The sequence below is a fragment of the Phenylobacterium immobile (ATCC 35973) genome, assembly GCF_001375595.1.
Taxonomy (GTDB): domain Bacteria; phylum Pseudomonadota; class Alphaproteobacteria; order Caulobacterales; family Caulobacteraceae; genus Phenylobacterium; species Phenylobacterium immobile.
Map to the genome: position 1 here is coordinate 56127 of NZ_CVJQ01000001.1, position 222320 is coordinate 278446.

The window sequence follows — 222320 nt, forward strand, 5'->3', positions numbered from 1 at the left end:
CGGCAGCTGACCACGGGCATGGCCAGGGCGGCGCGGTCCACCGCGCCGAAGTACTCGCCGCTGGCGCAGTTGATCAGCACGCGCTCTTTGTGGCCCCGGCCGGCGGCGTTCAGCGCCTTGGCGATGCGGTCGCCCCAGAAGTCGTAGAGGCTCTGGCCGCGCGGCGTCTTGAGGCGTGAGTGCATCTCCAGCCGATAGGGCTGGATCATGTCGGCCGGTCGCAGCAGGCCGTAAAGACCTGACAGAATCCGCACATGGTCCTGGGCGTAGGCCAGACCCTTGCGGTCCAGCGTGCGGGCCTCAAGACCGGCGTAGACGTCGCCGTTGAAGGCGAAGGCCGCCTGGACTCCCTCCTCCGACTTGGGGTCGAAGGCCTGGAAACGCTCGCGGTTGAGCTTGGCCAGGTTGTCGGAGAGGTCCATCAGCCGCTTCAGATCGGCGACCTTCAGCATGGCGGTCACCTTGGCCAGGTCGGCGATGTCGTCGCGAAGTTCAGGCGTCGTGACCGGCGCCCAATCCGGGCCCGCGGTGAAGTCCAAAGCCTTGGCGGGAGAGAGCACGATCAGCATGGTTAATGATTAGGCGGGACCGCAGACGCCGCCAAGACCCGAGCGGAGCCTATCCCCAACTAGCCGACAAAGCCCGCCGCGCGACGCAAGCGGTCGTTGATCGCTTCGCCCAGGCCGTGCTCAGGGATCGGGGCCACCGCGATCGCGGTCGGCGCGCGCAGATCGGCTTGCCGCAGGAAGGTGAAGAGGTTGGCGGCCGCTTCCGCCAGATCGCCGGAAGGGCTGAGATTGAGGTCGGCCGCGCCGGGGCCGAAGCCCAGGAAGACCTCGCCTGGTTCGGCGCGCTCGGCGTCGAGGCGGACGGGCGCTGACGGCGCATAGTGGCGGGTGAGCCGGCCCGGAGAGCGATGTCCGTCCTCCGCGGCTTCCGCAAGCGGCCCGACCACAGCCTCGATCTGGGCGCGGGTGACGGCGCCGGGGCGCAGGATCGCCACCTCGCTCAAGACCGAGACCACGGTCGATTCGAGACCGACCGCGCAGGCGCCGCCGTCCAGGGCGGCGGCGCAGGCGCGCCCCGTCTCCTCGACGGCGTCCTGGTAGCGCGTCGGGCTTGGCCGGCCTGAGCGGTTGGCCGAGGGCGCCGCGACCGGTCCCGCAAAGGCCGCGAGCACGGCGTGGGCCAGTGGGTGGGACGGCACGCGCACCGCCACCGTGTCGAGTCCGGCGCGGGCGAGGTCGCTGACGGCGCCGTCCTTGGCGGGCAGGACGATCGTCAGGGGGCCTGGCCAGAAGGCCTTCGCCAAGGCGCGGGCGCGGTCGTCGAAATGGGCGATAGCCTCCGCGCCGGCGAGGTTCGCGACATGGGCGATCAGCGGGTTGAAGCTCGGCCGGCCCTTGGCGGCGTACAGGGCCGCCACCGCGCGCGGATCGACGGCGTCGGCCGCCAGGCCATAAACGGTTTCCGTGGGCAGGATAACCAAGAGCCCGGCGCGGAGAGCCGCCACGGCGTCAGCGATGTCCGAAGGCGCGATCATCGCCCTGCCCTAGCGGCTTGGCGCGGCCACGTCACCTGACCTAACAAGGGCGCGATGGACGCTGTCGCCGACCTTTTCCGCCTGCCATCGCTCGAGGCGGCGCGCGAGCTGATCGGCTGGACCCTGTTGGTGGAGGGCGTCGGCGGGCGGATCGTCGAGACCGAGGCCTATCATCACGAGGATCCGGCCTCGCACAGCTTCGCAGGACCGACGCCGCGCAATGCGGCGATGTTCGGGCCGCCGGGGCGCATCTACGTCTACCGGTCCTATGGCATCCACTGGTGCCTGAACCTGGTCTGCGGACCCGAGGCGGGCCAGGCGGTGCTGATCCGAGCGCTGGAGCCCACGGACGGCCTGATGGTCATGGAAGAGCGCCGCGGCGTGAGCGAGCGGCGTCAACTGTGCTCTGGGCCCGGAAAGCTCTGCCAGGCGCTGGGCGTCACGCGGGCCCACGATGGCGCGCGGGCCGATCATGCGCCCTTCAGCCTGACGCCAGGCGCCAACGCCGGCGTAGCGACAGGTCCGCGGATCGGCATCACCAAGGCGGCGGACCAACCCTGGCGGTTCGGCGAGACCGGCTCACGGTTCGTGAGCCGGCCGTTTCCGACGGCCTAGAGCTGACCCAGAAGGGTCTCGGCCGAAGAGGCGGAGAATTGGCCGGGCTCTTCGATATTGAGCGAGGTCACGACGCCGTCCTTGACGATCATGGAGTAGCGCTGCGAGCGCGTGCCCATGCCGAACTTGGAGCCGTCCATCTCCAGGCCCACGGCCTTGGCGAAGACGCCCGAGCCATCGGCCAGCATCACCACATCGTCGCCGACGGCCTGATCTTCGGCCCAGGCGCGCATGACGAAGGCGTCGTTGACCGAGACGCAGGCAATCGCGTCAACGCCCTTGTCGCGGATCGCGCCGGCGTTCTGCTTAAAGCCCGGCAGGTGCTTGGCCGAGCAGGTGGGGGTGAAGGCGCCGGGCACGGCGAACAGGGCGACGGTCTTGCCGCCGAAGAACTCGGCCGTGGTGACCGGCTTCGGGCCTTCGGTCGTGGCTTCGATCAGGGTCACTTCGGGCAGTTTGTCGCCCACTTGGATGCTCATCGGATCGTCCCTTCAAAGGTGATGGTTGGGAGATAGCCGCCTGCCGCGACAACGCAACAGGCTTCCGCAGCCCGGCGCGATCTCGCCCCTTGAAAGCGCCTCAATAGCAGGAAACATGGAGCCGATGCCCAACGGCTTTTTCTCCGGCCAGCTGCTGATCGCCATGCCCGGGATTTCGGATCCCCGTTTCGAGCGTGCCGTGATCCTCGTCTGCGCCCACGACGCCGATCACGCCATGGGCATGGCGGTCAATCGGCCATTGGAAGGCGTCACCGTCCTCGACCTCCTCGACAGGCTGGAAATCCGCTTTGACGCCCGGGCTCCCCGCGATCTGGTGCTGCTGGGCGGGCCGGTGGAGCGCGAACGCGGCTTTGTCCTGCACACGGACGACTATGACGCGCCCGGCGGCCTGCCGGTGGGCGACGGCGTCATCCTGACCGGCGCCCGTGAGGTGCTCGTCGCCATGGCGCACGGCGACCATCGGCCGCGGCGCTCGCTCCTGGCGCTGGGTTATGCGGGTTGGGGCGCCGGACAGCTTGAGGACGAGTTGAAGCAGAATGTCTGGCTGGCCTGCGATGCTGACGAGGGCCTGATCTTCGACGTCGATCATAAGGCCAAGTGGGGCCATGCGCTCGGCAAGCTCGGGATTGATCCCCATTGGCTGGGGTCCGAGGCGGGGCGCGCCTAAACCGAAACCTGCTCGTTGCGCCCGCCCAGCGGCGAGATCTGGCCGAAGAGGACGTGGTCGCGCCAGGCGCCGTTGATCTTCAGATAGGCGCGCGCGTAGCCCTCTTCCTGGAAGCCGGCCTTCACCAGGAGACTGCGCGAGGCGGCGTTGTCGGGGATGCAGCTAGCTTCCAGCCTATGCAGCGCCAGGGTCTCGAAGGCGAAGATGCGGAGCGCCCGCACCGCCGCCAGGGTGTGGCCGCGGCGCACGAAGGGGCGGCCGCACCAGTAGCCGACCGACCCCATCTGGGCGACGCCACGGCGGATGTTGGAGAGGGTCACCCCGCCGGTGATCGCGCCGTCGCCGTCGCGCACCACGAAGAAGGGGAAGGCCGCGCCGATCTCGCGATCACGCGCATAGGCGGCGAGACGGCGCTTGAAGGCGGCCCGACTGAGGTCGTCGGCCGGCCAGGTCGGCTCCCACGGCTGGAGGAACGCCCGGCTGGCGGCGCGCAGCTCGCGCCATTCGGCGAAGTCGGACGCCCGCGGCGCGCGCAGGCGGATCCCTTCCCCCGTAAGGCGAAGGCCGTTGTCCTGTCCGATCCAGTCCAGCAGCGCCATGGTCGAAAGGTCGCCGAAACCGGGCGCAGGTCAAGCTCGGTCGAAGAGCGCCTTGCGGAAGGCCGGCGCCGCCTTCAGCGCCCCGCGCGGCCCCAGGACGGCTGCGGCCGAGGTCGCCGGCGACAGGATGCGCCAGGCCAGCCGCGCCACGTCGGCGGCAGTGACAGCATCGACCTCCGCGGCGATCTGTTCGGCCGTCAGGGTGTGGCCGAAGGTCAGGACGTGACCGGCCGCATGTTCAGATCGGCTGAGCGCGGACTCGCGGCCCATGAACAGTCCGCCCTTGAGTTGGGCCTTGGCGCGGCTGAGCTCGGCATCGCCGACGGGGGTGGTCATGCCCAGGATCTCGGCGGCGGCGACCTCCACCAGTTCAGCGGCGTCGCTGGCCGCGCAGCCGGCGAAGACGCCCAGGACACCGGTGTCGGCGTAGGTCTCGCAATAGGCGTCGATGGCGTAGGCCAGGCCCCGCTTCTCCCGGGCTTCCTGGAAAAGGCGGGAGGCCATGCCGCCCCCCAGCATCTCCGCCAGCAGGCGCAGGGCGAAGTAGTCGGCGTCGCGCACCCCGATCGCCGGCAGCAGGAGGACGACATTGGCCTGTTCAAGCTTGCGCGCGATTGCCTGGGTCCCGCCGACGAACGCAGCCGGCGCGGCCTCCCGCGCCAGAACCCCCGAGGGGGCCAGGCCACCGAAATCACGTTCGGCCAGGACCAGGAGGGCGTCTTCGTCGACCGCCCCGGCCGCGCTGATCACCAGGCTTTCCGGGCCGTACAGGGCGGCGCGCCAGGCGTCGAGGCTCTCCGGCGTCGTCGTGCCAATCGAGGCCTCGGAGCCCAGGATGGGCCGGCCCAGCGGTTGCCCGTTGAATGCGGCCGTCTGGGCGAGGTCGAAGACCAGGTCGTCGGGGGCGTCGGCCGCTTCCGCGATCTCCTGGGCCACGACCTGCTTTTCACGGGCGAGGTCGGCGGCGTCCATGGCCGGGCGTTGGATCAGGTCGGCTAGGACAGCCGAGCCGAGGTCGAGGCCGTGGCGCAGGGCGCGAATCTGGTAGCTGGTCCGCTCATAGCCGGTGGCGGCGTTGATGTTGCCGCCCTCGGCTTCGATCACTTCGACGATGGACTTGGCCGAGCGTCCGCCGGCGCCTTTGAAGACCATGTGCTCGAGCAGGTGGGACCAGCCCGAACGGGCCTCATCCTCGAAACGCGCGCCGCGCCCGGCGACCACGCTCAACGCCACGGTCTGCAGGCCGGGCATGGGGTCGCAGACAACCCGAACGCCGTTGGCAAGCGTGTGGACGCGCGGTCCAGCCAACCTCAGACGCCTGCGAAGGCGCGAAGGCGCGCCTTGATGTCGGCTGCGTCGGCCGGCGCCCGGTCGAACCGCTCCGGCCGAGCGGCGAGGTCGGCGACGCCGGCGGGCAAGGCCGGCGTACGGCCTGTGGCCGCAGCGACGTCTTCTGGGAACTTGGCGGGGTGCGCCGTGGACAGGACCACGATCGGCCCGGGCGCGCTGGTCCGCGGCAGGGCGGCCACGGCCACGGCGGTGTGGGGATCGATCAACTGGCCAGTCACCGCCAGCATGCCGGCGATGGTCGCCCGCGTGTCGTCCTCGCTGGTCGACAGGCCCTGGAAAGATGCTTGCATCATCTGCAGAGCCGCCGGCGGCACGTCGAGGCCGCCGGATTGGGCGAAGTTGTTGAAGGCGGCTTCCGTGGCGGCGGCGTCGCGGCCGGTCGCCTCGAAAAACAGGCGCTCAAAGTTGGACGCAGACTGGATGTCCATGGCCGGCGAGATCGTCGCCACGCCCGCGCCGCGCTCATAGCGGCCGGTGGAGAAGGCGCGCGCCAGGATGTCATTGGAATTGGTGGCGACAACGATGCGGCTGATCGGCAGCCCCATGGTCTTGGCGACATAGCCGGCGAAGGCGTCGCCGAAGTTGCCAGAGGGCACGCAGAAGCTCACCGGACGGTGCGGCGCGCCGAGCGCCACGGCGGTTGTGAAATAGTAGACAGCCTGGGCGGCGATCCGGGCGAAGTTGATCGAATTGACGCCGGACAGGTCCACGGCCTGGCGCAGATCGTCGTCGCGGAAGGCGTCCTTGACGATCGCCTGGCAGTCGTCGAAGTCGCCGGCCACGGCGACGCAGGCGATGTTATCCTCGACGGCCGCGGTCATGAACCTGCGCTGGACCTCGGAGATCCGCCCCTCGGGGAAAAGCGCCATGACCCGCACCGACTTGCGGCCGCGGAAGGCTTCAACAGCAGCGCCGCCGGTGTCGCCAGATGTCGCACAGAGAATGGTCTGCGTGCGGCCCTGGCGTTGCAGGATGTGGTCGTAGAGCCGGGCCAGAATTTGCATCGCCACGTCCTTGAAGGCGAGGCTGGGGCCGTGGAAGAGCTCGGCGATGAAAGCGTTCGGACCGATCTGCGTCAGCGGCACGACCGCCGGGTGGCGGAAGGTGGCGTAGGCTTCCTCGCACATGGCCAGCATGTCGGCCGGGGCGACCTCGTCGCCGGCGAAGGCGCCCAGGACGACAGCGGCGACCTGCGCATAGGGCCGACCGGCGAAGTTTGCGATCTCGTTGTGGGTGAAGACCGGCCAGGCCTGCGGGACATAGAGCCCGCCATCAGGGGCGAGACCCGCCAGAACGGCGTCGACGAAGCCCACCGAGGGCGAACGGCCACGGGTGGAGACGTAGCGCATGGACTTTAAGACTTCCGCCGACTGAAGAGGACGGCGGCATAGACGCCGACCAGGGCCGCGGCAAGGCCGAACCAGGTGAGCGCGTACTCGAGGTGCCTGTTGGCGATCTCCGCCGGGATCGGCGCAGGCGTCAAGGCGGCGAAGCCCGGATTGGTCTCCGTTTCCGCGAACAGGAATACGGGCGCCGCCGGCGCCGGCGCCTTCAGGCTCTCAGCCATCGCCACGGTGTTGCGGGCGTACCAGCGGCCCCTGGCGATATCGTCAGGCGCGGCGAAGGGGCTGGGCTTGTCCGGCCGCCGCAGCACGCCGGTCACCGCGACGGGCGTGCGGTCGGCTGGATCGACGGGCGGACGGGCCGAGACGGTGTCGGCGACGAAGCCGCGGTCGACCAGGATCGTCGGCATGGCCGCGACGCCCGTGGCGCAGGCTGAGATGAGACGCGAGCCGGCCTGACCGTCTCTGAGACCGTAAAGCTCCAGAAAGGGGGCAGCGCCGAGCCCGGGGCAGGTCGCCTGAACACGAACGAAGTCCATGTCGCCGCCCGTGGCCAGGACGGACGCCAGCGGTTGGGCGGGCACGGTCTGCAGGGCGGCGATCCGGGCGAGGAGCGCCTCCTTCCAAGCCAGCCGCTGGACCTGCCAGAAGCCCAGCGCGACCAGGATGGCGAAGGCGATCACGGTGGCGATCGTCAGCGCGACCGGCCGGCGGCGCGGTTCAGTCATCGCGGCGCGCCTCGGCGGCGTTGTTCATGAACTGGGCCGCCAGCATCACGCCCTTGAACGGCCGCAGGAGCGCCAAGCAGACCACAAGGGTCAGCGGCAGCCAGATCAGGAGCGTCGCCCAGACCGGCGGATGGACGGTGAATTCGGTGAAAAGCGCGCCGAACGCGCCGAAGAAGCCGCCGATCAGGATCACGAAGATCGCCGGGCCATCCCCAGAATCGGCCTTCGCCAGATCATAGGCGCAGGCCTCGCAGGCCGGTGCGACGGTAAGGAAGCCGGCGAACAGCCGGCCTCCCCCGCAGTTTGGACAGCGCCCGATAAGCCCCCGCAGCAGGGGGTTCGCCGGGAAAGGCGGGCGGATTGTCAGTGGCCGCCCGCGCCGCCGAAGATCACGTAGATGAAGGCGAAGAGGAACAGCCACACCACGTCGACGAAGTGCCAGTACCAGGCGGCCGCTTCGAAACCGAAGTGCTGCTTGGGCGTCATGCCCTTGCCCATCAGGCGCAGCAGGCAGATCGCCAGGAAGATGGTGCCGATCAGCACGTGGAAGCCGTGGAAGCCGGTCGCCATGAAGAAGGACGAGCCGTAGAGGCCGGAGTTCTCCGCGCCCTCGCCGCCGAAGAAGTACTTATGCTCGAGGATGTGGTGGTACTCGTAGGCCTGCACGCAGGTGAAGACGGCGCCCAGAATCACGGTGAGGATCAGGCCGATCTTGGCGGACCTGCGGTCGCCTTGCTGCAGCGCGTGGTGCGCCCAGGTCACGGTGGTGCCTGAGAGCAGCAGGATCAGGGTGTTGACCAAAGGCAGGTTCCAGGCCGGGACCAGTTCGACGCCATGCGGCGGCCAGGTTGCCCAGGCCAGCCGGACTTCTTCGATCGAGGAGAGCGTCCGATGGTGCTGGAACAGCGCCATCTCGAAGAAGACCCAGAACCAGGCCACGAAGAACATGACTTCCGAGGCGATGAACAGAATCATGCCGTAGCGGAGGCCGATGGAAACCACCGGGGTGTGATCACCCTGGTTGGCTTCCTTGGTCACATCACGCCACCAGCCAAACATGGTGTAGAGCACGCCGGCGAGGCCGAGCAGGAAGACCCACAGCGTATGCTGAGGCAGGCCGAACAGGCCCTTCATCCACACCACGCCGCCGATCGCCATGACAGTGGCGAAGAACGAGCCGGCTAGCGGCCAGGGGCTCGGATTGACCAGGTGGTAGTCATGTTTGACGCCTGCGGCCATTTCAGTCGTAACCCCTCAACTATCCCCACAACGGACGCGCGCCCGCAGGGGCGGCTGCGTCCAAGTTTGGGTGACGCTATAGCCCCGGGGCGGGTCCCCCGCCAAGTGGGAATGGGCGCTTGCGGCCCCGTCCGGACAAAGAACCGCCGGCGGACCCGCAAAGGTCCGCCGGCGGCTGGATTTCCGGCGTGGGCGGTCAGCTCAGCGCGGGCTGATCAAGGCCGAGGAGACCCAGCCGCGGTTGCCATTCTCGTCGTCGGCTTCCCACCAGATGCCGTTGCGCTGGCCGGTCGGATAGACGGCGTCGCCCGGGTTGAAGGTGCGGACCTGCTTGGCCGTCGGCGCCGGCGAGGCGCGCATGACGACGATCTGCGTCGCCTTGTAGGCCTGGATGCCGGCGTTCTGCGAGGCCTCGGCACCGGTCGGCGCGTTGCGTTGAAGATAGCCCACCAGGTCGATGAAGGCGTTGAAATAGGCCGCGGTGATGACCTTGCCGATTTCGGTGTTGGAATAGCCGCCGCCGGCGGCCGCGCCGAATCCGCCGGCGCCGTAGCCGCCGCCGCCGACGCCGAAGGAGATGTCGGTCTTCTTGGCCACGCCTTCAGCGACATAGAGTTGCTCGGTGGTGCGAGCGTCGACGAGGGTGATCAGGGCCTGGGCCTCAGCCTTCTTGGTGGAGAGGCCGCCGGCCAGGGCGCCGAAGCCGCCCAGGCGCGAACCGAGGGCGCCGGCCACGGCGCCCAAGGCGTTCCCGCCGGAGTTGGAATTGGAGTTGGCGATGTCGGGGACGATGAAGAAGTCTGCGCCGGCGATCTGGCCGCCGCCAATGTTGGAGCCCCGGCGCAGGCCGCCGGAGGAGGCCAGATCCTGCTCCTGGTTGCGCATCGCCAGGCCGGCGTTGCGATCGACGATGCGCAGGCAGCCCGAGCGGGCGGCGAACAGCTTCAGCAGGGCTTCTGGATTGGAGAGGCCAAGCTCGGTCCACCAGCGGTTTTCCGGCTCCTGCACGGCGGCGCGGCCCAGGGGCCGGTCGCAGCGCGGCAGTTCCGGCGTGGCGGCGTTCTTCGGCGGCTTCTTGTCCATCCCGTACTGGGCGGCGGCCGGCTGGGCCGCGAGCAGGAGGGTCGCCACGCCCATGGCGGCGCCGAGGAACTTATTGATGCGCATGTATGCCTCCCAGAATCCGACGCGCACGCTACGCGGCGGCGCCGTCACGTTCAACATTTGAAGATGAAGCTTCAGTCCGCCGGGGTGGCGAGCGGTTTGCCGGGGTGTGGGACGGCCGGGGCGGGAGCATCGACGGACCGGAAGAAGGTGTAGGAGAGCGTCACCTCGCTCTTGCCCTGGGTCTCGAAGTCATCGGCGTATTTCGGGTCGATGAAGTAGAGCACGGGCATGTCCACGCTCTGGCGCGCGCCGATTGTCTGGTCGGAGAAGCAGAAGCATTCGAGCTTCTGGAAATAGGCGCCGGCCTGTTCGGGCACGACGTTGAAGATCGCCCGGCCCGTCACCGGCTGGTCGGAATTGTTCGTCACCCGGAAGAGCGCGAGCTTGGTCTCGCCCAGCTTGACCGCCTGGGTCGTCTGCTCGGCGGTGAAGGCCCACGGCAGGTCGCGCGTGTTGACGTCGAAGCGGACGGTGACGGCCCGGTCGGCGACCGTCGTCGGCGCGGCGCTGGCCTTTCGCACCGTGCCGTCAAACCCCGTGGCCTGGCAGAAGGCGCGGTAGAGCGGCACGGAGGCGTAGGCCGCGCCGACCATAGCGAGGAAGCCTACGACGCAGACCGCGCCGAGCTTGCGATTGCGCCTGGCGGTCGCCGCCAGGGGGTCGGGTTCAGAAATGGGGGGCTGCGACACCGCTGGCGCCCATCTTCAGTACAGTGACCACAAAGACCAGGATGACGAAGACACCCAGGCCGAGAGCGATGGCGATGTTTCGGCCACGGCGTGCTTTCGCGAAGGCCTCGGGTTCATGTGTCGGGTCGCTCATGGCGGCTTCCTACTCCTTCGGCGGGGGTCAGACCAGCGTGGCGAAGACTTTTGCGCCCGCCAGCTGTTCGCCCAGCAGGGTGGCGAACAGCAGGGTGAGATAGAGGATCGAGAAGGCGAACAGGTTGCGCGCGTCCTTGGCCCCGGCGCGGACGTCATAGAGGCCGTCGTCGTTGCGCTCGCCGGTCTGCTCGCCGGCCTTGCTGCGGAACAGGCGGAAGGCCAGCAGCAGGAAGACCGCTGCGCCGAAGCTCGCGACCGCCAGGTAGGCCAGACCGCCCAGGCCAGTGAAGGCCGGCGCGATGCAGAGCGGGCAGAACAGCAGGGAATAGATCAGGATCTGCCGGCGGGTGTAGGGGGCGCCGCGCACGACGGGCAGCATCGGCACCCCGGCCTTCTTGTAGTCCTCGCTGGTGTAGAGCGAGAGCGCCCAGAAGTGCGGCGGGGTCCACATGAAGATGATGGCGCACAGCAGCCAGGCGTTCAGGGGCGTCGTTCCCGAAGCCGCCGCCCAGCCGATGACCGGAGGCAACGCGCCAGCCAGGCCGCCGATCACGATGTTCTGCGCCGTCGAGCGCTTCAGCCAGATCGTGTAGACGACGCCGTAGAAGAAGATGGTGAAAGCAAGCAGGCCGGCCGCCAGCCAGTTCAGCGCCATGCCCATCAGCATCACCGAGAACAACGACAGCACGACGCCCAGCGCCAGCGAGTCTGCGCCCTGAACCCGGCCGGCGGCGACCGGCCGCGAGCGGGTGCGGCGCATCTGCCGGTCGATGTCGGCGTCGTACCACATGTTCAGCGCGGCCGAGGCGCCTGCGCCCACGGCGATGCAGAGGATGGCGATGGCGCCGAGGATCGGATTGATCGGCGTCCTCGCGCAGACCAGGCCCGTGAGGCCGGTGAAGATCACCAGCGACATGACGCGCGGCTTCATCAGCTGCAGGAAATCCTGCCAGCGGGCGGGGGCGACGACGTCAGGGGCGGTCTCGAGGGCAGGGGTCATGCTCACCAGCATACTCCTTTGAGCCGGACGTGGCGGAAGTTCGCGGCCAAGCTCGATTTCCAAAAGGATGGGGGCGCGGACTGATCAGCCCGCGCCCCCTTGCTCGTCTTGCGGTCGGCGTCCTCGCGGTCGCCTGCCGCCCTAGTGCGCGTCTGGCTTGATGACCGGCAGTTCGTTGAACTGGTGGAACGGCGGCGGCGAGGACAGGGTCCACTCCAGAGTCGTTGCGCCCTCACCCCACGGATTGGCTTCGGCCTTCCGGCGGAAGATCATCGCGTCGAGCAACAACACCAGGAACACCATCACGCCCACCAGAGTAATCGCATAACCGATCGAAGAGACGTGGTTCCAGTAGGTGAAGGCTTCCGGGTAGTCGACGTAACGGCGCGGCATCCCCTGGAGGCCCAGGAAGTGTTGCGGGAAGAAGATCAGGTTCACGCCGACGAAGGTGATCCAGAAGTGCAGAGCGCCCAGCCATTCGCGGTACTTCACGCCGAAGATCTTTTCGAACCAGTAGTAGAAGCCGGCGAAGATCGCGAACACGGCGCCCAGGCTGAGCACATAGTGGAAGTGGGCGACCACATAGTAGGTGTCGTGCAGGCTGTAATCGATGCCGGCGTTCGATAGCACCACGCCGGTCACGCCGCCGACGGTGAACAGGAAGATGAAGCCGATCGCCCACAGCATCGGCGTCTTGAAGTCGATGGAGCCGCCCCACATGGTGGCGATCCAGCTGAACACCTTCACCCCCGTCGGCACCGCGATGACCATGGTGGCCGCCACGAAGTAGGCGCGCAGATTGATGTTCATGCCGACGGTGTACATGTGGTGGGCCCACACGACGAAGCCGATGAAGCCGATCGCGACCATGGCGTAGGCCATGGCGAGGTAGCCGAACACCGGCTTGCGGCTGAAGGTCGAGACGATGTGGCTGACGATACCGAAGCCGGGCAGGATGAGGATGTACACTTCCGGGTGACCGAAGAACCAGAACAGGTGCTGGAACATCACGGGATCGCCGCCGCCGGCAGGATCGAAGAAGTGGGTGTGGAAGTTGCGGTCGGTCAGCAACATGGTGATCGCGCCGGCCAGGACGGGCAGCGAGAGCAGCAGCAGGAACACCGTCACCAGCACCGACCACACAAACAGCGGCATCTTGTGCAGGGTCATGCCCGGCGCCCGCATGTTGAAGATGGTGGTGATGAAGTTGATGGCGCCGAGGATCGAGCTAGCGCCGGCCAGGTGAAGCGATAGGATCGCGCAGTCCATGGCCGGACCGGTGTGGCCAGACGTCGAGAGCGGCGGATAGGCCGTCCAGCCGCCGCCGAAGCCCTTGCCGGGGCCGCCGTCGACACACATCGAGGTGAGCAGCATCACCCAGGCGGCGACGAGCAGCCAGAAGGAGATATTGTTCATCCGCGGGAAGGCCATGTCCGGCGCGCCGATCATCAGCGGGACGAACCAGTTGCCGAACCCGCCGATCATGGCCGGCATGACCATGAAGAAGATCATGATCAGGGCGTGGGCGGTGACCACCGCGTTATAGCCATGCTTGGACGGTTCGATCAGGCCCGTCTGGGCCAGGAACGAGCCGGCCTTGAACACCTGGATCCCCGGTTCAGCCAGTTCCCAGCGGATCAGACCCGACAGAGCGCCGCCGACCAGGCCCGCCATGATGGCGAACAGCAGGTAGAGCGTGCCGATATCCTTGTGGTTCGTGGAGAAGAACCAGCGGGTGAAGAACCCGGGCTTGTGGTCGTGATCGTCATGATGATGACCATCAGCGGAATGTTCGTGCGGGGCGGCGATAGCCATCTTACGCGATCCTAATATCAGTGCGCCGGCTGCGCAGCGGGCGCAGCGGACGTGGGAGCAGGAGTGGCGGGCGCGGGCGCAGCCGGATTTTCCGGCGCGATCGCAGCGGCAGGCGTCGCCAAGGCGCCGGCGTCAGCCGCCGCGGCGGGCGAGACCGGGGCAGGCGTAGCCGAGGCGCCAGCGGGATCGCCGCCCTTGCTGAGCACCCAAGCGTCGAAGTCGGCCTGGGAGACGACGCGCACTTCGATCGGCATGTAGGCGTGGTCGACGCCGCAGAGCTCGCGGCACTGGCCGTAATAGGTGCCGATGCGCTCGGCCTTGAACCAGGTTTCATTCACTCGGCCGGGGACGGCGTCGGTGATGATGCCGAAGGAGGGCACGGCGAAGGCGTGGATCACATCGGCGCCGGTGACCAGAACGCGGACGACCTTGTTCACCGGAACCACCAGGGCTTCGGTCGAGGCGAGGAGGTACGGCTTGCCGGCGGCCTTGGCCTGGTCTTCCGGCAGGACGTTGGCGATGATTTCCGGGACCTTCTGGTCGGGGAGTTCATAGCCCCAGTACCACTGGTAGCCAGTCGCCTTCACCGTGAGGTCCGGCTTGGGCATGTTGTGATAGGCGAAGAGCAGCCGGAACGAGAAGATCGCAATGACCATCAAGATCAGCACCGGGATCAGGGTCCAGGCGATTTCAAGCTTGGTGTTGTGGCTCCAGCGGGCGGGAACCGGATTGGCCCGCTTGTTGAAGCGGAAGACGCAGATGCACAGGAGGACCGCGACGAACACCACGATGGCCGTGATGATCGGCATCAGGATCACATTGTGGAAGAAGATCGCCTCGTGCCGCAGCGGCGAAACGCCCGGCTGCAGGTCGATGGCCCGGTCGGTCGGCTGGCCGATGTTGTCCGCGGCCCACGCGCTGGCGCCCCAGAACGCAAACTGAGCGCCCATGGCGACACCCGCCATCCGCGCTCGCATCCCCTGAAAGCTAGACTTCATGTCCCCTCGGTCTGGTTGGCCGGCCGCGTCTCGCGAAACTTACGATCGCCCCCGCCGACTGCATATGAAGGACGAAAGCTGGACGCCTACGCCTGACCCTGCCCTTCAGCGCGCGTGCATACGCGCAACCTGAAAGCTTGCCAAGGCGCTTGCAGGGGCTGGGAGGCCATTGCCCTCATGCCGCCTCCTGCCGCATTTCATTCGCTCAAACCGCGATCACTCGCCACCTGCGAGCGGCTCGCAAGCTGGAGGGGCCCATGCGCCTGACCACCGACGACGAGGAGGCCATTCGTGCGGAATTCCGCAAGGCGGTGAACATGAGCGCCGCCGAGATCAAGGGGTGGCTGACCACCGACGAGAGCAAGAAGGTCGGCATGACGCGCCGCGGCGAGACCGAGTCCGTGGGACGGCAATCCGCCCGCAGGATCATCGCCATCCTGGACAAGACCGTCCCGGAGTTCGAGGACGTGGACTACGCCCACATGAGAAAGGTCGTCGGCTATTGCCGCCGCCATCTGGCGCAGCGGCCGGCTGGGGAGACTCGCGACACCCGCTGGCGCTGGTCGCTCATGAACTGGGGACACGACCCGCTGAAACGCGACTGAACGGCGGACTTCAGAGACGGGCGCGCACGTCGGCGGCCGCCGCCTCCGCGCCCTCGACCAGCAGGAAGCCGGGAACCCGCCATTTGGCGCCATTGCGGATGGAGAGCTCGAAGAAGGGCTGCGGGAACGGCGGGAGCTTCGCCGCACCGACGGCCTCGATTTCGGAGAGCGCGAAGCTGCGCACCCAGGGGGCGACGAAGATCAGTCGGCCGCCCTCTATATAAAGTCCGCGAAAATCGTGAAGGAAGCCCGAGGCGCCCAGCCCCGCCCAGGCGCGCAACAGGCGCGCCGAGACGATCCAAACCACGATGAAGCCGATCAGGAACAGGCTGAGGGCGCCTGACAGCCCCATGGCCACGAACTGCGCCGTAAACAGGGCCAGCACGCCGAAGTAAGCTAAGCCCGCGACCACCAGCAGCGCAGCGGGGGCGGACTTCAGTTTTGAGATGGTCGTCATGGGTTTCCATTAAGCGCGCAGGTGACGGACGCGCGGCTTCTTCCTATCTTGCAGGGATGAACGCCATCTCGCCCGCCCAATCTACCCTAGAATCCGGCATCCTCGAATCCTGCGGGGTCGACTCCGCCCGCGCCCGCGACATCCTGGGCGAAGCCCTCGCCGGCGCCGATGACGGCGAACTGTTCATCGAACGCTCCGAGAGCGAATCCTTCGTCTTCGACGACGGCCGGCTGAAATCCGCCGCCTATGACGCGACCGAGGGCTTTGGCCTGAGGGTGGTGGCGGGAGAGACCGCCGGCTACGCCCACTCGGGGGAAATCTCGGAGGCGGCCCTGAAGCGGGCCGCCAGTTCCGCGGTCCTGGCCAAGCGTGGCTATTCAGGCGTCGCCGCCGAAGGCCCGCGCGCCACCAACACCCGGCTCTACGGCGAGGATGATCCGCTGGCCTCGCCAGGTTTCTCCGACAAGGTCGCTCTGCTCCAGGAGATCGACGCGTGGGCCCGCGCCCGCGATCCGCGGATCGTCCAGGTGATGGCCTCCTTGGCCGGCGAGCGGCGGATCGTCGAGATTCTGCGCGCCGACGGCCGATTGATCCGCGATGTCCGCCCCCTCGCGCGCATCAATGTTCAGCTCACGGTCGAACGCGATGGCCGCCGCGAGAATGGGTACACGGGCTCCGGGGGCCGCGCCGGCTTTGAAGCCTGGATCACTGAAGACAACTGGAAGGACGCGGTCGAGGAATCGCTCCGCCAGGCGCTGGTGAACCTTGAGGCCGTGCCCTGCCCGGCCGGCGAGATGGACGTGGTGATCGGCCCCGGCTGGAACGGCGTGTTGCTGCACGAAGCCGTCGGCCATGGCCTGGAGGGCGACTTCAACCGCAAGGGCACCTCGGCCTTCTCCGGCCGCATCGGCGAACGGGTGGCCGCCCCCGGTGTCACCGTCTTTGACGACGGCGCGATCGCTGGCCGCCGCGGTTCGCTGACCGTCGACGACGAAGGCACGCCGACCGAGCGCACCGTCCTCATCGAGGACGGCATCCTCGTCGGCTATATGCACGATCGGATGAGCGCGCGCCTGATGGGCCTGGCCCCCACGGGCAACGGCCGCCGCCAATCCTATGCGCACATGCCCATGCCGCGGATGACCAACACCGGCATGCTGGGCGGCGACGTTCCCCGCGCCGAGATGATCGCTTCGACCAAGCACGGCCTCTATTGCGCCAGCTTCGGCGGCGGCCAGGTGGACATCACCAACGGTAAGTTCGTCTTCCAGTGCACCGAGGCCTACCTCATTGAGGATGGCAAGGTGACGACACCGGTGAAGGGTGCGACCCTGATCGGCGACGGCCCCACGGCGCTGACTCGCGTCACCATGATCGGCGACGACTTCTGCTTCGATCCCGGCATCGGCGTCTGCGGCAAGTCCGGCCAGGGCGTGCCGGTGGGCGTCGGCCAGCCGTCGCTGAAGCTGACCGGCCTGACGGTGGGCGGCACGAGCCTCTAAAGGGGCCAAGCGGGCGGTGATTTAATCAAGCTTACCGGCTTGTAACTGGCGTATCGGCGGTCTCTCGCGCACCCCTGGCGGCGGGAGACTGTTGCGCATGCCGCTTATTCCACTCTACGCCCCGCCACCGGCGCCGGTGGTCGCCGCGCCGCAGACGGGGTTGATCGCCTACCCCCCGGTGTTCTTCGCCAGTTCCGGCGCCGCCAACGCCTTTGAGATGCTGCTGCGGCTGCCCGGCTTCGTCATCGACGGCGGCGAGCAGGTGCGCGGCTTCGGCGGTGCGGCGGGCAATGTGCTGATCGATGGCCGCAGGCCCTCCACCAAGAGCGACGACATAGAGGAGGTGCTGCGCCGCATTCCGGCGGGCAAGGTCGAGCGGGTGGAGCTGATCCGCGGCGGCGCGCCGGGCGTCGACATGCAGGGCAAGTCGGTGGTGGTGAACGTGGTGCGCAAGGCCGGCGGCGGACGACGCGGCCTGGTGGCCATGGCCAACGGCGTGGTCGTGAAGGACGGCCGGTCGATCCCGAGCTATCGCCTGGAAGCGTCCGGCGACCAGGATGGCCGCACCTGGGAAGCGAGCCTGCGCCAAGGGCGCGGCATCGACGACGGCGCGGGCGGCGGGCCCGGCGTGCGGACCGATGCCGCAGGTCGCGTGCTGAGCCGGTCCGACATCCGCTCTCAGGGGGATGGCTGGCAGACCACAGCCACAGCCGCCTATGAGCTGCCCGTCGCGGGCGGCCGGTTCCGGATCAATGGGCGACTGTTCACGGATCGCTTCCGTACCGACGAAACGCAGACCTTCACTGTTCCGACAGCGGGATTCCAGCAGTCGCGCTCACGCTCGCCGGAAACCGAGGCCGAACTCGGCGGCCGCTTTGTCCGAAGCGTCGGGTCGAAGTCTGAGATTGAGCTTATCGGCCTGCGCCAGACCGAGGACGAGGCTTATCGAGAAAGCTTCGCCCCGCCGGTGGGTCCGAGCTCGGAGTTCGGGGTCCAGCAGCGGTCATCGGAAAGCGTCGGCCGGGTCATCCTGCGCGTCCGGCGTTCCGAGCAGCTGTCCTGGGAGGCCGGCGGCGAGGCGGCGCTTAACAAGCTCAATTCCGCCACCCGGTTCTCAGAGAACGGCGCGGCGATTCCGCTGCCAGCGGCCGACGTCCAGGTGCGGGAAAAGCGCGCCGAGGCCTTTGTCAACGTCACCTGGCGGCCCTCGCCGAAGTTCCAGGTGGAGGGTTCGCTGAAGCAGGAGGCCTCGAAGATCAGTTCGGACGGCGATGTGGCGCTGGCTAAGGCGCTGGCCTTCACCAAGCCCCGCCTGGCGGTCAGCTGGACGCCGAAGGACGGCTCCCAGGTGCGCCTACGGTTGGAGCGGATCGTCGGCCAACTGGACTTCGACGCCTTCGTCGCCGAGGCCGCGCTGAACCAGGGGCAGGTCACGGCCGGCAACCCGGACCTGAACCCGGAGACCGCCTGGGTGGCGGAGGCCGCCTTCGAGCGCCGCCTGAGTTGGGGCGCGACGGGAGTCGTCACCCTGCGCCACTTCCGGCTGAGCAATGTCGTCGATGTCGGTCCGGTGTTCAGTGGTGACGGCTCGGTCTTCGACAATCCGGCGAACATCGGGCCCGGGACCAAGGCGGAGCTTCAGGCGACGATCACCCTGCCCTTCGACCGCCTGCCGATCCGCATCCTGCGGGTGAAGGGCGCGCAGTTGCGGGGCGACACGACCTGGCGGCGCTCGCGCGTCACTGATCCCACCACCGGCGAGATGCGCACCATCTCCGGGCTGCGGCACCTGGAGTGGGAGGCCCACTTCACCCACGACCTGCCGCAGTGGAAACTGACCTGGGGCGTCGACGCCTTCGGCGCCTGGCGCGAGGCCTATTTCAGGTCGAGCAATAAGGAGCTGGTGAAGCTTCGCACCTATGTCACCGGCTTTGTCGAATACCGGCCGAAGCCCAACCTGCAGTTGCGCGCCGAACTGCAGAATGCGACGTCGCGCGGCCTGCGGGTCACCCGCTATCTCTACGACGGCCCGCGTGGCGCAGCCCCGCTGGCGGCCATCAACGACCGCCACCTGCAGTTCGGACCGATGGTCTGGTTCCGGGTACGGCGCACCTTTGGCTAGTGGGCGTCGTCCCAGTTGGCGGCGGCGCGGGCTTCGACAATCAGGGGCACGCTGAGCGCCACCGCCGGTTCGGCCGCGCGCTCCATGACCGCCTTGGCGACGGCGATCAGACTTTCGGCCTCGGCCTCAGGCGCCTCGAACACCAGTTCGTCGTGCACCTGCAGCAGCATGCGGCCCTTCAGTCCTGCGTCGAGCAGGGCCTGGGGCATGCGCGCCATGGCGCGGCGGATCACGTCCGCGGCCGCCCCCTGGATCGGGGCGTTGATGGCGGCGCGGTCGGCGAAGCTGCGCTCGGCCTGGCTCTTGCCGCGGACGGCGGGGATGTGGATTTTCCGGCCGAAGATGGTGGTGACGAAGGCTTCGGCGCGGACCTGCTGCTGCATCCGCTCCATGTAGGTCTTGATGCCGGGGAAGCGCTCAAAATAGGTGCGGATATACGCCCCCGCCTCGTCCCGCGGGATCGACAGCTGGTTGGCCAGGCCGAAGGCCGAGATCCCGTAGACGATGCCGAAGTTGATCGCCTTGGCGCGCCGCCGCGTCTCCGCGGGCATGCCTTCGACCGGCACGCCGAACATCTCCGACGCCGTCATGGCGTGGATGTCCAGGCCCTCGGCGAAGGCGCGCTTCAGCTGCGGGATGTCGCCGATGTGGGCGAGCAGGCGCAGCTCGATCTGGCTATAGTCTGCGCTGATCAGCACATGACCCGGTTCGGCGATGAAGGCCTTGCGGATCTTGCGGCCTTCCTCGGTGCGGATCGGGATGTTCTGCAGGTTCGGATCGGTGGAGGCGAGACGGCCCGTGGAGGCCGCCGCCATGGAGTAGGAGGTGTGGACCCGGCCGGTCTTCGGGTCGATGGCGGCCACGAGGTTGTCCGTATAGGTGCCCTTCAGCTTCGACAGCTGGCGCCAGTCCAGGAGCGTGCGAGGCAGGGCGTGACCCTGGGCGGCGAGATCCTCCAGCACCGAGGCGTCGGTCGAGACCGCGCCGCCGCCGGTGGTCTTGCCGGTCGACAGGCCCATCTCCTTGTAGAGCACGTCGCCGATCTGTTTCGGGCTGCCCAGGTTGAAGGCGCGGCCAGCCAAGGCGTGAGCCTGGACCTCCAGCTCGGCCATGCGCACGGCGAAATCGTTGGAGAGCTCCCGCAGACGCTCAGGATCGACCTTGACGCCCGCTAGCTCCATCTTGGCCAGCACCGCCGGCAAAGGGCGCTCGAGGGTCTCGTAGACCGTGGCCATCCGCTCGTGGACCAGGCGAGGCCGCAGATGCTCGTAGAGCCGTAGCGTCACATCGGCGTCCTCCGCCGCGTAGCAGGTCGCCGGCTGAAGCTCGATGTGCTTGAAACTCTTCTGCGTCTTGCCCGAGCCGGCGACGTGTTTGAAGGCGATCGGCTCATGGCCCAGCCACAACTTGGACAACTCGTCCATGCCGTGGCCGTGCAAGCCGCCTTCCAGGACGTAGCTCAGGAGCATGGTGTCCTCGATGGGAAACACCTCGATCCCGTAGCGGGATAGGACCGCCATGTCGTACTTGGCGTTCTGCGCCACCTTGAGGACGCCGGGGTCCTCGAGCAACGGCTTCAGGCGTGCGATCACCATCTCCAGCGGCAGCTGGTTGAAGTCGCCCTCCCCGTCCAGCATCAGGCCGCCGGCCTGTTCGGAACAGTGGCCGACGGGGATGTAGCAGGCCTCGCCGGGCGCCGTAGCCAGGGACACGCCGCAAAGCCCAGCGCTGGACGAGGACAAGGCGTCGGTCTCGGTGTCGAAGGCGATCAGGCCGACGGACTTGGCCTTGGCGATCCAAGCGTCCAGCGTCGCCTCGTCACGCACGCAGACGTAGGCGTTGACGTCGATGGCGCCGTGTTGCGGCGCGCTGGGCGCCTTGACGTCCGGCGCGGCCGTCGTGGCCGGTCCGCCCCCGGCGAAGGCGTCTTGGACGCGCCGCGTCAGGGTGCGGAACTCCATCAATTCCAGGAAGTCGACAAGGGTCTTTGGGTCCGGCTCCTCGACACCCAGCTCGTCGATCGGGCACGGCAGCGGCGTATCGCAGTCGAGCTTCACGAGTTCGCGCGACATGCGGATCTGGGCGGCGTACTCGATCAACGTCTCGCGGCGCTTCTGCTGCTTCACCTCGCCGGCGCGGGCCAACACGCTGTCGAGATCGCCATATTCGGTGATGAGGGCGGCGGCGGTCTTGATGCCGATGCCTGGCGCGCCCGGGACGTTATCGACGCTGTCGCCGCAGAGCGCCTGGACGTCGACCACCTTGTCCGGCGTCACGCCGAACTTCTCAAACACCTCGGCGGGGCCGATGCGCAGGTTCTTCATGGTGTCCAGCATCGAGACCTTGTCGTCGACGAGTTGCATCAGATCCTTGTCGGACGAGACGATCACCACCTCACCGCCGAGGTCGCGGACCTTGCAGGCGTAGGCCGCGATCAGGTCGTCGGCCTCGTAGCCGGCCAGCTCGATGCAGGGCACGCCAAAGGCCCGCGTCGCCTCGCGCACCAGGGCGAACTGCGGGATCAGGTCTTCCGGCGGCGGCGGGCGGTGGGCCTTGTATTGGTCGTAGATCTTGTTGCGGAAAGTCTTCTCGGAATGGTCGAAGATCACCGCCAGGTGGGTCGGCGCGTCATCCGCCGCCTTCATATCGGCCAGCAGCTTCCAGATCATGTTGGAGAAGCCGGCGACCGCGCCCACCGGGGTTCCGTCGCTCTTGCGGGTGAGCGGCGGCAGGGCGTGGTAGGCGCGGAACAGGTAGCCCGAGCCATCCACCAGATAGAGCCGCATCGCCGGGCCGTCCTGGGTCGGCTCGCGCGGGAGATCAGGCAGGGGGGCTTCGAGGATGTCGGTCATGGGCGAAAGATAGGATGAGCGCTCCAGGACGTCATCCGCGGATATGAATTATATCCGGGTATAATTGACAGCATATGCCCGACGCGGCATTAGAGCGCTCATGACCGACACCCTGACCCTTTTCGAAGGCCGCGTGCGTCTGCGCACCGGCCCTCTGCATGAAATCGCCCTGGCCGCCCTGGAGGCGCAGACCCGCACGGGCCAGGCGCAGATCTTCGTCTTCGACGACGTCACCGGCAGCGCCATCGACCTTGATCTGTCCGGCGCCGCCCAGGCGGTCGTCGATCGCTACGGTCCAGAGCCGAAAGGCCGCGGGCGACCGAAGCTGGGCGTCGCCGCGCGCGAGGTGACCCTGCTGCCCCGGCACTGGGAGTGGCTCGCGACGCAACCAGGCGGCGCCTCGGTCACCCTGCGCAAGCTGGTGGAGCAAGCGCGCCGCGACGACACAGGCCAGCGCCGCGCCAGGCTGGACGCCGCCTATCGCTTCGGATCAGCCATGGCCGGAGATCTTGCAGGGTTCGAGGACGCCGTGCGCGCGCTCTACGCCGGCGACCGTGAAGGGTTCGACGCGCGGATCGCGGCCTGGCCGGCCGATGTCGCCGGCCACATGCGGCGGCTCGCCTACGGCGACTGAAACCGGCTATGACGGCGCGTGACCCGCACGGCCATCACCCGCCTCGGCCTGACCGACTTCCGCTCCTATGACCGCGCGGAGATCGCCCTTGATGGCCGCCCTGTCTACCTCGTCGGCCCGAACGGGGCCGGCAAGACCAACCTGCTTGAGGCGGTCAGCTTCCTGATTCCCGGCCGCGGCCTGCGCGCCGCAAGCCTGGCCGAAGTCGGCCTCCGCGCGCCGGGCGAACCCCTGGGCCGCGCTTGGGCGGTGTCGGCCACCTTGAGCAGCGGCGAGGAAGAGACCCACCTCGGGACGGGCGTCGACCAGCCCGGCGCGTCGCGGCGTCTGGTGCGGCTGGAAGGGGAACCCGTCCCGCCGGGCCGGCTCGCTGAACTGGTCCGCCAGGTCTGGCTGACGCCGGCCCAGGACCGGCTGTTCCTGGAAGGCGCCGCCGAGCGCCGCAAGTTCTTCGACCGCCTGGTCTTCGCCGACGCGCCGATCCACGCAGCCCATGTGGGCGCCTATGAGAAGGCCATGCGCGAGCGGTTGAAGCTGCTCACCGACGGCCCGCCCGACACAGCCTGGCTGGACGCGCTGGAGGCCCGGATGGCCGAGGCCGGGGCGCTCATGGCCCTGTCGCGCGCACGCACGCTCAGCGCCCTGCAGGCCGAGATCGACAGCCGTGGCGAACGGCCCTTTCCGCAGGCGAAACTCTCCCTGTCCGGCGCCTGGGAGCAGATGGCCGCCGAGGACGCCTCCCCCGACCAGATCGGCGAGGCCCTGGTCCGCGCGCTCGCCGTCGCCCGCGACCGCGACGCCGCAGCCGGACGCTCGCTCACCGGGCCGCATCGCGGGGACCTGGCCGTCATCCACTTGGAAAAGGACCGCCCCGCCGCCGAATGCTCCACCGGCGAACAGAAGGCGCTAATCCTCAACCTCGTCCTGGCCCAGGCCGCCCGCCTGGCCCGCAGCTCAGGCCCCGCCCCAATCCTCCTGCTCGACGAAGTCGCCGCCCACCTCGACGCCCGGCGCAGGGTCGCCCTCTTCGACGAGATCGAAGCGGTGGGCCTGCAGGCGTTCCTCACCGGCACCGATGCGCACCTCTTCGAGGGGCTGGAAGGCCGGGCTCAAGGCCTAGCGGTGGAGGGGTCGGGAATCTCAGGGCGCGGATAAGACGGGTGGGCGATGGACGACCCTGAGCCCCAAAACCGTGCGCCAACGCTTCACGAAACCTATATAGTCATTGAAGATTCGACCGATTTTATCGGTCGCCGCCGCGCGGGCTGGACAGCCTGCCAGCACATCGGAAATTTGATGAGCGAAGACAAAGACATCTCAGCCGCTGACGCCGCCGCCAACGCCTATGGCGCGGAATCGATCAAGGTTCTGAAGGGCCTCGACGCGGTGCGCAAGCGGCCGGGCATGTACATCGGCGACACCGATGACGGCTCTGGCCTGCACCACATGGTCTATGAGGTGGTCGATAACGCCATCGACGAGACCCTGGCGGGGCACGCCACTCGGGTCGAGGTCATCCTGAATGCGGACGGTTCGTGCACCGTCACCGACGACGGCCGCGGCATTCCCACCGACATCCACGAGGGCGAAGGCGTCTCGGCGGCCGAGGTCATCATGACTCAGCTGCACGCCGGCGGTAAGTTCGACCAGAACTCCTACAAGGTCTCCGGCGGCCTCCATGGCGTGGGCGTCTCGGTGGTGAACGCGCTCTCGGACTTCCTGAAGCTGAAGGTCCACCGCGGCGGCCAGGCCCACGAGATGGAGTTCCGCCGCGGCGACGCGGTCTCGCCGCTGAAGATCACCGGCAAGTCGCCCCTGCGGGAGAACGGCGAGCCGTTGACCGGCACGGAGGTCACCTTCCTGCCGTCGCTGGAAACCTTCGCCTTCATCGAGTTCGACCTGAAGACGCTTGAGCACCGCCTGCGGGAGCTGGCCTTCCTCAACTCCGGCGTAACCATCTGGCTGAAGGATCAGCGCGGCGCCGAGCCGACCGAAGAGGTCATGCACTACGACGGCGGCATCGAGGCTTTCGTCCGTCACCTCGACAAGGCCAAGACGCCTCTGATCAAGACGCCCATCGTCGTGCGCGGCAAACGCGAAAACGTCGAGCTGGACCTCGCGCTCTGGTGGAACGACAGCTACCACGAGAACGTCCTCACCTTCACGAACAACATCCCGCAGCGGGATGGCGGCACCCACCTGGCGGCCTTCCGCTCGGCGCTGACGCGGATCATCACCGGCTATGCGGAGAGCTCCGGCACGGCCAAGCGCGAGAAGGTCACGGTCTCAGGCGAAGACGCCCGCGAGGGCCTGACCTGCGTGGTCTCGGTCAAGGTGCCGGACCCGAAGTTCTCGTCCCAAACCAAAGACAAGCTGGTTTCCTCCGAAGTGCGCCCGGCCGTCGAAGCCCTGGTCACCGAAGGCATCGCCACCTGGTTTGAAGAGCATCCGGCCGAGGCGCGCCTGATCGTCCAGAAGATCGCCGAGGCCGCCGCGGCTCGCGACGCCGCCCGCAAGGCGCGTGAACTGACGCGGCGCAAGTCGGCGCTCGACATCACGTCCCTGCCCGGGAAGCTCGCCGACTGTTCGGAGAAGGACCCGGCCAAGTCGGAGGTCTTCCTGGTGGAGGGCGACTCCGCCGGCGGTTCGGCCAAGCAGGCGCGCAACCGCGAGAACCAGGCGATCCTGCCGTTGCGCGGCAAGATCCTGAACGTCGAGCGCGCCCGGTTCGACAAGATGTTGTCGTCCGAGCAGATCGGCACCCTGATCACGGCGCTGGGCGCCGGCATCGGCCGCGACGACTTCGATATCGAGAAGATCCGCTACCACAAGATCATCATCATGACGGACGCCGACGTCGACGGCGCCCACATCCGGACCCTGCTGCTCACCTTCTTCTATCGGCAGATGCCGCAGGTGATCGAGCGCGGCTATCTCTATATCGCCCAGCCGCCGCTCTATAAGGCGACCAAGGGCAAGTCCTCGCGCTACCTGAAGGACGACGGCGAGCTCGAGGTCTACCTGATCGACGAGGGCGTCGATGGCGCGGTTCTCACGCTGTCGAACGGCGAACAGTTGTCTGGCAAGGACCTCCTGGCGATGGTCCAGACGGCCCGCGGCGCCAAGGCCAATATCGAGCGCTTGGCCGCCCGCGCCCCTGCCTTCGCCATCGAACAGACGGCCCTTTCGGGTCTGATCGGCGGCTCGGATGATCTGGCCGCCGCCGCCGCGCGCCTGGATCTCTACGCCGAGGAAGGCGACGGGGCCTGGTCAGGCGAAAAGGTCGCTGGCGTCGGTTTCGCCTTCAGCCGCGTGCGCCGGGGCGTGTCGGAACGCATCGTGCTGGACGAACAGCTCCTGCAGGCGGCCGATGCGCGACGGTTGGCCGAACGGTCGCTGGAGCTGGCGGAAATCTTCGCCAAGCCGGCGGTCTACGCACGGCGCGATCGCTCGGCCACCGTGCGCGGCCCAGTCGACCTGGTGAACGCGGTGATGGACAACGGCCGCCGCGGCCTGTCGGTCCAGCGCTACAAGGGCCTGGGCGAGATGAACGCCGACCAGCTGTGGGAGACCACCCTGGATGTCGAGGCCCGCACGCTTCTGCAGGTCAGGGTCGCCCACGCCGACGACGCCGACGGCATGTTCACGCGACTCATGGGCGACCTGGTCGAGCCCCGCCGCGAGTTCATCCAGGAAAACGCCCTGGACGCCGAGGTTGACGTCTAGGGCTACAAGCGAGGCGACCCGTCTTCGCCAGGCTGCGACATCCGCCAGGTCTCGTAGAACCAACCGATACGCTCTTCATGCGCCGAGAGCAGGGCGATCGGCGGCGGGATGTTGCGCGCGTTGGTCTGCTGGCGCTCGCAGGCGATGTGGTCTTCCTCGTTGACCCGGCGCGCCACACGCTCGAACAGCCAGGCGACGATACGGTCTGTCGTACGAGGAGACTGCGGCGCCAGCAGGGGTTCGGCGCCGGCGCGCCAGGGCGTCCGAAAATAGTGGGCGCGCCATTTGGTCTCGGCGGGACCGACTGGCTCGAAGTGCTGAAGCAGGACGTACCAGTAGGGGCCCAGCCGAAGAAGCCCGATGGCCACGTTGGGAAAGAGATTGAAGAGCTTGTAGCGGACGGGTTGATAGACGCCCGCGACGCAGTCCGCCAACATCGCGGCCTGCGTTTCCTGCTGCCCTTCGGTATGGGCGCTGTGCGCGCCGAACCGCCAATAGTCGAACTCGTCGCGACGACTGAACCGCTTGCGGCCGTGAATGGCGGGCAAGTGAGAGTCGTCGAGGGTGATGTTGATCATCAGCTTCCAGTTCGCCTCGACGATCCGGCCATAGGTGCGGACGGCGGGGGCGTCCGAGAACTGACAGATCGTCTCCAGCATTGGAAAGGCGTCGCCGAGAAAGGCTTCCAAGCCGCCGCTCAGCGGCCCCGCCGGCGCCTGGTGCGCGAAGCGTCCGAAAACGAGGCCCCCGCAGCAGGCCACCTCGAGTTCGGCGAGGCCGGCGTGGAGCTCTTCCGCCGAGCATCCGAAGGCCTCTTGCGCGATCGGCACGCCCACGACCCGGCCATCAGCGTTATAGCGCCAAAGATGAAAGCCGCAGATGACGGCGCCGCGCCCCTTGCCGCCGAGCCTCAGCGGGAAGCCCCGGTGGGCGCAGACGTTCTCGAAGCCTCGGAGGGTCCCGCCGAACCGTTGGACGAAAACGGCGCGGCCGCCAATCTGGCCGGTGATCCAGGCGTCGTCTTCCTTCAGATCGCTGGTGAGGCCGAGAAACGTCCAGACTCCGGCGAGCTTCGCCTGCTCGTCGACGAAGGCGCCCTCCTCGACCAAGGTGCGCGTCCAGATGTCCATGCCGCGAATAGCGTCGCAACCGCGAGCCATAGGCAAGAACTTAACAGCGCACCAACGGCCTTTCGCCCGGCTTGGCGTCCCTTGAGCGTCTCAAAGCAGCTTTCGCAGCATCACGACTCAAGGCCCGACCGTGGCGGTGCGCCAGGAGACTGATCATAAGGGGGCCGGCCTCTTTTCACGGCGGTGGTCAAGACCGTCTTGGCGTTCCCCACCTTCGGGCCGCCCGGGCTTCACGCTCGGCGGAGGCCACGCCGCGGAACGCGGCGCGCCAGCTAATTCCATGTGGCGTCCCCGCACGGTATTTCGCCATCGCCCGCCGGAGCGTCACAGAACCAAACCGCAAGATATCGCCACTCGCCCGGCAGGCTTATGCGTCAAGATGGGTGTCGGGTCGACGACGAACGCAGGGGACGCTTCCAATGGCCGCTAAGATTTTCCATCTGGGCTGGGCGCATGGTGTGGCTGCAGCCGCACTGATGTTCAGCTCCGCGGCCCTGGCGCAATCCTCCGCGGCCCTTGATGAGATCGTCGTCACCGCCCAGAAGCGGACGGAAAACATCAATGACGTGCCGGTCTCGGTGACCGCCGTCGCCGGCGAGAAGCTGGACGTCGACTTCAACAACCTGACCGGCTTCGTCAACGACCCCGCGACCTGGGGCGTCGAGCTGAAGGCCCGGTTCTAGCCGAGGCGCTTGCGCAGGATCGCAAACTCCAGGCCCGGCGTCTGCGCCACGCCGGGCGGCAGCTGATCGTAGACGAAGGGCGCAGTCTCCGTCGTCACGCGGTAACCGCGCCGGACGTACCAGGCGATGAGCTCGCTGCGGATCGAGACGACGCTGAGTTCGGCGACCGTTGCGCCATGGGCCAGACCATAGGCCTCGGCGCCTGTCAGCAGCGTGCGGCCGGCGCCCCTGGCCTGGAGATCGGGCCTAACCGCCAGCAAGCCGACCAACAGGGTGTTTTTGCGCGTCTCCAGCCGCACGCAGCCAATCACAGCGCCATCCTCCACCGCGCTGAGGATCGTCTTGTCGGCACTGGCGAGATCAGCGGCCAGGTCCGCCTGGGCGATGCGGTCGCCGAAGACCACGCCGTGTTCGGTGGTCCAGCCGCCCAGCTCACGATAGGCGGCGTTCACCAGACGAACGATCGCCGGCAGATCGCCAGCCGTGCTGGGTCGGATAGCGATCATGCGAAGTCCCGCACGACCTTCAGCACCGCCTCCCCATAGCGGGCGAGCTTGCCCTCGCCGACGCCGCCGATGCCGGCCAGCGCCGCGCGCGACTGCGGCTTCAGGCGCGCGATCTCGGTCAGGGTGCGATCGTGGAAGATCACATAGGGCGGGAGGTGCTGGGCGCGGGCCTCGGCCGAACGCCAGGCCCGGAGGCCTTCGAACAGGGGTTGGGCGTCGCCGCCGACCGACACCGGCTCGCGGGTCTTACGCGCCTTCCGCGCGACCTTCTCGTCGTCAGCCGCCACGGCGCGCAGCAGGACGCGGCGCTCGCCACGATAGACCGCCCGCACCTGGTCTGCGTCGCCCAGGCCAACGAGGGGCCGGCCGTCGTTCGGATCTTCCTTCAACAGGCCCTCGAACAGCAGTTGCTCGGTCAGGTCGCGCCACGCTTGCTGGCTGAGGTTCTGACCGACGCCGAAGGTCGACAGGCCGGATTCCCAGTCGCTCGGATCCTTGGTCTTACCCAGCAGGTGGTCGACCAGCCGGCCGCGGCCAAAGCGGCCGTTCAGGCGTTGGGCCGCCGAGAGCGCCTTTTGCGCAGCTTCCGTGGCGTCAAAGGCGTCGGGCGGCGAGACACAAAGGTCGCACTGTCCACAGGGCTCGACACCCTCCTCGCCGAAGTAGCGGCGCACGGCGGCGGCGCGGCAGCTGGTCCCATCCAGCAGGGCGTAGAGCTGGCGAACCTTGCGGGCCTGGACCTGCTTGACGCTCTCATCGACCTCGCGCTCGCCGGAGCGGCGCAGCGCCCAGGCCATGTCCGCGGCCCCGTAAAGCGTGATGCCCTCGGCAGGCTCGCCGTCGCGACCGGCCCGGCCGATCTCCTGCCAGTAGGCCTCGATGGCCGCCGGCGGATCGGCGTGGATGACGAAGCGGACATCAGGCTTGTCGACCCCCATGCCGAAAGCGATGGTCGCCACCATCACCGCCTCCTCGGCCTCCAGGAAGGTTTCCAGGCGTTCGGCCCGTATCCGCCGGTCGAGGCCGGCGTGATAGGCCAGCGCCGGAACGCCCGCCTCGCGGAGCGCTTCGGCCAGCTTGTCGACCCCATCGCGGGAGCCCGCATAGACGACGCCGGAACGGCCGGCGCGCGCCTTGACCAGGTCGACGACCCGCTGGCGTCCAGTTCCGCGTTTCCGTTCAGCCGATAGGATCAGTTCGGGCCGGGCGAAGCTGGCGACAAACTCGGCGCTGTCCTGCAGGCGCAGCTCGTTGCGGATGTCGATGCGGGTCCGCGCGTCGGCGGTCGCCGTCACCGCCAGCCGCGGAACGTGGGGGAAAAGATCGGCGAGCCGGCCCAGCATGCGGTACTCGGGCCGGAAGTCATGCCCCCACTGGCTGACGCAGTGGGCCTCGTCGATGGCGATGAGGGCGAGCGGGATCTGCGCCAGACGTTCCAGCATCCAGGGCTGCATCAGCCCCTCCGGCGAAATGTAGAGTAACTCCAGTTCGCACGCATCTATACGCCGCCAGGTCTCGGCGCGCTCGGCGGGCTCGATATGGGAATCGAGCCTCGCGGCGGCGACCCCCGCCTGCTGGAGCGCAGCGACCTGGTCGGTCATCAGGGCGATCAGGGGCGAAACGACCAAGCCAAGTCCCGGCCGCATCAGGCTGGGGATCTGGTAGCAGAGACTCTTGCCGCCGCCCGTAGGCAGGACGGCCATGGCGCTGTTCCCCGCCAGGACCTCGGCGATGACGTCGGCCTGCAGACCGCGGAAATCGGCATGACCGAAGATGCGCCGCAGAAGCTCGCGGGCCCGGCCCAGCACGGGGGCTGGCGAGGCGGGATCCGGGTCTGGAAGGTCGGCGTGGCTGAGGGCCGGGCTCATCGCCCCCTTATGCCTGTGAGTCGCCGTGAGAACTAACCACGGACACTCAACCATGCGTGCGAAAAATCACGGTACTTAAGCGACACTGTAGCGGAAAACTTTCGCGGCGGCGGCGTTAACCTTGCTGAACGAAAACTGAAACCCCAAATCCGCCGCACCATGAACAAGGTCTTTATCGCCGCCGCCCTCGCCCTGGCTGTGTCTCTGGGCTTCATTCTGCCGACGCCGAATGGCGCGACGCAGGATACGCCTTCGCATTCGCGTTTCGCCCTGTTGGAACTGCGCCGCTAACCAGCGGGCTGCCCAGCAGCATCGGCGGGCCTGGTCGCACAGCCGACAAGCAATCGACCCTCGTATTCCACTTCCGCCGACATGGCGTAGGTGCGATCGCTCATGCCATCTGAGCACTCGCCGACGCGGATCGTCGCCGTAAGCGGGCCGCCAGACTCCGCCTTGGCGCGCCAGATGGCCCGTCCCGCCTGAATTTCGGCGCCCGGCGCCGTTGCGACGACCACCGGGGAATCGGGCCGACTGAACACAAGTTGCGTCCCGCCTCTCAACTTCAGATTCCAGAAGGGCTCTGTGCCGATCAGGTCGAAATCACCGCTGAAGTCGCTGATTGGCGCCGAAGCCGGTGGCGGGGCCGTCTCCTCCAGGCTCTTCGGCGCAGGCGAAGGGATCGCCGGCTTGCACCCCCAAAGGCTGAGGACGACGAGCACCGGCAAGATCACGCAACGAGCAAACATCTGCATTCCCCTAGGACAGTTAAGGTTAACGCATTTCGCGGAAGCGCGCGCCGAGATTAGGCTGGCGGAGTGAGTCGGCCCTTCACCTTCTATGAGTTCTTCGCAGGCGGCGGCATGGCGCGCCTGGGCCTGGGCGAGGGCTGGTCCTGCCTGTTCGCCAACGACTTCGATCCGGTCAAGGCCGCCGCCTACCGCGCCAACCATGAGGCCGCCGATTTCCATCAGGGCGATGTGTGGGCCCTGTGCGCGGACGACCTGCCCGGCGCCGCCGATCTGGCCTGGGCGTCCAGCCCCTGCCAGGACTTCAGCCTGGCCGGCGCGCGCGCGGGCCTCGCCGGCGGGCGGTCGTCCGCCTTCTTCGGCTTCTGGCGGTTGGTGCAGGGCCTGGGCGCGCGCCGCCCGCGGGTCATCGTCATCGAAAACGTCGTGGGCCTCCTGAGTTCGCACGCCGGCGCGGATTTCACCGCCTTGGGCGAGGCGCTGGCGGCGGAGGGCTATGTTTTCGGCGCGCTCGAGATCGACGCCGCGCGCTTCCTGCCGCAATCGCGCCCGAGGGTCTTCGTGGTTGCGGTCCAGGGTCCGCCGTCGCCTGACCTTGTGGGGGACAGCCCTTTCCATACACGCGCCGTACGCGAGGCCCACGCCCGATTGCCTGACGCGCTGAAAGCCCGCTGGGCCTGGTGGCGACTGGCCGCGCCGGACGCCCGCAACCTCGACCTGGCCGCCATCCTCGAGGATGACGCCGATGTGGCCTGGCATCCCCCTGCGCGCACCAGCCACTGGCTGTCCTTGATGGCGCCGCTGCACCGCCAGCGTCTTGCCGCCGCCGCCCTCGCTCCTGGTCGAACGGTCGGCGCGGTCTTCCGTCGGACCCGGGAAGTCGCCGGCCAGCGCGTGCAGCGCGCCGAGGTTCGGCTCGACGGCCTGGCCGGGTGCCTGCGCACGCCGCGCGGCGGCTCGTCGCGCCAGGCGATCTGCATCGTTGAGGCGGGCGAGATCCGCACGCGCCTGCTGAGCGGTCGCGAGGCCGCGCGCCTCATGGGTCTGCCCGACAGCTACCGACTGCCCAAGGCCGTCACCGCCGCGCTCCATGTCGCAGGCGACGGGGTCGCCGCGCCCGTTGTGCGCCACCTGGCCGAACGCCTGCTGGAGCCGCTGCTGGCGGAGCGCTGTTTGATCGCGGCCGCGTAGGGCCGGATCGCCCGAGGCCGTCTTTCAAATCCTATCGGATGGATTAGGTTTAGGGCCGACAACCGGACAGGATGCGCCCCTATGGATTCCACCCCCGACCATGCCTACGACGCCGCTCGCCTGACGCGCGCCGGCCGCGGCAAAATCTATGATTCGATCGTCGACACCATCGGCGACACCCCCCTGGTGCGCCTGCCGCGCCTGACAGAGGCTTTCAAACCGAAGGGCGAGGTGGTCGCAAAGCTTGAGTTCTTCAATCCGATCGGCTCGGTGAAGGATCGCATCGGCGTCGCCATGATCGAGTATCTTGAGGCCCAGGGCGTGCTGAAGCCGGGCGGCGTGATCGTCGAGCCGACCAGCGGCAATACCGGCATCGCGCTGGCTTTCGTGGCCGCCGCCAAGGGCTACAAGATCACCCTGGTGATGCCTGAGAGCATGTCCATCGAACGCCGCAAGATGCTGCTGCTGCTCGGCGCCAAGCTGGAGCTTACTCCGCCCGAGCGCGGCATGGCCGGCGCCGTCGCCCGCGCCCGCGAGATCGTCGAGGCGACCCCAGGCGCCGTGATGCCGCAACAGTTCGAAAACGCCGCCAACCCTTTGGTCCACCGCGTCTCGACCGCAGAGGAAATCTGGAACGACACCCAAGGGCGCGTGGACGCGGTGATCTCCGGCGTCGGCACCGGCGGCACGATCAGCGGCGTCGGCCAGGTGCTTAAGGCGCGCAAGCCTTCGGTGCGGATGGTCGCCGTCGAGCCGGCGGCCTCGCCGGTGCTGTCGGGCGGCGCGCCCGGCCCGCACAAGATCCAGGGCGTGGGGGCGGGCTTCGTCCCGGCGATCCTGGACCGCGGGATTATCGACGACATCCTACAGGTTTCGAACGACGACGCCTTCGCCATGGCGCGGCGGGTGGCCAAGGACGAGGGCATCCCCGTCGGCATCTCGTCGGGCGCGGCGCTCACGGCGGCCTTCGATTACGCCTCGCGCGACGACATGGCCGGCAAGCTGATCGTCGTGATCATCCCGAGCTTCGCCGAACGCTACCTTTCGACGGCGCTCTTCGACGGCCTCTAATGACGGACGTCTTTGGCCCGGAGAAGCGCTCGGCGGTCATGCGCCGGGTCCGGGCCAAGGACACCGGGCCCGAGATGACGGTCCGCCGGGCGCTCACCGCGCTCGGCGCCCGCTACCGCCTGCACCGCAAGGATCTGCCAGGCTCCCCCGATATCGTAATGCCGGGGCGCAAGCTGACGATCTTCGTCCACGGCTGCTTCTGGCACGGGCACGACTGCGTCCGCGGCGCACGGGTCCCGAAGGCCAACGCCGACTACTGGATCGCCAAGATCGGCCGCAACCAGGCCCGCGACGCGCGCAACTTGGCGGCCCTCGCCGAGCGGGGCTGGCGAGCAGAGGTCGTTTGGGAATGCGAGCTGAAAGGCGGGCTGGACGCGCGGCTTAGAGCGCTGCTGGCGCCACAGTGACCTCGGTCTTCACCGAGTTCGCGATGAAGCATTCCTCGTGGGCGCGATGGTGCAGGTGGTCGATCGACGCCGCGTCGAGTTCTGCGCCGTCGTAGGCGATGGCGGGATGCAAGGTCACGCGGGTAAGCGCCAGCCGCCCCTGGTTGTTGGGCTCGAGCACGCCTTCCGCCTCGTCGGCGTAGGAGGTCACCACCAGGCCCGCGAGCCGCGCCACGTGCAGGAAGCTCAGCATGTGGCAGGTCGATATCGAGGCGACCAGCATCTCTTCGGGATCCACCGATCCGGCCACCGCCCACTGGGCGCCGACGACATGGGCCGAGGCGGTGCCTGGCGCGGCGTGACCGCCCTCGAAGGTGACGCTGTGGCCACGGCTGTAGCGGCCCTTGGCGAAATCTTCGCCGTCGCCCAGGCTCCAGGCGATCCGGGCGCGATGCAGGGCCATCAGAAGGCTTCCGGTTTGAGCGCCATCAGGGTGGCCGCGCCTGCCTTCAGCTTGGCCAGGTGCGCGCCGCTTTCCGGCAGGACGCGCGCCAGGAAGTAGCGTCCGACGTCAAGCTTGGTCGCATAGAAGGGGTCGTCGTCGCCAGCGTCGATGCGGGCCTGCGCGGCCTGCGCCATCATCGCCCAGGCGTAGGCCAGGCCCGTCAGGCCCATCAGGTGCATGTAGTCGGTCGAGGCCGCGGCAGCTTCGTCCGGATTGGCCAGGCCGTTCTGCATCAGCCACATCGTCGCCTCCTGCAGGCGCGCACGGACCTTGTCGAGACCTTCGACGAAAGGCTTCAGGCTCTCGGAGTCCTGGTGGGCCGCGGAATAGGCCTCCAGTTCGGCCAGGAAGGCCCGGAGCGCCCGGCCGCCGTTCTGCGCCAGCTTGCGGCCGACCAGATCCAGCGCCTGAACGCCGTTCGTGCCCTCGTAGATCATGGCGATCCGGGCGTCGCGCAGGTACTGGCTGGCGGGGAAGGCTTCGGTGTAGCCCGCGCCGCCGTGCACTTGCAGGGCGTCGGAACAGGCCTGGAAGCCGCGATCGGTAAGGTAGCCCTTCAGAACCGGCGTCAGCAGGGCCATGAAATCCTCGCCGCGCTCCCTGGCGGCCGGATCGTCGGAGGCGCGGCCGACATCGGCCTGCAGGCCGGTCCACATCAGGAAGGCGCGGCCCCCCTCCATGGTCGCGCGCGCATCAAGCAATAGGCGACGCACGTCGGGATGGACGATAATCGGGTCGGCCGGACCGTCCGGGTTCTTAGGCCCAGAGACCGAGCGTCCCTGCAGCCGGTCCCTGGCGTAGGCCGCGGCGGCCTGATAGGCGGCCTCGCCCTGGGCCAGGCCTTGGACCGCGACGCCGATGCGCGCCTCGTTCATCATGACGAACATCAGGGCGAGCCCGCGGTTCTCCTCGCCCACCAGCCAGCCGGTCGCCTCGTCGTGGGCGAGCACGCAGGTGGCGTTGCCGTGGATGCCCATCTTCTCTTCCAGCGCGACGCAGGAAACGCCGTTGCGCGCGCCCGGATCGCCGGCCGCGTCGGGAATGAACTTCGGCACGATGAACAGGCTGATGCCGCGCACGCCTTCCGGTGCGCCTTCCGCGCGGGCCAGCACCAGGTGGATGATGTTCTCGGCGAGGTCATGCTCGCCGGCGGAGATGAAGATCTTCTGGCCGGTGATCTTGTAGCTACCGTCGCCCTGCTTGACCGCCTTGGTGCGCAAGAGCCCCAGGTCGGTGCCGGCGTGCGGTTCCGTCAGGTTCATGGTGCCGGTCCATTGGCCGGCGGCGAGCTTGGGAAGGTAGAGTTGCTTCTGCTCGGGCGAGCCGCCGTTGAGGATCGCCGAATAGGCGCCGTGCGTCAGGCCAGGATACATGGCGAAGGCCATGTTGGCGCCGGAGCTCATCTCCGAGAACGCCAGGTTGATGACCTTGGGCAGGGCCTGGCCGCCGAACTCGGCCTCGGCCGACAGCAGCGGCCAGCCGGCGTCGATCAACTGCCTGTAAGCCGCCTTGAAGCCGGTCGGCGTCGTCACGTCCCCCGCGGCGTTCAGCCGGCAGCCTTCCTTGTCGCCGACGGTGTTGAGCGGGGCGAGCACCTCGTCGCAGAAGCGGCCGGCCTCCTCGAGAATCTGATCGACGGTGTCGATCTGCGCTTCGGCGAAAGCCGGAAGGTTGGCGTAGCGCTCGATCTTCAACACGTCGCGGAAGAGAAAAGCGTAGTCCTTGACGGGAGCTTGGTAGGCCATGGAGGAAGTCCCTAAGTCGCCGGGTTCTGGCTCAAGCTTGAGCGCGCCCGATGCCTCCATGTTCCGCGCGGTTCACCCGCGAGCGCAAGCCTATTAAGCCCGGGCGAGCGCGCCTTCGATCAGGGCGATGGTCCGCTGGACGCCGAAGATGGCGGCGAAGGAGCCGAAGCGCGGCCCCTGTGACTGGCCGAGCAGGACTTCGTAGAGGGCGCTGAACCAGGACCGGAGCGGCTCGAACCCCCCGACCTTACCGGCCTCGAAGACTTCATTCTGGATGAGCTCAGCGTCGGCGTCGGCGGGCAAGGCTTGCAGGCGGGCGACCAGATCGGACATCGCGGCCCGCTCGCGATCGTCAGGGTTCCGGAAGCGCTTCGCGGGCTTCACGAAGTCTTCGTAGTAGTTGATCGCGTAGCCAACGAGCTTGTCGAGCATCGGCTCGGTTTCGGGGCTGGCGCCGGGGATATAGCGCGCCAGGAACCCCCAAAGGATATCGGCGGTCGAGGCGTCAGCTGCCGACACCAGGTTCAGCAGCAGGCTGAAAGAGACCGGCGAGCCGCGTTCGGGCGGGTTTCCCGTGTGCACATGCCAGGCTGGGTTGTCGATCGCCGGCGCATTGCCGCCGTCCCTCGAACCTGGACGTCCGCGGTTATAGGCGTCGAGTTGTTGCAGATATTCGTCCGTCGCCTTGGGGATAACGTCGAAATAGAGCCGCTTCGCCGACTTGGGCGACTGGTACATGTAGTAAACGAGGCTCTCGGGCGCGCCGTAGCGCAGCCACTCCTCCATGGTCAGGCCATTGCCCTTGGACTTGGAGATCTTCTGGTTGTTCTCGTCCATGAAGAGCTCGAAATGGAAGGCCTCCGGCGGCTCGGCGCCCAGGACGCGCGCCAGCTTGTTGGAGACCCGGACGGAGTCCACCAGATCCTTACCCGAGGCCTCGAAATCGACCTTCAAAGCTGTCCAGCGCGCCGCCCAGTCGGGGCGCCATTGCAGCTTCACATGACCGCCGGTGACCGGAACCTCGGTGAGTTCGTCGTCCTGATCGCGGAAGACGATCGTGCCCTTCGCGACATTTCGCTCGAGCGTCGGGACCTGCAGAACCTTGCCGGTCTTGGGGCTGATCGGCAAGAACGGCGAATAGGTGGCGCGGCGCTCTTCGCCCAGCGTCGGCAGCATCACCGCCTGTATGGCGTCGAAGCGCGCCAGCACCATCAGCAGCACGTCGTCGAAGCGGCCGGACTTGTAGGTTTCAGTCGAGGACATGAACTCGTAGTCGAAGCCGAAGCCGTCGAGGAAGGCGCGCAGGCGGGCGTTGTTATGGGCGCCGAAGCTTGGATATTCGCCGAAGGGATCGCGCACGCTGGTGACGGGCTTGTCGATGTCCTCCAGCAGCATTTCGCGGTTGGGGACGTTATCGGGAACCTTCCGCAGGCCGTCCATGTCGTCGGAGAAGACGATCAATTTGGTCGGGATCGCATCGTCGGTCAGGGCGCGGAACGCCGTGCGCACCATGGTCGGGCGCGCCGCCTCGCCGAAGGTGCCCATGTGCGGGAGGCCCGAGGCGCCGAAGCCGCACTGGAAGACGATCGGCTCGCGCAGCGCCGGCAGGGTGGCGACCGCCTCGGCGGCCTTGCCTTCAGCAATGAGATTGGCGGCGAGATCGCGCTCGGCGTCGGTCAGGCGCAGGCGAAGCGTGCGGGCGAGCAGGAGCCGCGCCTGTTCGAAGGGCCAGGTCTTGGCCTCGCGGGCGACGGAGGAAAGGCCGGTGAGCATGGCGGGCTCTATCGCGCGCAGGGGCGACGGGCTCAAGCCCTCAGTAGCGCCGCCCGTTTCACCTGGGCGTAATTTCGCCCTAGAAGGATCGCCAATGAGGATCGAACGGCCGAGCTCTCCGTTGGAGCGGGGTCGTCAGGGAGGGATGATTGCAAAGCTTGTTCAAATCAGGCGCGATCCTGGCCGCTGGTCTTGCGGCGGCGCTGTTCCTGAACGGCTGCATGACGCCGCGCCTCAAGCCAGCGCCCAGCCAGGCGGTGCTGGACGCCCGGGCCGCGCGTGACGCCAAGGCCGCCGCCTGCGCCGACATCACCGAGACACCCCTAATAGTCGCGACCTTTGGATTCCAGACCGCGGAACTTTCAGAGACCGCCAAGCTGCGCCTTGACGAGGCCCGTCATTGGCTGACCTGCCGCACGACAATGACCGCCCGCATCGAGGCGATCGCCGACCGCCGCGGCTCCGAGGCCGACCAGGCCAACCTGACGCGCCAGCGGCGATCGGCGATCAGCGCCTATCTTGTGGCGGGCGGCGTCCAGCCGGCGCGCATTGTCGAGGCCGAAGCAGCCGCGAGCGCGCAGCCTGCCGCGAGTGACGTGCTTGTGATCCGCGGCGAAGGCCAAGGCTGGTGACGACGGGCTCTTTTCGTTCCTCAATTGGCGGCAATGGGGCGGACATCGTCATAGCCCCGACACGAGGCCGCACTATCGATGCGGACCCGGCAAATTTAGGGAGAACAGCGATGAGCCATCTGATCTCCATTCGCGCCGCCCAGAACGGTTGGTCCGTCGAGGGCGACACACTTTCCCACGGCATGATGTTCCTCAGTGGCAAGGAGGCTGAGAACGCTGCGCGCGCGCTCGCCGACCGCTACGCCCAGAGCGGTCGATCCACCGAAGTGCGGGTCTTCCTGCGCGATGGGTCGCTAGCCGGACGCTTTGTCTGTGCGGCCGAGGAAACCGTCTGAAGCGACGCCGCAGCAGGGTCCGCACCGGGAACGCTCAAGCTTCCTAGGAATTTGAGTCTCCGTTCGCTGAAACCCGCCGTCGGGCGGGTCGGACGAGGAGAATTTCGATGATCACCCCTGATCAACCCGGCTCCACGCCGCAATCCGCCGTCACCGGTCACGCGACCATCACAGCCAACCGCGTCGAAGGCACCACCGTCTACAACAAACAGGGCGAGAAGATCGGCAAGGTCGAGGACCTGATGATCGACAAGGCCAGCGGGCAGGTGCGCTGCGTCACTGCGAGCTTCGGCGCCTTCATGGGCCTGGGCGGCGACCTCTATCCCATTCCCTGGTCGATGCTCGACTACGACACGGAAGTTGGCGGCTATGTGATCGACGAAGTCCGCCTGAAAGACGCGCCGTCTCTGAAGCTCGACCAACGCTCGCAAGACGACCTGCTGTGGCGCGACGAAGTCTTCAAGTACTGGATGGCCCAGCCCTATTGGCCGGCCTAGGGCACCTGCCGGCCCTGGCCCGAGGGCCACAGTCGGCCAGCTTCGCGACCGCCGGAGTTCTGGCGACGCTTGCTCACAGGGTGCGAAGGTGCGAGGCCCGGCCTATAGTCAGGCCGGGCGCGACCGCGCGCCCTGCGGGAGCTTTGAGACGTGGCCGAGGCCCGAAGCGCAATCGATATCCGCCAACGGCGGCTGACCACGGTGCGCCGCCTGCGCCTCGGCTTGCCGCTCATCGCGGCGGCCGTGCTGCTGGCGGTCGCCGGACAGGTTGTCTGGCGCGCGGTGGTCGGCTTCACGACGCGGGCCGCGCCAGCTGAAACCGGGGTGCGGATGGTCAAGCCGTCGTTCACCGGCCTGGGCAAGGACGGCAGCCGCTATGTAGTCACCGCGCAGTCTGGCGCGCGTGACGCCGCCAACCCCGCTACGATCAATCTCGACCAGCCCACAGTGGTCATTGGTCAGCCCGGCGGGCGCACCTCGCGCACGGAGTCAAAGGCCGGAGTCTTCCGCGAAGACCAGATGACCCTGACCATGACCGGGGACGTCCGCGGCGAACGCTCCAACGGCGATCGATTCGTGGCCCAGGACGCTGTCATCAACACCCGCACAGGCGCCGTCAGCGGCCGAACGCTGCGTGGGGCCGGGACGGCTGGCGAGATCCAGGCAGGCGACTACGATGTCGTCGACCGTGGCGACCGGGTCATCATGAAGGGCGGGGTTCGCGCCCGCATCAATCCGGAATGACGGCCCACAGCGGCGAGGACGCTATTCAGCAAGCGCCGGGGGCGACGGCGAGACGCTTCGCGAGCCGTGGACACCCGTTGCTCGGACGTGTCCTCGCCAACACCGGTGTCATGCTGGGCGGCCGGATTGGCAACGCCGTCCTCAGCCTAAGCTACCTGGCGGTCGCCGCGCGCGCCTTGGATGTCCGCAGCGTCGGCGTTCTCGTGCTGATCAACGCCTTCGCCCAGCTGGTCGGCGAAGTGGTCAAGTTCAACTCCTGGCAGACTGTCCTGCACTATGGGGCCGACGCGCTCGAACGCGGTGACACACCCGGGTTTCAGCAGGTTGTCCGCTTCACGCTGTTCCTGGATGTCTTAAGCAGTTTCGGCGGGATCGCCATCGCGATCGCCGCGGCGCTGATCTTCGGCGCCCAACTGGGCTGGACTTCGGCCGATAGCCCCGCCGCAGCCTTCTATTGCCTGTCCATCGCCCTCATGGTCCCGGCGACCCCAATCGGCCTGCTGCGCCTGTTCAACCGCTTTGACTTCATGACAGCCCAGGCGCCGATACAGTCGGGCGTGCGGCTAGCGGGAAGTCTGGCGGCCTGGGCCCTGGCGCCCAGCCTGACCGCCTTTCTATTGATCTGGGCGGCCGGAACAGCCATCGCCTTTCTCTACCTCGCTTGGGTTTCCTTGCGCGAAATGCGGCGCCGCGGCCTGACCACCGGCTTCCGCCTGGCGGGACCGATGACCCGCGGCCTGCCTGGCGCCTGGCGCTTCGCCTGGGCGACCAACGCCGCCTCCAGCCTGGACGTCGCCTTCACCCACGCCATCACTCTGGTGGTCGGCGCCCTGGTGGGCCCAGCGCCAGCCGCTCTGTGGCGGATCGGCCGCCAAGTCGCCGACGCCCTGGGCAAGCCGGCGAAGCTTCTGGTGCCGGCCCTTTATCCGGAGCTCGCCCGGCTGCGGGTCACAGAGGGCGAGCGCGCCATGCGCAAGCTGGCGCTGCAGGTCGGCGTGCTGGGCGGCGGCGTCGGCACCGTGCTGCTGGTCGCGACCGCTGTGGCTGGCCGGCCGCTCCTGACGCTGGTCATGGGACCAGCCTTCGCCGACGCCGCCGGCGTCATGGTCTGGCAGGTCGCGGCCGCGGTGATCGGGATCTGGGCCCTGCCGCTGGAGCCCATGCTCGTCTCGCTCGGCCGGCCGGGCGACGCGGTGAAAGTTCGCATTGTCGTGGCCGCAGCCTTGCTCGCGGCCTTGCCCTGGTTGGTCAAGGCCTTCGGCCCGACCGGCGCGGGCGCGGGCCTGGTGGTGGCGATGGCGGCGCTGGCGATCGGCATGTTCTTCATGCTGCAGCGTCGCAAGGGACCGGCGCCCGACGCCTCATGTCCCCTGGCGGCGCCTCTGGCGGCGATGAGCATCGCCGACGAAATTGAGATTGAGAAAATGGCTTGCGTGACCGCCCCGGTCCGGGCCAAGGGCGGGCCGCAATGATCTTACCCACCGCCGCCGACCGCGCCGTCCGGCTCGCTGACTTCGACACCCTCCTCGACGCGCTCGACTATGCGGCGACGGGGGTCACCGGCCTGACGATCCATTCCATGCGCGGCGACGTGGCCGAGGCGCTGTCCTACGCCGACCTGCGTGAGCAGGCCCAGGCGCTGGCGGGCCGGCTGCTCGCCGCGGGCCTCGCCCCCGGGGCCTCCGTGGGCCTGATCGCCGAGACAGATGGCGACTTCGTCCGCGCCTTCTTCGCCTGCCAGTACGCCGGCCTCATCCCGGCGCCCCTGCCCCTGCCCGCGCCCCTGGGCGGCCGCGAGGCCTATGTCGCCCAGATCGCCGGACTCGCCCTGCTATCTCCAGTTCTCTTCGGGCAGCACGCGCTTTCCGACCGGCGTGCTCTGCACTCACCGCGCTTTGATGGCGAACGCCCTCGCGACGACCCGCGGCGGCCTGCAGGTGACCCCGAAAGACCGAGCGATTTCCTGGCTGCCGCTCTATCACGACATGGGCCTGGTCGGTTTCCTGCTAAGTCCCCTGGCCTGCCAGATGTCGGTGGATTTGCTGCCAACGGGGGCTTTCGTGCGCCGGCCGCTCCTGTGGCTGGATCTCATTGGCCGCAACCAGGCGACCATCTCCTACAGCCCAACCTTCGGTTACGAGCTCTGCGCGCGGCGCGCGGAGCGCGGCGTCGAAGGCCTGGACCTGTCCAGCTGGCGCATCGCCGGCCTCGGCGGCGACATGGTCCGCATCGCGCCGTTGCTCGAGTTCGCCGAACGGTTCGCCTCGGCGGGGTTCGATCCCAAGGCGTTTGTGACCAGCTACGGCATGGCCGAGGCGACGCTTGGCCTCAGTATGGCCCCTCTTCAGGGCGGGCTGGTCTACGAGACCCTCGACCTCGATCGTCTGGAGCGCGACAGCCTCGCCGTGGCGGCCGGACCTATGACAACGGCGAGCCGGGCCTTTTCGCGCTGTGGCCCGGCGCTGCCGAGGCATGAGCTTGAGGTCAGGGGCTCTGACGGCGAAATCCTGCCCGAACGGGCCGTGGGGCGCGTCTACGCGCGGGGTCCCAGCCTGATGCGCGAGTATTTCAATCAGCCCGAAGAGACCGCCCGGGTGCTGGCGGACGACGGTTGGCTGGACACCGGCGACATCGGTTTCATCGTCGACGGCGAGATCGTGCTGACCGGCCGCGCCAAGGACCTGATCATCATCAATGGCCGCAACATCTGGCCGCAGGACCTCGAATGGACCTGTGAGGCCGAGATCGACGCGATCCGAAGCGGTGACGCCGCCGCCTTTTCGGTGCCGGTCCCCGGCGACGCCGAAGAACAGGTGGTCGTCCTCATCCAGGCCCGCCTCAACGACCCCGAGGCGCGCGCCGCGCTGGTGGGCGAGATCGACCGGGTCCTGCGCCAGCGCCACAGCGTCGAAGCCGTGATCCAGCTCGTTGGCGTCCACGGCCTGCCGCAGACCTCATCTGGCAAGCTCAGCCGCTCGAAGGCTAAGGCGAACTATCTCGCCGGCGCCTATGCCGGGGAGGGTGAGCGGGCTTGAGCGCGCCGGCCGTGACGCGCGGCCTGGTCGCGGTCACCGGTGCGACCGGCTTTCTTGGCCAGCACCTCGTCCGCGCCCTGGCCGAGGAGGGCTGGCGCATCCGGCTGCTGGTGCGTCGCGATCCGGTCAGCGCGTTCTGGAAGGACATCACCCCCGAGATCGTCTTCGGCGACCTCTCTGACCCGGTCGCCCTGGCGCGGCTGTGCGCCGGCGCCGACGTGGTCGTCCACAACGCGGGTCTGATCGCGGGTTCAGACGAGGACTTCCGCAAGGTCAATGTCGAGGCGACCGCTCGCCTGGCGACATTTGTCGCCGGCCACATGGTTCTCGTCTCAAGCCTCGCCGCGCGCGCGCCCGAACTCTCGCCCTACGCGGCCAGCAAACGCGCCGGTGAGACCGCCGCCCTGAAGGCGCTCGGGCCTGAGCGGCTGACCGTCGCCCGACCGCCAGCGATCTATGGCCCTGGCGACCGGGAAACCCTGCGGCTCTTCCATGCGGCCCTGAAAAGCCCGATCCTGCCGGTCCTGAACCCCTCCGCAAGGGTCGCCGTCGTCCATGTCCGGGACGCCGCTCGACAAATTGCAGCGCTTGTCGGCGCACGGGCGCCTGGCGTGTTTGCGCTCAGCGACGGCCGCCCGGAGGGTTACAGTTGGAAACAACTTATGATGGCGGCGGCCGAGGCCTGCGGCCGTCATCCCCCTGTGATGCGGTTGCCCCACTGCGCGCTTTACGCCATGGCGTGGGCCGACGGCCTTGCGCGCCACTGGCGTAAAGGCCCGCCGTTGCTTACATTCGGCAAGGTCAACGAGTTGACGTTCTTGGATTGGGGGATCCCGACAAGCGAGCAGGCGGCGCAGAAGCCCGCCCCTGAATTCGACCTTCTGCCTGGTTTCAGGCATACGATCGATTGGTATCGGTCGCACGGTTGGCTTTGATCGCATTAGTTGAGATGTCTGCGACGACCGCCCAAGGCGGCGTCGACGGTTTGGAGTCGGGTTAAATGGGGATAGTGCAGATGGAGTCGGTCACCGACCTTACCGTCCGCCAGATTGGCAAGACGGCCAGCGCGGTGATGCAGCGCCCGCTCGAAGTCAGCGCAGAATCTGATATCGGTCGAGACTTAGGCGTCGATTCTCTCACTTTGATGAACATCGTCATGGACCTTGAGGACGTGTTCGAACTGTCGATCCCCCTCGATCGGCTCGCAGACGTCGAAACCGTCGGCGATCTGGCGAATCTCGTCAATGAACTCCGGGCGAAGGCGTAGACCATGGGTCTCCTCGACAAGCACAAGACCTATGCGGACGCCTATCAGTCGATCCGCGCGGCCGGCGCAGATCCGTTCAACGTCCGTTTCGAAGGCGTCACCTCGCCCACGGAGGGGATCGTCAACGGCCAGCGCACGATCCTGCTGGGCACCAACAACTATCTGGGCCTGACTTTCGACGAGTCGTGCATCGAGGCGTCGAGCACGGCCCTGCACGCCCACGGCACCGGCACCACCGGCTCGCGCATCGCCAACGGCAGCTTCGGCGACCACCTGGAGTTGGAGCGCGCGATCGCCCGCTTCTACGGTCGCTCCAGCGCCATGACCTTCACCACGGGCTACCAGGCGAACCTCGGCCTATTGTCGACCCTGGTCGGTCGCGGCGACCACCTACTGCTCGACGCCGACAGCCACGCCAGCCTGTATGACGGCTCGCGGCTTGGCCACGCCGAGGTCATTCGCTTCCGACACAACGACCCTGACGACCTCTACAAGCGCCTGCAGCGCCTGAAGGGCCAACCGGGCAACCGCCTGATCGTCGCCGAGGGCGTCTATTCGATGCTGGGAGACACCGCGCCGCTGAAGGAATTCGCCGCGGTGAAGAAAGAAACCGGCTCCTACCTGCTAGTCGATGAGGCCCATTCCCTGGGCGTGCTCGGTGAAAAGGGCCGCGGGCTGGCCGAGGCCGCCGGCGTCGAGGAAGACGTCGACATCATCGTCGGCACCTTCTCCAAGAGCCTGGGCGCCATCGGCGGCTTCTGCGTCTCCGACATGGAGGACTTCGACGTGATGCGGGTGGTTTGCCGCCCCTACATGTTCACCGCCTCGCTGCCGCCGGCCGTGGTCGCCTCGACCCTGAAGGCGCTCGAGGTCATCGAGGCTCGGCCGGAGCTGCGCCACAAGCTGACGGCCAACGCAAAGCGCCTGTACGAGGGCCTGAAGGGTCTGGGCTTCACCGTCGGTCCGGAATGCAGCCCGATCGTCGCCGTGACCGTGCCCGACCAACCGCGGGCGATCGCGATCTGGAAGGCGCTGCTGGACGCCGGGGTCTATCTGAACCTGGCTCTTCCGCCGGCGACGCCGGATGCCAAGCCCCTGCTGCGCTCCAGCGTCAGCGCCGCCCACTCGGACGAGCAGATCGACCGGGTGATCGCGGTGTTCAGCGAAGTCGGCCAGGCGTTCGGCCTGCTCGATACGCCGCGCCAGCGCGCCTCGGCCTAGGATTTTAGGGGCGCCCCCGCCGGGCGCGCCACAGCTTCAGCATCATGGCCGGTGCAGCCAGCACCGGATGGCGTTCGGTCCAGGGCGTCAGCGGCAAGGCGACACCGGTGTGGCGCTCGATCTTCCACACGGCGTAGCGCGCGGCGCCCTCGAAGGTGAATGCCGCCTTGATCAGGCGAGCGATGTTCAGCGGCCGGCCGAACGTGCGGCGCCTGCGCCAGGCGCGCAGCACGGCGGCGCGATCGGACGGACGCGGGGCCAACTGGCCTTCCGCCTGATCGAACGCCAGGCCATCGGCCGTCCACGCCTGGGTGATGCGCCGGGCGTAGCGGTCGGGATCGACAGCGAGGATCGCCTGCTCACGGCCGCCGGGCTCCACGCGGAACTCCGCCGCATAGGTCTGCCGGAAAAGCGCCGTCCAATAATCCAGCGGCGGCGCGCAGCGGGGACCAAGAGCCGCGGCGAAGCGGGCGGCGGTCCGGGCGGCCTGCTCAGCGGCGCTATGCACGGCGGCTGCGGCTGCGGCGTCGCGGCTCCAGGCCAGGACGCTGGGTTGGACGAAGCGGGTCCAGATCGTCGTATCCAGCCCCTGGCCGCCGGCGGCGTGGGCGAATTGCGCCAGACTCATGACGGCGACCTTGGCCCGCAGACGACCTTCGCCATCGTTCCACTCCCGATAGCCGACATCAGGCCACAGCCAGCGGCTGACGAGGCGCTTCGGCGGACTCGCGGTCAGCACATAGAAGTCGAGAACGCCTTCGCGGTCGCCGCTTCGCAGGACCGAACCATAGAACAGCACCGCCGCGGCGTCGGGCGTCTCGGCGGCCAGCGCCTCGGCGAAGGACTGGGCGAACGCGGGCGCGGGCCGGGCAAGCTCGTCACGAACCGCTTCCGCAAGCGCGGTCATGGGGTGAGGAACCGCAAACGCTCGCCCTCGCGCACCTCGATCTCGCCGCCCGGATAGATCTCACCGTCCATCATGAACGAACTGTCGAGGCTGAACCGCAGGGCGCGCGCCTCACCGCGGCGATAGCCGTGTCGTCGAAGCCAGCTGTCGCCGCCACCCCAAAGAACCTTGAGCAAGGCGCGACCCAGGCTCTTCGGCGGGGCATCGACGTCCAGCAGCTTCAGCCCCGGCCGCGCCGGTCCGAAGGGGCGCATGGCGAAGGGAAAGCGATGAAGGGTCGTGGCGATGGTGATCAGCCGCCTGCCCTCGGTGGGCGCGGCGCCGTCGACGCCCAGCCGCAGGGGGAAACCGCGGCGCCAGACCGTGTCCTTGCCCCCAAAGAAAAACTCGGCCAGCGAGCCCAGCAGGGTGAGCCCAACGGAGGTGTTGTTGACGACCTTCACCCGGTGCAGGCCGTGCGCCAGATCCATGGCGTGGACGAGGCCGGCGACGCCGAAGAAAAAGCCGGTCAGCGCCGGCTCGGCGCCGCGATGGACCGTCAGGGCGGTGCGGTGGCGGATCCGGTGGCCTTCCCGCGCCGCGGCCGCCTTGACCGCCGCCAGGGTCCAGGAGGCGCGGATGCCCAGATCGAAGGCCAGGATATTGGTCTTGCCCGACGGCAAGACGCTGATCAGCGGCCGAAAGCCCTCCGGCAGGACGCTCAGGACATCGCGCACCGTTCCGTCGCCGCCATCGATGACCAGAAGGTCGACCTGGCCGCGCTGAAACCGCTCCAGTTCGCCGCGCAGCTCGGCCGGGGTCGGCTCACCGTACAACAGGTCCGGCGGCGTTTCGGCGGTCTTGCCGCGATTGCCGTGGGCCTGGGGATTGCGGATCACGCCGATCCGCATCAGCGCGCCAGCCAGGAAACGAGCGAACCTCGCGGCGCCATGGCCGCCTGGGCCAGTTGCGCGAAGTGGACCGCCAGGCTGGCCGCCGTCCAGATCGCCACCGCAATGATGCCCATGTCGGGCCTGCCAATCAGGCAGGATAGGGTGAGCAGGAGGAGGTTCGGGTTGCGGCGCGCGGTGATCAGCCGGAAGAAGCTATCGAAAGGTCGCCACATGTGGATGTGCATCTTGAAGTAGCGGATGAAGACGCCTTCGATCAGGCGCTGGACCACATAGCCGCCGACGATCACCCAAAGCACCGGCTCAGGGTGATCGAGCGGCAGGTCCACCGCCGCAAGACCCACCACCCAGGCGACCCACCAGAAGGGCGGATGGATGAGGTCAATACCGTGGTCGAAGACATTGCCCCAGGCAGACGACGTCAACGTCACCCGCGCCAGCTTGCCGTCGACGGTGTCGAGGAAAGTCATGATCCAGGCCGCGACCAGGCCCCAGCCGTATTCCCCGCGCCAGAAGGCCCAGAGCGCCAGCAGCATCAGCACGAAGCCGAGCGTCGTCACCTGGTTCGGCGTCATGCCGATCTGGGCGCACCAGCGGGTGACGATCCGCGCCGGTGTCGGCCAGACATATTTGGTCACCAGGTCGGTGACGCCCTTGTAGGAGCCCTGGAACAAGCGTTTCTCCACAGAGCGGACGTTGTCGGCCCCAAGGGGCTCCAACACCGGCGGCTCGCGCTTGCGAAGGGCGTCGTTATAGGCGCCGATCAGTGCGACGGCGTCCATGACCTGAGCCGGATAGCCACCGCCCGCCGGCGTACGGCCCGCCTCCAGCGCGGCGGCGGCGGCGGGCGCATCATCGCCGCGCAGACAGGCCGCGACCAGACGGCCAGCGGCGTCAGCGAGGACCGCGCCGGGCTGCTCGGCGAGACTGCGGACGAGGGCCTCGTCCAGCACCCAGCCGGCATGAACAAGGACGACGATCTCGTCGGGCGCCAGGGTTTCGAGTCGCGCGATCTTCAGGTTCTGGCGGCCGAACGTGCGCTCCAGGCGGGCGGTGGAGGTCTGTCCCCACACCCGGACGTCGGATTCGCCCACCACAACACCGGCGGTCGCGCGCTGCAAGCCGTTGGTCAAGTCATACACCCCTGATAGTGCGTAGGCCTTCTACGCTGAGCCGGCGTAATCTGGCCATAAGCACGGAAGCCCTTAGAATTTGTTTCGCCTCGGCCACCTGTCGGATCCGCACCTTCCGCCGCCCAGGGGCGCTTTGGCCCTGCGCGACCTCTTCAACAAGCGCGCCTTGAGCGCCGTCGCCTGGCGACGCAAGCACAAGCAGCACGACCCGGCCGTCCTCGCCGCCCTCCTCGCCGACGTCGCCGACCAGGCGCCCGATCACCTGGCCATCACCGGCGACCTGATGAACTTCGCGTCCGACGCCGAGGCCGCCCAGGCGCAGGCCTGGTTGGCGAACCTGGGCGATCCGAGCCGCATCACCTTAAGCCCCGGAAACCACGACGCCCTCGTGAAGCCGGGGCACCCGCAACGACTGGCGGCGCTGCGCCCCTGGTTCGGCGACGACACGAGCGGCGATTTCCCCCATGTGCGGCGGCGCGGCGCCGTCGCCATCGTCAACCTACGCTCCGCCGTGCCGACGGCGCCGCATCTGGCCACCGGCGAACTGGGCGACGAGCAGCGGATAGAGCTTGAGACGATCCTCAGGGACCTCGGACGCGAGGGCCTGTTCCGCCTGATCCTCCTGCATCATCCACCCACAGAAGGCGCTGTCTCGCGCAGAAAGCGTCTGGTCGACGCCGGCCGGTTGCGCGACATCGTCCGCGAGGCGGGCGCTGAGCTCGTCCTTCACGGCCATGCCCATGAGGCTCTGGTCGGCAAGATCACCGGGCCAGCCGGCCCTGTGCCGGTGCTGGGCGTTCCCTCGGCGTCCACAGCCCCGGGCCATCGCCACGCCTCCGCCCGCTGGCATTTGCTGGAGATCGCCGCGAACCACGCGATCACCGTGACCGCCCGCGGCTTCGATAGGCAGGGTGAGCCACTGAGCGAACTTGGCCGCTACCGGCTGCCGCCGCCCTAGGGGTAGCGTATCCGAATGCGGATGACGGTGTCGCTCGATGCAGCCTGGAAGCGCGCCTGCTTGAAGGCCGGCAAGCCCGTCCTGGTCGGCGCATCGTTTGAAAAGCCGTATCCTTCGATCGGCAGGCCGACGAGGGTGCGATTGAAATCCCGGTCGCCGTTGGCGTCGTGATAGACCGCCACCGCGTAGCCGCCCGCGGCAGGCAGCCAAAAGCATGTCGTACTGGTCGGGGCGGTCGCCGCCGGGCGCGCCCGCGCCAGCTTGCCCTTCGGCGCCAAAAAGCGGCCCGGAATATCGGGGTAGAGCGTCACCGCCATCAATCCCCGGGCCTGACGCACGCCGGAAACATGGACCGTGAGCTTATGCTGGGTGGGTTGGCCGAGGCATTCGCCCGCCGAGGCGGCGGTGGCGCCGGCCAGGACGGCGGCGACGACGAGACACGCTATGCTTGGACGTCTCACAGGGCTAAACGGACCTCTCCAAATCGCTCGCTGAATCCGTCATCGGGTGCGCCGTTTCACAGCTGATGGGGACGCAAATATGACCAACGCCACCGCCAAGAGCTTCGGCTACCCCGACACCGTCGTCGCGGAGACCGCGTCCTGGCTGGTGCTGGTGCGACCCAAGCAACCGACATTTGGGTCGCTGGTGCTGGTTTGCAAGGAACCGGCCTCGGCCTTCTCGGATCTGACGCCCGCGGCCTTCGCCGACCTGCAGACTGCGGTCCAGGGCATCGAGGGCCTGCTGCGCAAGCGTGTGAACTACCAGAAGATCAACTATCTGATGCTGATGATGGTCGACCTGGACGTCCACTTCCACGTCATCCCCCGCTACGAAGGCGCGCGAGAGAGCGACGGCGTGAGCTATCCCGACGCCGGTTGGCCGGGCCAGCCGAACCTGGGCGCCGTCCACGACCTGGGCGCCGACGGCGCAGCGGCGCTCGCCAGGGACCTGGCCAAGGACTGGCCTGCCTGATGACCACCACGGCCGGGCGGCTTCGCCCGACGATCCTTGACCGCTACATCCTGCGTCTGACCGTCTGGCCGATGTTGGCTTGCCTTGGCGTGACCGTGGTCTCGCTCCTGCTGGAGCGGACGCTGCGGCTGCTCGATATGCTGTCGGCCAGCGCCAGCCGGTTCACTTCGGTGGCCGAACTGGCCGCGAACCTTTTACCGCACTATCTGGGCCTGGCCCTGCCGGTGGCGTTCTTCGTCGCCCTGTTCATCGTCATCACCCGCCTGGACGACGGCGCCGAGATCGAGGCCTTCCTGGCGAGCGGCGTGCCTCTGACCCGCATCGCCGCGCCCTTCGTCGCCATGGGCGTTGTGCTGGCCCTGATCAGCCTGATCGTCTTCGGCTACCTGCAGCCCTACAGCCGCTACGCCTATCGCGCGGTGTTGCATGCGGCGGTCAACGCCGGCTGGGACGGCCGGCTCTACGGCGGCGCCTTTGTCGTCGATGGCGACAGCATCCTGACCGCCGATGACGCGAGCCTCGAGGGCCGCCGTCTGCAGCACCTCTTCATCCGCCGCGCCCAGCCCGGCGGCGGCGAAGAAATCATCACGGCTCGCTCGGCGACACTTTCGACTGATGACCCGAAGCGGGTGACCCTGACCCTCACCGATGGCATGCGGGCCGGCGAAAGCAAGACCGGGGGCTTCGACACCCTGCGCTTCGACACCTTCGTCATGCAGTCCGACCTGGCCGGCGCGAGCCTTTTGCTGCGCGCCCGGGGCGGCGACGAACGCGAGCTGACCCTCGGCGAGCTCGCGGCCCGCGCCGGCCAGCCGCGGCCCTTCCTACCGCGCGCGACTCTGTTGGCTGAGCTCTATTCGCGCCTGGCGCGCTCGGTGATCCTGCCCTTCCTGCCGCTGATCGCCCTGCCACTCGGTCTCGCGGCGAAGCGCCGCCGACGCACCGCCGGCTTGCTCTTGGCCGGCGTCCTGCTGCTTGCCTACCAACACGGCGTTCAGTTTGGCCTGGGCCTGGCCACGGCGGGCAAGGCCGCGCCTGAGATCGCCATCGGCGGGCCGTTCTTCCTATTCGCAGGCTTCTGCCTTTGGATGTTCCTGGGTAGCCGTCAGCGGCCAGGCGAGACGCCTATCGGGCGCTTCGTGGGCCTGATCGGCGACGGCATCGACCGGCTGGTCAAGAAGCTCAAGCCGCGTAAACGCAAGCTCGGCGGGACCGTGGCATGAACCTGCAGCGCTATGTGCTGAAGACCATGGCGACCCGCATCCTGGTGGCCGCCCTGGTCCTGATCGGCATCATGCAGATCCTCGACCTGCTTGATGTCACCAACGACATCATCGACCGCGGACTGGGTTTCGGCGGGATGATCAGGTATGCGTCCCTGCGAATGCCGCGGCTGATCGAACAGGCCGCGCCGCTCTCGGTGCTGGCCGGCGCCATCTTCGCCTTCATGAAGCTGGCCGGCGATAGCGAGATCGTCGCCATGCGCGCCTCCGGGCTCTCGGCCTATCGGCTGCTCCGGATGGTGGCGCCCGCTGCGCTCGCGGTGATGGTCATCGACTTCGCGGCGGTTGAACTGGTGGCCCCTCGGACGGACGCGGCCTTGCAGACCTGGTGGCGATCCACCGCCCCGCCGGCTGAGGCGGTCAAGGCGCAGACCAAGTCTTTCCGCATCGGCGGCGACGTCGTGATCGCCACGACGACGGATGTGACGGGCAAGACCTTGACGGATGTGAAGATCTACCGCCGCGACCCGCAGGGCCGCCTGATCGAGCGGATCGAAGCGCCGTCGGCGGTGCATCAGGTCGATCATTGGCGGCTCAATGATCCGCACTTCGTCCGCTTCGAGAACGGCGAACCGCGGTCCGGCGAGGCGACGCAGATGGAATGGGCCTCTCGGTTCCGACCAACCGACGCCCAGGCGCTATTCTTCGGTGATCAAGACATCTCCGCCGGAGCCGCGCGCCGCGCCCTTGACGGCGGCAGCGCCGAGCGGCCGCCCAGCTTCTATGCCACCCGCATCCAGCGTGCGATCGCCGGTCCCTTTGGGGTGCTGGTGATGCTGGCGCTGGCGCTTCCCGTGGCGCTCGCCAGCTTCCGAGCGAGCCAGGGCGCAGTGTTTGTCAGCCTTAGCCTGGCGTCGGGCCTACTGTTCCTGGTGTTCGACGGGGTGTTCACCGCCATGGGCGAAAGCGGCGCCATCGCGCCGTTCCTTGGCGCCTGGAGCGCCGCGGCGATCTTCGGCTCGCTGGCGGCGGCGGCCATCGTCAGGTTGGAGGGCTGATGCCCGTTCAGATCGTTCCGGTCCGCGACAAGGCCGAGCTTGAGCGCTTCATCCGCCTGCCCGCGCGGCTGAACGCCGGCGATCAGGCCTTCGTCATGCCGCTTCTGATGGAACGGCGCGAAGCGCTCAGCCCGTCGCACAATCCCTTCTTCAAACACGCCGACCATCAATTCTGGCTGGCGACTCGCGATGGTCGCGACGTCGGCCGGATCAGCGCCCAGATCGACCACTTGGCGCCCCAAGACCCGGCCCGGCCCACCGGCGCCTTCGGCCTGATCGCCGGCGAGGACGACGCCGAGGTTTTCCAGGCTTTGCTGGCCCAGGCCGAGGGTTGGCTGAAGGCCCGCGGCATGGCCCGCGCGCTCGGCCCGCTCAATCTTTCCGTTAACGAAGAAGTCGGTCTGCTGGTCGACGGATTCGAGACCCCGCCCATGGTCATGATGGGCCACGATCCCCGCTACGCTGGCGGCCGGATCGAAGAGGCCGGCTACGCCAAGGCCAAGGACGTCTACGCCTACATCTCCCGGATCGACGACCACGCCCTTGGCGGCGTGCTTGGCCGGGCCAGCAAGGCCGCCACGCCAGGCGTTCGCCTGCGCCAGCTCGACATGAAGCGCTTCGACGCCGAGGTCGCGACGCTCACTGAAATCCTCAACGACGCCTGGCGCGACAACTGGGGCTTCACGCCGACCACCGAGGACGAGACCCGCTATCTTGCGGCCGCGCTCAAGCCGGTGGTCGACCCCCGGCTGGTGTGGTTCGCCGAGATCGACGGGGAAGCCGCCGGCGTCATGGTCTTGCTGCCCAACGTCAACGAGGCGATCCGCGACCTCGGCGGCAAGCTCCTGCCGCTGGGCTGGGCCAAACTGTTGTGGCGTCTGAAGGTGGCGCACGTGAAGTCATTGCGCGTGCCGCTGATGGGCGTGCGCAAAGCCTATGCGGCCAGCGCGCGGGGCCGGATGCTGCCCTTCCAAATGATCGCCGCGGCCGCCCAGCAGGCTCAGGCCCTGGGCTATGAGACCTGTGAGTTCTCCTGGGTGCTCGAGGAAAACATGCCCATGCGCCGCATCTGCGAAGCCGCAGGCGCAGTGATCTACAAGACCTACCGGCTCTACGAAAAAGACCTGGCCTGACGCCGTGACCGGCTTCCAGGCCCTGATCCTGGCGGGCTCGCGGCCCAGCGAGGTCGATCCCGCCGCAGCCTACGCCGGCGTCGCCCACAAGGCATTGATTGTCCTTGATGGGCGCACCTTGCTGGCCCGCGTCGCCGAGGCCCTCCGCGCCGCTGGGGCCGGCCGCATCGCCGTGGCCTGTAGCGACCCCGCCGTCGTTGCGGAGACCGAACGGTTAGGACTCGACGTCCTGCCCGCCGCGGCGGGGCCCGCTGAAAGCGTCGCCGCCGGCATCGCGACCTTGGCCGCGCCGCTGCTCGTCACCACCGCCGACCACGCCCTGCTGGAGGCCGCCTGGGTCTCTCAGTTCATGGCTGACGCGCCACCGGACGCCGACGTCGCCATCCTGTTGGCGCCGGAAGCCCTGGTGCGCGCGGCCGCCCCGGAGACCCAGCGAACCTATCTCGCCTTTCGCGACGGCCGGTTCAGCGGCTGCAACCTGTTCTTGCTGGCGACGCCTCGGGCGAGCCTGGCGATCGATTTGTGGCGCACCGTCCAGGCGCATCGCAAGCAGCCTTGGAAGATCGCCTGGCTGCTTGGACCGCGGACGCTCTTCGCCTACGCGCTGGGCAGGCTGACCCTAGATCAGGCGGTGCGCCGCCTCGGCCGCCAGGCCGGCGTCAGGGCTAGGGCCGTGAAGAGCGCCTTTGGCCTGGCCGCCGTCGATGTCGACAAGCCGGCGGACCTCGACCTCGTCCGCGCGATCACGTCGAAGGGTTAGCGGTCCAGCGCTCGGCTAAGGCCAGATTTTTCGGCACGTCGGCGGGGAAGTCCATCTCCGCCCAGTCCAGGCCTTCGATCGAGCAGACCTGGACCCGGCCGGTCTCGCGAGCGATCTGGTCTATGACGCTCAAGTACCAGCGTTTCAGGCCCTCGGGCTGGCGGATGGCCTGTTCCACATAGCGGGTGAACAGGGTCGCGCCTTCCGGCGAGAACCTCAGGAAACCGATCGACTCTCCGTCGTACTCGGTGATCGTCTTACCAATCCCAAGCAGTCGGTCTTCGGACGTGGTGAGGACCTTCATGTCGTCCTCATCGTACGAGGCCTTGCGGTCGATGGTGACGGTGATGTCCGCCGGCGGGGCGTTCAGCAGTGCGCGGGGAATGCCTGTCTCGATCAGACTGTCACCGTTCAAGATCAGGCAGTGGCCGACCAGTTCGCCGCGCGCCAGCCAGCAAGTCACCAGGTTATCGGCCAAGTGATAGAACGGATTGAACTGAGTGCGAACACGCATGCCCGGGAGTTCGAATCTAGCGACTTCCCGGTCCACCAGGTTGGCGCCGAAGCCGGTCACCACCACCGCCTCACGCACGCCGGCGGCATGCAGGTGGCGCAGCTGCCACTCGAGCACGCTGCGGCCGCAGAGATCGACAAGGCACTTGGGCCGCGTCTCAGTCAGCGCGCCGAGTCGGCTGCCCTGGCCGGCGGCGAGGATCACGGCCTTGAAGTCAGAACTCACGCGCGGCTCCGCTGGTTTGCCGCCTTCTAGATGGCGGTTGCGATGTCCGCCAGAGCCTCGGTGAGCAGCGGCGCCAGGAACGCGGCCTGGGCCCGCTGGCCCGCGGCCTCCCCGATCAACGCCTGGTTGATCTCCAACTCCACATAGTCATAGCCGCGGCCGATGGCGTGGTGCGGCGCGGTATAGTCGACATCGTCCATGGCGTAGGGCTCGTTGTCGCCGACGGGCGCCTCCGAGGCGGCCGAAAGTCGTGCGAGCACGGCCCGCGAGAAGGCTGACTGACCGAGGTGCAGGATCCCATGCCGCCAGGGCCGGTCGAAACCCGCCATCACCGGCGTGAAGCTATGCACCGCCACGAGCACGGTCGAGAGGCCTGCCGCCGCGCGGGCGTCGATCTGGTTGGCGATAGCGGCGTGATAGGGCTCGAATATCTCGCTCCGCCGCGCCGCGCGACCGGCGGGCGACAGGGCGGCGTTGCCCGGCACATCTGTTCCATCACTCGCCAGCACGATCGAGTCGGCGCGCGCCGGGTCGCGGTTGCAGTCGATCACCAGCCGCGAATAGGTCTGATGGATTACGCAGGCGTTCAGCCGTCGACCGAGATCCAGGGCGACGCCCACGGCGCCGATATCCCAGGCGATGTGTCGCGCAAGCTCGTCGGCGGGGAGGCCAAGGTCGCCCAGGCCGTTCGGAACAGCGCGCCCGGCATGGTCGACGACGATCAGAAAGGGGCCGCCGGCGCCCGCAGATTCGACGTTCACGGGACTGGCGTCACCGGGCTGCAGCAACCGCATTGAGGCGGAGCTGGAATCGACCGCATTCTCTTTCAATGGCTCTGGTCTCCATTCGCCACAGGACCGCCTATCGCTACCGCAAGCCGGTGGCCTTCGGCGAGCACAGGTTGATGCTTCAGCCGCTAGAAGGGCGCGATCAGCGGATCGTGAGCTTCGATCTGGCCATCGATCCGCGTCCTGAGGCTTTGCGGCACTTCAGCCACGTGTCCGGCGCGACCCTAGGGGTCGCCCGGTTCGCCGTCCGCTCACGGTCGCTGACCGTAGAAAGCCGCGTCCTGGTCGACCACAGGCCCGCTGCGCCCTTCGCCGAGGACGAAGCCCCCGACCAGCTGATCGGCCTGATGCCGTTCCTCTATGCGCCGGAGCTACGGCCTGACCTCGCCCCCTTCCTGGCGCGCGCGGAACACAGCGCCCACGATGCCGTCGCCGAGTACGCTCACCGCTTCGTTCGCCCCCTGGGAGCCACCGACCTGCGCGAGGCGCTGAGCCTCATGACTCAGGCGATGGCCCGCGACTTCCGCTACGGAACCCGCCTTTCCGGCCATCCGCAGCGCCCGGAGGAGACCCTCGCCCGGGCAGGCGGCAGCTGCCGCGACTTCGCTGTCCTGATGATCGACGCGGCGCGCAGCCTCGGGCTCGCCGCCCGGTTCGTCTCCGGCTATGTGCGAACCGCTCCGTCGACTGAGGTTCGTGGCGGCGGCCACACCCATGCCTGGACACAGGTCTTCCTGCCGGCCGACGGATGGGTGGATTTCGACCCGACCAATGGCGGAATTGGCGCGAAGAATCTTATTCGCGTCGCGGCGGTGCGCGACCCCTTGCAGGCGCTGCCATTGCATGGCGTTTGGTTCGGCGACGCGGGCGACAGCCTGGGCATGCAGGTTGACGTCCAGGTCGACTTCGACGCCACGCGTGAAAGCGTCGCAGTGGTGCAACTTCCATCGCGCCTGCGCTTTGCAGCGAGAGGCTGAACAAGGGGTCTAAAGGTGCGGATCAGGGCAGGCTACGACATCATTCACGACTGCCCTGTCGAAACGCCGATGGTCCTCTTGCTCAACGTCCATCCCTCGCGTGCGGGCGACCTCGAGACCCCCGACCTGATGACCGCCAGCCCGGAGGTGCGGATGCACCGCTACCGGGATCTGTTCGGCAATGTCGCCACCCGGGTTGTCGCGCCGCCAGGCCCGTTCCGGCTCACTGCCGACTTCGTCATCACCGACACGGGCGCCGCCGATCCAGCGTCGCCCGACGCTTGCCAACACCTGGTCGAGGACCTGCCCGACGAGGCGATGACCTTCCTGTTGCCCAGCCGCTATTGCGAGACTGAGCATCTGTCGAACATGGCCTGGTCGATGTTCGGCGGCGTGGAGCCGGGCTGGAAACGCGTCCAGGCCATCTGCGACTATGTCCACAGCCACATCACCTTCGGCTATCACAACGCCCGGAAGACACGGACGGCTTTCGAGGCCTGGCAGGAGCAGGTGGGCGTCTGTCGCGACTTTGCGCACCTGGCCGTGGCGTTGTGCCGATGCATGAACATACCGGCGCGATACTGCACCGGCTTCCTCGGCGACATCGGCGTCAGCCGGGTCACCTCGCCGATGGATTTTTCAGCCTGGTTCGAGGTCTATCTTGGCGGCGCTTGGCACACCTTCGACGCCCGCCACAACGCGCCCCGGATCGGGCGCATCCTGATGGCGCGCGGTCGCGACGCGACCGATGTGGCCATCGCCACCATCTTTGGCGCGGCCTGGCTCGAGCAGTTCACCGTGATTACGGAAGAGCTGAAGTAGCGCCGCGCTCAGCGGTCGTGCTGTTCGACCAGGGAACCGTCGAACCAGACCTCGATAGTGCGGCAGCTGCCATGTTCGGCGAGCATGGCCTGGGCCCGAAGCCGCGCATGTTCAAGGTTGCTGGCGGGGACCAGGTCGACCACCGAGGCCACGCCATCCGCGCGAACCCCAAGCAGCGTATAGGTCTCGTCGACCCCTGCATTCGCCGCTATTGCGATCTGATCCATGGGTCACCTTCCCACGGTGCGGCTTGCGTGTCTGTCGCCTAGGTGACGTATCGCTTGTTACACTATTCGCGGCGGAGCAGCCGCTCAGTGATTAGCGACCCTAGCATTTGCGCACGGAAGGTCGCCTTCATACCCTTGGGATCGAAGTCCGGGCTCTCGACCCAATCGACGAAGCTCACCCCACGCGGTTCGGCGTCTTCGAGGTAGCGTTCAAAAAAATAGTCCAACACCCCGGTTTTGCCCTGCCGCACGTGCAGATAGCGCAGCGACAACTGTTGCAGGGCCTTGCGGATCGGAAGGCCCTTGCGGAAGTGCATGTAAAGCACGCTCATCACCCCGGCCCGATCGGCGCCCGATTTGCAGTGCATCAGGGCCGGATAGGCGACCCGCTGGAAGAGCTCACGCGCGCCCAGGATCTGCTCGCGGCTGGGCACCTCGCGGGAGGTGACCGTGAAATCGACCATCTCCATGCCGAGATCGGCGCAGGCTTGACGCTCCAGGGCGTAAAAGCTGGCGTCGAACCCGCCGCGCAGATTGATGACCGTGCGGATTCCGGCCTTCTTCCAGACGGCCAGCTGATGCGGCCACGGCTGGTTCGCGCGGACCAACTCTTCGCTGATCCAGTGGGCGTTGGAGAAGCCCAGGCGCAGATAGGCATGATCGCGCCACAGGTAGTCGGCGTAGGCGCGCGTGCGGCCGACTGGCGTCGCAAGGTCGAAGGGTTTGGGCGAGGGTCGGGGCGTCATGCGAGGCCTCCCTTAAGGCGTCGCGCCTTGACTTGCACGCCGCATCGTCCGACCGGAAGACCATGATCCAGGGCTCCGCTTCGCCTGAGCTTCCCGCCCGCGCCCTGATCGCGCGGGTCGCACGGGTTTATCTCGCGCCGCGTTGGCGGGGCTGGCTGACGGCCCTGGTCGCGGCGATCTGCGTCGCCTTCTTCTCGGCCAAGCTGATCCAGATCCTGGAGCCCGCGACCAACGACCTGATGGTCAACCACAAGCCCGGCATGCTGGTGGTCTTGCCGCTGACCATCGCCGCCTACGCCATCGGCCGCGCGGTGGCCCAGATCATCCAGGCGAGCTTCGTCAACCGCATCGGCAACGCCGTCGTAGGCGACGTCCAGGCCCAGCTGTTCGGTCGGTTGGTGCGCGCAGACCTGTCGCGGCTGCAAAGCCAGCATTCGGGCTCCTATGTGGCCGCCGTGCTCTATGACGCCGGCCTGATCCGCGAGGCCGCGACCGCCGGCGTGATCAACTACACGCAACATTTTCTGACGGTGATCGGCGCGATCACCGTGATGGTCTCCAATGACGGCATGCTGTCGCTGATCCTAGTGGCCATGGCGCCGATCGCCAGCCTGATCATGCGCCGGTTCTCGAAGCGGACAGTGAAGGCGGCGCGAGGCGCCATGGCCGAGACATCGAACCTTTCGTCGGCGATCATGGAGAGCCTAGACGGCGTCCGGGTCGTCAAGATCGAGAACCGCGAGGCCTACGAGGAAGCGCGCGTCGAAGTGGTGATCCGTCGCCGCCAGGCCCACCTGACCAAGGGCGCCGACGCCCGCGCCCGCGCCGGTCCCTCCACCGAGCTCCTGATGACCCTGATCACCGCGGCGGTCATCGCCTACGCCGGGTGGCGCTCGCAGAACGGCCAGATGACCGCCGGCGCCTTCGTGGCCTTCATCGGCGCCCTGGGTCTCGCTTCGCAGTCGCTGCGCCAGCTCGCCAATCTGCAGACGGTCATGGCCGAGGGCATGGTCGCAGCGCGGCGTCTGTTCGCCGCCCTCGACGTCGAACCCGAGGTGCGCGAGCGCGCCGGGGCCCACCCCCTGCCACGCGGCCAGGGGGCGATCCGCTTCACCGACGTCGCCTTCGCCTATGGCGGCGACGACAAGCCGGCGCTGGACGGCGTCACTTTCGAGGCCAAGGCCGGCGAGATCGTCGCCCTCGTGGGGCCCTCTGGCGGCGGCAAGTCGACCATCCTGAACCTGATCCCACGGTTCTATGATCCCACGGCGGGCCGCGTGACCATCGACGGCCACGACATTCGCGACGTCGAGCTTGCGTCGCTGCGGCGGCAGATCGCCTTGGTGACGCAGGAGCCCTTCCTGTTCGACGACACGGTGCGCGCCAACATCGCCTATGGCCGACCGGACGCCGACGAGGCCGCCATCGAAGCCGCCGCCCGGGCCGCCGCGGCGCATGATTTCATCGGCGACCTGCCCGACGGCTATGACTTCGCCGTCGGCGAGGGCGGCGCGCGCCTGTCCGGCGGCCAGCGCCAGCGCATCGCCATCGCCCGGGCCTTCCTGAAGGACGCGCCGATCCTGTTGCTCGATGAGGCGACCAGCGCGCTCGACACCGCGAGCGAGGCCCAGGTCCAGGCCGCCCTGTCGCGACTGATGGCCGGTCGCACCACCCTGATGATCGCCCATCGTCTGTCTACCGTGCGCCGCGCCAGCCGCATCTATGTCATCGACCAGGGCCGCGTGGTCGAGGCCGGCGATCACGACGCCTTGCTGGCCCAGAGCGGCCTGTACGCGCGCCTGGCCGGCGGCCAGGATCTCGAGGCCGTGCCGACTTGAAGGGACTGCTGCGCCATCCCGCCGTACAGGCGGCGCTCGGCGTGCTGCTGGGCGGCTACCTGAGGCTGATCCTCGCGACGATCCGCTGGCGTCACGAAAATCTGGCCTGCGTCGAGCCCGTGCTGGCCGGCGGTTCCGGAGCGATTGCGCTCTTTTGGCATGGGCGCATCCCGGCTTGTCTGGCCACAGCCCCGCAATGGTGGCGCAAGCCGACACGCGCCCTGATCTCGCCCTCGGCGGACGGCGAGTTCATCGCCCGCGCCTTGGCGCTGTCGGGGTTCCCGGCCATCCGCGTATCCTCGGCCAAGAAGGGCGACGCGGCCAAGGCCCGCCAGGCGGTCGCAGCCCTTCGTGAAGCGGTGACCTGGGTCGCCGAAGGCGGCGCCCTGATCATCACGCCCGACGGACCGCGCGGACCACACGAAGTCATCGCGGCCGGCGCGGCACAGATCGCGCGGCGGTCGGGCCAACCGGTTTTCCTGATGGGGATCGCCGCCCACCCCTCGCTGCGGCTCGACACCTGGGACCGGGCGATGTTCCCAGCGCCCTTCGGCCGAGGCGCCGTGGTCTGGGATGGACCGTTGCATGTGCCGGCAGGGGCCGGCGAGGACGAGGTCCGAGCCCTCCTTCACGACTGGTCGAGCCGCCTCGCGGACGCCACGCGGCGCGCCGAGGCGCTTGTCGGCGCCCGGCCTTAGGTGGAAGATCGAGACATGGCCCCGACGCATCCCCCCCACGACACCCCTGCTCCAGGGCGGGACACTGCGCATGACCACGCGCACAGCGACGACGACAGCCATGGCCAGGACCACGACCATGGGGGCCACAACCACTCCGCCCTGCCTGATCAGATCGGCCGCGCGTTCGCCATCGGCGTCGCGCTGAACCTGGCCTTTGTCGGCGCGGAAGCCGGCGTCGGCGTCTGGTCTGGATCGGTCGCCCTGCTCGCCGACGCCGGCCACAACCTGTCCGACGTCCTGTCGCTGATGCTGGCTTGGGGCGCCACTGTGCTGGCCCGGCGCGCGCCCGCTGGCCGCAGGACCTATGGCCTGCGGAAGGCGACGATCCTGGCGTCGCTGGCCAACGCCGTGCTCTTGATGGTTGCGGTCGGCGCGATCGCCTCAGAGGCGGTGCGCCGGTTCGCCGAACCTACGGCCGTGCAGACCACCCTCGTGATGATCACCGCGGCGCTGGGCGTGATGCTCAACGGGGTGACCGCCATGCTGTTCTTCAAGGGCCAGCACGACGACCTGAACCAGAAGGGCGCCTTCCTGCATATGGCGGGCGATGCGGCCGTCTCCCTGGCGGTCGTCGCCGGCGCCGGCGTCATGGCGCTGACCGGCTGGGCCTGGATCGACCCGACGCTCAGCCTGGCGATCGCCGCCGTCATCGTGCTCAGCGGTTGGAGCCTGCTTCGGGATTCCACCGACCTGGCGCTGGACGCTGCGCCGCGCGGCGTCGATGTGGCCGCGGTCAGGCGCTACCTCGAAGGCTTGCCCGGCGTCACTGGTGTCCACGACCTGCACATCTGGGCCATGAGCACGACCGAAACCGCCCTCACAGCCCATGTCACGCGGCCGATGACTGACGACGGCGACGCCTTCCTGCACGCCGTCGGCGATGCGCTGCGGACACGCTTTCGCATCGGACACACGACCCTGCAGGTTGAAGCAGGCGACAGCGCCGACTGCCGTCTGACTCCCGTTTGCGCGGCTTGAGGCCGCCGACTCCGCCGCTTGCGATCTATCGCGCGGCGACCGCACTGGCGGCGCCGCTGGCGCCCGCCGTGCTGAGGCGCCGCGCCGCGGCCGGCAAGGAGGACCCTGTCCGTTGGACGGAACGACTGGGGCGACCCAGCCGGACGCGGCCGCCGGGCCCGTTGGTCTGGCTGCACGGCGCGAGCGTCGGCGAGAGCCTGTCCTTGCTGCCGGTCATCTCCGGATTGCTCGACGGGCGGCCCGATCTGACAATCCTCCTGACCTCTGGAACGGTCACCTCTGGCCGGGTCCTGAGCGCGCGCCTGCGCGACGGCGTGATTCACCAGTACGCGCCAGTCGATACGCCCGGTGCGGCGAGAGCCTTCCTGGACGCCTGGCGACCCGACGTCTGCATCCTGGCCGAAAGCGAACTCTGGCCGAACCTGATCTTCGCCGCCAAGGCCCGCGGCGCTCGGCTGGCCCTGATCTCGGCGCGCATGACGCTCAAGACCGCCCGTGGCTGGGCCATGGCGCGAGGTTCAGCGCGGGCCTTGCTGAACACCTTCGAAGTCGTTCTGCCGCAAGACGCCGCCAGCGCAGCGCGACTGGCGGACCTGGGCGCCCAGGTCGGACCCTCGCTCAACCTCAAGCTGGTCGGTGAGCCTCTCACCGTCGACGAAGCCGCGTTGGCGGCGGCGCGCGCGGCCGTAGGGGCCAGGCCGGTGATCCTCGCCAACAGCACCCATCCCGGCGAGGAAGCGATGATCGCGCGCGCCGTGCGGGCCGCCGCGCCCTTCGCCCTTCTGGTGATCGCGCCACGCCATCCGGAACGCGGGCGCGACATCGCCGAGGCGCTAGATGCGCCGCGCCGGACCCTCGGCGCCGAACCTGACGCCACGGCGCCGGTCTATGTCGCTGACACCCTGGGCGAGCTTGGTCTGTGGATTCGCCTGGCCGACGTCGTGGTGATGGGCGGCGGCTTCGCGCGTGGCGTTGGCGGCCATAACCCGATGGAGACCGCTCGGCTCGGGCGGCCGATCCTGACCGGCCCGTATGTGGCGAACGCCCAGTCGATCTTCGACGCCCTGGCCGAACGCGGCGCGGCGTTAATTCCTGAGGGCGAGGCCGAACTCGCCCGCGACCTCGCAGGGCTGCTGGGCGAGCCGCAGATCGCCCGGCGCATGGCCGAGGCCGCCCGGACCTACGCCGAACAGCAGGGCGAAGCGCTGGATGTCGCCCTGGCCGCGCTCGCGCGACTGCTGCCAGCGTGAAGCTCTCGACGCCGCGCTGGTGGTATCGCCGTGGCCGCCGCGCCATGCCCGTCACGCGGCTGTTGCTGACCCCGCTCAGCTGGGTCTGGGCCTTCGCGACGGCGCGACGCATCGCCAGGGGCCAACCCGCCGCGGCGGGCGTCCCCGTGATCTGTGTCGGCAACCTGACCATGGGGGGCGCCGGCAAGACGCCCGTGGCGCGCGCCATCGCTGTGCGGCTCGCGGCGCAGGGGCGCGCCGTCCATCTCCTGTCTCGCGGCTATGGCGGGCGGCTGGAAGGACCGGTCCGCGTGGAGCCGGCGATCCATAGCGCCGCTGACGTCGGTGACGAGCCGCTGATGTTAGCCCAGGATTTTCCGGTGTGGGTGGCGCGCGACCGTGCGGCCGGCGCCCAGGCCGCCGCCGCCGCGGGGGCGCAGGTCATCGTCATGGATGACGGCCACCAGAATCCTTCGCTCGCCAAGGCCCTGTCCATCCTCGTCGTCGACGCCGAAACCCGCGACGACGAATGGCCTTTCGGCGACGGCGCGGTCTTTCCCGCAGGGCCGATGCGCGAACCGCTACAGACCGGGCTGGCGCGGGCAGATGCGGTGGTTCTGCTAAGGCCCGCCGATCTGGAGGAGACCGCGGCCAGCCTCGCCCGTGTGCTGGCCGGTCCGGCGCGTCTGGACGCGCGCCTGGCGCCGGCCCAGGCCGCGCCCCAAGGTCCCGTCCTCGGCTTCGCTGGCGTTGGCAAGCCCTGGAAGGTCGAGCGCGGCCTGCAGACGGCGGGATGCGACCTCGCCGACTTCGCGCCCTTCCCCGATCATTTCGCCTATGACGAGGCGATCCTGCGCCGCCTCGCCGACCGCGCCGAGCACCTGGGCGCGCGGCTGATCACCACCGAGAAAGACTGGATGCGCCTGCCCGCCGCTTGGCGGGAGCGCGTGATCTGTTGGCGCATCATCGCCCAGTTCGATGATGTGGACGCGCTCGACGCCCTACTGCTCGCGCTCTAGGGCCCGCCAGCCGATGTCGGAGCGATGGAAGCCCTCGGCGAAGTCGACGCGGGCCACCGCGGCATAGGCCCTGGCGATAGCCTCTCGGAGCGTTGGGGCCCGGGCGCAGACGTTGAGCACCCGCCCGCCCGCAGCGCGTAGCACGCCTTCAGCGTCGCGCTCGGTGCCCGCGTGGAAGACAACGACATCTTCGCCCAGGTCGGCGTCAAGGCCCGCAATCAGGCCGCCCGCCCTGGGTCGGTCAGGATAGCCTTCAGCGGCGAGAACCACACAGACGGCCGGATCTTCGCGCCAGACCGGCGGGGGCAGTTGGTCCAGGGTCCCATTGGCGCAGGCGTCGAGGTAGGGGACGAGATCGCTCTCCAGGCGCAGCATCAGCACCTGGCATTCCGGATCGCCGAAGCGGGCGTTAAACTCCACCAGCTTTGGGCCATCGTTGGTCATCATCAGGCCCGCATAGAGCACGCCAACATAAGGGTGTCCCTCGGCCGCCATGCCGCCGACCGCGGGCGAAATCAGCTCTTCATACGCCTGTTGCGCCAAGTCCGAAGTCAGGATCGGGGCGGGACTGTAAGTGCCCATGCCGCCCGTATTTGGACCCTTGTCGCCGTCATACGCCCGCTTGTGGTCTTGAGCCGCCCCTAACAGCACCGCGTGATGGCCATCGCTGAGGGCGAATAGCGAAACCTCCTCGCCCTCCATGAACTCCTCGATCACCACACGGGCGCCGGCGCTACCGAAACGGCCACCCAGCATGTCGACGGCGGCGGCTTTGGCCTCTTCCAACGTCGGCGCAATCACCACGCCCTTGCCCGCCGCCAAGCCATCGGCCTTGATCACGTAGGGTGCAGGCAGCGTTTCCAGGAACGTCTCCGCGGCGGCTGCGTCCTCGAACACACCGTAGCCAGCGGTCGGCAGGCCGTGGCGGTCGCAGAAAGCCTTGGTGAAGGCTTTGGAAGATTCCAGCTGCCCGGCCATAGCGGTGGGGCCGAAACACGGGATCTGAGCCTCGGCAAGGGCGTCGGCGAGGCCGGCGGCGACCGCCGATTCCGGACCGATCACCACCAGGTCCGCAGCGATCTCCCGCGCCAGCTCGACCAGGGCGGGAACATCGGTGGCCGACACCGGACGCACGTCGGCGATCTCGGCCATACCGGGATTGCCAGGCGCACAGACCAGGCGCGCGACCAAGGGCGAGGCGACGATCTTCCAGGCGAGCGAGTGTTCGCGACCGCCGGAGCCCACAAGCAGGATGTTCATGGCCGGGCTTTCGCCCGAGGCCAGACCGGCGTCAAGCGGGCCCTATCGATCCATATCCAGGGCGTAGCCGGCCGAGCGGACCGTGCGGATCGGATCGTCCGCCTCGGTGGTGTTCAGCGCCTTGCGCAGCCGGCCTATGTGGACGTCGACGGTGCGGGCCTCGACATAGACGTCCGAGCCCCAGACCGCATCCAGGAGCTGCTCGCGGCTGAACACCCGGCCCGGGTGCATCATCAGATAGTCCAACAGCCGGAATTCGGTCGGGCCGAGATGGATTTCCGAGCCTGCGCGGCGCACGCGATGGGCGATGCGGTCGATGACGATGTCGCCGCGGCGCACGCTGTCCTCGGCGAGGCCCGGGCGCAGGCGGCGCAGAACAGCGCGGATGCGGGCAGACAGCTCGCTCATCGAGACCGGCTTCACCAGATAGTCGTCGGCGCCGGTGTCCAGCCCCCGCACCCGGTCGGAGTCCTCGCCGCGCGCCGTCAGCATGATGATCGGCACATTGCGGCTTTCCGGCTTCTGGCGAAGCCGGCGGCAGACCTCGATGCCCGAGACCTTCGGCAGCATCCAGTCGAGCACCACCAGGTCGGGAAGCTTCTCCTCGACCATCAGCAGAGCCTCGTCGCCGTCGCCGGCGAGGGCCACGTCGTAGCCCTCCTTCTCAAGGTTGTATTGCAGCAGAGTCGCGAGGCTTTCCTCGTCCTCGACCACCAGGATGTTGGGAAGGATCGCCACGGCGGAACCTACAATGCTTCGGTCTTGGGACGGGCGGCGAAGATCACATCCTCGCCCGTGATCTCATAGTGCACGATCTCAGCGATATTGGTCGCGTGGTCGCCGATGCGCTCTAGGTTCTTCGCCACGAACAGCATGTGCGCCGCCGGCGTGATCGTCCGCGGATCGGCCATCATGTAGGTCAGCAGTTCACGGAACAGCGCGTTGTAATGCTCGTCGACCTCGTCGTCCTGCGACCAGACGGCGAGCGCGCGTTCCAGGTCGCTGCGCGCGTAGGCGTCGAGCACGGCGGTCAGGCGCGTGGACACCAGCTTGCCCATCCGTTCCACCGAGCGCGTCAGTGGCGTCATCGGCTCCGCTTCGTTAAGCACCAGGGCGCGCTTGGCGATGTTCTTGGCCAGGTCGCCGCAGCGCTCGAGGTTCATGGCGATCTTCATCGCCGCGACCGTGCGGCGCAGGTCCACCGCCATGGGCTGGCGGATGGCGATCATGCGGATCGCCTTGCGTTCAATGTCGATCTGCGCGGCGTCGAGCTTGAGGTCGCGGCCGACGATGGCCGTCGCCAGCTCCGGGTCGCGCTTGACCACGGCGGCGATGGCGTCGGCGACCTGCGACTCCGTCAGGCCCGCCATGCGGGTCGTCTCCGCGGTGAGCGTGTTGAGCTCATCCTCGAACGACTTGACGATATGCTCGCTCATGGCCGCCTTCGCCTTCCACGCCCGTGAGCGTTCCGAATCTTCAGGTCGGAACACCTCCGGCCTGGGGGTGCATCCTATATTTTCATGACAGTTTTATAGCCTCATCCGGCGATTGTGACGGGTTCGGTGTTGTGATGGACGGCGAAGTCGCCGGTTGACCCGGACCGGGGGGCCCTAGCGACACCTGCGGCACGTAGACGGTGAAGGTCGCGCCATGACCAAGCTCGCTTTCCACGACCATCCCCCCGCGGTGGCGATTGGCGATATGTTTGACGATCGCAAGGCCGAGCCCGGTGCCGGCCCGCGGTCCGGCCTTCTGTCCCTCCACCCGATAGAACCGCTCGGTGAGGCGCGACAGGTGCCCGCGCGCGATTCCTGGGCCCTGGTCGGCGACATGGATCGCCGCGTAGAGACCACTCGGTTCGTCGGGCGACAGCAAGGCGAAGCGGGCCGCCCCGGGCCGACGACCCGCCGCCGCCGCCTCAGCCCCGAGTCCGCCGCCGATGACGATCCTGATCACCTGCCCCTCCGACGAATACTTCAGGGCGTTGTCAGCCAGGTTCTGCGTCACCTGAACGATCTGGTCGCGATCGCCGTACACCAGCACCGGCTCCTCGGGAAACTGCGGCTCCAACCGTACGCCGCGTTCGCGAGCCAGCGGCGAAAGCGCCTCAGCCACCTCCATGGCGCAGGCCTTGAGATCGACGATATCCACCGGGTAGGCGTACTCGTTCAGTTCGATCCGGCTGAGTGACATGAGGTCGTCGATCAACCGGTTCATGCGTTCGGCCTGAACCTGCATGATGCCCAGGAACCGATCGCGCGCGCCAGGATCCTCCTTGGCGTGGCCACGCAAGGTCTCGATGAAGCCTGATAGCGAAGCCAAGGGCGTGCGCAGTTCGTGGCTCGCGTTGGCCAGAAAGTCCGCGCGGGTCCGCTCGACCTGCCGCAGCTCGGTCTCGTCGCGAAAGACCAGGATCGCCAGCCGCTCGGTGCCAGCCGTTCCAAGCCGCGGCGCCGGCCGGGCCAGCACCTTCAGCGTGCGCTCCTGGGCGCCGGCGATGGTGTAGATCCGCTCGGCGGGGCGGCCATCGAACAGGGCTGCGTCGGCCGCGTCGAGAACCTCTGGATCGCGGACCGCCGAGACCAGCAAGCCCTCATTGCGCTCAAGCCTCAACAGTCTCCGCGCTGCGAGGTTCGCCGACAGGTAGCGCCGGCTGGTGACGTCATCGCGTTCGGCGGCGGTGATCACAAGCACAGGGTCGGGGATCGCCTCCATGGCCTCGGCATAGGGCGCCTCAGGCCGGGCGCTTTCCATGGCGGCGCGCTCGAAGGCCGTCGGCGTCGACAGCCGCCGCGCGCCCGTCAGCGCGAAGACCAGGGCCAAGCCCAGGCATGCGGCGGTGACCGCCGCCGCGGTGGGAGCGCTCTCTGCGGCCTTGGCCAGGGCGAAGGCCGCGGCCAGGATCGCCACGCCCGCGGCAACGATGAGCCACAGCGCGCCCTGGCGACGGCTCGACGATGAAGGCGGCTCTGCCATCGAATCTCCGTACACGAAGTCTCCAGCTTGCGCGCGCCGATGTCACCCGAATGACGGCTTCGGCAACCTGCGCGACCTTGCGCCGTTTGGTGTCGCATTGGCCAAGGTCGGCGCAGCGAGGCGGACGTAATGACCCTTCAGATTTCCGACCTCATCGGTACGGCCGCCGCATTTTGCTCGATGAGCAGTTTCGTGCCGCAACTGGCGAAGATATGGCGTGAACGCGACGCCTCGCAGATCTCGCTGCGCATGTATCTCGTGACCGTCACGGGGTTCATCCTGTGGACCGCCTTCGGCGCCCTGACGAAGAGCTGGCCCATCGTCGGTTCCAATCTGGTTTGCCTGATGCTGTCCGCCGCGATCCTCGTCTTGAGGTTACGCTTCGGCGACGGCCCAAAAGCGGCCGGAAAGAGCTAGACCCTTGCCCCGTGTCGTGGGCCGATGGATGGAAGGCCATGTCGTACTCGCCCGCCCTGTCGGCAAACAAGCCGCTCGTCGACTTCGTTGTCGCCGGCGCCCAGAAGGGCGGCACCACAGCGCTCTACGATTACTTGGCCGAGGATCCTGCGATCTGCATGGCGCGGATCAAGGAGACCCACTTCTTCGATGACGACGCCCGCGACTGGTCGGCGCCCGACTACGAGGCCTATCACGCCCTTTTTGCAGAACCGTCCGACCGGCTCTGCGGCGAGGCGACGCCGATCTATATCTACTGGCCCTGCGCGCTTGAGCGGATCGCCCGCTACAATCGCGCGATGCGGCTGATCGTGCTGCTGCGCGATCCGGTGGCGCGAGCCTGGTCGCACTGGCGGATGGAGCATTTCCGCGGGGTTGAGCCCTTGAATTTTTCCGAGGCGATACGCGGCGGTCGTGGGCGCCTCTTCGCTGGCGGCCGTGGCGCGCCCTGGGGCTATGACCGCGAGTTCTCCTATGTGGAGCGCGGCTTTTACGGCGATCAGGTCGAGCGGCTGTTCGCCATATTTCCGCGCGAACAAACCCTGATCCTACGATCGACCGCCCTGCAGGACGAGCCGGCCGAGACCCTCGAGCGCGTGCGCGACTTTCTCGGCGCACCAGCGCGCCCGCCCGCCGGGCCCCGCCAGGTCCACGTGGGCGCGACGGAAGAGGGCCTCGACCTTGATCCAGGGGACGCGGCCTTCCTGCGCGAGCTCTACGCTCGCGACGATGAGAGGCTGAAAGCTTTGACCGGTTTCAGCTTCCAGAGCTGAAGGAGAAGCTAATGATGCGGTCCCTGGCCCCGTTTTCGTTCCGAGTGGCGATCCTTGCCTCGCTTCCGCTGTTCGCCACTCCGGCCGCAGCGCAAATCGCGCGCCCCAGCCTGGAGTCGCCCATCGCCTGCGTCGTTGGGAGGACCTGCGAAATCCAGAACTATGTGGACCGCGATCCAGGTCCTGGCGCGCGCGACTATCGTTGCGCGGCGCGTACCTATGACGCGCACAACGGCGTCGATATCCGCCTGCCGGACTTGGCCGCGATGACTCGCGGCGTCGCCGTCCTGGCCGCCGCGCCCGGCCGCGTGGTGCGCCTGCGCGACGGCGAGCCCGACCGCTCAGTGCGCGACGCGCCCTTTGCGCCGGGGCGCGACTGCGGCAATGCCGTGGCCATCGACCACGGCGGCGGCTGGGAGACGATGTCCTGCCATCTCAAGCGCGGCAGCCTGAAGGTGAAGGTCGGCGATCAGGTCAAGGCCGGCCAGCCGATCGCCGCCGTCGGCTTGTCGGGAAACACCGAGTATCCGCATCTGCACCTCACGGTCTTCCGCAACCGCGTCGCTGTCGACCCCTTCGCGCCGGACAGCGGCCGCGGGACGTGCGCGGCGTCAGGCGCGCTCTGGTCGCCCGCGGCGGGCGGAGCGCTGACCTACAAGGCAGGGGCGGTGCTTAACACAGGCTTCGCCGACGGCCCTGTCGACTTTCGCAAGATCGACGCCGGCGTGACCCGCCCTGGGCCGCCGTCCAAGGCCATCGTCGCCTATGCCCGGGCGATCAATCTGGAGGCCGGCGACCAGACGCGCGTGACTTTGACAGGCCCGCAGGGACTGACCAAAGCCAACAACGGGATCGTGCCCCGCGCCCAGGCGCAGAACCTGCTGTTCACTGGCCTGCCGCGACCCGTCAACGGGTGGCCCGCCGGCCGCTACGTCGGGCGTTTTCAGGTGACGCGCGCGGGCAGGACCGTGCTCGACCAGCGGTTTGAGATGGCCCTGCCAGCGAGCCGGTAGGTTCGGCTAGACGATCGAGCTGACGTCGATGTCGGCCAGGGTGCGGCCGACCAGGATTACGGCGTTGTCCATGGCCTTGTCGCCGTCGGCGTCGGCGAAGACCACCACGTCGGCGCCCACCTGATAGGCGACGAAGGCGACGCCGGACTTGGAGATCAGCGCGGCGGCGGCGTCGCGGGCGGCGTTATAGTCCCCGCTGGGCGACAGGCTTTCCTGGTAGGTGGCGATGGTGGCGCCCACCGCGGCGGTGACGCCGAAGTGCAGTCGGTCCTGGGCGCTCCAGTCGATGATGCGGTCAAGCGTGCCCGCCGCCAGGCCGGAATCGCCGCCGGTGAAGGAGAACAGGTCCGAGCCTGCGCCGCCCGACAACTGGTCCGCGCCCTTACCGCCAATCAGGGTGTCAGCGCCGTCGCCGCCGCTCAGCGAGTCGTCGCCGAGGTCGCCGATGAGCAGGTCGGCGCTCGCGCCGCCGACAATAGTGTCCTGGCCCTGGCCGCCCAGCATGGTCGAGGAGTCATTCAGGCCGACGATGGTGTCGTCGCCTAGATTGCCCTGGGCGAAGTTGGCGCCCGCGCCGGTGAAGATGATGTCGTCGCCCTGGCCGCCGAAGATCGTGTCGTCACCCTCGCCGCCGGAAAGGATGTCGGCGCCCTGATTGCCCTGCAGCACGTCAGCGCGCTCACCACCCGTCAGGGTGTCGGCGCCCGCGCCGCCGAACAAGGCGTTCGAACGGCCCAGCAGGCCTACGACGTTCTCGGCCGTCGCATCCCCTATGTAGAGCCGCGACGCATCCGGGAAAATGAAGGTGTTGGCGCCGTAGGCGTCGTCGGCGAACAGCTTGGTCACGCCGCCCTGGGTGATGGCCACCGCCGCGACGCTAACGGCCGTGACGGGCAGAAACTGCGCCGTGGTGTTGAGGGAGGAGGCGGACGGCGTGGCGAACACCAGGGTGTCGCGTGTCGGGTCGAAGGCGGCTGCCTGGGCCGGCGTGATCGATTCAAAGAAGAACGTCGCCATGGCCTTCGACCCTATCGTTCGCGGAATGCGTCGTGGAATGTGTCGATGATCGGAGAGATCAAATAGGACATGATCGTCTGCTTGCCGGTCACGATCAGCACGCTTACCGGCAGGCCGGGCTGCAGTTCCGCCCCATCCTTCAGCATGTGCAGATCTTTCGGATCGATCCGCAGGTCGACGCGGTAGCCGGAAGAGTTGGCCTCCTCGTTGACGATCTTGTCGGCCGAGACCACCATGACCTTAGCCGGCAGCGGATTGGTCCAACGCGCCGAGATGCCGGCCAGCTTGACGCGCGCATCCATGCCCGCACGGACCTCGTTGACGTCATCCGGACGGATCATGGCCGAGACAATCAGCGGCGTGTTCGCCGGCACGATCTCCATCAGCTTCTCGCCGCCGGCGGTGACGCCGCCGACCGTGAACTGGGTCAGGCTGAAGACATAGCCGTCGGCGGGCGAACGGACGACCGTGGACTCCAGGGTCTGACGGGCCGCGGCCAGGCGCGAGCCCATGTCGGCTTGCTTGGACGCTGTGTCGCGCAGTTCTTCGGCCGCCTGGCTCTGACGCTGGTCGCGCAGCGTATTCAGCTGCATCCGCGTCTCGCCCATCTGCTGTTGCAGGCGAGCCTTGTCGGCCTGCAACGAGCCTTTGCGACCCGCGAGATCAGCCAGGGTGCGCTGGTAGCGCAGGATCAGGTTGCGCGGCGCATAGCCCTTTTCATAAAGCTCCTGATAGCCGGCCATCTCGTCGGCGGTCAGCTTGCGCTGCTCCTCGACCGAGGCGAGCTGGGCCTCGTCGCCCTCGACCTGTTGCTGGATCTGCTGGACCCGTTGGCCGAGCACTGAAGCCTGGCTCTCGAAGAGCTGCTGACGCGTGGTGAAGAGGAACTGCTGGTCGCGCAACATGGTCGCCAGCTTGGGGTCGGCGCTGGTGCGGGCCATCAAATCCGGCGGGAAGGTCACGCTGGGCCGCATGGTCGCCTCGGCGGTCAGGCGCGCGGCCTGGGTCGCCAGGGTGTCGTACTGGTTCTGGAAAACATCGTAGGCGGCGCGCGCCTCGACGTCGTCGAAGATGATCAGCGGCTGGTTGACCGCCACATGCTGGCCCTCGCGGACCAGGATCTTGCGCACCGTACCGGGCTCGCGATGGCGCACCGTCTTGCGGTTGGCCTCGACGCGCACTTCACCCGGCGCCGTAATCCCCGTCGCAAGCGGCGCCAAGGACGCCCAGAGTCCGAGCCCGACGACCATGACGGCGATGACGAGGCCGCCGACGACCATCGGCCGGCGCAGACGCGCCTCCATCCGCGCGTCGGTGCGGTCATCGCCCGCGAACACGGGGGCTGAAAAGTCTTCTTCGCCGGCGCGCGGCGCCGGGCGGCCCTTGAAGGGCCCGAAATCAATCTTCATCGGCTGGCCTCGATGGGACGCACTTCGGCCGGCTTGACGAGGCGGGCCATGACTTGATCGCGGGGTCCGAACAACTCGATCCGACCGTCTTTCAGAACCAGCATCTTGTCGGCGGCGCGGAAGATGGCGGGCTTGTGCGAGATGATGACCACAGTCGCGCCGCGGGCCTTCAAGGTCTCCAGGGCGCTCATCAAGGCCTCTTCGCCCTGAGCGTCGAGAGCGGCGTTCGGCTCGTCCAGGACAACGAAGGCGGGATTGCCCATGACCGCCCGGGCCAGGCCGACGCGTTGGCGCTGTCCGGCGGAAAGCGCCTGGCCGCCGTCGCCGATGACCGTGTCGTAGCCGTTTGGCAGACGCAGGATCAGTTCGTGCACCCCCGCGAGCTGCGCGGCCTCGATCACCTCGGCGTCCGTCACGTTGTCACGGAAGCGAGCGATGTTGGCTCGGATTGTGCCCGAGAACAGCTCGGTGTCCTGGGGGAGGTAGCCGACGTACTGGCCGAAATCGCCGCGGTCCCAGGTAAAGACATTGGCGCCGTCCAGCCGGACGGAACCGTTCAGCGGCTTCCAGATGCCCATCAGGATGCGCGACAGGGTGGACTTGCCTGCGCCGGAAGGACCCGCGACGCCCAGCGTCTCCCCTGGCTCAAGGGCGAAGTTGATGTTGCTCAGCACGAGCTGCTTGGCGCCCAGCGGGGCGAAGTTCACGCCTTCGACCTGAAGGCGGCCGGTGGGACGCGGCAGCGACATGGCTGCTGCGGGTGGCTCAGCGCCTTCCAGCAGCTTGATGACGCGGTCGTGGGCGCGGATCATGTTCTGCAGGGGATCCCACGACCCCACGATCTTCTCGATCGGGGCGAGCGCGCGGCTGGCCAGGATCATGTTGGCGAACAGCATGCCGGAGTGAATCTTGCCCTGCAGCACCAGATAGGCGCCGACAGCGACGATCATCACCTGAGCGCCCATGCGCACGGCGCGTATGGTGTCGGAATAGGTGTTCGAGATCTCAGCCGCGGCGGCGCCGCGCTCGATCGTCACCGCGCGGTGCTTGGCCCAGTGGGCCCCCAGCGTCGGCAGCAGGCCCATGGCGCGTACGACCTCGCTGTTGCGCAGGGCCGCGTCGGTGAAGGCGTAACTGCGCAACTGCGCCTCGTTGGCCTCCTTGATCGCCGGGCGCATGGCCCGCTCCTGCAGCAGGGCGAGGGCGACCAGGATGATCGCCGCAACCACCGCGACCATGCCCACGGCGGGGTCGATGGCGAACAGCACGATGATGAACACCGGGATCCACGGCAGGTCGAAGATCGCCGCCGCCCCGATCCCCGTCATGGTCTGGCGGAACTGGTCGAGGTCGCGCAGCGCCTGGGTGCGCGCAGTCTGATCGCCGCGGACGGCGGCGTCGAAGATGCCGGAGAAGACACGGCCGGAGACCTTCTGGTCCAGGGCGATGCCGTAGTTGATCAGGATGCGGGCGCGGAAGTCGTCGATCACGCTGGTGACGGCGAACACCAGCAGCGTCACCACGCTGAGCGCGATCAGCGTCGGAATCGACTGGCTGACCATCACCCGTCCATAGATCTGGAAGGTGTAGAGCGGCATCGCCAGATAGAGCACGTTTGAAAAGAAGCTGAACGTCGCCGCCACGAGGAGCGGCTTCTTCGCCGAATGCAGCGCGCGGGTCAGCGCGTTGTCCGGCTGATTCATCCAGAAGGTGATTAGCTTCATGCCGGTATATTCATATGCCTCATGGCCGCATCCGCTGGGCCCTTGGCTCCAAAACGGCTGAACATTGTTTCGATATCACAAACGACGCCGCCTGCGCCGCCGTCAAAAAATCCGCGGAGAGATGAGAGCCGCCCTTCCCCTTGTCAATCCGTCGTCCAGGGGCGACCAGAAAACACATGTCCAGGACCGCAATCGTCGGCAGCTGCATTACCCGTGACCTGTGGCCGATCCGTGGCGACGCCCAGGCCGACCTCCTCTATGTCTCTCGCACGAGCCTGGCGACGCTGTTCACGCCCGCCCTGCCCGCGTTTCGTCCCCTAGAGACGCCACCGCCCCCCCTCGGCCCCTACCAGCACCGCGCCATGGTCGCCGACCTGCAGGCGACCGCCCTGGCGCGACTGGCGGCTTTCCGACCGACCCACCTGATCCTCGACCTCATCGATGAGCGCTTCGACCTGTTGGCCGTCGGCGACAGCCGCGTCACCGACAGTTGGGAGCTGCGCGCCAGCGGTTATCTCGACCAGCCAGTTTTCGCCAGCGCGCGACCGATTCCCAGGCTTTCGCCGGCGTGCGAGGCGCTTTGGCGCCAAGGGGCGGCGGATTTCCTCGCCCTGATCCGCGGCACGCGGCTGCGCGACGCCCGGCTGATCCTGCATTCGGCGCGCTGGGCTGCGCCTGCGCCCCCAGATTTCGAGATCCTTCCGGGGCGTGCCGGTGACCCGGCGGCGCATAACGCGCTTTTGGCGCGCTACGAGGACTACCTGCTGCAACTTGCTCCGGAAATGGTGGTTGTCGCCGCGCCGGACTTCAGACGGGCCGACCCCGACCACGTCTGGGGCCTCAGCCCATTCCATTACACCGCCGACTATTACGCCGAGATCACCCGGCAGCTCGCGGCCCTGGGGCTCGAGATAAACGCTACCTAGCGCGCGTCGCGCGAGCGGCGCGCCCAGTGCTCCAACGGCGTCGTCGCATCCCGCGCCAGTTCCGGATGAGCGACCAGATAGGCCGCGCCCGCGAAACCCGGACGCGGCTCGGCGACGATCCAGGCGCCGCCCGTGAGATAGTCAGTAAGAGGGTCTGCCTCGGCGCTGAGCGCCTCGCCGCGCTGGCGAACGTACCACGCGCTGTCGAACCAGGGGCTGGGATCGCGACGCTCGCGGGCGCCATAGGTCAGGTAGTGCGTCAGCGGCTCCTCGCCGCCGGCCGCGACGTCGGCGTTTTCCGCCAGATACCAGGGCGCGTCGAACAGGGGATGCGGACTAACCCCGCGCCGCCAACCTTCAGTCAGATAGTAGACCAGCGGTGGCTGGCCGTAGGTCTCTCGCGGCGCCTGGGCGACGACAAAGGCCGGGTCGAAGAGGGGGTGCGGCGTGAGCCCGTCGCGCCAGCCCCGCCGCAGATAGTGGGCCAGCGGATCCTCATCGGCCGCCAGGCTTGGGCCCTGCGCCAGATAGTGGGCGGGATCGAAGAGCGGATGCGGGCTGAGCCCCCCCTGCCGGCCCACCGCGGCGTAGTGCTGCAAGGGCGTCAGACCCGTCCGGGCGAGCGCCTCGGCATTCGCTCGCGCATAGAAGGCGTGATGCAGCAGCGGATGCGGCGAACGTCCTTCGGCGGCGCCGGCCGTCAGGTAATGGCTCAGACCTGGCCCGCGCAGGTTCGCCAGGTCGGCGTTCTGCGTCCGGTACCAGGCCTCGTCGAACAGCAAGCCTTTCGGCGGCGCCTGAGGTCGGCCGCGGGCGTAGGCCAAGAGGCCCGGCGCGGACTTCGGCCACAGGCCCGATTGTGCAATCAGCGCCGCCCGGCCTGGCCACTTCAATCGCGCGAGCAGGCGCTCAACCCGCCGCACGATACGTCCGCGACGACGGACAGCGCCGCCCGCGGTCCGAGCCTGATAGGCGGCGAGGCTGACCGTCCGCAGGCGCGCGCGACTTTCCGCCAGGGCCTGCAGCGCCGCGTTCAGCGCCAGGCCGGCGTCGGTGCGGGTAAGGGCCTCGCGCATCTCCGCGGCGCGCACCTTGTCCGCCGCCGCGGCGGCGAGCGCATGGAGCGCCGCCGCGCGCTCAGCGACCTGGGCGGCCTTCGCCTCGATGTCGCGCGCGTCGATCGTCACCGCGGCTGTTCCGCCAGCCATTGCTGATAGGTCCCCAGACCGGACTGGAAGGGATCGGGGAATGCCGTCTGCAAGTCGGCGCGCTCGCGGTAGAGGACGCGGTCTGCCTTGGCGATCGCCGCGCCGTCGGCGTAGACGCCATAGGCCCACCAGCGGGCCGGAATCGCCGGGTCGGTCGTCTCGTCGATCTGGCGCTTGTACCAGTTCCAGATCTCATAGACCTCGAAGTTGCCGCCGGCGTAGCGCCGGGTCATGGCGTCGCCGGTCGGGCCCAGCTTGGTGAAGTGCCAGAACCGCAAGGGCCGGCCATTGACCGTGATCGCTCCGTCCTTGCCGATGGCCACGGTGCGGGTCGACAGGTTCCAGCTGGCGACATTGTAGCCGGGATCGCGGATCACCTTCAGCCTGTCGAACAGCGCCGGCGCGTGGTCGCACCAGCGCTGGTCGACGAAGAGGCCGTTGGGAATGTCGTCATAGCAGAAGTTCAAAAGCCGCTCGGCCCACCAATCGGCGAACCGTGCGCCCTCACCCGTGGTGCGCACAGCGCAGAAGCCGAGGTTGAAGATGCCGGTCTTCGAGGCCGATAGATCGTTGTCGAGGATCGCCGAGCGCTCGTGATTGGGCTCGATCAGGTGCGGCGTCAGCAAAATGTCGTAGTCTTCCAGCCACGCAACGAGGGGCGACAGATCAGCCAGCAACGCGGTGTCCGGATCGAGATATATCACCGCATCATGGGCGCCCGCGGCGCAGGCCTGACGCATGAAAGGGCCTTTGACGGCCGTCGAAATCTCGATGACGTCGTGCTTGAACAGCCAGCTGCGCAGGTTCGGGATCTCAAGATCGCCCGGCCAGACCACGCGGTCGAACGGCTCCATCGCCGGGTAGAAGTCGAAGCCCGGGGGCGGCTCATCGACCATCAGGGCGACCAACTCCCAGTCCGGATGGAAGCGCCGCACCGTCTGGAACAGCACGCGCGCGCGGTTCAGATAGGAGAAGGTGAAGCTGGAATAGCAGAGCACCTTCACGGGCGCAGGTCCTTAGTCATCAGGTCGAAAGTCAGCGCGCCCATCGCAAGGTTAAACAGCGGCCGCGGACGGGCGCGCCGCGACAGGGCCAGGATGTCGCCCGTTTCAAAGGCGCTCACCAGGGCGGCGTCGTCCTCAAGCACCTGGCCTAGACCCGTCTGGGCGACGAACGCGGCGACATTGCCGCTGTCGGGGTTGGTGACGACCGCGGCGCCGGCCGCGGTGGCCTCATAGGCGGTGAACGAGAAGGTCTCCTGGCAGAGCGGCCAGATCAGGGCGACGTCCGGCGCCAGCTCGCTCAGCGCCTGGGCCATGGCGTCCGGCCGCCCTGGACTCACCCGGACCGCACGGAATTCCACTGGCGTCGCACCCTCAGCGGCGACTCCGAGGTGATGGAAGCTGTAGCGTGGATCGTCCTCAAAGCGGAGCGCCAGGTCGCAGAAGACACCCCAGCCCTTATGGGCGGCGGGCGCGCCGAGGAAGGCCACCCGTAGCGCACCATCGTGGGCCGACGCCGTCTCGCCCGCCGGCTCCAGTCGTGCGTGCGGATGGACGACTTCGCCAGCGGCGGCGTGTGGCCAGCCGGCGCGCCAAGTGGCCAGGGCGGCCTCCGACGGACTCGCCACCGTCAACGACAGGGCAGAGAACAGTGCTTCGTGGGCGGCGATGTGGTCCATGCGCCGCGGACGATAGAGGCACACTCCGCAGGCGGCGCTGCCGGGCGCCGGCGCGCCGCAGTCGGCGACGTCATTGCGCAAGAGGTGAACACCGGCGCACAGGCTCGCGAAGTCATGCAGCCAGAACCATCCCGCCGTGAGCCCGCAGGCCCGGACGATGGCGATGGTCTCAGCCGCCGTCTGGCCGAGAAGGCTGTGGATGGCGAAGCTGCGTTGCGAAGAAGCGCCCGACAGCGTCCCCGAGAGCACCCGGGCTATGTCCTTTCCCTCGAAAACACCGAGCCGGACGCCGTTCAGAATGACGCCCAGGCGGCTCGGCTCGCTGTCAGGCCGCACGATCGGCCAAGGATCGGCGGGGAAGATATGGAGGTGCGCGCCGCCGCGCGCGGCTTGGGCGGCCGCCTCCCGCTGCACGCACAGCTGCAGGCCGCCGACATTGGCGAAAACGTCGTCGTGGCTGAAGGTCAGGTGCAGGCGGACGAAGTCAGCGGCGGCGAGCGCGCGCTCCAGCGCCGCGATCGGCGAAAGCATCGCGCGGACCTTCAACCGCTCGGCGAGCCGCTGATCGAGCGGCTTCAACCGGGCGACAATGTCGTAGCGCAGGCCGAGGTCGAGCCGCGCCGTACGGCCCTCGGCGCGACCGGTCCCGACGAAATGGACGAAGGGGTTCACCCCGGCCTCGGCGACATCCGGATAGGCGTCCATGTAGTCCTTCAGGGAGAAGCGCCGGGTCGGATCGCGCCCTTCACGCCAGCCGTGGACCAGGAAGTGGTCGAGGGGGTCCGTCCCGGCGCGGGCGACATCCGGATTGGCGGCGAGGTAGAAGGCGGCATCGAACTCGGCCGCGACGACCTGCCGGTCAGGATGGACGACCGGCGCAACGGGCGCGAGCCGGCGGCGGATGGCGTTCAGCACCCGGCTCATTGGGCCAGACTCCGTCGGGCGGCCAGGTCCGCGGTCAGCGCGCCGAAGGCGAGGTCATAGGCCGCAGGCTGGCGGGCGCGGCGGGCCAGGGCGAGGATTTCGCCGCTCTCGAAGGCGGCGATCAGGGCTGACTCATCGGCCAGGACGACCCCGTGTTCGCCCTCAGCGGTGAAGGCCGCAACATTGCCGCTGTCGATGTTGGTGATCACCGCAGCACCCGCCGCCACCGCCTCATAGGCTGTGAAGGAGAAGGTTTCGCGGCAGAGCGGCCAGATCAGCACCGCGTCGGCCAGGCTCTCCGCCAGGCCCGCCTGCATGGCGTTGGTCCCGACCGCGGTGGGGTCTTCGGCGACCATGACGGACGCGAAGTCGACCGGCAGGCCGCCCTCGGTGCGGGCGCCCAGGTGGGTGAAGGCGTAGCGCTGGTCATCCTCGAATCGCAGGGCGAGCGCCCGGAACACCGGCCATCCCTTGTGCGCCTGCGGGAGGCCAGCGAAGGCCAGGCGGAAGGGCGCGTCCGGCGCAGGCAGCGGCGCGGGACCGTTCTGGTTGAGGGTCGCATGAGGCTCCACGACGACACCGGCGGCCGGCAGGTCGCCCGCGCGGCGCCAGAGCGCCAGGGTCGCTTCGGACGGGCTGGCGACGGTCAGAGACAGGCCCTCGAAGAGCACCCTGTGGCCCTCCACATGACGGGCGCGATGCGGGCCGTAGGCGCAGACGCCGCAAGCCGCACTGCCGGCCGGCGGGGCGCCGCAGTCGGCGACATCGTCGCGCATGAGGTGGTAGCCGGCGCAAAGGCTGGCGAAGTCGTGCAGCCAGAACCAGCCTTCTGTCACCCCCAAAGCGCGGGCCAGGTTCACGACTTCCCCCGGGGCATGGCCCAGGAGGCTATGAATCGCCAAGGTCCTCCGGCCGGTTTCGGGCGCCGCCGCGGTGAGCGCAGCCAGGATCGTGTCCGCGGAAAAGACGCCGACCGGCAGGCCGTTCAGCACCACGCCCATCGGCGCAGTCTCACCCGCCTCGCGCATCACCGGCCACGGCGTCGCCGGATGGATGTGAAGATGATCGAAGCCCAGGCGGGCGAACCCCAGGCCTTCGCGTCGCAGGCACAGCTGGACGCCGCCGATATGAGCGGTGTGGTCATCATGGCTGAACGTGAGGTGCAGGTCCCGCAGGCCGAACCGGGCGGATGCGAAGGCCGCGTCCAGCCGAGCCTGGTCCGCCACGGGCGTGGCCGCAGCACGGGCCTTGGCCGCGGCGATGCGCCGATCCACCGGAACCAGGCTGGCGAGGATATCATGGCGAAAGCCCAGATCGCTCAGCGGTCGGCGACCTTCGGCCTGGCCCGTGCGGATGTAGTGAACGAAGGGGTTCATGCCGGCCGCGGCGACGTCCGGATACATCGTCAGATAGTCGCCGACCGAGAACCGGGCGGTCGGATTGCGGCCCTCAATCCAGCCTGAGCGCAGGAAATGATCCAGCGCATCGGCCCCGGCCGCGGCGATGTCCGGGTTGGCGGCGAGGTAGAAGAGGGCGTCGAAGGCGTCGGCGATGCTCGCCCGTTCGTCGGCGAGATCCTGCGGCGTGCGCCGCCGCGCGCGGCGCTCGGCCGGCGTCAGGAGACGAGACGGCGCGAAGTCCCAGCCTGCCGCCACGGGCCCCAACTGGTGGCGAAGTCCGGTCGCGGACGCGGGCGCCTCGCGACCCTCGTGGCGACCCTGGGTGAGGTAATGGTGGAAGGGCTCGACGCCTGCGGCGCGAACATCCGGATTGGCCTCGAGGTAGCCCTCGACCGAGAACCAAGGCGCCGGGTCGCAGCCTTGCCGCCAGCCCTCGACGAGATAGTCAGCGACGAGGCCGTCGGCGGCTTCCGCGCCAGGCCGCGCCGCGCGATAAAAGCCCGCGTCCATCGCCAGCGACACGATCCGCTGCATCTCTTGCGAAGGGGGGGCGTTCGAAGCCATCGAAGCCCTGTGCAACAGTTGGCCTCAGCGATCAACCGGACTTGCCCTCACCGGATGGCCTGCCTACAGCCTTGAAGCGCGATGACCGCCGCGCCCGACACTCCGGATCGAACCGCCTACCTCGTGCTGGGCATGCACCGCTCGGGCACCTCGGCGGTGACCCAGTTGCTGGCGCTGGCCGGCGCGGACCTGCCCACCGATGTGATCGCCGGCGACGAGAATAACGCCCGCGGCTATTTCGAACCCTGGCGGATCGCCGTCTTCAACGATGCGCGTCTGCGCGCGGCGGGCTCGGCCTGGGACGACGTCTTTTGCCACCCCTATCGCGCCGTCGCCGACGCGAGCGCCGATCGCACCTGGGCCAACCGCGCCAAGGCGCTGTTCGCGGCGGAGTATGGGACGCTGGCGCGCCCGCTGCTGAAGGACCCGCGCGTGACCGTCCTGATGCCCATGTGGCGCCAGGCCCTAGACGAGCTAGGCTTGCCGATCCGCTGCGTCGTCCCGGTGCGCCATCCCCTGGCGGTCGCGGGCTCGCTGGCGCGCCGCAACGGCTTTCCGGTGGAGAAGTCCGTTCTGCTGTGGGCCGCCTACATGCTCGCGGCGGAAGCCCATAGCCGCGGCCTGCCGCGCGCCTTCCTCGGCTACGACGCCCTGCTGGCGGACTGGCGCAGCGAAGTCGCCAAGGTCGAGATCGCGATCGGCGCGCCGCTGCCCGCGCTGACGGACACAGCCGCGCGCGAGATCGACGCCTTTCTCACGCCCGAACTTCGACACAACGTCGGCGACGGCGACTTGGCGACCCTGGGCTGGGCCGGCGCCCTGGCTGACCAGGTGTTCCAGGCCTTGTCCCGGACCGAGGTCGACCAAGCCGCGCTGGACGCGGCGGCGGCGGAACTTGAGCGGCGACGCGTCGAGTTCGGCTTCCTGGTGTCGCCCGCGGCACGTGACCTAGACCAAGCCCGCGCCGATCTCGCCGATGCGCGGGCCGCTGCGGACCAGGGCCGCCACGACGCCGTCGACCTGGCCGCATTGGAACGCGCCCACATGGCCGTCGACGCGCAACTCGACCAGATTCTCCGCGACACCGAGGCTTGGCTAAAGCCGGCCTGAACGCTGCAGGGACGGGTCGATCGCCACGTAAAGCAGGGCCGTGATCACAGCGAGATCCAGCGGGTATAGATAGCGGTAGTCGCAGGCGACTGAGATCAGGAAGAAGCTGGCCGCAAAGGCCGCCGCCCCCAGCACCAGGGCGGCGATCACATAGTCCGCAGGATCGCGCCGCAGCATGAGGAAACCGACGATGACGCTCCCCAGGCCGAGCCAGAACAGGTGGGCGTAGACGGGCGTCTTCATCGCCAGGCCGAAGTAGCGATGCAGGTTGAGGTCGCGAGCGTCAGTGCGCGGCCCCAGGCCCAGAGTCTTTAGCATCTCCGGTGGCCCGACGACGCCTACCGCGAACGGCAGGCACTGCTTCAGGTCCGGCGGCGCGATCAGCCATCGGAACACATCGAAGCGGTGGGCCAGATAGGCGCCCGGATGATCGGTGACGACATCCAGCCACTGGCCGTGCATAGCCGCATCAGGCACCCGCCAGAGCGCCTTCCTAAGCTCGACGTCTGCGTCGAGGCCGTCGATCCGCGATGCGGAATAGTGGGTGCGCGCGCCCCGCTCGATTGTTCGCGCCGCTGGCGCGTCATCCTGGGCGAGGCGGTCGAGCTTAAGCCCGGGCGCGTGGGCGACCGCACCCACCACGTCGTAGTGCTGCAGGATCAGGATTTCGGCGTGGGGTCGCACCTGCCGATCCGTCCGCGGCGGCTCGGCGATCTCGACGACCGCCAAGGTCACCAGAGCCACGGCGGCCAACCCGGCCACGCCCCAGACGAGGGTGCGCCCGCCAAAGCCCCGAGCCGTCCAAGCAAGGGCGGCGATGCCGGCTAGGGCCAGCACGACGCCGTTCTGTCGAACCGCCGCAGCGAAGCCCAGGCAGAGGGCCGCGCCGATGAGGGAGGCCCAGGGCGCGCCTATCGACCAACGCCGGGCGGCCCGCGCCAGCAGGACGAAGGCTGCGACCGTCAGGTTGGCGAACAGGACATCGCGCCAGACGACCCCTTGGTAGACCAGGATCTGCGGCGTCAGCAGGACCGCGGCGGCGGCGATCGGCGCGGTCCACGCGGTGCGTGGGCGAAGTCGCGGCAAGGCCGCCAGGCTCGCGAAGAGGATGGCGCTGGAGATGATCACATAGACCGACGCGCCCGGCCGGATGCGGTCGGCGAGGCCGAGAGCCCAGGCGAAGGCCGCCGGCGCCCAGGTCTCGCGCACATGGCTGCGCCCCTGGGCCAGGGCGATGACGGAGTCGTAGGTCAGGTGGCCAGGTAGGTTGACCCACAGCACGGCCGCAAAGCCGATCAGCAAGACCAAGATATAAGCCACAGCCGCAGCGGAGCGGCCCTGCCGCCGACGATCAATCAAGGCTGGCCCCCCAGACGCCCGGTGCATTAGGTAGACGCCAAGGCCGATTGAGAAGTCGTAAAGCGGGAGTATGGGTGAAGATGACGGCGGCGGAAAACCTGCTCGCGGCCTATCCCAAGACGCGCCCGCCCCTGCCGGACGCGATCCGGGAGATTTACGACCGGCAGTTCCTGGAGAACCGCTCGGGCGCGACCCAGGCGAGCTCGCTAGCGCAACGGCTGGAGGGCTGGATGCATCGCCAGGTCGCCGCTGACGTGCGCGAAGGCGTTCGGGGCGCGACCCTGGAGTTGGGCGCAGGCACGCTGAACCAGCTAGGCCACGAGCCCATGGTCGGCGAATACGACATCGTCGAGCCCTTCGAGACGGCCTACTTGGGCCAGCCGGGGCTGGCGCGCATCCGCACCGCCTATCCCGATATCGCGGCGGTCCCGGCAGAGCGTCGCTATCGCCGCATCACCACCATCGCCGCTCTGGAGCACGTCTGCGACCTGCCCGTCGTGCTGGCGCGCGCGGCTCTGTTGCTCGAGCCCGACGGCGAATTGCGCGCGGCGATCCCGGCCGAGGGTGGATTTCTCTGGACGCTCGGCTGGTCGCTGACCACCGGGCTGGAATTCCGGCTGCGACATGGCCTGAATTACGGCGACCTGATGCGCCACGAACACGTCAACCAGGCGCGTGAGATCGAGGCCCTGGCCAAGGCGCTGTTTGAGGACGTGTCGGTGAAGAGCTTCGGCCTTGGCCGGCAGTTGTCGCTCTACAGGTTCTTCACAGCTTCAAAGCCACGCCTGGGTGTGGCCCGCGCCTGGCTCGCCCGATACGCGGCTTAGGTCCGCTGGCCCTGCAGGATCAGCAGGAAGCCCGACAGCATCAGCGCGTAGCCGGCGGCGAAACGCCAGCCCAGCGGCTCCTTGAAGAGCGCCCAGGCGATCACGGGCACCAAGCCTGAGCCGATGATCGAGAAGGCGTATGCGAGCGACAGCGGCGTCCGCATCAGGATGTAGAACCAGAGCAGCGAGGTTGCGGCGTACCAGGCGAAGGCGCCCATCAGCGGCCAGTTGGTGATCATCTTGACCACGAGCGGCCCCTCGAGACGCGCATGGTAGAGGGCGGCGGCCTTGAACATGATCTGGCCTACCGGCAGGGCCAGGGAAAAGCCCGCACAGAGCAGCGCATCTTTCCAGGTCACGAGGTCAGCGCCTTCTCGCCCCGGCCAAGATCGGCGACCGCCCGCAGATAGGGGTGGATTGGCCGGCTGGGCTGGGACAACACGTCGAAGTTCAGCGATTGCAGCAGCAGCTGAACACCCAGGATGATCGGCAGGGCCGCCATCATCACGACGCCCGCAGGCGCCGCCGTGCCGACCTCCCGCGTCGCCAGGTAGCTTAGGCCGTAGATCAGGCCAAAGGCGATCGCGGCGATGCCGAAGACGAACTGCAGGCTGGCGGCGTTGAAGTCGCGCACGAAGTATTGGCCGATCACCCGCTTGCCGAAATTGCGCAGGTGTTTGGCGGCGAAAGGCAGGACCGCAGCCCCGATTTTCAGATTTGATTCTTCATCGGCGTAGCGCGCCGGCATCGCGACGTCGCGCACCACGGCGCGCAAGGTCCCCAGCTGGTAGAGCAGGTCGGTCTCGAAGAAATAGCGCCGTTCGATCCGGCGGTTCTGCAGCAGGTGCGCGACCTCGGCGTCGATGGCGGTGAAGCCATTTGTGGGGTCGAAAACGCTCCAGTAGCCGGTCGACAGCTTGGCCATGAAACTGAGCGCGGCGTTGCCGAACAGGCGCACTCTGGGCATGCCGCTCAGGTGGCTGGTCGAGGTGAAGCGATTGCCCTTCGCGTAATCGGCCTCGCCCAGGATGATCGGCGCGACCAGGGCGGCCAGGTAGTCCAGGTCCATCTGGTCGTCGCCATCGACCTTGACCAGGATGCGCCCGCCGCGCCGCGCGGCCTCGGCGTAGCCGGCCAGGGTCGCGCCGCCGACGCCGAGGTTTTCAGGATTCTTAAGCACTACGACGCGAGGGTCGGCGCACTCGGCCTGCACCAAGGCGCCGGTGTCTTGCGGGCAGGCGTCATCGACGCAGACAATTCCCGCAACCCAGGTCGGCGTCCTGGCGATGACCTTGAGGATTTGCGCGCGCACCCGATAGCAGGGGATGACCAACCAGACGGCGGCGTCGCGGAGCGACGTCGGGGCGGCGATGGAGCGCGGTTGCGCGTCAGGCATGGTCCTGCGCTAGCATGACAGCCCAGACTTGCCCAGGAGCTGCGCCCTTTGCGCAAAAGGGCGGCCTCTGTTACCTCCCGCCGCTTGCGCGGAGGATCGATGGACAGCGCCACATACATGCTGAGGACCGGCCGGCGCGGGACGCTGTTCGAGTTCCGGATGGCCTGGCGTGACCTCGCCGCCTCCATCGGCAAGCTGGGCCTCGCCTGGTCGCTGGCCTGGCACGACGTCCGCTCGCGCTACCGCGGCTCGATCCTGGGGCCCTTCTGGATCACCCTGTCGATGGGCCTGATGGTGCTGGGCATCGGCTTTCTCTACGCGCGGCTGTTCGCCATACCGCTGCAGGAGTTCCTGCCCTTCGTCGCCATCGGCATCGTCACCTTTGGCGTCATCACTGGCGTGGTGACCGAGGGGTGCGACACCTTCGTCGCCGCGGCTGGCATGCTGTCGCAGACCAGCCTGCCGATGTTCACCTTCGTCTGGCGCACGCTGCTGCGGAACCTGATAAACTTCGCCCACCACCTGGTGATCATCGTCGCCGTGCTGGTGATCTATGGCTATTGGCGCACGGCCGACGCGCCGCAGGCGCTATTGGGCGCGGCGCTGCTCGTGCTCAACGTCTCTTGGATGAGCCTGCTGGCGGCCATCGCCTCCTCCCGGTTCCGCGACATTCCGCCGGTCGTCACCTCGGCGATCCAGTTCGCCATGTTCATGACGCCGGTCTTCTGGCGTCCCGACCGTTTCGGCCAGAACCATCTGGTGCTGACCATCAACCCCTTTTTCCACATGCTGGACGCCGTCCGCGCGCCGCTCCTAGGGACTCCCGTCGCGCCGCTGAGCTACCTGGTGCTGACCGCCATGGCTCTGGTCGGCTGGGCCGTCACCTTCAGCCTGTTCGCCATCACGCGGCGCCGGATTGTGCACTACCTATGACGGACCAGGTCTCCATCAGCTGCCGCGACCTGACGCTGCGCTTCCCCGTCTATGGCGTCGACGCCAAGTCCCTGAAAAAGCAGCTGGCCCGCGTCGCCGTCGGCGGCCGCGTCGACCGGCGCCTGACCGGGGTGACCGAGGTCACCGCTCTTTCCGGCCTGAACCTTGAGCTCAAGGCCGGCGACCGGCTGGGGCTCGTCGGCCATAACGGCTCGGGCAAGACGACACTGCTGCGCGCGCTTTCGGGCGCCTACCAGCCCGACGAGGGCGAGATCGAGGTTCACGGCCGCATCGCCGCCTTGCTGGACCTGAACCTCGGCGTCGATCCGTCGGCCAGCGGCTACGATAACATCCGCATGCGCGGCCGCATCGCCGGCCTCACCGCCCGCGAGATCGACGCGAAGATGGACGAGATCGCGGCCTTCACAGGCCTTGGGCCGTTCCTCGCCATGCCGGTGAAAACCTATTCCGCCGGCATGCAGGCGCGCCTGGCCTTCGCCGCGGCCACCGCCGTCGAGGCCGACGTCCTCCTGATGGACGAGTGGATCGCCGTGGGCGACGCCGACTTCCAGAAACTCGCCCACCAGCGTCTTCTAGGCCTGGTGGAACGGGCCGGCATCCTGGTGTTGGCCAGCCACGAGGTCGACCTGCTGAAGCTCTACTGCAACAAGGTCGTGCGCCTCGAAGGTGGGATCGCCTCCGAAGTCGTGCCGATCCGCCGGCTGAACGAACTTCTGGAGCGCTAGCGCGTCTTGGTGACCCGCAGCGCGTCGGCGATGGTGCGCTCAAAGACCTGGGGATCGGTGTCGCGGGCCAGCCGCGCAAGCGCCGCTGCGCGGACAGCGCGCCAAACGGCGCCGTCCGTATAGAGCTGAGCGCAAGCCGCGGCGAAGGCGTCGGCGGTGTCCCCGACCAGCATCTCGCGCCCGTCGCTCCAGCCAAGCTGCCCCGCCAGGAGGCCCGTCGCGGCGACCGGCAGGCCGGCGGCGGCCGCACCATGGATCTTCATCGGAATGCCGGCGGCGAACCGTGTGGGCGCGATGAACACCCGGGCCTGATCGTAGAGCGGTCGCAAGTCGTCGACGCGACCCAGCACCTGGACCCGCGGACCGGCCAGCGACCGCGCCCGGCCCGCGGCGTGACCGGCGACCTTCAGCCGCCAGTCGCCGCCGATCCGCTTGTCGAGCAGAGGCATGATCTCCTCGACGAAGTAGGCGAGCGAGTCCGCGTTAGGCCCGTAGTCGTCGTCCAGCGCGCCGACGAACAGCAGGTCGCGGCGGTCTTCGAAGGCGCTGGCGGTGGGGTCGGCCCTTAGCGCATGGCCCAGCACGCGGACATCGCGCGCGCCCCCCTCCCGGAACGCCTGAGCTTCGGCCGCGCTGACCGTGAGCACCATCCGCGCCGCCCGCGCCAAGTCGAGCTCGGCCTTCAGCGCCCTTGAGGGGTCGCCGCTGGAATCGCGCACGGCGAAGATCGCCTCGGCGTCGTAGATCACCCGCTCGCGAGCTATGAAGGTCGGCGCCTGCGAGAGCGCCTGGAGGAAGAGCTCCATATTGTGCGGCCGGCTGACGATCACCGCGTCGTAGTAACCGGCGCGCTCGCGCAGGAACTGGACGAGGCCGGCCTGGCCGCGTTCGGCGGCGATCTCGACGTCGGGCGGCAGGAATTCGTAGGCCGTCTCATAGTCGGCGTCGGCGTAGACCAGCGGATAGAGGGTCACAAACCAGCTGGCGCTGCGCGCGGCGCGCAGCAGGTCGACGGCGCGAGGGTGGCCGGCGCCCAGCTGGGGGTTCGGGACCTGGTCCTCGATGATCAGCAGGCGACCACCCCAGTCATCGCGCATCCGCGCATCCAGCCTGCGAGCCGCGTGATCGCGTTGGCGGGCGAGCGCTTCGGCATGTTTGGCGACGAACAGCTTGCGGTTGCGCGCCTGCAACGCCTGGCCCGAGGCCGCGCTGGAGCTGGCGAACTCGAAGTGGGCGATCTCGATGGCCGGGTCGTAGGCGACGCGGCGGCCGGAAGCCCAAAGGCGCAGGCAATAGTCGGTCTCTTCGTAATAGGCCGGCGCGAACGCCCGGTCGAAGCCCTCCAGCGCCTCGAACACCGCCCGCGGCGTCATCAGGAAGGCGCCGGAGACATAGTCGACGTCCCGGCGGAACTGGAATTCCGGCGCGAACGGATCGTCGCCGCGGCCGAAGCCTGCGCAGGCGCCGTCACGCCAGACGATGCTGCCGGCCTCCTGCAGCGTTCCGTCCAGGAGGAGGATCTTGCCGCCGATCGCGCCCAGGTCCGGCTCGGCGTCGAGACGCGCCGCCGCGTGGGCGACGGCGCCCGGCATGGTGCGAGCGTCGTTGTTGAGGAACAGCAGGTAGCGACCCTTGGCCATCCGCGCCGCCTGGTTCGCTGCGCGCAGGAAGTGCTTGTTCTCGACATTGCGGACGATCCGCGCGCCATCGATCCGGTTCAATAGGCCGCCGGTCTGATCGCTGGAGGCGTTGTCGACGATGATCACTTCGGCCGGAACGTCGAGGGTGAACTTCAGCGCGCGCAAAGCCTGGTAGGTCAGCTCGGCTTGATTGAAGAGCACGAGCAGGACGGAAACGACGGGCGCATCCTGGGTCGGCAGGACCAGCCGCTCGCCGCTGGCCAGGAAGGCGTCGAGCTCGGTCTGGCACTGGCTGCGGAAGCCAGCCTTTCGCTCGTCGGGGGTCTCCAGCACATATCGATCAAGTCCGAAGGCGGGCTTTGGCCGGCGGCCAGGCAAGAGCACCGCACGGCCGCCGTCGGTCAGGCATCGGCGCAGCATCGCCGGGGCGCTGGCCCGGATCAGGGTCTCCGGCGCGGAAAGTCCTCCCGCATGCCCGGCGCGCGCCCAGCGCAAGCCCGCCAACTCGCAGGCGTAGAAGATCAGCCGCTCGACCGCATGAGCGAGCGTGCCATCCTTCTGGCCGGCCTCAGGGTCGAAATCCTCGACGGTCAGATCGAGGTCCAGCAGGGGCTTCAGCGCCGCCGTGCGAGCCCAGAACATGGCCCCGGCCGGGAAGTCCAGAGGGCTGTCCGGGCTGAGTGCGACGCCCAGTCGCTCGGCCAGATCGCGGGAGGCGGCGAAGTTGTCGCCCCAGACCATGTGCGGGCGCACCGCAGCAAAGGTGCGCGGCGCCAGGACGCCGAGGTTCGGCAGGCGGGTAAAGGCCTCGACGACGCCGCGCACCAGGTCCGGCGAGCCAAGCAGGTTGTCGAGCAGGAACTTGCGCCATCCCGCCAAGGCGTCGGTGTGGGTCGACAGCTTGGTGTGCAGGAAGAGGACCAGCTGATAGCGGCCGAGCACATCGCGGAATCCCGTGATCTGCGGAGCGATGTTGCGGCCGCGGTTCGGCAGGACGCGGATTTCCGTGCGCCTTGGCCAGTCGAAGAAGGCGGCGGCGCAAGCCAGGCGCTTGGCCTCTGTGTCGGTCGAGATGAAGATGTCGGCCGGATAGGGGATGTTGCGCAGGTGGGCGATGATTTCCGGCAGCACCGCGGGCTCATAGGCATGCAACAGCACGGCGATTTTCGGCGGTTCGGCCAGGACGCCCGAGGCGTAGTCGAGGGGCAGGTGCAGGACCGGCTCGCCCTTGGGATCGGTCATGGCCGGCGCCGGCAGCCGGCCACCGGCGCGGTGCAGCCCCAGCAGGATCGGATGGCCGATGACGCGCAACACCCGGCGCAGGCCTGGCCGGTCCATGGCGTATTCGCGGATGCTGCCCGCCAGGCCGACAAGGGCGCCCAGCGTTGCGGCGCGAAGCCGGGCGCTCATGCGGCAAGCCAGTCGACAAGGCCGGTCTTCGCCATCCAGGCCAACGCCAGCTCCATGCGCCGGCGCTCCGCGACAGGGAAGTTCGCCAGGATGTCACGCACGGTCATCGGCCCCTGCGCCTGCAACAGAACCAGCGCTTCGCGACATGATCCGACGCCGGACCGCCAGCCGGAAAAAACCTTGTCCAGCCGCACGGCCTCTGTCGCCAGCACGTCGTCCGGCTGGACGCCCGCCGACAGGGCCAGGCGCGTGTCGAGGCCCAGCGTCTGGGTCGCGAAACCCGCGAAATCCATGAAGGGATCGCCGCGCACCGGATCGCCCCGCCGGCTGGAAACCTGAACGCCAACCGCGGCGCGCATCTCGCCGAGCCCGGCGGCCAGCGCGGTCACCTGTCGCGCGATGACTGGCCAGTCGAACGTCTCGCGGACGCGGGCGCGACCCGAGGCGCCCATGCGCCGACGCAGGTCCTTCGAGGCGAACAGCGCCGCCAGCGCCTCGGCGGCGCGGCCGATGTGAACAGCGGTGTGCTGGGCGACTTCGCCGACATAGGTTTGGTAGGAGTCCAGCTCCAAGGCGTGGCGAAGGCCCATGGCGGACCCGGTCCCGCCGCTGGTTGGCCCGCCGAGCGTCGGGATCAGATAGCCGTCGCGCCCATCGCGAACCGTGTAGCGGTAGCCGTCCCAGTCGCTGGCCACGACCGGGAGGCCGGCGGCCATGGCTTCCAGCGGCGTGATGCCGAAGGTCTCCTGAATGTTGTCGACCAGGGACAAGAAGACGTCCGACCCGGCCCAGAGGTCGGCGATCCGGCCGCGGTCGTTGCCGTCCAGCTGGTGTAGAGCGACGCTGGGCGCACAGGCCGCTGCGGCCTCGAGATAGAGACCGCGGTCGTCGGGCCGCGGAAACCAACCGACCATGGCGAAGGCGACCTTAGCGCCGCTCTGCGCTGCGGCCCGCTCCAAGGCTCGCAGCATCGCCTGGGGAAATGCCTTCTCGAAGAAGGACAGCCGGCCGACCCAAAGCACGAGGATGTCGTCTTCGCCCAAGCCCAGCTCAGCGCGCAACGTGGCGCGCGCTCCAGGCCGATCAGCCTGCGCCGCGATGCGGTCGGCGTGGACGCCCAGCGGGATCAGCGGCAGGGCCGGCAAGGGCGGCGCGCGGCCGCCGAACCGCTCGACGAGGCTTGCGCCCCAATCTTCCAGCAGGGCCCGTGTCGCCGACTGGACCGAAGGCGAGGTGCAGATCAGCGCGTCCCACGGGTGAACCGGGGCGGTGACCGCCCGTGCGATCGAACCGCGCAGCGCCGGCGGCGCCAGGGTGTGGATCAGGCCAATGAGGCTCCAGGCGGCGTCATCGCCAGCCTGGCGGCGCATCCAGGCCATCTCCTCCAGATAGGGTTGGCCGCGCAGCAGAACCCCGGAGGCGCGGGGCGCGGCGGTGCTGAGGATCGAGCCCGGCGCAATCGCCGCGCCCGCCGCCCCGTCCAGCAGGGCGCGTTCGATCTCGCCCTGGTCCCCGTCGTGCGCTGTGAGGATATCCAGAATGTCGAGGCCGCCGTGCCGGGCCAGGGCCTGGAACAGCTCAAGGTTGGCCACATCCTTGCCGAAGGGATTGGTCTTGGTCCCGAACCGGCCGGCGGGATGAAAGATCGACAGGCGCGCCACGCCTTCGCGCTTAGCATGGCGATAGTGTCGCCTAAAGCAGACAGAATATCGCTCAGCGGTGAAGCTGGCTATTGTTTGGGCATGATCGAGTCCTTCTTGCGTAAGATGATCCGCGTGGGCGACCTGACCGTCGAACTCGCGGGCGGCGAAACCTTCCGGGTCGGAGATGGGTCGGGCCCGCCGATCGTCGTGCGGGCGAACACCGCCACCTTGCGCCGCATCGCGATGCGGCCAGGGATCGCCTTTGGCGAGGCCTATATGAACGGCGACCTGGTGATCGCCCAGGGCGGCCTCTGGGACCTTCTGCAGGTGGTGGGCCAGAGTGACGCCCGCGCGGTCAAGCCGGGGCGGGGCTCCTGGTTCAAGCAGCTGCGGCGCGCCATCAAACGGGCCACCCAGCAGGCCAACGGCCGCGTCGCCAGCCGGCGCAACGTGGCCCATCACTACGACTTGTCCAACGACCTCTACCGGCGCTTCCTCGACACCGATATGCAGTATTCCTGCGCCTATTTCGCCCGACCCGACATGACGCTGGAAGAGGCTCAGGCCGCGAAGAAGGCGCACATCGCCGACAAGCTTCGGATCGCGCCTGGCATGCGGGTGCTGGACATCGGCTCGGGCTGGGGCGGCATGGCGATGACGTTGGCCCGCGACTACGGCGCCAGGGTGACCGGCGTGACGCTCTCGGTCGAGCAGTTGAGCCTCGCCCGGGAACGGGTCGCTGAGGCGGGGCTGGCCGACCGCGTAACCTTCGAGCTTCGCGACTATCGCGATCTCACCGAGACCTACGATCGGATCGTCTCGGTGGGCATGCTCGAGCACGTCGGCGCGCCGAACTTGGCGGGCTACTTCTCAGGCGTGCGCAAGCTCCTGGCTGAGGACGGCGTCGCGCTGATCCACTCGATCGGCCGCATGGAGGGCCCTAGAGCCACGAACGCCTTCACCCACAAATACATCTTCCCCGGCGGCTATGTGCCCGCCATGTCGGAAGTGACCGGGGCCATTGAGGAGGCGGGCCTCTGGATCACCGATGTCGAGATCCTGCGCTTACACTACGCCGAGACGCTCAGGCATTGGCGCGAGCGATTCATGGCTGACCCCCAGATCCCTGACCTATATCCCGCGCCGTTCCGACGGATGTGGGAGTACTACCTGGCGGGTTCCGAGCTGGGCTTCCGCTGGTCGGGGCACATGGTGATGCAGTTCCAACTCGCCCGCCGCCTCGACGCCCTGCCGATCACCCGGGACTATATGCTCGCCGGGGACCTGAGGCTTCGGAACTGAAGCAACGCCGGGTGGATCGCCCTAGGCGGCCGGCCACGACGAGCCGAAGCCGACACCGGAATATGGGCGCTAGAGCTTCGGCAGCAGCGCGACGGCGTCAGGGATCTCGTTGGGGTTGTCACCGGGTCTGACCGGGAAATGTTCGGCGAGGATGTCTGCGCATTGGGCGATCGCCGCCGTCAGGCCGGCCGCCGCGTCACCGCGTTTGACGCCATCGATCAAGGCCGCCATCGCGCCATCCCAGGCCGTCTGGTCGACGCGGGCCGCGATGCCTTCATCGGCGACGATCTCGGCCATGTGCTCTGCCGCGGAGACATAGATCAGCACTCCGGTCCGCTCCCGTGTCAGGTGCAGATTCTTGGCGAAAAACTGTTCCTGGGCGCGCCTGCGCACCCGCCCGCGCTTCAGGCTGCGCGAGGCCAGGGCCAATCTCACCGAACCGGTGCGCACGATCAGGGCCGTCGCCGCGAACAGCACCATCTGCAGCACCAGCGCCGCGCCGAGAGCCTCATGCGCCGCCGCTTCGGCGGCGCGGCCGACCTGGGCGGCGCTCCACCCTTCAAAGATGTCGGGCACGCTCACCTGGACGCCTGTGACGAACAGGATGGCCGGCGCCGCCAGGGCGACGATCGCGCCCCAGGCCAGTGGAATTTCGCCATAGTCGGAGCTCTCGGCAGCGACCACGCAATAAATCTCGCCCGTCGTGCGCGCCTCCGCGGTCCGCACTGCGTCCTCGACGATGGCCAGCTGGCCCGTATTGAGCAGGGGTTTGTCGGCCATCACCAGCTTCCCGAAGATCCGCCGCCGCCGAAGGAGCCGCCGCCGCCGCCGAACCCGCCATCGCCGCCGCCTCCCCAGCCGCCACCACCGCCGCCGCGACCGCCGCCGCGACCGCCCGACAGAATGATTGGCAAAAGCCACCAGGCGGAGCCTGCGCCGCGCCGTCGCCCGCGGGTCAGTCCGCCGATGATCCAGAAGAGGATCAGGATGATGAAGATGATGGGAAGCCCGAGGCCCTGGTTTTGGCTGGGTTTGCCCTGCGCCTGGGCCGCGGCCTGAGCGGCGCGGGCGCTCGCCTGGTCGGCGGGCAAGGCCAGCTGCTGAATCACGGCTTCCGCGCCGGCGACGACGCCTTGCTCCATCTTGCCCTCGCGGAAGGCGGGCAGGACGGCGGTCTGCAGAATGATGCTCGACATGGCGTCGGTCAGGATAGGCTCAAGGCCGTAGCCGACCTCGATGCGGACTTTCCGCTCCTTGGGCGCGACGAGCAGGATCGCCCCGTCGTCCTTGTCCTTGGACCCCAAGCCCCAGGTTCGGCCAAGCTGGTAGCCGTAATCCTCGATCTCATAGCCTTGCAGGTCGGGGACTGTGGCCACCACCAGCTGGCGCCCAGTGGTCGCTTCCAGATTAGCGAGTTCGCCGTCCAGGCGCTGTTCGGTCTGCGGCGACAGCATGTCGGCGCCGTCGATCACGCGCCCTGTCAGGGCCGGGAAGCTCGGCGCCGCGATCGCCGCGGCGCCCGTCATCCAAAACAGCGCGGCGACAAACAGGCCGCGCAAAGCGATCATACCGGCGCTACTTCGACGGCGGCAGAGCGGCGGGCGCGGGCGGCGCCGGCTGATCAAAGCTGACGCTAGGCGCGGATTGCGCCGTTTCCGTCGCCGAGAACAGCACCATGGGCTTTGAGCTCGCATAGGCGGTCTTCGCCCACAGCACGCCGGGGAAGGTGCGCAGCGTCGTGTTGAAGTCCTGGACGGCGGCGTTGTAGTCGCGGCGCGCGATGGCGATGCGGTTTTCGGTGCCTTCCAGTTGGCTCTGCAAAGCCAGGAAATTCTGGTTCGACTTCAGGTCGGGATAGGCCTCCTGCATCACGCGGAAGGGCGATAGCGCCATGGTCACATTGTTCTGCGCCGACTGGTAACGCGCCATGGCCTCAGGATCAGTTGTAATGGAGGCGTCGGATTTCGCGCGCAGCGCGCCGGCGCGGGCCTCGGTGACCCCGATCAACACCGAAGACTCTTGGGCGGCGTAGCCTTTGACCGTCGCCACCAGGTTGGGGATCAGGTCGGCGCGGCGTTGGTACTGGTTCTGCACCTCGGCCCACTGCGCTTTGGCGGCCTCTTCCTTGGTGGGGATGGTGTTTACCCCGCAGGCCGAGAACGCCAGCGGCGCGACTAGGGCGACGGCGATCGCGAGCCACCGGCGGCGGATCGAGCTGAAAAGAGAGCTGTTCACGAGGCGCATCTCCGGAAGGCAGGCAAAAGCTTGGGCGTGCGCATATGTGGGCTCACCCTTGATCCTTGGCAACGCCCGGCGCATGCAGAGGTTCTTGTCGGCGAAGTCGGCAGGACGTTTCGGGGGGAACGGCGCGCCATGGCCCACACGCGGCCCTACTATGCTCAGGGGGGTCTGAGCGCAGCCTACTATGATCTTCTGACCAGCCTGGACCCGACGGTCGCGGCGGACATTGATGTCTACGCGGATCTGGCGGCGCCCGGCGCCGATCTTCTGGAACTGGGCGCCGGATCCGGCCGACTGACTTTCGCCCTGGCGGAGCGAGGGTTTTCCGTCACCGGCGTCGACATCGCGCCCGCCATGCTCGACCTCGCGCGCGCGCGCCTGGCGACCGTCGATGCGACCGTCGCGGCGCGCATCACCCTCAAGCTCGGCGATTTGACAGCCTTGCATCTTGGCCGGACCTTCGACGCGGTTTTCTGCCCGTTTCACACCCTCGCCCATGTCCCGGCGGGGCAGGCCTGGCGCAACGCCTTCGCGACAACAGCGAAGCACCTCCGCCCTGGCGGCCTGGCGGCCTTTCACCTGCCGTCCCTGGATGTGATGGCCGCCCTGCCGCCTGTGAACCCGACGATCGCCGTGCTCGACCAGGCGACGCCCGACGGCGGGCGACTGCAGCTTTTCGTCCGCGACCGCACGTTCCGCCCTACTCAAGGCCGCCTGGACCAGGTCATCGAGTACCGCGCCACCGACCTGCGCGGCGCAACACGCATTTCCGCCGAACGGCTGGTCTTCTACATGACCCAGCCGGATCCTTTCGCCGCCGCAGCCGGGCTTGTCGCCGACCGGCCGCCTGCGCCCATGGGCGAGGCCGGGGCGATCCACATCTTCCGCAAGACCTGATCGCGCCGCCAGGCGCCGGCCGTGATCTCGCCGGAAAGTCGCGCTAGTGTGGCGTTATGAACAAGCTGCGCATTCTGGCGGCGTCGCTGGCGCTCATGGCGCTCGCCGCCTGCACCACCGTCCGCAATCTCGACGCGGCGAACGACGTCCACGCGCTCCTGCTGTCGATCCGCGACAACGACCAGGCCGCCTTTGACCGGCACGTCGACCGGCCGGCCCTGAAGCGCGAACTCCAGACCAAGGTGATCGACAAAGCCGTCCGGCGCGACAGCACGGGGCTGGCCGCCTTTTTCGCCCCCGCACTGGCGGACATCGCCGGCGAGGCCCTGCTGCAGCCCTACGTCTTCCGGCTGGTGGCGGAGCACTATGGGTACCGTCCGAACATGGCGATCCCTGGCCCGCTGGCGATCGCCAGCGTGCTGAAGCCCCTGCCCGACGGCCGGGTCTGCGCGACCCGCAAGAAGAACGGCCCGTGCGAGCTGACCTTCGCCAAGCTGGACGGCGCCTGGCGTCTCACGGGGTTCGAAGGCGATCCCTCGCTCTTGAAGCTCAAGCCGTAACGGCGCTTCCTCTTCGTCTTCAAGAGGACTAGAAGCCCGGCCCTCCGGGCCTTAGGCGAAAACGACATGGCGAAACCCCCTGGCCCCCGCGGCCCCACCCAGCGCCAACTGCGCGCCGGCGAGCTGATGCGCCATGCTCTGGTCGAGGTGCTGCGCGAAGAGGAAATCGCCGATCCGGAGCTGGCGGGCCTGTCGGTGACCATCACCGAGGTGCGGATGAGCCCCGACCTGCGCCACGCCATCGCGTTCATCGAGCCGTTGGGCGGCGAGGCCGGCGGCCTTACCGGCGCCCAGGTGGCCAAGGCGATGAACCGGCACGCCAAGTTCCTTCGCGGACGCCTGAGCCGCCAGATCGACATGAAGTTCACCCCGGACCTGAAGTTCCTGCACGATGAGACCTTCGACGAGGCCGCGCGGATGACGCGGCTGTTCGCCGACCCCAAGGTGCGCCAGGACCTGACGCCGGACGCACCGTCGGACAGCTGGAAAGACGACAACTAGGGTGGGCCGCCGCAAGAAGGGCGAGGCCGTCTCCGGCTGGATCTGCCTCGACAAACCCTACGCGCTTGGCTCGACGCCGGCGGTCGGCAAGGTGCGGCGCATTTTTGACGCGCAAAAGGCCGGGCATGCCGGCACACTCGACCCTCTGGCCACCGGGATCCTGCCGATCGCGCTAGGCGAGGCGACCAAGACTGTCTCCTGGATGGTCGACGCCGCCAAGTCTTACCGCTTCACCATCGCCTGGGGCGCGACCACCACGACCCTCGACGCCGAGGGCGAGGTCACGGCCCGTTCAGACGTTCGACCTTCACAGGCCGACATTGCGGCGGCGCTCGCGCCCTTCGTCGGCGAGATCGCCCAGATCCCGCCGGCCTATTCGGCGATCAAGGTGGACGGCGAGCGGTCCTACGACCTGGCCCGCGCCGGCGAAGCGGTCGAACTGGCCGCTCGGACAGTGCGCATCGACGCCCTGCGCCTGATGGCCGCCGAGACCGATTTCGCCACCCTGGAAGTGGACTGCGGCAAGGGAACCTATGTCCGCAGCCTGGCCCGCGACCTGGCGGCCGCGCTGGGCGCGGAAGGCCATGTGAGCATGTTGCGGCGAACTCGCGTGGGGCCCTTCACGGAAGCCACCGCCGTTACGCTGGAAATGCTGGAGGATTTAGGGCATAAGGCCCGCCAATCGGAGGCCTTGCTTCCGGTCGAGACCGCGCTGGACGACATCCCGGCGCTGGCCGTGACCGATGAAGACGCCTTTCGGTTGAAGCAAGGACGATCCATCGTCCTCCTTCCCCGACAGCAGGAGGCTGTGCAGGCCAGGCTCAAACCTGGCTCCCGCGCTGTTTCCGCCATGATGGGAAAGACGATGGTGGCGCTCTGCGAGATGCGTGATGGACGGCTCGAACCGTCGCGCGTCTTCAATCTTTAACCAGAGCGGAGAAACCCGATGTCGATTACGCCCGAACGCAAGGCCGAGGTGATCAAGTCCCACGCCCGCGGTGAAGCCGATACCGGCAGCGCCGAGGTCCAGGTCGCGATCATGTCCGAGCGCATCTCGAACCTCACCGAGCACTTCAAGACCCACAAGAAGGACAACCACTCGCGTCGCGGCCTGCTGAAGCTGGTCTCCGCGCGCCGGTCGCTCCTCGATCACCTGAAGAAGTCCGACACGGACCGCTATCAGAAGCTGATCGAAACCTTGGGTCTTCGTCGCTAAAGATATCCCGGTTTGGATTTCGCCCCGTCCGTCTCCCGACAAAAATTGGGACCAGATGGGCGGGGCGGTCCCTTTCGGACCTAAGACACGCTGCTCCTCCGTACAGGCCGGGGGACCGATGCAGCCACCGGAGCCCGCAGTTGGCTCCGCATACACGCCGAGGGCTCCATAGAAGTCCTCATGCGCCTGTCCATTGGAGAGGATTTCGGAAGTCCGAGCCCCTGTCCGTCCCCGTCGGGAATACGCCCGCGGGATCAGAAAGAAAAAACCCACATGTTTGATATCAAGCGCAAGACCATCGAGTGGGGCGGCAAGACGCTCACGCTCGAAACCGGCCGCATGGCCCGTCAGGCTGACGGCGCCGTCCTGGCCACCTACGGCGAGACCATGGTTCTCGCCACCGCCGTCTTCGCCAAGAGCGCGAAGCCCGGCCAGGACTTCTTCCCCCTGACCGTGAACTATCAGGAAAAGTTCTACGCCGCCGGCAAGATCCCCGGCAGCTTCCCGCGTCGCGAAGGCGCGCCGAGCCAGAAAGAAACCCTGACCTCGCGCCTGATCGACCGTCCGATCCGCCCGCTGTTCGTCAAGGGCTTCAAGAACGAAGTCCAGGTCGTCACCACCGTGCTGGCGCACGACCTCGAGAACGATCCCGACATCGTCGCCCTGGTCGCGGCCTCGGCCGCCCTGGTGATCTCCGGCGCCCCGTTCATGGGCCCGATCGCCGGCGCCCGCGTCGGCTTCGTGAACGGGGAATACATCCTCAACCCGACTCTCGATGAAATGAAGGACAGCCAGATGGATCTGGTTGTCGCCGGCACCAACGACGCCGTCATGATGGTCGAATCCGAGATCCAGGAGCTGAGCGAAGACCAGGTCCTGAAGGGCGTGATGTTCGCCCACGCCGGCATGCAGCCGGTGATCGACGCGATCATCGAACTGGCCGAACACGCCGCCAAGGAGCCCTTCGACTTCCAGCCGGAAGACACCGACGCCCTGAAGGCCGAAGTGAAGAAGGAAATCGGCGGCGACCTCGTCAGCGCCTACAAGATCATGGCCAAGACCGAGCGCCATTCGGCGATCTCGGCCGCCAAGGCCAAGGCCGTGAAGACCTTCGCCAAGTCGGATGAAAACCCGGCCGGCCTGGACCCGCTGAAGCTGATCAGCGTTTTCAAGGAGCTGGAAGCCGACATCGTCCGCCGCTCGATCCTCGACACCGGCGTGCGCATCGACGGCCGCAAGGTCGACCAGGTCCGCCAGATCGTCGGCGAAGTCGGCGTCCTGCCCCGCGCCCACGGCTCGGCCCTGTTCACCCGCGGCGAGACCCAGGCCCTGGTGGTCGCCACCCTGGGCACCGGCGACGACGAGCAGCTGATCGACGCGCTGGAAGGCAAGTATTACGAGAAGTTCATGCTGCACTATAACTTCCCGCCGTTCTCGGTCGGGGAAACGGGCCGCATGGGCGCGCCGGGCCGCCGCGAAGTCGGCCACGGCAAGCTGGCCTGGCGGGCGATCCGTCCGATGCTGCCGGACTACGCGGACTTCCCCTACACCATCCGCCTGGTCTCCGAGATCTTCGAATCCAACGGCTCGTCCTCGATGGCCTCGGTCTGCGGCTCCTCGCTGGCCCTGATGGACGCGGGCGTGCCCCTGAAGAAGCCGGTCTCCGGCATCGCCATGGGCCTGATCCTCGAGTCCGACGGCTTTGCGGTTCTGTCCGACATCCTGGGCGACGAAGATCACCTGGGCGACATGGACTTCAAGGTCGCCGGCACCGCCGACGGCATCACCTCGCTGCAGATGGACATCAAGATCCCCGGCATCACCGAGGCGATCATGAAGCAGGCCCTGGCTCAGGCTAAGGGCGGCCGTGATCACATCCTCGGCGAGATGAACAAGGCCATGGAGGCGCCGCGCGCCGAATTGGGCGAGTTCGCGCCGAAGATCGAGACCATCAAGATCCCGGTCGACAAAATCCGTGAAGTGATCGGCTCGGGCGGCAAGGTGATCCGCGAGATCACCGCCGAAACCGGCGCCAAGGTCGACATCGGCGAAGACGGCACGATCAAGATCGCCGCGGCCGACCAGGGCAAGATCGACGCCGCCCGCGACTGGATCAGGTCCATCGCTTCCGAACCGGAAGTCGGCGCGATCTACACCGGCAAGGTCGTGAAGGTCGTCGACTTCGGCGCCTTCGTGAACTTCTTCGGCGCCAAGGACGGCCTCGTCCACGTGAGCCAGATCTCGAGCGAGCGCGTGAACAAGGTCTCCGACGTGCTGAGCGAAGGCCAGCTCGTGAAGGTCAAGCTCCTCGGCTTCGACGATCGGGGCAAAACCCGCCTGTCGATGAAGATCGTCAACCAGGAAACGGGCGAGGACCTGACCGCCAAGCAAGGCGCCGACGCCGACGCCGAATAGGCTTCAGCCAAGGTTGAATGTGAGGGGCGGCCGCAGCGATGCGGCCGCCCTTTTCATGTCAGAACTGGCCGTAGCCGCGGCCCGGTCTCGCCTCCTCGCAAGGCGGCCGGAGGTAAAGACGAAAAAGCCCGCCGTCGCCGGCGGGCCTTTCAGGTTAGCGGTGGCGGATCAGCCGCGCAGCTTGCGCAGCAGGACCTCGACGTCGCGGGCGATGACTGGATCCTCGGCCTTAAGCGCCTCGATCCGGCGCACGGCGTGGAGCACGGTAGTGTGGTCGCGCCCGCCGAACCGGCGGCCGATGTCGGGCAGCGAGCGGGTGGTGATCTGCTTGGCCAGCCACATGGCCACCTGGCGCGGGCGGGCGACCGCGCGGGCGCGGCGCTCCGACGTCAGGTCGGCCTGCTTCAGCTGGTAGTGCTCGGCCACCGTCTTCTGGATCTGGTCGACCGTCACCTTGCGTTCGGTGCAGGACAGGTGCGGTCGAAGGATCGTCTGGGCCTCGTCCAGGGTCAGCTTGGCCACCTCGCCGCCCACGCGGGCCACGAGGGTGTTCAGAGCGCCCTCCAGCTCGCGCACGCTGTCGGTGAAGCGATCGGCAAGGAACTGCAGCACCTCAGGCCGGGCGACCGCCTGGAAGCGGCCCTGCTCGCCCAGCGTGACCAGCTTGCGTTCCAGGATGCCCAGGCGCAGCGTCCGATCCGCCGGCTCGATGCCGCAGACGAGGCCGGCCTGCAGGTGCGAGCGCAGCCTGGGCTCCATCTCCGACAATTCGATCGGCGAGCGATCGGCGGTCATGACGACGCGGCGGCCGTCCTCGACCAGGGCGATCAGGGTGTGGAACAGCTCTTCCTGTGTGCTGGTCTTGCCGGCGACGAAGTGGACATCGTCGATCAGCAACAGGTCGGCCGCGCGTAACTCTTCCTTGAAGGCGGCGATCTGGCGGTCCTGGACGGCCTTGACGAAGGTCGAGGTGAATCGCTCGGCGGAAAGATAGACGACCTTCTTCTCTGGGGCCGTGCGCATGGCCTCCCAGGCAAGCGCGTTGAGCAGATGGGTCTTCCCGAAACCATAGGACCCGTGGAACACCACCGGATTGAAGTGCCCGTCCGCCCACGACGCCACCCGGCGGGCGACGGCGAAGGCGAACTCATTGGCCGGACCTGGCACGAAGGTGTCGAAGGTGAAGCGTTCCTGCAAACCCAGCTGGCGGCCATGACGGCCGGTCGCCGAGAGGCCGGAATTGAGAATGGCCGACGCCAACGGATCGATCGCAATCGAGACGGGCTGGGCCTCGATCTCGAACACGCGCGGCTCCGCCGTCAGGGCGTCGGAACCGGCGGCTTCGAACTCCACACGTGACGTCAGCTCCAGCGGGCGGCCCAGCGGGTCATGCTGCAGCCACACCTCGCCGATACGGCGCCAGGCATGGCGGCGAATCCAGTCGCGCGCGACGCCGGTCGCGGCGACCAGACACAGCTTCTCCCCAGTCTCCCGAAGCGCGGCTTGGGCGAGGTAGGACTCGAACGTCGCCTCCCCCAGCTCGTGCTTCAGCACCTGGCGCGCCCCGGTCCAAACTGCCGACGCGGCTTGCGTCGTCACGGCTCCTGCGGCTCCCGTGCTGAACATTCTTCCCAACCCCTTTAATCTCTAGCGGCCGCCCGGCCCCCACGCCCAAGGCGACAAATTTCATAACCTCCCCAACATCTTAAGGCGGCCGTACGCAGCGCGCACAAAGCCTCTGGCCGGCGAGATACACGCTGCGCCGACCCTCGGTATTGATCCGAGATCAGATGGAAGAGACGTCCTTAAGGCCCAGACTAAATGGGGGCCGGGAGGGGTCAACGGTGATTCTTAACGGCGGCTAGCGATATTTCCGTTGACTCAGAACGACCCCTTTTCGGGCCTAGGAAAAAGCTCGGCCGTCACTCCGGGGGCGGACAAAATTTCTGGTTTCGGCGATATTTCGAGGCCGGCGCGAGCGGCGGATTTCCCGAGACAGGCGCGCAAAAAAACAGCGCCCGAAGGGGCGCTGTCGTCCGTGACATCTTGATGTCAAACAAGCGTTAGATCGTCGCAATCGCGACGGAAGCGCACCGATCAGGCGACGGCGAGCTTCTTGAGGCGAGCCGCCAGGCGCGAGACTTTGCGCGAGCCGGTGTTCTTGTGAACCACGCCCTTGGACACAGCCCGCATCAGTTCCGACTGCGCCTTGACGAAGGCGTCCTTGGCGACCGTCGCGTCGCCGGCGGTGACGGCTTCTTCGAACTTGCGAAGGAAGGTCCGCACGCGCGAACGACGGGCGGTGTTCACTTCGGTGCGGCGAGCGATCTTGCGGACCGCCTTCTTGGCGCCGGGCGTATTGGCCATTCTAACAGCTCTTCAAAACGGAAACCCGCGCCCCATGGAGGGCGGCGAATAAGGAGGCGCGGATATACGCAAAGGTCCCCCGCCGGTCAAGGCGAGGTTCGCGTCACCGCCCGGTGAACTTCGCCGGACGCTTCTCGAGGAAGGCCGCCATGCCCTCCTTCTGGTCATCGAAGGCGAAGAGGGAATGGAAAAGCCGGCGCTCAATGGCGAGCCCGGCCGCCAGCGGCGTCTCCAGGGCGACTTCCACCAGCTCCTTGTTCATCATCACGGCGAGCGGTGAGAGCGAAGCGATCTTGGCGGCGGCGGCGACGGCCTCCTCGATCAGCTTGTCGGCGGGGACGATGCGGGAGACGAGGCCCGCCCGCTCGGCCTCCACGGCGTCCATCATCCGGCCGGTCAGGACCAGGTCCATGGCCTTGGACTTGCCCACCAGGCGGGTCAGGCGCTGGCTGCCGCCCATGCCGGGCGCGACGCCCAGTGTGATCTCTGGCTGGCCGAACTTGGCGGTCTCGGCCGCGATGATGAAGTCGCAGCGCATGGCCAGCTCGCAGCCGCCGCCGAGCGCAAAGCCCGCGACCGCGGCGATCATCGGCTTGCGGAAGGCCTCGATGCGGAGGATGGCGGCGGTGAACAGGTCCCGGCGGAAGGCCTCGGCGTAGGTCTTGTCGGCCATCTCCTTGATATCGGCGCCGGCGGCGAAGGCGCGTTCCGATCCAGTCAGCACCACGCAGCCGACGTCGTCGTCAGCCTGGGCCGCATCAAGCGCCGCGCCGAGGTCGGCCAGGACCTGGCTGTTCAGGGCGTTCAGCGCCTGGGGGCGGTTCAACCGGATCAGCAGGACGCCCTCGGCGGGCGTCTCAAGCAACAGGGTTTCGTAAGTCACGCGCATCTCCGCCAACAGGTTAGAAACTTACGGGCCCTCGACCCGATAACCAAGGGCGCGCAGAGCGCCCGGCAGGCCGTCAGGCCCCACGAGGTGACCCATGCCGACGACGACGACTGTGCGCCCCCGGCCCCTTAGCCGGTCATCCAGGATCGCGGTCCAGCGTCGATTGCGGGCGGCGACAAGTCGGGCGTAGAGGCCCGGCGAAGCCTCCCGAAGGGGCGCCACCGCCTCCTTTTCCAGCGCGGCTATATCCCCCGCCAGCCACGCCTTAAGGATTCTCGCGTACTCGTCCGGGCCATCGGCCAGCTCATCCAGCGTCTGGACCAAAGAGGCCAGCTGTTCGGCCCGCGGGCCGTCGGCGAACAGGGCGATCTGCTCGGCCGGCGTTTCGAAGGCCTGAAGCTTCGCCCTCGCCGGCGCCTCCGCCATCAGGGCGCGTTCGACGCCGTCGTCCGCCGAGGCGTCGAACCGGCGGAAGGCGGCGGCGCCTAAGACCACCTCAGCCATCCAGGGCTGCAGCTGGTCGAGGTAGGAAAGGTCGACGCCATAGTCCGCCGCGACGGTCTTGAGGCGCGCGGCGTCCGCGGGCGTCAGCAGTTTTGAGAGCGTCTGACCTTGCGGCAGGAAGCTGCGTTGGGCGGCGAGCGCCGCAACCTCGCCCTGGGCAGCGGCGTCCAGAGGCAGTTCGAACCAGATATCATCGGCCTTGGCCATGGCGCGCGTCAGCCGCCGAGGCTTCCACGCCAGGGCCTTCGGCAAGACGTGGATCGACCCGAACAGCACCAGTTCGGAGTCGGCGTCGCGCACGATCCACACGGGCGGCTCGGCCCGAGCTTGGCAGGCCCCCAAGAGCAGCGCCAGGCCCAGCAGCGCCGACTTCCAGGTCACGTCTGACAGACCGGGCAGTAGAAGGTCGAACGCCCGCCTTGCACCTCACGGGCGATCACGCCGCGGCAGGCGTCGTTGGCGCAGGGCTCGCCCACCCGGTCGTAGACGCGGAAGCGATGCTGGAAATAACCCAGTGCGCCGTCGGCGTGGGCGAAGTCGCGCAAGGTGGAGCCGCCGGCGGCGATAGCCTCTATCAGGACCTCGCGGATCACGGCGACAAGGCGGGCCAGGCGCGGCTTGCTGATCCGCCCAGCCGGCTTGAAGGGCGAGATGCGCGCGCGGTTCAGCGCCTCGCAGACATAGATGTTTCCCAAGCCGGCGACGATCCGCTGGTCCAACAGAAGCGTCTTCGGCCCCTGGACGCGGCCAGCGAAGGCGGTCTTCAGGCGCTCTGCGTCGAAGGCGTCGGACAGCGGCTCAGGCCCCATCCCCGCGAACCAGGGGTGGAGCGCGAGCGTCGCCGTGGGCGCGATGCCCATGAAACCGAACCGCCGCGGGTCGTAATAGGTCACCCGGGCGCCCGCTTCGGTGGTGAAGACCACATGGGCGTGCCTTTCTGAAGGCGCAGCAGCGTAATGGAAGTCGCCGGGGCGCGGCGCCCCCTGGGCGAGGGCGATCTCGAAACGCCCGCTCATGCCGAGGTGCATGACCAGGGTCTCGCCGCGGTCGAGGTGGGCGAGCAGATACTTCGCGCGCCGGTCCAGGCGCTGGATCACCGCACCGGCCAGCGATTGGACAAACCCTTCCGGGAAGGGAAAGCGCAGGTCTGGGCGTCGTTGTTCGACGGCCGCCAGGCGCTGGCCCTCCAGCACAGGCTGCAGGCCGCGCCGGACGGTCTCGACTTCGGGAAGTTCGGGCATGGGTCAGGCTTCGCAGCTTGATGGTCCCCGATCAATCTCCTTCGGCTGGCGTACGGCGCGCGCGGCCGCTAAGACCAGCGCCATGACCGGACCCGCCACCTTCGGCTTTCGCGACGTCGACCCCGAGACGAAACCCGGCCTCGTCCGGAGCGTCTTTGACCGCGTCGCCGGTCGCTATGACCTGATGAACGACCTGATGAGCGTAGGCGTCCATCGGGTCTGGAAAGACGCGGTCGCCGCGCGGATGAACCCGCAGCCGGGCGAGACCATCATCGACTGCGCCGGCGGCACCGGCGACATGGCCCGCCGCTACGCCCGCATGGCCAGGCGCGCCCAGCTGCGCCGCGGCGGGGCCGACGCCCGCGTCGTGGTGGTCGATTACAACGCCGAGATGGTCCGCGCCGGCCGCGAAAAAGGCGGGGAGCCCGAGATCATCTGGGCCGTCGGCGACGCCCAGGCCCTGCCCCTGCCCGACGCCTGCGCCGACGCCTATTCGATCGCCTTTGGCATCCGCAACGTCACCCGCATCGAGGCCGCCCTGGCCGAGGCGCGGCGCGTCCTGAAACCGGGCGGTCGGTTCCTGTGCCTGGAGTTCTCGCGGCCGACGGCGGCGGCGTTCCGGAAGCTCTATGACGCCTACAGCTTCAAGGTGATCCCGGCGATCGGCGAGAAGGTGGCCGGCGATCGCGCGTCCTATCAGTACCTGGTCGAAAGCATCCGCCGGTTCCCCGACCAGCAGACCTTCGCAAGAATGATCGGCGACGCCGGCTTCAACCGTGTCGAGATCTCGAATTTCAGCGGCGGGGTCGCGGCCCTACATACGGGCCGGGCCGCCTGAGCACCTTCGCCGCCTTTGGGCGCCTGCTGGGCGCGGGCCTGACGCTCGTCAGGTACGACGCGCTGGCGCCGCGTGAATTGGACGCGCTCTATCCGCCAGCCTTGCGTGGCCTGACCCGCGCCCTTCGTCTGCTGAGCGGCCGTGAGGCCAAGCAGGGTCGTCCGGGCGAACGTCTGGCGCACGCCCTGGAACACCTGGGGCCCGTGGCCATCAAGCTCGGCCAGGTGCTGTCGACTCGGGCCGATATCTTCGGCGCGGTCTTCGCCGAGGACTTGTCGCGCCTGAAGGACCGGTTACCGCCCTTTCCGCTTGAAGAGGCGCGTCGCGAGATTGCGCTGTCCCTTGGCCAGCCCGCTGAGACGATCTTCGCCGAACTGGGAGCGGCCGTCGCCGCCGCCTCCCTGGCCCAGGCCCATGAGGCGCGGCTGCACGACGGCCGGCGCGTGGCGGTGAAGGTGCTGCGGCCCGGTATCGACCGCCGCGTCGCCGAGGATTCCGAAGTCCTCGCCCTGGCCGCGCGGCTGATCGAGCGCTTCGCGCCGGCCCTGTCGCGCCTGGAGCCCAGCGCTGCTGCGGCCACCGTGATCCGCGCGACCCAGATGGAGCTGGACCTGCGCTTGGAGGCGGCTGGCGCCGACGAGCTTGGCGAGATCATGGCCCGCGACGGCTATATGGCCGCGCCCAAGGTCGTCTGGCTCGGCGTCGGCAAGCGGGTCCTGACCCTGGAATGGGCGCCGGGCAGGCCGCTCTCCAGTCCAGAAGCGCTCACCCTGCCCGGCCTCGACCGTAAACGCCTCGCCGAACACTTGACCCAGGCCTTCCTCGCCCAAGCCCTGGATCATGGTGTCTTTCATGCGGACCTGCATGAGGGGAACCTGTTCGTCTCGGCGCCCGCAGAGATCGTCGCGGTTGACTACGGCATCATCGGCCGGCTCGGCGCGCCGGAACGCCGCTACCTGGCGGAGATCCTCTGGGGATTCCTGCGGCGCGACTACCGGCGCGTGGCCCAGGTTCATTTCGACGCTGGCTATGTGCCGCGCCACCATAGCGTCGAGGCCTTCGCCCAGGCCTTGCGTGCGGTGGGCGAACCTGTCTTCGGCCGCAACGCCTCGGAAGTGCACATGAGCCGGGTGCTGCTACAGCTCTTCGAGATCACCGCACTCTACGACATGCACCTGCGGCCTGAACTAGTCTTGTTGCAGAAAACCATGATGACCGTCGAAGGCGTCGCGCGCCGGATCGATCCGGAGCACGACATCTGGAAGGCCTCCGACCCCGTCGTCACCCGTTGGATCACCCGCGAACTGTCGCCAGTCTCGCGCGTACAGCGCCTGATCAGCGAGGCCACCGAAGCGCTCCGCGCCATCACTCGGATCGCCGAAGCCCAACAGAAGCCCGTCATGGTCGTCCAGCCGGAGGCGGATCACCGCCGTCTGATCTGGTTCGCGATCGGCGCGGCGGTGGCGGGAGTCGCGTTCGTGGCCGCACAGATCTTCAGCTAGGCGTCATCATCCGCTGAGCGATTGGCCGCAGCGGCCTGGCGGCGGGCCTCGCGGGTCTTCTGTTCGGTCCAGTAGGCCGCGCCCTCGTCCGGCTTGAACATGGTGCGCGGCGCGCCGTCCTTGTTGGCGACGGCGAAGACATTGGCCTTAGCGTCATAGAAGAGCGTGTCGCCATTGGCCCGCTTCAGGGTCTCGACGCCGCGCGGCGGGCTTTCGACGAAGGCGTGCGCCTTGCGGACATAGTCCTTAAGGTCCTTGGCGGCGAAGGCCTCGCCATTGCGGTCGAAGGCGCGCTTGGCGCTTTCCTCGGCCGAGAGGCGCCGGCTGGCCGACCACATGGGCTTGCCGTCCATCACCGGCACCGGATCGTTGCGATGATCCTCTTCCGTCCTCAGGGACGAGGATGATCCCGTCGAGGCGGGGGCCGCGGCGGACGCCGCCGGCTCGTTCTGGGCGACGGCCGACGGGCCGTTGTCACAACCGGCGAGGACCGCCAGGCCGAGAAGGCCGGCGGCGAGAAGAGGCTTACTCCAGGTCATGCGGGGGGCTCCAAGGCGAAGGTTGGAACAAAGAAAGAACAACTTCTGCGGTTTGTCGAGTCCCTTTGTGGCGACGCGACGCATGGCTTAGATGCGTGACGAAACCCGGAGGCTGATCCTTGGCCGAAAAACAGGTCCTGCTCATCGTCGGCGGCGGCATCGCCGCCTATAAGGCGCTCGAGCTCACCCGCCTGCTGCGTAAGGCCGGGATCGGCGTGCGCCCGGTCATGACCAGGGCCGCCGCGCAGTTCGTGACGCCTCTGTCGCTGGCGGCGCTCGCTGAGGACAAGGTCTATGAGGACATCTTCTCCCTGACCGACGAAGCCGAGATGGGCCATATCCAGCTCTCGCGCTCGGCCGACCTGATCGTCGTGGCGCCGGCCACCGCCGACCTGATGGCCAAGGCGGCCAACGGCCTGGCCACGGATCTCGCGACCACCACCCTGCTCGCCACCGACACGCCGGTGCTGATGGCCCCTGCCATGAACGTGCGCATGTGGCTGCACCCTGCGACCCAGCGCAACCTGGCGGCCCTCAAAGCCGACGGCGTCGCCTTTGTCGGCCCCGACGAGGGCGCCATGGCCTGCGGCGAGTTCGGCCCCGGCCGTATGGCCGAGCCTGTGGCGATCTTCGCGGAGATCAGCGCGCTGCTGGCGACCTCTCAGCCCCTGGTTGGCCGCCACGTCATCGTCACCGCCGGCCCGACGGTCGAGCCGATCGACCCGGTGCGCATGCTGACCAACCGCTCCAGCGGGAAGCAGGGTTATGCGATCGCCCAGGCCCTGGCCGCCCTTGGCGCCGATGTGACCTTGGTCAGCGGCCCAACCGCGCTTTCTTCGCCGCCCGGCGTCCGCCGCGTCGACGTTGAGACGGCGCGCGAGATGCTGGCCGCCTGCGAGGCGGCCCTGCCGGCCGACGCCGCGATCTGCGTCGCCGCTGTCGCCGACTGGCGGCCAGAGCACGTGGGCGACCGCAAGATGAAGAAGGGCCCGGGCGGGCCGCCGACCTTCAGCTTGGTGGAGAACCCCGACATCCTGGCGACCCTGGCCCAGGCCGGCGCGCGGCGTCCGCAACTGGTGGTCGGCTTCGCCGCCGAGACCAATGACATCGACGACAATGCCCGCGCCAAGCTCGCCCGCAAGGGCTGCGACTGGATCGTCGCCAACGACGTCAGCCAGGAAGGCGTGATGGGCGGCGACGACAACACCGTGTCCATCGTCAGCGCCGCCGGCGTCGAACGCTGGACCAAGACCGCCAAGAGCGAGGTCGCCCGCAAGCTGGCCGCCCGCATAGCCGAGGCCCTCAATCCGTGACCCCGACCGTTCCGATCCTGCGCCTGCCCCACAACACCGACCTGCCGCTGCCGGCCTATGAGACCCCCGGCGCGGCGGGCATGGACCTGCGCGCCGCGGTCGCCGAAGACGAACCGGTGATCCTGCATCCGGGCGACCGCTTCGCCGTGCCAACCGGCCTGGCTTTCGCCCTGCCGGTCGGCTTCGAAGCGCAGGTCCGGCCCCGCTCGGGCCTGGCCGCCAAGGCTGGCGTCACCTGCCTGAACACGCCAGGCACGGTCGATTCCGACTACCGCGGCGAGGTGAAGGTGATCTTGATCAACCATGGCCCGGAGGCCTTCACGATCCGCCGCGGAGATCGCATCGCCCAACTGGTGATCGCCCCTGTCGTCCAGGCCGCCTGGGTCGAGACCGACAGCCTGGAAGAGACCCAGCGTGGCAAGGGCGGGTTCGGCTCAACGGGCGTCTAGGCTTGCCGCCGATCAGCGCCAGGCCTAGAAACGTGTTCAGTTAAGACTATACAGGCGCAGGCATGAACCCGACCAAGGCTCTTCTCGCTCTTACCGCCCTGCTGTTTCCACTCAGCGCCGCCGAAGCCCAGGTGGGAACCCCTGCACGCACCGCCCTCTTCATCAGCCCCTGCGGCGAACCCTTCCGCGTGGAGGCGCCGCAGGCCTACCCCGTCGGCGCCTGGTTCGCGAAGATCGACAGCAATAACGATCACGCCCTCGACAAGGCGGAGCTTCGGGCCGACGCCGCGGCCTTCTTCAAAGTGCTGGACCTCGACCATGATGGCGTCGTCGCCGGCGTCGAGATCACCAACTATGAGATGAACATCGTCCCAGAGATCCTGGGCATGTACCGCGCTGAGGCGCCTGCAAGCATCATCCGCGTCCAACTGGACGACAACACGCCGGTTACGCGCGACCCCATGGGCGGGCGCATTCAGGATCGCGGGCCCGTGCGCGATCCAGGCCTGGGCATGGAGGGCGCCTCAGCCTTCACCTTCCTGCAGGAACCGCAGCCGGTGAGCGCCTCCGATGGCAACTTCGACCGCCGGATCACCGCCGCCGAGTTCGCAGGCGCGGCCGATCGCCGGTTCCGCCTGTTGGACCGCGACCAAGACGGCAAGCTGACCCTGGCCGAACTGCCGCGCACGGCCGCCCAGAAACAATTCGAGGACGGTGATAAGGGCCGCAAGAAGCGGCGGTCCTAGAGGTGATCACAGGCCGAGTACGGCCTGCATGTCGTATTCTCCAGGCGGCTGGTGCGCCGCCCAGACCGCCGCCGCCAGGGCGCCGCGGGCGAAGAGGCCCCGATCGCGCGAGGAATGCGACAGGGTCAGCACCTCCTGCTCGGCGGCGAAGATCACGCTATGATCGCCGATGATGCCGCCGGCGCGCACCACGGAAAAGCCGATCTCGCCCATGGGCCTCGCACCGGTGATCCCGTCACGGGCGCGGCGTTCCACGTCGGCCAGGTTCACGCCTCGCCCCTCGGCGGCGGCGGCGCCCAGCATCAGGGCCGTGCCTGACGGGGCATCGACCTTGCGGCGATGATGGGCTTCGAAGATCTCGATGTCATAGTCGGCCGGCAAGGCCTGGGCGGCCTTACGCACGAGCCCCATCAGCAGATTCACTCCCAACGAGAAATTGCCGGCGCGAACGACAGCGACCGTCTCGCCCGCCTGGCGGATCGTGTCGAGTTGGGCCAGGTCGAACCCGGTCGTGCCGATCACCAGGGCCGGGCCGCCGCCGGCCGCGAAACGGGCGGCGCAGTAGGCCGCCAGCGCCGTTGAGGCCGCCGCCGTCGTGAAGTCCACCACCACGTCGCAGACCGCCAGGCCCGCCTCCATCGAGACCAGGCCCTCGCCGACGGCGCCCGGACGTCCGAAGCGGGCGACCACCTCGACGCCGGCCTCAGCCTCAGCCGCCGTCGCCACCGCCCAGCCCATGCGGCCGTTGGCCCCAGCGATGGCGATCTTGATCGGTTCGGTGGTCATGGCTTGCGCCTCTGCTATGGCTTTCGCGCAATTCGCCCGCACCGCGGGTTGCGGTCAACCGCCAAGGGGCCAAGATGGCAGGCCCGATCTGGAACAGAATAAGATGAGCGACGCCGAGAAACGCACCTTCACCGACGCAGAGGCGCTCGCCTTCCACCGCTATCCGACGCCCGGCAAGATCGCGATCGTCCCGACCAAGCCGATGGCCACCCAGCGCGACCTGAGCCTGGCCTACTCACCTGGCGTCGCCGTGCCGGTCCTGGCGATCGCCGCCGATCCTGAAGCCGCCTACGACTACACCTCCAAAGGCAATCTGGTGGCCGTCATCTCCAACGGCACCGCGGTGCTGGGCCTGGGCGCGCAGGGGGCGCTGGCCTCCAAGCCGGTGATGGAGGGCAAGGGCGTGCTCTTCAAACGCTTCGCCGACGTGGACGCGATCGACGTCGAATGCCTGGCGACCGATCCCGACGAGATGATCACCGTCGTCAAGAACATCGGCGTCACCTACGGCGGCATCAACCTCGAGGACATCAAGAGTCCCGAGTGTTTCCGCATCGAGTCAGAGCTTCAGGACCTCCTGGACATCCCGGTGTTCCACGACGACCAGCATGGCACGGCGATCATCTCCACGGCCGGCCTGATCAACGCCTGCCACATCACCGGCCGCGACCTGAAGGACATCCGCGTCGTCCTCTGCGGTCCCGGCGCCGCCGGCGTCGCCAGCCTGGACCTGATCAAGGCCATGGGCGTGCCCCACGCCAATGTGATCGCCGCTGACCACCACGGGGTCCTCTACCGTGGCAGGCCGGAGGGCATGAATCAGTGGCAGTCGGCCCACGCCGTCGACACGCCCCTACGGACTCTCGCCGAGGCCATGGTCGGGGCCGACGTGGTGATCGCCACCTCGGTGAAAGGCGCGCTGACGCAAGACATGGTGAAGTCCATGGCGCCGAACCCGATTATCTTCGCCATGGCCAACCCAGACCCGGAGATCACGCCGGAGGCGGTCAAGGAAGTGCGCCCTGACGCCATCGTCGCCACAGGCCGGTCAGACTATCCGAACCAGGTGAACAACGTCCTGGGCTTCCCCTACATCTTTCGCGGGGCGCTCGACGTGCGCGCCCGCCGGGTCAACATGGAGATGAAGATGGCCTGCGCGAAGGCGCTGGCCCAGCTGGCCCGCGAAGACGTGCCAGACGAGGTGACCGCAGCCTACCAGGGCGCCCAGCTGAAGTTCGGCCCGGATTACATCATCCCGACCCCCTTCGACCCCCGGCTGATCGGGTACATCCCGCCCTTCGTCGCCCAAGCGGCCATGGACACCGGCGTCGCCCGCAAGCCGATCGATGACATGGACGCCTATCGCGCCCAGCTGGCGCAGCGACTGGATCCCACCGCGGCTTTCCTGCAGCGCCTGCAGGGCGGGGTGCTGTCGCAGCCCAAGAAGACGATCGTCTTCGCCGAGGGCGAAGAACCATCCGTGATCCGCGCGGCCTACGCCTTCCAGTCGGCGGGACTTGGCGACGCCATCTTGGTCGGCCGCGAGCAGCTGGTGCACGACAACATGCGGGCCGCCGGGCTCAATCCGGACGAGATCAAGATTGAGATCGCCAACGCCCGGGTCTCGCACCGCAACGCCGAGTTCACCGACTTCCTCTACGGCCGCTTGCAACGCGAAGGCTACCTGCGCCGCGACGTGCAACGCCTGATCAACCTCGATCGCAACTCCTTCGCCGCCTCCATGGTGGCGCTCGGCTACGCCGATGGCATGGTGACTGGCGTTACGCGGACCTTCGACGTCTCGCTGGAGGAGGTCCTTCGGGTGATCGACCCTGCCCCGGGAGGCCGGATCATGGGCATGAACGTCGTGCTCTCGAAAGGTCGCACCCTGTTCATCGCCGACACGAACGTCACCGAGCTGCCGGGGCCGAAGGACCTGGAGGAGATCGCCATTGAGGCCGCCCATGCGGTCCGCGTCCTGGGTTTCACCCCCCGTGTCGCCTTTATGAGCTATTCGACCTTCGGCAACCCGAAGGGCGACCGCGCCGAGCGCGTTCGCGAGGCGGTCGCCCGGCTGGACGCGCGCGACGACATCGATTTCGAGTACGAAGGCGAGATGCCCCCGGCGGTGGCGCTCAATCCCGAAGCCCAGGCCAACTATCCCTTCATGCGCCTGACGGGGCCGGCCAATATCCTGATCATGCCCGCCATTCACTCCGCGGCCATTTCGACCCAGCTGATCGAGACCCTGGGCGAGGCGACGATCATCGGGCCGATCGTGCTGGGCCTGTCCAAGGCGATCCAGATCGCGCCGCTGTCGGCCTCTGTCTCGCGCATCCTGCAGCAGGCGACGCTCGCCGCTTACGAGCGGCCTGTCGCCGAGGGTACGATGAACATCTAGGGCGCCGCCCGCCGGGGTTGGGGTTGCGGCTTGCCCGTGCTAACAGGCGCGCCCCCTGACGGACCCCCGCCATGAGCAGCCTCAGCCTCGGCGTCGATTTCGGCACGACCAATACGGTGATCGCGCTTGCCCCGCCTGAAGGCGGCGTCGATCTCGTGCGGTTCGACGCGCCCCGTGGAGCCCAGACAGCGATCCGCAGCGCGCTCTCGTTCCACGCCCCGCCCGCGCGCCCGTCCGACCGCATCATCGAGGCTGGCCCCTGGGCCATCGAGGCCTACGCCGAAGATCCTACGGAGACGCGGTTTCTGCAGTCCTTCAAGAGCTTCGCCGCTCAGGCGAGCTTCAGTGAGACCCAAATCCTCGGCAAGCGTTACCGGTTCGAGGACCTCCTCTCCACCTACCTCCTGAAAGTGCGCGAGCACGCCGGCGGTCTGCTGGCCGACCTGCCGAAGCGCGTCATCGTCGGCCGACCTGTCACCTTCGTCGGCGGCGCGCCGGACGAAGCTCTAGCTCTGTCGCGCTACGACATCGCCTTCCGCCGCATGGGCTTCGAAGAAATCGTCTATGTGCACGAGCCGGTCGGCGCGGCCTTCTTTTTCGCCCGCGGCCTCACCGAGGACGCCACGGTCCTGGTCGGCGATTTCGGCGGCGGCACCTCAGATTTCTCGATCATTCGTTTCCGCCGCGAGGACGGTGTGTTCCGCGCCCAGCCTCTGGGTCGCGCTGGGGTCGGCGTGGCCGGCGACGCCTTCGACTACCGGATCATCGACCATCTGGTGTCACCCGAGCTCGGCAAAGGCTCGAGCTACAGGTCGATGGGGAAAATTCTGCCTGTGCCCCAGCGCTACTATTCGGCTTTCGCCCGCTGGGACCAGCTGGCTCTCATGCGGGCCGGCCGCGACATGCGCGAGATCCGCGGTCTCGCCCGCGACGCCGTCGAGCCAGCGAAGCTGGCCCGCTTGGTGCATGTGCTGGACGAGGAGTTGGGCTTCGAGCTGTACCAGTCTGTCTCACAGCTGAAGATCGCGCTCTCCAGCGCCGAGCAGGCCCAGTTCCGCTTCGTCGCGGATGGGATATCCATCGTCCGCGACATCGCGCGGGAGACCTTCGAAGCGTGGATTGCGCCGGAGCTCGCCCAGATGGACGCCGCCGTGGACCGCGCCCTGGCTGACGCCGGCGTCGAGGCCGGCGCCATCGACCGCGTCTTCCTGACCGGCGGCTCGTCACTGACGCCAGCCGTCCGCGCCATCTTCCACGCGCGCTTCCCTGCCGAGAAGATCGAGACCGGCGCGGAACTCGAGTCCATCGCCTCAGGTCTGGCGCTGATGGGCCGAGACGCCGACCTTAGCCGTTGGTCCGCGTCTACATAAAGCCCTCTACTTCACCGCCTTCAGGGTCGGGCTGTCCAGGTCCAACTCCGCTGCCGGGATGACCTCCAGGGTCGGCAGGTTCGCCTTTAGCGCGGGTGCGAAGGCCTTGGCGTCGCCCGCGATGATCACGCTGGCCTTGGCCGGGTCGAAGCGGTCCTTGGCGAAAGCCTGGACTTCAGGCGCGGTCACAGCTTCGATTTTACGAGTGTACAGGCCGATTTCGTCCAGCGGCACGCCATAGACGGCGAGATTGCCAATGATGTCGGCCAGACCGTCCGTCGTGGCCAGCTGCCGGCCGAAGCCCCCGATCAGCACGGATTTGCGGGCCTTGAGCTCATCGGCGCTGGCCGGGGCGCTGGCAAGCTTCGTCATCTCGGCCTTGATCAGGGTCAAGACTTCGGGCGCGGACTCGTTCTTGGTCTGAGCGCTGGCGCGGAACAGGCCCGTCGTTCGGTTGGTCGCCAGGCTGGAACCCGCGCCATAGCTGAGACCGCGCTTGATGCGGATTTCCTGGTTCAGGCGCGCCGAATAGCCGCCGCCCAGGACGGTGTTGGCGACCATCGCCGGATAGTAGGCCGGGTCGTTCCGGGCGATCGCTGGCGCCACGACGCTGACCGCAGCTTGTCCCGTGCCGGGCAGGTCGACGACCACGGCGCGCGGCCCGGCCTTCGGCGTGATGACCGGGGGGGCGGGCGCGGCGGCGACAGGTTTGGCCCAGTCGCCAAAGGCCTGTTCAGCCAGGATGAATCCCTGCTCAGGCGTGATGGCGCCGGTCAGGACCAGCACGGCGTTGTCAGGTCGATAGTAGGCCTGGTGGATCGTCCTGAGGTCTTCAGGCTTGATCCGCGGCAGCGAGGCGGGCGTGCCGCCGTTGACGTGGCCGGCGGGGGTGCCGGCGAAGATCACCGGTCGGGCGACAAAGGACGAGATCTGGCCGGGATCCTGGTAGGCGACCTGCAGGCCGTCGAGCGCCAGGGCCCGCTGGCGATCCAGCTCGTCGGCTTTGAAGGCCGGATTGCGGGCGACATCGGCCATCACGGCCATGGCGGCGGCCAGCTTGTCAGGCATGACATTGAGGGTGACCGAGGCTGAGTCCGCGCCGCCCGCCGATTGCAGCACCGCGCCCAGGGCTTCCGTCTGGCTGGCCACGTCCTGGGCCGACCGCGTCGCGGTGCCCTCGGTCAGCATGTCCGCAGTGACGCTGGCCGCGCCAGACAGGGTCGCCGGATCAGCCCAGGCGCCAGCCTTGACCGTCAAATCGGCGGTGACCAGGGGCAGATCGCTGGAATGGGCGACGATGACGCGCAGACCATTCTTCAGCGTGCGCTCTATTGGGTTCGGCAGCACCGGCGCGATCGGCGCGCCGAGCGGCGGGGCCGGCGTGCGCTCGGCCACCGGCGCCAGGGTGACCACCCGGCCGGTGAAGGCGCCTACGGAGGTAGGCGGTTTGGGCCTGGGGGCCTCGACCTCACCGGCGGGACGCGCGCCCTCGGCCTGGTAACGGATGGTCATCCGCCGGTCGTCGGCGAGGTACTTGGCGGCGACGCGCTGGACGTCGGCCGCGGTCACGGCCTGCAGGTCGGCCAGTTCGGTGTTGGCGGCCGCCGCGTCGCCGCTGGTCTCCAGCGCATAGCCGAGCGCGAAGCCGCGGCCGTCGATGGACTCGCGCTCGCGCAGCTTGCCGGCGACCAACTCGTTCTTGGCCTCGGCCAGTTCGGCGTCGGTGGGCGAGGCGTCGCGCAGGCGCTTCACCTGGGCCAGAAGGGCGGTCTCGCCCTCCGCGAGGGTGTGGCCTGAGGCCATGATGGCGGCGGCGGCGAACATGCCCGGCTGTTGCGGCATGTCGGCGCTGGTGAAGACCTCCGCGGCGATCTGCTGGTCATAGACGAGGCTGTTATAGAGGCGCGAGGACTTGCCGGCCGACAGGATGGCGTCCAGCACCTTCAGCGCCGGCGCATCCGGGCTGGAGGCCGCGGGCGCGAGCCAGGTGATCGCCACCGCCGGCAGGGGCACATTGGGGCCATAGCCGTCGAAGACGCCGGCCTTCGTCCGCGCCGGCTCCACCGCTGTGACCCGGGTGATCGGTTGGGCCGGCGGCTTCAAGGGCGAAAAGTAGCGGTCGATCCAGGCGTTGAGTTTGGCCTCGTCGAAGTTGCCGACGACGATCAGGGCGGCGTTGTCGGGCCGATAATAGGCGGCGTGGAAGCGCCGCACATCGTCGATGGTCGCCGCGTCCAGTTCCTCGATCGAGCCGATGCCTGGGCGCTTGTAGGGGTGGGTCGTATAGGTCGCCTGCGGCAGCAGCAGGCCGAACAGGCGGCCGTAGGGCTGGGCGAGGATGCGCTGACGCAGCTCCTCCTTCACCACGTCACGCTCGGAGGCGAAGGTCGCCTCGTCGACCACCAGGGCGCCCAGGCGCTCGGATTCGGTCCAGAGCAGGCGCTCCAGATGCTCGGCCGGGACCACCTCATAATAGTTGGTGAAGTCGTCGTAGGTTGAGGCGTTGTTGAAGCCGCCGACGTCCTCGGTCATGCGGTCGATGCTCTCCGACGGCAGGTTGCGCGTCGCCTTGAACATCATGTGCTCGAAGAGGTGGGCGAAGCCCGAACGGCCCTGCGGGTCGTCCTTGGAGCCGACGCCGTACCAGACCTGGACGCTCACATTGGGCGTCGTCTTGTCCAGCGAGGTCAGCACCCGCAGGCCATTGGCCAGCACGCGTTCCTTGTAGGCGATCGGCGGGACGGTCGCCGCCTGCATCGTCTGCGCGAGGGCGACCGGCGTCAAAGCTGTTCCGGCGAGAAGGACGGCGAGGCCGAGGGCGCGGGCGGCTCTGATCATGGAGGACATCCTTAAGGCAGGGCGCGAGCATGGCGCCGCTCAGCGGGTTTGGCGACTTAACGCGGTGTCATCTTTCGGGCTCCGGGCCCGCGAAAACATCGCCCCAGTCGCGCCGCGAGGCCACGGCGTAGGCGGCCTTCTCGCGGCGACCGACGAAACGCTGTTCCAGCCCCTGTGGCGTGCAGAGTTTCAAGGTGACGCCGGGCTTGGCCGAAACCGGCCGCGCCAGCACGCGGGCCGGCGTCGGATCGCTGACGACGCCCGGTCGGGCGGCGAGGACATAGGCGTACTTTTCGTCCTCGAAATTGACCTGGGCGCGCTTGGCCAGCTGATGATCGCGGCTGCGCGGCAGGCGCTGGACGAAGTGGCACCAGTCCCCGGCCGGCAAGGGACAGGCGTCTTCATGCGGGCAGGGGCCCAGAATCTGGGCGCCGGCCTCGATCAGGGTCGAGCGGGCCGCCAGAATCCGGGCGTAGCCGGCCGACGTCCCCGGCTCGATCAAGGCGATCAAGCCCTCGCAGGCCGCCCAAGGACGACCCACCACGCCGGCCTGCTTGTCCGCCGCGATCTCGGCGAGGGCGTAGCTCGCCACCACCAGGTCGGCCGCCGGCAGGGCGGCCCCGCCCGTGAGGTCGACGCGTTCAACATCGGCGGCCCCCAGCACGGGCGCTGCGGCGGCGAGCCGCGCGGCCAGGTCTAGGAAGAGCGGGCTAGAATCTCGCCAAGTAACGGTCTCGATCTGCGGCCAGGCCTCGATGGCGGCCCAGCTCGCCCCGCCCGGCCCGCAGCCGGCGTCGAGCAGGCGGCCGGGCGCGAAGGCGGGCGCACGATCCTGCGCCTCATTGAACACCGCCGCGCAGGCCGCATAGGTCGCCGGCATTCGGGCCAGCGCATAGGCGAGCGCGTCGGACGCGCCGCGAATCACCCCGGCCGAGCCCTTGCCCGCCCGATAGGCGTCGGAGGTCTCGGCCGCGCGGTCCGCCAGATCCCGCCGGGAGACGCCCTGCAGCTCGGCGTCGATGGCGGCCCGCAGGGCGCCGGGCAGCTCCGGCGCCATCAGGCGCCGCGGTTCGCCACGAGGTCGTCCACCACCGACGGATCGGCGAGCGTGGAGGTGTCGCCGAGATTCGTCAGGTCGTTCTCGGCGATCTTGCGCAGGATGCGCCGCATGATCTTGCCGGAGCGGGTCTTCGGAAGGCCGGGCGCGAACTGCACGACGTCCGGCGCGGCGAACGGGCCGATCTCGCGGCGCACCCAGCCCTTGAGCTCCGCCTGCAGGATATCGGTGGCGACCACGTCGGACTTCAGCGTCACGAAGCAATAGATGCCCTGACCCTTCACATCGTGCGGGAAGCCTACGACGGCGGCCTCGGCCACGTTCTCGTTAGCGACGAGCGCGCTCTCGATCTCGGCGGTGCCGAGCCGGTGGCCCGAGACATTGATCACATCATCCACCCGGCCGGTGATCCAGTAGTAGCCGTCCTCGTCACGGCGAGCGCCGTCGCCGGTGAAGTACTTGGCCGGATAGGCCGAGAAGTAGGTCTGGATGAACCGCTCATGGTCGCCATAGACCGTGCGCATCTGGCCGGGCCAACTGTCGATCAGACACAGATTGCCGCTGACCGCGCCCTCCAACACCTTGCCCTCGGCGTCGACCAGCTGCGGCTGAACGCCCGGCAGCGGCAGGGCGCAGGAGCCGGGCTTCATGGGGATAGCGCCGGGCAGCGGGCTCATCAGGATGCCGCCCGTCTCGGTTTGCCACCAGGTGTCGACGATCGGGCAGCGGCCGTCGCCGACCACGCGGTGATACCAGAGCCAGGCTTCCGGATTGATCGGCTCGCCCACCGAGCCTAGCAGGCGGAGCGAACTGCGCGAGGTGCGCTTCACCGGCTCTTCGCCTTCACGCATCAGGGCGCGGATCGCAGTGGGGGCGGTGTAGAAGATCTCCACCTTGTGCTTGTCGATCACGTCCCAGAACCGGGATGACGTCGGATAGTTTGGCGTGCCTTCGAAGATCAAGGTCGTCGCCGCGTTCGCCAGCGGCCCGTAGACGATGTAGCTGTGGCCGGTCACCCAGCCCACGTCGGCGGTGCACCAATAGACCTCGCCCGGCCGGTAATCGAAGACCGCCTCATGGGTGTAGGACGCCCAGGCGAGATAGCCGCCAGTTGTGTGCAGCACGCCCTTGGGCTTCCCCGTCGAGCCCGAAGTGTAGAGGATGAACAGCGGATCCTCGGCGTTCATCGGCTCCGGATCGCAGACGTCGGAGACGTCCTTCTTCAGGTCCGAATAGAAGGCGTCGCGGCCCTCGACCATCGGCACATCGGCGCGGGTGCGGCGCACGACGATGACATCGGTGACGTCAGGGCAGTCGTTCAGCGCCTCATCGACATTGGCCTTCAGCGGCACGTGACGGCCGCCGCGCACACCCTCGTCGGCGGTGATGACGAGGGTCGAGCCGCAGTCCTGGATGCGACCCGCCAGGCTGTCGGGCGAGAAGCCGCCGAACACCACCGAATGGACCGCGCCGATCCGGGCGCAGGCCAGCATGGCGACCGCCGCCTGGGGGATCATCGGCAGGAAGATTGTGATCCGGTCGCCCTTCTTGGCGCCCCTGGCCTTCAGCACATTGGCCATGCGGCAGACTTCGGCGTGCAGCTGGCTGTAGGTGAGCGTGTCGTGCATGTCCGGGTCGTCGCTCTCCCAGATGATCGCGACGTCGTCGGCGCGGGCCGGCAGGTGGCGGTCCAGGCAGTTGGCCGAGACGTTCAAGGCCCCGTCGGCGAACCAGCGGATGCGGAAGTCGTCCTTGTCGAAAGAGACGTCCTTCACCTGGGTGAACGGCGCCATCCAGTCCAGCCGCTCGCCGAGCTTGCGCCAGTAGGCGTCAGGCGCATTGGCCGCTTCGGCGGTGGCCGCCGCAAATCCCGCTGCGTCAATGTGCGCGTGGGCGGCGAAATCCGCCGGGACCGGGAATAGCTGATCATCCGACACGTTGAGCGCTCCTTGCGACTAGGCTCGGGAGTATGCGATCCGGCCCCGTCAGCGCAACCGTGAGGACCCTGCGGGTTGCCCTGGCCGACGCCTACCGTCATGGTCCGCGCGATGTTCTCCCCGGCTTTTCCGCGCGCGATGCTCGGCGCGCTGCTCCTGATGACGGCGGCCTGCAACGGCGATCCCCGTTCGACGGCGTCTGAAGACGTCCACCGGTTTCTGACAGCCGTGGCCGCCGACGACCGCCCCGGTTTCGAGGCGCTGGTCGATCGGCCCGCTGTGCGTGGCGATTTGCGTCGACAGATCATCTCCGTCGCCAAGGCCGAGGGCGTCGAGATCGAGGGCGGCCCCTCGGACTTCGCCCTGGACCGCATGGTCGCGCCGGCCACGCTTCGGCTGGTCGAGGCGGCCGAGGGGCGCGTCGAACCCCCTGACGCCAAGACCCTTGCCGGCCTGCTCAAGACGCTCGACGATGGGAGCGTCTGCCTGCCGGCGGCGGGCCAGGCCGATCGCTGCGTGCTGACCTTCCGTAGCGACGGCAAGTCGCCCTTCCGCCTCGTGGCCATGCGGGCCGCCGAGGCCGCACCGATCCAACCGTCCGTCTCTTAGAGGACCCTCCATGCTGCTGCACAAGTCGACCTGGCAGGAGATCGAAGGCTATCTCGGCCGATCCAGGACCATCGTCGTGCCGATCGGCTCCAACGAGCAGCATGGCCCGACGGGCCTCCTGGGCACCGACTGGATGTGCCCGGAGATCATCGCCAATGAGGCGCAGAAGAGCGCCGACATCCTGATCGCGCCCACCTTCAACATCGGCATGGCCCAGCACCACCTGGGGTTCGGCGGCACCATTTCACTCCGGCCCTCGACCTTCATGCTGGCGATTGGCGACTGGTGCCGCAGCCTGGGCGCGCACGGTTTCACCAAGCTCTATTTCCTGAACGGCCACGGCGGAAACCACTCGACCATTGAGGCGGCGTTTTCTGAACTCTATGCCGAGGCGAGCTTCGCCGGACGGCCACGCGGCTTTTCCTGCAAAGTGCGCAACTGGTGGGAACTGCGCGGCGTCATGAGCTTGGTTAGCCGCCAGTTTCCCAGCGGCCACGGCAGCCATGCGACCCCGTCCGAGATCGCCATCACCCAGTGGGCCTATCCGGACGCGATCAAAAGCGCCAACTATGCGCCGCGCATCGCTACGAGCGGCCCAATCCGCGAGGCCACTGACTTCCGCGCCCGCTACGCTGACGGCCGCATGGGCTCTGACCCAGGCCTCGCCACACCGGAAAAGGGCGGCGAACTGGTGGCCGCCGCCGTCCAGGCCCTGATCGCCGAGGTTCAGGCCTTCGACGCCGAACCCGCGTCGCCCTACCCAGGCTAGACCGTGTAGATCGCGCCTTCGCGCACCTCGACCGGCCATTCGTAGAGCTGGTCCGACATCGAGGGGCCGGCGACACACTTGCCGTCGCTGACGCGGAACAGGGCCGCGTGACCGGCGCAATAGACGTAGCGGCGGTCGGGCGACAGGAAATCGCCCTGTACGCCCAGCTGCCAGTTGGCGTGCGGGCAGGTGTTGAGATATCCCCGCACCGTCTCGCCCTGGCGCACGACGAGGCCGGCGAACACCGCCAGGCCTTCTTCGAACCAGAAGCCCTTGGAGCCGGGATCCTCCAGCTCCTGCACGTCGCACAGCCTCACGCCGGCCTTCGGCTTGGCAGGGTTTGCAGGGCGCCACATGTCTCTACACTTCCTCCCGAAGCGGTCTTGCCAGGAGCGCCTGGATCGCCGCATTGACCTCGACCTCGCCGGCCAGGATCTTCGCCACCGCCTCGCAGATCGGAGCCTCCACGTCCAGCTTTCTTGCCAAGGCAACAACCGCGGGCGCCGAGGTTACCCCTTCGGCCACCGTACGCTTGCCGGTCAGGGCCGCCTGAAGAGTCTGGCCCGACCCGAGCGCAAGACCGACGCTCATATTGCGCGATTGGGGACTGGAGCAGGTCAGCACCAGATCGCCCAGCCCACAGAGGCCGGCGACAGTCTCAGCGCGACCGCCCATCGCCACGGCGAGCCGGGTCAGCTCAGCAAACCCCCGGGTGATCAGGGCGGCGTGGGCGCTGCGGCCCAGACCGCGGCCCTCGACCACGCCGCAAGCGATGGCGAGCACGTTCTTGACCGCCCCGCCGGCCTCGGCGCCGACGACGTCGTTCGACAGATACGGACGGAACACCGGCGTCGCGAGCGCCTCGGCCAGGGCCCGCCCCAGCGCCTCGTCAGGACAGGCCAGAGTGACCGCCGTCGGCAGGCCGCGGACGACATCGGCGGCGAAGCTCGGCCCCGACAGCACGGCTTGCGCTGCTTGCGGCGCAGTCTCGGCCAGAACCTCAGTCATCATCTTCAGCGAACCCTGCTCAATCCCCTTCGCGCAGAGGACGACCGGCTGACCTGCGCGAATGTGCGGGGCGAGCAGGGTTAGGGTTGCGCGCAGGTGCTGGGCTGGGGCGACCGCCAGCAGGATGTCGCAGCCCGCCGCCTCGGCGAGGTCGGCGGTGGCGTGGATCGCGGGATCGAGGGCCGCGCCGGCCAAGTATGGCGCGTTCTCATGCGAGGCGTTGATGGCGTCGGCCAACCCTGGATCGCGCGCCTGCAGCACGGTCCGCAGTCCCGCCCGGGCGCAGACCTGGGCCAAGGCCGTGCCCCAGGCGCCCGCGCCGATGACCCCAGCCGACATCATGCCTTGGCTCCCTTGCGGCCGGCTTTGTGGGTCGGCGCCGCCATCGCCGCGGCCGCGTCCAACGGCCAGCGCGGCCGGGCCACCGCGTCGAGCGGGTCGCTGAGCCCCAAGGCCAGCCGCTCGGCGCCCGCCAAGGCAATCATCGCGGCGTTATCTGTGCAGTAGGCGAGCGGGGGGGCATGGAAGGAGAAACCCTTGTCCGCGGCGGCCGCGGTCAGGCGCACGCGCACCGCCTGGTTGGCCGCAACGCCGCCCGCCACGACGAACCGACGTTGGTCGGCGCCGTGCGCCGCCGCATAGTTCTGCATGGCGCGGATGCTGCGTTCGGCCAGCTGGTCAGCGATCGCTGTCTGCACCGCGGCCGCGAGATCCCGGCGATCAGCTTCCTCGGTCAGGCCTTCGGCGAGACGGGCGGCGGCGGTCTTCAGGCCGGAAAAGGAGAAGTCGCAATCCTTGCGGCCCAACAACATCCTGGGCAGGGGGAAGCGGCTTGCGTCACCGCCCTCGGCCAGCCGTTCCAGCGCCGGGCCGCCCGGATAGGTCAGGCCCAAGCTCTTGGCGATCTTGTCGAAGGCCTCGCCGGCCGCATCGTCGATCGTCGTCCCCAGGCGTCGGCAGGCGCCGACGCCTGCGACCTCGAGGAGTTGGCAGTGCCCTCCTGAGACCAGTAGGAGCAGAAACGGATATGGAACGATCTCCGCGCCCAGGCGCGCGGAGACCGCATGGCCTTCCAGGTGGTTGACCGCCACCAGCGGAATCCCCCGCGCCAGGGCGACCGCCTTGCCAAAGGACAGGCCGACCATGACGCCGCCCACAAGACCGGGGCCCGCCGTCGCTGCGACGCCGGTAAGATCACGATAGGCCAGGCCGGCCTCGGCCAGAGCGCGCTCAGCAACGCCATCGATGCTTTCGACATGCGCGCGAGCGGCGATCTCGGGCACCACGCCGCCATAGGGCGCGTGGTCAGCGATCTGACTGGCCACCACCGACGACAGCACACGCACCGCACCGCCCGGGTCCAGACGCACCACCGCAGCGGCGGTCTCATCGCAGCTGGTTTCAAGGCCCAGAACCACCTGAGGCAGGATCTGTACGGTCCCCATCAGGTTGCTGCGGCGGGCCGGCTGGGATAGGGGGCGCATGTCATCGTTCTCCGAGGTAGACCGCTCACCGTGCCCACGCAACAACCCGTCCGGATCGGCGCCCGCGGCTCCAAGCTTTCGCGGGTCCAGGCCGGGATCATGCAACGCCAGATCGCCGCCGCTCTGGGCGTCGATCCGACCGACGCCGCTGAGGTCGAGCGCGTCGCCCCGATGGTCATCATCACCACCACCGGCGACGTGGTGCAGGATCGCCGGCTTATGGAGATCGGCGGCAAAGGCATGTTCACCAAGGAGATCGAAGAGGCCCTCGCCGACGGCCGCATCGATTGCGCCATCCATTCCCTGAAGGACATGCCGGCGATCTCGCCCGAAGGCCTGCCGATCTCGGCCATCTCGCAGCGCGAAGACCCGCGCGACGCCTTCATCAGTGAACATGCCGACCGGGTGGAGGACCTGCCTGAGGGCGCCATCGTCGGGACCGCCAGCCTGCGGCGCCAGGCGCAAATGCTCAACCGCCGGCCCGACCTGCAGATTCTGATGTTGCGCGGCAACGTTGACACCCGCCTGGCCAAGCTGGCGGCCGGCGAGGCGGACGCGATCCTGCTGGCCGCCTCCGGCCTGAACCGGCTGGGTATGGGTGATGTCGCCAGGAGCCTGATCGACCCGCGCGAAAATCCGCCGGCGCCGGGCCAAGGCGCCCTCGCCATCCAGACTCGCGAGGCCGATCGCGCCCAGCCCTGGCTCATGGCGCTCCACCACGCGCCGACCGCCGTCGCCGTCGCCGCCGAACGCGGCGCGCTTGAAGCCCTGGAAGGCTCCTGCAAAACCGCCATCGGCGCCTACGCCTGGCTGGAGGCCGGCCGCCTCCACATGATCGCCGAGGCCCTGTCGCCGGACGGCCGCCTGAGGTTTCGCCGCAGCGGCGAATCCGATCTCGCTGAGACGACCGATCCGGCCGTCGCGGCCCGCGATCTCGGCTTGTCCCTTGGCCGGGCGATTCACGAAGAGGCCGGCGACGCCATCTCGCTCTGACAGGGTTTCAACGCCGTTTTCGGGCGCCAATAGTTAAGGTCCGTCTGCTAGGATTTTCCCATGGCCGGCCAAGGCAAGACCGTCTGGATCACCCGCGCGCAGCCTGGCGCTGATGCGACGGCGGCGCGTGTCCGCGCCCACGGCCACCAAGCTTGGGTCACGCCGCTGCTCGAAGTGCGGCTGCTGCCCGACATCGCCTACGACCTGTCAGGCGTCGGCGCCCTGGCCTTTACCAGCGCCAATGGTGTACGCGCCTTCGCCCAGGCCCGCACGGAGCGCGATCTTAAGGTCTTCGCCGTAGGCCGCGCGACGGCCGACGCCGCCCGCGCCGCGCGCTTCCGCACCGTCCTGTCGACCGACGGCAACGTCGATTCCCTGGCCGACGGCATCAGCGCACGCCGGCGCGAGATCAAGGGCTATGTCCTGCATCCTGGCGCTGAAGAGCTGGCGGGCGACCTGGTGGGCCTGCTGGAGGGCTATGGCATCGAGGCGCGACGACTGATCGTCTACGAGACAGCGCCTCTGCCCGTACCCGCCGAGGATATCGCGCGACTGGTCACCGCCGACGTCGTCCTGGTCCATTCGGCCAAGGCCGCGCGCGCCCTCGCCTCGGTGCTGCGGGCCGGCTCGCAGCCTAGCCCGGCGCCGGTTCCAAAGGCGATCGGGATCTCCCGGGAGGCGCTGAAGCCCCTGCTGCGAACCCGCCTCGCCGGCCGCGCCGCGCCGACCTTCCCTCTCGAAGCCGGCATGTTTGATCTGATAGATCGTTAGCCATGAGCGAGCCGGCCGATATCACCGCGCCGCTGGACCCCGCCGCCTATCGGCCGCGCCGCGCCGCGCCGCGCCCATGGTTTCTCGCCGTCTTCGGCTTGATCTGTCTCGGCGCCGGCGCAGCCCTCGGCGTCGCCGGCCTTAGGGCCTTGGAAACCTCGCCTGCGCCGGTCGCGAGCCAGCCGCCAACACCGCTGGCAGGCGCGAGAACACCGTCGCCTGCGGCGGCCGACCTCCCATCCGCCCTGGACTTGCCGGCGACCTCGCCGAGTTTCGCCCTGGGCGATCTCGACGCCCGACTCGCACGGCTGGAAGGCCGCGAGCGCGCTGGGGCCGCGGCGGCCGGTCAAGCGCTGGCCGCAGCCGCCTTGATCGAGACTGCGCAGAGCTCCCGGCCCTTCGACGGCGAGGTGGCGGCTGTGCGCGCGGTCGCCCCGCCATCGCCCGAATTGGCTCTGCTGGCCCGCCTCGCGGTCGATGGCGCGCCCAGCCGTACGGCGCTCGCCGCAAGCTTTTCGGCCTACGCCGGCGCCGCGGCCGCCGCGATCCATGCCCCGAAGGATGGGGACGGCCTCGCCGCACGCCTTGTCCACGCCCTATCCAAGATCGTCACCATCCGCCCCGTCGGGGCGACACGAGGCGACAGCCCTGACGCCCTGTTGGCCCGCGCCGAATTACGGATCGCCGAAGGAGACCTCGAGCGCGCCCTGCCCCTGCTGGATCGCCTGCCGGCTGGCGCTGGAGAGGTGCTGGCGCCCTGGAGAGCAGGCGCCGACCGCCGGCTTGCGATCGATCGGTCACTGGCGGCCCTGCGCCGTCGCGCCCTGGAGAGCGTCGCTGCGGCTTCGCGCGGCGGCGCATGATCCGCATCAGTATTGTTGTCTTTCTGGTGACCGCCCTCGCGGTCGCTGTCCTGGCGATCGCGGGAGAACCGGGCCGGGCGAGTCTGACCTGGCTGGGCTGGCGGGCCGACACCACGGCAGCCGCAGCGATGGTGATCATCCTGTTGCTGTCGCTCAGCGCCTTGATCGGCTGGCGCACGCTGATCTGGATTCTGGAGGCGCCGAAACGGGCCGAAGAAGCGCGCGAGACCAGCCGTCGCCGCCAGGCCAGCGACGTATTGACCCGCGGGTTCCTGGCCGCCGCCGCTGGCGATGGATCAGAGGCGCGCCGACTGGCGCAGAAGGCGCAGGAGTTGGCCAAGGACACGCCGGGTCTCGTTCGCCTGCTGGCCGCCCAGGCGGCGGAAGCCGCCCAGGACGCAAGCGCTGCGGAGGCCGCCTACGCCGCCATGCTGGCCGATCCGGCGATGCGGCTGGCGGGGCGGCGGGGCCTCATGCTGCTCGCCGCGCTGGCGGGCCGAAAGGCCGAAGCCCTGGCTCAAGCCGAGGCCGCTTACGGCGAGGCGCGCACCGCCCGCTGGGCCTGGCGGGCGATGCTGGAGGCGCGGCTGGAGGCGGGTCTGTGGAGCGAGGCGCTGGACCTCGTGAAGGGCGCGCTGGACCGCAAGATCGTGTCCCCGATCGTCGGCGAACGCACCCGCGCGGCGCTGCTCGCCGCCTCCGCCGCTGAACTCGAGCGCGCGCCGACCAAGAAGCTGCGCCAACTGGCGATGGACCAGGCCCTGGAGGCGGCGCGTTTGCAGCCAGGCTTCGCTCCCGGCGTCGCGCTCGCCGCCCGACTGCTCGCACTCGACGGCAAAGGCGGCCGCGCCGCGTCGCTGATCGAACAGGCCTGGAGGGCGAGCCCCCACCCCGCGCTTTGGCTCGCCTATCGCGATCTGGTCACAGACGAGACGCCGCACTTGCGGGCAATGCGGCTGCGCGGCCTCGCCGACCAGAACCCCGGCCACCGGGAAAGCAACATCCTTGGCGTAGAGCAGGCGCTGATCGCCGGCGACGCCGCCGCCGCGGTCGCGGCGGTCCGGGCCCTGGCTGAAGAGCCGGTTACGGCCCGCACCGCCGGTCTCTTCGCACGCGTCGCCTTCGCCTCCGGAGCGCCTGACGAGGCCCGGGTCTGGATGGTCAGGGGCGTCAGCGCGCCGGGCGAGCCCGACTGGTCGGACCTGGACCCCGAAGGTCGCGCCTTCGCCTATGGCCCGAAGGATTGGGCGCGCCTCGCCCAGGTCTATGGCGAGCACGGAGAGTTGATCCATCCGCGGCATGAACGCGGCGAACGCGCTCTGAGCGAAATCCCGGAACTACCGTTGTCCTATGCTGACAGCGCAGCCCTGCTGAACGCCGATGGCTCGCCACCGCAATTCTTTCCGATCCACGATCCGCGCACGGATGACGAGCCGCAGCGCGTTCCGCCGCCGCCGGACGCGCCGAAACGCCGGAGCCCCCGCGCGGCGTCGCGCACTCGCCGGACGAGTCCGCGATCTTAGGGGCACGGTCCTAAAGACCGGCAACAGGCAGGCCAGCGAGCGTCATGCCCATGGTCACGCCCCCGCCAATCAGCAGTATCCATAACGGGTTGGCCTTGCACCACAGGATCCAGGCCGCGCCGGCCGCCGTCAGCCCCCAGCCGATCCAATCCGCATTGGCGGTGTGCGCGATGGCGTAGCCGCTGGCCAACGTCATGCCAACGGCGACGGGGGCAAGCCCCGCCTTCAAGGCGCGCACAACCGAGGTGTCCTCATAGCGCACCGCAAGCCGACTCAAGGCCATGCAGACCAGCGACGAGGGCGCCAGGATCGCCGCCGTGGCGACGGCAAGACCGGCGGCACCCGCCACGCGCCAGCCGATGATGCTGGCGATCAGGATGTTGGGACCCGGCGCCACGCGGGCCACGGCGTAGAGCTGCAGAAAGTCACTCTCGCTCATCCAGTGGCGGCGCAACACTGCGACGTCGTGCAGAGCGGGCATGATCGCCGCCGCTCCGCCAAAGGCGGCCAGCGATAAAAGCGCGAGTTCGAGGGCAAGGCCGACGAGAAGAACCTTCATGACGGCCGCCCTGCCTGGCGCATGGTCCAGGCGGCGTAGGCGACGCTCAGGGCGCCGACGCCGAAAGCCACGACGATAATCGACACGTGGCCGACGACCATGGCGGCGATCGCCAGAAGGCCGAAGATCAACCGCCGGGGCCAGCGCCGCAGGCTCCAAGCCATTCGAAGGCCGGTGCCGAAGACCATGCCCGCCCCAACCGAAGCCATGCCATGCAACAAGGCCTTGACCGCCGGCAGCGCCTGGACCTGGTCATAAAAGGCCATGATCGCCAACAGAAGGGCCAGGGGCGGCGCCAGCAGCGCGGTGAGAGCGACCATCGCGCCGGTCGCGCCCTGCGCCCGGTCGCCGATCATCACCGCCAGGTTGGCGGTGTTCGCGCCGGGCAGGGTTTGGGCCATGCCCAGGATCGCGGCGTAGTCCTCGTCGCTGAACCAGCGTCGCTCGGCCACCAGCACGCGCCGGGCGGAGGCGGCGACGCCGCCAAACCCCAGGAGGCCTATGCGCAGGAAGGCGACCGTCAGGTCGCGATAGCTGTGGGCATGGGGCGACTCGTGCGCCAACGCCTCGGTGAACTTGGAAGGCTCGCTCATCAATGGGCCTGCTGACTCGCGACAGAGCGCCGCGTTCAATGGCGTTTTAGCGCCAACTGCCCCTGAGCAAAGCCTTCACGCGCTACGTAGCGTCGCTATTGGCGTGGCCAATCCAACTCAATAAGCACGATGGATGAACCCGCAAGTTTTCAGGGCCAATACCAGAATAACTTGATGTCGCGGGCGTCGGGTATCTGAGACGGTGGGCCCACAGAATCTTGGGAGGACGCCATGAAGGCTGCTTTTCTAAACAAGACGGGCGATCACACCGTGTTCGAATACGGCGACCTGCCGGACCCGACGCCCAGCGCCGGCGAAATTCTGGTCCGCGTCCGCGCTTCGTCGGTGAACCATGTGGATACGGTCTGGCGTTCGGGCATCCGGCCCTACTTCAAGATCAGCCCACCTCACGTGCTGGGCTATGAGGCCGCCGGTGACGTGGTCGGGGTCGGGCCTGGCGTCACCGCCTACAAGGTCGGCGACGCCGTGATCGCTCGAACCAAGTCCGGAGCCTACGCGGAGCTGGCGCTGGCTGACGTCAACGCGACCTCCCTCCTGCCCGAAGGCGTCAGCTATGAGGAAGGCTGCTCCCTGGCCGGCACTGGGCCCACGGCCTTCCGCATGGTGGTTCGCCGCGCAGCCGTACGGCCTGGCGAGACCGTCCTGGTCACCGCCGCGGCCAGCGGCACCGGCAGCTTGATCGCTCAGATCGCGAAGGCGTCGGGCGCCCGCGTGATCGCCACGGCCGGCGGCCGACGCAAGCGCGACATCGTGCTGGGCCTTGGCGTCGACGAGGTGATCGATCATTACGAGGAAGATGTCGGCAAGCGCGTCCTGGACCTGACGGACGGCAAGGGCGCAGACGCCGCCATCGACGCGGTCTTCGACCAGTCGCTATTCGATGCGATTCTCTCCAGCCTGCGGCCGGGCGGCCGCTTGGTGATCTACGGCAACATCGCCGCGCAGCAGGTGAATCTCTCGGCGCGCACGATCTTCTCGAAAGGTCTTTCGATCATCGGCGGCCAGGGCGCCGACCCACGCACAGCGGCGTCCGAACAGGCGATCGACCGCGCCGCCCTGATGACGCTCGCGGCCGGCGGACGCCTCAAGGTCCTGGTCGACCGGGTCCTGCCCCTGGCTCAGGCCGGCGAGGCCCATCGCGCCATGGACGCCCACGAACCGGCCGGAAAGATCATCCTGACACCCTGAGCCTCAAACGCCCGGCGAGATCGTGACGGCCTCGCCGGTTGCGGCCGAACGACGTACCGCGTCCAACACCCGCTGGACGCGAAGCCCGTCGTCGAAATTGGGCGCTGGCGACGTCCCCGCAGCGACGCCCGCCTTGAAGGCGCGCACCAGCAGGCGGAAGGCGAACAACCGCTCATCGCGGTCGTCGCTGAACGACCGGAGGCGCTCGGGGATATCCAACTCGGCCAGGGCCGGTTCGCCCAGCCGCGCGCCCAGAACAGGGCCATGCGGCGGCGGATTGCCGCCGGTCTGAGGCGTCACCAGAGTCCCCGCTTCGCCGTAGAGCTCAATGCTGCTGACGGCGGCGAAGGGCGCCGCGGCGGAGGCGGTGAGCTGGGCGATGGCCCCACTCTCGAAGCGCAGGGTGACCAGCAGGAAATTGTCCGCGCTGGCCTGCACCAACCCGCCTTCGCTCACACGGTCGCCCGCAAAAGTCCTCAGATCGCCCGAGACGCTGGCCACCGGACCCAGCCAATGCAACAGGCCGTCGATGTAGTGCGAGCCGAGCGCGAACAAGAGGCCCGCGCCCGCCTCCGCGTCGTCCCGCTGAGCCAGGAACTCCAGGGGCTCGGCGGGCGCCGGCCGGTTCATCAGCAAGCTTGCCCGGACGAAGCGCGGTGCGCCGATGTAGCCTTCGTCGAGCAGCTCCTTCACCCGCATGCGACCGGCGGTGAAGCGGAATTCATGAGCGACCATCGCCGTCAGACCCGAGCGGGCCGCCGCGGCGCGCATCTCTTCGGCCTCGGCGACATTGAGCGCGAAGGGCTTTTCGCAAAGCACATGCTTGCCGGCCGCCAGTGCGGCCAGCACCATCTCGCGGTGGTCAGCCGGCGGCGAGGCGATAGCCACGGCGTCGATTTCGTCGAGCTGCAGCATGGCGTGGAAGTCGGTGAAGGCGTGCTTGGCGCCCAGCTGCGCCTTCGCCGCCTCCGCCCGTTCGTGCCGGCGCGCGACGACGGCGGTGATCTCGCAGCCTTCCGATTGAAACGCCGGAGCGTGGACCTTGGCCCCGAAGCCGACGCCAATGAGGCCGACGCGCAGGGCGGGCGGAGAAACGGACATGGGCGAGCTCCGAAGGCGGCGACGTCAACCTAGCCTCCGCGTTCCGCGCGAAGATTTCAACGTGTCGCGGAGCGCGGCTAGGCTTCGCGCGGACGTTCGGCCAGTTCGATGAGGTAACGCCCGTACTCGCTCTTGGCCTGCACCTTGGCTGCGGCCAGCAGCTGGTCGCGATCGATCCAGCCCTGGTCGTAGCCGATCTCCTCCAGGCAGCCGATGCGCAGGCCCTGGCGGCGCTCGAACACGCGGATCAGTTCGGCGGCGGCGATCAGGCTGTCGTGGGTGCCGGCGTCTTCCCAGGCGAATCCCCGGCCCAGCAACTCGACGTGCAGTTCGCCAGCTTCCAGATAGAGCTGGTTGAGCGCGGTGATCTCAAGTTCGCCCCGCGCCGAGCGCGTCAAGGTCTTGGCCATCTCCGGCGCGCGGCCGTCATAGAAATAGAGGCCGGTCACCGCATAGTTGGACTTCGGCTTCAGCGGCTTCTCCTCGATGGAGATCGCCTTCTTGTTGGCGTCCAGATCGACCACGCCATAGCGCTCCGGGTCGTGGACCGGATAGCCGAAGACCGTGGCGCCAGTGGTCCGCTCATCCGCCGAGGTCAGGATCTGGCGGAAATCGTGGCCGAAGAAGATGTTGTCGCCGAGGATCATCACCGAGGGCTGCCCGCCGACGAATTCCTCGCCCAGGATGTAGGCCTCGGCCAGACCGCCGGGCGTCGGCTGGACCACATAGGTGAGCTCGATGCCGAACTGCGAGCCGTCGCCCAGCAAGCGCTTGAAGCCCGCCTGATCTTCCGGCGTGGTGATCAGGAGAATCTCGCGCACGCCGGCCAGCATCAGCACCGACATGGGGTAGTAGATCATCGGCTTGTCGTAGACCGGCAGCAACTGCTTGGAGGTCGCCAGCGTCAGGGGGTGAAGCCGCGTGCCCGCGCCGCCCGCCAGGATGATTCCACGCCTGCCGCTCATGCCTGCTCCAGTTCCGCCAAGTCGCCGATGATGTCCGAAAGCGCCGCCCGCCAGGGCCTTGGGCTTACCCCGAAGGTGGCTTCGAGGCTCGTCGTATCCAATACGCCGCGCGCCGGCCGCGCCGCCGGCGTCGGCCAATCTGCGGTGGCGATGGGCGCGACCTCACGGGTCTCGTCGCCCAAAGCCTCATCGAAGACCGCCTGAGCCAGTCCCCGCCAGCTGGTCTCGCCAGCATTGGCGAAGTGATGGAGACCGAACACCGGCGCGCCGCCCTGCGCCGAGGCCAGGGTCTGAGCTTGGGCCAGCACAAAGCCGGCGAGATCAGCCGCCGAGGTTGGGCGTCCAACCTGATCATCGACGACCTTGGGCGATTGGCCGCCACGCGCCAGGCGCAGCATTGTCTTGACGAAATTCTTACCGTGCGCCGAGACGACCCAGGAGGTGCGCAAAATCAGGGCGCGGTCGCAAGCGGCTAGCACCGCCGCTTCGCCGGCTTGCTTCGATGCGCCGTAAACGTTCAGCGGCGCGGTCGGGTCGCCCGGCAGGTAGGCTGAGGCCTTGGTCCCGTCGAACACATAGTCGGTCGAGAAATTGACCAGCGCCTTACCCGTTTCCGCACAGGCCGCGGCGATCGCGGCCGGGGTCTCGGCGTTGACGGCGAACGCCAGGTCACGCTCGGTTTCGGCAAGGTCGACCGCGGTGTACGCCGCGGCGATCACCACCAGGTCGGCGTCGCTCTCGCGCACCCGCGCGGCGCAGGCGGCGGCGTTGGCGAGGTCGGCGTCCGCGCGCGACAGGACCGCGATCTCCACCTCGCCGTCCGCCTGGCGGATCAGCTCCTGGCCGAGCTGGCCGCTCAGGCCGAACTGCAAAATCCGGACGCTCATGCCTTCACAAGACCCAGGCGCTCGGATTGGAAGCCGCGCTCGCGGATGCCATCGATCCAGGCCCGGTTGTCGACATACCAGGCGACTGTGTCAGCCATGCCTTGGTCGAGCGTGTGCTTGGCCGTCCAGCCCAGTTCCTTCTTCACCTTCTGATCATCGATCGAATAGCGGAAGTCGTGACCCGGCCGGTCGGTGACGTAGGTGATTTTGTCGGCGTGCGGCGTATTGCCCGGCGCCAACCGGTCCATCGCCTCACAGAGAATCTGGATGACCTCCAGGTTGCGCTTCGAGCTATCGCCGCCGATGCAGTAGGTCTCGCCCAGGCGACCCTTCTGCAGCACCAGGAGCAACGCCTCGGCGTGGTCGTCGACGTAGAGCCAGTCGCGGACCTGCCGGCCGTCGCCGTAGACCGGGATCGTCTTTCCCTCCAGCGCCCGGGTGATCACCGTCGGGATCAGTTTCTCAGGAAACTGGTGGGGGCCGTAGTTGTTGGAGGTGTTGGTCAGCACCATCGGCAGGCCGAAGGTGCGGTGCCAGGCGCGCACCAGGTGGTCGGCGCCGGCCTTGCTGGCGGAGTAGGGCGAGTTGGGATCGTAGGGCGTTTCTTCCGTGAAATCGCCGGTCTCGCCCAGGGCGCCGAAGACCTCGTCGGTCGAGATGTGATGGAAGCGGAAGGCGTCCTTCGCTGCGCCCTCGAGACCCGTCCAGTAGGACCGAGCCGCCTCGAGCAGGACCGCGGTGCCGACCACATTGGTCTTCACGAAGTCCATCGGGCCTTCGATGGCCCGGTCGTTGTGGCTTTCTGCGGCCAGGTGCATCACCGCGTCAGGCTGGTGTTTGGCGAAGATCGTACGAACGGCCGCTTCATCGCAGATGTCGGCCTGTTCAAACGCGTAGCCAGGATTTCCCGCCACCGCGGCGACGTTCTCCAGGTTCGCCGAATAGGTCAGCTTGTCGAGGTTCACCACCTGATGGCCGTCGGCGATCGCCCGGCGCACGACGGCGGATCCGATGAAGCCCGCGCCTCCGGTGACGATGATCTTCATCTGCGATTTCCCTCTTGCGCCCAAAGACGTCCACCGGGGGCGTACTGGCCCCGCCCCGGCGCCGGGGCTCTTGATAGGGGCCGGTTCAAACCCGTACAACCCCTGAAAACCAGGGGAAACGCCAGGTGGATCAGTCGACCCGACCCGGGCCAGGTCAGGCCCAGGGGCGCCCTGTTTCACGGCGCCCGGCCTCTCCGCCGCCTGGTGCGGGCGACGGCGATTCCCTGTCCACGGAGGCGCTGGCCTCTGAAGCCGTCACCCCGGATTCGCTGGGTGCGGACATTGCGGCCTCAGACCCCCTTCCCTTGCGCCGACGCAAACGGCCGGACCTGACCACGGGGCCCATCGCCAAGACCCTGCTGGTCTTCGCTCTGCCGATCCTTGGCTCGAACATGCTGCAGTCGATCAATGGTTCGGCCAACGCGATCTGGGTCAGCCACCTTTTGGGCGAGGCCGCTTTGACAGCGACCGCCAACGCCAACCAGATCTTCTTCCTGATCCTGAGCGGGGTGATGGGCGTGACGCTCGCGGCCAATGTGCTGATCGGCCAGGCCGCCGGCGCCGGAAACATTGAGCTGACCAAGCGGGTGGTCGGGGCCTGCTGCTTCTTCTTCGTGGTCGCCGGGTCCTTGCTGGGCTTGTTGGGTGTCACCTTCACGCCCGCCATCCTCGACCTGATGGGAACACCCGCGGACGCGCGCGCCGACGCGGTGGCCTATCTGCGCGTGATCTTCGCCACCCTACCGATGCTGGCCTTCTTCAACTTTTTGATCATGGCGCAACGCGGCCTCGGGGATTCGCGCACGCCCTTCTATTTTTCGCTGACCATGGTGACCACCGCCGTGCTGCTCAACCCGCTGCTGATCATCGGCTGGGGCCCTTTGCCTGAGCTCGGCGTTGCGGGATCTGCGGCGGCGACCTTCATCGCCCAGGCTGCGACCATGGGCTTGATGCTGACTTTGCTCGTCCGCCGCAAAAGCATTCTGATCCTACACCGGCCCGACTGGAAGTATCTTCGGCCCGACATCGGCCTCTTGTCGACCCTGATCGGCAAGGGTGTGCCGATGTCCTTGCAGATGATGCTGGTCTCCTTGTCGGCGGTGACGCTGATGAGCTTCGTCAACAGCTACGGATCGGCGACCGCGGCGGCGTATGGGGCGGTCCTGCAGATCATCACCTACGTGCAGATGCCGGCCATGGCGCTCGGCGCCTCGGTCTCGACCATGGCGGCTCAGAACCTGGGCGCCGGCCGGATGGACCGGGTCAACCGCGTCGCCGGCGCCGGCGTTATCTACGCCCTGATCGCCACGGCCACGCCCGTGCTTCTGATCTATCTGTTCGAGCCAACTATTCTGAACGCCTTCCTGCCGCGGACGAGCCCATCCTTTGAGATCGCGCGGCACATCAACGCCCTCATCCTCTGGGGCTTCATATTCTTCGGTGTTTCCTTCGTTTTCACCGGCGTCGTGCGCGCCAACGGCGTGGTCTGGCCGCCACTGATCATCATGATCCTGGCGCTGTGGGGCGTCCGCGTGCCCATGGCCTGGGCGCTCGAAGGCCGCTTCGGCGTCGATGCCGTCTGGTGGAGCTTCCCGGTCGGCAGCCTGGCGATGATCGCGATGTCGACCGCCTATTTCCTATGGGGACCTTGGCGCAAGGCGGGGCTGCTGGCTGAAGTCGCGGAGCGCTGAAATCAGTGACACCTGCCGTGGAAATCCGCCTCGCCTTCCCTTAGAGAGCATCGCCATGAGCAGCAGCAACGACGACATCTCCAATGCGATTTCTCCGATTGAGGAGATCATTGAGGAGGCGCGCAACGGCCGGCCCTATATCCTGGTTGACGCTGAGGACCGGGAGAACGAGGGCGACATCATCATCCCCGCCCAGTTCGCCACGCCCGAGCAGGTCAACTTCATGGCCCGCTACGCCCGCGGCCTGATCTGCCTGTCGATCACGGCGGAACGCGCCAAGGCTTTGCGCCTGCCGCCCATGGCCGTCGACAACCAGTCCGGCCACGGCACAGCCTTCACCGTCTCCATCGAGGCCCGGGAAGGCGTCACCACCGGCATCTCCGCCCAGGACCGCGCCCACACCATCGCCGTCGCCGTCGATCCCTCCAAAGGCCCCGACGACATCGTCTCGCCGGGCCACGTCTTTCCCCTGGTCGCCAAGGACGGCGGCGTCCTCGTCCGCGCCGGACACACCGAAGCCGCCGTCGACATCTCGCGCATGGCCGGCCTCAACCCCGCCGGCGTCATCTGCGAGATCATGAAGGACGACGGCTCCATGGCCCGCCTGCCGGACCTCGTCGCCTTCGCCCAGCTGCACGGCCTCAAGATCGGCGCCATCGCCGACCTCATCGCCTACCGCCGCCGCACCGAGCGCCAGGTCGAGCGCGTGCTGGAACGCCCCTTCGACTCCGCCTACGGCGGCCGCTTCCGCATGCTCGTCTACCGCAACGTGCTCGACCGGACCGAGCACCTAGTCCTCGCCAAGGGCCGCATCGATCCAGACAGGCCCACCCTGGTGCGCATGCATCGCGTCGACATCGCCGCCGACATGCTCGGCCACGTCGAAAAGCGCCGCGACTACGTCCCCGCGGCCCTCAAGGCCATCGCCGACCACGACGGCGCAGGCGTCGCCGTCTTCATCCGCGATCCCAATCCCGCGTGGCTCTCCGAGCGATATGGCGCCGACGACGACAACCAGAGCGACCACACCTTGAGAGACTACGGCATCGGAGCCCAGATCCTCCTCGACATGGGCGTCGGCGAACTCATCCTCCTCAGCTCCTCACAGACCGTCCTCCCAGCCGCAATGGGCTTCGGACTCAAAATCGTCGGGCGAAAAGAACTGAAGGACGACCAGATCGACTGAGGCGCGCCGTCGCGCGCCAAACCGTCGCGAGGACAGGCCCCGGCCCCGGGCGCTATGGGGCAAGTGTAACGGGGGAAGTAACAGATGACGGACTTGAACGCCTTCGAGGCCTTCAACGGCGACCAGGTTGCGGCCGCCACCGGGCCAAATGGCAAGCCGTCCTTCACCGTTGACCAAGCCGCCGACCAGATCGTCCGGGGCGAACCGGGGTGGTCATCGGCCCTGGGCGTCGGCTTCACCGTAACCTACGCCTTCCGCGCCACTGCGCCGGGCGAGATGCCTGAGGACGCAACCGGCTTCACCCGCTTCAACAGCCAGCAGATCGCCCAGGCTGAGCTATCGATGCTGGCCTGGTCGGATGTGGCGAACATCAGCTTCGTCCGCGCCGGCGCCGGGCTGTCGGGCGAGAGCGCCTACTCCGACCAGGCCTCCATCCTGTTCGCCAACTATACGAACGGCGTCGAAGGCGCCGTGGCCTTCGCCTCCTACCCAGGCGACACGGAGGCGACGAGCGACGCCGGCGACGTCTGGGTGAACGCCGGCTTCAGCTACAACTACAGCCCAGCCGTGGGAAATTACGGCGCCATGACGATGACCCACGAGATCGGTCACGCCATCGGCCTGGCGCATCCCGCGGACTACGACGCCGAGGAAGACAAAAACATCACCTACAGCGAGCACGCGACCTATTACGAGGATAGCCGCCAGTACACGGTGATGAGCTACTTCAGCGCCAGCAACACCGGCGCCGACCTGGGCGGAGTCTTCAGCGCCGCTCCGCTGCTCCACGACATCGCCGCCGCCCAATTGGAGTACGGCGCGAACATGACCACGCGCACCGGCGACACGGTCTACGGCTTCAACTCGACCGCCGAACGGCCCTGGTACGGCGCGACCTCGGCCACCACCAAGCTGGTGTTCGCCATATGGGACGCCGGCGGCCGCGACACCCTGGACGTCTCCGGCTACTGGCAAAACCAACTGATCGACCTCAGGCCCGGCGCCTTCTCCAACATCGGCGGCCTCGTGGGCAACGTCGCCGTCGCCCAGGGCGTGCAGATGGAGAACGCCAAGGGCGGCCTGGGCGCAGACCGCATCTGGGGCGCCGACTTCGGCGGCGAGATCTACGGCGGCGGCGGCGGCGACACGATCTATGGCGGCGCGGGGACCAACTATTTGCGCGGCGACGACGGCGATGACTCCATCATTGGCGGCGCGGGCTTCGATGACATCAACGGCAACAAGGGCCAGGACATCGCCCGCGGCGGCCTTGGCAATGACTGGGTTGTCGGCGGGCAGGGCGACGACAAGCTCTACGGCGAGACCGGAAACGACATCGTCTACGGCAACATGGGCGACGACAGCCTGGAAGGCGGCGTCGGGGCCGACACCATCCGCGGCGGCCAGCACGACGACGTGCTGTTCGGCGGCGACGGGAACGACTGGCTGGCCGGGGATCGCGGCGCAGACACCATCACCGGCGGTGAAGGCGCCGACACGTTCTACTTCTTCACCGCCGCGGCGACGGATCGCGTGGTCGACTTCAATTCCGCCGAGGGTGATCGCGTCCAGCTTGATCGGGGCGTCAGCTACACCGTTCGACAGGAGGGTGCGGACGCCGTCATCGACCTGGGGAATGGCGACCAGTTGATCCTGGTCGGCATCGTCGCCGCCGGATCCCAGGATTGGATTTTCGTGGCCTAAGGTCCGCTAAGGTCCTATAGCAAATGCAACACCCGCCCGGCCGCAAGGCCGGGCGCCTTCGTTTCTGGACCCTGAAATCCGCGCCTGAACCATCCGGGGCCCAAATCATCCGGGACTGACCATGACCGACATCTTGATGCCCAAGGCGACCGCCGTCTGGCTCGTCGACAACACCTCGCTGACCTTCGAACAGATCGCCGACTTCTGCGGCCTGCACCCGCTTGAGGTGAAGGGCATCGCCGACGGCGAGGTGGCGCGCGACATCCGGGGCGCCGACCCCATCGCCAATGGACAGCTTTCGCGCGAAGAACTTGACAAGGCCCAGGCAAACGCCGCTTTCCGCATGACCCAGCAGAAGAGCCGTCACGCCGAGTTGCTGAAGCCGGTGAAAAAGGCGCCGCGCTACACGCCGGTGTCGCGCCGCCAGGACCGGCCCGACGCCATCGCCTGGTTTGTCCGCAACCACCCGGAAGTCACCGACGCTCAAATCTCGCGCCTGCTGGGCACCACCAAGGCGACGATCGACCAGGTCCGCAACCGCACGCATTGGAACTCGGCCAATATCAAGCCGGTCGACCCGGTGACGCTGGGCCTCACCTCTCAGCTTGAGCTGGACGCCCTGGTGCGTAAGGCCGCCGACAAGAAGACCAAGGACGACGCGCGGCGCGGCGTCGAGGAACCGGACGGCGCGACCCTGAAGCCCGCCTCTGAATCCGATATGGCGGGCGCGGCGTCAGAAGACGCCGAAGGTTGATCTGAAAATGGGCGTCCGGCCGGCGGCGATCTATTGCCCGCCGGCCGTGCGTCCTAAGTGTGTGGGAGTTCAGGCGCTTGAAGGCGCGCTAGTGGGTCCGGCTTCGGAGCGCCTCCATCTCCTCCTTGAGGCGGAGCTTGCGGCGCTTGAGCTCTGTCAGTCTGGCGCCGTCGCTGGACGGACGACTGAGTTCGTCGCGGATGGCTTCGTCGATGGAGTGGTGACGCGACCCGAGTTCACGGATCCGGCTTTCAACCGCCATATCGTATGGCCTCCTGTTCGGTTGGACACGGATGAAAGTGAACACCCGCTGCGCCGCCGTGTCAGATCACATATCTTTGCACGGCCTGCGGCTGAAACTGTGCCGCAGAACGATGCGTTAGGAGCCCCTCGATGAGCGAGACTGCGATTGAGCGCTCGTCCAACGGGCGAAATCGCCTGGTGGTTGGGATCACCGGGGCCTCTGGCGTCATCTACGGCCTGCGGGTGCTGGACGCATGCCGCGCGCTGGGCGTCGAGACCCACCTGGTGATGAGCCGGGCCGCGGCCCTGACGCTGGCGCAGGAAACTGATCTGACGCTCGCCCAGACGCACGAGCGGGCCGACGTCGTCTACAAGCCCGCCGATATCGGCGCGGCGCCGGCCTCCGGCTCCTTCCGCACGCTTGGCATGATCATCGCGCCATGTTCGGTGCGCACCATGGGCGAGATCGCCACCGGGGTGACCGCCTCCCTGATCAGCCGCGCCGCCGACGTGACCCTGAAGGAGCGCCGCCGCCTGGTGCTGATGGTCCGCGAGACACCTCTGCATCTGGGTCACCTCAGGACCATGGCAAGCCTGGCCGAAATGGGCGCCGTGATCGCCCCGCCGGTCCCGGCCTTCTACGCCCGCCCGCAGTCCCTGGAGGAAATGGTTGACCAGTCCGTGGGCCGCGCCCTTGATCTCTTCGGTCTCGATTGGAGCGCCGTACGCCGCTGGGGCCGCGACGTCGGCCCGTCGGCTCCGCAGGACTGAGGCATGGATCGCGACGACAGCCTGTGGATCTGGTCGCTGGCCATCTATGGGCGGCCGGATGTGGCTGACGCGGGCCTGGTGCTGCAGGAGCGCTACGACCAGAACCTGTGCCTCCTGCTGTGGGCCGCCTGGTCGCGCGCCGCCGAACCTGAGGTGTTCACCCGGGCCGCGCAGATCTCGGCGGGCTGGGAAGCCCTCGCCGTCCTGCCGCTCCGCGCCCTGCGCCGCGGTCTCAAGGCCGAGCAGGACGGTGTCGCCAGCGCGGCCCGCGAAGCCTTCCGCGCCACGGTCGCCGATGTCGAGCTGAATGCGGAAAAGGTGCTCCTGGACAGTCTCGAGCCACTCGCGCCGCGCGGCGACGGTGATTTGATGGCGGCGATGAGCCTGGCCTCCATGGCCTGGCGCAACTCCGCCCCGCCTGAAGCCCTGGCGCGCTTGGCGAGCGCCATAGAGACCGCCGCGGGCGATATCGCCGAGGCCGCGTTGCGCGACCGCCTGTCCGCCTTGCGCCGCGATCACGCCGAGCTCGACACCTCCATCGAGATCCTGTCTCGGGTCGCCATACCCGACATGATGCTGATCGGCCGGCTGAAGCGCAAAAAGCTCGCCTTGAAGGACGCCATCAGCCAGCTGGAAGACGAGCTGACCCCCGACATCATCGCCTAGAGGCCCGCCTTGACTAAGCCGGTTGCCGCGGGGCGGCCGGCGCCTATACTCCGCCGCCTTCTGAAGGCCCCTGCCGGAACTCCTCGCGCCATGAGCGAAACGACCGCGTCACAGACGACTGCGCCCGTCGCCATCATCATGGGCAGCCGTTCTGACTGGCCGACGATGAAGGGCGCCGCCGAGATGCTGGACGCCCTGGGCGTGGCCTATCAGGCCAAGGTGGTCTCGGCCCACCGCACGCCGCAACGGATGTACGATTTCGCCACCGGCGCACGCGCCCGCGGCGTCAAGGTGATCATCGCCGGCGCAGGCGGGGCGGCCCACCTTCCGGGCATGACCGCGTCCTTGACCGACTTGCCCGTGCTGGGCGTACCGGTGCAGTCCAAGGCGCTCAGCGGCATGGATTCCCTCCTGTCGATCGCCCAGATGCCCGCCGGCATCCCGGTGGGGACCTTGGCCATCGGCGAGGCCGGGGCCAAAAACGCCGGCCTCCTGGCCGCCCGCATCCTGTCGCTCGGAGACGAAGGCCTGGCCGAGCGGCTGGCGGCCTTCATCGCGCGACAGACAGCCTCAGTCGCCGAGACGGTCGAGGACTAGGGCTCTTGCCGCAGTTTCCGCTCCCGCCAGGCTCCACTATCGGCGTTCTGGGCGGCGGCCAGCTTGGCCGCATGTTGGCTGAAGCCGCCTCACGCCTGGGCTTTGACGTCGCTGTCCTTGAGCGGGAAGCCGATTCTCCGGCCGGTCGCGTCTGCGCCCGCCTGATCGTCGCCGCCTATGACGACGGCGAGGGCCTGAGGGCCTTGGCCGAAGCCGCCGATGTCGTGACCTTTGAGTTCGAGAACGTCCCCGCCGCCTCCGTCGCCCAGCTCGCCCAGTTCGGGGCCGAGGTCGCACCCGGCGCCCGCGCCCTGGCCGTCGCCCAGGACCGCTTCGACGAGAAGACGTTCCTCAATGCGAACGGCTGCCCCACCGTCGCTTTCGCCGCGGCGAGCACTGCGGCCGAGGCTATCGACGCTGTCGCTCGGATCGGCGTGCCGGCGTTGATGAAAACCCGGCGCGAAGGCTATGACGGCAAGGGCCAGTCCTGGGTGAAGGATGTGGCCGACGCGGGGCGGATTTTCGAAGCCCTCGGCGGCGCACGCGTCATCGTCGAGGCCGCCGCGCCTTTCGTCCGCGAACTGTCAGTGATCGCCGCACGGGGCCGCGACGGCGAAGTCGCTGTCTATCCGCTAGGCGAAAACCAGCATGAGAACGGCGTGCTGCGCCGCACGTCCGCGCCTGCCGACATCAGCCCGCCGACCGCCGCCGAGGCCGAACGCATCGCCGCGCGGATCCTCGACGGCCTGGACTATGTCGGAGTGATTGGCGTCGAACTCTTCGAGATGGCCGACGGGAGCCTGCTGGTGAACGAGATCGCGCCACGTGTGCACAACACCGGCCACTGGACGCAGGACGGCTGTCAGGTCGACCAGTTCGAGCAGCACATTCGCGCCGTCGCCGGTTGGCCGCTCGGCCCTACCGACGCCATCGCCCGCATCGAGATGTTGAACCTGCTGGGCGATGAAGCCGGCGCGTGGCGCAGCCTCGCCGCCGAGCCGGCTACGCGGGTTCACCTGTATGGCAAGCGCGCGGCCAAGCCGGGCCGGAAAATGGGCCACGTCAATCGCGTGCGCCCGCTCTGACCTGAGCGCCGCAGCGTCTCAGGGGCTCGGATAACGCAAGCGACCGAGCGCAGAGGCCAATCCTGTCAGTGCGGCCTGCGGCCTGAAGGCCGTAGTCGCCTTCCATCTCTCGAAGGCCATGACATCGTCGATACGGCGCTGGACGTAGGCGAAGGCCCCATCCTGGCCCTCGCTCAACCCGATGGCCAGGGCCGTGGCCAGTACGCCCGACAGGATCGCGCGCTTCGTATAGTGGTTCTCGTCGGTGGCGGTGTCGCCGGCCCAGCGCCAGAGACTGTCGGCGCTGGCCCAGGCCAGCCGGCCGGCCAGCGGCAGGTTTTGCGGCAAGGCGAGGAAGCCCGCCAGCCGCCGTTCCGCAGCGGCGCCGGCCAGGGCCACGGCGAGCCTGGCCTCCAAGCCGCGGGCGATGCGCTCGCGCACCTTCAGACTCATGGGTTCGACATCGCTGAGCGCGGCCAGGCACTGCTGGTCATGCCGCCGGCAGGCCAGAGCTGCGAGGTCCTTGGGCCCCTGCGGCAGGAGCAGGTCGGTCTCGCCTTCGCTCAAGCCGGCCGCCGCGCCGGCGGCGCGAGCCATCGGCCAGGACCAGCCGTGGGCCGGCGCCAGGCGCAGCGCATGATCCAGCACCGCCTGCTCGGTGGTTTGCGCCCAGTCCAGGGTTTCGCCCGTCGTCATCGCCGGACCTTACCCAGGTTTTTCAAGGAGGGGGAGGAGTCGCGTGGACAGGCCTTCCGCCTTCTGGTATCTGCCGCCCCTCAATTCCGAAGGCTTCAGCCTCCGGAGCCGACATTCTATTTTCGTTCGCTCGCCGCCGCCCCCAAGCTGGGACCGAGGGGGCCGAGCGGGACCGATCGACAGGAGAGAGACCTCTGGTTCAGATTTTCGTTCGCGACAACAACGTCGACCAAGCCCTCAAGGCGCTGAAAAAGAAGATGCAGCGCGAAGGCTCCTTCCGCGAGATGAAGCGCCACGTGCACTACGAAAAGCCGTCGGAAAAGCGCGCTCGCCAGAAGGCTGAAGCCGTCCGTCGCGCCCGCAAGCTGGCTCGCAAGCGCGCCCAGCGCGAAGGCCTAATCGCTGCGCCAAAGAAGCCTGCGCGTTAAGCCGACTCCTTCGAGAAAGTTTGCGAAAAGCCGCGCACCCAGCGCGGCTTTTTTGCATTCAGGACCCTGCGGAGACGCGGTCTTCCGCCGCGTTTCCATGGCTCCGCTGGCGTGAGCGCCCCTCCAGTCCTATCTTGTTGACCAGACTGTCTTTGCGGAAGCGATCAGAGACCACATGAACCTGCGCAATCTTGTCATCTGGGGCGTTATCGTCGTCGTCCTGGTGGGCCTCTACAGCATGGTGAGCGGCGGTGGCCACGCGGCCGGCGTCAGCGAAGTCACCTATTCGCAAATGCTCAACAAGGTGAACTCCGGCGAGGTGCGCCAGGCGGTCATCCGCGGCGCCGTCGTCGAGGTCAAGGACAGCGCCGGCAAGACGTTCACGGCGGTGACGCCGAACAATCAGGACGACCTGGTCAAGCGGCTGGAAGGCCAGGGCGCGGACATCTCGGTGAAGGCCGCCGGCGGCTTCACCCTGATCGGCTTCATCCTGAACAGTCTGCCGATCCTGCTGCTGATCGGCGTCTGGATTTTCTTCATGCGCCAGATGCAGGGCGGCGCGCGTGGCGCGATGGGTTTCGGCAAGTCCAAGGCCCGCCTGCTGACTGAGAACAAAAACCGCGTGATGTTCGACGATGTCGCCGGCGTCGACGAAGCCAAGGAGGAACTCTCTGAAGTCGTCGACTTCCTGAAGGATCCGCAGCGCTTCCAGCGCCTGGGCGGCAAGATTCCCAAGGGCGCGCTGCTGGTCGGCCCGCCCGGCACCGGCAAGACGCTGATCGCTCGCGCTGTCGCCGGCGAGGCGGGCGTGCCGTTCTTTTCGATCTCGGGCTCGGATTTCGTGGAGATGTTCGTGGGCGTCGGCGCGAGCCGCGTGCGCGACATGTTCGAACAGGCCAAGAAAAACGCCCCCTGCATCATCTTCATTGACGAAATCGACGCCGTCGGCCGCCACCGTGGCGCGGGCCTGGGCGGCGGCAATGACGAACGCGAGCAGACCCTGAACCAGCTGCTGGTCGAAATGGACGGCTTTGAGTCCACCGAGGGCATCATCCTGATCGCCGCGACCAACCGGCCCGACGTGCTCGATCCCGCTCTGCTGCGGCCGGGCCGTTTCGACCGCCAGGTCGTGGTGCCGAATCCCGACATCAACGGCCGTGAACGCATCCTGCGCGTCCACATGAAGAACGTGCCCCTGGCCGCCGACGTCGACACCAAGATTGTCGCACGCGGCACGCCGGGCTTCTCCGGCGCCGACCTTGCCAACCTGGTGAACGAAGCCGCCCTGATGGCCGCCCGCAAGAACCGCCGCATGGTCACCATGCGCGACTTCGAAGACGCCAAGGACAAGGTCATGATGGGCGCCGAGCGCCGGTCGATGGTCATGACCGAGGACGAGAAGAAGATGACCGCGTACCACGAGGGCGGCCACGCCCTGGTGGCGCTGAACGTCGCCTCCACCGATCCTGTGCACAAGGCGACGATCATTCCGCGCGGCCGCGCGCTGGGCATGGTCATGCAGCTGCCGGAGCGCGACAAGCTGTCGATGAGCTACGAGCAGATGACGTCCAGGCTCGCGATCCTGTTCGGCGGCCGCGTCGCCGAAGAACTGATCTTCGGCAAGGACAAGGTCACCTCCGGGGCTTCGTCGGACATCAGCCAGGCGACGAAGCTCGCCAAGGCCATGGTGACGAAGTGGGGCTTCTCCGACCTCCTGGGGGCCGTCGAGTACGGCGAAAACCAGGAGGAGGTGTTCCTGGGCCACTCGGTCGCGCGCAACCAGAACGTCTCGGAAGAAACCGCTCGGATCATCGACCAGGAGGTCAAGCGTCTGGTGAAGGCCGGCGAGGACGAGGCGCGTCACATCCTGACCACCAAGCTTGAGGAATTGCACATCCTGGCCCGCTCCCTGCTGGAGTACGAGACCCTGTCCGGGGACGAGATCATCGCCGCCTTGAAGGGCGTCGCCCCGTCGCGCGAGGACAAGGAAGCCAAGCGGCCAAACGGCCCTGCGGTCTCCGTGCCCATCTCACCGCGCCCGGCCGACCCTGAGCCGGCCTAGGCCTGGGACCCGACGAAATCAGGGCGGCGGTCGACGAGGCCGCCGCCCTTTTCTTTGATACAAGGCCCGATGCACAGCTGGCCTGAACGCGCGCTCGTCATGGGCGTCCTCAACCTGACGCCGGACAGTTTCTCGGACGGCGGGCGGTTCCTGGAGCCGTCCGCGGCCCTGGCGCGCGCGCAGGCTATGATCGCCGAGGGCGCCGACATTCTCGACCTGGGCGCGGAGTCGACGCGGCCGGGCGCCGACCCCGTACCCGCCGAGATCGAAATCGCCCGCCTCGTCCCGGTCATCACCGCGATTAGAGCGATGAGCGACATCGCCATCTCCGTCGACACCATGAAGCCGCAGGTCGCGCGCGCGACCATGGCCGCCGGCGCCGACATCTGGAACGACGTCAGCGCGCTGACCGGCGCGCCTGACAGCCTGGCGGCCGCGGCAGAGCTCGGCTGCGGCGTGGTCCTCATGCATATGCAGGGCGAGCCGCGCACGATGCAGGCCGAGCCGCACTACGACGATGTCGTGCGCGAGGTGACCGCAGCGCTGGCCGAACGCGCGCAGGCCGCGCTCAGCGCCGGTGTCGCCCGCGAGAAGATTTGGCTCGATCCCGGGATCGGCTTTGGCAAGCACATGACCCGCCACAACCTGCCGCTGCTAGGGAGCCTCGAGGGCATTGTCGCCCTAGGCTTTCCTGTCCTGCTGGGCGTGAGCCGCAAGCGGTTCATCGGCGCGCTGGACGACGACGCCGCCGCTGACGCGCGCCTCGGCGGGTCGCTGGCCGCAGCCTTGTGGGGGGTGCGCGCCGGCATCGCCGCAGTGCGCGTCCACGATGTGCGCGAAACCGCCCAGGCCCTGAAGGTCTGGGCGGCCATCGAAGCGGCGTCAAAAAACGCTTAGAGAGACCGAAAAGCCGGGCTACCCAACGATATGGCCAACCTTGGACGTGTTCTCATCATCGCTGGCTCAGATTCCGGCGGCGGCGCCGGCATCCAGGCCGACATCAAGACGGTCACCATGTTGGGCGCCTATGCGGCGACCGCCATCACCGCCGTCACTGTGCAGAACACCCTAGGCGTGAAGGCTGTTCACCCGATCCCCCCGAAGATCGTCGAGGCCCAGGCCCGCGCCGTGCTCGACGATATTGGCGCAGACGCCATTAAGACCGGCATGCTGGGCGATCGCATCATGGTCGAGGCGACGGCCGGCATCCTCGACCGGGCCTCCGAAATTCCCGCCGTCATCGATCCCGTGATGATCGCCAAGGGCGGCCACCCCCTGCTGGCCGATCAGGCGGTCAGCGCCGTCCGCGCCCTGCTCGTCCCGCGCGCCGCGCTGCTGACGCCCAACGCCCCCGAGGCTGAGGCGCTGGCGGGCGTCGCGGTCGACTCCCTCGACGCCATGCGCGCCGCCGGCGTCATCCTGCTGTCGATGGGCGCCCGCGCCGTCCTGATGAAGGGCGGCCATGTGCCGGGTGAACGCGTGACCGACGTCCTGATGACCGCAAACGGCGAAACCCTGTTCGAGGCCGAGCGAATCGATACGCGCCATACCCACGGCACCGGCTGCACCCTGGCCTCCGCCTGCGCCGCCGGCCTGGCTCAGGGCCTGCCGATGGAGATCGCCGTCGCCACCGCCTGGGCCTATGTGCAGGAGGCGATCCGCCACGCCCCTGGGCTGGGCCATGGACACGGTCCTCTCGACCACGCGTGGTCCCTGCGATGACCGATCCGCGCGCCGTCGAGCTTGAGGCGATCCTGCGCGGCTCCCCGGACCTGATGACCGTCATGGAGACCGCCCGCGACTTGGCCCTGCCGGAGTGGCTGATCTTCTCCGGCGCGATCTACCAGCGCGTCCTGAACCACCTGACGGGCCGTCCCGACAACTATGGGATCAAAGACTACGACCTCGGCTACTTCGACCTCGACACCAGCTACGAAGCCGAGGACGCGGTGATCCGCCAGGTCGCCACGTCGTTCAATCCGCCGCTGGACGCCATGGTCGAGGTTCGCAACCAGGCCCGCGTCCACCTCTGGTTCCAGATGAAGTTCGGCGAGGAATACGCGCCGCTCGGGGGCACGGAAGAGGCGCTTGAGCGCTTCGTCAGCCCGCTGTTCGCCGTGGGCGCGCGGCTGGAGGTCGACGGCGCCATGACGATCATCGCGCCCTTCGGCCTGGAAGACCTTTTCGCGATGCGACTGCGGCCCAATCCACGACGGGTCACCGCCGGCTTCCCTCGCACCTCGGCCGCGATCGCCAAGCGGTGGCCGGAAGTGAAGATCGAGCCCTAGACTGAACAGCAAAAGCCCCCGGATCGCTCCGGGGGCCCTACTTTGCCTAAAGACCTAGGCCTTAGCGGCGATAGTCGCGGTCGTAGCCGTAGCCATAGCCCATCTGGTTATCGCGGCGCTCCCAGCGAATCTGTGAGGCGAGTCGATCGAAGCGGCGATCAAGGTCGGCCCGTTCCCAGTTCGACAGGCCGTTCTGGCGATAACGCATCTCCATCCGGGCGATCTGGCGGAACTCGGCGCGCAGACGCATGGCCTCACGACGGTTCAGGTCGCCCGAACGGACGCCGCGATCGATCCGTCGGTCCAGCATGGCCTGGCGATCATTGATCGAAGACCACTGACCCCGATCGTAGTCGCGGTTGGGGCCGTAGTCGCGGTTCGGGCCATAGCCCTGGGCCTGAGCGGCGCCGGCGGCCACGGACAGGGCGGACGCGGCGATCAGCGAGAGGGTGACGATCTTCTTCATGGTGATCTCTCCTTCGAGAACGTTTGATGTGCTGAACGCAGAAGACCGGCCGTCGGGTTCCGCGGGGGACGGGAAGCGGGGGTCCGCCGGCCGGCCTTCTGCGTTCGTGAGGGGAGAAAACCACACCGCCGATGACGCTGATCTGAGCCTGTCGTTGTCCGTTGTTCAGGTTCGCAAAAGATCGCCAGGAGGTACGGGGTAGGGTTGCAACACCCCTGCGCAAGACGTCGGGTTGAGAAATATTTTTCTTGCGATCAGGCCGAAACAGGCGCTTTTCCGCCGCGGGCCACGCCCTCCCAACGGGGCGCTGCTCATCTGTGAGGATGGGAGACATCGCTATGACCACCGCCAAACCGGCCATGCAGCCGGCTCGACCCGAATTCTCTTCCGGCCCCTGCGCCAAGCGCCCCGGCTGGACCCCCGAAAATCTGTCCGGCGCGGTTCTCGGCCGCTCGCACCGCTCCAAGCTGGGCAAGGCCCGGCTGCAGGAAGCGATCACGCGCACCCGCGCCGTGCTGCAGGTGCCCGACGACTTCCTGATCGGCATCGTCCCTGGCTCCGACACCGGCGCCGTGGAGATGGCGATGTGGTCGATGCTGGGCGCCCGCAAGGTTCAGCTTCTGGCCTTCGAAAGCTTCGGCAAGGATTGGGTGACCGACGTCACCAAGCAGCTGAAGATCGACGCCGAGGTGCTGGACGCGCCCTATGGCAAGCTGCCCGACCTGACCAAGGTCGACCCGGCCTGCGACCTCGTCTTCACCTGGAACGGCACGACCTCGGGCGTGCGCGTGCCCAACGCCGACTTCATCAGCGCCGACCGCGAAGGCGTCGTCATCTGCGACGCCACCAGCGCGGCCTTCGCCCAGGATCTCGACTGGGCCAAGCTCGATGTGATCACCTTCTCCTGGCAGAAGGCGCTGGGCGGTGAAGGCGCGCATGGCGTGCTGATCCTGTCGCCCCGCGCCGTCGCCCGCCTGGAAAGCTACACCCCGGCCTGGCCGATGCCGAAGCTCTTCCGCATGACCAAGGGCGGCAAGGTCGGCCTCGACCTCTTCGAAGGCGCGACGATCAACACGCCCTCCATGCTGGCCGTGGAAGACGCGATCGACGCCCTGAAGTGGGGCGAACAGATCGGCGGCCTCGCCGAGATGCAGCGCCGCGCTGACGCCAACCTCGCCGTCCTGGCCGAGTGGGTCGACAAGACCGCCTGGGTCGAGTTCCTGGCCGAGACGGTTGAGACCCGCTCCAACACCTCGGTGTGTCTGAAGGTCGTCGATCCCAAGATCACCGCCCTGTCTGACGACGCCCAGGCCGACTTCGCCAAGAAGCTGGCCGCGCTCCTCGAGAAGGAGGGGGTCGCCCTCGACATCGGCGGCTATCGCGACGCGCCGGCGGGCCTGCGGATCTGGTGCGGGGCGACGGTGGACACCGCCGATCTCGACGCGCTCACGCCCTGGCTCGACTGGGCCTTCGCCTCCCTGTCTGCGGAGCTGGCGGCGGCCTGACCGGCCGCGCCTGACCCCGCCTTTCCCTGAAATAGTCCTCCCCGCGTCATAGGCGGGGAGGCTTCTCCCGATGGAGACCACCCATGCCCCGCGTTCTGATCGCTGACAAACTGAGCCCCGCCGCCATCGACATCTTCAAGCAGCGCGGCGTCGACGCCGATGTGAAGACCGGCCTGACCAAGGACGAGCTGCTGCAGATCATCGGCGACTACGACGGCCTGGCCGTCCGCTCGGCCACCAAGGCCGACAAGGATGTCATCGCCGCCGCCACCAAGCTGAAGGTCATCGGCCGCGCCGGCATCGGCGTCGACAACGTCGATATCCCCTCGGCCACCGCCGCCGGCATCGTCGTCATGAACACCCCCTTCGGCAACTCGATCACCACCGCCGAACACGCCATCGCCATGATGTTCGCCCTGGCCCGCCAGATGCCCGCCGCCGACGCCTCCACCCAGGCCGGCAAGTGGGAGAAGAACCGCTTCATGGGCGTCGAGTTGTTCGGCAAGACGCTGGGCCTCATCGGCGCGGGCAACATCGGCTCGATCGTCGCGGACCGCGCTCAGGGCCTGAAGATGAAGGTCGTGGCCTTCGACCCCTTCCTGTCGGACGACCGCGCCGTCGAGATCGGCGTTGAGAAGGTGGAGCTGGAGGACCTGCTGGCCCGCGCCGACGTCATCACCCTGCACACCCCGCTCACCGACAAGACCCGTAACATCCTGTCGGCCGAGAACCTGGCCAAGACCAAGAAGGGCGTCCTGATCGTCAACTGCGCCCGCGGCGGCCTGGTCGATGAGGCCGCCCTGCGCGCCGGCCTCGACAGCGGTCACATCGGCGGCGCCGGCTTCGACGTCTTCGTCGAGGAACCGGCCAAGGCCAATGTGCTGTTCGGCGCCGAGAACTTCGTCGCCACCCCGCATCTGGGCGCCTCGACCAACGAGGCCCAGGAGAACGTCGCCCTGCAGGTCGCCGAACAGATGAGCGACTACCTGCTGACCGGCGCGGTCTCCAACGCCCTGAACAGCCCCTCGGTCACGGCGGAAGAAGCGCCGCGCCTGAAGCCCTTCGTGGCGCTGGCCGAAAAGCTCGGCGCCTTCGCCGGCCAGATGGTCGACTTCGGCGTCAAGGCCATCGACATCGCCTATGAGGGCGACGTGGCGGCGCTGAACACCCGACCGCTGACCGCCGCGGCGCTCGCCGGCGTCATGCGCCCGATGCTGGCCGAGGTGAACATGGTCTCGGCTCCCGCCGTGGCCAAGGAACGCGGCATCACCGTCTCGGAAAGCCGCCAGGACGAGAGCCCCATCTACGAGAGCCTGATCCGCATCACCGTCACCACCGAGAAGGGCAAGCGCTCCTTCGCCGGGTCGGTGCTGGCCGGCATGCCGCGCATCATCGAGGTGAAGTCCATGGACCTGGACGCGCCCTTCGCGCCGACCATGCTCTATGTGAACAACCTGGATAAGCCAGGCTTCATCGGCAGCCTGGGCGCCCTGCTGGCGGACGCCGGCGTCAACATCGCCACCTTCAACCTCGGCCGTGTCTCGGCCGGCGAAGACGCCATCGCCCTCGTCGGCGTCGACCAGGAACCCACCGAGGCCCTGCTGACCTCGATCCAGACCCTGCCCAACGTCAAGGAAGCGCGGACCCTGCGGTTCTAATGGAAAGGGCCGCGGCGTCCTCGCCGCGGCCCTTCAATTGCCTTCGACGGCCGTCGCCGCGTCGAACAGCTCGCGCTCGTCCTCAGACCAGGGACAGCTCTTCGACCTGAACTCCACCGAAAAATCCTGGCGATCAGGCCGCTTTCCGGCTGAGGCGAAGCCTTCAAGCTCCGCCAACTGATGTCTGGCGTCCTCCATCGCGAAACGAAGGGCGTCCTCGGCGCGATTGAGCAGTCGATAGACGAACCAAATCCAAGCGCCGAAATTCGACCAGCACCAGTAGCCATCTAGCCACGCTTGCGTTTGCTCGTGCTGCTGTTCGTCATCCCCTTCCAGTCGAACGTAATGCGTCCTCACACGAGCACGCCACCCGTACTTATACCCGATGTCGAACATCTCGATCAGGCACGGGCTGACACGCTCGAAGCTGAAACGACCCCACCAATAAGTATACTTGCGATAGGGATCGCTTTTCACTGCCGACCAGCCAGCGGCTTGCATCAGCGGAACCAGTTCCGCCTTGATGGCCGAGCCCATCGCCTTGGACTCGATCCATCCCGGCGAACGGCGTCGCAGCTTGGCCTTTTTTTCCCCCGTCATCGCCCCTCTCGTTTCTGGCCTTGCTTCACAGCTCTCGTACTCGCGTTTCCCGCTGGATAGGCGACGATCACGCCGACGTCGCGAGGCAGGAAATGGTCGACGCGATAGCCCGCCGGACCAAACTCTTCGAGGGCGAGATTCTGGTTTTTGCTAAGATCATCAATTGAGCGCCCAAACTTCTGCTCCGTCAGAAGCCCCCTCACTGTCCTCTGATCTACGACAGTGTACGGATTGCCGCGCTTCGCCTCGGCGCCCTTCAAATAGTACCGTTTCTGAAACGCCTTCGGCCAATCGCCGTTCGCCAAGGTGCGGCCAACGCCAAGGGCGTCGCCGAGCTTACCTTTTTGCCGCATGGGCAACCGATCACTCACCACCCGACCCGCGAGCCCAGTTGGCGCCGCGACATATCCGGCGATGTGAGCGGCAAGGGCGGCTTCGTGCAAATCCACGGGTCGTCCGTTCAATTCATCCTGCGCGATCGATGTCGTCGCGCCACCCAACGCCGCCGCTTGCGTCGGCCGCCCCCGAACTGAGCCAAGCGCGCCGACCGACCCGCCCGCCGCGGCGCCAAGGTAATCGCCGACCGATCCGCGGCGCCCGCTCACGCGGTCGGATAGGGCTTGGCCGCCGATTCCTAAGCCTGCGCCGGCCGCGCCGATCGCCCCTATTTCTCGCCCGCCGATGGCGGCTGTCTGAGCAATTCTGGTTCCACCGGCAAGTATGCCGTCAAGCGGTCCGAGCGCCACCAACCCCAAGGCCGTGCCGCCGATCTCGCCCACCGTTCGCGCTGTGCGATAATGCTTCATGTCGTAGCGGTCGCGCTCGCGTTCCGCCGCGACACGTCGAGTCCAGGCCTCGCCCAATGCTTCCCCGCGCGTGGCGTCGACCAAGGCGTTGCCGCCCGCATAGGCGAGATCGCCAAGGCCGAAGGTGAAAGCATCTTGACCACCGCGCGCCGCTGCGAGGATCTGGTCGACAATGACATCGCCACGAGATTTCGCCGGGCCTCGGGCTCTCGGTTGGACTGACATACGGCTTGGCGGCGGCGCGCTTGGCTTTCGCGTCGCAGGAGAATTTCGCGGCGGCGCCAGCGACCGACTGACATTGGTGCCTAGCCGCTCGGCTTCCTTGCGAACCTGGGTCGCGACGCCTCGGCCAGTACGAAGAGCGTCCTGCAAGGCGCGATCTGCAGCGGCTTCCGCCTGACGCCGCAGCGCTTCGGCCTCTCGCAGCCGACGCTCGTAGGCGTCTCTTATCACGAGCGGCGATCCCCGGTTCGTCATGCCACTTCTCTCCGTTTAGCCTTGCCAGATTCTCTCCTTGAAGGGTCAGCTTGTAAAGAACAAAAAGAGAACATTATTGCTTGATGAACCACCGGCGCAGCGTCGGCAACCGCCACTAATCTCGAGCGTTCGAACGCGCCCCATCAATGAAAATCCCGGCTACGGATGAGCCGGCCGGTCACGCGGTTGCGAATCTCCGGCGCGACCTGGTCGTCTCGCAGGCGCGACAGGTCCGCCGACAGGTCAGTGAAGCGCTCCGCCACCAGGTGGGTGACGCCTTCGGCGGTCTGGACCTTGCCGTGGACCACCAGGAAGGAGGCGCTCATCACCGTGCGCCGGTGGGCCTCGAAAGCGTCCTTCCAGATGACGATGTTGGCGTTGGCGGTCTCGTCCTCGAGGGTCAGGAACACCACCCCCCTGGCCGTGCCCGGCCGCTGGCGCACCAGCACCAGGCCGCCGACCGAAGCCCGCCGGCCGTTGGGGACGCGCGTCAAAGCTTTCGCAGGCAAAACCCTCATGTCGGCCAGCTGCGGCCGGAAGAAGCTGATCGGGTGGGCCTTCAGCGAGAGGTGGGTGGTGCGATAGTCCTCGGCCACCTCCTGCGGCAGGCTCATGAAGGGCAGGGACACCTGCGCCTCCTTAGGGCTCTGGCCGGCCAGCAGAGATGAGGCGCGCTCCAGGGCCGCGCCCTTCACCGCCCACAGGGCCTCGCGGCGCGCAAGACCCAGCGAGCGGAAGGCGTCAGCCTCCGCCAACAACTCCAAGGCTCGTCGATGCAGGCCGGGGGTCTGGATGAAGGCTTCGATGGTCTCGGCGCCGGCCGTTCTGGCCTTCATGATGGCCGCGGCGTCGACATCCTTCAGCCCCTTGATCTGGCGCAGGCCCAGGCGCACCGCCTTCACCGCCCCCGGAAAGTCCTCCGGCCCCCGCGGCGCCAAGTCGTCCTCCAGGGCGCAGTCCCAGTCGCTGAACATCACGTCGGGAGGGCGCACCTCGACCCCATGGGCCACGGCGTCGCGGACCAGTTGGGCCGGCTGGTAGAACCCCATGGGCTGGCTGTTCAGCAAGGAGACGCAGAAGACGTCCGGCCGCCATCGCTTCACCCAGGCCGAGGCGTAGACCAGGAGCGCGAAGCTGATCGCGTGGCTCTCGGGGAAGCCGTAGGAGCCGAAGCCCTCGATCTGTTTGAAGCAACGCTGGATGAATTCGGGGTCGTAACCCCGCCGAGTCATGCCTTCGATGAACTTCTGCTCGTAGTCGCCGACATTGCCCATGTGGCGGAAGGTGGCCATGGAGCGCCGCAGCCCATCGGCGTCCTCAGGCGTGAACTCGGCGGCGGTGATGGCGATGCGCATCGCCTGCTCCTGGAAGAGCGGGACGCCATAGGTCTTCTTCAGGATATCCTGCAACTCGTCTTGGGGAAACTCAGGCCCCGGCCGAGGATATTCCACCAGCGAGCGATCGGCCCGCCGCTTGAGGTAGGGATGGACCATGTCGCCTTGGATCGGGCCGGGGCGCACGATCGCCACCTCCACCACCAGGTCATAGAACTTTCTGGGCTTCAGCCTGGGCAGCATCGACATCTGCGCCCGGCTCTCCACCTGGAAGACGCCGATGGAGTCGGCCTTGCAGAGCATGTCGTAGACGGCCGGATCCTCCTGCGGGATGTCGGCGATGTCGGCGATCCCGATGATGTCCAGGCTCTTGCGCAGCGCCGTCAGCATGCCCAGCGCCAGGATGTCGACCTTCATCAGGCCCAGTTCGTCGATGTCGTCCTTGTCCCACTCGATGAAGGTGCGGTCGGCCATGGCGGCGTTGCCGATCGGCACGGTCTCGTCGAGGCGGCGCTTGGTCAGGACATAGCCGCCCACATGCTGGGACAGGTGGCGGGGGAAGTTGAGCAATTCGGTCGCCAGCGTCGTGGCCCGCCGAATCTCCGGACTGTCGGGATCAAGCCCCGCCTGGCGGATGTGGTCCTCGGGCAGGCTGGAGCCGAAGGAGCCCCAGACAGTGTTGGCGAGCGCGGCGGTGATGTCCTCGGTCAGGCCAAGCGCCTTGCCCACCTGGCGGATCGCCATGCGCGGCCGGTAGTGGATGACGGTGGCGACGATCGCCGCCCGCTCGCGGCTGTAGCGTCGATAGACGTACTGCATCACCCGTTCGCGCTCGGCGTGCTCGAAATCGACGTCGATGTCCGGTGGTTCGTTGCGGTTCTTGGAGATGAAGCGGGAGAACAGGAGGTCCTGGTCCTCCTTGGTCGGATCGACCGCGGTCACCCCCAGGCAGAAGCAGACGCAGGAATTGGCCGCCGAGCCGCGGCCCTGGCACAGGATGGGCGGCTTGCCGTCATCAGGATGGCGCGCCCAATCGACGATGTCGTGCACAGTCAGGAAGTAGTTGGCGTACTTCATCTCGCCGATGATCGCGAGCTCGCCGGCGACAAGGCGCTTCACCTTGTCCGGCACGCCCTTCGGATAGCGCCAGTCCGCGCCCGCCCAGGCTAGGTCCGTCAGGTGCTGGATCGCCGTCTTACCGAGCGGCACCGGCTCGTCGGGATATTCGTAGGAGAGTTGGCCAAGGTCGAAGCTGATGCGTCCGGCGATCTCGACGCTCCGCTCGACGGCGCCGGGAAACTTGGCGAAGAGCCGCGCCATTTCCGTCGGCGACTTCAGGTGGCGCTCGGCGTTGGCGGCGAGGCGCAAGCCCGCCTCATGGATGGTGCAGTTCTCCCGAATGCAGGTGACCACGTCCTGCAGGCTCCGCCGCTCAGGGTGGTGGTAGAGGACGTCGTTGGTCGCGACCATCGGCGCCCGGTGCGCCTGGGCCAGCGCCGCCAGCTGCGACAGCCGCTTCAGGTCGCGCGCGCCATACTGCCGCGACGCGACCAGCCAGACGTCCGGCAGGTCGTAGGCGATGGTCCGCAGGGCCTGGCTGAAGGCCTCGTCCAGCCGCGCGGGCGGTATGGCCAGGACCAGCTGGCCCTCGGCGTGGGCCAGGAAGTCGGTCCAGGTCAGATGGCACTCGCCCTTCTTCGCCGCGCGTTGACCAAGGGTGAGCAGTCGCGTCAGCCGGCCATACGCCTCCCGGTCAGAGGGATAGACGATCAGGCTGGGCGTTCCATCCATGAAGTCCAACCGGCAACCGGTGAGCGGGCGGACGGCGATCCCCGCATCGGTCTTGAGCTTGCGCGCCGCCGACCAGGCGCGGACCACCCCGGCCAGGGTGTTGCGATCGCAGACGCCGACGCCCTCGACGCCCAGGCGCGCGGCCTCGACGATCAGCTCCTTGGGATGGGAGGCGCCTTGCAGGAAAGAGAAGTTGCTGGCGGCCTGCAGCTCGACATAGCGGCTCATCCGAACAGCCCGTGCATCCACCAGGGGCTGTCGGCCGCCACCCCGGCGCGGAACAGCCAGTAGCGGCCGCCGACCTGGTCCTCGACGCGGTAATAGTCGCGCACCTTGTCGACCCGGACATCGGCGATGTCGCCCTTCCACCACTCGTCGCCGATCCGCTCCGGCCCTTCGGCGCGCAGCACCCGGTGCAGCCGGCCACGCCAGCGGAACTGCACGGGCGGATCGTCGGGCAGCAGCGCGGTGACCATCTCCAGCGGCTCAGGCCGGCGGAAAAGGCGCAAGGGGCGGGGGGTCTCAGCGTTCCACGGCGCGGCGTCCGCAGCCGGCGCCAGCGGCCGCGCCCGGCCGGACGCCAGCTCCGGCGCATGGCTCTCCACCGGGGCGGCCCGCCAGACGCGATCGGCGCCCAGGCGGTTGGTCAGCCGGTCGACCAGCGGACTCAAGCCTTCCTCGACCGAGGGCGCGCGGACGGCGTCCAGGCGCGTCTGGCGTCCGGACAGGGGCTCGACATCCAGAGCTTCCAGCGTCACGACCTCGACGCCGAAACCGGGATCGAGGGCCTCAAGCTTGGGGGCGATCAACTTGGCGATGCGCGCGGCGTCGCGGCCCGGCAGGGCCAGGCCCACGGCGGCGACCAGGGCCTGGCCATCCAGACGGTGGTAGGCGATCTCGAACCGCCGCCCCCCCCGCCCCTCGGCCTCCAGTCGCCGGCACAGGACCGCGCAGATGTCGTGGGCGACGCGGGCCATGTCTTCCGGCGCGCTGATCGGTTCGGAGAAGGCCAGCCTGGCCACCCAGGACGAGGCCGGCCGCCGGAACACCAGGGCCTCCGTGGTGCGGCCCAGCGCCTGGTCCAGTCGCTCCAGGGTCGCCTGACCGAATCGGCGGGCGAGCGGCGCGCGCGGCAGGGCGATCACCTGGCCGATGGTGCGCAGGCCCAGCCGGGCGATCTGGGCCGCGGCCTCCGGCTCGATCCGTAACGCCTGCGGCGGCAGGGGCGACAGCAGCTCCGCCTGGCCGCCCTCCTCGGCGATGATTTCGGAAGAACGTCCGTAGTGAGCCAGAGCCCAGGCCGCGCCGGGCGTATCGGCGATAGCGCAGCGGAACTTCAGGCCGTTGGCCGCCAGGCGCACGCGCAGGTCGCGGATCATCGCCGGTTCGTCCCGCCAGAGGTGGCTGACCCCGCTGATGTCCAGGAACAGGCCATCCGGCGCCTCGGTCGCCACGGCCGGCGAGAAGCGCACGCACCAGTCGCTGAGCGCCTTCAGCGCCAGGGCGTCGGCCTCAGGCTCCGCCTCGGCGGTGACCAGTTCCGGCGCCAGCGCCATGGCGTCGGTCGCCTTCTGCCCCGCATACAGGCCAAGCGCCGCAGCCGCCTTGTCGACCGCGGCGAGACGGCGGACGGCGCGTATCGTCTCGACCAGCGCAAACGGCCCTTCAGCCGGCGAGGCGGAGGGGTTGCGCCGACGCCAGTTTGCGATCGCCCAGCTGGGCGACCAGGCGCAGAGGATGCGTCCCATCTTCGATCTCCAGACTGTAGGCCTGCGCCGCTTCGAACAGCCACGATCCCGTCCGCCCGCCCCGGCAGCGCTCCAGCGAAGCCCGCCAGCGTGGCGCGCCCAGGCCAAATTCTCCGGCAGGGGGCTGGGACGGCTCGGGCGTGACGCGCCAGCGGGTCGCCGCGGTGGAGCCGCTCGCCTCGCGCGGCCCGCCGCCGCCATAGGGCCTTCGGCGAATGACAAAACCGGTCGCGCCGCGCCGCTCGCAGGCCAGCTGCAGCCGGCGGCCGGCGGTCAGGTCGACGGCGTCGATCTCGCCGAAGACGGCGCTGACGCCGAGCGTCGTGAGCGCGTCCTCCATCACCGCCAGCGCCTCGGCCTCGTCGCGGGCGCAGACCTGGATCAGCCGATCCGGCGGAAAGCCCAGGCCCAGCAGTCCCGGCGCATGCAGGTCGTCGCGGCGCATCACCCACACCGCCTGGCCGCGCGCGGCCAGGGGCGCGGCCATCAGGGCGGCGAAGGCGGCGGGCGCGGCGGCGGTCTCGATCTCCATCCCCTCGCCCAACAGCTCGTGCCAGCGGCCCAGCGGTAAGCCGCCGCCCGGCAGGCAGGCGTCGATGCGGCGATCGCCGAAGGGCAGGGATTCAGAGTCCGCCTGTCCGCCCGTTTCCAGGGCGGTGATCTTCGCCTGCAAGGCGGCGAGACGCGCCGACACGCCCGCCGGGGGGCGAAAATCGGACATGGCTTAAGACTCCGTTAGTTCTTATTTTGTTCTAGGCGCGACGACGAGGGAGTCAACCGCGCCGTTCCGCCAATCCCGGACGTCGCCGCATCGCGCCGAACTGATTCCCATGAGGCGCGTTCGAGTCCCGGATCATCCGGAGACACCCATGGCTACCCGCCCGACCTGGCAAGGCTACCTGCGCTTGAGCCTCGTGAGCTGCCCCGTCGCGCTCTACACGGCCACCTCGCGTAGCGGCGAGGTGCACTTCAACATGCTGCACAAGGACACCCACAACCGGATCAAGATGATCCCCACCGATCCGGAGAGCGGGCCGGTCGACCGGGCCGACATCGTCAAGGGCTACGAGATCGAGAAAGGCCGCTACGTCGTCGTCACTGACGATGAGATCAAGAACGTCCGCCTGGAGACCACCCGCACCCTCGACATCGAGACCTTCGTCGACGAGGAGGAGATCGATCGTCTCTATTGGAACGACCCTTACTTCCTCGCGCCCGACGGCGAGATGGCGGTCGAAGCCTTCTCGGTGATCCGAGAGGCGATGAAGTCAGCCGGCAAGATCGCGCTCGGCCGCCTTGTCATGCACCAGCGTGAGCGGCTGATCGCGCTGGAGCCCAAGGACCGCGGGATTCTCGCCTACACCATCCGCGCCAAGCGCGAGGTGCGTGACGTCGACGAGATCTTCGGCCACATCCCCGCGTCTAAGCCGCCCGCGGCGATGGTCGATATCGCCGCCAAGATCATCAGCCAGCAGGAAGGGCCCTTCGATCCTTCGAAGTTCAATGATCGCTACGAGGACGCCCTGCGCGCCCTGATCCAGGAAAAGGAGAAGGGCAAGAAGATCACCAAGCCGGCCGAACCCCAGGAGGCTGAGGTCATCGACCTGATGGAGGCCCTCAAGCGCAGCCTGGGTCAGACCGGGGGCGAGCGGCGCAAGCCCGCCGGCAAGACCGCTGCGGCTCGCAAGGCGCCAGCGGCCAAGGCGCCCGCCAAAACGCCCCCGCCGACGACGAAAAAAGCCCCGACCAAAAAGCGGGCCTGACCGCCAAAAGACACAGTCAAGCTCTGGTTAAGCTTGCTAATCTGCGGCGGCTTGACGCAATCTTCTCCGGCTCAGCTTGCCTTTCCGCCGCAGAGTCGCGATTTTCGCGGCGCTGCGGGGGCAGCGGTCGGGGATATGTATGCAAACGAACATTGGGCGGCGCGATGCGCTGCGATGGGCGGGCGCGGCTGCGCTGGCGACGGTAGGCGCGGGCGTCGCCCATCCTGCCTCGGCTTTTGGGCTCGACATCTGGGAGCCCCGGCGGGCTTTCCTACATAACCTCCATACCGGCGAAAAGTTCACCGAGGTCTATTTCGCCAACGGATCCTACATTCCCGGCGCCATGGCCTCGGCGATGAAGGTCCTTCGAGACTGGCGCAACGGCGCCCAGCATTTCATGGATCCGAAACTGTTCGACGCGCTGCATGCGATCCAGCTTCGCCTCGACACCCGCGAGCCGTTCCAGATCATCTCCGGCTACCGCTCACCCGCGACCAACGCCAAGCTCGCCGCCCGTAGCGGTCAGGTCGCCGAACACAGCCAGCACACCCAGGGCAAGGCCGTGGACGTCCGCATCCAAGGCGTCGACCTTCGCAACGTGAAGAAGGCCGCCCTCGACGTTTCCGCCGGCGGTGTCGGCTTCTATCCGCAATCCAACTTCGTCCACGTCGACACCGGCCGCGTACGCCAATGGAGCGGTTCTTAACGCGCTAGACGATCGGCTCGTCGCTCGACGCGGTCGCGCCCGAGTCCGAGCCCACCGGCTCTTCATCCGGCTCCATCGTCGTCATGCCCACCGCCGCGGCGTCTTCGGCCACACGGTCGTCGATCGGCGCGGGCGGGGCCGGCGCAGCCTTGGGCGGTTCAGCTGGCGCGGCGGCCACGGCGGCTGGCGGCGGCGCAGCGCCTGGGTCCTCCGGCGCATAGATCGGCGCCGAATATTCCAGCCGCTCGTCGTTGTGGCCCCGCTTCCAGGGCTCATATTTCAGCAAGGCCATCGCCGTCAGGATGATCAGGCCAAAGCCGGCGATCAGGACAAAGATCCGCATGGCCTAGACTTGGGCCCCGGACGCCACGACGCCTACCTTCTGCAGAAGCTGCCGGTCCCAATCATAGGGGTCGCTTCGGAAGTGCATCTGGCCATCCGCCCCGGCGAAGGCGGTCCAGTAGAAGATGAAGACCGGCGTCTCCTGCGGGAGCTGCGCGCGCACGGTCTTGCCGGAGGCCAAGGTCTCCTCGATCTTCTCCGGCGTCCACACCGGGTCACCTTCCAGCAGGGCGCGGGCGAGCTCAGCGGGCTTTTCAATGCGCACGCAGCCGTGGCTGGCCTGGCGGCTGATGCGATCAAATCCGCCGCGTGACGGCGTATCGTGCAGATAGACGGCATAGTCATTGGCGAAGTCGAACTTGAACCGGCCGAGCGCGCTCATGTCGCCGGCGCGCTGCTGCAGTCGGCTGCCGCCCCCCTCGGTCTTGATCACGACAAAGCCATTGCGCGACAAATAGCCCGGATTGGCGCGCTCCTTGGGCCACAGCTCCTTGGTGGCGATCGACGTCGGCACATTCCACGGCGGGTTGATCACCACGCTGTGGATGTTCGACCACAGCATCGGCGTCTCATCGCCCGGCCGGCCGGAAACCGCCTTCATCGACAACACCGGCGCGTCGTCTCGGAACAGGGTGACGATCGCCGCGCCGGAGTTCACCTGAACCCGCGTCGCCGGCATCTGCCGCGGCAACCAGCGCCAACGCTCCATATTGGCGACGATCTGCAGGATGCGCTGGCCGATCGGCTGGTTGAGCGCGGCCAGCGTCGGGGCGTCGGCCACGCCGTCGCCGCGGAAGCCAAATCGGCGCTGGGCGCGCACCAGGGCGTCCTGCAGGGGCTGGTCGAACTGATCTGAGCCCCCAACGATCTTGTCGTCTTCGGCGGCCAGCCGCTTGCGCAGAGCCGCGACACGCGCGCCGCGCTCACCCAGACCGAAATTCGGCCCCTCGGGCACCATCGGCCAAGGGGCGGATTTGGCCATGGCTCGGTAGCGAGCCAGACTGCGGCGCAACGCGTGGTAGCCTGAATAGGTCGGCGGCTGCTTGTCGAGGAAGGCCTGCAACCGGTCCTCGCTGACCGCTTGGGCCAGGTCCGACCGGGCGTCATAGAGCGCCGGGCGCACGCCCCACAGGCTAGGGAAAGCGTCAGGCGTAAGGCGGCCGACGCGGACGTCCTTGGCGTAGCGCGCAAGCGCCGCGGTCAGGGTCGTCATCTGCGTAGCGTTCAGGCTGGAGGCCTCGGTCGGGAAATCCGCGGACAGATAGTCGCGCGGCTTCAGCCCTTGCAGGTCGGCGTCGCCCAGGACCTTCAGGGCCACCGCGATCTGGCCCCTGCTGAGCTCCGGGATCGAGACGAGCGCGTAGGGGATCGGAGCTACGGGCAGGGCGGTCTGCGCATGCGCGAGGCCGGCGCCGAAGCTCAGTGCGCCGCCGACCAGAACCCCGCGTCTTGAAAACATCTTACGATCTCTTTCGGCCCCAACCCTTGGACAACGCCGAAGCGGGACATTGGTCGCGAGCCTAGACCACCTTCACGGGCAGCGGAATCGCACATTCCGTTTCGCGTTGTGAATTGGCCACAGGCTGTGGCCTCTCAAGGACTCTAGGACGTGGCGAGCTTGGCGATCGCCGGCGCCAGGGGCGCCTCAGCGTCGCAGTAGTCCGCCCACGCCTTGGTCTTGGCGAGGAGCTTCGGCGCGGTGCGGATCGTATAGGCCCTGGGGTCCAGGCCCGCCTTCACCTGGCTCCAGGTGAGCGGGAAGGAGACCGTCGCGTGCGGCCGTGCGCGCGGCGACAGGGGCGCGACCGCCGTGGAAAGCCGGTCGTTGCGCAGGTAGTCGAGGAATATCCGGCCTTTGCGCTTGATCTTGGCCATGTTGACCACATAGCGCTCAGGCTCGTCGGCGGCGATCGCCAGGCACAGGTTTTGGGCGAAGGCCTTGGCCGTCTTCCAGTCCATTTCGCCGTGGCCGCCCAGCAGGGGCGTCACGACGTGCAGGCCCTTGCCGCCCGTCGTCTTGCAGAAGGCGTTGAGGCCGACCGCCTCCAGCCGGTCCTTCACCACCAGCGCCGCCTCGATCACCCGCTGGAAGGAGAGGCCCTCGTCCGGGTCGAGGTCGAACACCAGCCGGCCTGGCGTCTCCGGCTGGTAAGGCTGGCAGTTCCACGGGTGGATCTCGGTGGCCCCCGCTTGGGCCAGCGCCGCCAGGGCCTCGATCCGGTCGATCTGCAGGTAGGGCTTGTGATCGCCGATCACCTTCACCTCGGTCAGCAGGGACGAGGAGCCCTTGCCGAGGTGACGCTGGAAGAACCGCTGGTCGCCCTCGATCCCATCCGGCGTGCGGATGATCGAGCAGGGCCGGCCCTTGATGTGCGGCATCAGCCAGGGGCCCACCGCCTCATAGTAACGAGCGAGCTCCAGCTTGGTGATAGGCGCGCCCTTGCCGTCGTCCGGCCAGATCGCCTTGCCGGGATTGGACAGCAGGACGCCCATGACGTTGGGGTCCGACGCGGACTTGGCCCGCGAGGTCGGCTTCGGCCGGGCGAGCTCCGCATCCTTCGGCGCTTCCGGGACTTCCGCCTCGACCTCGGCCGCAGGCTTGTCCTCGCGCAGGCCCTTGAACGATCCCTGGCGCACGGCGCCGGAACCGGTGAAGCCAGCGAACTCGATCTCGGCGACCAGCTCAGGTTTGGCCCAGTGGACACCGGCGGCCTTCCGCGGCGCGCCTTCGCCGGTGAAGGGGCTCTTGTCGCTCTCCACCGCCTCGAGCCTGGGCAGGACGCGGGCGACGGCGTCGCGGCCAAAGCCCGTGCCGACGCGGCCGACGTGGATCAGCTTGCCGTCGCGGTGAACGCCGACCAACAGCGAGCGCAGCTGGCCCTTTTCGCCGGTCCAACCGCCGATCACCACCTCGTGGCCTGCCCGGCATTTGGACTTCACCCAGCTTTCGCTGCGCCCCGAGCGGTAGGGGGCGTCCAGTCGCTTGGAGACGATGCCCTCCAGCGACATGCGGCAGGCCGATTGCAGGACCGCATCGCCGCCGGTCTCGAAGTGATCGACGTAGCGGAAACGCGCCGCCGCCGCCTTCGGCAGCTTGTCGAGCACCGCCTTCAGCCGGGCCTTGCGCTCATTCAGCGGCAGCTCACGCAGATCTTCGCCCCCCAGCATCGGGGCGTCGAAGCAGAAGAAGATCAGCTCCTGGCTGCGTCCCTCCGACAGGGCCGCCTGCAAGGCGGGGAAGTCGGGCGCGCCATGATGGTCGATGGCGCAGGCCTCGCCGTCATAAAGACCGTTCGGTAAGCGCCTGGCGGCCACGTCGGCGATGGCCTGGAACTTCGTTGTCCAATCGAGGCCGGATCGGGTCTTCACCGTCGCCTTTCCGGCCGCGACGCGGACCTGCAGCCGATAGCCGTCGAACTTGATCTCGTGGGCCCAGCCCTCTCCCTGCGGCGGCCGCTCCACCGACTTGCACAGCTGCGGGGCGATGAAGGCCGGCGACGCGGCGAGCTTGGGCGGCGCCTCGGCCGCAGGCGCGGGCTCGGCTTCCTGCCCCTCCAGAGGATCGGTACGGTTCGAATTCCACACACGCTTGGCCGAGGCGCGCGCCTTGCTTTTGGCCATGAAAGGAGTGGGGCCCTTGCCGCGCCCGGCGGCGATGTCCTCCATCGACCGGCCCGAAGCGACCGAATTGATCTCACCGGCGGTGAGCAGCTCACCCTCGCCTTCGCGCGACCAGCCGTCGTGGTGTTTGATCAACAGCCAATTGTCGCGCTTCTCGCGGGGACGACGCTTCATCCGCACAAGGACGAACCCGCCATTCAGCCTCTCACCGGAGAGGCGGAACTTGAGCTCGCCCTTCTTCAGTGCGGTCTCGGGATCGAAACCGTCTTCCGGCTCCCAATAGCCACGGTCCCACAGCATGACCGTCCCGCCACCGTACTCGCCTTCGGGAATGGTCCCCTCGAAATCCCCGTAGTCCAGGGGATGGTCCTCGACCTCGACCGCCAGGCGCTTGTCGTGAGGGTCGATCGAGGGGCCTCGCGTCACCGCCCAGGACTTGAAGGTCCCGTCAAGTTCCAGCCGGAAATCGTAGTGCAGGCGCGTCGCCTCATGCTTCTGGATGACGAAGCGGCGCTGGGCCGAGGGCGCGGTGCGGGTCGCCCCGTCCGGCTCTGCGGTCTTGGAGAAGTCGCGCATGGCGCGGTAGCGGTCGAGCTTGTCCGCAGCCATGCGCCGACGCTCAGCTCGCCATCGCCGCGGGTTCGCCGACGGCTTTGAGCGCGCCGACGAAATCGTCCCGCCAAGCGGTCACATCGCAGCGCTGGACGCTGTCAAAAAGCGCCTCCCAGCGGCGCGTCCGCTCACCACGGCTCATCGCCAGAGCGTGCTTCAACGCGTCCGCCACTTCCTCCGGGCTGTTCGGGTTGACCAGCAGGGCTTCCTTCAACTGACCGGCGGCGCCGGCGAAGCGCGACAGCACCAGCACGCCCGGGTCGGCGGGATCCTGGGCGGCCACATATTCCTTCGCCACAAGGTTCATGCCGTCCCGGAGCGGTGTGACCAGTCCGACGCGCGCCACCGAATAGATGCCCGCCAGCTCGTCGCGGCGGTAGTTGCGGTTCACGTAACGGATCGGAGAGGTGTCGATGTCGGAATATTCGCCGTTGATGCGGCCTGAGAGCGCGTCCAACCGGCTGCGGATCTCCTGGTAGGCCTCGACGCCCTCACGGCTGACCGGGGCGATCTGCAGCATCAGGACATCGCGGCGCAGGTCGGGGTTGTCGGCGAGAAACCGCTCGAAGGCGAGGAAGCGCTCCTCCAAGCCCTTGGAATAGTCCAACCGGTCAACGCCGACGATCAACTGACGGAAGATCGTCGAGGCGCCGACGATGTCATGCATCCGCCGCGCACGAGGCGAGCCGCGCAACCGGGCGAAATTCTCCGCATCGATACCGATGGGATAGGCGCCGATCTGTACGGTTCGCCCGAAGGCCCGCAGATGGCCCTCGGTCGGCATGTCGCCGCCCGCCTCGGTCAACACATATTCTTCGAAGGCGTGCCTATATTCGGCGGTCTGGAAACCCACGAGATCAAACTCGAACATCGCCTCGACCAGCTGCCGGTGGCCAGGCAGCGTCGTCATCAGCTGGTGCGCCGGCCACGGAATGTGCAGGAAGAAGCCGATCTTGTTGGTCACGCCCAGGCGGCGCAGCTCGCGGGCGATCGGGATCAGATGGTAGTCGTGGATCCAGATCAGGTCGCCGCGCTGGATCAGCGGCCGCAAGGTCTCGGCGAACCGGCGGTTCACCCGCTCATAGCCGGCGCCATAGGCGCGATCGAAGGCGGTCAGGTCCGACCGGTAATGAAACAGAGGCCACAGCGTCTTATTGGCGTAGCCGTTGTAATATTCGTCGTAGTCGGCGTCCTCCAGATCAACCGTCGCGGTGGTCACCCCGGCGACCGTCTGAGTGTGCAGCTCGCCGGTGAATTCCGGGACGGTCTGACCGCTCCAGCCGAACCAGAGGCCGGAATACTCCCGAAGAGCCGCCGATAGCGCCATGGCTAGGCCGCCGACCGTTTCTTCGCCCGCGCCGGTCGGCGCATTGACCCGGTTGGAGACAACGATCAGGCGCCCCACAGCGAGGCCTCCAGCCACTGCGCCGTCGCGGCTACGTCCGTCAGGCCAAACCGTGCGGCCGTGGCCCTCGGCGGCCCAACCAAGACGCCGAAGCCGCCCAGCTCCGCAGCCGCGGTGAAGCCGTCCTCATCAGTGCGGTCGTCGCCGACAAACACCGGCGTCACGCCGGCGAAGGCCGGATCGGCCATGAAGTCGCGCAGCGAATCGCCCTTGGTCGGCCCCGGCGTACGCAGTTCCTCAACCATGTCGCCGCGCTGCAGGACAAGGCCGGTTTCCTGGGCGATCTGGCGACAGAGCCGCAGGGCCTCTGGGCCCTTGTCGCGCGCCAGGCGGAAGTGCAGGGCGACCGAGCGGCCGTCCTTCTCCTCCACCATCAGGCCGGCGTCGGACTGAGCGAAGATGCGAAGGCGCTCGGCGGCGTCTTGCAGGGCGGGGTGCGGCGGGGTCTGGATGACGACTCGATCGGTTCCACGACGGATCAGGCCGTGAACTGCGGCGACCGCAGCGACCCGACCTTCCAGGATGCGATCAACGTCGGCCAGGGTTCGGCCGCTGATGACGGCGAGACGGCCGCCCAAGGCCTGTTCGAGGCGCTCCAACCGCGCGGTCAGATCAGCCTCAGGCGCCACATCCTGCGGGCGCGGCGCGATCGGCGCGAGTGTGCCATCAAGATCAAGGAACAGAGCGATTTCGCGCAGGAGCAGTGGCTCCGGCGCTGGATAGACCTCGAAGATCTCTTGTGCTTCCGACATGTTCTTCGGCCCGCCCCCTCACGCAACACACATTCCGACGGCAAGCCGTCCAGCGATCGCCTCGACCGCGGGCATGCTCCTCCGTCAGCGTAGGAAACTCCTTTGAGGCGGTGGCGTTGCATTGGCGGGGCGCACAGACGCGTGACATCGTCCGACAGATTGAAGGGGTGAACGCTGATGCCTGCGGCTGCGCTATCTGATGTGATCGTCCTCCTGGGCGCGACCGGCGACTTGGCCCAGCGGATGTTGGCGCCCTCGCTCTACTTCCTCGACGCCGACGGGTTCCTGCCGGAGGGCTTCCGCATCCTGGCGTCGGCGCGCCAGGCGGTTGCGCCCGAGGAATTCATCGCCGACCTCAAGGCCGACCTTGAGGCGCGCCCGGAGCCCTTCAACGCCGAGGCCTGGGCGCGCTTCTCAGCGCGCATCACCTACGTAGCGGCGGACGCCACAACGGCGGAAGGCGCCCAAGCCTTGAAGGCGGCCATGGGCGAAGCCGCCGCGCCGATGTTCTATCTGGCGCTCTCGCCTAGCCTCTACGTGAGGGTCTGCGCCGCCCTGTCGGAAGCCGGCCTGACGGCTGCGCCTGCCCGCATCGTCCTGGAAAAGCCCATAGGCCGCGATCTGGAAAGCGCCCGCGTCATCAACGACGCCGTGGCTCAGGCCTTCTCCGAGGATCGGATCTTCCGCATCGACCATTACCTCGGCAAGGAGACGGTCCAGAACCTCATCGCCCTACGCTTCGCCAACACCCTGTTCGAACCCCTCTGGAACAACCTGACCATCGACCACGTGCAGATCACTGTGGCCGAGACCGAAGGCGTGGGGGAACGCTGGCCATACTATGATGAGTACGGCGCCCTGCGCGACATGGTGCAGAACCACATGCTCCAACTGCTCTGTCTGGTCGCCATGGAGCCGCCGGCCGACATGGAGCCGGACTCGGTGCGCAACGAAAAAGTTAAGGTGCTCCGCTCACTTCGGAGATTCACCCGCCATGACGCTCAGAATTGGACGATCCGCGGCCAGTATGGCGCCGGCCTCAGCGGAGAGAAGGCGGCGGCCTCCTATGAAAGCGAGCGCGGTCAGGAAAGCAGCGTCGAGACCTTCGTGGCGCTCCGAGCCGACATCGACAATTGGCGCTGGGCCGGCGTGCCGTTCTTCCTGCGCACGGGCAAGCGACTCCCGGAGCGGCGCACCCAGATCGCCATTCAGTTCAAACCCGTGCCGCACTCCATCTTCGCCGGCGCGGCCCAGGATGACCTGATCGCCAACCGCCTGGTTATCGACCTGCAGCCGGACGAAGACATCGCGCTAACCTTGATGAACAAGGCCCCGGGGATCAGCCAGGGGGGCATGCGGCTCGAGTCCCTGCCCCTGTCGCTCTCGTTGCAGAAGGCCTACTCCGGCCCGGGCTCGCGTCGCCGCATCGCCTATGAGCGCCTGCTGCTCGACGTGCTGCGCGGTTCATCCACGCTCTTCGTGCGCCGGGACGAGGTCGACGAGGCCTGGCGATGGGTGGACGGCGTGGAGGAGTCCTGGAAGGAGGCGGGCATGACGCCTAAGCCTTATCCCGCCGGCAGCTGGGGCCCCGCCGGCGCCTTCGCCCTCATCGAGCGCGCCGGTCGGGCCTGGTACGAATAAGCCCTACCGGACGCTGACCCACGGCTTCGACAGCAATGAGGCGCAGTTGATCAGGCCAACCAGCGAATAGGTTTGAGGATAGTTGCCCCAGAGCTCTCCACCATCGAAGGAAATATCTTCGGACAACAGGCCCGCTGTGGTGCGGCGGGCGAGCATCTCCTCAAACAGCGTCCGCGCTTCGTCGGAGCGGCCCGAGAGGTGCAAGGCTTCGATGAGCCAGAAAGTGCAGAAGTTAAAAGCCGTCTGCGGCGCGCCAAAATCGTCTGGGATGTCGTAGCGCAGCATGAAGGGGCCGCGGCGCAGGCCCTGCTGCACCGCTTCCATGGTGGCCGCCATCCTAGGATCCTTCGGCGAGGTGAAGCGCACGTCGATGAGCTGCAATAAGGAGGCGTCAAGGGTGTCGCCGTCGAAGTCCGCCGAATAACGACCGAGCTCAGCGTTCCACGCGCGCGCCTCGATCACCTTTCGGATCTGCGCGGCCCGGCCGTTCCAAACCGAGGCGCGGTCCAGCAAGCCCACCTTCTGCGCAGCGTTACCCAACCGATCGCAGGCCGCCCAGCACATCACGGACGAATAGGTGTGGACCGCCTCGCGGCCGCGGAACTCCCAGAGGCCGGCGTCTGGTTTGTCGTGCAGCTCCCAGGCGCGCTCGCCAATGGCCTCGAGATTGCGGAAGTCATCGATGTTGGCGGGCCGAAACAGGCGCTCATCGAAGAAGGCCTGCACCGTGGATAGGACGATCTGTCCGTACACGTCGTATTGTTGGTGTTCGTGCGCCTGATTGCCGACGCGTACGGGGCCCATCCCGCGATAGCCAGGGAGGTCCTTGGCGATCCACTCGATCAGCGCCGGTTCCAGCCCAACGCCGTAGACCGGCTGGACGTGGCCGCCCTTAGCCTGGTCCACCAGGTTGCGCAGATAGCCGAGATAGTTCTCCAGCATGTCCGCCGCGCCCAGGCGGTTCAGCGCTTGCACCACGTAGTAGGCGTCGCGCAGCCAGCAGTAGCGGTAATCCCAGTTTCGCGCCTGGCCGCTCTCGTCGTGGTGCTCCGGGATCGAGGTGGTCAGCGCCGCGACAATCGCGCCGGTCTCCTCGTAGGCGCACAGCTTCAGGGTGATGGCGGCGCGGATCACGGCCTCTTGCCACTCAAGCGGCACCGACAAGGTCCGCACCCAGCTGCGCCAATAGTCAGAAGTCTCGTGCAGCATGCGCGCGGCGGTCGAGGCGATGTCGGCGTTAAGGCCCTCATCGGCGCCCAGGAACATCGAGATCGGCTCCTCCAGGCGGAAGTAACGCTCCTCGGCGATATGAGTGATCGGGCAGTCGGTAGTCAGCCGTAGCGTCATCTCGCCGCCCACATAGCGGATGTGGTTTGACCCCTGCGTCTGCTCGGCCGGCGCCTTGCCGTACTGCACCATGGGCCGCAGGCGGATGCGAATTCGGGGCGCCCCCGCCAAGGGCCGGATGATGCGGATAAGCGACATCGGCCGATACATCCGGCCGAACTGGCGGTAACGCGGCGCGAAATCGACGATCTCGTAGCGGGCGCCGTTCTCGTCGGTCACCTCGGTGCGGACGATCGGGGTGTTGCGGAGGTAGGACTGGCGCACGGTTGCGCGGCCCTCGGACTCCACCGCCCAGAATCCGTCGCTCGGATCATCGCCGCCAAGCAGGGCGCAGAAGAAAGGGTCTCCATCGACCCTGGGCGCGCAGGCCCACACCATGCGGCCGGAGCCGTCAACCAGAGCGCTCGCGGCGCAGTTTCCCAGGGGGAAAAGCTCAAGGTTCTGCGTCAATAAAATCCCCGGTCCTGAAGGCGCATTCTGAAGGCGCGCGTCGGAAGCTTGGCCGTTCAGGCCTGATCCGGGGTAAACGTCGCAAACACGCCTTAGCTCCCGCTGGACGTGATCCCTTCGTCTCGCCCATGCGTTTGCCTTAACTCTGAACAAGGACGCCCCGGATGATACGCGCCCGCCGCGCCCGCATCGTCGCAACGCTCGGTCCCGCCAGCATCGCCCGCGTCGCCGAACTGGCCCGCGCCGGGGCCGATGTCTTCCGCATCAACTTCAGTCATGGGACTCACGAGGACCATGCCCACGCGATCGCCGCCGTCCGCGCCGCGGAAGCTCTCGTCGATCGCCCCCTGGCCGTTCTGGCGGACCTGCAAGGCCCAAAGATCCGGTTGGGCGAGTTCGTCGACGGCGCGGTTGAGCTGCTGGCCGGACAGACTTTCCGTCTCGACGCCAACCCTGCGCCTGGCGACGCGAACCGTGTCTGCGTGCCTCACCCGGAGGTGTTCGCCGCCTTGAAGCCCGGCGGCCAGATTCTTCTGGACGATGGCAAGGTGCGGCTACGCGTGCTGTCCCATGGGGCGGACTTCGCAGAGACCATGGTTGAGGCGGGGCTTAAGCTCTCCGACCACAAGGGGCTCAACCTGCCCAGGCTGGCCATTCCCATACCTGCGCTGACGGCCAAGGACCGCGAGGACCTGACCTTCGCGTTGGAGCAAGGGGTGGATTGGGTCGCGCTCTCCTTTGTCCAGCGCGGCTCCGACATGGCCGAATTGCGCAGCCTGGTGGGCGATCGGGCTCATGTCATGGCCAAGATCGAAAAGCCCGCCGCGCTGGAGGCCTTGGCGGAAATCCTGGAGCAATCGCAGGCGATCATGGTCGCCCGCGGCGACCTCGGCGTCGAACTTGCGCCTGAGGACGTCCCTGTGGTCCAGAAGGAACTGGTGCGCGCCGCGCGGCGACGCGGTCTGCCGGTGGTGGTGGCGACACAGATGCTGGAATCCATGGTCGCCTCACCGACGCCTACCCGCGCCGAAGCCTCCGACGTGGCGGGCGCGGTCTATGAAGGCGCCGACGCCCTCATGCTCTCGGCGGAGTCCGCCTCCGGCGCCTATCCCCTGGAGGCGGTGGCCATGATGGACAGCATCATCGCCCGAGTGGAACGCGATCCCCGCTGGCCGGAACTGGTCCGCGCCGAATATCCGGTGGACGACGACTTACCCGACGACGCCCTCGTCGCTGCGGCCCGCCGCGCGGCCGAGTCAGCGTCGATCGGCTGCCTGGCGGTTTTCACCCGGTCGGGGCGCACCGTTCTGCACCTTGCCCGTGAGCGGCCCTTGCAAGCAACGCTGGCGCTTACGCCGAATATCGACGTCGCGCGTCGCTCCGCACTGGTCTGGGGCGCAGAGGCGCGCGTCATTGAGCCCCTAAGCGATCCTGAAGATCTGCCGTCTGTCGCCATCGCCCAGGCGCTGGCGGCGGGTCTCTTGCTGCCGGGCCAGCGTGTGCTGATCCTGGCGGGCCTGCCGCTCGGCGAGGCGGGATCGGCGAATGTCCTGAGACTCGCGACCGCGCCGCTCGCCTAAGCAAAAGGCCCGCCCTACGAAGGACGGGCCTCTTAAGCCTCAGCGCAAACGCCCCTAGAGGGTGCGCTTGACCTCTTCGAGGGTGAAGCACTCGATGGTGTCGCCCGCCTTGATGTCCTGGAAGCCGGCGAACGCCATGCCGCATTCCTGACCCACCACGACCTCGTTGACCTCGTCCTTGAAGCGCTTGAGCGTCTGCAGGGTGCCGAGTTCGAGGATGACCACGTCATTGCGAATGATCCGGACGCGCGCGCCCTTGCGAACCACGCCCTCCGTGACCTTACAGCCGGCGACACGGCCGACCTTGGAGATGTCGAAGGCCTGAAGCACCTCGGCGTTGCCAAGGAAGGTTTCGCGCTGGATCGGCGCCAGCATGCCGGACAGCACGCCTTTGATGTCGTCGATCAGGTCGTAGATGATCGCGTAATAACGGATCTCGACGCCTTCGCGCTCGGCCAGGTCCCGCGCCTGACGCGAGGCCCGGACGTTGAAGCCGATGAGGGTCGCGCCGGCGCCCTTGGCCAGCATGACGTCGCTCTCGCTGATCGCGCCAGCGCCCGACAGGATAATCCGCGCGCGGACCTCGTCGGTGCTGATCTTGTCCAACGAGCCGATGATCGCTTCCGCAGAGCCTTGCACGTCGGCCTTGATGACCAGCGGCAGTTCGCTCGCCTTCTTATCGGTGATGCGCGACATCATCTCGGCCAGCGTGGCGCCCATCGGCGTGCCGGTCTTCTCGCGCTTCTGGCGAATGCGGTACTCGGTCAGTTCGCGGGCCCTAGCCTCGTTCTCGACCACCGCGAACGGCTCGCCCGGCGCGGGCGTACCGTCCAGACCTAGAATTTCGACAGGCACCGAAGGACCGGCTTCTGGGACCTGTTCCTCGCGTTCGTTCAACAGGGCGCGCACGCGGCCCCACTGATCGCCGGCCACGACGATGTCGCCGCGCTTCAGCGTGCCGCGCTTGACCAAGACGGTGGCCACCGGGCCCCGGCCGCGATCGACCTTGGCTTCGATGACCGTGCCATCGGCCACCCGATCAGGGTTGGCCTTGAGGTCCAGGACTTCAGCCTGCAGCAGGATGGCTTCCAACAGGTTGTCGAGACCGGTCTTCTCCTTGGCGGAGACTTCGATCGCCTGGGTGTCGCCGCCCAGGCTTTCGACGACGATCTCGTGCTGCAGGAGTTCGTTGATCACCCGGGTCGAGTCGGCGCCGGGCTTGTCGATCTTGTTGATCGCCACGATCAGCGGCGCCCCGGCGGCCTTGGCGTGATTAATCGCCTCGATCGTCTGCGGCATCACGCCGTCGTCGGCGGCCACCACTAGGATGACGATGTCTGTGACATCCGCGCCGCGCATCCGCATCTGCGAGAAGGCCGCGTGGCCTGGCGTATCCAGGAAAGTGACCCGCTCGCCTTCCGGCAGCCGGACTTGATAGGCGCCGATGTGCTGGGTGATGCCGCCATGTTCGCCTGCAGCGACATCGGCGGAGCGCAGGGCGTCCAGCAGGCTCGTCTTGCCGTGGTCGACGTGACCCATGACGGTGACCACCGGCGGCCGCGGCGCCAGGTGATCGTCAACATCCTCGGCGCCGATGAAGCCTTCTTCCACATCGGCTTCGGACACGCGGCGCACGGTGTGGCCAAACTCAGTGGCCACCAGTTCAGCGGTGTCGTTATCGATGACGTCGTTGATCTTCAGCATCACGCCCTGACGCATCAGGAACTTGATGACCTCGACGCCGCGGGTCGCCATCCGGTTGGCCAGTTCGCCCACGGTGATGACGTCAGGAATGACAACTTCACGAGCGATGCGCGCCTGTTCGGTCTGGCCGCCCTTGCGCTTCTCGCGTTCGCGTTCGCGCGCACGGCGCACCGACGCCAGAGAGCGCATCCGCTCGGCGCCGTCAGCGTCGCCGGCGACGGTTTGAATTGTCAGGCGACCTTCGCGGCGCTGCGGCGCCCCCTTGGCCCGGCTAATCGCCTTGGCCGGGTTGGCGGCGTCGCGGCGACGCTCCTCCTCGTCCGGACGACGATCGAGGTTGGCTGCGCCAGGACGCGGCGCCTGGCGGGCGGCGCGCTGGATTTCCGGAGTAGCCGGGGCCGCAGCGGCGCCAAGGCGCGGCGCCGGACGCGGACCGCCGGGACGGACACCGTCACGCGGCGCCGGGCGCGGAGCCAGGGCCGAATAACGCACGGTGTCGCCGCCGGGACGTGGCGCGCCGCCATCGCGTTGACCCTCACGGGGCGCCCGGTTGTCGAAGCTGCGCGGGGCGCGGTCATCGCGAGGGCGATCATCCTGCGGGCGATCCTGGCCGCTACGATCCTGACCGCCGCGATCCGGCGCGGGGCGGCCCTGGTCGGGACGCGGCGCGCGCTGGTTGAAGGTCGCGCCTTCGAAGCGGCCGGCGGGCGGGCGATAGGTCGTGGTCGTCGGCCGGTCGTCGCGGCGTTCAGGGGACGGCTGATAGCTGCGCGTCTGCGGACCCTGGGGCGCAGCCGGCGCGGCGGCGCGGACCGGCTGTTGAACAGGCGCCGGCGCGGCGGGCGGCGCGACGGCGGGTTGCGGCGCTTGGGCCTGCACGGGCGCAGGCGCGGGGGCCGAAGCCTGAGCCACGGGCGCAGCAGCAGGTTCCGCCGGCGCAGGGCGATCGACAGGGGCCGGCGCAGGCGCAGCGGCGGCCGGAGCTTCCGGCGCAGCGGCGGGAGCCTCTGCGGCCTGGACGGCCGGGGCCTGCGCTGCGACCGCAGGAGCAGCAGCCGTGGTCGCCTGGTCGCGGGACTGTTGTTCACGCGCCGCCTGTTCGCGCGCCTGGTGTTCGCGGGCGAGTTCGATGGCGCGCTGGCGCGAACGAAGTTCTTCTTGGCTCAGGCCAGAGGCGTCGGCGCCGCCGGCGGAGCGGGGCTGCGACGGCTGCGGCGGACGCGGGGTGTCGAACACCCGTTGCTTTTCGGCGGAAGACGGCGCGGCGAGATTGCCGCCCTGCGCCATCGGGCGCGAGCGCTTGGTCTCCACGACCACGGTCTTGGAACGGCCGTGGCTGAAGCTTTGCTTCACCGTGCCGGCGCTGACCGATCCGGCCCCGCGGGGCTTAAGGGTCAGGGGCTGGCGTCCGCCGGGGGCGGAGTTACGGCCGTTGTTGTTCTCGTCGCTCATGCGCTCGCTTTACTCAGCAGCCGGGCGGATCCCGGCCAGTCGGATCGAAAAATAGCAGGCGAAGCGGAAACCTTACGGCTCCGCTTCGTCGAAGGCGGCTCCTCGCCTGAAGTCTCGGCCTCACGTCTCGGGGCGCCAACCCTCGGGAATGAGCGGACGGAAGCCCGACAACCGATGGGCGTCCATCGACCATCGGTGGGCGCCGCGCCCGGCAAGAAGGGCCGTGTGTATCACATTCTCCAGGCCCAAGGCCAAACCCAATTCCTCGGCGGAGAAAACCCCGATGACCCGAGGTGTCGCCGTTCCGGCCCGTTCCGCCGCGCGGATCTGGGCGAGAAGCTTGCGGCGGCCGTCTTCTGCGCCGTCGGACGCCTCGACCAACCAGGCCGCCTTGCCGCCGCCGATGGCGGAAGAGACCTTTTCGAAGCCCGAGATAAGCTCGCCGGCCTTCTTCGCAAGGCCCAGGCTGGCCAGGAGCCTGCGACGCAACAACTCACAGACAACGTCGGCCAGGGCCGGATCGGCCGAAACCTTCGCCTTGGCCGCGCGAGAGAACAGGCCCCTGCGCGCGGCGGTCTCCACCGAGGCGCGGTCGGCGGCGACCCACAGGCCGCGACCGGGAAGCTTGCGCCCCAGGTCCGGCGTCACCGCGCCCTCGGGCCCCGTGACGAACCGGATCAGGCGATCTTCCGCCATCACCTCGCCCGAGACGATGTCACGTCGCGCCCGTGCGGCCTCAGCCAAGGTCTTGGCGCCGCCGAGCCTTCCGGCCTGACCCTCGTCGAGATCGACCAGATCGTCGGGCGGAATCTCAACCATGGCGGCGACCTTGCTCCGGCCGGCCTCAGGCGTCGCGCGCCTCGCCCTCGGCCGCGGCCAGGGCCTCGGCTTCGTCGGCAGGCGCTTCGTCTTCGATCACGGCTTCAAGCTCCGGCTCCGGCTCGACTTCAGCCTCGACCTCCGGCGCCTCGATCCAGCCCAGCGCGACGCGGGCGCGCATGATCAGAAGCTCCGCGTCGGCGGCTTCGAGGTTGAAGCTCTCGAGGATACCCGGCTCGCGAACGCGCTCGCCGCCCTTGGTTTCGAACCAGCCACGCAGGTCGTCCGGCACGAGGTCGGCCAGGTTCTCGACGGTCTTCACATCGCCCTCGCCCAGGGCCACGGCCATCGGCAGAGTGACGCCTTCGATCTCCACCAGACCATCCTCGACGCCCAGTTCGCGGCGCTTGCCGTCCAGCTCCGCGGCTTCGCGGTCCAGGAAATCGCGGGCGCGCGCCTGGATTTCCTCGGCGGTGTCCTCGTCAAAGCCCTCGATGCTGGCGACTTCCGAGTTTTCCACATAGGCGACGTCTTCGACGGTGGCGAAGCCTTCGGTGACCAGCAGCTGGGCGATGACTTCATCGACATCCAGGGCTTCCTGGAACAGCGCCGTGCGCTCGGTGAATTCGCGCTGGCGGCGCTCGCTCTCCTGACTCTCGGTCATGATGTCGATCTGCCAGCCGGTCAGCTGGGAGGCCAGACGCACGTTCTGGCCGCGACGACCGATGGCCAGGCTCAGCTGTTCGTCGGGGACGACGACTTCGACGCGCTCGTCCTCCTCGTCCATCACCACCTTCGAGACTTCGGCGGGGGCCAAGCCGTTCACGATGAAGGTGGCCTCGTCCGGGCTCCACTGGATGATGTCGATCTTCTCGCCCTGCAGCTCGGCGACGACGGCCTGGACGCGGCTGCCGCGCATGCCGACGCAGGCGCCGACCGGATCGATGGAGCTGTCGTTCGACACCACGGCCATCTTGGCGCGGCTGCCTGGATCACGGGCGACGGCGCGGATTTCGATGACGCCGTCGTAGACCTCAGGCACTTCCTGGGCGAACAGCTTGGCCATGAAGCCGCCGTGGGCGCGCGACAGCAGGATCTGCGGGCCCTTGGTTTCGCGGCGGACGTCGTAGATGTAGCAGCGGATCCGGTCGCCGATATTGAAGTTCTCACGCGGGATCGACTGGTCGCGGCGCATGATGCCTTCGCCGCGGCCCAGGTCGACCACGACATTGCCGTACTCGACCCGCTTGACCGAGCCCGAGACGATCTCGCCCACGCGATCCTTGTACTCTTCGAACTGGCGCTCGCGCTCGGCCTCGCGGACCTTCCCGGTCACGACCTGACGGGCCATCTGAGTCTGCACCCGGCCCAGTTCGAAGGGCGGCAGGACTTCTTCGTAGGTCTTGCCGACGAAGGCCTGCTTATCGGTCCGCAGCGCGTCCGCCAGGCGCAGCACGCCGGCCGGCTCGTCGGCGGCGACCTCGACCCCGTCCTCGCCCTCGACTACGCCATAAGAAACGTCGTCGGCCACCACGGTGACGATCCGCTTGATGATCATCTCGCCGGTCTTGGTGTCGATGTGCACGCGGATGTCGTGCTCGGCGCCATAGCGGGCGCGGGCGCCCTTCTGGATCGCTTCCTCGATCGCCTCGATGACGATCTCCTTGTCGATCGACTTCTCGCGGGCGACCGCCTCGGCGATCTGCAGGAGTTCAAGCCGGTTCGCGGAAATGCCGGTCAGGCTCATGGGCGTTAAGTCCTTACTCGGAAGTCGGTTGGTCGGATTGCAATCGGCGCGCACGCACTTCGGCGCCACGCTTCATAAGCTTGTCGTTGAGCATCAGCTTGGCCTCGACGACCCAGGCGAAGGGCACCAGAGCCGTCTCCGCCTCGCCTTCCAGATCGATGGCGATGTTGTCGCCTTCGACGCCGGCCAGGACGCCACGGAAGCGCTTGCGGCCCTCGGCCATACGGTCGAGCTCGATCCGGGCCTCGTGGCCCTCGTAGTCGATGAAGTCCTTCAGCCGGGTCAGTGGCCGGTCGACCCCAGGCGAGGAGACTTCAAGGGTGTATTCCCCGCTGATCGGATCGACTTCGTCCATCAGGCCCGAGATGGCCCGCGACAGGCGCGCGCAATCCTCGATGTTCATGTCGCCGTCTTCCGGCCGCTCCGCAAAAATCTGCAGCCGTCGGGCTTCCGCCCCGCCCATCAGCCGCAGGCGGACGATCGCATAGCCCTCGGCCTCCGCAATCGGGTCGAGCAGCTCCAGCAGTTTCACGTCCTCGGCGGTCTTGCCGCGCATAAGCTCAGCCGTCCTGGCAAAGAAAAAAGCGGCCGGGCCGTAGCCCGCCGCTTGAAGGCGCCATCCAGCGCGATCAGCGATGTAGACCCCCTTATAACCTCAAGGGTGGACTTTGTCAGCCCCAGAATCGCACGCGAAGATGCGCAAAGCCCGCGCCGTCGCTCGCCCAGTGAGCTTTTCGCCGCACCGCAGCATGAAGGCGTCGAAGCCCCTTCCCAGCGCGCGCGGAATAGGCCACAGAGCGGCCAATTCACCAACGCGTGTTCTCTCAAAAGGCCCCTCCCCATGGACCTGTCCAAGATCGCCATCGGCGTGAACCCCCCTTACGACGTCAACGCCGTCATCGAGATTCCACAGGGCGGCGAGCCGGTGAAATACGAGCTGGACAAGGACTCGGGCGCGATCTTCGTCGACCGCTTCCTGCACACCGCGATGTTCTATCCGGGCAACTACGGCTTCATTCCGCATACCCTCGCCGACGACGGCGATCCGATGGATATCATCGTGGTCGGCCCGACGCCGGTTGTGCCGGGCGCGGTCATCCGCTGCCGTCCGGTCGGCGCCCTGATCATGCGCGACGAGGCCGGCGGCGATGAGAAGATCCTGGCCGTGCCGGTGGACAAGCTCCACCCTTTCTACACGGGCGTGGATTCCTGGCGTGCGCTGCCCAAGATCCTGACCGAGCAGATCGCCCACTTCTTCCTGCACTATAAGGACCTGGAGAAGGGCAAGAGCGTCGAGATCGTCGGCTGGGCGGACGCCGCCGAAGCCGCCAAGCTGATCGAGAACTCGATCAAGGCCCACGACGCCGCCGCCAAGGCGTAAGATAACGCATCGTCACCTCCGGGGCCCGCCTCGGGTTGACGATGCAGACTTGGCCTTAATCGACCCAGAGGTCCTGGACGTCGCCTTTGCGGTTGAGCGCCCGGACGGCGCGCTTGACGACGGCCAGCAGCCGTTCCCGGCGGTCGTCTTCGTCATACATCATCGCCCCGCGCGCCAGGCCTTCCAGCAGGAAGCGGCCGAGGTCGCGGCTGGCCTGGAAGCGCGGGTCGGCGCCGGCCTGGGCGAGCGCCCCAAAGCGCTGGCCGACCTGCGCCTGGTCGAAGGCTGTCTGGGCTTCAGCCAGCCGCTCGCGCAGCATCGGATCCGTTCGCGCCGCGGCCTCGAGCTCGGCGAAGGCGACAAAGGGCGTCTCGTGGAGCAGCGCCCAGTAAGCGTCGATGGCGTGCTCAGCCGCGTCTACCCCTGGGCCGGTCGGCGTCGCGGCGGCGCGTTCGAACAGGCGCGCGCGCTCGCGGTCGATGTGGGCGATCGCGGCCTCCATCAGGTCCTCGCGGGTTGCGAAGTGGTAGAGCATGGCGCCGCGCGTCAGCTTGGAGGCCTCAGCGATCAAGGCGTTGGTCGAAGCGTGGTAACCGGTTTCGGCGAACAGCCGCATCGCCGCATTCAAAATGCGCGCGCGGGTTCGCAGAGACTTCGGCGTCGCCTTGGCGGGCGTCGCTTGGGTAAGCGTCGTTGACGTGTCCATCGGATTCTCGGGCGGCTTGGGGAGAAGCCTCCAGTAGAGACTGCATATCAGTCTTGACGGCGAAAGCCAGACCGTCTCGCCAGCTTCATCAAACAGACACGCAATCAGCCTAGCCGCTAGGCAACATCCATGCGGTCTGGAGGCGCAAGATGAGCGACCCGGAGATCCTGCGCTTTCGCAGCGTATTCATTTCCGACGTGCATCTGGGCACACGGGGATGCCAAGCTGAAATGCTGTTGGATTTTATCCGACGCATCGACTGCGAGAAGCTTTATCTGGTCGGTGACATCATCGACGGCTGGAAATTGAGGGGCGGCTGGTTCTGGCCCCAGTCGCACAACGATGTTGTTCAGAAAATCCTGCGCCTGGCTCGGCGCGGGGTCCAAGTCACCTATATCCCCGGCAATCACGACGAGGCTGTCCGTCAGTTCTTCGGGCTCAGCTTTGGGGGCGTCGCTGTCGAGCGCGATGCGATCCACGAAACCGCTGACGGTCGCCGCTTCCTGGTGACCCACGGCGACGAGTTCGACGGAATCGTTCGCCACGCAAAATGGCTGGCGATCCTCGGCGACTGGGCCTACCGCGCGGCGCTCGCGGCCAACACCTTGATGAACCATGTCCGCCGCAAGATGGGCTTCGGCTACTGGAGCCTCTCGGCGCTCCTGAAGACGCGGGTCAAGAACGCCCTGCAGTTCATCGAGAATTACGAACACGCCGTCGCCGAGGCGGCCCGCCGGCGCGGCGTCGACGGGGTGATCTGCGGCCACATCCACAAGGCTGAGATGCGCGAGATCGACGGGATCACCTACATCAACGACGGCGATTGGGTGGAAAGCTGCACCGCCCTGGTCGAGCACCCTGACGGACGCCTGGAGATTCTTGACTGGGGCAGGATGAACGCCGCCAAGGTTCGCGACGCCAAGGTCGCCCGTTTGCCGACGCAGGCCCGTCCCCGGCCGATCGCCGCCTGATCGCGGCGCCTGCGCCATTCGTTGACACCCCCGCCGAACCGTAGTGACAGTGCGACTGCCATGAAGACGCCCGAAGCGCCTCGAGCCGGCCTTCGCGTCGACCGCCAGGCTGAGACCCGCGAACAGATCTTGCGCGCCGTTCATCGCAAGATGGAGGGCGGCGAGCTTGAGGAGGTGAGCTTCGCCGACATCGCCCGCGAGACGGGGGTCGGGGAACGGACGGTCTATCGCTACTTCCCGACCAAGGACGCGCTGCTCGGGGCCTTCTGGGCCTGGCTGCAGGGCCAGGCGATCAATCCCGCCGAGCGCATCCGGCCGGTGCGATCCTCAGCACGCCTGCGCGAAGCGATCACCGCGCCGCGCGACGTAAAACGGCCGATGCGGATACTGCTGGCCACCGACGCCTGGGAGCCGCAGGTCAACGGCGTCGTCCGAACGCTCACTCGGGTTGTCGGCGAACTGCGAGAGATGGGCCATACCGTCGAGGTGGTCAGCCCCAACCAGTTCAAGACCTTCCCGCTGCCGACCTACCCCGAGATCAAGGTCGCCATCGGCGTCTACGAGCCGGTGCAGGAGCGCTTCAAGGCCTTCGAGCCCGAAGCCATCCACATCGCCACCGAGGGCCCTCTGGGCCTGGCCGCCAGGCGCATCTGTGTGGAGTGGAAGCTCCCGTTCACGACCAGCTATCACACCCGCTTCCCGGAATATGTATCGGCCCGCCTGCCGCTGCCGCTGGCGGCCGGCTACGCCTACATGCGCTGGTTCCACAAGCCGTCGGGCCGGCTGATGGTGGCCACGCCGACCATGCGCGATGAGCTGGAGCAGCATGGCTTCCGCAACATCTCCGCCTGGTCGCGCGGCGTCGATACCGAGATATTCCATCCGCGGCGCGCGGACGAGCCGGATGTCTTCGCAGACCTGCCCAAGCCGATCTTCCTCTACGTCGGCCGCGTGGCTGTGGAGAAAAACATCGAGGCCTTTCTCAGTCTCGACCTTCCGGGCTCGAAAGTCGTGGTGGGGCCCGGCCCCCAGCTCGAGGAACTAAAGGCCAAATATCCCAACGTTCGCTTCACCGGCCCGAAAGCCGGCGAGGACCTGGCGGCGGCCTACGCCTGCGCCGATGTGTTCGTCTTCCCGTCGCTCACGGACACCTTCGGCCTGGTGATTCTGGAGGCCATGGCGGCGGGGACGCCCGTGGCCGCCTATCCAGCCCCCGGCCCGATCGACATCATTCCGGGCTCGGGCGCCGGCGCGCTGGCCAAGACCGCCACAGAGGGTCTGCGCGAAGCTTGCCTGGAGGCGCTGAAGCTGGATCGCAAGCAGGTGCGCGCCTTCGCTGAGACCTTCTCCTGGCGCGCCTGCGCCGAGGACTTCCTGCGCAACCTCCAGCCCTATCCAGAACCGGAAAAGACGCGCTTCTGGCGCCGGTTACGCCGCTTGGCGCGGGTCAGGCGCAGGCGACCGCTGGCGGCTTGAACCCTATCCGAAGCGGCCGGTGATATAGTCGCTGGTCCGGGGCGTCGCCGGGCGTTGGAAGACCTGGTCGGTCACCCCGAACTCGACCATTTCACCCAGGTACATGAAGCCCGTGTACTCCGACACGCGCGCCGCCTGGCCCAGGTTGTGGGTGACGATGACGATGGTGTGGTCGGCTCTGAGCTGGGCGAGCGTGTCTTCCAGCTTGGCGCTGGAGATCGGATCCAGGGCCGAGGTCGGCTCGTCCAGCAACAGGACCTCAGGCTTCACCGCCACGGCGCGGGCGACGCAAAGACGCTGTTGCTGGCCGCCGGACAGGCCGAGCCCCGGCGACTTGAGCTTGTCCTTCACCTCACCCCACAGCGCCGCGCGGGTTAGGCTTTCCTCGACGCGGGCGTCCATGTCGGCCTTCGACAGCGTCTCGTAGAGACGCACGCCATAGGCGACGTTGTCATAGATCGACATCGGGAAGGGCGTCGGCTTCTGGAACACCATGCCGACGCGCGCGCGCAACGCGGCGAGGTCCATGTTGCGGGACAGGAGGTTCTCGCCGTCCATCAGGATCTCACCCTCGGCGCGCTGGCCGGGATAGAGGGCGTACATTCGGTTCATGGTGCGCAGCAGGGTCGACTTGCCGCAACCTGACGGGCCGATCAGGGCGGTGACGCTGTTGCGGGCGATCGGAAACGACACGGACTTCAGGGTGCGCGTCTCGCCGTAGTAGAAATCGAGATCCTTCACCTCGAGCTTCACCCGCGCCGGGTCGATGGTCGCGATGCTGGTTTCGAATTCCGCTGCGCGACTGTTCATCAACGTCCAGGCTCCTTGGTGATGGCCCGCGCAAGCACGGTCACGGCCAGCACGGTGGCGGCGATCAGCAGCGCGCCGGCCCAGGCCAGGCTGCGCCAGTCATCGTAAGCGCTGAGCGCAAAGTTGTAGATGACCACCGGCAGGTTGGCGGTGGGTTGGGTCAGGTCGAGGCTGAAGAACTGATTGTTCAGGGCGGTGAAAAGGAGCGGCGCAGTCTCGCCGCTGATCCGCGCGAAAGCCAGCAGCGCGCCCGTCAGGATGCCGCTCCGCGCCGCCTTCCAGAGGATCTCGTGGATCACCAACGACGTCGGCGCGCCCAGGGCGACCCCGGCTTCGCGCAGCGTATTGGCTTGCAGCGACAGCACGTCCTCGGTCGTCCGTGTGATCACCGGCGCAGCCAGCAGGGCCAGGGCCAGTACGCCCGCCAGACCCGAGAAGCCTTGCATGGGCGCCACGACGATCGTGTAGACGAACAGGCCCACCAGGATCGACGGCGCCGACAGCAGGACGTCGTTGATGAAGCGCACCGCCGCCCCATAGCGCGACCCAGCGGAATATTCGGCGAGCCAGGTGCCGGCCAGCACCCCCACAAGCGTCGCCAGCGCCATGGCCAGGCTGCACATCATGATCGAGCCGGTGATGGCGTTGGCCAAGCCGCCGCGCGAGCCGGGGGCCGGCGTCGACCGGGTGAAAACGTCCAGGTTCAGGCCGGCGATCCCCTGGCTGACCAGGGACCACAGGATGGCCGCCAGCCCCGCCAGCGCCAGGCCCGTGACCAGGTAACAGAAGACCGTGAAGACGCCGTTGGCCGCGCGGCGGCGCGCGACCTTGAAGGTGGCGGCGCTCACGCGTGGGCCCCTTGCTTGCGCAACATCAGGCGGGCGAGCGCCAGGACTGCAAAGGTGATGACGAAGAGGATCAACCCGAGCGCCAGCAACGCCGACATGTGCAGGGGGTCGGTCGCCTCGGTGAACTCGTTTGCGATGGTGGAGGCGATGGTGGAGCCGCTATCGAAGACCGAGGCCGGGAAGCCGTGGGCGTTGCCGATGATGAAGGTGACCGCCATGGTCTCGCCGAGCGCCCGGCCCAGGCCCAGCATGACGGCGCCTACGGCGCCGGTGCGCACATAGGGCAGGGTCACCGTGGTCACCACCTCCATGGTGGTCGCGCCTAGGCCATAGGCGCTTTCGCGTACGCCCGGCGGTACGGTGAGCAACAATTCTCGCAACGTTGAGGCCATGAACGGCAGGATCATCAGCGCCAGGATGATCGAGGCTGACAGCACGCCGGTGCCATTGGGCACGCCGGTGGTGAGCTTCTCCAAGAGGGAGCCCGGCTTGGCCGCCATCATCAACGGCGTCTGGATGAAGCGGCCGAACAGCGGGGCGAAGACGAAGAGCCCCCACATGCCGTAGACAATGGAGGGGATGCCGGCCAGCAACTCCACTGCTGTGGCGATCGGCCGACGCAGCGGCGTCGGGCACATCTCCACCAGGAAGAAGGCGACACCGGCGGCGACAGGCAGGGCCAGGGCCAGGGCGATGACGGCGGTGATCAGGGTGCCGATTATGGGCCCAGCGGCGCCATAGACCGAGGTCACCGGATTCCATTCCGAGCTGGTCAGGAAGCCCAGGCCGAAGTGGGAAAAGGCGGGCCAGCCGCCGATGAATAGCGAGACCAGAAGACCGGCCAGGGCGGTCAGCAGCGCGGTCGCCGCAGCGAAACACACGCCTTCGAAGATCTTGGCCACCGCCGCGCCACGCGGGCGCGGCCGTCGCGCGGTCGGACCATCGAGAACGGCGGCGTCGGTCATAAGGGTCCTGCGACTTCCCGGCGGACGGAAGGCGGTCTTGTGCAGGCGCTTCTGACCGCGCTCTGAACAGCCGTGCCCCCGCCTCTCGGCTCGGCGGAGCCATAGCGGTCTAGATTGTCAGTTCCGTGACAGTTTCGTCGCGGACGGCCAGCCTCAGGTGAGGCGACGACGGATCGTCTGCGAGAGGATGTCAATGCAACTCACGGCGACGATGATAATCAAGGCGATCGCCGAGACACGGCTGTAGTTGAAGCTGTTCAGGCTGTCGAACAGCACCTGGCCGATGCCGCCCGCGCCGATCAGACCGAGCACGGTGGCGCTGCGGCTGTTCGATTCGAACCGGTAGAGCGCATAGGAAGTCCAGTGCGGCGCGACCTGCGGGATCACGCCCCAGACGATCTCGTGCAGGGGCGCGGCCCCGGTGGCGCGGACGCCCTCGACCGGGCCCTTGTCGATGGCCTCGACGGCCTCCGAGAACAGCTTGCCCAGGACGCCGCCGGTGTTGAACGCCAGCGCCATCACCCCAGCGAAGGGGCCAAGGCCCACCGCGACGATGAACACCATGCCGACCACCAGGTCCGGCACCGAGCGAATGATGTCCATCAGCCGGCGGACGGGCAGCTGAATGAAAGGCGGCGAGACATTGCGCGCCGCCATCAGCCCCAGCGGCACTGCAAGCACGATCGCCAGGCAGGTGCCCCAAAGGGCGATCTGGATCGTCAGCCACATCTGCGCGACGAACAGTTTCCACTCACCGAAATCCGGCCGCAGGAACTGGTGACCGAACTCGCGCATGTTCTCCGAATTGGCGAACAACTTGGGGAGCTTCGACAGCTCCGCCGGCCCGAAGGAGATCGCCAAGAGGATCGCGATCCCACCCCACAGCAGGACATCGAAGGCCCACTGCCCAAGCGGCCGAACAGGCGGCGCCAGGATGGGCGGCGGCGCGGAAGCGGGGATGGCGGCCTGGCGCATGCCTAGCGGACCGGCTGGCCGGTCTTGGCCTCGATGGCGGCGCGGTCGGCGGCCACGACGTCGAAGGCTTTCTGGGCCGCATCGATCTTGGCCTTGTCCCCCTCCGCGCGGGCAAGTTCCAGGTTCTGGGTCGCCTCCATCTCGCGCACGGGCAGGAGGTGAGAGTTATCCGCCGCCTTGAACCCACCGATGGACAGCTTCGCGAGATAGCCGCGCTGGCGCACCGCATCAGGGCCGTCGCCGACGCCGTAGGTCAGGAAGAACTGACGCAGCTTTTCCTTCACCTCGGGGTCGAGGTCCTTGCGCCAGATGATCGGGTCTTCCGGCAGAGGCGGCGACTGCCAGATCACGCGGATCTTGGAGAACACCTTCGGCCCGCTCGGATCGGCCGCTTCCTTCTCGCGCTGCAGCTTCAGCGAGGTCGAATTGCCCGTCGCCGCGTCCAGCACGCCATTGGCCACCGAGAACATGTTCACCTGGTGGTTGGCCGACTTCACCGTCTTGAAGCAAGCCTCAGGCTTGATGCCCTTCGGCGCGAACAGATAGGTCATCGGCGCCATCGTGCCTGAGGTCGACTTCACGTCGCCGATCCCGAAGTTCATCGTCTTGCCGCACTTGAGCAGGTCCTCCAGGGTCGTCTTGCTGGAGGCCGGCACAATGATGATCGAGCGGTAGCCATCGACGCCGGACGGATCGACCGTGCGGGCGAAGACCTCGCCATCGGCGCGGCGGACCGCTTCTAGGCCCGGCAGATTGGAGAACCACCCTGCATCGGTTTGCTTGAAGCGCAGGGCCTCGATCAGGGCGGTGTAGTTGGAGGCGAAGAACGGCTTGACCTTCAGGCCCGTGGATTTCTCCATATCGGCCAGGATCGGGTTCCACGAGGTCTCCAGACTGGACGCGCTTTCCGGCGCCAGAATGGAGAAATTGATCTCGTTCGGCGCGCGCGTGGTCGCGCTGTCATCCTGGCCGCTGCAGCCGGCGAGAGCCAAGGCGGCGGCCAACAGGACGCCCGATAGGGTGCGGCGGATCATTGCGGAGGTTGCTCCCAGAACACGTCTTCGAACTCGGGACCGTAGATGTCGATCAGCTTGGGCCGATCGAGGCCGCCGGCCGGGCCGTCATAGACGACCTTGCCGGCCTTCAGGGCCACCACGCGCTCGCAATAGCGCAGGGCGTAGTCGACCTGATGCAGGGTGACGATGACGGTCAGCCCATCGGCGGCGTTCAGGTCCTTCAGCGCCTCCATCACCCGGCGCGCGGACACCGGGTCAAGGGACGCCACAGGCTCGTCGGCAAGGATGATTTTCGCCTTCTGGACCAGGGCGCGCGCAATGGCGCCGCGCTGCTGCTGGCCGCCGGAAAGGGTGTTTGCGCGCTGGGCGGCGTAGTCGGCCACACCGACACGAGCGAGGGCCGCCATGGCGGCGAGCTTGGTCTCGTGCGTCCACAGGCCGAACAGGCCGCGCCAGGCCGGCGTGCGGCCGAGCGACCCCAGGAGCACGTTGGCGAAAAGGGTCAGCCGGCCGACCAGGTTGAACTGCTGGAAGATGAAGCCGATGCGGGTGCGGATCTTGCGCACGCCCGAACCGATCTTGCCGTTCTCCTGCACCGCCTCGCCAAAGGCCTCGATCCGACCCCCAGCGTCGATGGTCTGCAGGCCGCTGATCGAACGCAAAAGGGTCGACTTGCCGGAGCCTGAGGGGCCGATCAGGGCGATCATCTCGCCGCGGCGGACGTCCAGCGACACGCCGTCGAGCGCGCGGCGCTGGCCGAACGTCTTGGAGGCGCTGCGTATGGAAAGAACCGCGGCGTCTGACATGAAATCTTTCGAGCATTCCCTAAAGAAAAAGGGTCGACAGATGGGCGTGCCGAAGCCCCCGGCGCGCGTCGCGTCGGGTCCTTCGGCGACTTCATGGCATGGCATGGCGGGATCGGTCTAGCGCGCCTCGAGGGCCAGCTTCGCGTTTCTGGAAATCCGCGTGACGCTTCATCAGCTTAGGTCGACGAGTGACTGTCACAAAATTCCTGATCACGCGGTCTTTACATCGCTGAGCCTTACCCCTATTTCGCACGGCTCCGGCGGACCCGATGTCCTCAAAAGCGCTGCTAACGCCGGATTGGGTTCAACAATCCGTTGGGGGCTGCGTGAGGTGCAAAAGTACCATACGCCCCTGGACCTGGTCCGCGAGCGTTCACCGGAGCGTCCAGTCGCCTTTGCGCGGCCGGATGCGGTGGCCGTAGCGGCGCGCTGGTTCCAGGACAATTTTCGAGGCGATGTCTTTTACGCAGTCAAGGCGAACCCTTCGCCTTGGGTGATTGAAACGCTGTTCGCCAATGGCGTGACGTCCTTTGATGTCGCGTCTATCGCCGAGGTCGAGCTGGTCGCCAAGCACGCGCCGGGCGCGCGGATGGCCTTCATGCACCCGGTCAAGAGCCGCAGGGCGATCGCCGAGGCCTATGCGCGCCACGGCGTGAAGACCTTCTCGCTCGACACCCACGAGGAGCTGCAGAAGATCCTCGAGGCGACGGGCGGCGCGAAGGACCTGACGCTGATGGTTCGTATGGCCGTCTCGGCGGAGGGCGCGACCTACTCGCTGTCCGGCAAGTTCGGCGTGCCCGCGCATGAGGCCCCGTCCCTGCTGCTCGCCGCTCGCGCGGCGACGCAGGGCAAGATGGGCGTCTGCTTCCACGTCGGCAGCCAGTGCATGCGTCCGACCGCCTACCAAGCCGCCATGGCCCAGGCGAGCCGCGCCATCGTGCGCGCCGGCGTCATGGTCGACATCGTCGACGTAGGCGGCGGGTTCCCCTCGATCTATCCGGGCATGATGCCGCCGGAGATGAGCGAGTACGCCGATAGCATACAGCGCGGCTTCGCCGACATGATGGTCCACGAGGACACCGAGCTGTGGTGCGAGCCTGGCCGGGCTCTGGTGGCGGAAGCCTCCTCGATCCTGACCAAGGTCGAGCTGCGCAAGGGCGAGGCGCTCTATCTGAACGACGGCAGCTACGGCAGCCTGTTCGATGCGGCGCACGTGAAGTGGCCCTTCCCCGTGAAGCTCTACCGCGGCGAAGGCGAAGAGGCCCATGAGGTGAAGGGCGCTCTGAAGCCCTACCGCTTCTATGGCCCGACCTGCGACAGCCTGGATCACATGCCGGGACCTTTCTGGCTGCCGGACGGCGTCCAGGAAGGCGACTACATCGAGATCGGCATGCTGGGCGCCTATGGCGTGGCCATGACGACGGGCTTTAACGGATTTGGCGACACCGAAACCGCCGTCGCCGGCGACGCGCCCATGGCCTCGATGTTCGGCCTGGCCGGCCGTATGATCCGCACGCCCCGCGACGTGCAGGAGGACGACCGCAAGGTCGTCCGCCTGTCGCGTCCAAAGGGCGCCGCCGGTAAAAAGCGCCGGAAGCGCTAGTCTAAGCGGTAACAACCGACGCAAGTCGTGGGTTTAAGGGTCCAGCCGGTCGCTCCGTCCCGGTTGGACTTTCCTTTCGGGACGGGCGCTCAAACCTCAAGGAACCTTGAAGAATGAACGCTGACGTTCAGAACTCCAATCGTAAGGCCGAGCTGCTCTCCACCGTGATCGAGCATGTGGCCATCGACCAGTACGACGCGCGCCCGGTCATCGACGCCATGCGCAAGATGAGCTTCACCAGCCGCGACACCGCCCGCGCCGCCGATATCCTCTCAATGGCGATCGAGGATCCGGACTGCTCGCCCTGGCTGATCCTGGCCGGCTCGACCTCGGCCGGCGGGTGCATGCACATCTACCGCGACATGGTGAAGTACGGGATGATCGACGTCGTCGTCGCCACCGGCGCCTCGATCGTCGACATGGACTTCTTCGAGGCCCTGGGCTTCAAGCACTATCAGGCCAAGTCGGACGTCGATGACCGCGATCTGCGCGCCCTCTACATCGACCGCATCTACGACACCTACATCGACGAGGAAGAACTCCAGAACTGCGACGGCACGATCTTCGATATCTGCGAGCAGCTGGAGCCGCGGCCCTATTCGAGCCGCGAGTTCATCTGGGAGATGGGCAAGTGGCTCGCGGCGGGCAACGCCAAGAAGCAGGGCAGCCTGATCCAGACCGCCTATGAGATGGGCGCGCCGATCTTCTGCCCGGCCTTCGTCGATAGCTCGGCCGGTTTCGGCCTGGTCAAGCATCAGGTCGAGCGCCGCAAGGCGGGCAAGCCCTATATGACGATCGATTCCGTCGCCGACTTCCGCGAGCTGACCGAGATCAAGCTGGCGGCCGGCGCCACCGGCCTCTTCATGGTCGGCGGCGGCGTGCCCAAGAACTTCGCCCAGGACACCGTGGTCTGCGCCGAGATCCTTGGCCACGAGGTCGACATGCATAAATACGCCATCCAGATCACCGTGGCCGATGTGCGTGACGGCGCCTGCTCGTCCTCGACGCTCAAGGAGGCCTGCTCCTGGGGCAAGGTCGACGTGACCTGGGAACAGATGGTCTTCGCCGAGGCCACCACCGTCGTGCCGCTGATCGCGTCCGACGCCTGGCACCGCGGCGGCTGGAAGACCCGCAAGGCCCGCGGCTGGGCGAAGCTCTTCGCCTAAGCCTCACTGTTATTGCGAATGTCACGAGCCCCCGCCAAAATGCGGGGGCTCTTTTTTGTCTGGGAGGCGCGCGTGGCCCCGAAAATCGCTGGTTTGGCGCTGCTTGTTCTGGGTGTGGCCTCCGCCGCCCCGGCACAGGAGCACCGGTCCTTCCACGGGCCGCAGCCCGCCTCCACCCAGCCTTACCTCGCCGATGCAGCGAAGCCCGACACCATCAAGATCCTGCCCGCGGCGCCGGTCGCCGGATCGGCCCGCTACAGCGCCGACCGCACAATCTATCTCGAGACCCGTTCGCTGAAGGATGAGCCGCGCTGGGCGCTGGCGGCTTCCGACGCCGACGAAACGACAATCCTGAAGGACTTCTCCTGCGCCGTCGGCGCCGACCTCACCGGCCAGCCCAAGCTCGCGGCCCTCATGGCCCGGGTCCGCACCGACGTCCGCCGCGCCGTGGACCCGCCCAAGGACTCTAACAAGCGCCTGCGGCCCTTCTTGATCGACAAGGGACCGACCTGTGTCTCCCAGACCGATGGCATCGAAAAGTCGTTCGATTACCCGTCCGGCCATACCACCTGGGGCTGGACCGTCGCCCTTCTGCTGACCGAGCTCGCGCCCGACCAGGCGACCGATATTCTGGTGCGCGGCCGCTCCTTCGGCGAAAGCCGCCTGGTCTGTGGCGTCCACAACCTGTCAGCGGTCGAAGCCGGGCGCACCAACGCCTCAGTCGTCGTCGCCGCCCTCCACGGCGACGCTGCGTTCCGAAAGGATCTGGAGGCCGTCCGACAGGAGGTCGCCGCCGCGCGCAAGACCGCCCCTGCGCCTGACGCCGCCGGGTGCGCCGCGTCCAAAGCGCTCTACGAGAGGCCGCCCTACTAGATCCCGGCGTACCACTCGTAACCGCGGTCTTCCCAGAAACCGCCCTTGCCCGCGCCGATATGGGCGAAGTCGGCGACGGCCTCAATGCGCATCACGTACTTGGCGTGCTTGTAGCCGAGCTGGCGTTCCACCCGCAGGCGCACAGGGGCGCCATGTTTGACCGCCAGGGGTGCGTCGTTCATCTCGTAAGCCAGGATCGTCTGCGGATGGCGGGCGTCGATCAGGTCGATGCTTTCATAGTAGCGGCCCAGCGGTCCTGGCCCACCCAGGCTGTCAGCGCAGTGAAAGACCAGGTAGCGGGCCTCCGGCTTCAGACCGGCCTCGTCCAGCACGGCAGCGAGCTTGGCGCCCGTCCACTTCCCGATCGACGACCAGCCCTCGACGCAGTCATGCCGAGTGATCTGGCTGCGCGCCGGCCGCGCCCGCAGGTCGGCGAGGCTCAGCGCCAGCGGCCGCTCGACCAGGCCGTCGACCACCAGCCGCCAGTCGGCGAAGCCCGCCGCCGCCAGGGCGCGATAGGCCTCGTCGCTGGGGTTGATCGTGCCGTTGGCGCGGAAATCCGGCGAGATGTCCGCCGGCTGGAACTCGGCTGCCAAGGCCTTGCGGTCGGCCACGAGGCGTTGCGCCCGGCGCGTCAGACCCTCGGCGCGGGCGAGGGCCGCCTGCACATCCTTGTCGCGCACCACGCGGTCGCAGGCCGCCAGCGCCAGGCCTAGCGCCGCGGCGGCCGCGCCCTTCAGCCAGCTGCGACGGCTGGTCATCGCTCGGTCTCCAAATGCACCCGACCCGTAATCATGCCGCGCAGATTGTTGATCGGTCCCGACGCCACCACCATGGCCAGATGCACGGCGACGAAGGCCACCAGAGCGCTGGCCGACAGAAAATGGAACGTCCTGGCGCTCTGCCGGCCGCCGAACAGCTCCGGCAACCACGGCCACGCCGCGTTCATCCCCGGCGACATCGACAGCCCCGTCGCCAGCATCAGCGGCAGCAGACCGAAAATCACCGCCAGATAGGTCAGCTTCTGCAGGGGATTATACCGCAGGGCCGCCTCGCCCTTGGGAAACCGCAGCCGCGCATGCTCGACGACGTCACGCCACAGCGACCGCGGCTTCAGCTCCTCAGCGGTGGGCAAGAGGTCGCGCCGAAGGTGTCCACGCGTCAGGCCCCAGACCAGGTAGACCGCACCGTTGAACACCAGAGCCCAGGCGAAGAAAAAGTGCCAGCGCCGCCCGTCCGCCAGATCGCGGAACGAAGGGATGGTCAGCCAGCCGGGAATCTCACCGAAAGCCGCCCACGGGTCGGCGAAGGTCGCGACATCGCCCCAATAGAGCGCCGGATGGGCTCGCAGGATCTGCAGGCCGCTCATCAGCAGGAACAGCAGGACGAGCGCGTTGATCCAGTGCGTCAGTCGCACCAGGCCGGCGTGACGGCGGACCGTGCGGTCTTCACCTTGCCTGTCCTTCGCCACGTCGCTCTCCTCGCCCGCTCCATACTACGCTGTCACGCGTTCCAGGGATGCCAAATGGAGCCCACCCATGAAGATCGCCACCATCGGCTACGAGCGCGCGACCCTCGCCGACGTCGTCGCGCGGTTGAATGCGGCCGAGGTGGAGGTGTTGATTGACGTGCGCGCCATTGCGGCCTCTCGCCGCGCGGGGTTCTCCAAGACCATGCTGGCGGCGACCTTGGCGGACGCTGGCGTCGACTATCGACACCTGCGCCAGCTGGGCACGCCCAAAGCCGGCCGCGACGCCGCCCGAAAGGGCCGCATCAGCGAGATGCACGAGATCTTCGCGGCCCACCTGGCCGAACCTGGCGCGCAGATAGAGCTGGCCGAGGCTCGCAATATCGCCCGCGGCCGCAAGACCGCGCTGCTCTGCTTCGAGGCGGACCATACTCGCTGCCACCGCGCTATCGTCGCCGACCGAATCTGCGAGGCGGTGGACGGCCCGTGTGAAGTCGAACCCCTATAGGGCGACGTTTACCCCCTAGAACCAGCCCCGCTTCTTGAACCAGACCACCGGCACGAGGGCCGCCAGGAGCATCAGGCCGAGCGCCATGGGATATCCGAAGGCCCAGGAAAGCTCCGGCATCCGATGAAAATTCATCCCGTAGATGGACGCGACAAGCGTCGGCGGCATGAAGATCACCGCCATAACCGAGAATATCTTGATGATGCCATTCTGCTCGATGTTGATCAGGCCCAGCGCCGCGTCCAGCAGGAAGGTGATGTGGCTCGCCTGATGGCCAGCGTGCTCGGTCAGCGACTTGGCGTCGTTCTGGATCGAATCCAGGTGGGCCCGGCATTCCGGGTCGCGGGCGATATCGCCAGCCAGCTCGGCGAAGCCCGCCAGTCGCCCGAGGCTGACCAGGCTGGAGCGGGCGAGCGAGGCGATCGACTGAGCGCGCGCCAGGGTGGTCAACAGAGGCCGGAAGTCCCCGCCTTCCGGACGCTGGAAGATCGCGGCGGAGGCCTCCTCAAGCTGGTCGTCAAGCTGGTCGAGGATCTGCGCCAGCCGCTCGACCACCGCGTCCAGAAGCTCAAGCAGGACGGCGGGGCCGCTATCCAGCGCGCTATGCGGCGCGCGTTCGGTGAAGATGGTGAACGCGCGTAAGTCCTCGTAGCGGATCGTCACCAGCACGCCTCTGGCCAGAACGAAGGTCACCGGCTCGCCCGTCGGAATCTGATCGGCGCGCCGGGCCAGCAAGGTCGCAGTCATGAAGGTCACGCCGGCTTCCTGATAGAAGCGGCTGGAAGGCTCCAGTTGGGCCATCTCGTCCCGGGTCGGCAGGTCGAAGCCCAGAGCGCGCTCAATGGCGAGCTCTTCCTCGCGGGTCGGCGATTTCAGGTCGATCCAGACGGTGTCGGCCGGCAACGGCCAGCCTTCGCCTGGGGCGAAGGCCTCAAAGGCGGACGCGCCGCGCCTTAGGAGATTATGCATGCCCGCGTTCCTACCGATCCCCGAAGGGCCGATCCCGCAGGATCGCGGGGGGATAACGCCGACTAGTTAGAAGGTGTTTCCCGGCCTTGGCCAGTGACCGCCGCGATCAGGGCGCCGATGCGGTCAGAGGCGTCGGCCGCCTGGCTCAGCATCTGCATGGCGCCCACGCCCGGTCGGACGGTGGCGGCCATCTGCGTCGCCGCTGTCTGGGCCATGTTGATCGCCGTGTTTTCGACGGTCTGGAAGCCTGAGCCGGCCTTCTGGCGCGCGACGGTATCCTGGTAGATGAAACCGTAGGTCGGATAGGTCGAACCGCCGAGATCACGGCTGGGGTCGTACCAGACCTTGACCTGGCTCCAGTCGCCGGCGGGCGAGACGTCGACCAGGGTCACATCCTTCTCGACCTGACCGCGGCTGCCGCCGATCAGCGACCAGTTGGCGTGGGTGATCTGGATGATGCGGTCGGTCAGCACCTGGCTGACCACGGCCACATGGCCAAGCTTCATGCGCTGGGTCGGGCGGAAACAGAGGACCGCGCCGGACTTGGGCGAAAAACCGGTTTCGTACTTGCCGGTGGCCTGCCCCCACCAAGTGCGGGCGTCGCCGAAGATCTGGATGCCGGAAACGAGACGAGCGAAGGGGACACATTGCCAGTAGGTGTCGGCGAACGCGCCGACCGGCGCCATCGTGATCGTCGCGGCGATCACTAAGGAACCGAGGATGGTCCTCGCTCGTTTCAGCATCTTCGGCAGACTCCCCCGACGCAACGATTGAGTCCTAACCCTAAGCCCCCAAGAGTGAAAAGAGGGTTTAATTTGCCGCAGCCCTGTGTCTTCACGGCCATGGCGTGGGTTAACGTGCGCCCGTCTCCACTGTATACTTATGTAAATTAAGTAATCCCTGTGGATTATGCGCAATCCTTAGATAATAACTCCTGTTTCAGGCCTCTATCGCCGCTTACAGACCGTCCTCGGTGCGTTTTCGCACGCATTTTTATCACCGTTAAGCACATATCTACTTTGCGCGACGGCGCTGTAACGATCTGAAACAAGTGCTCGCGCCTTAGGCGCCGCGGCAGTTCAAGTTTTCGGCGCCCATGCGCGTTTCCGCCGGAACGCTGCACCCCCACCTGCTGGTGATAAAATTTCTGCGTCGTCGCTTTTTTGGCGCCCGGCGCTTAGGCGCCTCTAGGCTGAGCCTCGGGCCACGCTAGATATGCGTTGCACGCCCACGATGGAGACAACGACCCCGATGGACGCCCTTTTCGCCCTCGCCGCCAGCCCGCAGGCGTGGGCCGCCCTGATCACCCTCATCGTCATGGAGGTCGTCTTAGGCATCGACAACCTGGTCTTCGTCTCGATCCTCTCCAACAAGCTGCCGCCTGAGCACCGCTCGCGGGCCCGCCGCATCGGCATCGGCCTGGCTCTGGTCATGCGGCTGGGCCTGCTGTCGACGATCGCCTTCATCGTCGGCCTGACAAAGCCTGTCTTCGCCCTACCTTTCACCGCGCCCATGGGCGCCGACGGCCATCCGATGCTCGACCTGGCCTTCTCCTGGCGCGATCTGATCCTGCTGGCCGGCGGGCTGTTCCTGGTCTGGAAGGCGACCACCGAAATCCATCACAGCGTCGATCCCGCGCCCACGGATGGCGTCCTCGACAAGAAGCAGGCTGCGGCGGCCACCTTCGGCGCGGTCATCACCCAGATCATCCTGCTGGACTTGGTCTTCTCGCTGGACTCGATCCTCACCGCCGTCGGCATGACCGAACACCTGCCGATCATGGTCGTCGCCGTGATCGTCGCCGTGGCGGTGATGCTGCTGGCGGCCAATCCCCTGGCCGACTTCATCCACGCCAACCCGACCGTGGTGATGCTGGCGCTGGGCTTCCTGCTGATGATCGGCGCCACCCTGATCGCCGACGCCTTCGGCGTGCATGTGCCGAAGGGTTACATCTACGCGGCCATGGCCTTCTCCGGCCTTGTGGAAGGCTTGAACATGGCGTCGCGCGCCGCCGCCAAGCGCAAAGCGGCCAAAAGCGAAGGCACGCTGCACTAACCTTCGCCCGCGCCTTCACGGGGCCCAGCCCCGCCTGCTCTCTGTCCCTTCTTCCCTTGCGGGAGAAGGGAAGCCACGGCGCGGCTGATGCGGACGCTTCGAACCAATTCGGGCGGAGGGTCTACAAGAAGCTGTAGGGATCCACGTCGATGGTCACCCGGATCTGGCCAGGCGGCCGGATGCGGGCGCGCCACGCGGCCATGTAGGCCGAGAGATCCACCCCACGATCGGCGCGCACCAGGAAACGCTTGCGCCGGCGGCCGCGGATCAGGCTCAGCGGCGCGTCGGCCGGCCCGAACACATCCACCCCTTCGCCGTTCGGCGCAGCCTGGGCCATGGTCCGCACGAAAGCATCCAGCGCCTGGGCGTCCGGCCCGGAGACGATCGCCGCCGCCAGCCGGCCGAAGGGCGGCAGACCCGCCGCCTCCCGCTCGTCGAGTTCGGCGGCGTTGAAGGCGTCGCGGTCCTGCGCTTTCAAGGCCTGCATCACCGGATGCTCCGGCGCATAGGTCTGCAGCAGGGCGCGGCCCGGCCGGTCGCGACGGCCCGCCCGGCCCGTGGCCTGAGCCAACAGCTGATAGGTCCGCTCCGCCGCGCGCAGGTCGCCGCCGCGCAGGCCCAGATCGGCGTCGACAACGCCCACCAGGGTCAGGTTCGGGAAATTATGCCCCTTGGCCGCGGCCTGGGTCGCCACCAGGATGTCGATCTCGCCCCGCTCCATCGCTTCGATCAACCGACGGCCCTCGCGCGGATCAAAGATAGTGTCCGACGAGAAGACAGCGATCCGCGCCTCGGGGAAGAGGCTGCGCGCCTCCTCCTCGACCCGCTCGACGCCGGGCCCTATGGACACCAGGCTGTCAGCCGCACCGCAATAGGGGCAGGCTTTGGGCTTCAGCATGGAGAAGCCCGTCAGGTGACAGACCAGCCGGCCGGAGTATCGATGCTCCACCAGCCAGGAGTCGCTGTCCGGCGCGCAAAGCCGCTCGCCGCAGGCCTTGCACAGGACCAGCGGCGCATAGCCGCGACGGTTGAGGAACAACAGGGTCTGCTCCCCCCGGCCCCAGGTTTCCGCCATGGCCATGACGAGCGGCGGCGACAACCAGCGGCCGGTGTCCGGCGGGGTCTCGCGCAGATCGACCAGGTCGATGTCCGGCAACCGCGCTGTCCCGTGGCGGCTGGCCAACCTGAGCCAACGGTAGCGGCCAGTTTCTGCGTTGCGCAAGGTCTCCAGCGACGGCGTCGCCGAGGCCAGAACCACAGCGCAGTTCTCGATCTTGCCCCGAGCCACCGCCAGGTCACGGCCCTGGTAGATGAAGCCGTCCTCCTGCTTGAAGGAACTGTCGTGCTCCTCGTCAACGACGATCAGCTTCAGATGCTGGAACGGCAGGAAGAGCGCCGAGCGCGCGCCGACGACAATACGGCACCGGTCGCCGCTGACCGCCTCCCAGACCCGCCGGCGCTGCGGCGGGGCGATGCCGGAATGCCACTCAGCCGGCGCGGCCCCGAAGCGGGCGGCGACGCGCGCGATCACCGCCTGGGTCAGCGCGATCTCCGGCAACAGGATCAGCACCTGGGCCTCAGGATCGCGCGCCAGGACGGCGGCGGCGGCCTCCAGATAGACCTCGGTCTTGCCCGAGCCCGTGACCCCGTCCAGCAAAGCGACCTGGAAGTCTCCGGTCGCCGTCATCCGATCCAGGGCGTCCCGCGCGGCCGCCTGGCTGGGGTTGAGCGCCGGGGCGGCGAAGACGGGATCGGGCGCGTGAAACCGGGCGACCGGGCGTTCCTCGACCAGGCGCAGGACGCCCTCGTCCAACAGGGCCTTGACCACGCCGCCCGAAACGCCGGCGGCGCGGGCCAGATCGGCGGGCGCCAGGCGCGCCTGGCCGGCCGCCTCGACCACCCGCGTCCGCGCGGGCGTCGGGCGGCCGGGCGCGAGGCCCGTCGCCTCGACAATGCGCACTGGCCGGGGCTGGGGCGCGCGCGCCCCGCGCAGCGCGATGGACAGGGCCGCGCCTGGGACATCGGCCGCATAGCGCGCCGCCCACAGGATGAACTCCAGAGTCGCCGGCGGCAGCGGCGGCTCATCCAGCCGCTCGGCCAGGACCTTCAGGGGCCGGTTGCCGCCGGTCCCGTCGCGCAAGGCCGTCACCACGCCGCGGATCAGCCGCGGGCCGAGCGGGGCGGCGACCTGGTCGCCGACCGCCAGCTCAAGCCCGTCGGGCACGTCGTAGTCGAAGGCCTCCGGCAACGGCATCGGCAACAGGACCGAAGCAATCTGGCCCATCAACCTTCGCCTTCGCTGACGGCCGCAGAGCCGCTACAAGCGCGGGACGCAATTTCGGGAACCGATGAGATGCAGCTCTTCCTCGACACCACTGACGTCGCCGTCCTGAAGGACCTGGCCGCCACCGGCCTGGTGGATGGCGTCACCACCAATCCCACGCTGATCGCCCAGTCCGGCCGTCCCATGCTGGAGGTCATCGCCGAGATTTGCGGCGTCGTCGAGGGCCCGGTGAGCGCCGAGGTCGCCGCCATCGAGACGGAGGCCATGCTGGCCGAAGGTCGCAAGCTCGCCGCCATCGCCCCCAATGTGGTGGTGAAGGTCCCCTTGACCAGGGCCGGCCTGGGCGCCGTCGTCGAATTCACCCGCGAAGGCATTCAGACCAACGTGACCCTGTGCTTCTCGGCGGCCCAGGCCCTGATGGCCGCCAAGGCCGGCGCGACCTTTGTCAGCCCCTTCATCGGCCGGCTGGACGACCACGGCGCGGACGGCATGAGCCTGATCCACGACATCCGCACCATCTACGACAACTATGATTTCGACACCGAAATCCTGGCCGCCTCGATCCGCACCTCCGCCCATGTGACGGCCGCCGCCATCGCCGGCGCGGACTGCGCCACCATCCCGCCGGCCACTTTCTTGTCGCTCTTCAAGCACCCGTTAACAGACAAGGGTCTTGATCAATTCCTGAGCGACTGGGCCAAGACGGGGCAGTCCATTCTCTAAGCGGGGGCGATCGTGGGGGCGGATCTGAAGGCTGAAGTCGTGGAGCCGGCCTATGAGGCGGCCCGACGCTTCCTGATTGAAAACCCCGAGGCCGTGCGCCAGGACGCCGAACTGCTCGGCGCGCTTGGCCTACGGCTCGACGCCGCCAACGTCCTGGATTTCGGCCCCGCCGCCCTCGCTCGCGTGCACGCCGCCCATCAGGCCGAAGCCAGCGCCCGCGAGGAGATCGAACTGATCGCCCGCGAGAACTTCACCGCCCAGGCCCAGGCGCAGGCCGCGGTCATCGAGCTGATCGCCGCGGACAGCGCCGAGGACCTTGCGAACCGGCTGGACGAGGTGGCGCAGGCCCGCTTCGGGCTGGTCGCCGGCGCCTTGGCCATCGAGGCTGACGACGAAGCGCCGGCAGGCTGGTTCCGCCTCGTCGAAAGCCAGGCCGACATGATACTGGGCGGCGCCGAGTGCGACACGCGCCTCGGCCTGGTGCGAACCGCCCGCGGCCTGTTCGGCTCCCGCGCCGAAGCAGTCGAATCCGTCGCCCTGGTCCGCATCCGATTGGGCGAACGCTTCGGCGTCCTGGCCTTCGGTTCGGGTGAGGCCGAGGGCTTCACCGCCGACATGAGCGACGACCTCGTGCGCTTCCTGGCGCTGGTGGTTGAAGCCACCGCCGCACGATGGACGACGCACTAGACCCCGCGAAGCTCTCGGCGACCGAGGTCGTCGGCCGCTGGCTCGAACACCTGACCCATGAACGGCGCGCATCGCCGCGGACGGTCGAGGCCTACGGCTTCGCCGCACGCCGCTACGTCGGTTTCCTGCAGCAGCATCGTGGCGAGGCCTTGACCGCCCTGGCGCTAGGATCGGTCAGCCCAGCGGAAGTCCGCGCCTGGATGGCGGGTCTACGCCGCAGCGACCGGCCGCTCAGCCCGCGCTCGCTGTCACAGGCCCTGTCCGCCGTGCGGACCTTCCACCGCTTCCTCGACCGGCGTTTGGGCGTCGCGGCCGACGCCCTGCTCCTGGTCAAAGGTCCGCGGGTCAAGCCGGGCGCGCCCCGGCCCGTCACAGAGGACCAGGCGTTCGGCCTGATCGCCGAGGCCGAGTTCGACATCATCCGGGACGACTGGGAGATCGCCCGTGATCAGGCGGTGCTGACGCTGCTCTACGGGTGCGGCCTGCGGATCTCCGAGGCCCTGTCGCTGAAAGGCGCCGACGCTGACCTGCCCGACCCCCTGCGCATGATAGGTAAGGGCGGCAAGGTGCGGCTGGTCCCCGTTCTGGAACAGGTGCGCCAGGCGGTGGCTGCCTATGTCGCCCGACTGCCCTTTGCCCTCGAACGGGACGGTCCCCTGTTCCTCGCCAAACGTGGCGGCGCCCTGAGCCCCCGCCACGTCCAGGCGACCGTCCAGGGCCTACGCGGCCGGCTTGGCCTGCCCGACAGCGCGACGCCCCACGCGCTTCGCCACTCCTTCGCCACCCATCTCTTGGGCGCCGGCGCCGACCTGCGCTCTATCCAGGAGCTCCTTGGCCACGCGTCTCTGTCGACCACGCAGCGCTACACCGGCGTCGATGCCGCCACCCTTCTGGCTGCCTATGGCAGGGCCCACCCGCACGCCTGATCGCTGGTCGGCGCCCTGGTGAACGGCGTCACCCTCCGCCGCCTGAGCCGCGCCGAATATGAAGCCCTGTTCGGCCGCGGAAAGACGGCCGACGCGCTAGAGCTGACGCTGGTGAGGTGGCGCGGCCACTGGCTGTGGCGCTGGATCAGCGTGAGAATTGGCGCCTCGTGATTTGATCGTATACGGATCAAATTATGCGGAAGGCGAAGTCCAAGCCGGCGGCCGAGGCGGCGCGCTACAAAACGACCGCGGATGACCGTCTAGGCCGTCTCGCGCTGGCCGTGGCTGAGGTGCGCGCCGGCGAACGCGCCAGCCCCAGAACCACGAAGCTCTTGGTCGCGGGCGTCCCGAAGATGGCGCAGAAGCTTGTCGAGGAGGCTGCCGAGGTGGCGATCGACGCCGTCCGGGGCGACGAGGCGGCCGTGGTCAAGGAGAGTGTCGACCTGCTCTACAACCTGGTGATCCTTTGGACCGAGGTGGGCGTAGACCCGGCCCGCGTCTGGGGCGAGATGGACCGGCGCGAGCGAATGATGGGCATGGCTGAGAAGCTGCCGAAGTCTGACGCGAAAAATGCCGGCTAGCGGAGGCGGCGACAGGGCTGGGCGTTCGTCGCAGGCTGTGTCACATGATTGCAATCTTTTGAACACCTTCGCTGGGCAAGGGACAACGGCGCCGCTCGCGAAGCGCTGTCGTGGGATGAACGATGAAGGCCAGTCATTTCGCATCGCTAGCGCCGGACAACGATAGCGCTGAGCCGATCCGCGTATGCTTCTTCTTTAACGCCCAGCGTCACCAGCTGCTGCACGGGATTTCGACGGCGGTCGAACTCGCCCGGACTTCAGGCTTTGAAGTCCACATCCTGTCGCCCGACCCCGGACACATCGCCTATGCCGGCCACGTAGCCGAGGCCTTGGGCGGCGCGCCGCTGCATTTCACCCTCGCAAGCCCCGCGCTTCTGGCCGCCCTTCGCGAAAAGAACGGCGCCAGCCTCGCGCACAAGGCCCTCTCGCTCGGCTTGGTTGCGCGCGAATTGAATCGATTCGACGCCGTCGCCCTGCCTGAGCGCACGACAATCCGCCTGAAACGTTTCGGTGCGCCCTCGCCACGCTACATCCACCTCGACCACGGCGCCGGTGATCGGGCGATCAGCTTCGACCCCAGAATCGCGCAGTTCGACATGGTGCTGATGGCCGGCGAGAAACATCGGGCGCGGCTCATGCGCGACGGCCTGATCCGTCCCGGCCGCCATGCGGTGGTCGGCTATCCCAAGTTCGAAGCCGCCGATGCTGTCCGTGATGCGGCTTGGCGGCCCTTCGGTAACGGCCGGCCCACGGTGCTCTACAACCCCCACTTCTCAGCCCTGGGGTCCTGGAAGGTCTTCGGCGAGTCGATGCTGAACGCCTTCGCCGCACAGGATCGCTATAACCTGATCGTCGCCCCGCACGTGCGGATGTTGGACGGCAAGGCCCGCAAGGCGAAGTGGCGCGCCCTGGCCGACGCCTATGCCGGCATCGACCACATTCACATCGACCTGGGAACCGAACGTTTGGTCGATATGACCTACACGACGCTGGCCGACGTCTATGTCGGCGACGTGAGCAGCCAAGTCTATGAGTTCCTCCGCACGCCCAAACCCTGCGTCTTCTTGGACCAGCGCGGCATCGACTGGCGGTCGGACGAGGATTACGCGCACTGGCGCTATGGGCCTGTGGCGCGCACGCCGGGCGCCGTGCTTGAGACCATCGACGCGGCCATCACTGGCCACGACGACTTCCAAGAGGTCCAGCGCCAGGGTTTCGCCGAGACTTTCGCCGAGAATTCGGCGCCGGCATCGCGGCGCGCCGCCGACGCCATTGCAGCCTACCTGGCCGCCTCAGGCCGGCAGGCGGCCAACGTCCCGCGGCTGGGCGTCAAGGCGGCACGGGCCGCAGGACTGATTTTCGCCCTGGCCGCCGGCTGGCTGGCCCACGACGCCATCGGCCCGGCGGCCGGCCCGGCCCACGCCGCGCCAACCTTCGTCGAGGAAGCGGTGACCTCGCACAAGGCCACCCTGATGCGCGCAGCGATGAGGTCACGATCAGAGACGCCCAATCTCAACACAACAGAGATTCGACGCGTCACCGGCCTGAAGGTCCCCGCCATCCCCGTCGGCTGGCGGCTGACGGACGTGCAGATCTACCCATCGGATTTCGGGCCCATCGTCCAAGTGGCCGCCGTCACCGACCAAAGCGAAACCGTCTCGATCGTCGCCATGCATGCCGATACGCCGGCTGGCCGCCGGCCGATGCTGCGCACACACGATGGCGAGGGCGTCGCCTTCTGGGAGGACGCCAGCCAGGCTTATGGAGTGGTGGGTTCGCTGTCGTCGCAACGCCTTATGCGGCTTGCGGGCGAACTGGCGCCCCGGACCTGACGTCGCTGAAGGCCGTCACCGCTCCAGTCGGATCCAGTCCACCCCGCTGATGTCGCGGCCAAATTGCATCGGCTTGAACCCCTCGCGCGCATAGAAGGCCCGCGCCCGGATGTTGGGTTGCTGAACCTTCAGTGAGAGCGGCCCTACGACCCGAGCGGCGATATGGTCGAGGAGCGCCTTGCCGATGCCAAGCCCGCGTTCGGTCACATAGAGCGAATGGATGAAGTTGTCCGGCCGCCAGAAAGCCAGAAGGCCGACGATCCGACCGTCCTCCTCAGCGACATAGATTTCTTCAGACTTCGCCTGGTCTACAAAGGTCTCAGCCTTATGAAAGCCGGGATCCATCCAGGTGAAGGTCTCGGACAGGACGCGGACATAGAGCGCCGCGCATTCGGCGATCTCGTCCGGTCGGGCGAGGCGGACGATCAGGCCCGCATCTCCAGCGTCACGCCTGCATCGTCCAGCCGTCCACCCCCATGGCGGCCTGGCGCAGGGCCTCGGAACGGGTCGGGTGCGGGTGGCAGGTGCGGGCGACGTCCTCGGCCGCGGCCTTGAACTCCATGGCGACGCAGTATTCGCCGATCATCTCGCCCACTTGCGGGCCGATCAGGTGGGCGCCGAGGATCTCGTCGGTGGTCGCGTCGGCCAGTATCTTCACGAAGCCCTCGGCCTCATGGTTCACCTTGGCGCGGCTGTTGGCGCTGAACGGGAATTTGCCGACCTTGTAGGCCCGCCCAGCCTCTTTCAGTTCTTCCTCGGTCTTACCGACCCAGGCGACCTCCGGGTAGGTGTAGACCACGCTTGGGATCAGGTCGTAGTTCACGTGGCCCGGCAGGCCGGCGATGGTCTCGATGCAGGCGACGGCCTCGTCTTCGGCCTTGTGGGCCAGCATCGGGCCGTGGGTCACGTCACCGATCGCCCAAATGCCGGGAACGGCGGTCTTCCAGTGGTCGGTGTCGATGAAGCCGCGCTTGTCCGGGACGATGCCGACGCTCTCCAGGCCCAGGCCCGCGGTGATCGGCCGACGGCCGATAGCCAGCAGGACATAATCGGCCGTGATCTCTTCGGCGGCGCCGCCGGCGACAGGCTCGACCGTTAGGGTGACCTCGGACTTGCTCGCCTTCGCGCCCGTAACCTTGGAGCCTAGCTTGAACTCGACGCCTTGTTTGGCCAGCGAGCGTTGGAAGGTGCGGGCCACCTCGGCGTCCATGCCGGGTGTGATGCGATCCAGGAATTCGACAACCGTGACCTGAGCGCCGAGACGACGCCACACCGAACCCAGCTCCAGGCCGATGATGCCGGCGCCGATGACCACGAGCGACTTGGGCACTTCCGACAGGGAAAGCGCGCCCGTGGAGTCGACGATGCGCTTCTGGTCGACCTCGACGCCCGGCAGGCCCGAGGGCTCCGAGCCAGAAGCGATGACGATATTCTTGGCCTCAAGGGTGCGGATCACCGCGCCCGCTTCGTCAAGCACCTCGACCTTGCCGACGCCGGCGATGCGGCCAAAGCCCTTCACCCACTCGGCCTTGTTCTTCCGGAACAGGAACTCGATGCCCTTGGTCAGGGCCGTGACAGATTCGGCCTTCTGCTCCAGCATCTTCTCAAGGTTGAGTTTGGGCTTCACATCGATGCCGATGCTGGCGAAGTCTTTGTTGGCCAGCTCATAAAGCTCCGACGCGTGCAGCATGGCCTTCGACGGGATGCAGCCGACGTTTAGGCAGGTGCCGCCCAGCGTGCCGCGCATCTCGACGCACGCCACGGCCAGGCCCAGCTGGCCCGCGCGGATCGCGGCGTTGTAGCCAGCTGGCCCACCGCCGATGATGACGACGTCGAAGGGGGTGCTCTCGCTCATAATCGGTCCGCCTGATCTCTTGCTTAGCTCAGATATAGGGCTTTTCCGGTGGCAGGCGAACCTGTGGCCGGCAAAGAAAAACGCGCCCCAGATGATCTGGAGCGCGCTTTCATGGGTTCGTTGATCAGATGTCCAGCAGCAGGCGCTGCGGGTCTTCGATGGCGTCCTTGACGTGGACCAGGAAGGTCACGGCGCCCTGGCCGTCGACGATGCGGTGATCGTAGCTCAGCGCCAGGTACATCATCGGACGGATGACGATCTGACCGTCAACCACCACTGGGCGCTCCTGGATCTTGTGCATCCCCAGAATCCCCGACTGCGGCGCGTTCAGGATCGGCGTCGACATCAGCGAGCCATAGACCCCGCCATTGGAGATGGTGAAGGTGCCGCCCTGCAGGTCGTCCATGGACAGACCGCCGTCGCGGGCCTTCTTGCCCAGGGCGCCGATGCCCTTTTCGATGCCGGCGAGGTCCAGGGCGTCCGCGTCACGCAGGACGGGGACAACGAGGCCCTTTTCGGTGCCGACGGCGACGCCCAGGTCGTAGTGGTTCTTGTAGATGACGTCCGTGCCGTCGATCTCGGCGTTGACGTCCGGCACCGCCTTCAGCGCGGCGACGCAGGCCTTCACGAAGAAGGACATGAAGCCGAGCTTCACGCCGTGCTTCTTTTCAAACACATCTTTGTACTTGGCGCGGGCCGCCATCACCGCCGTCATGTCCACCTCGTTGAAGGTGGTCAGCATGGCGGCGTTGGTCTGGGCTTCCTTCAGGCGGCGCGCGATGGTTTGGCGCAGGCGCGTCATCTTCACGCGCTCTTCGCGGTCGCCAATGGCGCGCGGCGCCGACGGCGCGGCAGGCGCGGTCGGCGCATTGGCGCGGGCTTCCAGGGCGGCGAGCGCGTCGCCCTTGGTGATGCGGCCGCCCTTGCCGCCGCCGGTGATCGCGCCGGCGTCGAGATTGTTGGCTTCGACGATCCGCGCAGCCGAAGGGGCGAGCACGGGGGCAGCGGTCGGAGCCGGAGCCTTCGCCAGCGCAGGGGCCGGAGCCGCCGCAACCGGGGCGGGAGCCGGCGCCGCGGCGGGCGCAGCAGCGGGCGCCTTGGCCGCCACGGCGCCTTCGGCGATACGGCCAAGCACGGCGCCCGGGGTCACGGTCGCGCCTTCAGCGGCGCCTATGGCCTCCAGGACACCGTCCGCGGGCGCAGCGACTTCCAGGCTGACCTTATCGGTTTCAAGTTCGACAAGGATCTCATCCTTGCGCACGGCATCACCGGCTTTTTTCGCCCAGCGGGCCACCGTGGCTTCGGTGACCGATTCGCCGAGCGCCGGGGTCATGATGTCGGCCATTAGGATCAGTTCCTCTTGTTCTTGATCGTCGTCGTTTGGGTCAGGTCGTAGGGTTTAGGCGAAGGCTTCCGTCAGGAAGGTTTCGAGTTCCTTCAGGTGGCGGCTCATCAGGCCGGCGGCTGTGGAAGCGCTCGCTGGGCGACCGACGAAGCGGGCCCGCTTGGCCTTCACCTTCAAGCGCTCCAGGGTCAGCTCCAGCCACGGGTCGACGAAGGTCCAGCCGCCCATGTTCTTCGGCTCTTCCTGGCACCAGATCAGATCGGCGTTCGGGAAGCGCGACAGCACCTGCGAAATCGACTTGAGCGGCCACGGATAGAACTGCTCGAGGCGCACGATATAGACGTCGTCGCGGCCTTCCTTGGCGCGCTTGTCGATGAGGTCGAAGTAGACCTTGCCGGAGCAGGCGATCACCTTGGTGATCTTGTCGTCGGGCTTCAGGGTGACGCCGCCGACGTCGCAGCCGGCTTCCGCCCCGTCGACCATCACACGGTGGAAGCTCGAGCCGTCGGCGAAGTCCGCCAAGTTGGAGACCGCGCGCTTGTGGCGCAGCAGGCTCTTGGGGGTCATGACGATCAACGGCTTGCGGAAGCCGCGCAGCAGTTGGCGGCGCAGCGCGTGGTAGTAGTTCGCCGGCGTCGTCGGGTTGATCACCTGCATGTTGTCTTCGGCGCAGGCCTGCAGGAAACGTTCGAGACGGGCTGAGGAGTGCTCCGGACCCTGGCCCTCGTACCCGTGCGGCAGCAGCATCACGAGACCACTCATCCGCAGCCATTTGCGTTCGGCGGAGGATATGAACTGGTCGACGACAACCTGGGCGCCATTGGCGAAGTCACCGAACTGGGCTTCCCACATGGTCAGCGTGTTCGGATCCGTCAGCGAGAAGCCGTATTCGAAGCCGAGCACCGCTTCTTCCGAGAGCGCAGAGTCCAGCACTTCGAAGTGGGCCTGGTTCGGCCCGATGTTGCGCAGCGGGAAGTAGATGTCCTCGGTGGTCTGGTCGACCAAGCCCGAGTGGCGTTGGGTGAAGGTGCCGCGCACGCTGTCCTGACCGGACAGGCGCACTGGATAACCCTCGTCGAGCAAGGTGCCGAAGGCGAGATGTTCGCCGGTCGCCCAGTCGAGACCTTCGCCCTTTTCGATCGCTTCGCGGCGGTTCTGGATCACGCGCTCGACCGTCTTGTGCAGCTTAACGCTGTCGGGCGCGGTGGTGATCTTGCGGCCGATGTCACGCAGCTTGTCGAGCGGCACGCCCGTCTCGGTGCGGACGTCGGAGCCGTCCGGGCGCTGCAGGCCCGACCACTTGCCATCCAGCCAGTCGGCCTTGTTGGCCTTGTAGTCCTTGCCCGCGTCGAATTCGGCGTCGAGATAGGCGTCCCACTCGGCGATCCAGCCATCGGCCTGGGCCTGGGTGACCACGCCCTCGCCGACCAGGCGGCTCGCGTAGAGGTCGCGCACCGAGGGGTGATCCTTGACCTTCGCGTACATCAAGGGCGACGTCATGGTGGGATCGTCGCCTTCGTTGTGACCGAAGCGGCGATAGCAGAACATGTCGATGACCACGTCCTTGCCGAACATCTGGCGATATTCGGTGGCGACCTTCGCGGCGAACACCACCGCTTCAGGGTCATCGCCATTGGCGTGGAAGATCGGCGCCTCGACCATCAGCGCGACGTCCGACGGATAGGGCGAGGAACGCGAGTTCTTCGGGCTCGTCGTGAAGCCGATCTGGTTGTTGACGATGAAGTGCAAGGTGCCGCCGACGCCGTAGCCCTTGAGTTGCGACAGGGCGAAGCACTCGGCGATGACGCCCTGGCCGGCGAAGGCCGCGTCCCCGTGCAGCAGCAGCGGCATGACATGGCTGCGGCCAGCGGTCGGCGTTTCACGCAAGGTGAACGCCTGCTTGGCGCGGGCCTTGCCCACCACGACCGGGTTGACGATCTCAAGGTGAGAGGGGTTGGCGGTCAGCGACAGGTGGACGTGGTTGCCATCGAACTCGCGGTCCGACGAGGCGCCGAGGTGGTATTTCACATCGCCGGAGCCCTCGATGTCGGACGGCACCGACGAGCCGCCCTGGAACTCGTGGAAGATGATGTGGTGGGGCTTGCCCATCACCGAGGCCAGCATGTTCAGGCGGCCCCGGTGCGGCATGCCGACGATGATGTCGCGAACCCCCAGCGCGCCGCCGCGCTTGATGATCTGCTCCATCGCCGGGATCATGCTCTCCCCGCCGTCCAGGCCGAAGCGCTTGGTGCCGGGGAACCTGCGGTGGGAGAACTTCTCAAAGCCTTCAGCCTCGATCAGCTTCTTCAGGATGGCGATCTTGCCTTCCGGCGAGAAGGTGATGGCCTTGCCTTCGCCCTCGATGCGCTCCTGCAGCCAGGCCTTTTCGCGCGGGTCGGAGATGTGCATGTACTGCACGCCGACGTTGCCGCAGTAGGTGCGCTCCAAGAGGTCGAGGATCTGGCGGACCGTCGCGGTCTCCAGGCCCAGGACGTAGTCCAGGAAGATCGGACGGTCGAAGTCCGAAGCCGCGAAGCCATAGTTCGCCGGATCGAGATCGGAGACATCGCCCTGTGTCGTGGCGATGCCGAGAGGGTCGAGGTTGGCCTTCAAGTGACCGCGCATCCGATAGGCGCGGATCATCATGATGGCGCGGAGGCTGTCGAGGGTGGCGGCGCGGACGTCGGCCTCGGAGGCCGAGGGCCCGGCGCGTTCAGCGACCTTGGCGCCGACCTTGGCCTGCACGGCCGGCCACATGCCGTCCAGAGCCGACAGCCAGTCGGGGCGGGCGGTAGGAACAGCGCGCGGGGTCCAGCTAGGCTTGCCGCCCTGGGCGCTATCGCTCAGCGAGGCGAAGAAGGCTTGCCAGGAGGCGTCGACCGAATTCGGGTCGGCCGACCATTTCGCAAAGAGATCCTCCACGAAGGCCGCATTGGCCCCGTAAAGGAAAGAGGTCTCGGCCAGCACCTCGTTGATCAGCCCTGCGTCGTCCGCCATATCGTCCGTTTCCCGGGGTCCGGTCTCGGCGCCAACATGGTGTCGAGGGCGGACCGCCCTTGCGCTTGTTTTAAGTTCAGGCGCCTTTCAGCACCTCGAGCAGGGTCTCGCCCAGCTTCGCCGGCGACGGCGAGACGCGGATGCCCGCGGCCTCCATCGCAGCGATCTTGTCTTCGGCGCCGCCCTTGCCGCCGGAGATGATCGCACCCGCGTGGCCCATCCGGCGACCCGGAGGCGCGGTGCGACCCGCGATAAAGCCGACCATAGGCTTCTTGATCTTTGAATTTTTAATAAATTCCGCCGCATCTTCTTCAGCCGAACCGCCGATTTCGCCGATCATGATGATCGACTCGGTTTCCGGATCGTTGAGGAACATGTCGAGGATATCGATGAACTCGGTGCCCTTAACCGGGTCGCCGCCGATGCCGACGGCCGTCGTCTGGCCAAGGCCAACCTGCGAGGTCTGGAACACGGCTTCGTAGGTAAGAGTGCCGGAGCGCGAAACAACGCCCACCGAACCCTTACGGAAGATATTGCCCGGCATGATGCCGATCTTGCAGGCTTCCGGCGTCAGGACGCCCGGGCAGTTCGGGCCGATCAGGCGCGACTTGGAGCCCGACAGCGCGCGCTTCACCTTGATCATGTCGGCCACCGGGATGCCCTCGGTGATGGCGATGATCAGGGGGACCTGGGCGTCGATGGCTTCCAGGATCGAGTCCGCGGCGAAGGGCGGCGGGACATAGATCACCGAGGCGTCGGCGCCGGTCTCGCTCACGGCTTCCGCGACGGTGTTGAACACCGGCAGGCCGATGTGGGTCTGGCCGCCCTTACCCGGGGTCACGCCGCCGACCATCTTGGTCCCGTAGGCGATCGCCTGCTCGGAGTGGAAGGTGCCCTGGCTGCCGGTGATGCCCTGGCAGATGACCTTGGTGTCTTTGCCGATGAGGATGGACATTAGGCGAGTTCCCGCACGGCCTTGACGATCTTTTCCGCCCCATCCGACAGGTCGTCGGCGGGAATGACGTTCAGTCCGGAGTCCCGGATGATCTGCTTGCCCAACTCGGCGTTGGTGCCTTCCAGGCGCACCACCAGCGGAACGGTCAGGCCGGTGATCTTCACCGCCTCGATGACGCCGCGGGCCATCACGTCACAGCGGGCGATGCCGCCGAAGATGTTGATGAGGATGCCCTTCACGTTCGGATCGGACGTGATGATCTTGAAGGCCTCGGTCACGCGCTCCTGGGTGGCGGACCCGCCGACGTCCAGGAAGTTCGCGGGCTCGGCGCCGTAGAGCTTGATGATGTCCATGGTCGCCATGGCCAGGCCCGCGCCATTGACCATGCAGCCGATTTCGCCGTCGAGGGCGATGTAGGAGAGATCGTGCTTGGACGCCTCGATCTCCTTGGGGTCTTCTTCGCTCTCGTCGCGGAGCGCGAAGATGTCCTTGTGGCGGAACAGCGCGTTGGAGTCGAAGCTGACCTTGGCGTCCAGCACCCGCAGGTGGTCGTCAGCCGTGACGATCAGGGGGTTGATCTCCAGCATCTCCATGTCCTTCGCAACGAAGGCTTCATAGAGCTGGCCGAGCAGGACGAAGACTTCCTTCGCCAGGCCGCCGGTCAGGCCGAGCGAGGCGGCCAGCGTGCGGCCATGGTGCGGGAAGACGCCGGTGGCCGGGTCGATGGAGAAGCTGTGGATCTTCTCAGGGGTCGAGTGTGCGACCTCTTCGATGTCCATGCCGCCCTCGGTGGAGGCCACGACCGAGACCCAGCTCGTTTCGCGGTCGACCAGCAGCGACAGGTAGAATTCCTTGGCGATCGCCGCGCCTTCTTCGATGTAGAGGCGATTGACCTGCTTGCCGGCGGGACCCGTCTGGTGGGTCACCAGCACCCGGCCGAGCATTTCCGTCGCGCTGGCGCGCACGTCATCGAGCGTCTTCAGGACCCGGACGCCGCCCTTGGCGTCAGGACCCAGGCCTTCAAAGCGGCCCTTGCCGCGGCCGCCAGCGTGGATCTGCGACTTCACGACGAACACCGGCCCGCCCAGTTTCTCGGCGGCTTGCACCGCCTCGTCTACGTTGTAGGCCGCGTACCCACGCGGAACTGCGACGCCGAACTCTGCGAGAATGGCTTTGGCTTGGTGTTCGTGGACGTTCATGAGGGGTCGCAGCGCTTTACGATGCCTCGCCCCGGCTGGCGAGTGGCGGGGATATAGGCGCCGCTACCGGGGCTGTCCACAGCGCACGGGAGCTAAATCCCGACAGAATCAGCATTGCCTTCGCTGCAGCGCAACAGACTTGCCCAAGCTTATCCGAACACCGCTTGCCAGAGCGTGCGACCAGGTATGAAGGCGATCAACAGATTGATCGCAAATCCCCCATAGAACAGTCCCATCATCATTCGCCGGTGCCGCGCGACTGACCGGCGCCGCGCTGCGATGACCGCCAAGGGCAGGATGAGGAAGGTCCAGCCGGTGAACAGATGCAGCAGCGACCATCCGCCGTGGTTGAGCTCGGTGATGAAGATCGACGATCCGGCGACGGCCGCCACCAGCGCCACCCAGGTCCATCCGGCCGCGCGGTGAAACGCCCGCCCCTTGCGCACGACCATCAGCGCTGCGCCCAGCGCCACGGCCGCGAGCGCCGCGTAGAGATGGATCTTGATCACGGGAGAAAGGGCGCCGAGGAGAGCCCAATCCGGCGCGTGGGGCGTGGCGGTCAGCGCCCCCTGGACGATGCGGCCGCCCAAGGGCCCCATGGCGCCGGTAAGGATGACGCCGACGACGACCATGCTGAGCGCGAAGGTCGGCACGAAGCCGACCCGCTTGGTCGGGCTCGATTGCGAAAGCTCTGACATGCTATCTCCCATCTCCTGCGCGGGGGCGTCCTCGCCGTCGCGGTCTAGGAGTTTGGCTTGACGGCGGACGGGGCGATGGACGAGCGGCGATACGCGGGATGACGGATCGGGTTCGTCAATCGCCAGGGCAGGCGGCTCGCGCTTCGCGAAGCGCCGGCTGGTTCGCGCGCTATGTGGCGACGCCCGGCGTGGTGGTCGGCCTGTTCCTGAGCATCATCGGCGCCTACGGCTCCGACCGCATGGCCTTCGGCGTGCGCAGCGCCTACTTCATCGCCATCGCCATGATTGCTTCCGCCATGGGCGCGGGCATCTTCAAATTCCTGCAGCGCCAGGCATGGATCGGCGGCCGCTGGCTGCGCGGCCTCGTCGCCGCTCTGGTGATGACCGCGCCCATGGGCATAGTGGTCTGGCTAGCCCAGCGCCTTGTCGATCCGCCGGGTCCGCCGGTCTCGGCTCTTCCGGCCTTCATGGCCTTCTCGCTGGCGACTTCGCTGTTCTTCTGCCTGGTGGTCGCCGCCCTGCGGGCGATCCCCAAGGCCACAACCCTGCCCGAGACCACCTCGACTCTAACGCGCTTCCTCGACCGCTTGCCGCCCCGTTTGCGCGGCGGCGACATCTGGGCCGTCGAGGCCGAGGACCACTATCTGCGCCTGCACACCTCGCGCGGTCAGGACCTGATCCTGATGCGCCTGGTCGACGCCGTCGCCGAACTGGCCGAGATCGAGGGCGCGCGCGTCCACCGCTCCTGGTGGGTGGCCCGCGACGCCGTCGCCGAGATCCGCCGCCGCGACGGTGGCGCGACCCTGGTCCTGAAAGACGGCTGCGAAGTTCCGGTCAGCCGCCCGAACGCGCGAACGCTGAAGGGGATGGGCTGGTACTAGGCCCTTCGCCGCATCCGCCAGTCCTCGCGGCTCTGGCCCCAAACATCGATCACGAAGTCCAGCGGCGCCGGCAGGTGAGCGCGGCGCAGCAGCACCGACCCCAGTCGTTTGGCCACGGCGACGGAGGGCGTATTCATCGGGTCGATGGTGTGGATCACCTCGTCCCATCCCAGGGTGTCGAAGGCCCAGTCGATCGCCGCCGCCGCGCCCTCGGTCGCATAGCCCTTGCCCCAGGCGTCCGGGCTGAGCCCCCAGCCGACCTCGGTGCCCGGCCAGCCCTCCGGCTGCCACGGCCCCAGCCGGCCGATCCATTGGCCGCTGCCCTTCTCGATCACCGAGAACATCGAAAAGCCCCGCGTCAGCCAACCGCCGGACATGGTCGCCATGTTGCGCCAGGCCATCTCGCGCGTCAGCGGTCCGCCCAGAAAGCGCTGCGCCGCCTCACTGGCGTTCAGCTGCGCCCAGGCCTCGAAGTCGCTGGGTTGGGGCAAGCGCAGGATCAGCCGCTCGGTCTCAATGACAGGTCCGGTCATGGAAATTCTCCGAAACGAAAGACGGCCCGCCAGTCTCCCGGCGGGCCGTCTCTTCAGACGAGCTGAACCGCGGGGCTTAGAGCAGGTCCTTGATGGTCTCGCGCTCGCCGACCAGTTCATAGTTGGTCAAGGCGATCTTCGACTTGGCGAAGTCGTCCATCTCGTAGCTCTCGATCACTTCGAACGAACCAGCGGTCGTGGTCTTCACCGGCATGCCGGCCCAGACGTCGGGGTTGAAGCCGTAACGGCCTTCCGACTTCACGGCGACCGAGTGGATGGCGCCGGGCGTCGACAGATCGCGCACATGGTCGATCAGGGCGTTGGCCGCCGAGGCAGCCGACGACTGGCCGCGGGCGTCGATGATCGCCGCGCCGCGCTTGCCGACGGTCGGCAGGTATTCGTTCTTCAGCCAGGCTTCGTCGCCGATCACCTCGGCGGCGGCCTTGCCGCCGATCTTGGCGTGGGTGAAGTCGGCGAACATCGTCGGGCTGTGGTTACCGTAGATGAAGAGGTCGGAAACCTCGTTGATCGACACGCCGGCCTTCTTGGCCAGTTGGGCGCGGCCGCGGTTTTCGTCCAGCCGCACCATGGCGGTGAAGCGGTCGGCGGTCAGGCGCTTGGCCTGGGCCGCAGCGATCATCACGTTGGTGTTGCAGGGGTTGCCGACCACCGCGATGCGGGCGTCGTCAGCGGCGACCTTGTCGATCGCCTGGCCTTGGCCGATGAAGATCTTGCCGTTGTCCTTCAGGAGGTCGGCGCGCTCCATGCCCGGGCCGCGCGGCTTGGAGCCCACGAGAAGGCACCAGTTGGCGTCCTTGAAGGCGACGTCGGCGTCGCCGGTCAGAACCATGTCCTGAAGCAGCGGGAAGGCGCAGTCCTCCAGCTCCATGGCCACGCCCTTCAGGGCCTTCTGCGGGCCTTCCACCGGGATCTCCAGCAACTGCAGGATGACCGGCTGGTCCTTGCCCAGCATCTCGCCCGAGGCGATGCGGAAAAGGAGGGCGTAGCCGATGTTGCCGGCGGCGCCCGTGACGGCCACGCGAATGGGGGTCTTGCTCATGTGCTCATGCTCCGTATGAGGTTCGACGGCCCCATCTCCCCGAAGCCGTGGTCGGGGGCTGCGTTAGCGCATATGAAGCCCCGCCTGCAATACATGCGGACATACCATGGATCTCCATCCCGCCTTTCCCGCCACTTCCCACGCCCTCGGCGAGCTTCCGCTCTGCCATGCCCGGCTGCAGGCGGACGCCCGCTTCGCCTGGGTCGTACTGATCCCGCGCGTCGCAGAGGCGCGCGAGATCGAGGACCTGTCGCCGCCGGACCGGGCGGCCCTGATGGATGAAATCATGCTGGCCTGCGCCGCGGTCCGCGCCGTCGGCGACGCCCTCGCCCGGCCGGTCGAGAAACTCAACATCGGCCAGCTCGGCAACGTGACCCCGCAACTCCATGTCCACGTCGTCGGCCGTCGCGCCGACGATCCGGCCTGGCCGGGGCCGGTGTGGGGCCATTCGCCGGCGGAGGCGTTCAGGCCATCCGCGCTCGAGGCGGCGCTGGCCGCGGCGCGCAAGGCGCTGAACCCTAGGGCTGGCTGATCCGGCGAAGCGTCGCGGAAACGCGACGCCCGGACTCGTCGATCTCTCCGCTCAAGCTTGTTCCCGAACCCTGGAAAGTCGCGGTCACCCCCTCAAAGCGCAGGACGGTGGACGCGCCGGACCGCTCGATCTGATCTATGAAGCCTGAGGCGTCCGGTTGGCCCGGCCGGCGGGGATCGCGCCAGGCGCCCTCGACCACGCCGCGGCCACGATCGGCAAGCTGCAGCCGGTAGAGCTCCCGCCCAGAGGGGTCGACGACGACCCAGCCGCCGTCCATCGGCCCCTGGAATCCTTGCGCCGAGGCGAAAGAGGCGCGCAGTCGAGAGGTGTAGGCAAGATCGCGGACCGTCGGCGGGCCATCAGGGCTTTTTCCAGTCTCATCAAGCCGCGTCGGCGCACCCGACGTCGAGGGCCCGTAGGGCGCAGGCCGATAGGGCGCGACCTGGGAGTAGGGGATCGGCGCCGCGGGCAATGCGGCTTCAGGATGCGGCTCGATCCGGGCGGGCTGCGACGCCAGGTCCGGCTCTTCCATCTCAGGCGTCATCCGGCCCAGGATGTCGCCAATCGGATCGCTGCCCGGGGCTGGACTTTGTGCGCTGGCCGGCGCCAGCAGCGCCGCCCAGGCCAAGCCCCCGACCACGATCCCCCAAACCTTCATCGCTTAGCCGTCCTTCGCCGAAATCGCCTCGCTCAAGGCCACAACCCGCAGGGCCGCGTCGCGATGCAGCCGCTCCACCATCCGACCATCGACCTTGAGCACGCCCTTGCCGGCATTCTCGGGCGAATCGAAGGCCTTGACCACCGTCCGAGCCCAGATGATCTCGGCCTCATCAGGCGAAAAGGCGGCGTTGGCGGCGGCGATCTGAGTGGGATGGATCACCGTCTTGCCGTCAAAACCTAGGTCGCGGCCCTGGCTGCATTCCGAAGCCAGACCGCCCGGGTCAGCGATGTCGTTGAACACCGCGTCGAGGATCGCCAGGCCATTTGCGCGGGCGGCGATCACCGCCAGCGTCAGGACCGGCGCCAAGGCTGTGCGCCCGGCGCGCGCACCCATCTCTGCGGCCAGATCGTTGACGCCCAAGACCCAGGCCGTGACGCCGTGCTGTGCGCTGGCGCGGCCCAGAGCGTCGAGGGCCAGGACGCCCGCGCATGTCTCGATCATCAGCCAGAGGGGGGCTCCAGCCGCGGCGTAGGCGGCGACGTCGGCGGCGCTGCGGATCTTCGGCGCCAGAACCGCGGCGGGACCGGCGTGAGCGATTGCGGCGAGATCCGCAGACCCCCATTCGGTGTCTAGCCCATTGACACGAACGACGAGTTCTCGGTCGCCAAAGCCGCCGTCGCCGATTGCGCGGACCGCCGCCGCCCGGGCCTCGTCCTTGGCGTCGGGCCCGACCGCGTCCTCTAGGTCAAGGATCACGACATCACAGGGCAGGCTGCGAGCCTTTTCGACGGCGCGAGCGTTCGACGCGGGCGCGTACAGCACGCTGCGACGCGGGCGGATTTTTGCGGCGCTCGGCAATGGTGTTCCTTCCAGCATCGGCTAGGTTTGTCCCATGAGCACACGCCCAGACACCACCCGGCAAGAACCCGGCGCCAAGAATGTCCTGGGCACGGACCTCGTCCCCTGCGGCGTCGATCCCATCACGGGCTTCTACCGCAACGGCTGCTGCGAAACCGGCCCGGACGACACGGGCTTGCATACCGTCTGCGCCGTCATGACCTCGGAGTTCCTGGAATTCTCCAAGGCCGCGGGCAACGACCTGTCGACACCCATGCCTGACCATGGCTTCGATGGCCTGAAGCCCGGTGATCGCTGGTGCCTGTGCGCGCCGCGCTGGAAGGAGGCGCTCGACGCCGGCGCTGCGCCGAAGCTGGTGCTGGAGGCGACCCACGAAGAAACCCTGGCGATCGTCACCTTGGGCGTGCTCAAGGACTACGAGGTCAAGACCTAGAGCGGATATTCCGCCTCGAGGGCGTAGCTGGAGCCATCACGGCCCAGGTGGCTGGAGTAGAGGCCGAACCGGTCGACGCGGATCGGCGGCGATTTCAGCAGATTGTTGGCGACGATCCAGGCCGCCACGTCGGCGGGTTCAGCGCGGCGCACATAGGCCAGCGTCACATGGGGCCGATAGGTTCGCGGATCCGCCGGCAGGCCGGCGCGGCGCGCGGCGCCTTCGCAGGCCCTGGCCAGGCGGCGAAGCATTGGGTTCTCAGCGACTCCGGCCCATACAGCATCCACCTCATCGCCTTCGCCGAAACAGCCTGCGCCCTCGAGGATGATCTCGAAAGGCTGGGCGGCGATCACCGCCAACTCGGCGTCCAGGTCGCGCGCGACGTCTTCGCGGATCTCGCCGATGAAGCGCAGCGTGATGTGCAGCGCCTCCAGCGGGCGCCAGCGAGCGCCCTTCAAGCCTGTCTGGCGGGTCAGCAGGGCGGCGCCGGCGTCAGGTGGGATCGCAAGGGCGGCGAACAGGCGGATCATGTCGTCATCCAGGCACGTCTGTGACAGCGCGTTGCTGGAAAACCCTCTCTCGCGAAGGGGCTTGCGCAGCGGCGGCATGGTCACGATATTTGGGGCTGCGTCCAATGGGTGACGCATCGAATTTAAGGGTTTTGCTCTCATGAGCGACTTCAACCGCGGCTACGCGCGCACGATCCCGGCGGATCGCGCCGACATGTCGGTGGACGCGGGCCTTCGCAGCTTCATGCTCGGCG

Annotated in this window: 212 protein-coding genes and 2 pseudogenes (2 of these 214 cut by a window edge); 102 read left to right on the plus strand and 112 right to left on the minus strand. The window is 67.8% G+C overall.

Going from position 1 to position 222320, the window contains the following annotated elements:
• Positions 1 to 569, minus strand: the 5' portion of a protein-coding gene (gene yaaA / locus BN1313_RS00245) for a peroxide stress protein YaaA (RefSeq protein WP_091734920.1). It extends 238 nt beyond the left edge of the window; only the first 569 of its 807 coding nucleotides appear in the window; it begins with the start codon at positions 567 to 569; its stop codon lies beyond the left edge, outside the window.
• Positions 570 to 628: 59 nt separating this feature from the next.
• Positions 629 to 1543, minus strand: coding sequence for an L-threonylcarbamoyladenylate synthase (locus BN1313_RS00250; protein WP_091734923.1), 915 nt, complete (start codon positions 1541 to 1543; stop codon positions 629 to 631).
• Between the two features lie 54 nt (positions 1544 to 1597).
• Between BN1313_RS00250 and BN1313_RS00255 the strand changes: the two genes are divergently transcribed.
• On the plus strand, positions 1598 to 2158 hold the full coding sequence (locus tag BN1313_RS00255) for a DNA-3-methyladenine glycosylase (RefSeq protein ID WP_091734926.1): 561 nt from the start codon (positions 1598 to 1600) through the stop codon (positions 2156 to 2158).
• Here BN1313_RS00255 and BN1313_RS00260 read toward each other — a convergent pair.
• A complete protein-coding gene (locus BN1313_RS00260) occupies positions 2155 to 2637 on the minus strand; it encodes a peroxiredoxin (RefSeq protein WP_091734929.1) in 483 nt (160 codons plus the stop codon). The two genes, BN1313_RS00255 and BN1313_RS00260, sit on opposite strands and share 4 nt — an antisense overlap.
• A 103-nt stretch (positions 2638 to 2740) precedes the next feature.
• On the opposite strand from BN1313_RS00260, the gene BN1313_RS00265 reads away from it, so the two are divergent.
• Positions 2741 to 3325, plus strand: coding sequence for a YqgE/AlgH family protein (locus tag BN1313_RS00265; RefSeq protein WP_425415024.1), 585 nt, complete (start codon positions 2741 to 2743; stop codon positions 3323 to 3325).
• Here the strand turns inward: BN1313_RS00265 and BN1313_RS00270 are convergent.
• From BN1313_RS00270 to coxB, 12 genes are all read right to left on the minus strand, one after another.
• A complete protein-coding gene (locus BN1313_RS00270; RefSeq protein WP_091734935.1) occupies positions 3322 to 3924 on the minus strand; it encodes a GNAT family N-acetyltransferase in 603 nt (200 codons plus the stop codon). The genes BN1313_RS00265 and BN1313_RS00270 overlap by 4 nt on opposite strands.
• Before the next feature lie 30 nt (positions 3925 to 3954).
• Entirely contained in the window at positions 3955 to 5175 is a 1221-nt protein-coding gene (locus BN1313_RS00275; RefSeq protein ID WP_091734938.1) for a M16 family metallopeptidase, read from the minus strand.
• 59 nt (positions 5176 to 5234) lie between these two features.
• Complete coding sequence (gene thrC / locus BN1313_RS00280) at positions 5235 to 6623, minus strand: threonine synthase (RefSeq protein WP_091734940.1); 1389 nt, start codon at positions 6621 to 6623, stop codon at positions 5235 to 5237.
• A gap of 5 nt (positions 6624 to 6628) precedes the next feature.
• Positions 6629 to 7345 (minus strand): SURF1 family protein, encoded by a 717-nt coding sequence (locus BN1313_RS00285; RefSeq protein WP_091734943.1) that lies wholly within the window; start codon positions 7343 to 7345, stop codon positions 6629 to 6631.
• Positions 7338 to 7766, minus strand: coding sequence for a DUF983 domain-containing protein (locus BN1313_RS00290; RefSeq protein ID WP_342666744.1), 429 nt, complete (start codon positions 7764 to 7766; stop codon positions 7338 to 7340). The genes BN1313_RS00285 and BN1313_RS00290 overlap by 8 nt, the downstream gene beginning before the upstream one ends.
• Positions 7709 to 8584, minus strand: a complete 876-nt coding sequence (locus tag BN1313_RS00295; RefSeq protein ID WP_091734946.1) for a cytochrome c oxidase subunit 3 — start codon at positions 8582 to 8584, stop codon at positions 7709 to 7711. Before BN1313_RS00295 ends, BN1313_RS00290 begins: the two co-directional genes overlap by 58 nt.
• A gap of 201 nt (positions 8585 to 8785) precedes the next feature.
• Positions 8786 to 9751, minus strand: a complete 966-nt coding sequence (locus tag BN1313_RS00300; protein WP_141653049.1) for a CsgG/HfaB family protein — start codon at positions 9749 to 9751, stop codon at positions 8786 to 8788.
• A 71-nt stretch (positions 9752 to 9822) separates the two neighbouring features.
• Entirely contained in the window at positions 9823 to 10440 is a 618-nt protein-coding gene (locus BN1313_RS00305) for a cytochrome c oxidase assembly protein (RefSeq protein WP_281176445.1), read from the minus strand.
• Complete coding sequence (locus BN1313_RS16425; protein WP_091734954.1) at positions 10418 to 10573, minus strand: hypothetical protein; 156 nt, start codon at positions 10571 to 10573, stop codon at positions 10418 to 10420. The genes BN1313_RS00305 and BN1313_RS16425 overlap by 23 nt, the downstream gene beginning before the upstream one ends.
• A 27-nt stretch (positions 10574 to 10600) precedes the next feature.
• The gene (gene cyoE / locus BN1313_RS00315) at positions 10601 to 11587 is read right to left on the minus strand and encodes a heme o synthase (RefSeq protein WP_091734957.1); all 987 of its coding nucleotides are present in this window, start codon (positions 11585 to 11587) and stop codon (positions 10601 to 10603) included.
• Positions 11588 to 11716: 129 nt separating this feature from the next.
• Positions 11717 to 13390: a cytochrome c oxidase subunit I gene (gene ctaD, locus BN1313_RS00320; protein ID WP_091734961.1), complete on the minus strand. Its 1674-nt coding sequence runs from the start codon at positions 13388 to 13390 to the stop codon at positions 11717 to 11719.
• 17 nt (positions 13391 to 13407) lie between these two features.
• Positions 13408 to 14388 (minus strand): cytochrome c oxidase subunit II, encoded by a 981-nt coding sequence (coxB, locus tag BN1313_RS00325; RefSeq protein ID WP_091734965.1) that lies wholly within the window; start codon positions 14386 to 14388, stop codon positions 13408 to 13410.
• A gap of 257 nt (positions 14389 to 14645) precedes the next feature.
• On the opposite strand from coxB, the gene BN1313_RS00330 reads away from it, so the two are divergent.
• The gene (locus BN1313_RS00330) at positions 14646 to 14993 is read left to right on the plus strand and encodes a DUF3140 domain-containing protein (RefSeq protein ID WP_091734968.1); all 348 of its coding nucleotides are present in this window, start codon (positions 14646 to 14648) and stop codon (positions 14991 to 14993) included.
• Between the two features lie 10 nt (positions 14994 to 15003).
• On the opposite strand, the gene BN1313_RS00335 is transcribed toward BN1313_RS00330, so the two are convergent.
• Positions 15004 to 15450 carry a hypothetical protein gene (locus tag BN1313_RS00335; protein ID WP_091734988.1) on the minus strand — a complete coding sequence of 149 codons (447 nt, stop codon included), beginning with the start codon at positions 15448 to 15450 and terminating at the stop codon, positions 15004 to 15006.
• 56 nt (positions 15451 to 15506) lie between these two features.
• Here BN1313_RS00335 and tldD point away from each other — a divergent pair, with 56 nt between their 5' ends.
• Positions 15507 to 16952, plus strand: a complete 1446-nt coding sequence (tldD, locus tag BN1313_RS00340; RefSeq protein WP_091734991.1) for a metalloprotease TldD — start codon at positions 15507 to 15509, stop codon at positions 16950 to 16952.
• A gap of 97 nt (positions 16953 to 17049) precedes the next feature.
• Positions 17050 to 19074, plus strand: a complete 2025-nt coding sequence (locus tag BN1313_RS00345; RefSeq protein ID WP_091734993.1) for a TonB-dependent receptor plug domain-containing protein — start codon at positions 17050 to 17052, stop codon at positions 19072 to 19074.
• Here the strand turns inward: BN1313_RS00345 and polA are convergent.
• On the minus strand, positions 19071 to 21926 hold the full coding sequence (gene polA, locus BN1313_RS00350) for a DNA polymerase I (RefSeq protein WP_091734996.1): 2856 nt from the start codon (positions 21924 to 21926) through the stop codon (positions 19071 to 19073). The two genes, BN1313_RS00345 and polA, sit on opposite strands and share 4 nt — an antisense overlap.
• Before the next feature lie 100 nt (positions 21927 to 22026).
• Here polA and BN1313_RS00355 point away from each other — a divergent pair, with 100 nt between their 5' ends.
• From BN1313_RS00355 to gyrB, 3 genes are all read left to right on the plus strand, one after another.
• A complete protein-coding gene (locus BN1313_RS00355) occupies positions 22027 to 22560 on the plus strand; it encodes a DUF2239 family protein (RefSeq protein ID WP_091734999.1) in 534 nt (177 codons plus the stop codon).
• A gap of 18 nt (positions 22561 to 22578) precedes the next feature.
• Positions 22579 to 23715, plus strand: a complete 1137-nt coding sequence (gene recF, locus BN1313_RS00360) for a DNA replication/repair protein RecF (RefSeq protein WP_091735003.1) — start codon at positions 22579 to 22581, stop codon at positions 23713 to 23715.
• 141 nt (positions 23716 to 23856) lie between these two features.
• Positions 23857 to 26286: a DNA topoisomerase (ATP-hydrolyzing) subunit B gene (gyrB, locus tag BN1313_RS00365; RefSeq protein WP_091742022.1), complete on the plus strand. Its 2430-nt coding sequence runs from the start codon at positions 23857 to 23859 to the stop codon at positions 26284 to 26286.
• Positions 26287 to 26288: 2 nt separating this feature from the next.
• Here the strand turns inward: gyrB and BN1313_RS00370 are convergent, their stop codons facing one another.
• Positions 26289 to 27446, minus strand: coding sequence for an aromatic ring-hydroxylating oxygenase subunit alpha (locus tag BN1313_RS00370; RefSeq protein ID WP_091735006.1), 1158 nt, complete (start codon positions 27444 to 27446; stop codon positions 26289 to 26291).
• 389 nt (positions 27447 to 27835) lie between these two features.
• Here BN1313_RS00370 and BN1313_RS00375 point away from each other — a divergent pair, with 389 nt between their 5' ends.
• Positions 27836 to 28099 (plus strand): hypothetical protein, encoded by a 264-nt coding sequence (locus BN1313_RS00375; RefSeq protein ID WP_091735009.1) that lies wholly within the window; start codon positions 27836 to 27838, stop codon positions 28097 to 28099.
• On the opposite strand, the gene BN1313_RS00380 is transcribed toward BN1313_RS00375, so the two are convergent.
• Complete coding sequence (locus BN1313_RS00380) at positions 28096 to 28605, minus strand: GNAT family N-acetyltransferase (RefSeq protein ID WP_091735012.1); 510 nt, start codon at positions 28603 to 28605, stop codon at positions 28096 to 28098. The genes BN1313_RS00375 and BN1313_RS00380 overlap by 4 nt on opposite strands.
• Complete coding sequence (gene recQ, locus BN1313_RS00385; protein ID WP_091735015.1) at positions 28602 to 30473, minus strand: DNA helicase RecQ; 1872 nt, start codon at positions 30471 to 30473, stop codon at positions 28602 to 28604. Before recQ ends, BN1313_RS00380 begins: the two co-directional genes overlap by 4 nt.
• Before the next feature lie 159 nt (positions 30474 to 30632).
• Here recQ and BN1313_RS16955 point away from each other — a divergent pair, with 159 nt between their 5' ends.
• Positions 30633 to 30764: a hypothetical protein gene (locus tag BN1313_RS16955; protein WP_281176447.1), complete on the plus strand. Its 132-nt coding sequence runs from the start codon at positions 30633 to 30635 to the stop codon at positions 30762 to 30764.
• On the opposite strand, the gene BN1313_RS00390 is transcribed toward BN1313_RS16955, so the two are convergent.
• Positions 30761 to 31219: a COG3650 family protein gene (locus BN1313_RS00390; RefSeq protein ID WP_141653050.1), complete on the minus strand. Its 459-nt coding sequence runs from the start codon at positions 31217 to 31219 to the stop codon at positions 30761 to 30763. The two genes, BN1313_RS16955 and BN1313_RS00390, sit on opposite strands and share 4 nt — an antisense overlap.
• A gap of 69 nt (positions 31220 to 31288) precedes the next feature.
• On the opposite strand from BN1313_RS00390, the gene BN1313_RS00395 reads away from it, so the two are divergent.
• From BN1313_RS00395 to BN1313_RS00405, 3 genes are all read left to right on the plus strand, one after another.
• A complete protein-coding gene (locus BN1313_RS00395) occupies positions 31289 to 32410 on the plus strand; it encodes a DNA cytosine methyltransferase (RefSeq protein ID WP_091735020.1) in 1122 nt (373 codons plus the stop codon).
• A gap of 81 nt (positions 32411 to 32491) precedes the next feature.
• On the plus strand, positions 32492 to 33481 hold the full coding sequence (gene cysK / locus BN1313_RS00400; protein ID WP_091735023.1) for a cysteine synthase A: 990 nt from the start codon (positions 32492 to 32494) through the stop codon (positions 33479 to 33481).
• Entirely contained in the window at positions 33481 to 33888 is a 408-nt protein-coding gene (locus BN1313_RS00405; RefSeq protein WP_091735026.1) for a very short patch repair endonuclease, read from the plus strand. Before cysK ends, BN1313_RS00405 begins: the two co-directional genes overlap by 1 nt.
• On the opposite strand, the gene BN1313_RS00410 is transcribed toward BN1313_RS00405, so the two are convergent.
• From BN1313_RS00410 to BN1313_RS00420, 3 genes are all read right to left on the minus strand, one after another.
• Positions 33863 to 34330 (minus strand): OsmC family protein, encoded by a 468-nt coding sequence (locus BN1313_RS00410; protein ID WP_091735028.1) that lies wholly within the window; start codon positions 34328 to 34330, stop codon positions 33863 to 33865. The two genes, BN1313_RS00405 and BN1313_RS00410, sit on opposite strands and share 26 nt — an antisense overlap.
• Entirely contained in the window at positions 34330 to 36117 is a 1788-nt protein-coding gene (locus BN1313_RS00415) for an acyl-CoA dehydrogenase C-terminal domain-containing protein (RefSeq protein ID WP_091735031.1), read from the minus strand. The genes BN1313_RS00410 and BN1313_RS00415 overlap by 1 nt, the downstream gene beginning before the upstream one ends.
• A gap of 93 nt (positions 36118 to 36210) precedes the next feature.
• Complete coding sequence (locus BN1313_RS00420; protein WP_091735035.1) at positions 36211 to 37890, minus strand: lysine--tRNA ligase; 1680 nt, start codon at positions 37888 to 37890, stop codon at positions 36211 to 36213.
• A 149-nt stretch (positions 37891 to 38039) separates the two neighbouring features.
• On the opposite strand from BN1313_RS00420, the gene BN1313_RS00425 reads away from it, so the two are divergent.
• The 9 genes and pseudogenes from BN1313_RS00425 to spt all read left to right on the plus strand — a co-directional run bounded on the left by BN1313_RS00425 (position 38040) and on the right by spt (position 45621).
• Complete coding sequence (locus BN1313_RS00425) at positions 38040 to 38522, plus strand: OmpA family protein (RefSeq protein WP_091735038.1); 483 nt, start codon at positions 38040 to 38042, stop codon at positions 38520 to 38522.
• Between the two features lie 110 nt (positions 38523 to 38632).
• A complete protein-coding gene (locus tag BN1313_RS00430) occupies positions 38633 to 38857 on the plus strand; it encodes a hypothetical protein (RefSeq protein WP_091735041.1) in 225 nt (74 codons plus the stop codon).
• A 107-nt stretch (positions 38858 to 38964) separates the two neighbouring features.
• Positions 38965 to 39354: a PRC-barrel domain-containing protein gene (locus BN1313_RS00435; protein WP_091735044.1), complete on the plus strand. Its 390-nt coding sequence runs from the start codon at positions 38965 to 38967 to the stop codon at positions 39352 to 39354.
• A 150-nt stretch (positions 39355 to 39504) separates the two neighbouring features.
• Entirely contained in the window at positions 39505 to 40098 is a 594-nt protein-coding gene (gene lptC / locus BN1313_RS00440; protein ID WP_091735047.1) for an LPS export ABC transporter periplasmic protein LptC, read from the plus strand.
• Between the two features lie 77 nt (positions 40099 to 40175).
• Entirely contained in the window at positions 40176 to 41570 is a 1395-nt protein-coding gene (locus BN1313_RS00445) for a lipopolysaccharide biosynthesis protein (RefSeq protein WP_176695850.1), read from the plus strand.
• Positions 41567 to 43133 (plus strand): annotated as a pseudogene (locus tag BN1313_RS00450) (fatty acyl-AMP ligase). Before BN1313_RS00445 ends, BN1313_RS00450 begins: the two are co-directional and overlap by 4 nt.
• On the plus strand, positions 43130 to 44068 hold the full coding sequence (locus tag BN1313_RS00455; protein WP_245620039.1) for an NAD-dependent epimerase/dehydratase family protein: 939 nt from the start codon (positions 43130 to 43132) through the stop codon (positions 44066 to 44068). The pseudogene BN1313_RS00450 and the gene BN1313_RS00455 overlap by 4 nt, the downstream one beginning before the upstream one ends.
• 80 nt (positions 44069 to 44148) lie before the next feature.
• A complete protein-coding gene (locus BN1313_RS00460) occupies positions 44149 to 44400 on the plus strand; it encodes an acyl carrier protein (protein WP_091735050.1) in 252 nt (83 codons plus the stop codon).
• A gap of 3 nt (positions 44401 to 44403) precedes the next feature.
• A complete protein-coding gene (spt, locus tag BN1313_RS00465; protein WP_091735053.1) occupies positions 44404 to 45621 on the plus strand; it encodes a serine palmitoyltransferase in 1218 nt (405 codons plus the stop codon).
• Between the two features lie 4 nt (positions 45622 to 45625).
• Here the strand turns inward: spt and BN1313_RS00470 are convergent, their stop codons facing one another.
• From BN1313_RS00470 to BN1313_RS00480, 3 genes are read right to left on the minus strand one after another with little or no spacing between them, the layout of a single operon-like run.
• A complete protein-coding gene (locus BN1313_RS00470) occupies positions 45626 to 46528 on the minus strand; it encodes a hypothetical protein (protein ID WP_091735055.1) in 903 nt (300 codons plus the stop codon).
• Positions 46525 to 47418 (minus strand): diacylglycerol/lipid kinase family protein, encoded by an 894-nt coding sequence (locus BN1313_RS00475; protein ID WP_091735058.1) that lies wholly within the window; start codon positions 47416 to 47418, stop codon positions 46525 to 46527. Before BN1313_RS00475 ends, BN1313_RS00470 begins: the two co-directional genes overlap by 4 nt.
• Positions 47418 to 48551, minus strand: a complete 1134-nt coding sequence (locus tag BN1313_RS00480; protein WP_091742028.1) for a CDP-alcohol phosphatidyltransferase family protein — start codon at positions 48549 to 48551, stop codon at positions 47418 to 47420. The genes BN1313_RS00475 and BN1313_RS00480 overlap by 1 nt, the downstream gene beginning before the upstream one ends.
• 79 nt (positions 48552 to 48630) lie before the next feature.
• On the opposite strand from BN1313_RS00480, the gene BN1313_RS00485 reads away from it, so the two are divergent.
• Entirely contained in the window at positions 48631 to 49509 is an 879-nt protein-coding gene (locus tag BN1313_RS00485; RefSeq protein WP_091735061.1) for a metallophosphoesterase family protein, read from the plus strand.
• On the opposite strand, the gene BN1313_RS00490 is transcribed toward BN1313_RS00485, so the two are convergent.
• A complete protein-coding gene (locus BN1313_RS00490; protein ID WP_091735064.1) occupies positions 49506 to 49970 on the minus strand; it encodes a DUF2141 domain-containing protein in 465 nt (154 codons plus the stop codon). The genes BN1313_RS00485 and BN1313_RS00490 overlap by 4 nt on opposite strands.
• Before the next feature lie 79 nt (positions 49971 to 50049).
• Between BN1313_RS00490 and BN1313_RS00495 the strand changes: the two genes are divergently transcribed.
• Genes BN1313_RS00495 through BN1313_RS00515 form a run of 5 tightly spaced genes read left to right on the plus strand, consistent with a single transcriptional unit; the run spans position 50050 to position 54658 of the window.
• A complete protein-coding gene (locus BN1313_RS00495) occupies positions 50050 to 50484 on the plus strand; it encodes an HIT family protein (protein ID WP_091735067.1) in 435 nt (144 codons plus the stop codon).
• Complete coding sequence (locus BN1313_RS00500; RefSeq protein WP_091735070.1) at positions 50484 to 51707, plus strand: LptF/LptG family permease; 1224 nt, start codon at positions 50484 to 50486, stop codon at positions 51705 to 51707. Before BN1313_RS00495 ends, BN1313_RS00500 begins: the two co-directional genes overlap by 1 nt.
• The gene (locus BN1313_RS00505; RefSeq protein WP_091735073.1) at positions 51704 to 52765 is read left to right on the plus strand and encodes an LptF/LptG family permease; all 1062 of its coding nucleotides are present in this window, start codon (positions 51704 to 51706) and stop codon (positions 52763 to 52765) included. The genes BN1313_RS00500 and BN1313_RS00505 overlap by 4 nt, the downstream gene beginning before the upstream one ends.
• Positions 52765 to 53898 (plus strand): dATP pyrophosphohydrolase, encoded by a 1134-nt coding sequence (locus BN1313_RS00510; protein ID WP_091735076.1) that lies wholly within the window; start codon positions 52765 to 52767, stop codon positions 53896 to 53898. Before BN1313_RS00505 ends, BN1313_RS00510 begins: the two co-directional genes overlap by 1 nt.
• Before the next feature lie 4 nt (positions 53899 to 53902).
• Positions 53903 to 54658 (plus strand): nucleotidyltransferase family protein, encoded by a 756-nt coding sequence (locus tag BN1313_RS00515; protein ID WP_091735079.1) that lies wholly within the window; start codon positions 53903 to 53905, stop codon positions 54656 to 54658.
• Here BN1313_RS00515 and BN1313_RS00520 read toward each other — a convergent pair.
• Positions 54642 to 55397: a phosphocholine cytidylyltransferase family protein gene (locus tag BN1313_RS00520; protein WP_091735082.1), complete on the minus strand. Its 756-nt coding sequence runs from the start codon at positions 55395 to 55397 to the stop codon at positions 54642 to 54644. The genes BN1313_RS00515 and BN1313_RS00520 overlap by 17 nt on opposite strands.
• Before the next feature lie 26 nt (positions 55398 to 55423).
• Entirely contained in the window at positions 55424 to 56227 is an 804-nt protein-coding gene (locus tag BN1313_RS00525) for an N-formylglutamate amidohydrolase (protein WP_218054298.1), read from the minus strand.
• On the opposite strand from BN1313_RS00525, the gene BN1313_RS00530 reads away from it, so the two are divergent.
• A complete protein-coding gene (locus BN1313_RS00530) occupies positions 56227 to 57162 on the plus strand; it encodes a transglutaminase family protein (protein WP_091735085.1) in 936 nt (311 codons plus the stop codon). The two genes, BN1313_RS00525 and BN1313_RS00530, sit on opposite strands and share 1 nt — an antisense overlap.
• Before the next feature lie 15 nt (positions 57163 to 57177).
• Positions 57178 to 57984, plus strand: a complete 807-nt coding sequence (locus tag BN1313_RS00535) for a transglutaminase-like domain-containing protein (RefSeq protein WP_091735087.1) — start codon at positions 57178 to 57180, stop codon at positions 57982 to 57984.
• A gap of 8 nt (positions 57985 to 57992) precedes the next feature.
• On the opposite strand, the gene BN1313_RS00540 is transcribed toward BN1313_RS00535, so the two are convergent.
• A complete protein-coding gene (locus tag BN1313_RS00540; RefSeq protein ID WP_091735090.1) occupies positions 57993 to 58211 on the minus strand; it encodes a hypothetical protein in 219 nt (72 codons plus the stop codon).
• A gap of 62 nt (positions 58212 to 58273) precedes the next feature.
• Positions 58274 to 58957 carry a protein tyrosine phosphatase family protein gene (locus BN1313_RS00545; RefSeq protein WP_091735093.1) on the minus strand — a complete coding sequence of 228 codons (684 nt, stop codon included), beginning with the start codon at positions 58955 to 58957 and terminating at the stop codon, positions 58274 to 58276.
• Positions 58958 to 59022: 65 nt separating this feature from the next.
• Between BN1313_RS00545 and BN1313_RS00550 the strand changes: the two genes are divergently transcribed.
• From BN1313_RS00550 to lpxK, 5 genes are read left to right on the plus strand one after another with little or no spacing between them, the layout of a single operon-like run.
• Positions 59023 to 60795: an ABC transporter ATP-binding protein gene (locus BN1313_RS00550; RefSeq protein WP_425415025.1), complete on the plus strand. Its 1773-nt coding sequence runs from the start codon at positions 59023 to 59025 to the stop codon at positions 60793 to 60795.
• Positions 60792 to 61493 (plus strand): lysophospholipid acyltransferase family protein, encoded by a 702-nt coding sequence (locus BN1313_RS00555; RefSeq protein ID WP_245620041.1) that lies wholly within the window; start codon positions 60792 to 60794, stop codon positions 61491 to 61493. Before BN1313_RS00550 ends, BN1313_RS00555 begins: the two co-directional genes overlap by 4 nt.
• Positions 61494 to 61508: 15 nt before the next feature.
• The gene (locus tag BN1313_RS00560) at positions 61509 to 62513 is read left to right on the plus strand and encodes a cation diffusion facilitator family transporter (protein ID WP_091735100.1); all 1005 of its coding nucleotides are present in this window, start codon (positions 61509 to 61511) and stop codon (positions 62511 to 62513) included.
• A complete protein-coding gene (locus BN1313_RS00565) occupies positions 62510 to 63763 on the plus strand; it encodes a 3-deoxy-D-manno-octulosonic acid transferase (protein WP_091742035.1) in 1254 nt (417 codons plus the stop codon). Before BN1313_RS00560 ends, BN1313_RS00565 begins: the two co-directional genes overlap by 4 nt.
• Positions 63760 to 64761 (plus strand): tetraacyldisaccharide 4'-kinase, encoded by a 1002-nt coding sequence (lpxK, locus tag BN1313_RS00570; protein WP_091735102.1) that lies wholly within the window; start codon positions 63760 to 63762, stop codon positions 64759 to 64761. The genes BN1313_RS00565 and lpxK overlap by 4 nt, the downstream gene beginning before the upstream one ends.
• On the opposite strand, the gene purD is transcribed toward lpxK, so the two are convergent.
• From purD to BN1313_RS00590, 4 genes are all read right to left on the minus strand, one after another.
• A complete protein-coding gene (gene purD / locus BN1313_RS00575; protein WP_091735105.1) occupies positions 64744 to 66021 on the minus strand; it encodes a phosphoribosylamine--glycine ligase in 1278 nt (425 codons plus the stop codon). The two genes, lpxK and purD, sit on opposite strands and share 18 nt — an antisense overlap.
• A 42-nt stretch (positions 66022 to 66063) precedes the next feature.
• Positions 66064 to 66753: a phosphate regulon transcriptional regulator PhoB gene (gene phoB / locus BN1313_RS00580; protein WP_091742038.1), complete on the minus strand. Its 690-nt coding sequence runs from the start codon at positions 66751 to 66753 to the stop codon at positions 66064 to 66066.
• Positions 66754 to 66767: 14 nt separating this feature from the next.
• Positions 66768 to 67457 (minus strand): phosphate signaling complex protein PhoU, encoded by a 690-nt coding sequence (gene phoU / locus BN1313_RS00585; RefSeq protein ID WP_091735107.1) that lies wholly within the window; start codon positions 67455 to 67457, stop codon positions 66768 to 66770.
• Positions 67458 to 67539: 82 nt separating this feature from the next.
• Positions 67540 to 68997 (minus strand): sensor histidine kinase, encoded by a 1458-nt coding sequence (locus BN1313_RS00590; RefSeq protein ID WP_091735110.1) that lies wholly within the window; start codon positions 68995 to 68997, stop codon positions 67540 to 67542.
• A 129-nt stretch (positions 68998 to 69126) separates the two neighbouring features.
• Between BN1313_RS00590 and BN1313_RS00595 the strand changes: the two genes are divergently transcribed.
• From BN1313_RS00595 to BN1313_RS00605, 3 genes are read left to right on the plus strand one after another with little or no spacing between them, the layout of a single operon-like run.
• Positions 69127 to 69414 (plus strand): SemiSWEET family sugar transporter, encoded by a 288-nt coding sequence (locus tag BN1313_RS00595; protein WP_091735113.1) that lies wholly within the window; start codon positions 69127 to 69129, stop codon positions 69412 to 69414.
• A 38-nt stretch (positions 69415 to 69452) separates the two neighbouring features.
• Positions 69453 to 70226 (plus strand): sulfotransferase domain-containing protein, encoded by a 774-nt coding sequence (locus tag BN1313_RS00600; protein ID WP_218054300.1) that lies wholly within the window; start codon positions 69453 to 69455, stop codon positions 70224 to 70226.
• Between the two features lie 14 nt (positions 70227 to 70240).
• The gene (locus BN1313_RS00605; protein ID WP_091742044.1) at positions 70241 to 71239 is read left to right on the plus strand and encodes a M23 family metallopeptidase; all 999 of its coding nucleotides are present in this window, start codon (positions 70241 to 70243) and stop codon (positions 71237 to 71239) included.
• Between the two features lie 6 nt (positions 71240 to 71245).
• Here the strand turns inward: BN1313_RS00605 and BN1313_RS00610 are convergent, their stop codons facing one another.
• Genes BN1313_RS00610 through BN1313_RS00620 form a run of 3 tightly spaced genes read right to left on the minus strand, consistent with a single transcriptional unit; the run spans position 71246 to position 75389 of the window.
• Positions 71246 to 72256, minus strand: coding sequence for a calcium-binding protein (locus BN1313_RS00610; RefSeq protein ID WP_091735136.1), 1011 nt, complete (start codon positions 72254 to 72256; stop codon positions 71246 to 71248).
• Between the two features lie 11 nt (positions 72257 to 72267).
• Complete coding sequence (locus BN1313_RS00615; RefSeq protein ID WP_245620042.1) at positions 72268 to 73665, minus strand: HlyD family type I secretion periplasmic adaptor subunit; 1398 nt, start codon at positions 73663 to 73665, stop codon at positions 72268 to 72270.
• Entirely contained in the window at positions 73662 to 75389 is a 1728-nt protein-coding gene (locus tag BN1313_RS00620) for a type I secretion system permease/ATPase (RefSeq protein ID WP_091735139.1), read from the minus strand. Before BN1313_RS00620 ends, BN1313_RS00615 begins: the two co-directional genes overlap by 4 nt.
• A gap of 176 nt (positions 75390 to 75565) precedes the next feature.
• Here BN1313_RS00620 and BN1313_RS00625 point away from each other — a divergent pair, with 176 nt between their 5' ends.
• Positions 75566 to 76315, plus strand: coding sequence for a DUF6270 domain-containing protein (locus BN1313_RS00625; RefSeq protein ID WP_091735142.1), 750 nt, complete (start codon positions 75566 to 75568; stop codon positions 76313 to 76315).
• On the opposite strand, the gene BN1313_RS00630 is transcribed toward BN1313_RS00625, so the two are convergent.
• Genes BN1313_RS00630 through BN1313_RS00645 form a run of 4 tightly spaced genes read right to left on the minus strand, consistent with a single transcriptional unit; the run spans position 76312 to position 82092 of the window.
• Positions 76312 to 77523: a hypothetical protein gene (locus BN1313_RS00630; protein ID WP_141653051.1), complete on the minus strand. Its 1212-nt coding sequence runs from the start codon at positions 77521 to 77523 to the stop codon at positions 76312 to 76314. The two genes, BN1313_RS00625 and BN1313_RS00630, sit on opposite strands and share 4 nt — an antisense overlap.
• Positions 77499 to 78527, minus strand: coding sequence for a hypothetical protein (locus tag BN1313_RS00635; protein WP_091735149.1), 1029 nt, complete (start codon positions 78525 to 78527; stop codon positions 77499 to 77501). Before BN1313_RS00635 ends, BN1313_RS00630 begins: the two co-directional genes overlap by 25 nt.
• Positions 78524 to 80128, minus strand: coding sequence for a glycosyltransferase family protein (locus BN1313_RS00640; RefSeq protein WP_091735153.1), 1605 nt, complete (start codon positions 80126 to 80128; stop codon positions 78524 to 78526). Before BN1313_RS00640 ends, BN1313_RS00635 begins: the two co-directional genes overlap by 4 nt.
• The gene (locus tag BN1313_RS00645; RefSeq protein WP_141653052.1) at positions 80125 to 82092 is read right to left on the minus strand and encodes a hypothetical protein; all 1968 of its coding nucleotides are present in this window, start codon (positions 82090 to 82092) and stop codon (positions 80125 to 80127) included. The genes BN1313_RS00640 and BN1313_RS00645 overlap by 4 nt, the downstream gene beginning before the upstream one ends.
• An 81-nt stretch (positions 82093 to 82173) precedes the next feature.
• Between BN1313_RS00645 and BN1313_RS00650 the strand changes: the two genes are divergently transcribed.
• Positions 82174 to 83202 carry a sulfotransferase family protein gene (locus tag BN1313_RS00650; RefSeq protein WP_091735159.1) on the plus strand — a complete coding sequence of 343 codons (1029 nt, stop codon included), beginning with the start codon at positions 82174 to 82176 and terminating at the stop codon, positions 83200 to 83202.
• Here the strand turns inward: BN1313_RS00650 and BN1313_RS00655 are convergent.
• On the minus strand, positions 83188 to 84510 hold the full coding sequence (locus BN1313_RS00655; protein ID WP_176695851.1) for a hypothetical protein: 1323 nt from the start codon (positions 84508 to 84510) through the stop codon (positions 83188 to 83190). The two genes, BN1313_RS00650 and BN1313_RS00655, sit on opposite strands and share 15 nt — an antisense overlap.
• 125 nt (positions 84511 to 84635) lie before the next feature.
• Here BN1313_RS00655 and BN1313_RS00660 point away from each other — a divergent pair, with 125 nt between their 5' ends.
• Positions 84636 to 85388, plus strand: a complete 753-nt coding sequence (locus BN1313_RS00660) for a class I SAM-dependent methyltransferase (protein WP_141653053.1) — start codon at positions 84636 to 84638, stop codon at positions 85386 to 85388.
• On the opposite strand, the gene BN1313_RS00665 is transcribed toward BN1313_RS00660, so the two are convergent.
• Together BN1313_RS00665 and BN1313_RS00670 are read right to left on the minus strand one after the other, a co-directional pair.
• A complete protein-coding gene (locus tag BN1313_RS00665; RefSeq protein WP_091735169.1) occupies positions 85385 to 85747 on the minus strand; it encodes a hypothetical protein in 363 nt (120 codons plus the stop codon). The two genes, BN1313_RS00660 and BN1313_RS00665, sit on opposite strands and share 4 nt — an antisense overlap.
• A complete protein-coding gene (locus BN1313_RS00670; protein WP_091735172.1) occupies positions 85744 to 86784 on the minus strand; it encodes a glycosyltransferase family 2 protein in 1041 nt (346 codons plus the stop codon). Before BN1313_RS00670 ends, BN1313_RS00665 begins: the two co-directional genes overlap by 4 nt.
• 99 nt (positions 86785 to 86883) lie before the next feature.
• Between BN1313_RS00670 and BN1313_RS00675 the strand changes: the two genes are divergently transcribed.
• The gene (locus tag BN1313_RS00675; RefSeq protein WP_091735175.1) at positions 86884 to 87717 is read left to right on the plus strand and encodes an ABC transporter permease; all 834 of its coding nucleotides are present in this window, start codon (positions 86884 to 86886) and stop codon (positions 87715 to 87717) included.
• Positions 87714 to 88463 carry an ABC transporter ATP-binding protein gene (locus tag BN1313_RS00680; protein WP_091735178.1) on the plus strand — a complete coding sequence of 250 codons (750 nt, stop codon included), beginning with the start codon at positions 87714 to 87716 and terminating at the stop codon, positions 88461 to 88463. The genes BN1313_RS00675 and BN1313_RS00680 overlap by 4 nt, the downstream gene beginning before the upstream one ends.
• Here the strand turns inward: BN1313_RS00680 and BN1313_RS00685 are convergent.
• Both BN1313_RS00685 and BN1313_RS00690 read right to left on the minus strand, forming a co-directional pair.
• The gene (locus tag BN1313_RS00685; RefSeq protein WP_091735181.1) at positions 88460 to 91513 is read right to left on the minus strand and encodes a rhamnan synthesis F family protein; all 3054 of its coding nucleotides are present in this window, start codon (positions 91511 to 91513) and stop codon (positions 88460 to 88462) included. The two genes, BN1313_RS00680 and BN1313_RS00685, sit on opposite strands and share 4 nt — an antisense overlap.
• Positions 91510 to 93174, minus strand: coding sequence for a glycosyltransferase family 4 protein (locus BN1313_RS00690; RefSeq protein ID WP_245620043.1), 1665 nt, complete (start codon positions 93172 to 93174; stop codon positions 91510 to 91512). Before BN1313_RS00690 ends, BN1313_RS00685 begins: the two co-directional genes overlap by 4 nt.
• 105 nt (positions 93175 to 93279) lie before the next feature.
• Here BN1313_RS00690 and BN1313_RS00695 point away from each other — a divergent pair, with 105 nt between their 5' ends.
• Positions 93280 to 94458, plus strand: a complete 1179-nt coding sequence (locus BN1313_RS00695; protein WP_342666784.1) for a class I SAM-dependent methyltransferase — start codon at positions 93280 to 93282, stop codon at positions 94456 to 94458.
• Positions 94459 to 94527: 69 nt separating this feature from the next.
• Here BN1313_RS00695 and BN1313_RS00700 read toward each other — a convergent pair whose 3' ends face one another.
• Genes BN1313_RS00700 through BN1313_RS00710 form a run of 3 tightly spaced genes read right to left on the minus strand, consistent with a single transcriptional unit; the run spans position 94528 to position 96693 of the window.
• Positions 94528 to 95238, minus strand: a complete 711-nt coding sequence (locus tag BN1313_RS00700; RefSeq protein WP_091735184.1) for a TPM domain-containing protein — start codon at positions 95236 to 95238, stop codon at positions 94528 to 94530.
• A complete protein-coding gene (locus BN1313_RS00705; protein WP_091735187.1) occupies positions 95238 to 96026 on the minus strand; it encodes a TPM domain-containing protein in 789 nt (262 codons plus the stop codon). Before BN1313_RS00705 ends, BN1313_RS00700 begins: the two co-directional genes overlap by 1 nt.
• 7 nt (positions 96027 to 96033) lie before the next feature.
• Positions 96034 to 96693 carry a LemA family protein gene (locus BN1313_RS00710; protein WP_425414979.1) on the minus strand — a complete coding sequence of 220 codons (660 nt, stop codon included), beginning with the start codon at positions 96691 to 96693 and terminating at the stop codon, positions 96034 to 96036.
• A gap of 138 nt (positions 96694 to 96831) precedes the next feature.
• Here BN1313_RS00710 and BN1313_RS00715 point away from each other — a divergent pair, with 138 nt between their 5' ends.
• The 6 genes from BN1313_RS00715 (at position 96832) to pnp (ending at position 102288) form a co-directional block, all read left to right on the plus strand.
• Complete coding sequence (locus BN1313_RS00715) at positions 96832 to 97596, plus strand: class I SAM-dependent methyltransferase (RefSeq protein ID WP_091735193.1); 765 nt, start codon at positions 96832 to 96834, stop codon at positions 97594 to 97596.
• A gap of 56 nt (positions 97597 to 97652) precedes the next feature.
• On the plus strand, positions 97653 to 98156 hold the full coding sequence (locus tag BN1313_RS00720; RefSeq protein ID WP_091735196.1) for a DUF2939 domain-containing protein: 504 nt from the start codon (positions 97653 to 97655) through the stop codon (positions 98154 to 98156).
• Positions 98157 to 98222: 66 nt separating this feature from the next.
• The gene (gene rbfA / locus BN1313_RS00725; protein WP_091735198.1) at positions 98223 to 98657 is read left to right on the plus strand and encodes a 30S ribosome-binding factor RbfA; all 435 of its coding nucleotides are present in this window, start codon (positions 98223 to 98225) and stop codon (positions 98655 to 98657) included.
• Position 98658: 1 nt separating this feature from the next.
• Positions 98659 to 99585 carry a tRNA pseudouridine(55) synthase TruB gene (truB, locus tag BN1313_RS00730; RefSeq protein ID WP_091735201.1) on the plus strand — a complete coding sequence of 309 codons (927 nt, stop codon included), beginning with the start codon at positions 98659 to 98661 and terminating at the stop codon, positions 99583 to 99585.
• 18 nt (positions 99586 to 99603) lie between these two features.
• A complete protein-coding gene (gene rpsO, locus BN1313_RS00735; protein ID WP_091735205.1) occupies positions 99604 to 99873 on the plus strand; it encodes a 30S ribosomal protein S15 in 270 nt (89 codons plus the stop codon).
• A 273-nt stretch (positions 99874 to 100146) separates the two neighbouring features.
• On the plus strand, positions 100147 to 102288 hold the full coding sequence (gene pnp, locus BN1313_RS00740) for a polyribonucleotide nucleotidyltransferase (protein WP_091735208.1): 2142 nt from the start codon (positions 100147 to 100149) through the stop codon (positions 102286 to 102288).
• Between the two features lie 168 nt (positions 102289 to 102456).
• On the opposite strand, the gene dnaA is transcribed toward pnp, so the two are convergent.
• From dnaA to mutM, 5 genes are all read right to left on the minus strand, one after another.
• Entirely contained in the window at positions 102457 to 103914 is a 1458-nt protein-coding gene (dnaA, locus tag BN1313_RS00745) for a chromosomal replication initiator protein DnaA (protein ID WP_091735211.1), read from the minus strand.
• Positions 103915 to 104385: 471 nt separating this feature from the next.
• The gene (gene rpsT, locus BN1313_RS00750; protein WP_091735214.1) at positions 104386 to 104655 is read right to left on the minus strand and encodes a 30S ribosomal protein S20; all 270 of its coding nucleotides are present in this window, start codon (positions 104653 to 104655) and stop codon (positions 104386 to 104388) included.
• A 103-nt stretch (positions 104656 to 104758) separates the two neighbouring features.
• Positions 104759 to 105544 (minus strand): enoyl-CoA hydratase, encoded by a 786-nt coding sequence (locus tag BN1313_RS00755; protein WP_091735217.1) that lies wholly within the window; start codon positions 105542 to 105544, stop codon positions 104759 to 104761.
• Positions 105545 to 105565: 21 nt separating this feature from the next.
• On the minus strand, positions 105566 to 106429 hold the full coding sequence (locus BN1313_RS00760; RefSeq protein WP_176695852.1) for a TraB/GumN family protein: 864 nt from the start codon (positions 106427 to 106429) through the stop codon (positions 105566 to 105568).
• Positions 106426 to 107289, minus strand: coding sequence for a bifunctional DNA-formamidopyrimidine glycosylase/DNA-(apurinic or apyrimidinic site) lyase (mutM, locus tag BN1313_RS00765; protein ID WP_091735224.1), 864 nt, complete (start codon positions 107287 to 107289; stop codon positions 106426 to 106428). The genes BN1313_RS00760 and mutM overlap by 4 nt, the downstream gene beginning before the upstream one ends.
• 82 nt (positions 107290 to 107371) lie before the next feature.
• On the opposite strand from mutM, the gene BN1313_RS00770 reads away from it, so the two are divergent.
• Together BN1313_RS00770 and ubiB are read left to right on the plus strand one after the other, a co-directional pair.
• Positions 107372 to 108127: a class I SAM-dependent methyltransferase gene (locus tag BN1313_RS00770; RefSeq protein WP_091742056.1), complete on the plus strand. Its 756-nt coding sequence runs from the start codon at positions 107372 to 107374 to the stop codon at positions 108125 to 108127.
• Positions 108124 to 109629: a 2-polyprenylphenol 6-hydroxylase gene (ubiB, locus tag BN1313_RS00775; RefSeq protein ID WP_091735227.1), complete on the plus strand. Its 1506-nt coding sequence runs from the start codon at positions 108124 to 108126 to the stop codon at positions 109627 to 109629. Before BN1313_RS00770 ends, ubiB begins: the two co-directional genes overlap by 4 nt.
• On the opposite strand, the gene BN1313_RS00780 is transcribed toward ubiB, so the two are convergent.
• Entirely contained in the window at positions 109626 to 110168 is a 543-nt protein-coding gene (locus tag BN1313_RS00780; protein ID WP_091735230.1) for a hypothetical protein, read from the minus strand. The genes ubiB and BN1313_RS00780 overlap by 4 nt on opposite strands.
• A 119-nt stretch (positions 110169 to 110287) precedes the next feature.
• On the opposite strand from BN1313_RS00780, the gene coaBC reads away from it, so the two are divergent.
• The 3 genes from coaBC (at position 110288) to BN1313_RS00795 (ending at position 112676) form a co-directional block, all read left to right on the plus strand.
• Positions 110288 to 111481, plus strand: coding sequence for a bifunctional phosphopantothenoylcysteine decarboxylase/phosphopantothenate--cysteine ligase CoaBC (coaBC, locus tag BN1313_RS00785; RefSeq protein ID WP_091735233.1), 1194 nt, complete (start codon positions 110288 to 110290; stop codon positions 111479 to 111481).
• The gene (gene dut, locus BN1313_RS00790) at positions 111478 to 111930 is read left to right on the plus strand and encodes a dUTP diphosphatase (RefSeq protein ID WP_091735237.1); all 453 of its coding nucleotides are present in this window, start codon (positions 111478 to 111480) and stop codon (positions 111928 to 111930) included. Before coaBC ends, dut begins: the two co-directional genes overlap by 4 nt.
• 62 nt (positions 111931 to 111992) lie before the next feature.
• Positions 111993 to 112676: an EF-hand domain-containing protein gene (locus BN1313_RS00795; protein ID WP_245620046.1), complete on the plus strand. Its 684-nt coding sequence runs from the start codon at positions 111993 to 111995 to the stop codon at positions 112674 to 112676.
• A 6-nt stretch (positions 112677 to 112682) separates the two neighbouring features.
• Here BN1313_RS00795 and dapB read toward each other — a convergent pair whose 3' ends face one another.
• Positions 112683 to 113462: a 4-hydroxy-tetrahydrodipicolinate reductase gene (gene dapB / locus BN1313_RS00800; protein WP_091735239.1), complete on the minus strand. Its 780-nt coding sequence runs from the start codon at positions 113460 to 113462 to the stop codon at positions 112683 to 112685.
• A 103-nt stretch (positions 113463 to 113565) separates the two neighbouring features.
• Between dapB and BN1313_RS00805 the strand changes: the two genes are divergently transcribed.
• Together BN1313_RS00805 and BN1313_RS00810 are read left to right on the plus strand one after the other, a co-directional pair.
• On the plus strand, positions 113566 to 115863 hold the full coding sequence (locus BN1313_RS00805; RefSeq protein ID WP_091742059.1) for an NADP-dependent malic enzyme: 2298 nt from the start codon (positions 113566 to 113568) through the stop codon (positions 115861 to 115863).
• Between the two features lie 71 nt (positions 115864 to 115934).
• On the plus strand, positions 115935 to 117233 hold the full coding sequence (locus BN1313_RS00810; protein ID WP_091735242.1) for an Hsp70 family protein: 1299 nt from the start codon (positions 115935 to 115937) through the stop codon (positions 117231 to 117233).
• 6 nt (positions 117234 to 117239) lie between these two features.
• Here the strand turns inward: BN1313_RS00810 and BN1313_RS00815 are convergent, their stop codons facing one another.
• The 3 genes from BN1313_RS00815 to acs all read right to left on the minus strand — a co-directional run bounded on the left by BN1313_RS00815 (position 117240) and on the right by acs (position 123065).
• Entirely contained in the window at positions 117240 to 120071 is a 2832-nt protein-coding gene (locus BN1313_RS00815; protein ID WP_091735244.1) for a M16 family metallopeptidase, read from the minus strand.
• 67 nt (positions 120072 to 120138) lie between these two features.
• Complete coding sequence (locus BN1313_RS00820) at positions 120139 to 121128, minus strand: small ribosomal subunit Rsm22 family protein (RefSeq protein ID WP_091735247.1); 990 nt, start codon at positions 121126 to 121128, stop codon at positions 120139 to 120141.
• On the minus strand, positions 121128 to 123065 hold the full coding sequence (gene acs / locus BN1313_RS00825; protein ID WP_091735249.1) for an acetate--CoA ligase: 1938 nt from the start codon (positions 123063 to 123065) through the stop codon (positions 121128 to 121130). The genes BN1313_RS00820 and acs overlap by 1 nt, the downstream gene beginning before the upstream one ends.
• 111 nt (positions 123066 to 123176) lie before the next feature.
• Here acs and BN1313_RS00830 point away from each other — a divergent pair, with 111 nt between their 5' ends.
• Together BN1313_RS00830 and BN1313_RS00835 are read left to right on the plus strand one after the other, a co-directional pair.
• Positions 123177 to 123674: a hypothetical protein gene (locus BN1313_RS00830; protein WP_176695853.1), complete on the plus strand. Its 498-nt coding sequence runs from the start codon at positions 123177 to 123179 to the stop codon at positions 123672 to 123674.
• A 10-nt stretch (positions 123675 to 123684) separates the two neighbouring features.
• Positions 123685 to 124443, plus strand: coding sequence for a creatininase family protein (locus BN1313_RS00835; RefSeq protein ID WP_091735255.1), 759 nt, complete (start codon positions 123685 to 123687; stop codon positions 124441 to 124443).
• On the opposite strand, the gene BN1313_RS00840 is transcribed toward BN1313_RS00835, so the two are convergent.
• Genes BN1313_RS00840 through tsaD form a run of 3 tightly spaced genes read right to left on the minus strand, consistent with a single transcriptional unit; the run spans position 124440 to position 126896 of the window.
• Entirely contained in the window at positions 124440 to 124799 is a 360-nt protein-coding gene (locus tag BN1313_RS00840; RefSeq protein WP_091735258.1) for a Rieske (2Fe-2S) protein, read from the minus strand. The two genes, BN1313_RS00835 and BN1313_RS00840, sit on opposite strands and share 4 nt — an antisense overlap.
• Before the next feature lie 4 nt (positions 124800 to 124803).
• On the minus strand, positions 124804 to 125793 hold the full coding sequence (locus BN1313_RS00845) for an NAD(P)H-dependent glycerol-3-phosphate dehydrogenase (protein WP_091735260.1): 990 nt from the start codon (positions 125791 to 125793) through the stop codon (positions 124804 to 124806).
• Complete coding sequence (gene tsaD / locus BN1313_RS00850) at positions 125790 to 126896, minus strand: tRNA (adenosine(37)-N6)-threonylcarbamoyltransferase complex transferase subunit TsaD (protein ID WP_091742062.1); 1107 nt, start codon at positions 126894 to 126896, stop codon at positions 125790 to 125792. Before tsaD ends, BN1313_RS00845 begins: the two co-directional genes overlap by 4 nt.
• A gap of 69 nt (positions 126897 to 126965) precedes the next feature.
• Between tsaD and hemC the strand changes: the two genes are divergently transcribed.
• From hemC to BN1313_RS00870, 4 genes are read left to right on the plus strand one after another with little or no spacing between them, the layout of a single operon-like run.
• Positions 126966 to 127928, plus strand: a complete 963-nt coding sequence (gene hemC / locus BN1313_RS00855) for a hydroxymethylbilane synthase (protein ID WP_091735262.1) — start codon at positions 126966 to 126968, stop codon at positions 127926 to 127928.
• A 60-nt stretch (positions 127929 to 127988) separates the two neighbouring features.
• Positions 127989 to 128699, plus strand: a complete 711-nt coding sequence (locus BN1313_RS00860; RefSeq protein ID WP_091735264.1) for a uroporphyrinogen-III synthase — start codon at positions 127989 to 127991, stop codon at positions 128697 to 128699.
• Positions 128700 to 128701: 2 nt separating this feature from the next.
• Positions 128702 to 129562, plus strand: a complete 861-nt coding sequence (locus BN1313_RS00865; protein ID WP_091735266.1) for a COG4223 family protein — start codon at positions 128702 to 128704, stop codon at positions 129560 to 129562.
• Entirely contained in the window at positions 129559 to 131085 is a 1527-nt protein-coding gene (locus tag BN1313_RS00870; RefSeq protein ID WP_091735268.1) for a heme biosynthesis HemY N-terminal domain-containing protein, read from the plus strand. The genes BN1313_RS00865 and BN1313_RS00870 overlap by 4 nt, the downstream gene beginning before the upstream one ends.
• Positions 131086 to 131095: 10 nt before the next feature.
• Here BN1313_RS00870 and BN1313_RS00875 read toward each other — a convergent pair whose 3' ends face one another.
• Both BN1313_RS00875 and BN1313_RS00880 read right to left on the minus strand, forming a co-directional pair.
• A complete protein-coding gene (locus BN1313_RS00875; protein WP_091735271.1) occupies positions 131096 to 131644 on the minus strand; it encodes a chromate transporter in 549 nt (182 codons plus the stop codon).
• Positions 131641 to 132237, minus strand: coding sequence for a chromate transporter (locus BN1313_RS00880; RefSeq protein ID WP_091735274.1), 597 nt, complete (start codon positions 132235 to 132237; stop codon positions 131641 to 131643). Before BN1313_RS00880 ends, BN1313_RS00875 begins: the two co-directional genes overlap by 4 nt.
• 231 nt (positions 132238 to 132468) lie before the next feature.
• Between BN1313_RS00880 and BN1313_RS00885 the strand changes: the two genes are divergently transcribed.
• On the plus strand, positions 132469 to 133446 hold the full coding sequence (locus BN1313_RS00885) for a quinone oxidoreductase family protein (protein WP_091735277.1): 978 nt from the start codon (positions 132469 to 132471) through the stop codon (positions 133444 to 133446).
• Between the two features lie 3 nt (positions 133447 to 133449).
• Here BN1313_RS00885 and BN1313_RS00890 read toward each other — a convergent pair whose 3' ends face one another.
• The 4 genes from BN1313_RS00890 to rfbB form a co-directional block, all read right to left on the minus strand.
• Positions 133450 to 134547, minus strand: a complete 1098-nt coding sequence (locus BN1313_RS00890; RefSeq protein ID WP_091735280.1) for a Gfo/Idh/MocA family protein — start codon at positions 134545 to 134547, stop codon at positions 133450 to 133452.
• A 77-nt stretch (positions 134548 to 134624) separates the two neighbouring features.
• Positions 134625 to 135512: a glucose-1-phosphate thymidylyltransferase RfbA gene (rfbA, locus tag BN1313_RS00895; protein ID WP_091735282.1), complete on the minus strand. Its 888-nt coding sequence runs from the start codon at positions 135510 to 135512 to the stop codon at positions 134625 to 134627.
• Positions 135509 to 136399 carry a dTDP-4-dehydrorhamnose reductase gene (gene rfbD / locus BN1313_RS00900; RefSeq protein WP_091735285.1) on the minus strand — a complete coding sequence of 297 codons (891 nt, stop codon included), beginning with the start codon at positions 136397 to 136399 and terminating at the stop codon, positions 135509 to 135511. Before rfbD ends, rfbA begins: the two co-directional genes overlap by 4 nt.
• On the minus strand, positions 136396 to 137445 hold the full coding sequence (rfbB, locus tag BN1313_RS00905) for a dTDP-glucose 4,6-dehydratase (protein ID WP_091735287.1): 1050 nt from the start codon (positions 137443 to 137445) through the stop codon (positions 136396 to 136398). The genes rfbD and rfbB overlap by 4 nt, the downstream gene beginning before the upstream one ends.
• A 305-nt stretch (positions 137446 to 137750) precedes the next feature.
• Here rfbB and BN1313_RS00910 point away from each other — a divergent pair, with 305 nt between their 5' ends.
• From BN1313_RS00910 to BN1313_RS00925, 4 genes are all read left to right on the plus strand, one after another.
• Entirely contained in the window at positions 137751 to 139136 is a 1386-nt protein-coding gene (locus BN1313_RS00910; RefSeq protein WP_091735290.1) for an MATE family efflux transporter, read from the plus strand.
• Positions 139137 to 139191: 55 nt separating this feature from the next.
• Positions 139192 to 140322, plus strand: coding sequence for a 3,4-dihydroxy-2-butanone-4-phosphate synthase (gene ribB / locus BN1313_RS00915; RefSeq protein WP_091735293.1), 1131 nt, complete (start codon positions 139192 to 139194; stop codon positions 140320 to 140322).
• An 84-nt stretch (positions 140323 to 140406) separates the two neighbouring features.
• A complete protein-coding gene (locus BN1313_RS16960) occupies positions 140407 to 142026 on the plus strand; it encodes a M10 family metallopeptidase C-terminal domain-containing protein (RefSeq protein WP_141653055.1) in 1620 nt (539 codons plus the stop codon).
• A gap of 121 nt (positions 142027 to 142147) precedes the next feature.
• A complete protein-coding gene (locus BN1313_RS00925) occupies positions 142148 to 142780 on the plus strand; it encodes a DUF1013 domain-containing protein (RefSeq protein WP_091735296.1) in 633 nt (210 codons plus the stop codon).
• 88 nt (positions 142781 to 142868) lie between these two features.
• Here the strand turns inward: BN1313_RS00925 and BN1313_RS00930 are convergent, their stop codons facing one another.
• Positions 142869 to 143042: a YdcH family protein gene (locus BN1313_RS00930; RefSeq protein WP_091735299.1), complete on the minus strand. Its 174-nt coding sequence runs from the start codon at positions 143040 to 143042 to the stop codon at positions 142869 to 142871.
• A gap of 131 nt (positions 143043 to 143173) precedes the next feature.
• On the opposite strand from BN1313_RS00930, the gene BN1313_RS00935 reads away from it, so the two are divergent.
• The 4 genes from BN1313_RS00935 (at position 143174) to BN1313_RS00950 (ending at position 146142) form a co-directional block, all read left to right on the plus strand.
• A complete protein-coding gene (locus BN1313_RS00935; protein ID WP_091735303.1) occupies positions 143174 to 143794 on the plus strand; it encodes a UbiX family flavin prenyltransferase in 621 nt (206 codons plus the stop codon).
• Positions 143795 to 143797: 3 nt separating this feature from the next.
• Positions 143798 to 144460, plus strand: a complete 663-nt coding sequence (locus tag BN1313_RS17030) for a TIGR02444 family protein (RefSeq protein ID WP_091735306.1) — start codon at positions 143798 to 143800, stop codon at positions 144458 to 144460.
• 90 nt (positions 144461 to 144550) lie between these two features.
• A complete protein-coding gene (gene purE / locus BN1313_RS00945; protein ID WP_091735309.1) occupies positions 144551 to 145057 on the plus strand; it encodes a 5-(carboxyamino)imidazole ribonucleotide mutase in 507 nt (168 codons plus the stop codon).
• Between the two features lie 5 nt (positions 145058 to 145062).
• Positions 145063 to 146142 carry a 5-(carboxyamino)imidazole ribonucleotide synthase gene (locus tag BN1313_RS00950; RefSeq protein ID WP_091735311.1) on the plus strand — a complete coding sequence of 360 codons (1080 nt, stop codon included), beginning with the start codon at positions 145063 to 145065 and terminating at the stop codon, positions 146140 to 146142.
• An 18-nt stretch (positions 146143 to 146160) separates the two neighbouring features.
• On the opposite strand, the gene BN1313_RS00955 is transcribed toward BN1313_RS00950, so the two are convergent.
• Complete coding sequence (locus BN1313_RS00955; protein ID WP_091735314.1) at positions 146161 to 146817, minus strand: COQ9 family protein; 657 nt, start codon at positions 146815 to 146817, stop codon at positions 146161 to 146163.
• Positions 146818 to 147011: 194 nt separating this feature from the next.
• On the opposite strand from BN1313_RS00955, the gene rpsU reads away from it, so the two are divergent.
• The 5 genes from rpsU (at position 147012) to BN1313_RS00980 (ending at position 151595) form a co-directional block, all read left to right on the plus strand.
• The gene (gene rpsU / locus BN1313_RS00960) at positions 147012 to 147245 is read left to right on the plus strand and encodes a 30S ribosomal protein S21 (protein WP_091735317.1); all 234 of its coding nucleotides are present in this window, start codon (positions 147012 to 147014) and stop codon (positions 147243 to 147245) included.
• A 175-nt stretch (positions 147246 to 147420) separates the two neighbouring features.
• A complete protein-coding gene (gene ftsH, locus BN1313_RS00965) occupies positions 147421 to 149307 on the plus strand; it encodes an ATP-dependent zinc metalloprotease FtsH (protein ID WP_091735320.1) in 1887 nt (628 codons plus the stop codon).
• Between the two features lie 69 nt (positions 149308 to 149376).
• Positions 149377 to 150204: a dihydropteroate synthase gene (gene folP, locus BN1313_RS00970; RefSeq protein ID WP_245620047.1), complete on the plus strand. Its 828-nt coding sequence runs from the start codon at positions 149377 to 149379 to the stop codon at positions 150202 to 150204.
• Between the two features lie 30 nt (positions 150205 to 150234).
• Positions 150235 to 151029, plus strand: a complete 795-nt coding sequence (gene thiD, locus BN1313_RS00975; protein ID WP_091735323.1) for a bifunctional hydroxymethylpyrimidine kinase/phosphomethylpyrimidine kinase — start codon at positions 150235 to 150237, stop codon at positions 151027 to 151029.
• Positions 151026 to 151595 (plus strand): nucleotidyltransferase family protein, encoded by a 570-nt coding sequence (locus BN1313_RS00980; protein ID WP_091735326.1) that lies wholly within the window; start codon positions 151026 to 151028, stop codon positions 151593 to 151595. The genes thiD and BN1313_RS00980 overlap by 4 nt, the downstream gene beginning before the upstream one ends.
• 61 nt (positions 151596 to 151656) lie before the next feature.
• Here BN1313_RS00980 and BN1313_RS00985 read toward each other — a convergent pair whose 3' ends face one another.
• Positions 151657 to 152061, minus strand: a complete 405-nt coding sequence (locus tag BN1313_RS00985; protein WP_091735328.1) for a hypothetical protein — start codon at positions 152059 to 152061, stop codon at positions 151657 to 151659.
• A gap of 332 nt (positions 152062 to 152393) precedes the next feature.
• Between BN1313_RS00985 and BN1313_RS00990 the strand changes: the two genes are divergently transcribed.
• Both BN1313_RS00990 and serA read left to right on the plus strand, forming a co-directional pair.
• Entirely contained in the window at positions 152394 to 153566 is a 1173-nt protein-coding gene (locus BN1313_RS00990) for a phosphoserine transaminase (protein WP_091742068.1), read from the plus strand.
• Between the two features lie 83 nt (positions 153567 to 153649).
• Entirely contained in the window at positions 153650 to 155224 is a 1575-nt protein-coding gene (gene serA, locus BN1313_RS00995) for a phosphoglycerate dehydrogenase (protein ID WP_091735330.1), read from the plus strand.
• A 33-nt stretch (positions 155225 to 155257) separates the two neighbouring features.
• Here serA and BN1313_RS01000 read toward each other — a convergent pair whose 3' ends face one another.
• The 5 genes from BN1313_RS01000 to BN1313_RS01020 all read right to left on the minus strand — a co-directional run bounded on the left by BN1313_RS01000 (position 155258) and on the right by BN1313_RS01020 (position 162701).
• On the minus strand, positions 155258 to 155824 hold the full coding sequence (locus tag BN1313_RS01000; RefSeq protein ID WP_091735333.1) for a hypothetical protein: 567 nt from the start codon (positions 155822 to 155824) through the stop codon (positions 155258 to 155260).
• On the minus strand, positions 155821 to 156855 hold the full coding sequence (locus tag BN1313_RS01005; protein ID WP_141653056.1) for a hypothetical protein: 1035 nt from the start codon (positions 156853 to 156855) through the stop codon (positions 155821 to 155823). Before BN1313_RS01005 ends, BN1313_RS01000 begins: the two co-directional genes overlap by 4 nt.
• A gap of 395 nt (positions 156856 to 157250) precedes the next feature.
• Positions 157251 to 160460, minus strand: a complete 3210-nt coding sequence (locus tag BN1313_RS01010) for an error-prone DNA polymerase (RefSeq protein ID WP_091735348.1) — start codon at positions 160458 to 160460, stop codon at positions 157251 to 157253.
• On the minus strand, positions 160457 to 161980 hold the full coding sequence (locus tag BN1313_RS01015) for a Y-family DNA polymerase (RefSeq protein ID WP_091735350.1): 1524 nt from the start codon (positions 161978 to 161980) through the stop codon (positions 160457 to 160459). The genes BN1313_RS01010 and BN1313_RS01015 overlap by 4 nt, the downstream gene beginning before the upstream one ends.
• On the minus strand, positions 161898 to 162701 hold the full coding sequence (locus BN1313_RS01020; protein ID WP_091735353.1) for an ImuA family protein: 804 nt from the start codon (positions 162699 to 162701) through the stop codon (positions 161898 to 161900). Before BN1313_RS01020 ends, BN1313_RS01015 begins: the two co-directional genes overlap by 83 nt.
• A 148-nt stretch (positions 162702 to 162849) precedes the next feature.
• Here BN1313_RS01020 and ku point away from each other — a divergent pair, with 148 nt between their 5' ends.
• Both ku and mepK read left to right on the plus strand, forming a co-directional pair.
• Positions 162850 to 163743, plus strand: a complete 894-nt coding sequence (gene ku, locus BN1313_RS01025; protein ID WP_091735356.1) for a non-homologous end joining protein Ku — start codon at positions 162850 to 162852, stop codon at positions 163741 to 163743.
• Between the two features lie 139 nt (positions 163744 to 163882).
• Positions 163883 to 164449, plus strand: a complete 567-nt coding sequence (gene mepK / locus BN1313_RS01030) for a peptidoglycan L,D-endopeptidase MepK (protein ID WP_091735359.1) — start codon at positions 163883 to 163885, stop codon at positions 164447 to 164449.
• A 4-nt stretch (positions 164450 to 164453) separates the two neighbouring features.
• On the opposite strand, the gene BN1313_RS01035 is transcribed toward mepK, so the two are convergent.
• The 5 genes from BN1313_RS01035 to otsB form a co-directional block, all read right to left on the minus strand.
• A complete protein-coding gene (locus tag BN1313_RS01035; RefSeq protein WP_091735362.1) occupies positions 164454 to 164792 on the minus strand; it encodes a hypothetical protein in 339 nt (112 codons plus the stop codon).
• 3 nt (positions 164793 to 164795) lie between these two features.
• Positions 164796 to 166250: a L,D-transpeptidase family protein gene (locus BN1313_RS01040; RefSeq protein WP_091735365.1), complete on the minus strand. Its 1455-nt coding sequence runs from the start codon at positions 166248 to 166250 to the stop codon at positions 164796 to 164798.
• 143 nt (positions 166251 to 166393) lie between these two features.
• Positions 166394 to 169021, minus strand: coding sequence for a DNA ligase D (gene ligD, locus BN1313_RS01045; protein ID WP_091735368.1), 2628 nt, complete (start codon positions 169019 to 169021; stop codon positions 166394 to 166396).
• 10 nt (positions 169022 to 169031) lie between these two features.
• Positions 169032 to 170429: an alpha,alpha-trehalose-phosphate synthase (UDP-forming) gene (locus BN1313_RS01050; protein ID WP_091735371.1), complete on the minus strand. Its 1398-nt coding sequence runs from the start codon at positions 170427 to 170429 to the stop codon at positions 169032 to 169034.
• Positions 170417 to 171181 (minus strand): trehalose-phosphatase, encoded by a 765-nt coding sequence (gene otsB / locus BN1313_RS01055; RefSeq protein WP_091735374.1) that lies wholly within the window; start codon positions 171179 to 171181, stop codon positions 170417 to 170419. Before otsB ends, BN1313_RS01050 begins: the two co-directional genes overlap by 13 nt.
• Positions 171182 to 171358: 177 nt before the next feature.
• On the opposite strand from otsB, the gene zwf reads away from it, so the two are divergent.
• Complete coding sequence (gene zwf / locus BN1313_RS01060; RefSeq protein WP_091735394.1) at positions 171359 to 172822, plus strand: glucose-6-phosphate dehydrogenase; 1464 nt, start codon at positions 171359 to 171361, stop codon at positions 172820 to 172822.
• A 3-nt stretch (positions 172823 to 172825) separates the two neighbouring features.
• Here the strand turns inward: zwf and BN1313_RS01065 are convergent, their stop codons facing one another.
• Positions 172826 to 174619 carry a glycoside hydrolase family 15 protein gene (locus BN1313_RS01065; protein WP_091735397.1) on the minus strand — a complete coding sequence of 598 codons (1794 nt, stop codon included), beginning with the start codon at positions 174617 to 174619 and terminating at the stop codon, positions 172826 to 172828.
• Between the two features lie 164 nt (positions 174620 to 174783).
• On the opposite strand from BN1313_RS01065, the gene pyk reads away from it, so the two are divergent.
• A complete protein-coding gene (pyk, locus tag BN1313_RS01070; protein WP_091735400.1) occupies positions 174784 to 176199 on the plus strand; it encodes a pyruvate kinase in 1416 nt (471 codons plus the stop codon).
• A 54-nt stretch (positions 176200 to 176253) separates the two neighbouring features.
• Here the strand turns inward: pyk and infB are convergent, their stop codons facing one another.
• From infB to rimP, 4 genes are all read right to left on the minus strand, one after another.
• Entirely contained in the window at positions 176254 to 179355 is a 3102-nt protein-coding gene (gene infB, locus BN1313_RS01075; protein ID WP_091735403.1) for a translation initiation factor IF-2, read from the minus strand.
• Positions 179356 to 179475: 120 nt separating this feature from the next.
• The gene (locus BN1313_RS01080) at positions 179476 to 180174 is read right to left on the minus strand and encodes an RNA-binding protein (RefSeq protein ID WP_091735406.1); all 699 of its coding nucleotides are present in this window, start codon (positions 180172 to 180174) and stop codon (positions 179476 to 179478) included.
• A 25-nt stretch (positions 180175 to 180199) separates the two neighbouring features.
• Positions 180200 to 181921, minus strand: a complete 1722-nt coding sequence (gene nusA / locus BN1313_RS01085) for a transcription termination factor NusA (protein WP_091735409.1) — start codon at positions 181919 to 181921, stop codon at positions 180200 to 180202.
• A gap of 13 nt (positions 181922 to 181934) precedes the next feature.
• Complete coding sequence (gene rimP / locus BN1313_RS01090) at positions 181935 to 182477, minus strand: ribosome maturation factor RimP (RefSeq protein WP_091735412.1); 543 nt, start codon at positions 182475 to 182477, stop codon at positions 181935 to 181937.
• Between the two features lie 285 nt (positions 182478 to 182762).
• On the opposite strand from rimP, the gene ppa reads away from it, so the two are divergent.
• Complete coding sequence (gene ppa, locus BN1313_RS01095) at positions 182763 to 183302, plus strand: inorganic diphosphatase (protein ID WP_091735415.1); 540 nt, start codon at positions 182763 to 182765, stop codon at positions 183300 to 183302.
• 55 nt (positions 183303 to 183357) lie between these two features.
• On the opposite strand, the gene BN1313_RS01100 is transcribed toward ppa, so the two are convergent.
• Positions 183358 to 184008 carry a TetR/AcrR family transcriptional regulator gene (locus BN1313_RS01100; RefSeq protein WP_245620048.1) on the minus strand — a complete coding sequence of 217 codons (651 nt, stop codon included), beginning with the start codon at positions 184006 to 184008 and terminating at the stop codon, positions 183358 to 183360.
• 149 nt (positions 184009 to 184157) lie between these two features.
• On the opposite strand from BN1313_RS01100, the gene BN1313_RS01105 reads away from it, so the two are divergent.
• The 3 genes and pseudogenes from BN1313_RS01105 (at position 184158) to BN1313_RS01110 (ending at position 186455) form a co-directional block, all read left to right on the plus strand.
• Positions 184158 to 184979 (plus strand): UDP-2,3-diacylglucosamine diphosphatase, encoded by an 822-nt coding sequence (locus BN1313_RS01105; protein ID WP_091735418.1) that lies wholly within the window; start codon positions 184158 to 184160, stop codon positions 184977 to 184979.
• Between the two features lie 150 nt (positions 184980 to 185129).
• Positions 185130 to 185231 (plus strand): annotated as a pseudogene (locus tag BN1313_RS16800) (helix-turn-helix domain-containing protein); the annotation flags it as partial.
• Between the two features lie 126 nt (positions 185232 to 185357).
• On the plus strand, positions 185358 to 186455 hold the full coding sequence (locus tag BN1313_RS01110; RefSeq protein ID WP_245620212.1) for a glycosyltransferase family 4 protein: 1098 nt from the start codon (positions 185358 to 185360) through the stop codon (positions 186453 to 186455).
• Positions 186456 to 186458: 3 nt separating this feature from the next.
• On the opposite strand, the gene pstB is transcribed toward BN1313_RS01110, so the two are convergent.
• From pstB to phnC, 6 genes are all read right to left on the minus strand, one after another.
• Complete coding sequence (gene pstB / locus BN1313_RS01115) at positions 186459 to 187265, minus strand: phosphate ABC transporter ATP-binding protein PstB (RefSeq protein WP_091735423.1); 807 nt, start codon at positions 187263 to 187265, stop codon at positions 186459 to 186461.
• Positions 187265 to 188113, minus strand: a complete 849-nt coding sequence (gene pstA, locus BN1313_RS01120; protein ID WP_091735426.1) for a phosphate ABC transporter permease PstA — start codon at positions 188111 to 188113, stop codon at positions 187265 to 187267. The genes pstB and pstA overlap by 1 nt, the downstream gene beginning before the upstream one ends.
• On the minus strand, positions 188110 to 189078 hold the full coding sequence (pstC, locus tag BN1313_RS01125) for a phosphate ABC transporter permease subunit PstC (RefSeq protein WP_091735428.1): 969 nt from the start codon (positions 189076 to 189078) through the stop codon (positions 188110 to 188112). The genes pstA and pstC overlap by 4 nt, the downstream gene beginning before the upstream one ends.
• Before the next feature lie 153 nt (positions 189079 to 189231).
• Positions 189232 to 190053: a phosphonate ABC transporter, permease protein PhnE gene (gene phnE / locus BN1313_RS01130; RefSeq protein ID WP_091735430.1), complete on the minus strand. Its 822-nt coding sequence runs from the start codon at positions 190051 to 190053 to the stop codon at positions 189232 to 189234.
• A 2-nt stretch (positions 190054 to 190055) separates the two neighbouring features.
• Positions 190056 to 191087 (minus strand): phosphate/phosphite/phosphonate ABC transporter substrate-binding protein, encoded by a 1032-nt coding sequence (gene phnD, locus BN1313_RS01135; protein WP_091735433.1) that lies wholly within the window; start codon positions 191085 to 191087, stop codon positions 190056 to 190058.
• The gene (gene phnC, locus BN1313_RS01140) at positions 191084 to 191875 is read right to left on the minus strand and encodes a phosphonate ABC transporter ATP-binding protein (protein WP_091735436.1); all 792 of its coding nucleotides are present in this window, start codon (positions 191873 to 191875) and stop codon (positions 191084 to 191086) included. Before phnC ends, phnD begins: the two co-directional genes overlap by 4 nt.
• Positions 191876 to 192206: 331 nt before the next feature.
• Here phnC and BN1313_RS01145 point away from each other — a divergent pair, with 331 nt between their 5' ends.
• The 3 genes from BN1313_RS01145 to BN1313_RS01155 all read left to right on the plus strand — a co-directional run bounded on the left by BN1313_RS01145 (position 192207) and on the right by BN1313_RS01155 (position 195517).
• Positions 192207 to 193478 carry a type III PLP-dependent enzyme gene (locus tag BN1313_RS01145; RefSeq protein WP_091742074.1) on the plus strand — a complete coding sequence of 424 codons (1272 nt, stop codon included), beginning with the start codon at positions 192207 to 192209 and terminating at the stop codon, positions 193476 to 193478.
• 113 nt (positions 193479 to 193591) lie between these two features.
• The gene (locus BN1313_RS01150) at positions 193592 to 194644 is read left to right on the plus strand and encodes a 1,9-bis(guanidino)-5-aza-nonane synthase (protein WP_091735439.1); all 1053 of its coding nucleotides are present in this window, start codon (positions 193592 to 193594) and stop codon (positions 194642 to 194644) included.
• Between the two features lie 72 nt (positions 194645 to 194716).
• The gene (locus BN1313_RS01155; RefSeq protein ID WP_245620049.1) at positions 194717 to 195517 is read left to right on the plus strand and encodes an acid phosphatase; all 801 of its coding nucleotides are present in this window, start codon (positions 194717 to 194719) and stop codon (positions 195515 to 195517) included.
• Here the strand turns inward: BN1313_RS01155 and BN1313_RS01160 are convergent.
• Positions 195514 to 196278 (minus strand): molybdopterin-binding protein, encoded by a 765-nt coding sequence (locus BN1313_RS01160; RefSeq protein WP_091735446.1) that lies wholly within the window; start codon positions 196276 to 196278, stop codon positions 195514 to 195516. The two genes, BN1313_RS01155 and BN1313_RS01160, sit on opposite strands and share 4 nt — an antisense overlap.
• Positions 196275 to 196988, minus strand: coding sequence for a cytochrome b/b6 domain-containing protein (locus BN1313_RS01165; protein WP_091735449.1), 714 nt, complete (start codon positions 196986 to 196988; stop codon positions 196275 to 196277). The genes BN1313_RS01160 and BN1313_RS01165 overlap by 4 nt, the downstream gene beginning before the upstream one ends.
• Positions 196989 to 197055: 67 nt before the next feature.
• On the opposite strand from BN1313_RS01165, the gene BN1313_RS01170 reads away from it, so the two are divergent.
• Complete coding sequence (locus tag BN1313_RS01170; RefSeq protein ID WP_091735452.1) at positions 197056 to 197493, plus strand: DUF488 domain-containing protein; 438 nt, start codon at positions 197056 to 197058, stop codon at positions 197491 to 197493.
• A gap of 15 nt (positions 197494 to 197508) precedes the next feature.
• Here the strand turns inward: BN1313_RS01170 and BN1313_RS01175 are convergent, their stop codons facing one another.
• Entirely contained in the window at positions 197509 to 198462 is a 954-nt protein-coding gene (locus BN1313_RS01175; RefSeq protein WP_091735457.1) for a magnesium transporter CorA family protein, read from the minus strand.
• A 62-nt stretch (positions 198463 to 198524) separates the two neighbouring features.
• Positions 198525 to 199205, minus strand: coding sequence for a CHAP domain-containing protein (locus BN1313_RS01180; protein WP_091735460.1), 681 nt, complete (start codon positions 199203 to 199205; stop codon positions 198525 to 198527).
• A gap of 508 nt (positions 199206 to 199713) precedes the next feature.
• Here BN1313_RS01180 and BN1313_RS01185 point away from each other — a divergent pair.
• Complete coding sequence (locus tag BN1313_RS01185) at positions 199714 to 200517, plus strand: TerC family protein (RefSeq protein ID WP_091735463.1); 804 nt, start codon at positions 199714 to 199716, stop codon at positions 200515 to 200517.
• Positions 200518 to 200638: 121 nt separating this feature from the next.
• Here the strand turns inward: BN1313_RS01185 and BN1313_RS01190 are convergent, their stop codons facing one another.
• Entirely contained in the window at positions 200639 to 202801 is a 2163-nt protein-coding gene (locus tag BN1313_RS01190; RefSeq protein ID WP_091735465.1) for a primosomal protein N', read from the minus strand.
• 69 nt (positions 202802 to 202870) lie between these two features.
• Here BN1313_RS01190 and fsa point away from each other — a divergent pair, with 69 nt between their 5' ends.
• From fsa to BN1313_RS01215, 6 genes are all read left to right on the plus strand, one after another.
• Positions 202871 to 203524: a fructose-6-phosphate aldolase gene (gene fsa / locus BN1313_RS01195; RefSeq protein ID WP_091735467.1), complete on the plus strand. Its 654-nt coding sequence runs from the start codon at positions 202871 to 202873 to the stop codon at positions 203522 to 203524.
• A gap of 12 nt (positions 203525 to 203536) precedes the next feature.
• The gene (locus tag BN1313_RS01200; protein WP_245620050.1) at positions 203537 to 204211 is read left to right on the plus strand and encodes a DUF484 family protein; all 675 of its coding nucleotides are present in this window, start codon (positions 203537 to 203539) and stop codon (positions 204209 to 204211) included.
• Entirely contained in the window at positions 204196 to 205137 is a 942-nt protein-coding gene (locus tag BN1313_RS01205) for a tyrosine recombinase XerC (RefSeq protein WP_091735472.1), read from the plus strand. The genes BN1313_RS01200 and BN1313_RS01205 overlap by 16 nt, the downstream gene beginning before the upstream one ends.
• Before the next feature lie 18 nt (positions 205138 to 205155).
• On the plus strand, positions 205156 to 205308 hold the full coding sequence (locus BN1313_RS16430; protein ID WP_176695854.1) for a hypothetical protein: 153 nt from the start codon (positions 205156 to 205158) through the stop codon (positions 205306 to 205308).
• 23 nt (positions 205309 to 205331) lie between these two features.
• Positions 205332 to 205718 (plus strand): phosphoribosyl-ATP diphosphatase, encoded by a 387-nt coding sequence (gene hisE, locus BN1313_RS01210; RefSeq protein WP_091735476.1) that lies wholly within the window; start codon positions 205332 to 205334, stop codon positions 205716 to 205718.
• Positions 205719 to 205840: 122 nt separating this feature from the next.
• Positions 205841 to 207550: a hypothetical protein gene (locus BN1313_RS01215; RefSeq protein WP_091735479.1), complete on the plus strand. Its 1710-nt coding sequence runs from the start codon at positions 205841 to 205843 to the stop codon at positions 207548 to 207550.
• Between the two features lie 15 nt (positions 207551 to 207565).
• On the opposite strand, the gene BN1313_RS01220 is transcribed toward BN1313_RS01215, so the two are convergent.
• The 7 genes from BN1313_RS01220 to BN1313_RS01250 all read right to left on the minus strand — a co-directional run bounded on the left by BN1313_RS01220 (position 207566) and on the right by BN1313_RS01250 (position 216599).
• Positions 207566 to 207895 (minus strand): GNAT family N-acetyltransferase, encoded by a 330-nt coding sequence (locus BN1313_RS01220; protein ID WP_091735482.1) that lies wholly within the window; start codon positions 207893 to 207895, stop codon positions 207566 to 207568.
• 100 nt (positions 207896 to 207995) lie between these two features.
• The gene (gene lpdA / locus BN1313_RS01225) at positions 207996 to 209405 is read right to left on the minus strand and encodes a dihydrolipoyl dehydrogenase (RefSeq protein ID WP_091735485.1); all 1410 of its coding nucleotides are present in this window, start codon (positions 209403 to 209405) and stop codon (positions 207996 to 207998) included.
• Between the two features lie 124 nt (positions 209406 to 209529).
• Positions 209530 to 210750, minus strand: a complete 1221-nt coding sequence (gene odhB / locus BN1313_RS01230; RefSeq protein WP_091735488.1) for a 2-oxoglutarate dehydrogenase complex dihydrolipoyllysine-residue succinyltransferase — start codon at positions 210748 to 210750, stop codon at positions 209530 to 209532.
• A 54-nt stretch (positions 210751 to 210804) separates the two neighbouring features.
• Entirely contained in the window at positions 210805 to 213747 is a 2943-nt protein-coding gene (locus BN1313_RS01235) for a 2-oxoglutarate dehydrogenase E1 component (protein ID WP_091735491.1), read from the minus strand.
• Positions 213748 to 213823: 76 nt separating this feature from the next.
• Entirely contained in the window at positions 213824 to 214702 is an 879-nt protein-coding gene (gene sucD, locus BN1313_RS01240; RefSeq protein ID WP_091735495.1) for a succinate--CoA ligase subunit alpha, read from the minus strand.
• The gene (gene sucC / locus BN1313_RS01245) at positions 214702 to 215901 is read right to left on the minus strand and encodes an ADP-forming succinate--CoA ligase subunit beta (RefSeq protein ID WP_091735498.1); all 1200 of its coding nucleotides are present in this window, start codon (positions 215899 to 215901) and stop codon (positions 214702 to 214704) included. Before sucC ends, sucD begins: the two co-directional genes overlap by 1 nt.
• Before the next feature lie 149 nt (positions 215902 to 216050).
• On the minus strand, positions 216051 to 216599 hold the full coding sequence (locus tag BN1313_RS01250; RefSeq protein ID WP_176695855.1) for a DUF2306 domain-containing protein: 549 nt from the start codon (positions 216597 to 216599) through the stop codon (positions 216051 to 216053).
• Positions 216600 to 216697: 98 nt separating this feature from the next.
• Between BN1313_RS01250 and BN1313_RS01255 the strand changes: the two genes are divergently transcribed.
• Positions 216698 to 217480: a LytTR family DNA-binding domain-containing protein gene (locus BN1313_RS01255; RefSeq protein ID WP_245620051.1), complete on the plus strand. Its 783-nt coding sequence runs from the start codon at positions 216698 to 216700 to the stop codon at positions 217478 to 217480.
• On the opposite strand, the gene BN1313_RS01260 is transcribed toward BN1313_RS01255, so the two are convergent.
• Together BN1313_RS01260 and BN1313_RS01265 are read right to left on the minus strand one after the other, a co-directional pair.
• A complete protein-coding gene (locus tag BN1313_RS01260) occupies positions 217477 to 218013 on the minus strand; it encodes a GNAT family N-acetyltransferase (RefSeq protein WP_091735505.1) in 537 nt (178 codons plus the stop codon). The two genes, BN1313_RS01255 and BN1313_RS01260, sit on opposite strands and share 4 nt — an antisense overlap.
• 76 nt (positions 218014 to 218089) lie before the next feature.
• Entirely contained in the window at positions 218090 to 219073 is a 984-nt protein-coding gene (locus tag BN1313_RS01265) for a malate dehydrogenase (protein ID WP_091735508.1), read from the minus strand.
• Positions 219074 to 219179: 106 nt separating this feature from the next.
• On the opposite strand from BN1313_RS01265, the gene BN1313_RS01270 reads away from it, so the two are divergent.
• Complete coding sequence (locus BN1313_RS01270) at positions 219180 to 219605, plus strand: HIT domain-containing protein (protein ID WP_091735511.1); 426 nt, start codon at positions 219180 to 219182, stop codon at positions 219603 to 219605.
• Here the strand turns inward: BN1313_RS01270 and BN1313_RS01275 are convergent.
• The gene (locus BN1313_RS01275; protein ID WP_091735514.1) at positions 219592 to 220263 is read right to left on the minus strand and encodes a hypothetical protein; all 672 of its coding nucleotides are present in this window, start codon (positions 220261 to 220263) and stop codon (positions 219592 to 219594) included. The two genes, BN1313_RS01270 and BN1313_RS01275, sit on opposite strands and share 14 nt — an antisense overlap.
• Positions 220264 to 220266: 3 nt before the next feature.
• Positions 220267 to 221124, minus strand: a complete 858-nt coding sequence (locus tag BN1313_RS01280; RefSeq protein ID WP_245620052.1) for an HpcH/HpaI aldolase/citrate lyase family protein — start codon at positions 221122 to 221124, stop codon at positions 220267 to 220269.
• A gap of 34 nt (positions 221125 to 221158) precedes the next feature.
• Between BN1313_RS01280 and BN1313_RS01285 the strand changes: the two genes are divergently transcribed.
• On the plus strand, positions 221159 to 221557 hold the full coding sequence (locus BN1313_RS01285) for a DUF2237 family protein (protein WP_091735521.1): 399 nt from the start codon (positions 221159 to 221161) through the stop codon (positions 221555 to 221557).
• On the opposite strand, the gene thpR is transcribed toward BN1313_RS01285, so the two are convergent.
• On the minus strand, positions 221554 to 222087 hold the full coding sequence (gene thpR / locus BN1313_RS01290; RefSeq protein WP_091742080.1) for an RNA 2',3'-cyclic phosphodiesterase: 534 nt from the start codon (positions 222085 to 222087) through the stop codon (positions 221554 to 221556). The genes BN1313_RS01285 and thpR overlap by 4 nt on opposite strands.
• A gap of 139 nt (positions 222088 to 222226) precedes the next feature.
• On the opposite strand from thpR, the gene BN1313_RS01295 reads away from it, so the two are divergent.
• Positions 222227 to 222320, plus strand: partial view of a Bax inhibitor-1/YccA family protein gene (locus BN1313_RS01295; protein WP_091735524.1) — the start only. The gene runs 659 nt beyond the window's last position; only the first 94 of its 753 coding nucleotides appear in the window; its start codon is at positions 222227 to 222229; its stop codon lies beyond the right edge, outside the window.

Excerpts from the sequence above, each read along its gene's own strand:
- BN1313_RS00630 (WP_141653051.1), bottom strand. The coding sequence starts at position 77,523 with ATGGCTGGCGGAACAGCCGCGGTGACGATCGACGCGCGCGACATCGAG.
- BN1313_RS00980 (WP_091735326.1), top strand. The coding sequence starts at position 151,026 with ATGACCGATCCGCGCGCCGTCGAGCTTGAGGCGATCCTGCGCGGCTCC.
- BN1313_RS00890 (WP_091735280.1), bottom strand. The coding sequence starts at position 134,547 with ATGTCCGTTTCTCCGCCCGCCCTGCGCGTCGGCCTCATTGGCGTCGGC.
- BN1313_RS00430 (WP_091735041.1), top strand. The coding sequence starts at position 38,633 with ATGAGCCATCTGATCTCCATTCGCGCCGCCCAGAACGGTTGGTCCGTC.
- BN1313_RS00285 (WP_091734943.1), bottom strand. The coding sequence starts at position 7,345 with ATGACTGAACCGCGCCGCCGGCCGGTCGCGCTGACGATCGCCACCGTG.
- BN1313_RS00260 (WP_091734929.1), bottom strand. The coding sequence starts at position 2,637 with ATGAGCATCCAAGTGGGCGACAAACTGCCCGAAGTGACCCTGATCGAA.
- BN1313_RS00420 (WP_091735035.1), bottom strand. The coding sequence starts at position 37,890 with ATGCTCACCGGCCTTTCCTCCGTCGCCCGCGAGGCCAAGACCTGGCCC.
- BN1313_RS01235 (WP_091735491.1), bottom strand. The coding sequence starts at position 213,747 with ATGGCGGACGACGCAGGGCTGATCAACGAGGTGCTGGCCGAGACCTCT.
- BN1313_RS01215 (WP_091735479.1), top strand. The coding sequence starts at position 205,841 with ATGAAGGCCAGTCATTTCGCATCGCTAGCGCCGGACAACGATAGCGCT.
- BN1313_RS00495 (WP_091735067.1), top strand. The coding sequence starts at position 50,050 with ATGACCAACGCCACCGCCAAGAGCTTCGGCTACCCCGACACCGTCGTC.
- BN1313_RS00415 (WP_091735031.1), bottom strand. The coding sequence starts at position 36,117 with ATGGCCTACCAAGCTCCCGTCAAGGACTACGCTTTTCTCTTCCGCGAC.
- fsa (WP_091735467.1), top strand. The coding sequence starts at position 202,871 with ATGCAGCTCTTCCTCGACACCACTGACGTCGCCGTCCTGAAGGACCTG.
- BN1313_RS00810 (WP_091735242.1), top strand. The coding sequence starts at position 115,935 with ATGAGCAGCCTCAGCCTCGGCGTCGATTTCGGCACGACCAATACGGTG.
- rpsO (WP_091735205.1), top strand. The coding sequence starts at position 99,604 with ATGTCGATTACGCCCGAACGCAAGGCCGAGGTGATCAAGTCCCACGCC.
- ppa (WP_091735415.1), top strand. The coding sequence starts at position 182,763 with ATGGACCTGTCCAAGATCGCCATCGGCGTGAACCCCCCTTACGACGTC.
- BN1313_RS00805 (WP_091742059.1), top strand. The coding sequence starts at position 113,566 with ATGAGCGACGCCGAGAAACGCACCTTCACCGACGCAGAGGCGCTCGCC.
- BN1313_RS00820 (WP_091735247.1), bottom strand. The coding sequence starts at position 121,128 with ATGGCGCCGGAGCTGCCCGGCGCCCTGCGGGCCGCCATCGACGCCGAG.
- BN1313_RS01180 (WP_091735460.1), bottom strand. The coding sequence starts at position 199,205 with ATGCTGAAACGAGCGAGGACCATCCTCGGTTCCTTAGTGATCGCCGCG.
- mepK (WP_091735359.1), top strand. The coding sequence starts at position 163,883 with ATGCAAACGAACATTGGGCGGCGCGATGCGCTGCGATGGGCGGGCGCG.
- purD (WP_091735105.1), bottom strand. The coding sequence starts at position 66,021 with ATGAACATCCTGCTTGTGGGCTCCGGCGGTCGCGAACACTCGCTCGCC.
- BN1313_RS00595 (WP_091735113.1), top strand. The coding sequence starts at position 69,127 with ATGACCCTTCAGATTTCCGACCTCATCGGTACGGCCGCCGCATTTTGC.
- recQ (WP_091735015.1), bottom strand. The coding sequence starts at position 30,473 with ATGAGCCCGGCCCTCAGCCACGCCGACCTTCCAGACCCGGATCCCGCC.
- pnp (WP_091735208.1), top strand. The coding sequence starts at position 100,147 with ATGTTTGATATCAAGCGCAAGACCATCGAGTGGGGCGGCAAGACGCTC.
- BN1313_RS00780 (WP_091735230.1), bottom strand. The coding sequence starts at position 110,168 with ATGACCTGGAGTAAGCCTCTTCTCGCCGCCGGCCTTCTCGGCCTGGCG.
- BN1313_RS00695 (WP_342666784.1), top strand. The coding sequence starts at position 93,280 with ATGATCCGCGTGGGCGACCTGACCGTCGAACTCGCGGGCGGCGAAACC.
- BN1313_RS01010 (WP_091735348.1), bottom strand. The coding sequence starts at position 160,460 with ATGAGCCGCTATGTCGAGCTGCAGGCCGCCAGCAACTTCTCTTTCCTG.
- BN1313_RS00345 (WP_091734993.1), top strand. The coding sequence starts at position 17,050 with ATGCCGCTTATTCCACTCTACGCCCCGCCACCGGCGCCGGTGGTCGCC.
- rimP (WP_091735412.1), bottom strand. The coding sequence starts at position 182,477 with ATGCGCGGCAAGACCGCCGAGGACGTGAAACTGCTGGAGCTGCTCGAC.
- BN1313_RS01285 (WP_091735521.1), top strand. The coding sequence starts at position 221,159 with ATGAGCACACGCCCAGACACCACCCGGCAAGAACCCGGCGCCAAGAAT.
- ribB (WP_091735293.1), top strand. The coding sequence starts at position 139,192 with ATGAGCAGCAGCAACGACGACATCTCCAATGCGATTTCTCCGATTGAG.
- BN1313_RS01150 (WP_091735439.1), top strand. The coding sequence starts at position 193,592 with ATGAACGCTGACGTTCAGAACTCCAATCGTAAGGCCGAGCTGCTCTCC.
- BN1313_RS00330 (WP_091734968.1), top strand. The coding sequence starts at position 14,646 with ATGCGCCTGACCACCGACGACGAGGAGGCCATTCGTGCGGAATTCCGC.
- BN1313_RS00270 (WP_091734935.1), bottom strand. The coding sequence starts at position 3,924 with ATGGCGCTGCTGGACTGGATCGGACAGGACAACGGCCTTCGCCTTACG.
- BN1313_RS01005 (WP_141653056.1), bottom strand. The coding sequence starts at position 156,855 with ATGTCAGTCCAACCGAGAGCCCGAGGCCCGGCGAAATCTCGTGGCGAT.
- BN1313_RS00650 (WP_091735159.1), top strand. The coding sequence starts at position 82,174 with ATGACCGCCGCGCCCGACACTCCGGATCGAACCGCCTACCTCGTGCTG.
- phnD (WP_091735433.1), bottom strand. The coding sequence starts at position 191,087 with ATGATCCGCCGCACCCTATCGGGCGTCCTGTTGGCCGCCGCCTTGGCT.
- polA (WP_091734996.1), bottom strand. The coding sequence starts at position 21,926 with ATGACCGACATCCTCGAAGCCCCCCTGCCTGATCTCCCGCGCGAGCCG.
- gyrB (WP_091742022.1), top strand. The coding sequence starts at position 23,857 with ATGAGCGAAGACAAAGACATCTCAGCCGCTGACGCCGCCGCCAACGCC.
- spt (WP_091735053.1), top strand. The coding sequence starts at position 44,404 with ATGGGTCTCCTCGACAAGCACAAGACCTATGCGGACGCCTATCAGTCG.
- BN1313_RS00370 (WP_091735006.1), bottom strand. The coding sequence starts at position 27,446 with ATGGCTCGCGGTTGCGACGCTATTCGCGGCATGGACATCTGGACGCGC.
- BN1313_RS00645 (WP_141653052.1), bottom strand. The coding sequence starts at position 82,092 with ATGGCTTCGAACGCCCCCCCTTCGCAAGAGATGCAGCGGATCGTGTCG.
- rfbD (WP_091735285.1), bottom strand. The coding sequence starts at position 136,399 with ATGAGCGTCCGGATTTTGCAGTTCGGCCTGAGCGGCCAGCTCGGCCAG.
- BN1313_RS00705 (WP_091735187.1), bottom strand. The coding sequence starts at position 96,026 with ATGATCGCTTTGCGCGGCCTGTTTGTCGCCGCGCTGTTTTGGATGACG.
- BN1313_RS00885 (WP_091735277.1), top strand. The coding sequence starts at position 132,469 with ATGAAGGCTGCTTTTCTAAACAAGACGGGCGATCACACCGTGTTCGAA.
- BN1313_RS00470 (WP_091735055.1), bottom strand. The coding sequence starts at position 46,528 with ATGACCGCGCTTGCGGAAGCGGTTCGTGACGAGCTTGCCCGGCCCGCG.
- BN1313_RS00840 (WP_091735258.1), bottom strand. The coding sequence starts at position 124,799 with ATGTGGCGCCCTGCAAACCCTGCCAAGCCGAAGGCCGGCGTGAGGCTG.
- BN1313_RS01040 (WP_091735365.1), bottom strand. The coding sequence starts at position 166,250 with ATGTTTTCAAGACGCGGGGTTCTGGTCGGCGGCGCACTGAGCTTCGGC.
- BN1313_RS00375 (WP_091735009.1), top strand. The coding sequence starts at position 27,836 with ATGGCCGCTAAGATTTTCCATCTGGGCTGGGCGCATGGTGTGGCTGCA.
- thpR (WP_091742080.1), bottom strand. The coding sequence starts at position 222,087 with ATGATCCGCCTGTTCGCCGCCCTTGCGATCCCACCTGACGCCGGCGCC.
- BN1313_RS00355 (WP_091734999.1), top strand. The coding sequence starts at position 22,027 with ATGACCGACACCCTGACCCTTTTCGAAGGCCGCGTGCGTCTGCGCACC.
- BN1313_RS00925 (WP_091735296.1), top strand. The coding sequence starts at position 142,148 with ATGACCGACATCTTGATGCCCAAGGCGACCGCCGTCTGGCTCGTCGAC.
- BN1313_RS00590 (WP_091735110.1), bottom strand. The coding sequence starts at position 68,997 with ATGGCAGAGCCGCCTTCATCGTCGAGCCGTCGCCAGGGCGCGCTGTGG.
- pyk (WP_091735400.1), top strand. The coding sequence starts at position 174,784 with ATGATACGCGCCCGCCGCGCCCGCATCGTCGCAACGCTCGGTCCCGCC.
- BN1313_RS01175 (WP_091735457.1), bottom strand. The coding sequence starts at position 198,462 with ATGCATAATCTCCTAAGGCGCGGCGCGTCCGCCTTTGAGGCCTTCGCC.
- BN1313_RS00560 (WP_091735100.1), top strand. The coding sequence starts at position 61,509 with ATGGCCCCGACGCATCCCCCCCACGACACCCCTGCTCCAGGGCGGGAC.
- BN1313_RS00870 (WP_091735268.1), top strand. The coding sequence starts at position 129,559 with ATGATCCGCATCAGTATTGTTGTCTTTCTGGTGACCGCCCTCGCGGTC.
- BN1313_RS00605 (WP_091742044.1), top strand. The coding sequence starts at position 70,241 with ATGCGGTCCCTGGCCCCGTTTTCGTTCCGAGTGGCGATCCTTGCCTCG.
- BN1313_RS01220 (WP_091735482.1), bottom strand. The coding sequence starts at position 207,895 with ATGGATCCCGGCTTTCATAAGGCTGAGACCTTTGTAGACCAGGCGAAG.
- BN1313_RS01190 (WP_091735465.1), bottom strand. The coding sequence starts at position 202,801 with ATGGGCCAGATTGCTTCGGTCCTGTTGCCGATGCCGTTGCCGGAGGCC.
- BN1313_RS00680 (WP_091735178.1), top strand. The coding sequence starts at position 87,714 with ATGACGGACCAGGTCTCCATCAGCTGCCGCGACCTGACGCTGCGCTTC.
- BN1313_RS17030 (WP_091735306.1), top strand. The coding sequence starts at position 143,798 with ATGGATCGCGACGACAGCCTGTGGATCTGGTCGCTGGCCATCTATGGG.
- phnE (WP_091735430.1), bottom strand. The coding sequence starts at position 190,053 with ATGCGCCAGGCCGCCATCCCCGCTTCCGCGCCGCCGCCCATCCTGGCG.
- nusA (WP_091735409.1), bottom strand. The coding sequence starts at position 181,921 with ATGAGCCTGACCGGCATTTCCGCGAACCGGCTTGAACTCCTGCAGATC.
- BN1313_RS00500 (WP_091735070.1), top strand. The coding sequence starts at position 50,484 with ATGACCACCACGGCCGGGCGGCTTCGCCCGACGATCCTTGACCGCTAC.
- BN1313_RS01160 (WP_091735446.1), bottom strand. The coding sequence starts at position 196,278 with ATGACCAGCCGTCGCAGCTGGCTGAAGGGCGCGGCCGCCGCGGCGCTA.
- ligD (WP_091735368.1), bottom strand. The coding sequence starts at position 169,021 with ATGGCTGCGGACAAGCTCGACCGCTACCGCGCCATGCGCGACTTCTCC.
- BN1313_RS01255 (WP_245620051.1), top strand. The coding sequence starts at position 216,698 with ATGACGGATCGGGTTCGTCAATCGCCAGGGCAGGCGGCTCGCGCTTCG.
- pstB (WP_091735423.1), bottom strand. The coding sequence starts at position 187,265 with ATGAACAGTCGCGCAGCGGAATTCGAAACCAGCATCGCGACCATCGAC.
- BN1313_RS00815 (WP_091735244.1), bottom strand. The coding sequence starts at position 120,071 with ATGATCAGAGCCGCCCGCGCCCTCGGCCTCGCCGTCCTTCTCGCCGGA.
- BN1313_RS00380 (WP_091735012.1), bottom strand. The coding sequence starts at position 28,605 with ATGATCGCTATCCGACCCAGCACGGCTGGCGATCTGCCGGCGATCGTT.
- BN1313_RS00865 (WP_091735266.1), top strand. The coding sequence starts at position 128,702 with ATGAGCGAGCCGGCCGATATCACCGCGCCGCTGGACCCCGCCGCCTAT.
- BN1313_RS00300 (WP_141653049.1), bottom strand. The coding sequence starts at position 9,751 with ATGCGCATCAATAAGTTCCTCGGCGCCGCCATGGGCGTGGCGACCCTC.
- lpdA (WP_091735485.1), bottom strand. The coding sequence starts at position 209,405 with ATGAGCGAGAGCACCCCCTTCGACGTCGTCATCATCGGCGGTGGGCCA.
- BN1313_RS00275 (WP_091734938.1), bottom strand. The coding sequence starts at position 5,175 with ATGCCCGGCCTGCAGACCGTGGCGTTGAGCGTGGTCGCCGGGCGCGGC.
- BN1313_RS00510 (WP_091735076.1), top strand. The coding sequence starts at position 52,765 with ATGCCCGTTCAGATCGTTCCGGTCCGCGACAAGGCCGAGCTTGAGCGC.
- BN1313_RS01000 (WP_091735333.1), bottom strand. The coding sequence starts at position 155,824 with ATGACGGGGGAAAAAAAGGCCAAGCTGCGACGCCGTTCGCCGGGATGG.
- serA (WP_091735330.1), top strand. The coding sequence starts at position 153,650 with ATGCCCCGCGTTCTGATCGCTGACAAACTGAGCCCCGCCGCCATCGAC.
- BN1313_RS00250 (WP_091734923.1), bottom strand. The coding sequence starts at position 1,543 with ATGATCGCGCCTTCGGACATCGCTGACGCCGTGGCGGCTCTCCGCGCC.
- BN1313_RS00390 (WP_141653050.1), bottom strand. The coding sequence starts at position 31,219 with ATGTTTGCTCGTTGCGTGATCTTGCCGGTGCTCGTCGTCCTCAGCCTT.
- rbfA (WP_091735198.1), top strand. The coding sequence starts at position 98,223 with ATGGCGAAACCCCCTGGCCCCCGCGGCCCCACCCAGCGCCAACTGCGC.
- phnC (WP_091735436.1), bottom strand. The coding sequence starts at position 191,875 with ATGTCAGACGCCGCGGTTCTTTCCATACGCAGCGCCTCCAAGACGTTC.
- sucC (WP_091735498.1), bottom strand. The coding sequence starts at position 215,901 with ATGAACGTCCACGAACACCAAGCCAAAGCCATTCTCGCAGAGTTCGGC.
- BN1313_RS00410 (WP_091735028.1), bottom strand. The coding sequence starts at position 34,330 with ATGGCCCTGCATCGCGCCCGGATCGCCTGGAGCCTGGGCGACGGCGAA.
- BN1313_RS00640 (WP_091735153.1), bottom strand. The coding sequence starts at position 80,128 with ATGAGCCGGGTGCTGAACGCCATCCGCCGCCGGCTCGCGCCCGTTGCG.
- BN1313_RS00875 (WP_091735271.1), bottom strand. The coding sequence starts at position 131,644 with ATGAAGGTTCTTCTCGTCGGCCTTGCCCTCGAACTCGCGCTTTTATCG.
- BN1313_RS01170 (WP_091735452.1), top strand. The coding sequence starts at position 197,056 with ATGAAGATCGCCACCATCGGCTACGAGCGCGCGACCCTCGCCGACGTC.
- BN1313_RS01185 (WP_091735463.1), top strand. The coding sequence starts at position 199,714 with ATGGACGCCCTTTTCGCCCTCGCCGCCAGCCCGCAGGCGTGGGCCGCC.
- BN1313_RS01100 (WP_245620048.1), bottom strand. The coding sequence starts at position 184,008 with ATGGACACGTCAACGACGCTTACCCAAGCGACGCCCGCCAAGGCGACG.
- hisE (WP_091735476.1), top strand. The coding sequence starts at position 205,332 with ATGCGGAAGGCGAAGTCCAAGCCGGCGGCCGAGGCGGCGCGCTACAAA.
- tldD (WP_091734991.1), top strand. The coding sequence starts at position 15,507 with ATGAACGCCATCTCGCCCGCCCAATCTACCCTAGAATCCGGCATCCTC.
- BN1313_RS00835 (WP_091735255.1), top strand. The coding sequence starts at position 123,685 with ATGCTGCTGCACAAGTCGACCTGGCAGGAGATCGAAGGCTATCTCGGC.
- BN1313_RS00860 (WP_091735264.1), top strand. The coding sequence starts at position 127,989 with ATGGCCGGCCAAGGCAAGACCGTCTGGATCACCCGCGCGCAGCCTGGC.
- BN1313_RS16960 (WP_141653055.1), top strand. The coding sequence starts at position 140,407 with ATGACGGACTTGAACGCCTTCGAGGCCTTCAACGGCGACCAGGTTGCG.
- BN1313_RS01015 (WP_091735350.1), bottom strand. The coding sequence starts at position 161,980 with ATGGGACGCATCCTCTGCGCCTGGTCGCCCAGCTGGGCGATCGCAAAC.
- tsaD (WP_091742062.1), bottom strand. The coding sequence starts at position 126,896 with ATGGGGACCGTACAGATCCTGCCTCAGGTGGTTCTGGGCCTTGAAACC.
- BN1313_RS00755 (WP_091735217.1), bottom strand. The coding sequence starts at position 105,544 with ATGCGCGTGACTTACGAAACCCTGTTGCTTGAGACGCCCGCCGAGGGC.
- BN1313_RS01270 (WP_091735511.1), top strand. The coding sequence starts at position 219,180 with ATGGATCTCCATCCCGCCTTTCCCGCCACTTCCCACGCCCTCGGCGAG.
- BN1313_RS00955 (WP_091735314.1), bottom strand. The coding sequence starts at position 146,817 with ATGACGACGGGCGAAACCCTGGACTGGGCGCAAACCACCGAGCAGGCG.
- BN1313_RS00475 (WP_091735058.1), bottom strand. The coding sequence starts at position 47,418 with ATGCGGATCGGCGTGATCCGCAATCCCCAGGCCCACGGCAATCGCGGC.
- thrC (WP_091734940.1), bottom strand. The coding sequence starts at position 6,623 with ATGCGCTACGTCTCCACCCGTGGCCGTTCGCCCTCGGTGGGCTTCGTC.
- BN1313_RS00720 (WP_091735196.1), top strand. The coding sequence starts at position 97,653 with ATGAACAAGCTGCGCATTCTGGCGGCGTCGCTGGCGCTCATGGCGCTC.
- BN1313_RS16955 (WP_281176447.1), top strand. The coding sequence starts at position 30,633 with ATGAACAAGGTCTTTATCGCCGCCGCCCTCGCCCTGGCTGTGTCTCTG.
- BN1313_RS00295 (WP_091734946.1), bottom strand. The coding sequence starts at position 8,584 with ATGGCCGCAGGCGTCAAACATGACTACCACCTGGTCAATCCGAGCCCC.
- phoU (WP_091735107.1), bottom strand. The coding sequence starts at position 67,457 with ATGAGCGAGCATATCGTCAAGTCGTTCGAGGATGAGCTCAACACGCTC.
- rfbB (WP_091735287.1), bottom strand. The coding sequence starts at position 137,445 with ATGAAGATCATCGTCACCGGAGGCGCGGGCTTCATCGGATCCGCCGTC.
- thiD (WP_091735323.1), top strand. The coding sequence starts at position 150,235 with ATGGCCAACCTTGGACGTGTTCTCATCATCGCTGGCTCAGATTCCGGC.
- BN1313_RS01035 (WP_091735362.1), bottom strand. The coding sequence starts at position 164,792 with ATGCGGATCTTTGTCCTGATCGCCGGCTTTGGCCTGATCATCCTGACG.
- zwf (WP_091735394.1), top strand. The coding sequence starts at position 171,359 with ATGCCTGCGGCTGCGCTATCTGATGTGATCGTCCTCCTGGGCGCGACC.
- BN1313_RS00615 (WP_245620042.1), bottom strand. The coding sequence starts at position 73,665 with ATGAAGATTGATTTCGGGCCCTTCAAGGGCCGCCCGGCGCCGCGCGCC.
- ftsH (WP_091735320.1), top strand. The coding sequence starts at position 147,421 with ATGAACCTGCGCAATCTTGTCATCTGGGGCGTTATCGTCGTCGTCCTG.
- BN1313_RS16425 (WP_091734954.1), bottom strand. The coding sequence starts at position 10,573 with ATGAGCGACCCGACACATGAACCCGAGGCCTTCGCGAAAGCACGCCGT.
- BN1313_RS00545 (WP_091735093.1), bottom strand. The coding sequence starts at position 58,957 with ATGACGCCCCGACCCTCGCCCAAACCCTTCGACCTTGCGACGCCAGTC.
- BN1313_RS00675 (WP_091735175.1), top strand. The coding sequence starts at position 86,884 with ATGGACAGCGCCACATACATGCTGAGGACCGGCCGGCGCGGGACGCTG.
- BN1313_RS00335 (WP_091734988.1), bottom strand. The coding sequence starts at position 15,450 with ATGACGACCATCTCAAAACTGAAGTCCGCCCCCGCTGCGCTGCTGGTG.
- rpsT (WP_091735214.1), bottom strand. The coding sequence starts at position 104,655 with ATGGCCAATACGCCCGGCGCCAAGAAGGCGGTCCGCAAGATCGCTCGC.
- folP (WP_245620047.1), top strand. The coding sequence starts at position 149,377 with ATGCACAGCTGGCCTGAACGCGCGCTCGTCATGGGCGTCCTCAACCTG.
- sucD (WP_091735495.1), bottom strand. The coding sequence starts at position 214,702 with ATGTCCATCCTCATCGGCAAAGACACCAAGGTCATCTGCCAGGGCATC.
- BN1313_RS00795 (WP_245620046.1), top strand. The coding sequence starts at position 111,993 with ATGAACCCGACCAAGGCTCTTCTCGCTCTTACCGCCCTGCTGTTTCCA.
- BN1313_RS01250 (WP_176695855.1), bottom strand. The coding sequence starts at position 216,599 with ATGTCAGAGCTTTCGCAATCGAGCCCGACCAAGCGGGTCGGCTTCGTG.
- BN1313_RS00700 (WP_091735184.1), bottom strand. The coding sequence starts at position 95,238 with ATGGCCGACAAACCCCTGCTCAATACGGGCCAGCTGGCCATCGTCGAG.
- otsB (WP_091735374.1), bottom strand. The coding sequence starts at position 171,181 with ATGTCGGAAGCACAAGAGATCTTCGAGGTCTATCCAGCGCCGGAGCCA.
- ctaD (WP_091734961.1), bottom strand. The coding sequence starts at position 13,390 with ATGGCTATCGCCGCCCCGCACGAACATTCCGCTGATGGTCATCATCAT.
- BN1313_RS00685 (WP_091735181.1), bottom strand. The coding sequence starts at position 91,513 with ATGAGCGCCCGGCTTCGCGCCGCAACGCTGGGCGCCCTTGTCGGCCTG.
- BN1313_RS00670 (WP_091735172.1), bottom strand. The coding sequence starts at position 86,784 with ATGCCTGACGCGCAACCGCGCTCCATCGCCGCCCCGACGTCGCTCCGC.
- BN1313_RS00880 (WP_091735274.1), bottom strand. The coding sequence starts at position 132,237 with ATGAGCGAGCCTTCCAAGTTCACCGAGGCGTTGGCGCACGAGTCGCCC.
- BN1313_RS00770 (WP_091742056.1), top strand. The coding sequence starts at position 107,372 with ATGACCGGACCCGCCACCTTCGGCTTTCGCGACGTCGACCCCGAGACG.
- BN1313_RS00610 (WP_091735136.1), bottom strand. The coding sequence starts at position 72,256 with ATGGCGACGTTCTTCTTTGAATCGATCACGCCGGCCCAGGCAGCCGCC.
- BN1313_RS01080 (WP_091735406.1), bottom strand. The coding sequence starts at position 180,174 with ATGGTTGAGATTCCGCCCGACGATCTGGTCGATCTCGACGAGGGTCAG.
- BN1313_RS00435 (WP_091735044.1), top strand. The coding sequence starts at position 38,965 with ATGATCACCCCTGATCAACCCGGCTCCACGCCGCAATCCGCCGTCACC.
- BN1313_RS00830 (WP_176695853.1), top strand. The coding sequence starts at position 123,177 with ATGTTCTCCCCGGCTTTTCCGCGCGCGATGCTCGGCGCGCTGCTCCTG.
- BN1313_RS01275 (WP_091735514.1), bottom strand. The coding sequence starts at position 220,263 with ATGAAGGTTTGGGGGATCGTGGTCGGGGGCTTGGCCTGGGCGGCGCTG.
- rfbA (WP_091735282.1), bottom strand. The coding sequence starts at position 135,512 with ATGAGCGGCAGGCGTGGAATCATCCTGGCGGGCGGCGCGGGCACGCGG.
- coxB (WP_091734965.1), bottom strand. The coding sequence starts at position 14,388 with ATGAAGTCTAGCTTTCAGGGGATGCGAGCGCGGATGGCGGGTGTCGCC.
- BN1313_RS00985 (WP_091735328.1), bottom strand. The coding sequence starts at position 152,061 with ATGAAGAAGATCGTCACCCTCTCGCTGATCGCCGCGTCCGCCCTGTCC.
- BN1313_RS00600 (WP_218054300.1), top strand. The coding sequence starts at position 69,453 with ATGTCGTACTCGCCCGCCCTGTCGGCAAACAAGCCGCTCGTCGACTTC.
- BN1313_RS00505 (WP_091735073.1), top strand. The coding sequence starts at position 51,704 with ATGAACCTGCAGCGCTATGTGCTGAAGACCATGGCGACCCGCATCCTG.
- BN1313_RS01260 (WP_091735505.1), bottom strand. The coding sequence starts at position 218,013 with ATGACCGGACCTGTCATTGAGACCGAGCGGCTGATCCTGCGCTTGCCC.
- BN1313_RS00625 (WP_091735142.1), top strand. The coding sequence starts at position 75,566 with ATGTCCAGGACCGCAATCGTCGGCAGCTGCATTACCCGTGACCTGTGG.
- BN1313_RS00405 (WP_091735026.1), top strand. The coding sequence starts at position 33,481 with ATGACGGACGTCTTTGGCCCGGAGAAGCGCTCGGCGGTCATGCGCCGG.
- dapB (WP_091735239.1), bottom strand. The coding sequence starts at position 113,462 with ATGACCACCGAACCGATCAAGATCGCCATCGCTGGGGCCAACGGCCGC.
- infB (WP_091735403.1), bottom strand. The coding sequence starts at position 179,355 with ATGAGCGACGAGAACAACAACGGCCGTAACTCCGCCCCCGGCGGACGC.
- BN1313_RS00620 (WP_091735139.1), bottom strand. The coding sequence starts at position 75,389 with ATGAAGCTAATCACCTTCTGGATGAATCAGCCGGACAACGCGCTGACC.
- pstC (WP_091735428.1), bottom strand. The coding sequence starts at position 189,078 with ATGACCGACGCCGCCGTTCTCGATGGTCCGACCGCGCGACGGCCGCGC.
- BN1313_RS00460 (WP_091735050.1), top strand. The coding sequence starts at position 44,149 with ATGGAGTCGGTCACCGACCTTACCGTCCGCCAGATTGGCAAGACGGCC.
- purE (WP_091735309.1), top strand. The coding sequence starts at position 144,551 with ATGAGCGAAACGACCGCGTCACAGACGACTGCGCCCGTCGCCATCATC.
- odhB (WP_091735488.1), bottom strand. The coding sequence starts at position 210,750 with ATGGCCGACATCATGACCCCGGCGCTCGGCGAATCGGTCACCGAAGCC.
- BN1313_RS00530 (WP_091735085.1), top strand. The coding sequence starts at position 56,227 with ATGGCTCTGGTCTCCATTCGCCACAGGACCGCCTATCGCTACCGCAAG.
- BN1313_RS01110 (WP_245620212.1), top strand. The coding sequence starts at position 185,358 with ATGCGGATACTGCTGGCCACCGACGCCTGGGAGCCGCAGGTCAACGGC.
- BN1313_RS01105 (WP_091735418.1), top strand. The coding sequence starts at position 184,158 with ATGAGCGACCCGGAGATCCTGCGCTTTCGCAGCGTATTCATTTCCGAC.
- BN1313_RS00255 (WP_091734926.1), top strand. The coding sequence starts at position 1,598 with ATGGACGCTGTCGCCGACCTTTTCCGCCTGCCATCGCTCGAGGCGGCG.
- BN1313_RS00845 (WP_091735260.1), bottom strand. The coding sequence starts at position 125,793 with ATGATGTCGGCTGGGGTCATCGGCGCGGGCGCCTGGGGCACGGCCTTG.
- cyoE (WP_091734957.1), bottom strand. The coding sequence starts at position 11,587 with ATGCTGGTGAGCATGACCCCTGCCCTCGAGACCGCCCCTGACGTCGTC.
- BN1313_RS01205 (WP_091735472.1), top strand. The coding sequence starts at position 204,196 with ATGGACGACGCACTAGACCCCGCGAAGCTCTCGGCGACCGAGGTCGTC.
- dnaA (WP_091735211.1), bottom strand. The coding sequence starts at position 103,914 with ATGTTCAGCACGGGAGCCGCAGGAGCCGTGACGACGCAAGCCGCGTCG.
- ku (WP_091735356.1), top strand. The coding sequence starts at position 162,850 with ATGGCTACCCGCCCGACCTGGCAAGGCTACCTGCGCTTGAGCCTCGTG.
- BN1313_RS00715 (WP_091735193.1), top strand. The coding sequence starts at position 96,832 with ATGGCCCACACGCGGCCCTACTATGCTCAGGGGGGTCTGAGCGCAGCC.
- BN1313_RS00935 (WP_091735303.1), top strand. The coding sequence starts at position 143,174 with ATGAGCGAGACTGCGATTGAGCGCTCGTCCAACGGGCGAAATCGCCTG.
- BN1313_RS00540 (WP_091735090.1), bottom strand. The coding sequence starts at position 58,211 with ATGGATCAGATCGCAATAGCGGCGAATGCAGGGGTCGACGAGACCTAT.
- BN1313_RS01265 (WP_091735508.1), bottom strand. The coding sequence starts at position 219,073 with ATGAGCAAGACCCCCATTCGCGTGGCCGTCACGGGCGCCGCCGGCAAC.
- BN1313_RS00930 (WP_091735299.1), bottom strand. The coding sequence starts at position 143,042 with ATGGCGGTTGAAAGCCGGATCCGTGAACTCGGGTCGCGTCACCACTCC.
- BN1313_RS01020 (WP_091735353.1), bottom strand. The coding sequence starts at position 162,701 with ATGTCCGATTTTCGCCCCCCGGCGGGCGTGTCGGCGCGTCTCGCCGCC.
- mutM (WP_091735224.1), bottom strand. The coding sequence starts at position 107,289 with ATGCCCGAACTTCCCGAAGTCGAGACCGTCCGGCGCGGCCTGCAGCCT.
- cysK (WP_091735023.1), top strand. The coding sequence starts at position 32,492 with ATGGATTCCACCCCCGACCATGCCTACGACGCCGCTCGCCTGACGCGC.